A 222,449-nucleotide genomic window follows, 5' to 3' on the forward strand; every position below is an offset into this window, starting at 1 on the left:
TGCACGCCACCCTCACCGATAGGCGCTGGTACCCGGCAGGGACAAAGGGGAGAGATGGCGTCTAGCGCGATCCGGCCTGAGCTACCGGCAGCGCGTTGACGGGCGCCTCGTTCGCCATCGGCTCGCCGTTACGCTCGAGCAGACTCTGGGTGTAACCGGTGGTGACCATTCCAAGTCCGAACAATACGACCAATACCCACAAAAGATCTGGTTTGCGCTTCATCGAGTTGCCTCCCCCTTCAAGGCAATCTGCTGACGTTGGCCGAATGACGGTTTCTTGAAGAACTTCTAGTTATGCGGTCCCCAGACGGGGCCGATGTGAAATCGGCGGCATTTTCCGCCAAGTCTCCGAAACCCGCAATTGGGCAGAATGACCAACCATCGGGCGCCGTAGACCTTTTTTACGGAGCAAAGTTCATGCCCTATTGGCTAATGAAGTCCGAGCCCGACGAATTGTCGATCCAGACGCTGCAGCGCATGGGTCAGGCGCGCTGGGATGGGGTGCGCAATTACCAGGCGCGCAACTACCTTCGCGAAATGGCCGACGGCGATCTCTTCCTGTTCTATCACTCCAGTTGCCCACGCCCTGGCGTAGCTGGCATCGGACGCCTGCAGGGCCCGGCCTATGCGGACCCTACGGCGCTGCAGGCGGACAGCGCCTATTTCGACGCACGCGCCGCCGCCAAGGGAAGCAATCCCTGGCTGGCCCGCGACGTAGCCTGGGTGGAGACCTTCGAACCGCTGCTGGACCTATCCCGCTTGCGCGACGAGGAGGCGCTGGACGGTCTGGAACTCCTGCGCAAGGGCAGCCGGCTCTCGGTCATGCCGGTGAGCGAGGAACACTGGAAACACCTTTGCCAGATGGCCACGAGCCAGCACTGATGCACCAGCGGCGTGCAAGCGCTCGCCGCTGCAACCACTCTAGGGCCTGTTCCCGTTTCATTCGCGAACCGCGGATGGCCGCCCCGCGTTCTCGCCAGAAATCGCCTGCGGTTAGGCGCAGGACGCAGCCAATGGCCACTCCCTTGGCAAGTCCTGCAACGACAGCGCAGGCCATTTCTGGCACAACCCTACGGGCCGGTGCCTGTTTTGCCGCGATACGGCGTTACTCGTCTTGGACTTACCCCGGTAAGCCCTGCGACTCGCGCCTTGTCTCGCGGAAAAACAGGCGCCGGCGCGGCCGTGAATGAAACGGGAACAGGCCCTAGGGCTGGACGATGAGGTTGTTGAACAGCAGGTCATCGACCTGCGGCGCGCCGGTCTCCTGCTCGAGAATGTGACGCGTCTGCTCAAGGGCCTTCTTGCGAACCTCTTCCTTGGCCTCGACCGAGCTCAGCGTCTCGTCGGTCTGCTCGGCAAACAGCATGATCAGTTGATTGCGCAGCAGCGGCTCGTTGGCCTCCACCAACTTCTTGGCGTCCTCGTTGGCCACGCGCAGGGAGATGTCGGCCTTGTAATACTTCAGCTTAGGCCCGCTGCCGTAGTTGCCGACGATCGGCGGGTAGAGGTTGACGTAGACGACCTTGGGCCCGGCCGCCTCGCCTTCGGCGGCCTTTTCCTCGGCGTGCAATGGCATCGCCAGAAAGGCCGAGAGGGCCAGGGACAACAGCATGCTCGTGAGCTTCAAAGGATCTCTCCTGCAGGGACAGCCCCTAGGATAGCCATTCGCCAGGCATCGCCCAAGCCCGCCGATGATGCCTGCCGCTGATGACGCCCCATCAGCGGCGGGGATGCCAGTTGCCCAACCCACGCAACGCACCTAGTGTCACGACACGTATCGGATGTCGAAGCGCGCGCTGCCATCGGCAGGCAGCCCAAGGCGCTTCGCGCCGCCAATACTGGAGCATTGGCAAGCGGAGCAACGCAGTGATGCCTGTCGAGGCCAGTGCGGGCCGGCATTTGATGCGTGTCGTGACACTAAGCACTCACGGGGTTTGCGCGATGAAAGCATTGCTGTGCAAGAGCCACGGCCCAGCCTCGGCGCTGGTCGTGGAAGAGCGACCGACACCGACCTGCAAGCCCGGCGATTTACTGATCGACGTGCATGCCGCCGGCGTGAACTTTCCCGACAGCCTGATCATCCGTGGCCAATACCAGTTTCAGCCGCCCCTGCCCTTTTCGCCCGGCGGCGAAGTCGCCGGCGTCGTCGTCGCCACCGGTGAGCGGGTGCAGGGATTGCGCGCCGGCCAGCGGGTGATGGCGCTCACCGGTTGGGGCGGCTTCGCCGAGCAGGTCGCGGTCAACGCGCAGAACGCCATCCCCTTGCCCGAGAGCCTGAATTTCATCGAGGCCGCCGCCTTCGGCATGGCCTACGGCACGTCGATGCACGCACTTCGCCAGCGCGCGCAGTTGCAGCCCGGGGAAACGCTGCTGGTGCTCGGGGCCGGTGGCGGAGTCGGCCTGGCGGCGGTGGAGATCGGCAAGGCAATGGGCGCGACGGTGATCGCCGCCGCCAGCAGCCGGGAGAAACTGGACGCTGCGGCCGAGGCGGGCGCCGACGAATTGATCGACTACACACAGGGCAGCCTGCGCGAGCGGTTGAAGGCCCTCAGCGGTGGGCGCGGCGTGGACGTGATCTACGACCCGGTGGGCGGAGCCCTGTTCGAAGAAGCCTTCCGCTCGCTGGCCTGGAACGGGCGCATGCTGGTGGTGGGTTTCGCCAGCGGTGCGATTCCCTCGCTCCCGGCCAACCTGCCGCTGCTCAAGGGCGCCGCCCTGCTCGGGGTGTTCTGGGGCAGCTTCACCCAGCGCCAGCCCGAAGACAACGCCGCCAACTTCCGGCAGCTCTTCGCGTGGCACGCCGAGGGACGGCTGAAACCCAAGGTTTCGCGCACCTACCCGTTGGCCCAGGCGGGCGACGCGATCGATGCGCTCGCCAATCGCCAGGCGCTCGGCAAGCTGGTGATCAGAACGCGAGACTAACCGCGCGGCGCATAGGCGAATACGTCGGCACGCATCTGGTGCGCATCCATGCCCGCCTCCACCAGGGCGTCCAGGGTCGCGTAGACCATCGCCGGTGAGCCGCTGGCGTAGACGTGCAGACCGCGCAGATCGGTGAAGTCCTCGCGTACCGCCTCGTGCAGCAGACCACAGCGGCCTTCCCAGCCACACAGGTCGCTGACCACCTGGTGCAGGTGCAGGCCGGGGGTTTCCTGCCAGGCCTTCCAGGCCGGCAGCGCATAGAAGTCCTCCGGCCGCCGCGCGCCCCAGTAGAGATGCACGGGATGGGTGAAGCCACGCGCGCGGCAATGCTCGATCAGGCTATGCATCTGCGCCATGCCGGTACCGGCGGCGAGCAGGACCAGCGGCCCGTCGGGTAATTCTGCGAGGTGCGTATCGCCGAAGGGCAGGCGCACCTTTGCCAGCCTCTCGCGACGCAGTACATCGAGCAGCGCCCGGGTCGAAGCCTCGCGCGCCAACACGTGCAGCTCGAGATCGCGCCCAGCCTCCGGCGGCGAAGCCAGGGAGAACGCCGCCCAGCTACCGTCCTCGCGCTGCAGTTGCAGGTACTGTCCAGCGTGGTAGCGCGGCGGCTTGCCGGCCGGCGCGCGCAGGCGCAGACGCTGCACGTCGCCGCCCGCATCGATGCACTCGAGCACCTGGCAGGTGAGCTCCCGCTCGGGCAATGCGCCCGGCGCCAGGACGCCATCCCAATAGATCACGCAGTCGCCGAGCGGCTCCGCCAGACAAGCGAATATCTCACCCTTGTCGTGCTCGACGTCGCGCTGGCGCACGCGACCTTCCACCAGCAATGCGGCGCAGGCATGGCAGTTGCCGTTGCGACAGGCGTGGGGGCACTCGTAGCCCAGGCGCTGCGCCGCGGCGAGGAGGGTTTCGCCCGGCGCCACCGTGAGCACGGCGCCGGAGGGTTGCAAGGTCACGTTCACGAATCGCATTCCGTACTTCGGGGCTGTTCTAGTCGATCCCCAGGCTGGCCCAGAGTTCGTCGATGCGCTTGACCACCGCCGGATCCTTCTCGATCGCCCGCCCCCATTCGCGCGTGGTTTCGCCCGGCCACTTGTGCGTCGCATCCAGGCCCATCTTCGAGCCCAGACCGGAGACCGGCGAGGCGAAGTCGAGGTAGTCGATCGGCGTGTTGTCGATCATCACCGTATCGCGCTTGGGGTCCATGCGCGTGGTGATCGCCCAGATCACGTCATTCCAGTCGCGGGCATTGATGTCGTCGTCGGTGACGATAACGAACTTGGTGTACATGAACTGTCGCAGGAACGACCAGACACCGAGCATCACGCGCTTGGCATGCCCCGGATACTGCTTCTTCATGGTCACCACCGCCATGCGGTAGGAACAACCTTCGGGCGGCAGGTAGAAGTCGGTGATCTCCGGGAACTGCTTCTGCAGGATCGGCACGAACACTTCGTTGAGCGCCAGGCCGAGCACCGCCGGCTCATCCGGCGGACGTCCGGTGTAGGTGCTGTGGTAGATCGGCTGGCGGCGGCGGGTGATGCGCTCGACGGTGAACACCGGGAAGGTGTCGACCTCGTTGTAGTAGCCGGTGTGGTCGCCGTAAGGACCTTCTGCCGCGGTCTCGCCGGGATGGATCACGCCTTCGAGGACGATCTCCGCGCCAGCCGGCACCTGCAGGTCGCTGCCGATGCACTTCACCAGTTCGCTGCGCGAGCCGCGCAGCAGACCGGCGAAGGCGTATTCGGAGAGGCTGTCCGGCACCGGGGTGACGGCGCCAAGAATGGTCGCCGGATCGGCGCCCAGGGCGACGGCCACGGGATAGGGCGTATCCGGGTGCTTCAGGCACCATTCGCGGTAATCCAGCGCACCGCCACGATGGCTGAGCCAGCGCATGATCAGCTTGTTGCGACCGATCAACTGCTGGCGGTAGATACCCAGGTTCTGCCGCTCCTTGTTCGGCCCCTTGGTGACCGTCAGGCCCCAGGTCACCAGAGGCGCCGCATCGCCCGGCCAGCAGTGCTGGATCGGCAGGCGCGTGAGGTCGACGGCGTCGCCCTCTTCGATCACTTCCTGGCAGGCGGCGTCCTTGACCACCTTGGGCGCCATGCTGATCACCTTCCTGAAGATCGGCAGCTTGGACCAGGCGTCCTTGAGGCCCTTGGGCGGCTCCGGCTCCTTGAGGAAGGCCAGCAGCTTACCGATCTCGCGCAGCTCCGACACATCGTCCGCGCCCATCCCCAGGGCCACCCGCGCGGGCGTGCCGAACAGGTTACCGAGCACCGGGATATCGTGGCCGACGGGGTTTTCGAAGAGCAGCGCCGGGCCACCCTTGCGCAGGGTGCGGTCACAGATTTCGGTCATCTCCAGCTTCGGCGAAACCGGGGTGGTGATGCGCTTGAGCTCGCCGCGCTGTTCCAGCGCCGCAATGAAGTCGCGCAGGTCGCGATACTGCATGCCTGAGTCTCGGAGGGGCGAAAGGGAGGGATTCTAACAGGCTCGTGCGGTGAAGCCAGAAACGCAAAAGCCGGGTTTCCCCGGCTCTTGGCTGTACTCGCAGACTTACTTGCGACGCATCGACAGGAAGAATTCGTCGTTGGTCTTGGTGTCCTTGAGCTTGTCGAGGAGGAACTCGATGGCGGCGATCTCGTCCATCGGGTGCAGCAGCTTGCGCAGAATCCACATGCGCTGCAGTTCGTCCTCGGCGGTCAGCAACTCTTCGCGGCGGGTGCCGGAACGGTTGATGTTGATCGCCGGGAAGACGCGCTTCTCGGCCACGCGGCGGTCGAGCTGCAGCTCGAGGTTACCGGTACCCTTGAATTCCTCGTAGATCACCTCGTCCATCTTCGAGCCGGTTTCCACCAGCGCGGTGGCGAGGATGGTCAGGCTGCCGCCTTCCTCGATGTTGCGCGCGGCGCCGAAAAAGCGCTTGGGCTTCTCCAGGGCGTGGGCGTCGACACCACCGGTGAGGACCTTGCCGGAGCTCGGGATCACGGTGTTGTAGGCACGCGCAAGACGGGTGATGGAGTCGAGCAGAATGACCACGTCCTTCTTGTGCTCGACCAGGCGCTTGGCCTTCTCGATGACCATCTCGGCGACCTGCACGTGGCGGGTCGGCGGCTCGTCGAAGGTCGAGGCGACCACTTCGCCGCGCACGGTGCGCTGCATCTCGGTCACTTCTTCCGGGCGCTCGTCGATCAGCAGAACGATCAGGTGGCACTCGGGGTTGTTGCGGGTGATGTTGGCCGCGATGTTCTGCAGCATGATGGTCTTGCCCGCTTTCGGCGGGGCGACGATCAGGCCGCGCTGGCCCTTGCCGATCGGCGCGCAGAGGTCGATCACGCGGCCCGTCAAATCCTCGGTGGAGCCGTTACCGGCCTCCATGGTGAGGCGCTGGTTGGGGAACAGCGGCGTCAGGTTCTCGAAGAGAATCTTGTTCTTCGCATTCTCCGGTCGGTCGTAGTTGATCGAGTCGACCTTGAGCAGTGCGAAATAGCGCTCACCTTCTTTCGGCGGGCGGATCTTGCCGATGATGGTGTCGCCGGTGCGCAGGTTGAAACGACGGATCTGGCTCGGTGAGACGTAGATGTCGTCAGGACCTGCGAGGTAGGAGGAGTCAGCCGAACGCAGGAAGCCGAAACCATCCTGGAGAATCTCCAGCACGCCGTCGCCCGAAATCTCTTCGCCGCTCTTCGCGTGTTTTTTCAGCAGGGCGAAGATGACGTCCTGCTTGCGCGAACGGGCCATGTTCTCCACGCCCATCTGTTCGGCCATATCCAGCAGTTCGGCGATAGGCTTTTGCTTGAGTTCAGTCAGATTCATAGAGTTGACGTAGGTGTGTAGAGGTAGGGAGCAAGCATGGGGGCTTGGATGGCCGTGCCGAGGGGAGGCAACTGGATCGCGCAGGTTTGGCGAGTAGGAGTGCGTCGGCGACGGCTTGCGAAAGGGCTACAGCGAATGTGCAGCAAGGTCGAATCTAACACCCGTCCCCAGGTACGTCCAGCCCTAGCGGCAAAAAGCCCCGCCAGACGGCCCCAGCAGGCAATTGCCCGCCGCAAGAACGCCGATGCCCGCACAGGGCGGGCATCGGTGAATGATCATGCGATGACGATCAGATGTTGCTGTCGAGGAACGCAGCCAACTGCGACTTGGACAGCGCGCCGACCTTGGTGGCCTCGACGCTGCCGTTCTTGAACAGCATCAGCGTCGGGATACCACGCACGCCGTACTTGGGCGGGGTGTCCTGGTTTTCGTCGATGTTCAGCTTGCAGACCTTCAGCTTGCCCTCGTACTGCTGGGCGATCTCGTCGAGAACCGGCGCGATCATCTTGCACGGGCCGCACCACTCGGCCCAGTAATCCACCAGCACGGGACCTTCGGCCTGGAGCACATCCTGGTCGAAGCTGGCATCGCTGACATGGGTAATGAAATCGCTCATGGATAGCTCCGTGTAAATCACTCAGTCGCGCATCATAGCCCGCAGCGGGGACGAACCGGAAGCGCCGGTACCGAACCCGGAACCGAAACGGCACCATTACTCATCCAGTACCGCGAATGCAATACCGGTGCGCGAAGCCGCGGCACGAATGTGTTCCTGCATCGCCCGACGCGCCCCCGCGGGGGACTGCCGGGCGAGGGCGCGCAGGATGCGCTTGTGTTCGCGCCAGGTTTCCAGCGCGCGCTCGGGGCGGATGAACGGCAGTTTCTGGCTTTCCAGGAAGATCGCCGCGTTACTGGCGATGACCTTGAGCATGGCCGCGTTGCCGCTGGCTTGCAGCAGTTGCCGATGGAACGCGAAGTCGAGTTGCGCGGCACCTTCGAAATCCCCGGCCTGCAGGCAACGATGCATCGCCTGCACGTTGTGCTCCAGCAGGGCGATCTCGGCGTCGGTGACCACCCGCGCCGCCAGGCCGGCAGCGAAGCCTTCCAGGGCATGGCGCAACTGGAAGATGTCCGCGGCGGAAACGGCTTCCGCGAAGGGCCACTCGAAACCCGTGGCCGCCCCCTGGCCCGACGGCTCGCGAACGTAGGCGCCCTTGCCGGGATGCACGCTGACCAAGCCCAGGGCACTGAGCGAGGACAGCGCCTCGCGTAGCGAGGCGCGGCTCACCCCCAGGCGTTCGGCCAACTCGCGCTGCGAAGGCAACAGATCGCCGGCGGCATACCCCTCCTCCTCGATCAGCTTGCGGATCTCTCGCGCGACGAGTTCGGGCACTGCACGAGGTGCGTTTTCACTCATGACTGGTCAGGCCGGTTGGTCCAGAAGAGGGGTGTTTTAGCGCGTCGCTAAAATCGACGCAAGCCAGGCTCCATAAGAGTGCGAGCGAAATGTCGAATGCACCAAAAGGCATCGTAACGACCCCAAAACAAAGCTGACCAAATGCTCAACTGTTCAGACCAGTACGACCAGCAAATCAGCGACTTGAAGGTTCCGAACCCTGGGTTGGCATGCCCGCTGCAATGCGTGGAGCCTGCCCATCGCACTCTGGAGAACCTCGATGCGTCATTCCCGCAAGTTGTTGGCCGGCCTGTTCGCCGGTCTAGTGCTCTGCGCCAGCGGCGCTCAGGCCGACGCCCTGTCCGACATCACTGAGCGCGGCGTACTGCGCGTGGCCGTACCCCAGGACTTCCCGCCGTTCGGCTCGGTCGGCCCGGACCTGCAACCGCGCGGGCTGGACGTGGATACCGCGAAGCTGATCGGCGAGCGCCTGGGCGTGACGGTCGAGCTGACCCCGGTGAACAGCACCAACCGCATCCCCTTCCTCGCCACCGGCAAGGTCGACCTGGTGATTTCCAGCCTCGGCAAGAATCCTGACCGGGAGAAGGTGATCGATTTCTCCGTCCCCTACGCCCCCTTCTTCCTGGGCGTATTCGGCCCCGAGGATGCCAAGGTGGCGAGCCTCGCCGACCTGGACGGCAAGACCCTGAGCATCACCCGCGGCTCGGTGGAAGACATGGAGCTGACCAAGGTTGCCCCGGCCGGCCTTGAGATCAAGCGCTTCGAGGACAACAACTCGACCATTGCCGCCTACCTCTCCGGGCAGACCGAACTGATCGCCAGCGGCAACGTGGTGATGGCGAGCATCGCCGAGCGCAATCCGCAGCGCGTACCGGCGATGAAGATCAACCTGAAGGACTCGCCGTGCTATGTCGGCCTGAACAAGAACGAGCCGGCCCTGCTGGCGAAGGTCAACGGCATCCTCACCGAAGCCAAGGGCGATGGCAGCCTCAATGCGCTGGCGGAGAAATGGCTGAAGCAGCCGCTGCCGGCCGGCTTCTGAGGCATCGCGCATGGCTTACCAGTTCGACTTCGCCGCCGTCATCGAGCAGTACCCACTGCTGCTCGATGGCGCGGCCTTCACCCTCGGCCTGACGGCCATCGGCACGCTCTTCGGCGTCGGCCTCGGCATCGTCGGCGCCCTGGCTCGAGCCTGGAGGATCAGCCCGCTGGACCGGATCTTCGCGGTCTACGTGGAACTGGTCCGCAACACGCCGTTCCTCGTCCAGCTGTTCTTCATCTTCTTCGGCCTGCCGTCGTTGGGGGTGAAACTCAGCGAATGGCAGGCCGCATCGCTGGCGATGATCGTCAACCTCGGGGCTTATTCCACCGAGATCATCCGCGCCGGTATCCAGGCGACGCCCAAGGGGCAACTGGAAGCCGCCGCGGCGCTGGCATTGACGCGCATGGAAAGCTTCCGCCACGTGGTCCTGCGCCCGGCACTGAGCAAGGTCTGGCCGGCGCTCTCCAGCCAGATCGTGATCGTCATGCTCGGCTCTGCCGTGTGCTCGCAAATCGCCGTGGAGGAGCTGACCTTCGCCGCCAACCTGATCCAGTCGCGTAATTTCCGCTCCTTCGAGACCTACCTGCTGACGACGCTGCTCTACCTGGTGATGGCCATTCTCGTGCGCCAACTGCTGAATGCCTTCGGCAAACGCTTCGTGGAGGGCCGGCGATGATCGAGTTCACCCTGTGGGACATCGTCCGCAACCTGCTCACCGGCCTGCAATGGAGCCTGCTGCTGAGCCTGGTCGCGTTCCTCTGCGGCGGCCTGGCCGGGTTGCTGGTGCTGTTGCTGCGCATTGCACCCGCCCGCCTGCCGCGCATGCTGGCTCGCGGCTACATCGAGCTGTTCCAGGGCACGCCGCTGCTGATGCAGCTGTTCATCGTGTTCTTCGGCGTGTCCCTGGCCGGCGGAGACATCTCGCCGTGGGTCGCGGCGGCGATCGGTCTGACGCTGTTCACCAGCGCCTTTCTCGCGGAGATCTGGCGCGGCTGTGTCGAGGCGATTCCCGCCGGCCAGTGGCAGGCCGCCGAGAGCCTGGCGATGACCCGCCTGGAGATCCTCCGTCACGTGGTCCTGCCCCAGGCCCTGCGCATCGCCGTGGCACCCACCGTCGGCTTCTCCGTGCAGGTGGTGAAAGGCACCGCGGTGACCTCGATCATCGGCTTCGCGGAACTGACCAAGACCGGCAGCATGCTGGCCAACGCGACCTACCAGCCGTTCCTCGTGTACGGCCTGGTGGCGCTCGGCTACTTCCTGCTCTGCTATCCCCTGTCGCTGTTCGCCCGTCATCTGGAAAGGAGGCTGCATGCCACTGCTTAAGGTATCCGCCCTGCACAAGCACTACGGCGAAAACCACGTGCTCAAGGGCATCGACCTCGACGTCGAGGAAGGCGAGGTGATCGCCATCATCGGCCGCAGCGGCTCCGGCAAGAGCACCTTCCTGCGCACCCTGAACGGCCTGGAGACCATCGACGACGGCGTCATAGAAGTCGACGGCGAATACCTCGACGCCGCCCGCGCCAACTTGCGCGTGCTGCGCCAGAAGGTCGGCATGATATTCCAGCAGTTCAACCTGTTCCCGCACCTGACGGTCGGCGAGAACGTCATGCTGGCGCCCCAGGTGGTGAAAAAGACGCCGCGTGCCGAGGCCCGCAAGATCGCCCAGGCGATGCTCGAACGGGTCGGCCTGGCGGAGAAGTTCGACGCCTACCCAGAACGCCTCTCCGGCGGCCAGCAGCAGCGCGTGGCGATCGCCCGCGCGCTGGCCATGTCGCCCAAGGTGCTGCTCTGCGACGAGATCACCTCCGCGCTCGATCCCGAGCTGGTCAATGAGGTGCTGATGGTGGTCAAGCAGCTAGCCAGCGAGGGCATGACGCTGGTCATGGTCACCCACGAGATGCGCTTCGCGCGCGAAGTCGGTGACAAGCTGGTGTTCATGCACCAGGGCAAGGTCCATGAGATGGGCGATCCGCAAACGCTGTTCGCTGCGCCGCAGACCCAGGAACTGCGCAACTTCATTGGCTCGGTGAACCTGTGAACCTGCCGGCACAACGGCAGCGGGACGAATCGCCGCTTCGGGCCTTCATCGGCGCGCGCCGCCCCGTCGCAATCGCCCCCAGGCCATGGGGGCCGCGCGGCACAGGCTAGCGCCTGGTCACGCCCCTACCCTGCACATTCGCGAGCACCTGGCCGCGCGGGCGTAATCTTGTGCCTCAAGGTAGAGAGGACCTATGGTGAGCGCCCCTCAGCCGATTTTGCAGGGACGTTTCATGCCGAGCACTGCGCCCGCGCCTTCCTACGATACCGAACGTGCTCAAGCCGGGGTGCGCCTGATCATCGTGCCCATCGCCATCGGCTATACCTTGGCGCTGTCTCTGCACTCGATGCTCAAACCTGAGCTGGCCAACTGGATTCTTCTGCTCGAAGGACTGGCGCTGCTCGCCTCCCTGGCCTTTTGGCTCGACATCCGCAGACGTCCCGGCAATTACCCAGGTCGCCGCTTGCTCACGATGCTCACCGACTACCTGTGCATCGGCCTGGGCATGAGCTTCGGTGGCGCGGCCATGCTGCCGGTGTACGCCCTCCTGATCTGGATAACGGTGGGCTACGGCCTGCGCTACGGTTCCAAGTACCTGCTCTTCGCAACCATCCTGGCCACGCTGTCGTTGCTCGTTACAGCCAGCCTCTCGGCTTACTGGCGGTCGCAGCCCTACCTGATCATCACGCTGCTGATCACGACGCTCATAGTGCCGCCCTACATCCACACGCTGCTGCAACGCTCGCAGCGCGCCAGCGAGGCCGAGCGAGCGGCCAATCACACCAAATCCCAACTCCTTGCCCAAGCCAGCCACGACCTGCGCCAGCCGATCCACTCCATCAGCCTGTTCACGGCCTGCCTGCGTGATAGCAGCCTGGACGGAGAACAGCGACGCCTGGTGGAGAACATCGATAAGTCCCTGCACAGCGTTGCCCAATTGTTCCACTCGATTCTCGACATGTACTCACTGGACAGCGGCAAGGTAGTAGCACGGAGGCAGCTCATTCCCCTGCATGAGCTGCTGCGCCAGCTAATCCAGCAGAATGCCGAGGCAGCGCACTGGGCAGACGTGGAGATCCGCCTGCATTGCCCTCCCCTCTACGTGCATACGGACCAGGCCCTGCTGACCACCATGCTGCAGAATCTGCTCTCCAATGCCCTCAAATACGCCGGGGGGCACCCCATGCTGATCGGTGTGCGCAAGCGCGCTACGGGCATTTCCATCGAGCTCTACGACAAGGGCCGCGGTATTGCCGAAACGCATCTGGAAAACATCTTCGAGGAGTTTTACCGGGTGCGCCAAGTACGCGACAGAGATGTCGAAGGGATGGGCCTGGGGCTGGCCATCGTCAAGAAGTTGAGCCAGTTGATGGGCTTGCAGGTGCGCATTGTCTCCATCGAAGGCCGGGGAACCCTGGCCGCCATCGATGGCCTGCCACTGGCCCCCACACCGACGGCGAAGCCTGCCACACAGGCGATCAAGAAACAGGAGTCGGGGATACTCAATGGGCTGCGGATCTGCCTGATAGAAGACGACCAGAACGTGTTGCTCGCCACGGCCACCCTGCTGCAGAAGTGGGGCTGTGTCGTCGAGACCCATACCTCGCTTCCCGATGTGTCAGCGGACATCGACCTGGTGTTGACCGACTACGACCTCGGCCTGGAAGCCTCCGGCGCCGACTGCATCGCCCATGTACGCGCCATCGCAGCCCGCCAGGTGCCGGCGATCATCATGACGGGGCATGATGTACGCCGCGTGCAGGACGCAGTCGGCGACACGGAAATTCCCGTCCTTTCCAAGCCGGTTCAGCCGGCGGAGCTGCGGTCGCTGTTGGTCTCGCTGAAACTCAAAGCCCGGGCCGCCTAGGGCCCCTGGGTTCAGCCCAAGCCGGCCTTGGCGGCAATGGCAGCCGCCGCGGCACGGCTGTTGACATCCAAGGTGCGCATCAACGCAGAAACATGGATGCGCACGGTAAACGGCGAGATATCCAGTTCGCGGGCTATTTCCTTGTTCGCCAGGCCACGCACCAACAGCCGCAGCACGGCCAATTGACGAGGGGTGAGCCGCTCCAGCACATGCTGCTCGCTGGCGTAGGTCGGCACGCCGGGGGGCCCCAGCGTCATGACGAAATCCCCCTCACGTACAGCCTGCAGCGCAGCGACAATTTCATCCGGCGGTGTCGCCTTACCGATAAAGCCGTCGGCACCTGCCGCCATCACCTCGTCGATCACATCACGGTTGTCGACCATCGACACGATGACGATGGAGCTGCGCGTGAATTTCTGACGCAACGCGCCGATGGCCTCCGGCGATTGCCCAGGAAACAGCAGGTCGAGCATGAACAGGCTGGGCGCCGTACCGGCATCAGCCAAGGCCTGCATCTCGTCCATATCCCCGGCTTCGAGCACGCAGGCTTGGGGGAATACCCGCCGCACGATACGGCTCAGCCCCTCGCGAAAAACAGGGTGATCATCGGCCACGATGATGCGTTCTTGCGTAGCGCGCTCGGGCACTGGGGACGTGTTGTTCATGCTGTTGGGTGCCGTTGGCGCTGCAGCCAGCTTGCAGCTTCCGCTGAGCGAATAGCGACAAGCCGAACTCAAGCGCTCGGTAAAGCGGTAGGGCGAGCTACGTTAGATACCACCTTCGCAGCAAAACACAAATGCCGGCAATCTGCCGCCTACGCGCCAAGCCTTGAGGCTCGAGCGAAGCGATTCGAGGTCTACACGGCCGTGACTAGCACATCCGCACTATATCGGTGCCAAAGGCGGCCACTTAGTCTAGGTCCCTGTCAACGCCTGCCATATAGCCGTTACCACGGCTCTCGCCAGTCGAAGCCTCTGGCTATCGGGTATGCCTCTAGTTCACGGATAGTTCAGCTGCAAAGGAGCATATATGGTTCTCGCTCTCCATACGGCGAAAATAACGATACTGACCGCCGCCCTGACCGCCATGGTTACTCTGACGGGTTGCGCGAATGACAATGGACTCAGCAACCCTCTGGACTCGCTGACCGGTGAATATAAATATGCGCCGGACTACATAAAGACCAATGTCATCGCGAACAAGTCGACGAAGGAAGACATTCGTCAGAAGTTCGGCGCACCGTCTTCGGTGATGGAGTCCTCAGCCAACGGCACCGCCATATGGGTCTATGACCGCAGCAAGTCAGGCCTGACAGCCTGGACGGATATGGCGTCCAAATACGCCGCCAAATATGGCAATAGCGAACTGGCGTCACAGGTCTGGGAGGGCAAGTCGCAGATGAACAACGCCCAGGAAGCCATGACGGACGCCCAAAGTCTGTCGGGAACGAATGTAGATGGCCGGTACGCGAAAATTCGCGAGATAAGTATCAGGTTCAAGGGTGACGTCGTCGACGGCTATACCACGTATTGACCTCTCCCACCCAGGACAGGCCGAACAGGTCTTGTCCTGAGGCAGGCCTTGCCCTTTCCCGTAGCCAGCGAATCACCCTGCGCTTGCCCTGCATCCGCGGTGCTCCTGCGCCGCTGTATGCACGTCCCTTTATCTGATCCAGACCCGTTTCCCGCCACCCCGAATGCGTTGGCTCATGCGCTCAGTCGTGGCACGATGGCAGCCTCAGTAGACGAGACGCCGTAGCATGCCGCATTCCGCTCCCAAGAACTTCCCGCTGATCGCCGCCATCGACCTGGGCTCCAACAGCTTCCACCTGGTCCTGGCCAAGAGTGATCACGGGGAGATCCGCATCCTCGAGCGCCTCGGCGACAAGATCCAGCTGGCCGCCGGTCTGGACGAGCAGCGCCAGCTCAGCGAGGCCGCGATGCAGCGCGGGCTCGACTGCCTGGCGCGCATGGCGCAGATGATCCACGGCCTGCCCCAGGGTGCGGTGCGCATCGTCGGTACCAATGCCCTGCGCGAGGCGCGCAACCGCGACCAGTTCATCCGCCGCGCCGAGGCCCTGCTCGGGCACCCGGTGGAAGTGGTATCCGGCCGCGAGGAAGCGCGCCTGATCTACCTCGGCGTCTCCCACACGTTCCCCAACATGCCGGGCAAGCGTCTGGTGGTGGACATCGGCGGCGGCAGCACCGAATTCATCGTTGGCCAGCGCTTCGAGCCGCTGCTGCGCGAGAGCCTGCAGATGGGTTGCGTGAGCTTCAGCCGACGCTTCTTCAGCGATGGCAAGATCACCGCCACGCGCTACGCCCAGGCCTACACTGCCGCGCGCCTGGAACTGATGAACATCGAGCAGGCCCTGCAACGCCAGGGCTGGCAGGAAGCCATCGGCGCCTCCGGAACCATTCGCGCGGTGGGCCTGGCACTCAAGGGCGCCGGCATGGGCAACGGCGAGGTGAACGCCCAGGGCCTGGCCTGGTTGAAGACCCGCCTGATCAAGCTCGGCGATGTGGAAAAGATCGACTTCGACGGCGTGAAACCCGACCGCCGCTCGATCTTCCCCGCCGGCGTGGCCATCCTCGAGGCGATCTACGACGCCCTGGGTCTGGACGTGATGGTGCACTCCGAAGGCGCGCTGCGCGAAGGCGTGCTCTACGACCTGCTCGGCCGGCACCAGCAGGAGGACGTCCGCGAGCGCACCCTGAGCGCACTGATGGAGCGCTGCCACGTCGACCCGGAGCAGGCGGCACGCGTCGAGCAGCGGGCGCTGCTGGCCCTCGACCAGGTCGCCGAGACCTGGAAGCTCGACCAGGAGTGGCACCGCGAGCTGCTGTCCTGGGCCGCACGCGTCCATGAGGTGGGCCTGGACATCGCCCACTACCACTACCACAAGCACGGCGCCTACCTGATCGAGCACTCCGATCTCGCCGGCTTCTCGCGCCAGGACCAGACGCTGCTCGCGCTGCTGGTCCGCGGCCACCGCCGCAACATTCCCCAGGACAAGTTCGCCGAACAGGCGGTGGACGCCCGCGCGATGGTGCGCCTGTGCGTGCTGCTGCGTTTCGCCATCGTCTTCCATCACATCCGTGGCAACCAGAGCATGCCCGAGGTGCAATTGGCGGCCGGCGAGAACAGCCTGGAGATTCGCTTCCCCGCGGGCTGGCTGGCGAAGAACCCGCTGACCCAGGCCGATTTCGAGGCCGAGGCCGAGTGGCTCAAGCGCGTCGGCATGGAACTGAGCGTGCGCTAACCCCCGTCACCAGCGGTGAGCGAAGCGGCTATCGGGCTTAGGCATTTTCCGCGGGCGGAGACGCAGCCCAGGCGATAACCAGAGCCTCCTTGCGCGCGAAGCGCCCGAGGTGGTCGTCCAGCACCCAGCGTATGCGCCCGGCGGTGGTCTCGTCCGTGGCCTGGCAGAGAAACACCAGTTGCCGCGCATCGGCGTGCATCTCGCAGCGACCGAAGGGGAAATGCACCTGAGCCTGGTGCTCGTCGAACTCGACCTCGACCTTGTGGCGGAAGTGCCGGCACAGCTTGCTCAGGTAGAGCGAAGCCGCGGAGGTCTCCACGGCGCCCTGGAAATGGATCATGGCTATCAGGCTCGCTTGCGCGGGCGGTCCGCCAAGCGCCGCCCTATCGTTGTGTGTCTCGGCGGGACGTAGCGATACGGCTCGCCACGTCCCTTGCCCTTAGAACGAAGTGCTGACGCGGGTGTAGAAGGTGCGCCCCGGCTCGTTATAGGTGTAGGCCCCGGCGGTCACCGCGTTGCCTTCGCGGTAGAGACGCTTGTCGAGCAGATTGTCGATGCCGGCGCCCAGGGTCAGGTGCTCGCTGACCTTGTAGTTCGCCGACAGCCCGACCAGGGCGTAAGGCGATATCTCGCGACGGGCATCGCCGGTGAGCACTTCACCCTGGTAGCCGTACTTGCCCGGTTTCTGCTTGCCATACCAGGTCACGCTGGCGCGCATCGACAGGGGGTCGCTGTATTGCCAGTCGAGGCTGGAGTTGAGGGTGTACTCGGGGATGATCGACAGCGGGTCGCCGGTCTCCTTGTTCTTCGACTGGATCATGTAGGTGATATTGGTATTCCAGCGCAGCGTCTCGGAGAGCGGCAGGTTGAGGTTGCCCTCCAGACCCTCGACCACGGCGCGCGGCACGTTCTCCCACTGGTACACGTCCTGGTCGGCGCCACGGGTGTAGTAGGTGCCCACCGGCGTGCGACCGAATTCGATCTTGTCGTGGTAGTCGTTGCGGAACCAGGTCAGGCTGGCATGCACATCACCCTGCTGGAACTCGATGCCCAACTCCTTGTTGACGCTGGTCTCGGCCGTCAGGTTCTCGTTGCCCATCAGGAAGCAGCCGGTTCCCGAATACGCCCAGCAACCGTTGCCGGCGCTGTACAGGGCATAGCTGGAGTTGAGCTGGTAGAGGTTCGGCGTCTTGTAGGCGCGGGCGATGCCGGCCTTCAGGGTCAGCGTGTCGGTGAGCACCTGCGACAGGTTCAGCGAAGGACTCCAGTTACTACCGGTCCACTCGTTGTGGTCGAAGCGCACACCTGGGGTGAGGATGGTGCCGGGACGCAGCTCGATGTTGTCCTCGACGAAGGCGGAGAGCACGTGCATGGAGATTTCGCCCTGCAGCGCGCCGGAGGGGTTGGCGATGCCCTGTACGGCGGTCAGGTCGGACACGCCGTCTTCGAGCTTCTGATCGCTGAACTCCACCCCCAGGGTGGCGACCTGGTCGAACCCATACTGCAGCGGCAGGCTGACTTCACTGTGGGCGGTCAAGGCGTCGAAGTGGATGGTGCCGAAATTGGTACCGTAGATGTTGCCTTCGGGACCGCCGGCCAGACCTTCCTTGAGTCGCGTGTTACGGGTCGTCTCGTACTGCAGGTAGTTGAGGGTGCTGCCGAAGTCCCAGTCACCGTAATGGGTGATGGCGTACTTCTCGCGGTACATCTTGTTGGTTTCGCGTCCGATCCACGGGTCGCGGTAGCCGGACAGGGCGCCCGAGGCACTGTTGTTCATGCTGTCGCCGGTGTAGATGTTGCCCTGGCGACCATAGCCGGCCTCCAGTTCGAGGCGCTGTTCAGGACTCAGGCGCCAGGATAGTTCGGCGTTGATGTCCTTGTTGCGCACCCCCTCTCGCCCGGAGGTGGAGCGATTGACGGGATCGATGATGTGGCCTTCGTTGATGTCCTGATCATCCGAGCCGGTGCTGGCGATGTTGCCATAGACGCGATAGCTCAGCGTATCGGTCAGCGGGCCGTTGAGACCGAAGGTGGCGCGTCGGGTCCAGCCCTCGTCGTCGTGGGCTGGGAAGTTCTGGTAGAGACTCAGGTTGCCATGCTGCTCGGTGCCCGCCTTCTTGGTGATGATGTTCACCACGCCACCCGCGGCGCCCGAACCGTAGCGCGCGGCTGCCGGGCCACGCAGCACCTCGATGCGCTCGACCTGGTCGGGCGGCACCCAGTTGGTGTCTCCACGGGTATCGCGGTCGCCACGCCAGCCGTAACGCACCGAGTTACGCGAGCTGACCGGCTTGCCGTCGATGAGGATCAGGGTGTTCTCCGGGCCCATGCCGCGGATGTCGATCTGCCGGTTGTTGCCGCGCGCCCCAGAGGCACTGTTGCCGGTCAGATTCACGCCGGGCTGTTTGCGGATGATCTCCGAGAGATCGTTGGCCGGGGGATCGCGGGCGATGTCCTCGGCGCTGATGATGGACACCCCGGGGGCCTGCTTGAGCTCTTCCTGGGCGGTGCCGAGCACATAGCTCTCGCCCAGCTCGAGGGGCTCCCCGCCGCTCGTCTCGCTGGCCTGCCGAGTGTCCTCGGCGTCCTGCGCCCGAGCCAGGCCAGACAGCGTCAGCGCCGCAGCTATCGCCAGTGCCAGGCGACTGAAGCGGGCGACACCCCGCGTGGTATTCACGTCCATCGACTCCTCCCCCGACCGCGCTTCAAGCGAAACGCAGATCTAATGATAATGATTTGCATCAAAATATGGCGGGGCGTAGTCTTGCACAGGGCCTTGGGCAAAAGGTTTGCGGCAAAGAGGTTTTGCTTTGCGCCAGAGGACGTATCGATGTGCAATCCGGCAAACATCATTCACCGCGACCAGCTCGGCGGGCTGGCCGTCAATGAACTGCGCCTGGTCGAGGATCGCAGCAACGACGAACGCCTGTTCCAGGGCAAGCTCGCCTGGTACCGGCTGCGTACCGGATTGACGCTGCACTGCTCGGATTGCGTGGAAATGCATGATTTCACCACCGAGTCGAAGATCGGTCCGCGGTTGAACTTCATGCTCTTCCTCGAAGGCGCCAGCCAAGTGAGCTATGGCGAGCACGCCCTGCGTGTGGGCCGGCCGACGCCGCGGGCACCTTACGAAGGGGTCGCGGTGGCGCTGGCCGAGCCGGAGCGCTTCCGTCGCCATGCGCACAGCGGCGCACACATTCGCAAGCTGGTGATCAGCCTGGACCCCAGCTGGTTCGAGACGGGCGGCTTGAGCGAGCAACAGGACTTCCGCCAGGTCCTCGACTTCCAGCACCAGCACCTGGCGATTCGTCGCTGGGAGCCATCCACCCGCCTGCTGGCGCTGGCCGAGCAGTTGCTGTCACCGCCCGACTACGCCCCCATGCTGCGCAATCTCTATCTGGAGAGCCGTTGTCTGGACATCGCCGGCGAGGCCCTGGCGCGCCTGGTCGACAGCTCGCCGCAGGAGCAGGCGGGGCTGCGCCCCCACGAACATCGGCGCATCGCGCGTCTGCTGGAATTGCTCGACAGCGGCGCGGCGGATGACTGGTCGCTGGAACGTATCGCCCAGGAAATCGGCCTGAACGCCAACAGCCTGCAACGCCAGTTCCGCGAGGCGAAAGGCACCACGGTGTTCGAGTACCAACGGGTGCGGCGTCTGCAGAGGGCGCGCGAGGCGCTCGAACGCGATGGTCTGAGCGTCGCCCAGGCCGCCTGGCTGGCCGGCTACAACAGCCCGCCCAACTTCGCCACCGCCTTCAAGCGGCAATTCGGCATGAGCCCGCGCCAGGCACGGGCGCGCCTCTGAAGTCGCTCAGCGGGCGTCCAGCACCGGACTGCCGAGTTTTTCCAGCAACATCGCCTGGGCATTGCGCGGATTCTGGTTGCCGCTGGGCGTCACCCGCGTGTAGCTGCCGTCGGCCTGCAGCAGCCAGCTCTGGGTGTTGTCGGTGAGGTAGCTTTCCAGCTCCTTCTTCACCCGCGTCACCAGCTTCTTGCCCTCCACCGGGAAGCAGGTCTCCACACGGCGGTCGAGGTTGCGCTCCATCCAGTCGGCGCTGGAGAGGTAGAGCTTCTCGTCGCCGCCGTTGAGGAAGTAGTAGATGCGGCTGTGCTCGAGGAAGCGGCCAATGATCGAGCGCACCTGGATGTTATGCGAGACGCCGGGAATTCCCGGGCGCAGGCAGCACATGCCGCGCACCACCAGGTCGATCCTCACCCCAGCCTGACTGGCCTTGTACAGCGCGCGGATGATCTTCGGATCGGTCAGCGAGTTGACCTTGGCCATGATCTGCGCCGGCTGACCATCCAGCGCGTGCTGGGTCTCGCGGGCGATCATGTCGAGCATGCCCTTCTTGAGGGTGAAGGGTGCATGCAGCAACTTCTTCATGCGCAGCGTCTTGCCCATGCCGATCAACTGGCTGAACAGCTTGGAAACGTCCTCGCAGAGCGCATCGTCGGAGGTCAGCAGGCTGTAGTCGGTGTACAGCCGCGCGTTGCCGGCGTGGTAGTTGCCGGTGCCGAGGTGGGCGTAGCGCACCAGCTCGCCGTTCTCCCGGCGCAGGATCAGCATCATCTTGGCGTGGGTCTTGAAACCGACCACGCCGTAGATCACCACCGCACCGGCCTGCTGCAGGCGGCTCGCCATCTGCAGGTTGGACTCTTCGTCGAAGCGCGCACGCAATTCGATGACCACGGTCACCTCCTTGCCGTTACGCGCCGCCTCGACCAGCGCGTCGACGATTTCCGAGTTGGCGCCGGAACGATACAGGGTCTGCTTCACCGCCAGCACGCTCGGGTCCTTGGCCGCCTGGCGCAGCAGGTCGACCACCGGGGTGAAGGATTCGAAGGGATGCAGCAGCAGCACGTCCTGCTTGCTGACGACGTTGAACAGGTTGTCGCTGTTCTGCAGCATCCGCGGGATCACCGGGGTGAAGGCGCGATGCTGCAGCTCGGGATGGCTGTCCAGGCCGGTGACGCTGAACAGGCGGGTCAGATTGACCGGCCCGTTGACGCGATATAGCTCGTTCTCGGAAAGGCCGAACTGCTTGAGCAGGTACTCCACCAGATGCCGCGGGCAGCTGTCCACGACCTCCAGGCGCACCGCATCGCCGAAGCGCCGCGAGTAGAGTTCGCCGCGCAGCGCGCGCGCCAGGTCCTCCACATCCTCGGCGTCCACCGAAAGGTCGGCGTTGCGGGTCAGACGGAACTGATAGCAGCCCTTGACCTTCATGCCATGGAACAGATCGTCCGCATGCGCGTGGATCATCGAGGAGAGGAACACGAAGTTGTCGCCCGGCCCGGCGATGTCCTCCGGCACGCGGATGACGCGCGGCAGCAGGCGCGGTGCGGGAATGATCGCCAGACCGGAGTCGCGGCCGAAAGCGTCGATGCCTTCCAGCTCGACGATGAAGTTCAGGCTCTTGTTCACCAGCAACGGAAACGGGTGCGTGGGATCGAGGCCGATGGGCGTGATGATCGGTGCAATCTCGTCGCGGAAATAACGCCGCACCCAGGTCTTGAGCTTGGTCGTCCAGAAGCGCCGACGGATGAAGTTGACCTGGTGCTGGGCCAGTTGCGGCAGCAGCACGTCGTTGAGGATCGCGTACTGGCGCGCCACCTGCTCGTGGGCCAGCTCGCTGATGCGCGACAGCGCCTGGTGAGGCTGAAGACCGTCGGGGCCGGCCTGTTCGCGGGCGAAGGTGACCTGCTTCTTCAGCCCCGCGACGCGGATCTCGAAGAATTCGTCGAGGTTGCTGGAGAAAATCAGCAGGAACTTCAAACGTTCGAGCAGCGGGTAGGACTCGTCCAGCGCCTGCTCCAGCACTCGGATGTTGAACTGCAGCTGGGACAGCTCGCGATGGATGTACAGGCTGCTGTCGTCCAGGCTCGGCACCACGATGGCGGGCGCACTGACCGGTTCCACGACCGCGGGCGCTTCCGGCGTCACCGCGGCGTCGATCGGGTCGGTCTGGGTGGTCTGCTCGAGTTCTTGGGTATTCATCCGTCAATCCCGCTGGAGAGGGGCACGCCCCGTTCTACCGTGCAACGCACGGGCCTGCTCATGGGAACGCGCGAACGGCCCGACGCATCACAAATCGGCACCCACGCACCCGGCTCGTTATACGACAATCGCATGACAGTTGCGTGACAGGCATGCCCCATTCTGGCGCGCCAGAGGTGCTGCGTCGACCCTGCCGCTGCCGGACGAACGGCGTTGGTGGTAGTCTGCACGCCTCGTTTCGCGGACCACAGCCCATGCTCGAACAGTTGCTGCAGCACTACGGCTATCCGGCGCTGCTGATCGGCACCTTCTTCGAGGGCGAAGCAGTGCTGGTGCTCGCCGGCTTCCTGGCCTTTCGCGAGTATCTGGACATCCGCCTGGTGATAGCCGTGGCCTTCATCGGCAGCTATGCCGGCGACCAGCTCTGGTATTTCCTCGGGCGCCGCCAGGGCCGTGCGCTGCTGCAGCGGCGGCCGCGCTGGCAGACCAATTGCGAACGTGCCCTCGTCCACCTGCGCCGCCATCCGGACCTCTGGGCCCTGGGCTTTCGCTTCGTCTACGGCCTGCGCACGGTGATGCCGGTGGCGATCGGGCTGTCCGGCTACCCGCCCCGCCGCTTCCTGCTGCTCAATGCCTTGGGCGCGCTGATCTGGGCCAATGCTCTGGGCATCGCCGCCTATCATTTCGGCGCCGCGCTGGAAATCCTGCTCGGCGACCTGCGTCGCTACGAGGGCTATGTACTGCTGGCCCTTCTGGTACTCGCCGGCCTGCTCTGGTGGCGCCGCCGCCGACGTACCCGCCTGGGCTGAACGCCGCGCCACGCTCGTGTTCGAATCAGCAATAGACCCTGGGAGAACTGCGATGAACAAGAAGGTTGCCGTGATCCTGTCCGGCTGCGGCGTCTACGACGGTGCAGAAATCCACGAAAGCGTGCTCACCCTGCTGCGCCTGGACCAGCGCGGCGTCAAGGTCCAGTGCTTCGCCCCGGACATCCCGCAGATGCACGTGCTCGACCACACCAGCGGCGAGGAAATGGCCGAGACGCGCAATGTACTGGTGGAATCCGCACGCATTGCCCGTGGTGCCATCGCGCCGCTGGACCAGGCGAAGGTCGAGGACTTCGACGCGCTGATCGTCCCCGGCGGCTTTGGCGCGGCAAAGAACCTCTGCGACTTCGCCGTGAAGGGCGCACAGATGAGTGTGCAGCCCCAGGTCCTGGCCGTGGCCCAGGCCTTCGCCGCCGCTGGCAAGCCGATCGGGTTGATGTGCATCGCACCGACGATGGCTCCGACGATCTTCGGCAAAGGGGTGCGCTGCACCATCGGGCAGGATGCCGACACCGCTGCGGCGCTCACCACGATGGGCGCCGAGCACGTCGAGTGCGAAGTGCAGGACATCGTCGTCGACGAGGCCCACAAGCTGGTGACGACACCCGCCTACATGCTCGCGCAGTCGATCTCCGAGGCTGCCAGCGGCATCAACAAGCTGGTCGACCAGGTTCTGGACATGGCCTGAGGCTGCCGGTTGGAACGCCCGGCCGGCCGGCGGGGCCTCGCAACGCAGGTCCCCGCCCTACGACCGAAGTTTCCGCCCCGTAGGGTGGGTTGAGCGCAGCGATACCCACCAAGCAGGCCGCGCGATCATCGCGCCAGGACGAACACGCTGGCCTCAGCGCTTGGCAAGCTGGGTCAGCAGCCGATCCAGCGCATTGGCGAAGGCCTGGCGGTCGCGCTCGGAATAGCCGGCCTGGCCGCCACCCACCTGCCCCTGCTCACGCAGGTCGGTGAACAGATTGCGCATGGCCAGGCGCTCGCCCATGTTGCGGGCGTCGAAGGCCTTGCCACGCGGGTCCAACGCATCCACGCCGTTCTTCACCAGGCGATCGGCCAACGGCACGTCGCTGCAGATCACCAGCTCGCCGGGTACGGCGTGCTCCACCAGGTAGTCGTCGGCGGCATCCGGGCCGCTGGGCACCACGATCAGCTTCACGCAGGCGAAGTTCGGCCGCGCCACCGCCTGTCCCGCCACCAGCACCACCTCGAAGCCCCGCTTCAGGGCGAACTTCACCACCTGGTCGCGCGCCAGGCGCGGACAGGCATCGGCATCGATCCATACCCGCATGTCGTTCAGCCCGCCCGGTTCACGGTGGCCAGCAGACTCGCCGCACCAGCGAAGGCGGCAGCGAAGCCACGGTTGAGCAGCCGCTGCTGACGCGGTGTGCGCAGCAGCCGCAACACCCGCGAAGCCAGCCCGGTGTAGCCGGCCATGACGATCAGGTCGACGACGATCATGGTCCCGCCCAGCACCAGATACTGGCTGACCAGTGGACGCGCCGGGTCGATGAACTGTGGCAGCACCGCGAGCATGAAGACGATCGCCTTGGGGTTGCTGGCATTGACCAGGAAACCGCGCAACAGCAGCGACAGGCGCCGCCCGCTGGGCTGCGGCGCATCCTCGGCGGCGATGGCGCCCGGCTGCGCCACCCACTGGCGCCAGGCCAGCCACAGCAGGTAGCCGACACCGAACCACTTGATGAAGGTGAAGGCCATCGCCGAGGCCGCCAGCAGCGCGCCGACGCCCGCGGCAACGATGGCGATCTGCAGCACCAGGCCCAGTTGCAGGCCGAAGGCGACCCAGTAGCCACGGCGGAAACCGTACTGCAGGCCACAGGACATGCTCGCCACCGCACCGGCGCCCGGGGACAGGCTGATCAACCAGCAAGCCACCAGGAACGCGAGCCAGGTATGCAATGCCATGGGAAACTCCTCGTCAGGCCACGCCGCCACGCCAGCGGCGCAACACCTTCTGGAAAAACAGACTGTTGGGGATCTGCACCTGGTGGGTGCTGCCGCCCTCTTCCTGCGCGATCAGCGTGGTGTAGAGCAGGTTGATGGCACTGACCCGACCCCGTGCGACGGGTTGCTCCAGATGATCCAGCAACTCGACCCGGTCGCCCAGGCGAAACGGTCCGACGGTGAAGATCAATACCGCACAAAGCAGGTTGGACAATACGCTCCAGATGGCGAAGAAAGCGATCGCCACCACGGCGACGAAGCCGGACACCGCCGTCCACAGCACCGTGGCCGACACCCCGAGGCGCTCGAGCACCATGATCAGCGCGCTGCCCATGATGAACCAGCGCACCCCACCGCGCAGTGGTAGCAGCAGTTCACCGGGCAGGTCGTAGCGCTCCGCCACGCGGGTCAACGCGCGGGCCAGCAGGCGTTGCAGCACGTAGGCGACCAGCAGGATCAGCAGCACCTGCAGGCCGAGGATCAGCGGCGCGGCCCAGCGCTGCGCCAGGGCAATGTACGCATCCAGATCAGTCATTGCGCCGCCTCCAGTTGCGCCTGCAAGGCTTCGAGGGTCTCCAACGCCTCCAGCCACTGCTCTTCCAGCTCGGCCTCGCGGCCCTTCAGCGAGGCCTGCTCGGCCAGGGCCTGGCGCAATTCGTCCTTGCGCGCCGCCTCGTACATCTGCGGATCACCCAAGCGGGTTTCCAGCACGGCGAGCTTCGCCTGAACCTCGCCCAACTGCTTCTCCAGCTTGTCGGACTCGCGCTTGTGCGGCGCCAGTTGCTGTCGCAGGGCGGCGGCGGCCTGGCGCTGGGCACGCTTGTCGGCGGTCTTCTCGGCCGGTGCTACGGCCTCGCTGCCCGGCACCGGACGGCTGCGGAACTCCAGCAACCAGCGGGCGTAGTCGTCCAGGTCGCCGTCGAAGGTCTGCACGCGACCGTCGGCCACCAGCAGGAACTCATCGGTGGTGCTCTTGAGCAGGTGACGGTCGTGGGACACCACCATCACGGCGCCGGAAAACTCCTGCAGCGCCAGGGTCAGCGCCAGGCGCATCTCCAGGTCCAGATGGTTGGTCGGTTCGTCGAGCAGCAGCAGGTTGGGCTTGCCCCAGGCGATCAGTGCCAGGGCCAGGCGCGCCTTCTCGCCGCCGGAGAAATTCAGCACCGGCTCGTCGCAACGCTCGCCACGGAAGTCGAAGCCGCCGAGGAAGTCGCGCAGGGTCTGCTCGCGCTCACCGGGGGCGATGCGCTGCAGGTGCAGCAGCGGGCTGGCCGCATCGTCGAGGGCGTCCAGCTGGTGCTGGGCGAAGTAGCCGATGACCAGGTTCTCGCCACGCGCCAGGCGCCCGCCGAGTGGCTCGAGCTCCCCGGCGAGGGTCTTGATCAGGGTCGACTTGCCGGCACCGTTGGGGCCCAGCAGGCCAATCCGCGCACCCGGCACCAACTGCAGCTTGACCTTCTCCAGCACCGCACGCTCGCCATAGCCCAGGCGCGCCTCGGAGAGGTCGAGCAGCGGGCTGGAGACCTTGTCCGCTTCGCGGAAGACGAAGTCGAAGGGCGAATCCACGTGGGCCGGTGCCAGGTCTTCCAGGCGCTCCAGCGCCTTGATGCGGCTCTGCGCCTGGCGCGCCTTGGTCGCCTGCGCCTTGAAGCGGCGGATGAAGCTTTCCATGTGCGCGCGCTGCGCCTGTTGCTTCTCGTAGGCCTGCTGCTGCTGCGCCAGGCGCTCGGCGCGGGTGCGCTCGAAGGCCGAGTAGCCGCCGCGGTAGAGGGTCAGCTTCTGCTGCTCCAGGTGCACCACGTGGTCGACCACCGCGTCGAGGAAGTCGCGGTCGTGGGAGATCAGCAGCAGGGTGCCCGGATAGCTCTGCAGGTAGCCTTCCAGCCAGAGGATGGCATCCAGGTCCAGGTGGTTGGTGGGTTCGTCGAGCAGCAGCAGCTCGGCCGGACGCATCAGCGCCTGGGCCAGGTTCAGGCGCATCCGCCAGCCACCGGAGAAGTCACCGACCTGGCGCTCCATCTGCGCCTCGGCGAAGCACAGCCCGGCGAGCAGCTTGCGCGCCCGGGCGTCGGCGGAATAGCCATCCAGCGCGTCCAGCTCGGCGTGCAGGCGTGCCTGGGCGGTGCCGTCATGCTCGGCTTCGGCGTGGGCCAGCTCGCGCTGCACCCGGCGCAACGCCAGGTCGCCATCGAGCACGTAGTCCACCGCGCGGCGGTCGAGGGTATCGACCTCCTGGCGCATGTGCGCGATGCGCCAGTCCGGCGGCATCCGGCAATCGCCGGCGTCCGGGCCCAGTTCGCCGCGCAGCAGCGCGAACAGGCTCGACTTGCCGGCGCCATTGGCACCGATCAGGCCGACCTTCTGGCCGTGGTGGAGGGTCAGTTCGGCGCCATCGAGCAGGCGCTGCGGGCCCCGTTGGAGGGCAAGATTCTGCAGTCGTATCATGGCGGCGGAGTTTATCAGTTCGCCCCGCTCGCCACCTCTGGAAAGACGATGACCACCAGCCTTTGGGATTTCGCCCTGGACTTCTACACCCGCCCCGGCGTGCAGACGGCCTGCCTGCGCCTGCAGGACGCCGGCAGCGACGTGTGCCTGCTGCTCGCTGGTGTCTGGCTGCAGCGCCGCGGCGTGGCCTGCACGCCAGCGCGGCTCGACGCCCTGCAGGCGCTGTCGGCGCCCTGGCAGGCTCAGGTCGTGCAGCCGCTGCGCGAATTGCGCCGCGCCTGGAAAAGCGCAGCCGCCGAGGACGACGCCCTGGGCGAACTACGCCACCAGCTGGCCTCCCTGGAACTGCGCGCCGAACGCGTGCAGCTCGAACGCCTGCAGTCGCTGGCGCAGGATTGGCCGGCGGACGCTACGGACGCCGACGACTGGTTGCGGGCGCTGGATGCACAGGGCGAGGCGGTGCTGATGGGCTGAGCAGATTACGCTGAGGCGTGGCTGCCCCCCTCTCCCCGGCCCGCTCCCGCGAGGGGAGAGGGAGTGTTCGGCGACGGCAGGCACCGCTTTGCTCCCCTCGCCCCTTGCGGGAGAGGGGCCGGGGGAGAGGGGACAACACCGCGCACCAAGCCCGTCGATCAGAGCACCTGCACCGCCCGGCCAATGAACTGGATCGGCCCGGTCGGTCTGCCGACGGTCGAGCCACCACGGGCTTCCAGGGTCAGCTCGAACAACTGGTTGGGCTGCAGTGGCGGCAGCCGTTGCAGGTCCACTTCCAACCGTTCGCCGGGCTCGACCAGCCCCAGTGACACCGGCCCGGACCAGCCGTCGGCCTTGGTCCAGAACTGCAGCGAGCGATCCGCCGGGATGCTCGCCTCGCCCAGCGGGATCAATTGCAGTTGCTGGCGATTACCGGCCTGTACGACCCAGCCGGGCGCGCGGTCGTCCGGTGCCACCAGTACCACCAGGAAGCGCGGCGGCTCCTGTGCCGGGCGCAGCACCAGCATCACGGCGAGCAGCAACGAGGCGGCCAGCCCCAGGCCGGCCATTCCGCGCCAGAGCCCCAGGCGGGCAGGCCTGAGCGCCGGCGTCAGGCTATCCAGGCTGCGCTGGATACGCCACCAGAGCAGTGCCGAAGGTGGCTGTGGTGCGGTGCGCTGCTGCAGTGGCAGCAACTGCTCCTGCCAGTCGCGCACCGCGCGTTGCAACTCCGGGTCCTGCGGCAGGCGCCGTTCGACGTCTTGCCGCTGGGCCTCGTCGAGCGTGCCCAGCACGTACTCACCGGCCAGTTCCTCGAGGTCCCGGTTCATCCCAGACACTCCCGCAGCGCCGTCAGGCTGCGCTTGATCCAAGCCTTCACGGTACCCAGCGGCGTGTCCATGCGGGCGGCTATCTGCGCGTGGCTGTAGCCGTCCAGGTAGGCGTGCAGCAGGCAGGCCCGGCGCTGCGGGTCGAGCCCCTGTAGACAGTGTTCAATACGTTCGCCATCCAGCGGCCGGTCGCTGCTGTCTTCTTCCGCGACTTCTTCCGGCCAGTCCTGCAACTCGCCATGTCGCTCGCGCAGCCCATTGCGCAGGGCGCTCAAGGCCAGGTTGCGAGTCAGCGTGTAGATCCAGCCGCGGGCCGAGCCGCGCGCCGGGTCGAAGCGCGCGGCCTGCTGCCAGAGGCGCATCCAGGCGTCGTGCAGCAGGTCCTCGGCCAGGCCGCGGTCGCGCACCAGGCGCAGCAACATGCCCAGCAGGCGCGGGCTTTCCTGCTCGTAGAGCCGCTGCAGGGCGCTGCGGTCTCCGCTGGCGCAGGCGGATAGCGCCTGCGCGTAATCGAATTCTTCGGGGGGAAGCGGCACGGAGCGGGTTCCTTGTGCGGCGGCTGCGTTCCACAGTCTAGTCGGCCTCAGCCGGGCCGTACCACGCGAAGCGAGGCGAAGCGCGGACGGCCGCACCCCGCTCGCGCTCATCTCAGCTGGCCTTCCAGAACAGGTAGTCGGCCTGATAGTCGACCACCGTCTTCTTGCCGACGCTGGCCGTGTCGCAGCCCATAGCCGGCGCGGCGCCGCCCTTGAGCCCGGTACGCTGGATGTAGGTGATGCCCGTCATCGCGCCCTGCCCCATCGCCGGATTGGCCTTCACCAGTTGGAAGGGGATGTTGCCGGCCCCGGCCGGCGCCGTGGCAACCTGGGTTCCGGTGACCTTGGAGCCGTCGCTGGATTCCCAGGTGGCCGGCGGGCCGTAGTAGCGGCCAAGGGCCTTGCCATCGCGGCTGGAGAGCACCGCATCGGGACCGGCGAAGACCCACTCGACCTGCCCGGGCATGTCTTTCTTCTCACGGCATTCGTAGGTGATCTTGCCCTTGCCGACGGTTTCCAGTGCCAGGGTGTTGCCCTCCGGCACGCGGATCGCTTCAGGTTCTTCGTGGTGGGCGGCCTGGGTCGCCACGGCGGCGGACAGCAGGGACACGGCGAGCAAATAGCGCGATGCGGTCATGATCCATTCTCCTTGGGCCGGTACCCGAGTGGCACCGTCATGACCACTACGCGTGGGCGGAGAAAATGGATGCACCGCGGGGTGCAACAGGATGTTTCAGGGGCCCCGCGGGCAATAAAAAGCCGCTCCGAAGAGCGGCCGGGGGTGGCCCAGGCAGGCCGGTAATCGCATACCGCCTGGAGCCAGCATCGACCCAATACGGCGGCTTGTCCACCGTCGACGGCAGGATCAGTCGATACGCTCGAACTTCAGGTCCCAGACGCCATGGCCCAGGCGCTCGCCGCGCTTCTCGAACTTGGTCACCGGGCGCTCCTCGGGACGCGGCACGTAAGTGCCGTCGGCGGCCTGGTTGCGGTAGCCGGGTGCGACGCTCATCACCTCGAGCATGTGCTCGGCATAAGGCGCCCAGTCGGTGGCCATGTGCAGCACGCCGCCGATCTTCAGCTTGCGCCGCACCAACTCGGCGAAGGCTGGCTGGACGATGCGTCGCTTGTGGTGACGGCTCTTGTGCCAGGGATCGGGGAAGAACAGCAGCACACGATCGAGGCTGGCGTCGGCGACGCAATCGCGCAGCACCTCCAGGGCATCGCAGCTGTACACGCGCAGGTTGGTCAGTTCCTGGGCCAGCGCACCGGAGAGCAAGGCACCGACGCCCGGCTTATGCACCTCGACGCCGATGAAATCCTGCTCGGGCGCCGCAGCGGCCATTTCCAGGGTGGAGTGGCCCATGCCGAAGCCGATCTCGAAGGTGCGCGGCGCGCTGCGCCCGAACACCGCGTCGAAGTCCTGCGGCCCGTCGGCCAGTTCCAGCCCGAAGCGCGGCCAGCCCTGGTCCAGGCCCCGTTGCTGGCCTTCGGTGACGCGTCCGGCACGCATCACGAAGCTCTTGATGGTGCGCATGCGCGGCGCGCCGGTTTCGATGGGGGTTTCGTCGCTCATGGCGATTCCTCTGAGACGCACGAGCCCCGCCGAAGCGGGGCTCGTCGGGGACGCGAAAGGGAGTTAGCGAACCAGGCCTTCCAGGGGCGAAGACGCGCTGGCGTAGAGTTTCTTCGGCATGCGTCCGGCGAGATAGGCCAAACGGCCGGCCTCGATGGCGTGCTTCATCGCCTGGGCCATCAGCACCGGCTGCTGGGCATGGGCGATGGCGCTGTTCATCAGCACCGCCTCGCAGCCCAGTTCCATGGCGATGGTGGCGTCCGAGGCGGTGCCGACACCGGCGTCGACCAGCACCGGCACCTTCGATTCCTCGAGGATGATGCGCAGGTTGTACGGGTTGCAGATGCCCAGCCCGGTGCCGATCAGACCGGCCAGCGGCATCACCGCGATGCAGCCGATTTCGGCGAGCTGACGGGCGATGATCGGATCGTCGCTGGTGTAGACCATCACGTCGAAACCGTCGGCGACCAGCGTCTCGGCGGCCTTGAGGGTCTCGATGACGTTGGGGAAGAGGGTCTTCTGGTCGGCCAGCACTTCCAGCTTCACCAGCTTGTGGCCGTCGAGCAGCTCGCGAGCCAGGCGGCAGGTACGCACGGCCTCGGCGGCGTCGAAGCACCCGGCGGTGTTCGGCAGGATGGTGTAGCGCGACGGCGGAATCACGTCGAGCAGGTTCGGCTCGCCCGGGTTCTGGCCGATGTTGGTGCGGCGCACGGCAACGGTGACGATCTCGGCGCCGGACGCCTCGATGGCCTCGCGGGTCTCGTCCAGGTCCTTGTACTTGCCGGTGCCGATCAGCAGGCGCGAGCTGTAGGTGCGTCCGGCGAGGACGAAGGGTTTGTCTTGCGGAAGGCTACTCATGGCGGAACTCCTGGCGACGACTAGCCGCCACCGATGGCATGGACGACTTCGACCCGGTCGCCCTCGGCAAGGGCGGTGGCCGCGTGCTGGCTGCGCGGGACGATGTCCAGGTTGAGCTCGACGGCCACCCGGCGGCCGCCCAGCTGCAGGCGTTCGAGCAGGTCGGCGACCGACTGGCCGGCGGGCAGCTCGTAGGGTTCGCCGTTCAACTGGATGTGCATGGCAAGAAGGTCGCGTGCGTAAGGGGGACGCATTCTAGCCCGATCCTGGCAGACGACCAAGGTTGCCCGGCGCCGCCCGGGCGAATGGCATCAGCCGCGCGCGCGCCAGCCGGCCAGGCCCAGGCACAGCCAGCCGGCGAGGAAGCAGACACCACCCAGCGGGGTGATCAGCCCCAGCTTGCCCAGGCCCACCAGGGTCAGCGCATAGAGGCTGCCGGAGAACAGCAGGATGCCCGCGATAAAGAAGCGCCCGGCCAGACGCAGCAGGCGCGGCGACAGCTGCTGCGCCAGCAGGGCCACCAGCAGCAGCGCCAGGGCGTGGAGCATCTGGTAATGCACGCCGGTCTGGAACACCGCCAGGTGCTCGGGACTCAGCCGGGCCTTGAGCCCGTGGGCGGCGAAGGCGCCGAGGGCGACACCGGTGAAACCGAAGAAAGCGGCGAGCGAAACGAAGGGGCGCAACATGGTCCAACTCCGGACAGGGACGAGACGGTCGTTATAATGGCCGAGTAGCGGCCAATGCCCAATCCGTGGATCGGCCCTGCAACGCGACACTCCGCCACGCCCGACCAGGACCCCACGCCCGCGATGCTGCGATCCCTCTCCCGCCGCCTGCTGAAAATCCTGCTGATCTGCGCCCTGGCCAGCGCCCTGCCGGTACTCGTCATGCGCTGGGTGCCGCCACCGGGCACGGCGTTGATGGTCGAGCGCAAGATCGAGTCCTGGACCGCCGGCAAGCCGATCGACCTGCAACGCCAATGGCGGCCCTGGGAGCAGTTGCCCGACAGTCTGAAGATCGCGGTGATCGCCGGTGAGGATCAGCATTTCGCCGAGCACTGGGGCTTCGACATCGCGGCGATTCGTGCGGCCCTGGAGCACAACGCCGAGGGCGGCAGCCTGCGCGGCGCCAGCACCTTGTCCCAGCAGGTGGCGAAGAACCTGTTCCTCTGGTCCGGACGCAGTTGGTTGCGCAAGGGCCTGGAGGCATGGTTCACCCTGTTGATCGAGGGGCTGTGGTCGAAGCAGCGGATTCTCGAGGTCTACCTCAACAGTGCCGAGTGGGGCCCCGGCGTGTTCGGCGCGCAGGCCGCGGCGAAACACCATTTCGGCGTCGACGCCGACCAACTCAGCACCCGCGAGGCCTCTCTGCTCGCCGCCGTCCTGCCCAACCCGTTGGGCTGGAGCGCCAGCCGGCCCAGCGCCTACGTCGCCCGTCGCGCCGCCTGGATTCGCCAGCAGAGCCGGCAGTTGGGCGGAGCCGGTTACCTGAAGCAACTGCAGCCGTAATCGAGGGTACAGTCCCAATCCCCCGAGGGCACGCCGCAACCCATGCAGCGCGGCGTCCGGCGCTGCGCTCCCAGGCAGGGGCCTGGAAGCGATCAAGTCACACGCCACCGCGGCGGCCTACACCCCGGTCCTCCTTGCAGATGGTCGAGCCAGCCGGCGGGCTTGCCGTGCGCGGTCGCTTTGACGCCCCGCTGACACGCCGGGGCGGTTTACCTGCCTATATCTACGCAACTACAGGTGCGTTCTTGCAACCTGGTGCAGTCTGTATACCTTCAAGTTTTCCTAAGGAGGTATCTGCTGATGACTGCTACCGACGTGCTATTTCGTCCATTCCAGATAGGCACCCTGACGCTGAAGAACCGCATCGTGATGGCGCCCATGACCCGCAGCTTTGCACCTGCCGGCATTCCGGGGCCTGCGCATGCCGCCTATTATCGGCGGCGTTCCGAGGGCGGCGTCGGTCTCATACTGTCCGAAGGAACGGTGATCGACCGACCGGCGTCGCGGAATGATCCGGATGTGCCTTTCTTTCACGGCGCCCAGGCACTGGAGGGTTGGAAAGGCGTCATTGATTCCGTGCATCAGGGCGGCGCCAGAATGGGCCCCCAGCTCTGGCACACCGGCGCCTTGAAAAGCTTTCTGACGGAATGGGTCCCGGATTCGCCGGTCGAGAGCCCTTCCGGGCTGGAGGCTGCGGACATCGAGCGTGGGGTCGCCATGAGCGATGGCGATATCGCCGACACCATCGCGGCCTTTGCCCGCGCCGCAAGCGACGCGAAGCGCCTTGGCTTCGACACCCTCGAGCTGCACGGAGCGCACGGCTATTTGCTCGACCAGTTCTTCTGGGCTGCCACCAACCGGCGGAGCGACCGCTATGGGGGTGCCACGATTGGCGAGCGCTCGCGCTTCGCCGCCGAGGTCGTCGCGGCCGTTAGGGCGAGCGTCGGCCCCGACTTTCCGATCATCCTGCGCCTCAGCCAGTGGAAGGTGCAGGACTTCACCACGCGGCTCGCGGAAACGCCGGAGCTCATGGCGGACTGGCTGGTTCCGCTCGTCGAGGCGGGCGTCGACGTACTGCACTGTTCGCAGCGGCGATTCTGGGAGGCGGAGTTTCCGGAGATCGACGGCGAGCAGGGCCTGAACTTCGCCGGGTGGGCCAAGAAGCTAACCGGGGCGGCCACCATCAGCGTCGGCTCGGTCGGGCTGACGGGAGACTTTATGGGTGCGTTCGCCGGCGAGGGCTCGTCTACGGCCAAGCTCGACAAACTGGTCGAGCGGATGGAGCGTGACGAGTTCGATCTGATCGCGGTAGGGCGCGCGCTGATTGCTGATCCGACGTGGGCAGAGAAGGTTCGCATCGGTGATGTCAGCGGTCTGAAAGACTTTGACGCATCGGCACTCGCTCACCTGGCGTAGAGCCCCGGATGCATCGCTGAAGGCAGCTCAAGGAACAGCGCACATCACGGGCTTTAACGCTCATCGGCACCGGCGATGAGCGCGTGCTCGCGGGAACGACCCAAGCGCCGGGGCCGATCCGAGGCAGCCTTGCTCCTCGGATCGTGGATCACGATGACACTGCAGCGCCCCCACTCGCGGAAGGCGCATCGATGATGCGGGCCATCAACGACGTCCCTACCGCTCGAATGCTGTATCTGCAGCACAGCTAGGGCCTGTTCCCGTTTCATTCGCGAGCCGCGTTGTCGCCAGAAATGGCCTGCGGTTAGGCGCAGGACGCCGCCAATGGTTATTCCCTTGGCAAGTCCTGCAACGACAGCGCAGGCCATTTCTGGCACAACCCTGCGGGCCGGTGCCTGTTTTGCCGCGATACGGCGTTACTCGTCTTGAACTTACCCCGGTAAGTCCTGCGACTCGCGCCTTGTCTCGCGCCAAAACAGGCGCCGGCGCGGCCGTGAATGAAGCGGGAACAGGCCCTAGGGCAACGAAGTCGATGAGCACCGCCAGGTCTGCCACATCGACCAATGGCTGTGCTTTCCCAGGATAATAGGCTCGTACGTTCTCACGTCCTGGGGACGACGGCCGGGTATAACGCCTATATCCAGCACTGGAAAGTCCCCCTTAGCGAGGCACATACCCTATGTCGAACGATGCACTCGAACTGCCGCTAGACGTCGCGGCGACGCGACCGATCCTCGAACACATCGCCAACAAGTGGACGGTGCTGATCCTCAGCGTGCTTTGCACGAATCCCGCGCGATTCAACGACCTGAAGCGGCGTCTCGACGGCATCACGCACAAGGCCCTGTCCGAAGCCTTGAAGCGTCTGGAGCGCAACGGCCTTGTCAGTCGGAAGGTCCTGCCGACACAGCCGATCGGCGTCGAATACACCATCACCGACCTTGGCTGCTCGCTGCGCGAACCCTTTGCAGCGCTCTACAACTGGTCGCTGGCCAACGGTCCCGCGATGCAGCGCGCACAAACTGCCTATGACGACGCGAAGGCCGAAGCGCTGGACCAGACAGCCGTATCATGATCGATCGTCAAAGGCATCGCGCAGCATCTCGAGCGCGGCGCGCACGGCAGGGTTGTTACGCCGGCTTTCGGGCCAGATCGCGGTGACGCGGCTCCGATTCACCGCGAATTCGCTCAGCACCGGCACGAGTTCGCCGCGCGCGACATAGGGTGCCGTGACGAATGCCGTACCCATGCCAATGCCCGCACCGGCGGCAAGCATGGCAATCAGCGCCTCGCTGGTATCGGTCGTCAGTGTCGAAGGCGGCACGATCTCGGTCGTCTTGCCGCCGATACGGAAGGGCCAGTGCATAGGCTGGCCGGTACTCTGATAGCGCAGGCTCACCGTGTCGTGATCGGCCAGATCGTCGGGGTGCTTCGGCGTACCGCGCTCCGCCAGATAGGAAGGGGCGGCGAAGCAGCAGAAGCGCAGCGGGGCAAGCGTGCGGGAAAGCAGGCGTGAATCGGCAAGGTCGCCAATCCGGACGGCGATATCGATGCCTTCCTCGACGATATTGACGAAGGTGTCGCTCAGCCGCAGGTCGATCGAAAGTCCGGGGTAGCGCCGACGAAAGGCAGGCAGCGCGGGCGCGATCACATGGATCCCGATCGGGAGCGAGGCGGCAATGCGCAAGGACCCGGACGGTTCCGAGCGTACCGATGCCGCAACCTGCGCGATCTCGTCCGCGTCGCGCAACAGCCGAACCGCCCGCTCATGCAGTTCCCGCCCCTCCGGGGTCAGCGTCAGCGACCGCGTGGTGCGCGTGAACAGCGGGACGCCCAACTGCTTTTCAAGCCGCTGGATGCTTTTGCTGATCGCCGACGGCGAAACCGACAGCGACCGCGCCGCGGCGCTGTAGCTACCGAGGGTTCCCGAGCGCGCAAAGGCGATGAGGCCGGTCAGCCGGTCAAGCGATATTTGTTCCGTCATGGAATGATTGAAGCGTCATACGCCCTTATTATCAACCTATGGGCCCGATGATAGCGTGGTGTCGCAAACGATCCCCCAGGAGTTGATGATGAGCGACACGATGATGGCCGTGCGATTGCACGAATTCGGCGGACCCGAGGTGCTGCGATATGAAGCCGCGCCGCGCCCGGTGATCGGACCCGGCGAAGTGCTGGTCCGTGTCCACGCAGCGGGGCTCAATCCGCCCGACCTCTATCTACGAGACGGTTATCGCGCGCTGCCGCCGGAATGGCGGCCCGAAGCGGCGTTTCCGCTCATCATCGGCACCGACATTTCAGGCGTCGTCGCGGCGGTTGCCGACGACGTGACACAGTTCGCGGTCGGCGATGCGGTGTTCGCGATGGTGCGCTTCCCCGCGGATCTGATGACGGGCAGCGGAGCCTATGCCGAGTATGTCACGGTGGCCGCCGACGAACTCGCGCTCAAGCCCGGCGGCGTCGATCATGCCCATGCCAGTGCTGCCCCCATGTCGCTGCTGACGGCTTGGCAATTCCTAATCGAGGTCGGGCACGACGCACCCAATCCTTTCCAGCCCTCGCCCCATGTGCCGGTCCCGCTCAACGGCAAGACGGTGGTAGTGAACGGTGCCGCTGGCGGCGTCGGCCACCTGCTCGTCCAGCTTGCCAAATGGCGAGGTGCGCATGTCGTCGGTGTCGCATCGGGCAAGAACGAGTCGCTGTTGCGCGAACTGGGTGTCGATCGCTTCATCGACTATCGGCGAGAGGCCGCAGAGACGGTGATCCAGGATGCCGATCTGGTGGTGGACGCCGTGGGCGGCGCGGACATGGAACGCTTGCTCGGCATCCTCAAGCCGGGCGGCGCGCTGTTTCTGGTGAATCCACTCGGCTTTGCCGGCCATGAGGAAGCGCGGCGGCGCGGCATCACCGTATCGTCCACACAGGTCCGATCGAACGGCCAGCAACTCGCCGAGGCGGGACGCCTGCTCGACGACGGAACGATCCGGGTTGTTATCGACAGCCGCTTCGCGCTTGCAGACGCGGCGGACGCCCATGCGCTCGCCATGAAGGGCGGCGTGCAGGGCAAGATCATCCTGACGGCCGCCTGACGATGGCTGGCATGCTGATCGTTAGCGGAACGCTGTGGGTGCCGCCGGCCGAGTTGCCGCGCTTCGTCGACGATTTCGCGGACCTTTCCGCGATAACCCGACAGCGCGACGGGTGCCTCTCGTACGACACTGCCGTCCTTGATGCCGCCAGGGGACTGCTGCTGGTCGCGGAGCGGTGGAGCAACGAGAACGCACTTGCCGCGCATCTGGGCGCCGAGACGACAGCGGCGTTCGTATCGCGCTGGTCGGAACATCTTCGCGGTGACGTGCGTGTCTACGATGTAACCCATGAGCGCGGTCTTGAGGACGCCATGAGCAGTCCCCTCGATCGAACTCCGCCCGACTGAGCAGGCAGGCCCAACCGGGAATCGTACGTCCGCGGCTTGCGCCCGGATCAGCGGAGGTTCGCCCACGGCGTTCACGCGAGGCGTGGTGGTCGAGGTAAGCATGGCGATCTCCGCTGAAGCCCTGGCAATCGCTCAGGCCACGCTTGATGGCTGGGCGGCGAGGCGCTCGGCGGTCTCGCGGTAGCTGTACAGCGAACGCCCGAGCATTGCGGTGAGGCGATCGGCATCGCCGGGCTGCGGGATCATGCCGTGGCTGACATAGCGCTCGGCCATCAGGCGCATCTCGTAGGCCATCCAGCGCGGCATAAAGTTGCCCATATTCTGCTCGAACCCGCTGGGATCATCGCCGGCATAGGCAATCGGCCGGCCGAGAATATCGGACCAGATCGCCGCAATCCCGCTGCCGGTCAGTAGATCGGGACCGACGATGTTGATCGTCTGGCTCGGCAGCTTCTCGGCGGAGCGCTCGCGACGAACCAGTTCGATCGCCGCGATCTCGGCAATGTCGCGAGTGTCGACCATGGCCACGCCCTTGTCGCCGATCGGCATCGGATAGACGCCATGGCCGGCGATCACGTCCTTCACCATCGCTTCGTTGTCGATGAAATAGGTCGGGCGCAGGATCGTCGCAGCGAAGCCCATCTTTTCGAGCATCCGCTCGGCGCCGTATTTGACCGCGAAGTGCGGGACGTTGACCGCCTCGTCAGCCTCGAACACCGACAGATAGACGACATTGTCGACCCCGGCTTCGCGAGCGAGATTGAGGGTGATGATCGCCTGGGTGAATTCATCCCCGGCGACGGCATTGAGCAGGAACAAGGTGCTGACGCCGGCAAATGCCGCACGGACGCTGTCAATGTCGAGCAGGTCGCCCTTCACGACGTCGACGCCAGCAGGGAATCTGGTTTTGCCTGGGTCGCGGGTGAGGACGCGGACCTTTGCATCGCGCGCGACGAGTTGGTCGACGAGGTGGCGGCCGATGCGGCCCGTAGCGCCGGTAACGAGGATGGTCATGGTGAGTACTCCTTGGCTTGATGGGGAAGGCCAAGATAAGTGATCCACCGGACGTCGAATAGCTGCTATATATAGACGCATCGTCTCACTGACGAGACGGTTTAAGGAGCCGTTATGGACCTGCTCGCACTCGCCGATTTCACCCTCGTCGCCCGCCATGGCGGGTTCGGCAGAGCGTCGCGCGCGACCGGACGGCCGAAGGCGACGCTATCGCGGCGGGTCGCCGAACTGGAAGCCGCGCTCGATCTGCGGCTGTTCGAACGCGGCGCGCGCGATGTGAAACTGACCGAAGAAGGACGCGCCTTGTACGAGCGCGCCGGCGCGCTGCTTACGGAACTGGAAGAAACCGCCGCTGCGATTGCCTCGGGCGGCACTCAGGTCCGCGGCGGCATGCGGATCAGCGCGCCGCTTCTTTTCTCGCAAACCGCGATGGGTCGGATCGCAGGCGAGTTCTCCCTGCGCTATCCCGAGGTCAGGCTGGAGGTCACGACCGAGGACCGCGCCGTCGACATGATCGAGGAAGGCTTCGATCTGGCCATCCGGGTGAACCCCGATCCGGACGAAACGCTGGTTGGGCGCCCCTTTCTGCGGGATCGACTGGTGGTGGTTGCCCACCCCACCTTGGCACGCCCGAATGACGCCCCCGTCCCTGCGATCGTCCGCAATAGCGAGCGCGGCGATAGCTGGACGATCACCGACGGGCACGGCACGTCGAGAATGCAGATCGCGCCAGTGCTACGTCTTTCGTCGCTGGTGATGATCCGCGATGCCGTGCGTGCGGGCGCCGGGGTGGCCCGGCTGCCCATCTCGTTCGTCGGCCGCGATATCGCGGAGGGACGTCTCGCGCACTGGGCCGACGTGCCGGATACCGACATCGCATTATGGGCGCTCTATCCGACCCGCCGACTTCTCAATGCCCGCGTGTCAGCCTTCCTCGACTTTCTCAGACAGGCCTTTCCCACAGGCGAGCCCGAGGAGCTTGGGAGGTATCTCGATCTGCAGTAGGCCTCGCCAGCGCCGGAGGCTTTTCACGCGCCCGCGCTCACTACCCAGCCTGGGCGTCGTTGGGCAGCCCGGACGGCGACCGATACGGCCTCGAGGGAAACCACCCTCTCCGCACAGCCCTAGGGTGGACGAGCAAACCGTCATCCACCCTCGGGTGCAGCCCGCCAGTGGCGGGACTGCATCGCTTACTCGTTGGGCAGCACGCGGCAGGTCAGGCTCTTGATGTAGCGCGTCTCGGCGATCGCCGGGTGCACCGGGTGGTCCGGGCCCTGGGCGCCACGCTCGAGCAGCTGGATATTGCGGTCCAGGTGCCGCGCGCTCTGCAGCAGGATGTTCTGCAGGTCATCCTCGGGCAGGTGCATCGAGCAGGAAGCGCTGACCAGGATGCCGTCGCGGTTGAGCAGGCGCATGGCCTGTTCGTTGAGGCGGCGGTAGGCGGCCTCGCCGTTCTTCAGATCCTTGCGGCGCTTGATGAACGCCGGCGGGTCGGCGATGACCACGTCGAAGCGCTCCTCGGCGGCCTTGAGTTCCTTCATCGCGGCGAACACGTCGCCCTCGACGCAGGCCATGCGCTCGGCCACGCCGTTGAGCGCGGCGTTGCGCTCGACGCCGTCGAGGGCGAAGCTCGACGCGTCCACGCACATGACTTCGCTGGCGCCGTAGACCGCCGCCTGCACGCCCCAGCCACCGACGTAGCTGAACAGGTCGAGCACGCGCTTGCCCTTCACGTAGGGCGCCAGGCGCGCGCGGTTCATGCGGTGGTCGTAGAACCAGCCGGTCTTCTGTCCTTCGCGCACCGGCGCCTCGAAGGCCACGCCGTTCTCTTCCAGCGCCAGCCAGTCCGGCACCTGACCATAGGCGTCGGCAACGTAGCGCTCGAGGCCCTCGGCGTCGCGCGCGGAGGAGTCGTTCTTCCACAGCACGCCGGCCGGCTTGAGCACCTGCAGCAGTGCGGCGAGCACGTCATCGCGCAGGCGCTCCATGGTCGCCGAGGCCAGTTGCACCACCAGGTAGTCGCCGAAGCGGTCCACCACCAGGCCTGGCAGCAGGTCGGAGTCGCCATACACCAGGCGGTAATGCGGGGTATCGAAGAGCCGCTCGCGCAGGCTCAGGGCGACCTTGATGCGGTGTACCAGCAGCGACTTGTCGAGCACGTGGCGTACATCGCGGGACACCAGGCGCGCGCAGATCAGGTTGTTCGGCGACAGCGCCACCACGCCCAGCGGCTTGCCGGCGGAGGTTTCCAAGAGGGCCTGGTCGCCTGCGGCGAACAGCGTCAGCGGCGTGGCAGCCACGTCCACCTCGTTGCTGTAGACCCACAGGTGACCGCCGCGCAGGCGGCGTTCGGTGTTGGCTTTCAGACGCAAGGAGGGAAGGGACATGGAGCGACTCCGGAAAAAGGGCCGGCGATTATAACGCAAGCCCCGTCGCCCCCGCCCGGGGCAGCGCTCCGTGCGCCGGGGCGCGAACGGGCCGCCCGTCGTTTAGCAGGCGTTGAGGCGGACTTCCTGGCGCTCGCCGGGGAAGAAGAACGGCCGCAGGCGCACGCCGACGCCGTTGCCGACGAAAGCCGCGACCAGCCAAAGCCAGCCGTGCAGACTGCCGGAGGCGATGCCGCTGAAGTACGCGCCGATGTTGCAACCGAAGGCCAGGCGCGAACCGTAGCCCAGCAGCACACCGCCAATCACCGCGGCCACCAGCGAACGTGCCGGGATGTTCAGGTTGGGCGCGAAGCGCCCGGCGAGCCCCGCGGCGAGCAACGCGCCGAGCATGATGCCGATGTCCATCACCGAGGTGATGTCGGCCCAGACCGGCGCGGCGAGCGCCTTGGCGTTACCCGCCTGCTGCCAGAACGGCCAGGCGCTGACGTCCACGCCGAAGCCCTGGAGGGTCTTCGCCCCCCACAGGGCAAAGGCCGAGGTGATGCCCCAGGGACGCCCGGCCAGGGCCAGGGTGGCGAAGTTCAGCACGGCCAGTGCCACGGCGCCCCAGACCAGCGGCCAGGGGCCGCGCAGCAGACGCCCGAGCCCCTCGCAGGAGCTCGCCTCGGGGCGTTCCAACGAACCGTGACGACGGCGTTCCAGTTGGATGCTCAGCCAGGCGATGGCGGCGAACAGGGCTAGGCTGATCGCCAGCCCCGGCAGCAGGCCCAGGCTCACCAGCGAGGTCGGCGGCAGGCTCGGCAGGGCCGCCCACCAGTGCAGGTGATGGGTCGCCAGGGTGCCGCCGACGATGAAGAACAGCAGCGTCACCAGCATCCGCGCGTTGCCGCCGCCGACGGTGAACAGGGTGCCGGAGGCGCAGCCGCCGCCCAGTTGCATGCCCACGCCGAAGAGGAACGCACCGATCACCACCGAGGTGCCGGCCGGCGCCACCAGGCCGCGCACCGGGGTGCCGAACAGACTGCCGGCGGACAATGCCGGGAAGAACAGCAGCACCGCCAGCGCCAGCATCACCATCTGCGCGCGCAGGCCGGCGCCGCGTCGATCGCGGATGAACACGCGCCAGGCGGAGGTGAAGCCGAACGCGGCGTGGTAGAGCACCAGGCCGAGGGCCGCGCCGACCAGGAAGAGCAGGGCCTGGCGCCCCCCTGCCAGCTGTTGCAGCGCCAGCGCCGCGAGCAGTGTCAAGGCAGCGGCGAACCCAGGGGTGGCGCGGCCTGAGCCAAGGGGCGCAGCGCGCAGGGAAAGGGACATGGAGAACTCCGGTCAGTGAAACGCCGCGCAAGCCTATGCGCTCGACGAACTACAGACCAATAATTTCGCGGAATCGCTTATTCCGAAGGTGATGCGCCCATCGGCTATACCCTTACCGACGCATGTCGCTAAACTGCGATGAATCGTCACTACTACCGTCCGTGCCCCATGACCCAGGAACTCTCCGCCGAACAGATTCGCCAGGCCCTGCAGGGCATCAGCGTTCCGCCGCAGCCGCAGATCATGGTCGACCTGCAGCTCGAGCAGTTCCTGCCCAACCCGGACCTGCGCACCATCGCCCGCCTCATCGGTCAGGACCCAGGTCTGTCCGGTTCGCTGCTCAAGCTGGTCAACTCGCCCTATTTTGGCCTGGCCAACAAGGTCACCTCGATTCAGCGCGCGGTGAACCTGCTGGGCGTGAAGAGCGTGGTGAACCTGATCAACGCCCAGTCGATCAAGGGCGAGATGAGCGACGAGACCATCGTCATCCTCAACCGTTTCTGGGACACCGCCCAAGACGTGGCGATGACCTGTCTCAACCTGGCCAAGCGCCTGGGCATCCAGGCAGTGGACGAGGCCTACGCACTGGGGCTGTTCCACGACTGCGGCGTACCGCTGATGCTCAAGCGCTTCCCCAGCTACATGGACGTGCTCGAGCGTGCCTATGCCGAGGTCAGCCAGAACAACCGCGTGGTGGATACCGAGAACCGCGAATTCAGCACTAACCACGCGGTCGTCGGCTACTACACCGCGCGCTCCTGGAACCTGCCGCCACACCTGTGTGACGCCATCGCCAACCACCACAACGCGCTGACGCTCTTCTCCGAGGACATTGGCGGCGATCCGCTGCGCAAGAACCTGGTGGCACTGCTGAAGATGTCCGAGCACATCTGCGGCAGCTACCGGGTGCTCGGTAACCAGGCCGAGGATCGCGAATGGCAGCAGATCGCCCCGCTGGTGCTGGACTACATCGGACTCACCGAGTACGAATTCGAAGGGCTCGAGCAGAGCATCACCGAACTGGGTATCGGCTGAGCCGCCTGTCACGAGTCACCCGATGCCTGAACTCCCCGAAGTCGAAACCACCCGCCGCGGGATCGCCCCGCATATCGAGGGCCAGCGCGTGGCGCGGGTCTGCGTGCGCGAGCGGCGCATGCGTTGGCCGGTGCCCGAAGACCTCGACGTGCGTCTCTCCGGGCAGCGCCTCCTGCGCGTGCAGCGGCGCGCCAAGTACCTGCTGCTCGAAGCGGAAGTGGGTACGCTGATCATCCACCTGGGCATGAGCGGCAGCTTGCGACTGGTGGCCAGCGGCACGCCACCGGGCAAGCACGACCATGTCGACATCGAGTTCGAAGACGGCCAGGCGCTGCGCTACCACGACCCCCGGCGCTTCGGCGCACTGCTCTGGACGGGCGATCCGCACGCCCATGAGCTGCTCCGCCACCTGGGGCCGGAACCGCTGACCGAGGCCTTCGACGGCGACCGTCTGTTCAACCTCTCGCGGGGACGGCAGATGGCGGTCAAGCCCTTCATCATGGACAACGCCGTGGTCGTCGGGGTGGGTAACATCTACGCCAGCGAGGCGCTGTTCGCCGCCGGTATCGACCCCCGCAAGCCCGCAGGCAGCATCTCCCGCGCCCGCTATGCGCGCTTGGCCGACGCCATCAAGCGCATCCTCGCGCATGCCATCGAGCGAGGCGGCACGACCCTGCGCGACTTCGTCGGCGGCGACGGCAAGCCCGGTTACTTCCAGCAGGAACTCTGGGTCTACGGACGTGCCGGCGAGCTGTGCAAGCAGTGTGGCGGCACCTTGCGCGAGATCCGCCTGGGCCAGCGGGCCAGCGTCTACTGCGTGCGCTGCCAGCGCTAATTCCACAAAAGCGCTGCCCGCGCAGCGCCCTGTGACACGACAGAAACTGACAAACGCCCCCGCGCTGTTATATTTAGCAGATCCACTTACCCTCATCGTCCAAGGACCGCCCATGAACCCGTTTCGCTGCCTGGCCGCCGCCCTGGCACTCTCCCTCGGCGTTCTCACCCTGCCCGCCCAGGCCCAGGTGAAGCAGTCTGCGGTGGTGAGCTCGAATCCCAGTGGCGACCCGGTGTACAACGCCGACGCGCCCAAAGGCTACTCGATGATGGGTGACCTGCTGATCGCCCGCCCACTGCTTATCGGCCTGACCGCGCTCGGCACGGCGGCCTTCGTCGTCAGCCTGCCGTTCAGCGCCCTGGGCGGCAACGTGGGTGAGTCGGCACAGGCGCTGGTCCTCGACCCGGGCCGCGAGGCCTTCGTCCGCTGCCTGGGCTGCACCAGCTCGCAATCGAACACCCGTTAACGTCCTGCCCGACCCGATGCCTACCCCTACGCCCGGTCGCCCCGGGCCGCTGCTCGGTGCGCTGCTGATCGCTCTCGGCGCGGCGGGCCTGCTGCTGTCGTTCTGGTACAGCCCCGCCTGGCTGCAACTGTGCGCCGGTCTCGCCCTGTTCCTGTTCGGCATGCAATGCCTGGAGGAAGGCCTGCGCCAGCTCGCCGGCGGCGGCCTGGAGAAACTACTGGCGCGGAGCACGGCAACGCCGCTGAAGAGCCTGGCCGTGGGCATGTTCGGCACCGCCCTGCTGCAATCCAGCACACTGGTGTCGCTGCTGAGCATCGCCTTCATCAGCAGCGGACTGATCCAACTGGCCGGCGGTATCGCCATCATCCTGGGCGCCAACCTCGGCGCCACCACCGGCATCTGGCTGCTGGCGCTGGCAGGACAGAACCTCAGCCTCGCCCCCCTGGCGCTACCGCTGCTGGTGCTCGGCGTGGCGGCCAGCTTCCTCGGCCCCAAGGCCCGCGCGACGGGGCGGGTGGTGCTGGGCATCGCGCTGATCTTCCTCGCCATCGAGCAGATCAAGAACGGCTTCGCGGCCTTCGACAGCCAACTCGACCCCAGCCTGTACAGCCACCCGGGGCTGCTTGGCCACCTGGCGTTCTTCCTGCTCGGCACCCTGGCGACGATGATCCTGCAGTCGAGCCACGCCACCCTGCTACTCACCCTCACCGCCATGGCCAGCGGCCAGTTGCAACTGATGCAGGGCCTGGCGCTGGCGATCGGCGCGAACCTCGGCTCCAGCGCCAGCACCGCGCTGGTCGGCTGGTTCGCCGGCAGCCGCGATGGCCAGCGCCTGGCGGCGGCGCACGTGATCTTCAACCTGCTCACGGCGAGCGTGGCGATGCTCCTGCTGCTGCCCTTGCATTGGCTGGTCGAGCTGCTCAGCCGCGGATTGGGCTTCGGTGACAACCCGCTGTTGCAGTTGGCACTGTTCCACAGTCTGTTCAACGCCCTGGGCGTCGCCCTGTTCTGGCCCTGGCAGGAGCGCCTGGCCAACGCGCTGCAGCGCTGGCTGCCGACTCAGCCGGAACCCCAGGTACTGATCACCGAACTCCCCCATGCGCCCCATCAAGCGCCGGTAACCCACGCCCGCTACCTCAACCCGGCGGCGCTGGGCAGCGCGGAAACCGCCGCCGGTGCGGTGACCTGCGAACTACAGCACCTGGGCCGCCTGAGCCTGGAGGTGATAGCCCACGCGCTCTACCTGCCCATCGCCGAACTCGACAAGAGCACGCTCGACGAAGCGCTGCTGCAGGCACGTCCCAACCCCGGCGCGCTGGACGCCGAAGCGCTTTACCAACGTCATGTGAAAGGCGTTTACGGCGACCTGCTGAGCTTCATGGGCCGCCTGGAGCTGCAACTGGACGAAGACCACCAGCACTTCTGGGTCGACTGCCAGTTGGCCGCGCTGCAATTGGTGGACGCCGTGAAGGATGCCAAGCATCTGCAAAAGAACCTCGGTCGCTTCCTCCGCGAGGCCGAATCACCGGCCCGCGAGGCCTACGTGGACCTGCGCCGGCACCTGCTCGGGCTGCTCCGCGAGATTCGCCAGCTCAGTCGCGCGTCCCTCGCCCCGAACACCTTCGAAGCCCATTTGCAGGCGCTCGACGAACGCGCCGCCGCATTCGATACGAAATTTCGCCTGCGCCTGTTCGCGGCGGTTCGCGACGCTCATCTGGACGGCCAGCAAACCAGTTCGCTGATGAACGACCTGGGCTACACCAGTCGAATTTTCCAGAGCCTGCGGAACGTCCTGCGTCTGGCCGAGCGGCATGCCCGCTTTCGCGAACTCGGGCAACCACTGGGCGACGATCCACCGCTGATCCAGAGCGTCCACGGCGAGCTGCATTGATATTTCCACGACCGTGAAAGCGGGACGATGGTGACGATTGCGGGGCACCCGTGACGGGAAAGGAGCGCGTTCGGAGCACCTCCGATCCTCAGGCCAGCCAGTCGAGCGTCAACAGCAGGCGGCGCTGCCCCACCGGCACTTGCGGCGAACGATGGACGATGCCTCTGCCCTCGTTACCCAGCCACTTCTCGCCCTTGAGCAAGGCGACATCGCCACAGGTCAACTGGCGGACCTCGCTTTGCGCCACCTCGGCGTGCGGCAGGCCTCCCGCCAGCCATTGGCTGCCGGGACCGGCATAGGTGGTGACCAGGCGCAGCGGCACCTGGTCGACGTGAAAGCGCGGACACATGCTGCCGTCGAGCGCTCGCAGGCGCAGACCGACACGCCGCGCATCCACCAGGCACGCGTAGGCACTCGTCAACCAGGCGACGTCTTCCAGGAACTCGGCATGCCCGGGAGACGCTTCATGGCCATGGGCGAGTCCGTGCAGTACAGGTGCAGCCTCGTCACCGGCGAATTCCAGGGAAAGGCTCTCCGCCAGGCGGGCGGAGCCGGCCAGCAGGTCGGCACAGAACGCCGAGACCGGCTCGCTCAAGCGGCGTTGCCATACCGCCAGGTTGACCCCCTCTTCGAGAATGCGCGAGAGCACCTGCGGGCTGTCATCGGACACCTGCAGCGGGCTGTCCGGAATCTTCAGAGCAAACATCGACGACCTCCCTCAACTATCGCGCAGATGGCGCTCTTTCCTTTCCTGGCGCTCCTTGGCCTCGATGCACAGGGTTGCCGTAGGCCGTAGCAACAGGCGGGCGAGCCCGATGGGCTCACCCGTCTCCTCGCACCAGCCGTATTCCCCGCGCGCCAGGCGCTCCAGCGCCTCATCGATCTTGTCCAGCAGCTTCTTCTCGCGTTCGAGCATGCGCAGTTGCCACTGGCGCTGCTCCTCGGCGCTGCCGATGTCCACCGGATCGCTGTTGGGCTCCTGCTCACGCAGCGCCTCGAACTCGGTGGCAATGCGTTCCTGCAACTGCGCTCGCTGTTGCAGTAGCAGCTCTCGGAAGAAGACCTGTTGGCGCTCGTCCATGTAGGCCTCGGCAGGTTGTTCCAGTAACTCTTGCTCGTTCATGGCCTGTTCCGGGTAAAGTTGTTATAACCTAACAATTTAGTATCCCAGGGCTCCCTGGGTGCGGCCGGGGTAGCGCCTCGGCACACAGGGTCGCACCGCGAGCGGAGCCCGATTGAATCTCTGTACGTTACAACATAACATTAAATCACCGAGTGTTAGCTAGCCTGCGACCTGCCCTCCTGCTCCCAACGAAACAACGGGCGACGACTGCCTAAAGCCCGTCCGATAGCGTGGACTGCGTAATGAAAACGACCCCGGCCATCCCCGACAGCTACGCCGCCTGGCGCCATTGCATCACCGTGGAATGCGGCATTCCGCTGAGCGCCGCGTTCATCGAACGGCGCCTCGCGATACTCGCCAACCCCCAGGAATACGAGGCCCAGCGCTTCGCCGAGGTCTGTGGCCCGGCGCACCGGCAGGCCGTACTCGCCTGGTTCGAACAGGCCGCCAAAGACCTGCAAAGGGAACGAGCGTCGCACTAGCGCCCCCCCCCCCCCCGCATCGAGACCCTGCTGCCGCAGGCTCCCCCTGCCGAGGAAACACCGTGTCGATCCTGAATCTCCTGGGAAGACTTTCCCAGCTCCAGCGCGGAGCACTCATCGCCGCGCTTGGAACCGTCGCGCTCGCCGTCATCTGGCCGATCAGCGAACACCGCACTCAACCCTCCGAGATCGTGCCCGCACAGCCGCAGCAAACGCCACAAGCCACGCCCATCGCCGCTTCCACCCCGGCACCGAGCGCCCCTGCGACGCCGCGTATCGTCGACTACCGGATACAGGCGGGCGACACCCTCAGCGGCATCTTCCAGCGCCAGGCACTGGACAACGCCACGCTGCACGGCATCCTCGCCGCCGATGAGGACCTGCTGGAGCTGGAGACGCTGCGCCCCGGTCAGGACCTGCAGTTCGAATGGAGCCAGGACGGGCAGCAGTTGCAGCGCCTGACGCTGATGATCCAGCCCGGTCACCGGGTCGATTACCGGCGGCTGGAGGATGGCTCGGGCTTCGCGTACGAACAGATCGTCAGCCCCAGTCACTGGCAGGAACAGGTACTGGCCGCGAGCATCCAGGGCAGCTTCTACGCCAGCGCGGCGAAGGCCGGACTGAGCGACGCCGACATCGACCAGGCGCAGCGCATCCTCGGCGACCGGGTGAACTTCCGACGGGACGTGCGCGCCGGCGATCCTTTCCAGATCGTCATCGAGAACGAGCGCCTCGAAGACGGCACGCCGACCGGCGAGACGCGCATCGACGCCATTCGCCTGAGCGCGGGCAAGCAGGCCATCACGGCCTTCCTGCACGACGACGGCAGCTATTACGACATCCATGGTCAGAGCCTGCAGCGCGCCTTTCTGCGCTACCCGACGCTCAAGCACTATCGGGTGAGCTCACCCTTCAACCTGCACCGCCTGCACCCGGTCACCGGACGCGTCGCGCCGCACTACGGGGTGGATTTCGCGATGCCGGTGAATACGCCGATTCTCTCCATCGGCGACGGCGTGGTGGTGCGGGTCGGCAACCACCCCTATGCCGGCAAGTACCTGTTGATCAAGCACTCCGGGCGCTACGCCACCCGTTACCTGCACCTGAACAAGATTCTCGTCAAAGCGGGCCAGACGGTCAGCCGGGGGCAGCGCATCGCCCTGTCGGGCAATACCGGACGCACCACCGGCCCACACCTGCACTTCGAACTGCACGTGAACAACCACCCGGTGAACCCGATCGACGCGGACATCCCGCTGCTCAAGCAGATACCCAAGACGCAGATGCTGGCCTTCAGCAGGAAGGCGCAGTCCATGCTCGCAGCCATGCAGAGCGCACAGATGAGCGTTGCCCAGCACATCGCAGCCGCTGGCGACGGGCAAGGTTGAAGACCGAGTCGTTACGAAGGACGCGGCTCGCTCACCGAACGGCGTCGAGGCTCGCGCCCTGCCCCGCGCGGGATGAGGTCCAGACCTCGGCGTCCCCCACCCCCCGCGGATCGCTGGCCGCCTCTACCCTGTCCTCGTCCTTGCGCCAGCGCAGCACCTGCAGGTTGCCGTAGCCGTCGGGGATTTCCTGCAGGCGATAGCCGCGCCGCTGCAGCTCGGCCCGCTCGGCGGCGTCGAAGGCCTGCGGCTCGTGCTGGATGACGTCCGGCAGGTACTGGTGGTGGTAGCGCGGCAGGGCCGGCCAGTGGGCGATGGGCGCGCCGTCCAGGTAGTCGAGGATGCCGAGCAGCACCATCGACGGAATGCGACTGCCGCCCGGCGTGCCGAACGCGGAGAAATCCTCGGCGCTCTCGATGAAGGTCGGGCTCATGCTCGACAGCGGCCGCTTGCCGGACGCGACCAGATTGGCATGCGCCGCGCTCAGCCCATAGGCGTTGCTGCCCTCGGGGTCGGCCGCGAAGTCGTCCATTTCATCGTTGAGCACTACGCCGGTACCGGGCACGCTGAACGCCGCGCCGAACGGCAGGTTGATCGACAGGGTGGCCGCCACCGCGCTGCCCTCGGCATCCATCACCGCGAAGTGGGTGGTGTGGTTGCCCTCGCGCCAGGCCGGCGCCGGCGGCAGCTCGCTGCTCGGGGTGGCACGCTGCGGATCGATGCCCCTGGCCAACGCGGACAGGTAATCACGATCGAGCAGTTGGGCGAGCGGCACCGCCACCTGATCCGGGTCCCCGAGCAGGCCTCGGTCCCGATAGGCCCGGCGCAACGCCTCGACCACCAGATGCACCCTGTCCACGCCCTGGGTCGCTTGCCAGTTGCGCGCCTCGAGCATCGCCAGACTCTGCGCCAGAGCCACGCCGCCGGCCGATGGCGGGGGTGCCGAAATTAGTTCGCGGCCGCCGGCCAGGCTGAAACGCAACGGCGCACGCCAGGCCACTTGGTAGTTTTCCAGGTCGCTGCGGCTCCAGACGCCGCCGCCAGCGCGCACGCCGTCCACCAGCCGCGCCGCGGTCTCGCCGGCATAGAAACCCTCACGTCCCTGCTCGGCAAGCCGCATCAGGGTCTTGGCGAGCTGAGGCTGGCGCAGGTTCAGGCCCTCGGCGGGCACCTCACCGTCACGCAGGAACAAGCGGGCACTCTCGGGATCGCCCCGCAGGGCCTCCAGGCGCCACTGCGCGCGCTGGCGATAGACGCGGTCCACGGCGAAGCCTTGCTGCGCCAGGCGAATCGCCGGCGCCAGGCTGCGCGCCAGCGGCAAGCGCCCCTGCTCCTCGGCGAGGCTGACGAGCGCCGCAGGCAACCCGGGAATCGCCGCGGCCAGCGCACCGTCCAGGGACAGGCGCCGCTGCGCCTTGCCGTCCACCAGGTACATGCGCGCATGGGCCGCCGCCGGCGCCTTCTCGCGGGCGTCGAGGAACAGGTAGCGTGGCTGCTCGCCGGCCTGGCGCAGCAGGAAGAACCCCCCGCCGCCCAATCCCGAGCCATAGGGCTCGACCACCGCCAGCGCGGCGGCGATGGCCACCGCGGCATCGGCGGCGTTACCGCCGGCGTCGAGTATCTCGCGTCCGGCCGCGCTCGCCGCCGGGTGCGCCGTGGCCAGTGCGGCCCGACCCGGCGCCGGAGCGGCCTGCAAGACCCCGGCGAGGAGCAGCAGCAGGCCACCAAGGCAGGTGCGCAGGCCGTGACTGAGCACCCGTCAGGCCTTGCCGGTGATCTTCAGGTATTTGTCCATCAGTTGCTCCTTGCTCTCGACGTTGCTGTCGTCGAGGGGGATGCAATCGACCGGGCAGACCTGCTGGCACTGCGGTTCGTCGTAGTGACCGACACACTCGGTGCACAGGTTGGGATCGATGACGTAGATCTCCTCACCCTGGGAGATCGCGCCGTTCGGGCACTCGGGCTCGCACACGTCGCAGTTGATGCAGTCATCGGTGATTTTCAGGGACATGGCCACTCCAGCCCCGGACGACAGTCGGGGGCACACACAGGGGAAAGAGGCGAATTGTGCCGCATCCCTCGCCCGGCTGCACGCCGGGTGTCAGTGCGCGAAGCGCTCGCGCAGGGCCTTGGCCACGACGGGATGCACGAACTTGGTGATGTCGCCACCGAGGTTGGCGATCTCGCGTACCAGGGTGGAGGACACGTAGGAAAGGTGCTCCGAGGGCGTCAGGAACATGCTCTCGACGTGCGGCGCCAGTTGCCGGTTCATGTTCGCCAACTGGAACTCGTACTCGAAGTCCGAGACCGCGCGCAGGCCGCGCAGCAGGATGTTGGCGTTCTGCTCCTGGACGAAATGCGCGAGCAGGGTGGAGAAACCCACCACCTCGACGTTGGCCAGATGGGCGGTCACTTCGCGTGCCAGCGCCACGCGCTGCTCCAGGGGGAACAGGGGATTCTTCTTGGGACTGGCGGCGACCGCGACGACCACGCTGTCGAACAGTCGGGAAGCCCGCTCGATGAGGTCGCCGTGGCCCTTGGTGATAGGGTCGAAGGTGCCCGGATACAACACTCGGTTCATCGCGACGTCCTGGCAGGCTGGGAAAAGCCCGGATGGTAGCGCAGGGGCGCGCGACGGCCAAGCGAAGGGCAACGGCCGCGATCATCGGCGAACGCTACGCCTGCGCGCCAGCTACCGAGCTAGAGCCTCCGGACTGCAGACGCTCGACCAGCGCACTGCTCAAGCGCGCGGCGAATGCATAGACCGACAATTGCGGGTTGGCGCCGATGCTGGTGGGGAAGATCGAGCCGTCGTGGATCGACAGGTTCTCCAGTTGGTGATGCCGGCCAAGGCTGTCGACCACCGCCCGCCGCGGGTCCTCGCCCATTGCGCAACCACCCATGACGTGGGCGCTGCCCAGCCGCGTGCGGTAGAGCGCCAGGTCCAGCCCATCGATCAGCTCGCGGGCGGCCTGCGGGGTCTTCACGTAGTCGGCGTCGGCGTGGATCGGCAACACGGCCCGCGCACCGGCGGCGAACTGAATCTCCGCCATGCTGTGGTAGGCGCGCCGTACGCCGTCCCAGGTGTAGTCGGTCATGCGGTAGTCGAGCACCGGCGTGCCGTCGTCACGCAACTTCACCGTGCCGGCGGCGCTGTCCGGGTGAAAACCGTCGCGCAACAGCGCCAGCAGCATGTTGGTGTGCGGCAGTTGGGCCATGCGCTGGGCGTTGTCGCTGCCCGCACGGCCGAGCAGGGAGGACGCCAGCGCCGGCTGCAACGGCGGTGCTTCGAGCTTGTAGGACATGCGTCCGCTGACTCCGTCCTGCCACTGGAAGTGGTCCGAATAAATCGACTGCGGCGCGCCGTAGAACGGATTGACCACCTCGTCGAACTGCGCCGCCGAGAAATTCACCAAGTGCAGGAAGGTGCGCTGACCCACCACGCCATGCGGGTCCGGCGCCTGCGAGCGCAGCAGGATCGCCGGGGTGTTGATGCCGCCTCCAGCGAGCACCACGTGGCGCGCATGCACGCGGATGCGCCGTCCACTGGGCGCCACCGCGCGCTCGTCCATGGCCAGGCAGTCGACGCCGACGACCCTGTCGTGTTCCACCAGCAGGCGCTCGGCGCGTGCCAGGTAGAGCAGCTCGCCGCCGGCTTCGAGCATGGCAGGGATGGTCGTCACCAGCATCGACTGCTTGGCATTGACCGGGCAGCCGAGCCCGCAGTAACCCAGGTTCCAGCAGCCGCGCACGTTACGCGGGATGACACTCCAGTGATAACCGAGCGCTTCGCAACCCCGGCGGATCACCTCGTTGTTGCTGTTCGGCGGCAGCGCCCAGGGCGCCACACCCAGGCGCTGTTCCATGCGCGCGAACCAGGGCGCCATCGCCGCCTCGGAGTGGCCGCGCACGTCCCAGGTTTGCGCCCAATGCGCCAAGGTCGCCGGGGGCGTGCGGAAGCTCGAGGTCCAGTTGATCAGCGTGGTACCGCCCACCGCGCGCCCCTGCAGGATAGTGATCGCGCCATCCTCGCTCATGCGTCCGATACCTTCCTGGTAGAGCTCCGCGTAGGCCTGCGGCTCGCGCAGCTTGAAGTCCGAGCTGGTCCGCAGCGGCCCCTCTTCCACCAGCAGCACGGCGAAACCGGCCTGGGCGAGGATCTCCGCAGTGACGCCACCCCCGGCGCCACTGCCGACCACCACCACATCCGTCTCCAGTTGCAGATCCTGCTGCAACCGGGAGGCGTCGTGGGTCTTCCAGCCGCGGGCCATGCCTTCGCGGAACGGATCGGGTTGCGCCATCGAAAGGCTCCTGTTCAGACCTGCGGCGGGCCGGGATAACCGCAATGCGCCCAGGCGGCATCGCTGCCGTACCAGGCCATGATCACCAGTTGCAGCAGCGAGGCGTGGCCCATCTGCAGCAGGTCCAGGCGACTGTTCCGCCAGCGCGCCAGAAACCGCCGGATGTCCTCGGCCGAGGCCTGCTCCCACGCGCCCCAAATGCCGGTCAGCGGGCCGCGGGTGAATGGCAGCGCGAGCACGTCGAAGAGTTGTCGGGTCAGCTTGAGCATCGCTGGCGACAGGTGCTCCAGCGCGTAATCCAGGTTAGCCAGGGTGAGTCGTCGGGCATCGTCCATCCGGGCGGGCAGCGCTGCGCCTTCGAGCAGCACCGGGACCAGCGCAGCGAGCACCGGCAGATCGCCCTCGCGCAGCATTCGGTAGCCCGCCGCGGGACGCTCGCCACTGCAACCGCCCAGGCTGGCGAGCAAACCGCCACCGGCCAGCAACGCCGTACTGCACAGACCGAGGCGCAGCAACTCGCGGCGCCCCGGATCAGCAAGCCTCTGGTTCATGCCTGCGCTCCTGCGTCAGCGAATGAACAGCCGGTAGACCAGGCGCTGCAGCCACCCGCCATAGGGCGGGTAGACCAGGCGAGCGGCATTGAAGTGGCCCTTGACGAACACCGCCTTGGCCTTGCTGAAGGTCAGGAAGCCTTCGTGACCGTGGTAGTGGCCCATGCCGGAAGGTCCGATCCCGCCGAACGGCATGTCGTCCTGGGCCACGTGCAGCAGGGTGTCGTTGAGGCATACTCCGCCGGAGTGGGTGCGCTCCAGCACCTGACGCTGCTGGCGACGATCGTGGCCGAAGAAGTACAGCGCCAGCGGACGCGGCCGCTCGTTGATGTAGTCGATGGCCTCGTCGAGATCGCGGTAAGGCACCACCGGCAGCAGCGGCCCGAAAATCTCCTCGCGCATCACGCGCATGTCGTCGTCCACATCGAGCAACAGGGTATGCGGCACGCGTCGGCCCTGTGCCTCGTCGAACAGCGGCAGCAGCCGCGCGCCCCGGGTCTGGGCGTCCTCCAGGTAGGCATTCAGCCGTGCGAGCTGGCGGTCATTGATGATGGCCGTGTAGTCCGGGTTGTCCGCCAGGCGTGGGTAGAGACGGCGCAGGGCCGCACGGTACTCGCCGACGAAGGCCTCCTGCTGGCTGGCGGGCACCAGCACGTAGTCCGGGGCGATGCAGGTCTGCCCGGCATTCAGCGCCTTGCCCCAGGCGATGCGCTCGGCGGCCTGCGCCAGGTTGGCATTCGGCGCCACCAGTGCCGGGGACTTGCCCCCCAGCTCCAGGGTCAGCGGCGTCAGGTTGTCCGCCGCCGCGTGCATCACCTGGCGGCCGATACCGGTGGCGCCGGTGAACAGCAGGTGGTCGAACGGCAGGCGGGAAAAGGCGATGCCCACCTGCACCTCGCCGGTGACCACGGCGACCTGCTCTTCATCGAAGATACGCGCCAGCAGGCGCTGCAGCAGGCCGGCGAAGACCGGGGTGGACTCGCTCATCTTGATCATCGCGCGATTGCCCGCGGCGAGTGCGCCGATCAACGGCCCGATGGCGAGGAACAAGGGGTAGTTCCACGGCACCATGATGCCGACCACGCCCAGTGGCTGGTAGACCACCCTGGCACTGGCCGGCTGGAAAGCCAGTCCCACCGAGCGCCGCGAGGGTCGCATCCAGCCGCGCAGGTGGCGCCGCGCATGGCGAATGCCCTGGATGCACGGCAGCAGCTCGGCCAGGCGCGTTTCATCGGCGCTACGTTGGCCGAAGTCTGCGTGGATCGCTTCGATGATCGCCTGCTGCTCCTCGACCAGCAGCCGGCGCAGGGCATCGAGCCCGGCGCGCCGCTGACGCGCGCAAGGCATCGGTTCGCGGCGAAAGGCTGCGCGCTGGCGCTCCAGTAGCTGGTGCAGATGTTCATCGATGGCGGAACGGGCCTGCAGGTGGGGCTGCAGCGGAGTGACTTCGGCGACCATGACAGAGGCTCCTCGAACGCGACAGGGTGGCGCTCGTTGTCCTGTTTATTGTTGTCCTGCGCAGTGTAGCCAGCCCCCGCCCGCGGCGAGAGGCTGGCTACCCGGTCGAAAGTAGGGTCTGCGCCCCCTAGAAACTGACCTTGGAGAAGTCCTGCCGACCGAACGGGCTGACCTGGTAGCCCTTGACGTTGCTGCGGGTCAGGGCGCTGGCGGTCGGATGCGCCAGCGGCAGCCACAGCGCCTGGTCGTGGATCAGCTTCTGCGCCTCGCCATATAACGCACTGCGCTGGGGCTGCGAGGACTGCCGACGCGCCTCGCCGATCAGGCTGTCCAGGCGCTCGTCGCAGAAACGTGCGAAGTTCAGCCCCGACTCCAGCGACGCGCAGGAGAATTGCGGGGTGAGGAAGTTGTCCGGGTCGCCGTTGTCACCGGCCCAGCCCATGAACAGCAGATCGTGCTCGCCGGCTTTGGCGCGGCGAATCAGCTCGCCCCACTCGATCACCCGAATCTCGGCGCGGATACCCACCTTGGCGAGGTCGGCCTGCAGCATCTGCGCGCCCAGGCTCGGGTTGGGGTTGAGCACGCTGCCCGAGGGGCGCGTCCAGATCGTCGTGGCGAAGCCATCGGCAAGCCCGGCCTCGGCGAGCAGCGCGCGAGCGCGCTTGGGGTCGTAGGGATAGTCGGCGAGATCCTTCAGGTAGCTCCAGGTATTGGGCGGCAGCGGGCCCTTGGCGGCTATCGCGCTGTCCTCGAACACCGCCTTGAGGTAGCTCTGCTTGTCGAAGGCCAGGTTGATCGCCTGGCGGACCAGCGCGCGATCGAGCGGCGGATGCTCACTGTTGAGGGCGACGAACGCGGTCATGAAGGCCGGCGTGGAGACCACCGCAAGGTTCGCATCGGCCTTCGCTGCCTGGATGTCCTGGGGCTTGGGCGAGAGGGCGATCTGGCACTCGTTGCGCCGCAGCTTCTGCAGGCGCACGTTGGCGTCGGGAGTGATGGCGAAGATCAGCCCGTCGAGCGCCGGCTTGCCGGCGAAGTAGTCGGGATTGGCGACATAGCGGATCACCGCATCCTTCTGGTAGCGCTTGAGGACGAAGGGGCCGGTGCCGACCGGCGCGCTGTTGAGCTTCTGCGGCGTGCCAGCGGCGAGCAGTTGCGCGGCATATTCCTCGGAATAGATCGAGGCGAAGCCCATGCTCAGGGTGGCGAGGAAGGTCGCGTCCGGATGGTTGAGGGTGATCTTCACATGCTGCGGATCCGGCGCCTCCAGCGACTTGATCAAGGCCGGCCACTGCATCGACTGGGCATGCGGATAGCCCCCGGCGGCGCTGGCGTACCAGGGATGCTGCGGATCGAGCATGCGCTCGAAGCTGAACAGCACGTCCTCCGCCTGCAGCGGGCGCGTCGGCTTGAAGTACGGCGTGTGCTGGAAGGCCACGCCATCGCGCAGGGTGAAGGTATAGCTGAGCCCGTCGGCGGAGACGTCCCAGTGCGTGGCCAGGCTCGGCACCAATTCGCCGCGTTCGGCATCGTAGTCCAGCAAGCGATTCATCAGTACGTCGGCCGACGCATTGGTGGTGGTCAACGAGTTGTACTGCACCACGTCGAAGCCATCGGGACTGGCCTCGGTGCAGACCGCCAGCGTGGCCGCCTGGGCCAGCAGCGGAGAAAACAGCAGGGGCAACAACAGCGCACGCATGGGAGACTCCGATGGTCATGACGGAAGGCCCTGCCGTGGGGCCGCGGATGGGTTACCCTAGCCCACCGGCCGCCCGTCGACAACGAGCGCTGCATCAACGGCCCGCCTTGCTACGCCGTGGTCCTTTCTGATATAAAGCTGCGCTCTTTTCTGGGGGCCCGGTCGTCGTCGCCTATTCAATGGCAGACAGCCTGGTCGGTAAGACCTCCGGTCAAACGAGAGTCAACGAGTTCAAGCGGCCAACCCATGCCGGGTTGGGCATGTGGTTACAGAGGGCTGAGTCATGTCGAGAGTCTGTCAAGTTACCGGTAAGGGTCCGGTAACCGGGAACAACGTTTCCCACGCACACAACAAAACCCGCCGCCGTTTCCTGCCGAATCTGCAGCACCATCGTTTCTGGGTCGAATCCGAGAAGCGTTTCGTGCGTCTGCGCGTTTCCGCCAAGGGCATGCGCATCATCGATAAGCGTGGCATCGACGTCGTTCTGGCCGAGCTGCGCGCCCGCGGCGAAAAGTTCTAAGGGAGAACTCTCATGCGTGATTTGATCCGTTTGGTGTCCAGCGCCGGTACCGGCCACTTCTACACCACCGACAAGAACAAGCGCACCACCCCCGACAAGATCGAAATCAAGAAATTCGATCCGGTGGTTCGTAAGCACGTGATCTACAAGGAAGCCAAGATCAAGTAATTGATCGGCCCTTGATCGCTCGCCCCGTTTGCGCGGTGCGAGCCAGAACAGGCTCCCGGGGCGACCCGGGGGCCTGTTTTCGTTCTAGGCGCTTTTCTCGAAGACCACGTAGACCTTGCGACAGGTGCTCAGCACCTCCCACTCGCCGCGAAAGCCGGCGGGAATCACGAAGCGATCACCGGCCCGCAGCAGCCGCTCGCCACCGGCCGCATCGCGCAGCAGCGATTCGCCAGCGAGAATCTCGCAGTACTCGTGCTCGCTGTAGGCCACCGTCCAACGCCCCGGCTCACCTTCCCAGATGCCCGCACCGAATTGCTGGCAGGGGCTCTCGTAGGCACTCCAGACGCGCTGCAGCGGATCGCCGGCGCGCACCTTCTCGGGGGCCGGGCGGTAGCTCAGCGGCTCACCCTGCACGGGGCCGATGTCGATGAGGGAATCCAGGTTCATGGGGCGCGCTCCACGGCTAAAAGCGCAGTCTATGTGCGATAAAACGAACAGCAAAGGCCGCCTTCGCCGGTCACGTAAAATATATTGAAAACCCGCCAGACGCTGGTTTAGGGTGGCCGGATATTTCCCGGCGGCCACGTTGCCGCATGCCCGAAGGAGTTCCGTATGACCACCCTCACCCGCAGCGACTGGGAACAGCGCGCCAAGCAGCTGGCCATCGAATCCCGCGCCTTCATCGACGGCGAATACCGCCCTGCGGCCTCGGGCGCCACCTTCGACTGCATCAGCCCGGTGGATGGCCGCGTGCTGGCGGCGGTCGCCAGTTGCGACGCCGCCGACGCCGACGCGGCGGTGCTGGCCGCGCGCCAGGCCTTCGAAGCCGGCAGTTGGTCGCGCCTGGCGCCGGTCAAGCGCAAGGCGGTGCTGCAGCGCTTCGCCCAGTTGATGCGCGATAACGCCGAGGAGCTGGCCCTGCTGGAAACCCTGGACATGGGCAAGCCGATTTCCGATTCGCTGCACATCGACGTCCCCGGCTCCGCCCGCGCCATCGCCTGGTGCGCGGAAGCCATCGACAAGATCTACGACGAAGTGGCCGCCACCTCCCCTGACGAACTGGGCCTGGTGACTCGCGAACCGGTCGGCGTGGTCGCCGCCATCGTGCCCTGGAACTTCCCGCTGATGATGGCCTGCTGGAAACTCGGCCCGGCACTGGCCACCGGCAACTCGGTGATCCTCAAGCCCTCCGAGAAGTCGCCGCTCACCACCATTCGCATCGCCCAGTTGGCGATCGACGCCGGCATCCCGGCCGGCGTGCTCAACGTGCTGCCGGGCTACGGCCACACCGTCGGCAAGGCGCTGGCCCTGCACATGGACGTCGAGACCCTGGTGTTCACCGGCTCCACCCGCATCGCCAAGCAACTGATGATCTATGCCGGCGAATCCAACATGAAGCGCGTCTGGCTGGAAGCCGGCGGCAAGAGCCCGAACATCGTCTTCGCCGACGCCCCCGACCTGCAGGCCGCCGCCGAGGCCGCGGCCGGCGCCATCGCCTTCAACCAGGGCGAAGTCTGCACCGCCGGCTCGCGCCTGCTGGTGGAGAACTCGATCAAGGCGCGCTTCGTGCCGATGGTGGTCGAGGCGCTCAAGGGCTGGAAGGCCGGCAACCCGCTGGACCCGGAAACCAACGTCGGCGCGCTGGTGGACACCACCCAGATGGACACCGTGCTCGGCTACATCCAGGCGGGCCACGACGACGGCGCCACGCTGCTGGTCGGTGGCAAGCGCGTGCTCGAGGAAACCGGCGGCACCTACGTGGAACCGACGATCTTCGACGGCGTGGACAACGCCATGCGCATCGCCAAGGAAGAAATCTTCGGCCCGGTGCTCTCGGTGATCGGCTTCGATGACGCCGAGGAGGCCATCCGCATCGCCAACGACACCGTCTACGGCCTGGCCGCTGCGGTGTGGACCAGCGACCTGTCCAAGGCCCACCGCAGCGCCCGCGCGCTGCGCGCCGGCAGCGTCTGGGTCAACCAGTACGACGGTGGCGACATGACCGCGCCGTTCGGCGGCTTCAAGCAGTCCGGCAACGGCCGCGACAAGTCGCTGCACGCCTTCGACAAGTACACCGAGATCAAGGCCACCTGGATCAAACTCTGACCTGATCCCCCTCCCGCCTGGAGAGCCGCGCCCTAGGGGCGCGGCGTTCGTTTATGCCCTGGAAAACCTATTTCGCCGTGGTTTCGGCGGTGCTGAGCATCGGCCTGGCGCTCGGCATGACCCTGCCCCTGGTCTCCCTGCGCCTGGAACAATGGGGCTACGGCAACTTCGCGATCGGCGTGATGGCCGCCACTCCGGCGTTGGGGGTGCTGCTCGGCGCCTCGCTGGCCGGACGCCTGGCCGCCCGCCTGGGCACGCGCCGGCTGATGCAGGGCTGCCTGCTGATCGGCGCAGCCTCGGTGGCGTTGCTGGCGCTGCTGCCCAGCTACTCGCTGTGGCTGCTGCTGCGCCTGCTGCTCGGCGTGGGCCTGACGGTGGTCTTCGTGCTCGGCGAAAGCTGGATCAACCAGATCGTCGTGGAGCGCCTGCGCGGGCGCCTGGTCGCGCTCTACGGTACCGGCTATGCGTTGAGCCAGCTCAGCGGCCCGCTGTTGCTGGGCGCTCTGGGCACCGATCACGACGGCGCCTTCTGGGCCGGCACGCTGCTGTTGATGCTCGGTGCGCTAGCACTGGCCAAGCGCACCGGCGCACCGCGCGCCGAGGCGCACGGCAGCCTGGGACGTGGCCTGCTCGATTTCTGCCGGGACCTGCCACCGGTGGCCTGGGCGGTGATGCTGTTCGCCGCCTTCGAGGCCATGGTGCTGACGCTGCTGCCGGTCTACGGCCTGCGCCAGGGCTTCGAGCAGAGCGACGCGCTGCTGATGGCCAGCGTGGTGGTGATCGGCGATGCCCTGCTGCAACTGCCGGTGGGCTGGCTGGCCGACCGCGTGTCCCGCGCCCGGCTGTTCCTCGCTTGCGGGCTGATGCTGCTGCTCACCAGCCTGGGCATGCCGCTGCTGTTGCACACGCCATTGCTCTGGCCGCTGCTGGTGCTGTTCGGCGCCAGCGCCGGCGGTCTCTTCACCCTCTCGCTGATCCTCATTGGCGAGCGCTTTCGCGACGACGCGCTGGTGCGCGCCAACGCCCATGTGGCGCAGCTCTGGGGCCTCGGCTGCCTGGTCGGACCGCTGCTCACCGGCGCCGCCAGCCAATGGGCGACCGGCCACGCACTGCCATTGCTGATGGCGGTCGGCGCCGCCGGCTTCGTCGGCCTGGCGCTACGCTTCGCCGGACGCCTCAGCCTGGCTAGCGACTGAGTGGCGCACTTGCGCAGCGCCGATCTGCAGCTTAACTGTTCATCTGCACCCGAGCGGGCCTGGTGGCCCGCCGCCAACGGATGGAGCGCTGCGCATGACCAGCCTGCTGCTGTACAAGGAGATCAGGGCCCTCAACCGCGACGAGCATCGCGCACTGCGTCTGCGACCGGCGCAAGGCTGCGAATACGCCGCCCATACGCACCTCGTGCCGCTGGCCGGCGCCGAGTTCGCCCAGGCCGCACGCCACTACCCGATCCTGTTCATCGGCGAGGGCGGACAGCCGATGCCAGTCGCCCTGCTCGGACTGGCCAAGGAGCGTAACGACTTCCTCGATGCCCAGGGCCAATGGCGCTCGCACACCTACGTGCCGGCCTTCGTGCGGCGCTATCCCTTCGTGCTGACCCAGCACGAAGGCGACTTCACCGTCTGCTTCGATGCCGCCTACGCCGGCTGGAACGAACGCGAGGGCCGCGAGCTGTTCGACGCCAGCGGCAAGAACAGCGCCTTCCTGGAGGAGATGATCCAGTTCCTGCAGAACTTCACCCTGGAGATGGAGCGCACACGTGCCTTCGTGACGCAGCTCAGCGCCCTGCACCTCCTGCAGTCACGCACGCTGCAACTCAACCATCACAGTGGTGAACACCTGACCCTGCGCGACGTCCTGACGGTGGACGCGCAGCGACTCGGCGAACTCCCGGATACGGAAATCGCCGGCCTGCAACGCAGCGGCCACCTGGCCTGGATCCATGCCCACCTGCTGTCCCTGAGTAATCTCGACGCGCTGTTCGACGACTATCTGGCACGCCGCTAGGGCTGGCTCCCCCTCTCCCCAACCCCTCTCCCTTGATGGGATAGGGCCGGGGAGAGGGTGAGCCCCAAGGAACGCGGCCCAACGATCCCCTAGCCCAGCGCATTCAGAGCATGCGTTCCAGCCCGATCACCCGGGCGAACCAGGCGTTGAAGCGCCGCCACAAGCCGCCCGGCTCCCGGGTCAGCAGGTAGCGCTGGCCACCATCCTCGGCCAGCCAGACCAGGCGCTGGTTACCCGCGGCATCGCGCTGCAGGCGAACCTCGTAGCTCAGCGCCGGGGTCATACCCTCCAGGGTCGCCGCGCGCGTCTGCTGCGCCAGTTCGCGACTGTCCACCAGCACGCCGACCTCGGTGTTCCACAGCACCGAGCGTGGGTCGAAGTTAAGCGAGCCGATGAACACCCGACGCCGATCCATCACCACCGCCTTGCTGTGCAGGCTGGATTCCGACGAGCCGCTCAGGTTGTAGGTCGGCTCCTCATCGGGCTGGCGGCGCAGTTCGTGGAGTTCCACGCCGGACTCCAGCAGCGCGCGCCGGTAGGGCGCGTAGCCGCCATGCACCGCGGGAACGTCGGTAGCCTCCAGGGAGTTGGTCAGCACCCGCACGCGCACGCCACGCTGGGCAAGGCCGGTGAAGTAGTCGACCCCCGTCTGCGCCGGCACGAAGTAGGCCGAGATCAGCAGCAACTCCCGGTGGATGTCGCGCAGCGCCGGAGCCAACTGCGTGGTCATCAGCAGCGACGGATCAGGCGCGCCCTCGCTGAGTACCTTCTGCGGCGGGTCCCAGTAGGCCTGGGCTGGCGCCCAGATCAGCTCGCCGAGCCAGTCGTCCAGGCGCGGCCGGACCTGGTACTCGTGCAGGCGCGCATAGGCATCCGGGCGCTGCTCGCGCTGCTGGGCGAAGTAGCCCGGCAACGCCTGGCGCGCCAGTGCCAGTTGTCCCCGCCGTGGCGGATCGTTGAGAAAGTGCTGGATCGGCTGGCTGAGCGGGTCGTTCCAGTAGGCGTCGAAGCTCTCGCCGAGCTGCTGCGCCACCGGCCCGGCGGCGAGCAGGTCGATATCGGTGAAGTTCAAACCCGGTTCGGCATCGAAGTATTCGTCGCCCAGGTTTCGCCCGCCGACGATGGCCACGCGGTTGTCCGCCAACCACAGTTTGTTGTGCATGCGCCGATGCTGCAGCGAGAGATGGAAGGCCCTTCCCAGCAACCGCGTGACGGTGGTCGCGCGGCCCAGGTGCAACGGGTTGAAGACGCGGATCTGCACGTTCGGATGCGCCGCCAGCAGGCTGATCTCGTAGTCCTGGCCATCGCTGGTGGTGTCATCCAGCAGGATACGCACGCGCACGCCGCGGTCGGCCGCCTGCAGCACCTCGGCGGTCAGGGTGCGGGTACTCAAGCCGTCGTGCACGATGTAGTACTGCAGGTCCAGGCTGACCTGCGCCTCGCGCGCCAGCTCGGCGCGGGCGCTGAAGGCCTCATTGGCCGAGGACAACAGGCGCAGGCCCGAGTCGCCTGGCGAATGCTTTGCGGCCTGCGCCTCGACCCGCTGGGCCAACGCGCTGTCGGCGGCCGGCAGCACCTGGCTCGGCTGTGCCGGCCAAGGGCTTCCGGCACAGCCGGTGAGCAGGAGCAGCAACACGAACGGCAGGCATCGGGGCAAGGGAGCGCTCTCCACGGGGACGATATGCCTTCGACGCTGCCGCTGCGTTTTGATTCGCCCGGCGCGCCAGGCGGCTGCTGTCGCGCCCCTACCCCTCCGCGAGCAATTCGCTGGCCGCCTCGCCCACCGTGCGCACCGCCGCTTCGATCACGTCCGAAGCGGGCGCGGCGTAGCTCATCCGCAGGCAGTGGCGATACTTCCCCGCCGCCGAGAAGATGCTTCCCGGCGCGATCTGTACGCCACGCGTCGGCAGCAGGCGCGCCAGGCGCTGGCTGTCGAAGCCCTGGGGCAACTCCACCCAGAGCATGAAGCTGCCCGCAGGCCGGCTGGCCCGGGTACCGTCGGGGAAGTAACGCGCCACCTGGTCGATCATGCGGTCACGACCGGCCTGGTACTGGGCGCGCATGCGCCGCACGTGGGGCTCGTAGCGACCCTGGTCGATGAAATCGCAGAGCGCCAACTGCGGCAACAGCCCACTCGGCCCGCTGCTCATGTACTTCATGTGCAGCACCCGGTCGTAATAGCGACCCGGAGCGATCCAGCCGACCCGCAGCCCCGGCGCCAGGGTCTTGGAGAAGGAACTGCAAAGCAGCACGCGGCCATCCTCGTCGAAGGACTTGATGGTGCGCGGCCGCGGATAGTGGTAGGCCAGGTCGCCGTAGACATCGTCCTCGATGATCGCCACGTCGTAGCGCTGCGCCAGCGCCAGCAACTCGCGCTTGTTCGCCTCGGGCATGATGTAACCCAGCGGGTTGTTGCAGTTGGGCGTGAGCTGTATGGCCTTGATCGGCCACTGCTCCAGCGCCAACTCCAGGGCCGGCAGGCTGATGCCGGTGAGCGGGTCGGTGGGCAACTCCAGCGCCTTGAGGCCGAAACCCTTGAGCGCCTGCATCACCCCGTGGAAGCTCGGCGAGTCGACCGCAACGATGTCGCCGGGTTGGCACAGGCTGCGGATCGCCACCGACAGCGCCTCGTGGCAACCGGTGGTCATGATCAGTTCGCCAGGCGCCACCTGGCAGCCGGAATCGAGCATCAGGCGGGCGATATGCTCACGCAATGGCGCGTGACCATAGAGACCTCCGTAGCTCAGGCTCTGCAGCTCCTGGCGACGCCCCAGGCGGGCCATCGCCCGTGCCAGGGGGCGCAGCGTCGGCACCTCGATGTCCGGGCGTCCGCGACCGAGCTGGATCAGCCCATTGTCCGGCTCCTGCCCCATCAATTCGAGCACCTGCTCCCACTGGCCGACGTCCACCGGCCGTCGCGGCGCGCGCCCGACCGCCGGCAGCGCCGGCAGCTCACGCCGCGGCGGCACGAAATAGCCGGACTTGGGCCGCGCCTCCGCCAGCCCGCGATCCTCCAGCAGACGATAGGCCTGCTGCACGGTCGACAGGCTGACGCCATGCTCCTGGCTGAGCACCCGCACCGAGGGCAGGCGTTCGCCTGGGCGGAACAGGCCAAGCTCGATGCGCGAGCCGATTTCATCGGCCAGCGAGTCATACAGATTCATAGGACCAATCCACAATCAGTACAGATGAGCGAGAAAACTACCATTCAGATACACCTCCGGCCAATCTGTATGGAAAAAATAGCTTTTCTTTGCATCTGTAACGCAGCGACTGCCAGCGGCACCATGGACTGCCATAGGAGGAACTGCCATGACCGCCCAGCAACGCTTCGAAACCCGCACGCCCCAGCCCGACTCGCTGCCCCAGGAAGTCGCCCGTCCGACCTTCGGCGCCTGCCTGTACGCCGCCTGGGTTCGCGTACGCACCCGCCGCGCACTGGCCCATCTGACGATGGCGGAAATGGCGGATGTCGGCATTACGCGATGCGACGCGCTGCAGGAACTGTCCGTCCCCCTGTGGAAGATCTTCCGCGACGCCCTGCGCCAACGCTGAGCCATCCGGCCTCGCCGCCTGAGCCACAGACGGCGAGCCCGCCACTCGCACCGGAACGCCAGGCGCCCTAGAATGGCCGGATGCGTACCGATCCCGAACTTCTCATCGCCTCCCTCAACGACGCCCAGTGCCAAGCGGTCACCGCCCCGCTGGGTCGTCAACTGGTGCTCGCCGGTGCCGGCTCCGGCAAGACCCGTGTGCTGGTGCACCGCATCGCCTGGCTGATCCAGACCGAAGGCGCCTCCGCGCACTCGATCCTCTCGGTCACCTTCACCAACAAGGCCGCCGCCGAGATGCGCTCGCGCATCGAGCAACTGCTGGGCATCAACCCGGCGGGCATGTGGGTGGGTACCTTCCACGGCCTCGCCCATCGCCTGTTGCGCGCCCACTGGCAGGAGGCCGACCTGCCCCAGGACTTCCAGATCCTCGACTCCGACGACCAGCAACGCCTGGTCAAGCGGGTGATCCGCGAGATGGGCCTGGACGAGCAGCGCTGGCCGGCGCGCCAGGCGCAGTGGTTCATCAACGGGCAGAAGGACGAAGGCCTGCGCCCGCAGCACATCCAGGCCAGCGGCGACCTGTTCCTCGCCACCATGCGCGGCATCTACGAGAACTACGAGATCGCCTGCAAGCGCGCCGGGGTGATCGACTTTTCCGAACTGCTGCTACGCGCCCTGGACCTCTGGCGCGACAACAAGGGCGGCATCCTCGACCACTACCGGCGGCGCTTCCGGCACATCCTGGTGGACGAGTTCCAGGACACCAACGCCGTGCAGTACGCCTGGCTCAAGCTGCTCGCCACCGGCGGCGACAGCCTGATGGTGGTGGGCGACGACGACCAGTCGATCTACGGCTGGCGCGGCGCCAAGATCGAGAACATCCGCCAGTTCTGCGACGACTTCGACGATGCCGTGACCATCCGCCTGGAGCAGAACTACCGCTCCACCGCGAGCATCCTCAAGGCCGCCAACGCGGTGATCGCCAACAACCAGGGGCGCCTGGGCAAGGAGCTCTGGACCAGCGGCGACGACGGCGAGCCGCTGGCGCTGTACGCCGCCTACAACGAGCACGACGAGGCCCGCTACGTGGTCGAGGGCATCGAGCGCGCCGTACGCGACGGCATGGCGCGTAGCGAAGTCGCCATCCTCTATCGCTCCAACGCCCAGTCACGGGTGCTGGAAGAGGCGCTGCTGCGGGAGAAGATTCCCTACCGCATCTACGGCGGCCAACGCTTCTTCGAGCGCGCCGAGATCAAGAACGCCATGGCCTATTTGCGCCTGCTGCAGAGCCGCCACAACGACGCGGCGCTGGAGCGGGTGATCAACCTGCCGCCGCGCGGTATCGGCGAGAAGACCGTGGAGAACCTGCGCGAATTCGCGCGCGTTCACGGGCTGTCGATGTGGGCCGCGCTGCACCAGGCGGTCGGCACCAAGGCCGTCGCCGGGCGCGCCGCCAGCGCCCTCAACGCCTTCGTCGAGCTGATCGACGGCCTCGCCCTGAGCACCGAAGACAAACCGCTGCACGCGATGGCCCAGCAGGTCATCGAGGGCTCCGGCTTGCTCGCCTTTCACCGCGACGAGAAAGGCGACAAGGGCCAGGCACGGGTGGAGAACCTCGAGGAACTGGTTTCCGCCGCGCGCTCTTTCGACAGCTACGAAGGCGACGAGGAAGACGAGGCGCAGACGCCGTTGGCCGCCTTCCTCGACCACGCCTCGCTGGAGGCCGGCGAGCAGCAGGCCGGCGAGCACGAGGACAGCGTGCAACTGATGACCCTGCACAGCGCCAAGGGCCTGGAGTTCCCGCTGGTGTTCCTGGTCGGCATGGAAGAAGGCCTGTTCCCGCACAAGATGAGCCTGGAGGAACCCGGCCGCCTGGAAGAAGAACGGCGCCTGGCCTACGTCGGCATCACCCGCGCCATGCAGCGGCTGGTGGTGACCTACGCCGAGACCCGCCGGCTCTACGGCAGCGAGACCTACAACCGGGTCTCGCGCTTCGTCCGTGAAATCCCGCCGGACCTGGTGCAGGAAGTACGCCTCTCCGGCAGCGTCAGCCGTCCCTTCGGCCAGCAGCCCTACCAGGCCGGCATGCCCTCCTTCGCCGGTGCCGAAGTCCCCGAAACCGGCCTCGCGCTCGGCCAGCGGGTACAGCACCCGCTGTTCGGCGAGGGGGTGATCCTCAACTTCGAGGGTTCCGCCAATCAGGCGCGGGTGCAGGTCAATTTCGACGCCGAAGGCAGCAAATGGCTGATGCTCGCCTACGCCAAGCTGCAACCCCTCTGACACGCGCCCCGGCCCTGCCGGGGCAACAGCCCGAAACATACTGCGACTGGCCGCCACAGGTTCGACTGGGCAACATGGCGCGCGTGTATCCACTTTCCAAAAACGGGACACCCCTAATGCAACGATTCATGAGCCTTGCCCTGGCCTTCTGCCTGGCCCTCACCGTGAGCCTGGATGCCAACGCCAAGCGCTTTGGCGGCGGCAAGTCGTTCGGCTCCGCCCCCATGCACCAGACCCGCCAGGCGCAGTCACCGACCAGCGCCAACACGACCCAGGCCGCGCGTCCGCAAGCCGCCGGCGGCGCCGGTCGCTTCCTCGGCCCGCTGGCCGGCCTCGCCGCCGGCGGCCTGCTCGCCGCGATGTTCATGGGCGGCGCGTTCGAAGGCCTGCAGATGTTCGACATCCTGATCTTCGCGCTCATCGCCTTCCTGCTGTTCCGCTTTCTCGCGGCGCGTCGTCGCCAGCAAGCTCCGCAGCACGCCCCGGCCGGTGCGCCCTTCCAGCGCGAAATGCCGCAGCAGCCGCAGAACGATCGCAACATCTTCGGCGGCCCGCTGGGCGCCAGCGCGGCCAACGCCGCCCCGGTGATCAACGCCCCGGCCTGGTTCAACGAGGAACGCTTCCTGGAAGCCGCGCGCGGTCACTTCATGGCCCTGCAGCAGCACTGGGACGCCAACGAGATGGACAAGATCGCCGAGTTCGTCACCCCGCAGATGCTCGACTTCCTGCGCCGTGAACGCGCCGAGCAGGGCGAGGGTTTCCAGTCGACCTACATCGACGAACTGCAGGTGCAGCTCGACGGCGTGGAAGACCGTGCCGACGTGACCGTCGCGACCCTGACCTTCGCCGGCGTGGCCAAGACCAGTCGTTTCGACCAGGGCGAGGCGTTCAGCGAAAGCTGGCGTATGGAGCGCGCCCAGGGCGAAAACCAGCCATGGCTGGTGGCCGGCATCCGCCAGAACTAAGCGCTTCCCGGTAACGGGCTCCAACGGCCGCCGCCAGCCTCGCTGACGGCGGCCGTTGCGTTTAGCGCAGCGCCGCGGCGATGGCCTGGCCCAGTGCCCGGGTATCGCCCTGGCCGCCCAAGTCGCGGGTCAAGGGTGCCTGCTCGGGCCCCTGCGCCAGCACCTGTTCGATGGCGGCCAGTACCGCCGCGCCAGCCTCCGGATGGCCCAGATGCTCGAGCATCATCGCGCCACACCAGATCTGCCCGATGGGGTTGGCGATACCCTTGCCGGCGATGTCCGGCGCCGAGCCGTGTACCGGTTCGAACAGGCTGGGGAAGGTGCGCTCGGGGTTGATGTTGGCCGACGGCGCGATGCCGATGGTGCCGGTGCAGGCCGGGCCGAGGTCGGAGAGGATGTCGCCGAACAGGTTGCTCGCCACCACCACGTCGAACCAGTCCGGGTGCAGGACGAAGTTGGCGGTGAGGATGTCGATGTGGAACTTGTCCACCTTCACCTCGGGGAAGGCCTTGCCCATCTCGGCGACGCGGCCATCCCAGTAGGGCATGGTGATGGCGATGCCGTTGGACTTGGTGGCCGAGGTCAGGTGCTTCTTCGGCCGGCTCTGCGCCAGTTCGTAGGCGAACTTGAGGATGCGGTCGACGCCCACGCGGGTCATCACGGTTTCCTGGATCACCACTTCGCGCTCGGTGCCGGGAAACATCGTGCCGCCGACGCTGGAGTACTCGCCCTCGGTGTTCTCGCGGACCACGTAGAAGTCGATGTCGCCGGGCTTGCGGTTGGCCAGCGGCGCCTTCACTCCGGGCATCAGCCGGCACGGGCGCAGGTTGACGTACTGGTCGAACTCGCGGCGGAACTGCAGCAGCGAGTCCCACAGGGAGATGTGGTCGGGCACCACGTCCGGCCAGCCGACCGCGCCGAAGTAGAGGGCGTCGTAGGTCTTCAGGGTGGCGAACCAGTCGTCCGGCATCATCTTGCCGTGCTTCACGTAGTAGTCGGCGCTGGCGAAGTCGAACCAGTCCCACTGCAGCTCGATGCCGAACTTCTGCGCCGCCACGTCCATGACCCGAACGCCCTCGGACATCACTTCCTTGCCGATGCCGTCGCCGGGGATCACGGCGATTCTGTAACGCGGTGCACTGCTCATGGGGCAACTCCGTTGGCTTGTGGATAAGGTTGTCTCCAGTGTATTCAGTCATCCCAGGCGAACAATTCGACTCGCGGGAAAAGCATTCTTGAAAACCAGTAAAGAATCCATCACCTCCACCGACGACCTGCAGTTCTTCCAGCGGGTCGCCACCCTCGGCAGCCTGACCGCCGTGGCACGCGAGCTGGGCCTGTCGCTGCCGGCGGTGAGCAAGCGTCTGAGCCAGCTCGAGGCGCGCCTGGGTGTGCAACTGATTCGCCGCACCACCCGGCGCCTGGACCTGACCCCGGAAGGCCAGCTCTACCTGGAGGGCGCGCGGCCGATCCTCAGCCAGCTGGAGGCGCTGGAAAGCGCGGTAAGCAGCCGCCAGCCGGTGCTGCGCGGGCACCTGAGGATCAATGCCTCGCTGGGTTTCGGCCGCAGCCACATCGCCCCGCTGCTATCCGCCTTCGCCCATGAACACCCGCAGTTGGAACTGTCCCTGCAACTGAGCAGCAGCCCGGTGAACCTGCTCGACGATGCACTGGACATCGACATCCGCGTCGGCGAGCCACCGGACTCGCGACTGATCGCCCAGCATCTGCTGGCCAACCCGCGGGTGCTCTGCGCCGCGCCGAGCTACCTGCAGCGTTGCGGCGCGCCGCAGACGGTGGCGGAGCTGGCGCAGCACAACTGCATCGTGCTGCGCCAGTACGAGAGTGACTATGCGCTGTGGCGCTTCACCCGGCAGGGCCGCGAGTACACCCAGAAGGTTTCCGGCAATCTCTCCAGCAATGACGGCGAGGTTGCCATGCGCCTGGCGCTGGACGGCCACGGGCTGCTGCTGCGCTCGCTCTGGGACGTGCGTGAACACCTTGCCAGCGGCGCCATGGTAGCCCTGCTGCCGGACTACCAAGCGCCCTCGGCGGACATCCACGCGGTATACCAGCAGCGCCGTCACGTCCCGCCGCGGATCGGCGCCTTCATCGCCTACCTGAGCCGCGAGCTGCCGCCACGGCTTGCCGCAGCGCCCCGAATTTAGTGCTGGGCGAAGGGCCAAAACGGTAGGTTATGCCCCGCCGCCAGGGCAAAACGGAACATCCGCCGAGAGGACGGCGCGGATACTTCTGCCACGGGCCTTCACGCCTCGAACCCGCCATTGATCCAGGAGTCCTCGCGCCATGCCTCTGCATCCCTTCAAAGCGATGTCGTTCGACGTCGTCGGTACGCTGATCGATTTCGAAGCCGGTATCCTCAACCACGTGCGCGCCGTCAGCGGCGAAGCCGGCAAAGCACACAGCGATGACGACATCCTCAAGGCCTACCGCTACGCCCGTGCACAGAAGGATTCGGGCTGGTTCCCGGATGACCTGGAACGCTGCTACCACCTGATGGCCAAGGAACTCGGCCTGCCAGACTCGGAAGAAAACGCCAAGGGCCTGGCCCTCTCGGTGAAAGACTGGCCGGCCTTCCCGGACTCGGTCGAAGCGCTCAAGCGCCTGCGCCGCCACTACAAGCTGGTGGCCATGACCAACGCCCAGCGCTGGGCCCTGGAACACATGGCCAAGACCCTCGACTGCCCCTTCGACTACGAATTCACCATCGACGATTCGCGCTACGAGAAGCCCGATCCGCAGTACTTCGCCTTCGTCCGCGGCGCCTTGTCCCGTGATGGAATCCTCTTCGAGGACATCATCCATACCGCGCAGAGCCAGTACCACGATATCGGTGTGTCGATGAAGCTGGGCTACACCACCTGCTGGATCGAGCGGCGCTTCGACAAGAAAGGCACCGGCGGCACCCTGGAGTCGGAACGCACCGAGCCGACCTACCACTTCACCTCGCTGGCCCAGTTGGCGGATGCGGCGGACGCCGAACGCGGCTGACCCGACGCCGCGGCGCCCGCGGGCGTCGCGGCCTCCTGCTGTCTGGCTCTGCTTCCCGGATGACTCCGATGACTGCCAATTCCCTGTGGGCCGCCACTGCCGTGGCGGCACCTTCGCTGACTCCGCTGGAGAACGACGTCGAGTGTGACGTTGCGATCATCGGTGGCGGCTTTACCGGCCTCGCCGCGGCCCACAAAATCGTCGCCGCCGGCGAGCGCCCGGTGGTGCTCGAGGCCAACGACCTGGCCTACGGTGCCAGTGGTCGCAACGGCGGGGTGATCTCGCCGAAGTTCCGCGTCAGTTTCAGCGCGATGACCGCCAAGCACGGGCGCGAAAAGGCGCTGCACATGTATCGCCTGGGGCATGCCGCGGTCGACGCGCTGGTGGACAACATCCGTCGGCTCGGTCTGCAGGAAGCCCAGTTGCAGATGGGCGGACACATCGCCGCCGCGCACACCGAAAACGCCCTGCAGGGATTGCGCGACACCGCCGAGTGGGTTCGCCGGGAAACCGGCGGCAATGCCTCACAGATCATTTCGCGGGAGCAGGTCGCCGCGTGCGTCGGTTCCAGCCTCTACCTCGGTGGACTGCTGACGTCCCATGCCGGCGGCCTACACCCGCTGAACTACGCCCGCGGCCTGGCCCGCACGCTGCAGGAGCGCGGCGTGCCGGTACACCCGCACAGCGCCGCGCTGAGCGTGACACCCGAGGCCGGCCGCCTGCGCGTGCGCACGGCCCGCGGCAGCCTGTTGGCGCGCCGGGTGATCTACGCCAGCAACGGCTATTCCGACCAGACGCGCCTGACCGACAGCCTGCACCGCCGGCTGATCCCGTTCCGCAGCGCGATCATCGCCACCGAGCCGCTGCCACCGGAGGTGCTCGCCGGCGTAATGCCCGGCGGCCAGGTCTGCGGCGACACCAAGCGCATGCTGCGCTGGTTCCGCGTGGTCGGCGACCGGCTGATCTTCGGCGGCCGCGGCGCCTTCGGCAAACACGACTCGGAGTCGTCCTTCGCCGATCTGCAACGCAGCATGGGCGTGGTCTTCCCCAGCCTGCGCGAGCAGCCCATCGCTTATCGCTGGTCCGGCCTGGTGGCGATGACCCTGGACTACCTGCCCCACGCCGGCCAGTTGTCCGACGGCCAGTTCTACGCCATCGGCTACAACGGCGGCGGCGTGGCCATGTCCACCTACCTCGGCCAGCAGGTGGCGCGCATGAGCCTGGGGCAGTCGGCGGACGTCGGCCTGATGGTCGCCCAGGGCTTTTCGCCGATTCCGCTGCACCCCTTCCGCGCCCCCGGCGTACGCCTGGCGGCCGGCTGGCAGCAGTTCCTCGATCTGCTCGGCCGCTGAGCGCGGCCGTTATCCCGTTTTCAGCAAGGCCTGCGCATGTCCGATATTCTGCATTTCCGCCATCCCGAAGATAGCCGCCAGTTGCCGGAGGCATTGCCTCTCACCCTGCCCGGCGATCCTTTCGCCGAAAGCCGTCGCTGGCACTTTCACAGTACCGCTCAGGATTGCGCCGCCGGCGCCGCCCAGGCGCCGGCCAGCGACCTGTCGCTGCACGACTATCCCTGGGTCGAGTTGAGCCTGATCGAATCCGGCGAGTTGTTCATCGAAAGTGAGGGCTACCAGTTGCGCCTCGGCCCCGGCGACATCCTCGTGGTCCCCCGTGGGGCGAACCTGCGCTGGCGCCATGCGGCGCCGCTGCAGCGCATCTGCGTGGCCTTTCCCGGCCGTGCCAGCGAAGGTCCCATGCCGGCCCGCGCCGTGAAGATCGACCCCGCCGCCGAACTGGCCCCCAGCGCCGCGCCATCCGCCGAGGTACTGCTCAGCCCGACGCCCAGCGCATGCAACTGTACCCAGTTCGCCAGCGGCGGTTGCCTGCGCATCGGCATCTGGGCCTGCACGCCGTATCGCCGTCGGCAGATCGAGCCGAACTACAGCGAGTTCATGTTCTTCTACGAAGGTGGCGTGGACTTCGACGCCGCCGACGGCCAGCGTTACGCCGTGCGTACCGGCGAGGCGATCTTCATTCCGGCTGGCGCCGACAACGCCTGGGACAACCCGCAGGCGGTGAAGAAGCTGTTCTGCATCCTCTCGGGCTGAGCGCGGCTCAGTAACCGCGGCGCAGATCCACGCGATTGAGCAGTGGCTCGCCGGCGCGCTCGCGGCGGATGTTCTCCGCCACGGCGCGGGCGCCGCCGTCCACCTGCACGGTGCTGGCGATATGCGGGGTGACGAGGATGCGCGGGTGCTGCCAGAAGGCATGCGTCGGCGCTGGCGGCTCCTCGGCGAACACGTCGATCACCGCACTACCGAGCTGGCCGCGCTCCAGGGCGGCCAGCAGGTCCGCCTCGCACAGGTGCGCGCCGCGTCCGGTGTTGACCAGCCCGGCGCCGCGCGGCAGGGCGTCGAACAGCGCCGTATCGAGCAGGCCGCGGGTCTCTTCGGTGAGCGGCAGCAGGTTCACCAGGATGTCGCAACCGGCGAGGAATTCGCCCAATTGCCCGCGCCCGGCGAAGCACTGCACCCCTGGCAGGTCACGCGCCGAACGGTTCCAGCCACGCAGGGCGAAGCCCAGCGGCGCCAGCGCGGCGAGCGCCGCCGTGCCCAGTCGTCCCAGCCCCATCACGCCGACCCGGCGTCGCGCGGCGGCGATGATCGGGCGCGGCGACCAGCGCATCGCCGCCTGGTCCGCGCGGTAGTCGAGCAGGTCGCGGTGCAACGCCAGCACCGCCATCAGCACGTACTCGTTCATGCTCGCGACGATGGAGTCATCGACCATGCGAATCAGCTGGGTCTGTGGCCCCAGGCGCGCCGGGTCGAACTGGTCGACCCCGGCTCCGGCGGAAAACAGCAGGCGCAGGTTGGGGAACTGGGTGTAGTCCTCAGGGGCTTCCCAGGCCAACAGGTAGTGGATCTGCGTCGGATCGCCGACGTCCGGCCAGGCGCGAAACTCCAGGTCCGGCAGCCAGTGGGCGAGCGCCTGACGCCAGGCGTCGGCGCGCTCGGGAGCGGACTTGTAGAGCAAGGCCATGGGATGACTCCGTGGATCGTGAATGATCTTCATGATCGCGGCTGAGCAAAGAATTTTCTGTCGTTAGCCGCGAGAGAAAAGCATGAAGCACTGCGTCGGGGGCCGTAAAAGAGCATCTCCGCCGGGCAGGGCCATGGTCAGATGAGCCCATTGCCGCGTGATGCGTCACGCACCGCAGCGGGCACGCCCCCAGGGCCTGTTTGCGTTTCGTTCGCGAGCCGCGCTGTCGCCAGAAATGGCCCGCGCTCCCCCCAGACTTTTACCGGCGCCGCGCCGCCAGGAGCAATCACATGCAGGGCTTCCAAGAAGGCTTCGAGTCGGTCACGGTGGACCACGTCTGCAAGCAGTATGGCAACCTCAAGGCGTTGGACGACGTGAGCCTGAAGGTCGAGGCCGGCGAGTTCATGTCCCTGCTCGGCCCGTCCGGCTCCGGCAAGACCACCCTGCTGAGCATCCTCGGCGGCTTCAACCGGGTCAGTTCCGGGCGCATCCTGTTCGGCGAGCGCGACGTGACGCTGATGCCACCGCACAAGCGCGACATCGGCGTGGTGTTCCAGAACTACGCGCTGTTCCCGCACATGAGCGTGCTGGAGAACGTCGCCTTCCCGCTCAAGGCACGCGGCGAGAAGGCCGCCAGCGCCCGCGAGCGCTCGCTCAAGGCGCTCGCCACGGTGGAGCTCAAGGGCTACGAAGAGCGCAACATCGCCGCCCTCTCCGGCGGCCAGCGGCAGCGCGTGGCGCTGGCCCGGGCGATCGTCTTCGAGCCCAAGCTGATCCTCATGGACGAACCGCTCTCGGCGCTCGACAAGCAATTGCGCGACATCATGCAGATCGAACTGCGCGCGCTGCACAAGCGCCTCGGCGCGACCATGGTCTACGTCACCCATGACCAGCGCGAGGCGCTGACCATGAGCGACCGCATCGCGGTGATGCGCGGCGGTCGGTTGGTCCAGGTGGACACGCCACGACGCCTGCACGATCACCCGCTGAACGACTTCGTCGCCAGCTTCATCGGCGAAAGTACCCTGGTGCCGCTGCAACGGGGCCACGGCGATGCACTGAGCCTGGCGGACATGCCGCTGCGCACCAGCCGCCCGGTGCCAGCCAGTGGCGACCTGCTGCTGGCGCTGCAGGCGGAGAAGCTGCTGCTCGACGACGCGCAGGCCGGCCCGGAGTGGAACCGCCTGCGCGGCACCGTCGCCGACATCGTCTTCCAGGGCGAGAGTCTCAAGGTCTTCGTCGACCTGGGCAACGGCCAGACCATCAGCTTCCGCCAGCCCAGCCACCACCAGAACAACCTGCAACTGCCGGGCATCGGCGCGCCGCTGGCGATGCGCCTGCACCCCGAGGACACCATCGTGGTGCCCCGCTCGGCCTGATCCCGGCGCCCGGCGGCGGCAGTGAAAAATGCCGCGCGCAGCGGGCAGAACAACCGATCCCGATAGTGCAGCCGGCAACTTCGGCGTTAGCCACCCGGCCCACTGCTTACCCTCTGCGTACCCCTCGCCGTTTTCGGCGACCCTGATGGAGAGCGAAATGAATTCTGCAGGCACCCGCAACGACACCCTTCTGGCGCTGCGCGAACAGCACGTTCCACGCGGCATCCTCACCGCCCACCCGGTGGTCGCGGCACGCGCCGAAGGCACCGAGTTGTGGGACGTGGACGGCAAGCGCTACCTGGACTTCGTCGGCGGCATCGGTGTGCTGAACACCGGACACAACCATCCGAAAGTGGTCGAGGCGGTGCGTCGCCAGGTCGGCGAGATTTCCCACGCCAGCTTCCAGGTGCTCGCCTACGAGAGCTACCTCGACGTCTGCGCGCGCCTCAACCGTCTGATCGGCGGCGACGAGCACTACAAGAGCGTGCTGTTCACCTCCGGGGCCGAAGCGGTGGAGAACGCGATCAAGATCGCCCGGGCCTACACCAACCGTTCCGGGGTGATCTCCTTCCGCGGCGGCTTCCACGGCCGCACCCTGCTGGGCGTGACCCTCACCGGCTTCGCCGCGCCCTACAAGCAGAACTTCGGCCCGTTCCCCGCGGACATCTTCCACACGCCCTACCCCAACGCCTTCCGTGGCATCGACAGCGCCCAGGCGCTGGCAGCGCTGGAGGACGTGCTGGCCACCGATATCGCCCCCGAGCGCGTGGCGGCGATCCTCATCGAACCGGTGCAGGGCGACGGCGGCTTCCTCGCCGCGCCAGTGGAATTCATGCAGGCGCTGCGCACGCTCTGCACCCGCCACGGCATCGTGCTGATCTGCGACGAGATCCAGGCCGGCTTCGGCCGCACCGGCACGCTGTTCGGCTTCCAGCATTCGGGCATCCAGCCGGACCTGGTGACCACCGCCAAGAGCCTGGCCGGCGGCCTGCCGTTGTCCGGCGTGGTCGGTCGCGCCGAAATCATGGACGCGCCGCTGCCCGGCGGCCTGGGCGGCACCTACGGCGGCAACGCGGTGGCCTGCGCCGCGGCGCTGGCGGTGCTCGACCTGTTCGAGCAGGAAGACCTGCTCGGCCGCAGCCGAGCCCTCGGCGAACAACTGCGCAGCGGCCTGCTGGAACTGCAACGCAAGCACCCGCGAATCGGCGAAGTGCGCGGCCTGGGCTTCATGCTGGGGATCGAGATGGTCGCCAGCGATGCCGCGCAGAGCCCCGACGCCACGCTGGCGCAGAAGGTCATCGACGAAGCCCGCGCGGCCGGTCTGCTGGTCATCAAATGCGGCGTGCATCGCAATGTGATCCGCTTCCTGGCACCCCTGACCACCACCGACGCGCAACTGGCCGAAGCCTTGCAAGCACTGGCCACGGCATTGGCCAAGGCTGGCGCCTGATCGCTCGTAACGGCGCCCCGGAGGGGACGCGCACTTTCACGGCGTAGTACGCGTGGCAAGGGAGTCCCATGAAAATCACGCAGTACCGGGCGCTGGGCTTTTCCTGTTACGGCACCCTGATCGACCGCGATGGGGGCGTCCTCGAAGGATTGCGCTCCTTGTTGACGCATATCCCGGCCAACTGGCTGATGGCGCGTTACCAGCACCTCTGCCAGAGCCTGCACGCCGAAGCGCCAGCACTGGATCAGGCGACCCTGCATCAGCAGGTCTACCTGCAATTGGCTCGGGACTTGCAAAAGCCCTCCGAACAAGACGCGGCCCTGGCTTTCGGTAACAGCGCAGGCCACTGGCCGATCTTCGAAGACACACCAGGGGCCTTGCAGTATCTGAGCAAGTTCTACCGGTTGCTACTGATCTCCCCAGCGGACATGGGCGATGCGTCGGCCCTGGCCGCCCGTCTGCCGGTGGCGTTCGACGCCATCGTCGTCAACGACGGTCAGAAAGCACTGCAGGACGCGCTGAACCAAGCACTGGAAGGCCTGGCGCTGGAGCGCGCCGATCTGTTGCCGGTGCGCAGCCCGGCCCAGGACGATCCCTGGCAGGGGGTGGTGGACTTTCCGGTGTGCACGCTGCGTCGACGCCACGGGCAACCCTGGCAGAAGGCGTCGCAGGCCATCGACGTGAAACGTTGCGAATACGCGAGCATGGCCGACCTGGTCCACGCTCACCAGATCGCACTGCGAGCGTAGCGCGATCGACAAGACCCGACACTTTCGTTGAGCGAGGTACCGATTGATGGATGCTGCGATGAAGCTGGACCGGATAGACATCAACATCCTGGTCCAACTGCAAAAGGACGGCAGGATGACCAACGTCAGCCTGGCAGAGGCCGTCGGCCTCTCGCCCAGTCCTTGCCTGCAACGGGTCAAACGCCTGGAAGCGGCCGGCTACATCAGTGGCTATGAGGCGCACGTCGATCTTTCCCGGGTCGCCAACACCGTCACCGTGTTCACCGAGATCACCCTTTCCGACCATAAGCGCGGCGACTTCGTGAAATTCGAATCGTACATCCGCAACGTCGACGAGGTGCTGGAGTGCCACTTGATCAGTGGCGGCTACGACTACCTGGTACGTTTCATCACCAGCAGTATCCAGCACTACCAGGAGCTGATGGAGTCGATCCTCGAAAAGAACATCGGCATCGAGAAGTACTTCAGCTACATCGTCATCAAGTCCCCGGTCATCAAGAACGCCATGCCCCTGCGCAGCCTGATCAAGGCGGGTTGAAGCTTCCGACGTCTGCGATCAGACCGGCAGGAGGGGTCGGGCCGCGTAGCTCGAACGCAGCGCTACCCAGCGAGCCCACCCGCGATGGGTAGCGTCGCTGCGCGCCTCGCCCCCTCCTGCCGCCCTGCTCAGTCGAGCCCGCCGATGTGCCAGGCCTTGACCTCGAGGAACTCCTCCATCCCGTACTTCGAGCCTTCGCGGCCGATGCCGGACTGCTTGATGCCGCCGAACGGCGCGACGTCCATGGAGATGACCCCAGTGTTCAATCCGACCATGCCGAACTCCAGCGCTTCGCCCACACGCCAGGAGCGGCGCATGTCCTGGGTGAAGTAGTAGGCGCCGAGACCGAACGGAGTGGCGTTGGCCAGTTCGATGGCTTCTTCCTCGGTCTTGAAGCGGAACAGCGGCGCCACCGGGCCGAAGGTTTCTTCGCTGGCCAGGCGCATCTCGGCGGTGGCGCCGCCGAGGATGGTCGGCTGCGTGTACAGGCCTTCGCCGTTCGGCGCGCCGCCGAGCAGTACCTGGGCGCCCTTCGCCAACGCGTCGTCGATGTGCGCAGACACCTTGTCCACCGCCGCCTGGTTGATCAGCGGGCCGAGGGTGACGCCCTCTTCAAGGCCGTTGCCGACCTTGAGCGTGGCGACTTCCTCGGCCAGGCGCGCGGCGAAGCGCTCGTAGATGCCGTCCTGCACGAGGATGCGGTTGGCGCAGACGCAGGTCTGCCCGGCATTGCGGAACTTGCTCTGCATGACACCGGGGATCGCCAGATCGAGGTCGGCGTCATCGAACACGATGAACGGCGCGTTGCCGCCCAGCTCCAGGCTCAGACGCTTGATGTTGTCGGCGCACTGGCTCATCAGCAGCTTGCCGACGTTGGTGGAGCCGGTGAAGGTCAGCTTGCGCACCAGCGGGTTGCGGGTGAGCTGGCTGCCGATCCCCGCCGGCAGGCCGGTGACCACCTGAATGGTGCCCTTGGGGAAGCCGGCGCGTTCGGCCAGCGCGGCCAGCGCCAGGGCGGTGAAGGGCGTCAGCTCCGAGGGTTTGACCACCACGGTGCAGCCGGCAGCCAGCGCCGGGGCGCACTTGCGGGTGATCATCGCCGCCGGGAAGTTCCACGGGGTGATGGCGGCGCAGACGCCCACCGGCTGTTTGAGGGTGAGGATGCGGCGGTCCGCGGTCGGCGAGGGAAGGGTGTCGCCGTAGATGCGCCGGGCTTCCTCGGCGAACCACTTGATGAAGGTGTTGGCGTAGGCGATCTCGCCGCGCGCCTCGGCCAGCGGCTTGCCCTGTTCGGCGGTCATGATCTGCGCCAGGTCTTCCTGGTGCTCCACCAGCAGTTGGTGCCAGCGCTCGAGCAGCTTGGCGCGTTCGGCCGGGGTCACCTTGCGCCAGCTTTTCCAGGCGCTGTCGGCGGACTCGATGGCACGCCGGGTTTCCTCGGCCTGCAGTGCCGGGATGCGCCCGACTTCGCTGCCGTCGGCTGGGTTGAGGACGGCCAACGTGGCGCCGTCGTCGGCGGCGATCCATTGGCCGTCGACATAGGCGCGTTCGACCAACAGGGTCGGGTCTTGCAAGCGGGATCTGAGCATGAGGCTGACTTCCTTCGGTAGATGGCAAAAGTCTAGGGAGAGGCCGCGACACGCCGCTGCCGTATCGCAGCCGAGTGGATGGGGGAGATGCCGTATTTGCAGGTGCGGCGGCAGACTCTGCCGATGCCTGCGCCAGACCGGCGCAGGCATCGGCGGGTCAGCCGCGTTCGCGGTTGCCGCGACCGGCGAGGAACACCATCAGCAGGGTGACGGCGACCAGCATGGTGCTGATCGAGGCGATGGTCGGATCGATCTCGTCACGCAGCGCAGTGAACATGCGCTTGGTGATGGTCTCGTTGTCGCCACCGGAGATGAACAGCGCCACCACCGTTTCATCGAGCGAGGTGATGAAGGCGAACAGCGCCGCGGACACCACGCTTGGCTTGATCTGCGGCAGGGTCACCGCCATGAAGGCGCGGAAGCGGTTCAGGCCCAGGCTGCGCGCGACCATCTCCTGGGACATGTCGAAATTGCGGAAGCCGGCGAGCATGGCGATGATCACGTAGGGCAACGCCAGCATCACGTGCGCCAGCACCAGCCCCGGCAGGGTGCTGATCAGACCGATGCGCGCGTAGACGTAGAACACCCCGGCAGCGATCAGGATGATCGGCACCATCATCGGCAACAGCAGCAGCAACTGCAGGCTGCGCATCACGCGCAGGCTCGAGTTGTTGATCGCGTAGGCGGCGGCGATGCCGATCGGCAGGCTGATGGCGGTGGTCGCCGTGGCGGTGATCAGGCTGACGCGGGCCGCCGACATCCACTCCACGCTGTCGAAGAAGGCTTCGTACCAGCGCAGCGAGTAGGCCTTGGGCGGGAATTGCAGGAAGCGCGCCTCGGAAAACGACATCGGCACCACGATCAGCACCGGCAAGACCAGGTAGGCGAGGATCACCAGCACCACGACGATGAACAGCAGCCGCGACAGGCTGAACCTTGCGAGCAGGGCCTTCATCAGCGCACCCCCAGTACACGTTCGACGGGAATCACCTTGTTCACCGCCCAGAAGATCAGGAACACCACCGCCAACAGCACCAGCCCTACCGCGCTGGCCGCGCCCCAGGCGTGGTACAGCTCGACGTTGCGCTGCACCAACATCGACACCAGCACGGTGCGTCCGCCACCGAGCAGTTCCGGGGTGATGTAGAAGCCCAGGCAGATGACGAAGACCAAGATCGAACCGGCCATCACGCCTGGCGCAGCCAGCGGCAGGAACACCCGGCGGAAGCTGTAGAACGGCCGCGCGCCCAGGCTGTCGGACGCCTGCAACAGGTCGTTGGGAATCTTCTTCATCACCGCGTAGAGCGGCAGCACCATGAACGGCAGCATCACGTGCAGGGTGCCGATCACCGTGCCGGTGGCGTTGTGCACCAGCTCCAGCGGACGGCTGATGATGCCCAGATCGATCAGCGTCTGATTGACCACCCCGCGCCGCTGCAGCAGCACCAGCCAGGCGTAGGAACGCACCAGCACGCTGGTCCAGAACGGCAGGATCACGCAGAGCAGGATCAGACTGGAGACCAGCCCGCCGCTACGCGCCGCGGCATAGGCGATGGGAAAGCCCAGCAGCACCGAGAGCACGGTGACGATCAGGCTGATCTGCAGCGTGGTGCCGAAGGTGTCCCAGTAGATGCCTTCGCTGAAGATTCGCGTGTAGTTGGCCAGGGTCCAGCCCTCGTCGCCCTGCAGCGACTGCAGCGCCAGCCAGAGCATCGGCAGGATCAGCAGCACCACCACCATCAGCAGCGCTGGCGCCAACAGCAGGAGCATGCTCAGGTGCTCCTTGCGTTCCTCGCGGCGCACCGCATCACGATTGAGCGACAGCGCCTCGACGGGCGCCACTTGCCCAGGCAATACCTGGGCCGTGGAGGGCATGGACATACGGCGCCTCCCTCAGTTGGCCTGAACGAAGGACAGCCAACGCTTCTCGGCCTTCACACCGTCCTCGGAGGCCCACCACTTGGCCGACAGCAGCGCCTGCTTGGCCATGTTCTCGGGGGACGACGGCAGCGTCGCGGCCACTTCCGGAGTGATGTCGCCGGTATCGAAGGCCTCGGGGTTGAGCGGACCGTAGTCGATGTAGGTGGGCAGCGCGGCCTGCAGCTTGGCGCTGATCGCGGCGTTGACGAACTTCATCGCCGCGTCACGGTGCTTGGTACCCTTGACCACGCACAGCGAGTTGGTTTCCAGGATGCCCTGGTTGTAGTTGTAGGCGATCGGCGCGCCGGCTTTCTGCACGGCGCTGGCGCGGCCGTTCCAGATCTGCACCATGTCCACCTCGCCGTCGCTGATCAATTGCGCCGACTGTCCGCCCGAGGTCCACCAGGTGGTGATTTCCGGCTTGATCTCTTCGAGCTTCTTGAACGCACGGTCCACGTCCAGCGGATAGAGCTTGTCCTTCGGTACGCCATCGGCGATCAAGGCAATCTCCAGGGTCGGTCGCGGCAGGTTGCGCAATGCCCGCGCACCGGGGAAGTCCTTGGTGTTCCAGAAGTCCGCCCAGGTCTTCGGCGCAGTCTCCTCGTCGAACGCATCGGTGCGGTAGGCAAGCACCGTGGAATAGCTGATGTAGCCGGCGCTGTATTCATCCTTGAGTGAGGCGGGGAGCTTGGCCAGGTTGGGGATCAACGCCGGATCGAGCTTTTCGAACAGCCCCTCTTCCTCACCGCGCAGGCAGTCACCGGTGGGCAGGTCGACCACGTCCCAGCTGACCTGGCCGCTCTCGACCTGGGTCTTGATGATCGGGTACGCCTTGGGCGAGCTGTCTTGCTTGAGCGTGAGTCCCAGCAACTTGGCCGCAGGCTCCAGAATCGCCTTGGATTGTGCCTCCTGGTACGCACCGCCCTGGGAAACGAACGTGATCTCCTCGGCAAGGGCCGCACTACTCACCCCCATCAGGGTGACTGCGAGCAACGGGACGAAACCTTGGGTAGCGTGGCTCATACGTATCTCCGGGTTGAAGGCAGCTATTGGAAAAAGAACACGGCTCTTGTTGTCTGGTAGCGACTCGCCATCGACCGAGCGTCCTTCGACCAATGTAAAGAGTCCGGAAAATATGAACGCTGCGAATTGGCCGGTGGCGAAACGCATAATTCCGTTTTGCACGGACTTCACAGCATGAATTGCTCAGGACGTCCTTAGGCATCGACAGCCACCGACTGACGCATGCCGCGCGCGGTATTTGATGGGTGCCGCGGCACTGGCGTATAAAGCGCCCCCTGCCCTCTAGCGGAGAAGTGACGTGGAAGAACTCATCGAACAACTGCGCGAACTCAACGAGCCGGTGCCGGTGCCGCTGGAGCTGCCCGACGAGGATCGCCTGGTGGAGGTCGAGGAAGAAATGCTGATCGGCCTGCCGAAGGAGCTGCGGCAGTTGCTGCTGAGCGTCAGCGACGTGGTCTACGGCAGTATCGAACCGGTGACGGCGGTCGATCCGCAGGCGCACAACTACCTGCCGGACGTCGCCGCGCGCGCCTGGGACGATGGCGTGCCACGGCACATGGTGCCGCTGTGTGAGGCGGGCCGGAATTACTACGTGGTCGACATGGAAGAGCAGGTGCTGCTCTGGCTCGGCGACACCGGCGACTTCGCCGAAGAGACCTGGGAAGGCGTCTGGGCCTGGGTGCAGGACGTCTGGCTGAAGAGCTGAACTCGGTGCCGCCTCTCAAGAGGTAACGGCGAGCGCTCAACCCGCCGGTTGCTGCTGGGTGATGCAGTGGATATTGCCGCCGCCCAGCAAAATCTCCCGTCCCGGCACCATCACCACCTCGTGTTCGGGGAACAGCCGCTTGAGGGTCGCCTCGGCCTCGGCGTCGCGCGGGTCGTCGAAGCGCGGCGCGACGATGCCGCCGTTGACGATGAGGAAGTTGACGTAGGAGCCAGCCAGGCGCACCGACGGGTCGCGCGGCTGGCTGCCGGTCGCCCGGTCCACCCCGGCGCATTCCTCGGCGGTGGCGTAGAGCGGGCCGGGTATGTTGATCTTGTGTATCTGCAGAGCGCGGCCACGGGCGTCACGGCTCTGCTCCAGCACCTGCAACGCGGCCTGGCAGCGCGGGTAGTTGGGATCGGCCGGATCGTCGGTCCAGGCCAGCAGCACTTCGCCGGGGCGCACGAAGCAGCAGAAGTTGTCGACGTGGCCGTCGGTCTCGTCGTTGTACAGCCCTTCCGGCAGCCAGATGATTTTCTCCACCGCCAGGTGCTCGCAGAGCACCGCCTCGATCTGCTCGCGGGTCAGGTGCGGATTGCGGTTGCGATTGAGCAGGCATTCCTCGGTGGTGACCAGGGTGCCTTCGCCGTCGACATGGATGGAGCCGCCCTCGAGCACGAAACCCTCGGTGCGATAGCGCGGGCAGCCTTCGATCTCCAGCACCTTGCGCGCCACCTGGTCGTCACGCAGCCAGGGGAAATACAGGCCACCCTCGAAGCCGCCCCAGGCGTTGAAGGCCCAGTCCACGCCGCGCACGCCGCCCTGGTCGTCGACCACGAAGGTCGGCCCGGTATCCCGCACCCAGGCGTCATCGGTGCTCATCTCGACCACCCGGATCGCATCGCTCAGGCGTGCCCGGGCGTTCTCGTACTGGCCGGCGGAAACGCAGACGGTGACCGGTTCGAAACGCGCGATGGCCTCGGCCACGGCGCTGAAGGCCGCCTGCGCCGGCTTGCCGCCCAGGCGCCAGTTGTCCGGACGTTCGGGCCAGACCATCCAGGTGCGGGTGTGCGGCGCCCATTCGGCGGGCATGCGAAAGCCATCGGCGCGCGGCGTGCGGGTCAGCGTGGTCATCGGGTTCACCTTGTCGGGTGAGCGGCGGCGCGGCTGGCGCCTCCGCCCAGGCACGGAATTACTCGGAAAGGCTCTCGCCATCGAGGCTCGCCACCGGCCAGTAGAGGTTCGGCCGACGATCGCGGAACACGCCCCAGGCGGTGCGCACCTTCTCCAGTTCGTCGAGATCGAAGCTGTGCACCAGGATGCCTTCCTCGGTCTCGTTGAGTTCCTCGACCTTCTCACCGAACTGATTGGCGATGAACGAGCTGCCGTAGAAGGTGATGTCGTAGCCGTCCTGCTCTTCCCTGCCGATGCGGTTGGAGGCGATCAGCGGCATCAGGTTGGCGCCGGCATGGCCCTGCTGAACGCGCTGCCAGTGGTCGCGGGAGCTGATGCTCGGGTCGTGCGGCTCGCTACCGATGGCGGTCGGGTAGAACAGCAGCTCGGCGCCCATCAGCGCCATGCTGCGGGCGCACTCGGGGAACCACTGATCCCAGCAGATGCCCACACCGATGCGCGCGTAGGCGGTATCCCAGACCTTGAAGCCGGAGTCGCCGGGATTGAAATAGTACTTCTCGTGGTAGCCGGGGCCGTCCGGGATGTGGCTCTTGCGGTAGAGGCCGAGGTTGCTACCGTCGGCGTCGATGATCGCGATGCTGTTGAAGCGCGCGCGCCCGGCACGCTCGAAGAAGCTGATCGGCAGCACCACCTTGAGCTCGGCGGCGAGCTGCTGGAAATGCGCGATGGCCGGATTTTCCTCGACCGTGGTGGCCAGCTGGGTGTAGTCCGGGTTCGGCTTCTGGCAGAAGTAGGGTGTCTCGAACAGTTCCTGGATGAGGATGATCTGCGCGCCCTGCGCGGCGGCGGCACGCACCAGCTTCTCGGCATTGGCGATATTCGCCGGGGTATCCCAGGAACAGGCCATCTGGGTGGCGGCGACGGTAACGCGGCGGGACATGGAGACACCTCGCAAAAATGGCGGGCCGGTAGGCCGGTGAGAGGTTGGACAGGTGACAAGGGAGACTGCTCACCCGTTGATCGCTCTATTTATAGACGATAAAAATCGACCTTAAAAGCCAGCAAACGAAAAATAACGCTCCATTTATCGTCATAAAATGAGCGTAATTTCGAGGAAACCGAATCAAGCTCTCTCGACGCCTGCCTGCTTAAAGTCGATAAAAATCGAGAAAATCAGCGCTGCTGCAACCACGCCGGCAAGTACAGACCCAAGTAGGCCTCGAACACCCGCATGCCCTCCTCCGCCATCCGCGGAGTGACCACGCCGTGCAACTGCACGGAGCGCGCGTAAACACGGTCGCCCAGCTCCATCGCCAGAGCGAACACATCCAGTTCCTCGGGCAGGACGGGGAGCACGAAATGGCGATCGAACAATGCGCGCATCAGCCGCCCCAGCTCCAGGTCGTGCTGCCCGTCGGCACGACTCAGCTCGGCCAGCCCATGCTGGGCGAGGATCAGTTGCCGCGCCGCCGGATCGCGCTCGTACACCGCCAGCATGCGCCGCTCTATCAGCCGCGCCAGATCCGGCCAGCGCGTCAGCGTCGAGGCGTCCACAGGCTGCCGCAGACACTCGCGGAACGCACCATGCACCTCGCTGGCGAGCCGCTCCAGCAAGGCCGGAACGCTCGGGAAGAAGTGGTACACCGAAGACGGCGGGATGCCCGCACGCTCAGCCACCGCGTAGATGCTCAGGGACTCCACCCCCGCCTCGGCGAGCAACGCGCGCGCGGCCTCGAGCAGCGCATCGATGCGCGCCTGGCTGCTGGCACGGGGTTTACGGGATCGCGGGGCGGCACTGGACATGCGAAACGAGCATCGGCGGAGTGAAGCACGCAGCTTCGCCGATGCCCGTCAGCGGGGCAAGCCGTGCAACGCAGGCGTTACACGGTATGCAGGTACCAGTTGTACTCGAGGTCGGAGATCGAGTGCTCGAACTCCTCCAGCTCGCTTTCCTTGCAGGCGACGAAGATGTCGATGTAGTCCGGGCTGATGTAGCGCGCCATGACCTCGCTGTCGTCCAGCTCACGCAACGCATCGCGCAGGTTGTTCGGCAGGCTCGGCTCGAACTGCTCGTAGGCGTTGCCCTCCACCGGCGCAGGCGGTTCGATCTGGTTGACCAGGCCGTGGTGGATACCGGCCAGCAGCGAAGCCATCAGCAGGTAGGGGTTGGCGTCGGCGCCGGCCACGCGCTGCTCGATGCGCAGCGCCTCGGGGCTGCCGGTGGGCACGCGCAGCGCCACGGTGCGGTTGTCCAGCCCCCAGCTCGGCGCGTTGGGCACGTAGAACTGCGCACCGAAACGGCGGTAGGAGTTGACGTTGGGGCAGAGGAAGGCCATCGACGCGGACATGGTCTCCAGCACACCGCCGATCGCGTGACGCAAAGCGGCGTTCTGCTGGGGATCATCGGAGGCGAAGATGTTCTTGCCATCCTTGTCGAGTACCGAGACGTGTACATGAAGACCATTGCCAGCCTGACCCGGATAGGGCTTGGCCATGAAGGTCGTGTCCATCTCGTGGTCGTAGGCGATGTTCTTGATCAGGCGCTTGAGCAGCACCGCGTAGTCGCACGCCTTGAGCGGGTCGGCGACGTGGTGCAGGTTCACCTCGAACTGCGCCGGGGCGCTTTCCTTGACGATCGCATCGGCAGGGATGCCCTGCTCCTTGGCTGCATCGAGGATGTCCTGCAGGCAGTCGACGTACTCGTCGAGGTCGTCGATCAGGTAGACCTGGGTGGAATGCGGACGCTTGCCGGAGATCGGCGAGCGCGGCGGTTGCGGCCGGCCGTTCACGTTCTCCTGATCGATCAGGTAGAACTCCAGCTCGAAGGCGGCGCAAAGCGTCAGGCCCAGCTCGTCGAACTTCTCCACCACGCGGCGCAGGACTTCCCGCGGGTCGGCGAAGAACGGTGCGCCATCGAGCTCATGCATGGTCATCAGCAACTGCGCGGTTGGGCGCTTTTGCCAGGGTTCGCGGCTGAGGGTGTTGGGGATGGGTAGGCAGATGCGGTCGGCGTCACCGATATCCAGGCCGAGGCCGGTGCTTTCGACGGTGGAGCCGTTGATGTCGAGGGCGAAGATCGAAGCCGGGAGGTTGATGCCTTTTTCGTAGACCTTGGAGAGACTGGCGCTCTCGATGCGCTTGCCGCGCACGACGCCATTCATGTCCGCGATGAGCAGATCTACGAACTGCACCTCGGGATGTTCCTCGAGGAACCTGTTCGCTTCGCTGAGCTGAACGGCACGCGGGGGTACCGACATGATGAAACACCTTTCACATTGTTAAAAATATCAATCAGAAGATGACTAGGGTTGGAGTCAATCCGAAAGCCGGAGTGAAGTCAATACTGCCCTATTTTGCCCCGTTTAAGTGCGCCGAGCCCATTTCAGGGGCACGCAGGCCTTTGCAGAGCCCTTCACGTTGCCCTCTTTTTACCCGCCCGTTCGGCGCCCAATGGCTGCGTTTCTCCCCAGTTGTGAAAAAAAATGAACAAGTCTAAGCTCGATCGAGATCGCAAAGCCCTTCCTGCGGGTCAATGCGCCCGGTCGCCGCTGTTCGGCAACACGCCTTGCCGTGCAGAAAACTGAGCGCCCAGCCTATCCGGACGGGGGCAAAGGCAGCGCCCTGCCACGTGCAGGGCAACCGTCGGGCCGCGAGGGCGGCGCCGGCAAACACACCGAGGTCTTTATGACGAGCAAGCTCGACCAGCTCACCGGCTGGCTCAAAGAACGGCAGATCACCGAAGTGGAATGCGTGATCAGCGACCTGACCGGCATTGCCCGGGGCAAGATCTCACCCACCAACAAGTTCCTCGGCGAAAAGGGCATGCGCCTGCCGGAAAGCGTGCTGCTGCAGACCGTCACCGGCGACTACGTCGAGGACGACATCTATTACGACCTGCTCGACCCGGCGGACATCGACATGTTCTGCCGCCCGGACGCCGACGCCGCGTTCCTCGTGCCCTGGGCCATCGAGCCCACCGCGATGGTCATCCACGACACCTTCGACAAGCTCGGCAATCCCATCGAGCTGTCGCCGCGCAACGTGCTCAAGAAGGTCCTGAAGCTCTACGCCGACAAGGGCTGGCGGCCGATCGTGGCGCCGGAGATGGAGTTCTACCTGACCAAGCGCTGCGAGGACCCGGACCTGCCGCTGCAGGTACCGCTGGGACGTTCCGGCCTGCCGGAGACCGGCCGCCAGTCGTTCTCCATCGATGCCGCCAACGAATTCGATCCGCTGTTCGAGGACATGTACGACTGGTGCGAGCTGCAGGGCCTGGACCTGGACACGCTGATCCACGAGGAAGGTCCGGCGCAGATGGAGATCAACTTCCGTCACGGCGAAGCGCTGCACCTGGCCGACCAGATCACCGTGTTCAAGCGCACCATGCGCGAGGCGGCGCTCAAGCACAACGTCGCGGCGACCTTCATGGCCAAGCCGATCACCGACGAGCCGGGCAGCGCCATGCACCTGCACCAGAGCATCGTCGACATGCACACCGGCAAGAACATCCTCGCCAACGAAGACGGCTCGATGAGCGAACTGTTCCTCGCGCATATCGGCGGCCTGCAGAAGTACATCCCGGAAGTGCTGCCGCTGTTCGCGCCCAACGTGAACTCGTTCCGCCGCTTCCTGCCCGACACCTCGGCACCGGTGAACGTGGAATGGGGCGAGGAAAACCGCACCGTGGGCCTGCGCGTGCCGGACTCCACGCCGGACAACCGCCGCGTGGAGAACCGCCTGGCCGGTGCCGACGCCAACCCCTACCTGGCCATCGCCGCCAGCCTGCTGTGCGGCTACATCGGCATGGTCGAGGGCCTGCGCCCCAGCGCCCAGGTCAAGGGACGCGGCTATGAGCGCCGCAACCTGCGCCTGCCGCTGACCATCGAGGCCGCACTCGAACGCATGGAAGGCTGCAGCGAACTCAAGCACTACCTGGGCGAGAAATTCGTCACCGGCTACGTCGCCGTCAAGCGCGCCGAGAACGAGAACTACAAGCGGGTAATCAGCTCCTGGGAGCGTGAATTCCTGCTGCTCACCGTCTGATCCGAAAGGCCGCGGGCGCAAGGCTCGCGGCCCGCGAAGCGAGAAGGAGTCCCCATGCGTAACACCGAACAATGGCAGGCCCTCGGCCGTGCCCACCATCTGCCGCCGTTCTCCGACTACAAGCAGCTCAACGCCAAGGGCGCGCGCATCATCACCAAGGCCTCCGGCGTCTACCTGTGGGATAGCGATGGGCAGAAGATCCTCGACGGCATGGCGGGCCTGTGGTGCGTCAACGTCGGTTACGGGCGCAAGGAACTGGCGGATGCCGCCTACCGCCAGATGCAGGAGCTGCCCTACTACAACCTGTTCTTCCAGACCGCCCACCCGCCGGCCATCGAACTGGCCAGCGCGATCGCCGAAATCGCGCCGGAAGGCATGAACCACGTGTTCTTCACCGGCTCGGGCTCGGAGTCCAACGACACCGTGCTGCGCATGGTGCGCCATTACTGGGCAGTGAAAGGCAAGCCGTCGAAGAAGACCATCATCGGTCGCTGGAACGGCTATCACGGCTCCACCGTCGCCGGCACCAGCCTGGGCGGCATGAAGGCGATGCACGGTCAGGGCGACCTGCCGATCCCCGGCGTGGCGCACATCGACCAGCCGTATTGGTACGGTGAGGGCGGCGAGCTGTCGCCCGAAGCCTTCGGCATCAAGGTCGCCGAACAGCTGGAGCAGAAGATCCTGGAGCTGGGCGTGGACAACGTCGCCGCCTTCATCGCCGAGCCGATCCAGGGTGCCGGCGGGGTCATCGTGCCGCCGGAGAGCTACTGGCCGAAGATCCGCGAGATCCTCGCCAAGTACGAGATCCTGTTCATCGCCGACGAGGTGATCTGCGGCTTCGGGCGTACTGGCGAGTGGTTCGGCAGCCAGTACTACGGCAACGCGCCGGACCTGATGCCGATCGCCAAGGGCCTGACCAGCGGCTACATCCCCATGGGCGGGGTGATCGTCCGCGACGAAGTCGCCGAGGTGCTCGGCGAGGGCGGCGAGTTCTACCACGGCTTCACCTATTCCGGACACCCGGTGGCCGCCGCCGTGGCCCTGGAGAACATCCGCATCCTGCGTGAAGAGCGCATCGTCGAGACCGTGAAGGCGGAAACGGCACCGTATTTGCAGCGCCGCTGGAAGGAGCTGGCGGAACACCCGCTGGTGGGCGAGGCACGGGGCGTCGGCATGGTCGGCGCGCTCGAACTGGTGGCCGACAAGCGCACCCGCACCCGCTACACCGGCAAGGAGGTCGGCATGCTCTGCCGCGAGCAGTGCTTCGCCAACGGCCTGGTGATGCGCGCGGTGGGCGACACCATGATCATCTCCCCGCCGCTGGTGATCAGCCATGCGGAGATCGACGAGCTGGTTGACAAGGCGAAGATAGCCCTCGACCGTACAGCAGCCGCCGTGTTGTCTTGAGCTGGCCCGCGGAGATTGCCAGACTGCGCCGGTGCGCCGGCCGGTCTTGCACGGGGTGAGAACCAGGGCCCTGCGGGTTTTCCGCCGCTGACACTAAATAGGACACGAAAACAGGAGCTTCACGCATGAAAATGTTCGGCAAGACCCTTCTGACGATGTCGCTGGCGGCCATCGCCGGGGTCTCCCAGGCGCAGGAAAAGGTGCTGCACGTCTACAACTGGTCCGACTACATCGCCGAGGACACCCTGGATAACTTCCAGAAGGAAACCGGCATCAAGGTGGTCTATGACGTCTACGACAGCAACGAGGTCCTCGAGGCCAAGCTGCTCGCCGGCAAATCGGGCTACGACATCGTGGTGCCGTCCAACTCCTTCCTGGCCAAGCAGATCAAGGCCGGCGTCTACCAGAAGCTGGACAAGTCCAAGCTGCCCAACTGGAAGAACCTCGATCCCGACCTGATGAAGACCCTGGAAATCAGCGACCCGGGTAACGAGTACGCGATTCCCTACCTGTGGGGCACCATCGGCATCGGCTACAACGTCGACAAGGTCAAGGCCGCACTCGGCGACGGCGCTCCGGTGGACTCCTGGGACCTGGTCTTCAAGCCCGAGAACATCGAGAAGCTCAAGGGTTGCGGTGTGTCCTTCCTCGACTCGCCCACCGAGATCATCCCGGCCGCGCTGCACTACCTGGGCTACAAGCCCGACACCACCGACTCCAAGGAACTCAAGGCCGCCGAAGACCTGTTCCTGAAGATTCGTCCCTACATCACCTACTTCCACTCCTCGAAGTACATCGGTGACCTGGCCAACGGCAACATCTGCGTCGCCATCGGCTACTCCGGCGATATCTATCAGGCCAAGGCACGCGCCGAAGAGGCCGCCAACGGTGTGAACGTCGGTTACAAGATCCCGAAAGAGGGCGCGGGCGCCTTCTTCGATACCGTTGCCATTCCGAAGGATGCGGAGAACCCGGAAGCTGCCCTGCAGTTCATCAACTTCCTGCTCAAGCCCGATGTGATCGCGGGCATCTCCAACTACGTCTCCTACCCCAATGGCAACGCCGCTGCGACCCCGCTGGTCGACGAAGCCATCCGCACCGACCCGGGCATCTACCCGACCCCCGAGGTGATGAAGAAGCTGTACGCCTTCCCGGATCTGGATCCGAAGACCCAGCGGACCATGACCCGCAGCTGGACCAAGATCAAGTCCGGCCGTTGATCGCTCGCGGCACCCGTCAGGGTGCCGCTGGCACACCGATCCGGCTGCCTGCCCCGGTAGGCAGCCGCCGCTGAAGAACACGTGATACGCAGCACAACAACGCCCAGGAAGGGAGACAAGCATGCGCTTCGCAACCTGTTCTCAGGCCCATCCGGCAGCGCTTTCGCCAGCACGCCGGGTGACGACCGCACCCTCCGATTCCAACACTTTCGCCAGTTCACGGCGGCGCGATGACGCCTGCCGCGGCCTGACCGTGGGCGAACCTTTCACAGAGCGGTCGGTGATCCGGCCCTGACCCAGACGCCCCGCGCGGGCTAGCAAGTTGAGGAGACACCCAGTGCCCCATCCCTTCCGCCATACGCTCGTCGCCCTAGCCGCCTGTGCCGCCATCGGCCAGGCCCATGCCGAACAGAGCGTGCATATCTACAACTGGTCCGACTACATCGGCGAGAGCACGCTCGAAGACTTCCAGAAAGCCACCGGCATCCATCCGATCTACGACGTCTTCGATTCCAACGAAACCCTCGAGGGCAAGCTGCTCGCCGGCCATACCGGCTACGACATCGTCGTGCCTTCGAACCACTTCCTCGGCAAGCAGATCAAGGCCGGCGCCTTCCAGAAGCTCGACCGCAGCAAGCTGCCGAACTGGAAGAACCTCGATCCCAAGCTGCTCAAGCAGCTGGAGAAGAACGATCCGGGCAACGCCTACGCGGTGCCCTACCTGTGGGGCACCAACGGCATCGGCTACAACGTCGAGAAGGTGAAAACCGCGCTCGGCGTCGACCACATCGACTCCTGGTCGGCGGTGTTCGAGCCGGAGAACATGAAGAAGCTCTCCAAGTGTGGCGTCGCCTTCCTCGACTCCGCCGACGAGATGATTCCCGCGGTCCTCAACTACCTTGGCCTGGACCCCAACAGCCAGAGCGCCGACGACCACAAGAAAGCCGAAGACAAGCTGATGGCGGTGCGCGAGTACGTCACCTACTTCCATTCTTCGAAGTACGTCTCCGACCTCGCCAACGGCAACATCTGCGTGGCGGTGGGCTACTCCGGCGACGTGTTCCAGGCTGCCGCGCGCGCCGAGGAAGCCGGCAAGGGCATCGAGATCGCCTACGCGATTCCCAAGGAAGGCGCCAACCTGTGGTTCGACATGCTCGCCGTACCGGCCGACGCAGAGAACGTCGACGAGGCCCACGCCTTCATCAACTACCTGCTCGATCCCAAGGTGATCGCCCAGGTCAGCGACTACGTCGGCTACGCCAACCCCAACCCGGCCGCTGACGAATACATGGATGAGGAAGTGCGTAACGACCCGTCCATCTATCCGCCCGAGGACGTGCTGGACAAGCTCTACGTGCAGGCCGAACTGCCGCCGAAGGTGCAGCGTCTGATGACGCGCAGCTGGACCCGCATCAAATCCGGCCGCTGAGGTGACATCCGGGGCCTGGCGCGCCATCGACAGATATGAATAATGGCGCGCCGCGCCCCCTGGGCTGAAATCCATTACCTACACCGCACCGGATACCGGTGACGCGAACATTCTGGGAGAGCGTTATGGCCGTTGCCTCCGGCGCGTACAAAAAGGCCCTCACGGGCGATCAGCAGGCCAAGCCCGTGCTGATGAAGATCGACCGGGTGACCAAGAAATTCGACGAGACCGTGGCCGTCGACGATGTCTCCCTGACCATCAACAAGGGCGAGATCTTCGCCCTGCTGGGCGGCTCCGGCAGTGGCAAGTCGACGCTCCTGCGCATGCTCGCCGGCTTCGAGCGTCCCACCGAGGGCCGCATCTATCTCGATGGTGTGGACATCACCGACCTGCCGCCCTACGAGCGGCCGATCAACATGATGTTCCAGTCCTACGCGCTGTTCCCGCACATGAGCGTGGCGCAGAACATCGCCTTCGGCCTCAAGCAGGACGGCATGTCCCGGGCGGAGATCGACGAGCGTGTCAACGAGATGCTCAAGCTGGTGCAGATGAGCCAGTACGCCAAGCGCAAGCCGCACCAGCTCTCCGGCGGCCAGCGCCAGCGCGTGGCCCTGGCCCGCTCGCTGGCCAAGCGACCCAAGCTGCTGTTGCTCGACGAGCCGATGGGCGCCCTGGACAAGAAGCTGCGCTCGCAGATGCAGCTGGAACTGGTGGAGATCATCGAGCGCGTCGGCGTGACCTGCGTGATGGTGACCCACGACCAGGAAGAGGCCATGACCATGGCCCAGCGCATCGCCATCATGCACCTGGGCTGGATCGCCCAGGTCGGCAGTCCGATGGACATCTACGAGACTCCGGCGAGCCGCCTGGTCTGCGAGTTCATCGGCAACGTCAACCTGTTCGATGGCGAGTTGGTCGAAGACGTCGAGAACCACGCGGTAATCGCCAGCCCGCAGCTGGAGCGACCGATCTACATCGGCCACGGCATCAGCACCCGTGCGGAAGAAAAGCGCGTGACCTACGCGCTGCGTCCGGAGAAGGTGCAGGTCAGCCTGCAGAAGCCCGACAACCTCGAACACGCCGATTTCAACTGGCTGGAAGGCACCGTTTATGACATCGCCTACCTCGGCGGTCACTCGGTGTACTACATCAAGCTGCCGTCCGGGCTGGTAGTGCAGGCCTTCATGGCCAACTCCGAGCGCCACGTCGAGCGCCCCACCTGGGAACAGCCGGTGTACCTGAGCTGGTATGACGATTCCGGCGTGGTGCTGCAGTCATGAACATCATCCGCAGCCTGCAGAAACGCCTGCCCACCGGGCGCCATGCCGTCATCGGCGTGCCGTTCATCTGGCTCTTCCTGTTCTTCCTGCTGCCGTTCGTCATCGTCCTGAAGATCAGCCTGTCCATGGCGGCGGTGGCCATCCCGCCCTACACCGACGTGCTGAGCTGGGCCGACGACCAGCTCACCGTGGTGCTGAACATCGGCAACTACATCTTCCTCAGCGAAGACGAGCTGTACCTGGCCGCCTACCTGGGCTCGCTGCGCATCGCCTTCTTCAGCACCCTGCTCTGCCTGCTGATCGGCTACCCGATGGCCTACGCCATCGCCCGCGCCAGCAAGCAGGCACAGACGGTCCTGCTGCTGCTGATCATGATGCCGACCTGGACCGCGATCCTGATCCGTGTCTACGCCTGGATGGGCATCCTCAGCAACAACGGCCTGCTCAATGCCTTCCTGCTCTGGCTGGGGGTGATCGACTCGCCGCTGCAGATCCTCAACACCAACCTGGCGGTGTACATCGGCGTGGTCTATTCGTACCTGCCGTTCATGATCCTGCCGCTCTACGCCAACCTGGTGAAACACGACACCAGCCTGCTGGAAGCCGCCTCCGACCTCGGCGCGAAGGGCTTCACCAGCTTCTGGAAGATCACCGTGCCGCTGTCGAAGAACGGCATCATCGCCGGCTGCATGCTGGTGTTCATCCCGGTGGTCGGCGAGTTCGTCATTCCCGAGCTGCTCGGCGGCCCGGAAACCCTGATGATCGGCCGCGTGCTCTGGCAAGAGTTCTTCAACAACCGCGACTGGCCGGTGGCCTCGGCGCTGGCGGTGATCATGCTGGCAATCCTCATCGTGCCGATCATCCTGTTCAACCGTAACCAAGCGAAGGAACTGGAGGGCAAGGTATGAAGCAGCGCTTCTCGTTCTCCAACCTGATGTTGTGGCTGGGGCTGGTGTTCATCTACCTGCCGATGGTCATCCTGGTCATCTACTCGTTCAATGGCTCGCGCCTGGTGACGGTGTGGGGCGGCTGGTCGGTGAAGTGGTACCTGGGCCTGGGCGAGAACCGCCAGTTGATGAGCGCCGTGGCGCGCTCGCTGGAAATCGCCCTGTACACCGCCGTGGCGGCAGTGGCGTTGGGTACTCTGGCGGCCTTCGTGCTCACGCGCATCCCGCGCTTTCGCGGGCGCACGCTGTTCGGCGGCATGGTCACCGCGCCGCTGGTGATGCCCGAGGTGATCACCGGCCTGTCGCTGCTGCTGCTCTTCGTGGCGATGGCGCAACTGGTCGGCTGGCCGGCCGAGCGCGGCCTGGTCACCATCTGGATCGCCCACACCACCTTCTGTACCGCCTACGTGGCGGTGGTGGTGTCCTCGCGCCTGCGCGAGCTGGACCTGTCGATCGAGGAAGCGGCGATGGACCTGGGTGCGCGCCCGTGGAAGGTGTTCCTGCTGATCACCATCCCGATGATCGCGCCCTCGCTGGCCGCCGGCGCCATGCTCTCCTTCGCCCTGTCGCTGGACGACCTGGTGCTCGCCAGCTTCGTCTCCGGCCCTGGCGCGACCACCCTGCCGATGGAGATCTTCTCCGCCGTGCGCCTGGGGGTTAAGCCGGAGATCAACGCGGTCGCGAGCCTGATCCTGCTGGCGGTATCGCTGTTCACCTTCTGTGCCTGGTACTTCACCCGTCGCGCCGAGGAACGCCGCAAGCGCGCGGTGGCGCAGTCGATGGAAGACCCGGAGCAGCCCCCGAGCTGGAAGCAGGTGATCGACAGCCACAAGGCGACACCCAGCAAGGGTTGAGCCCATTGCAGGCGAGACCGGAATGACCGCTGGGAGGGTGCTCCCCCCAGCGGTTCCCTCGATCATGCACCGCCGCAACGGCGATGCGCCCTTCGGCTAGTTCCGGTCCGCCAGCACACCCACCAGAAAGAACACCAGCAGCATTACCGGTCCGAGGGTGTAGTTGTTGAAGTAGCCGAGCATGTGCGCCACCCAGGGCGTGGCGTACACCAGCAGCAGACCGCAGGCGGTCAGGCACAGCGCGGCGGAAACCAGGCAACGCAGCACGAAGTTGATACCGCCGATGGCGCCCTGCAGGCGGGCGTTCAGCGTCGGCCCATAGAGCGCCAGCAAAACGCCCAGCAGCGCCAGCGAGAAGAGTGACAGGTGCCCGCGGCAGAAGCGCGACAGGGCGAAGATCCAGTCCAGTACGAAATCCATTCAGGCTCCTAGGGCCTCTCTTGCGGAGCACCCTAGCCTAACGGAAATCGCCGCCCGTAGCGCAGGCTCCGGGCGGCGATCGCGTTCACACGTAGCGCGCGTTGAATTCGCCGAGCACTACGTCGAGGATCGCCAGGCCTTCGGCCACTTCTTCGGCCGTGATGATGCACGGCGGCACTACGTGGATGCGGTTCTCCACCGTGAAGGCGAGTAGCCCACGCTCGGCCAACGCGGCCTTGATCTGCAGCACCACCGGCCCCGGCAGCGGGGTCTTGCTCTGCACGTCGCTGACCAGTTCCAGTGCCCAGAACAGGCCCACGCCACGGCACTGGCCGATCAGCGGGTACTTCGCCGCCAGCGCGTGCAGGCCGGGGCCAAGCACCTCGTCACCGATCTGCCGGGCATTGTCGACGATGCCTTCCTCTTCCATCGCGTCCAGCGTGGCGACGATCGCCGCCATCGCCAGCGGGTGGCCGGAATAGGTCAGGCCGCCTGGGAAGAAGTGGTCGTCGAAGTAGCTGGAGATCTTCTCGCTGAGCATCACGCCGCCGGCCGGCACGTAACCGGAGTTGACGCCCTTGGCGAAGCAGATCAGGTCCGGCACCACGTCGAAGTGCTCCAGCGCCAGCCAGCGGCCGGTGCGACCGAAGCCCGCCATCACCTCGTCGAGGATCAGCAGCATGCCGAACTCGTCGCACAGCGCACGCACGCCCTCCATGTAACCCTTGGGCGGAATCAGGATGCCGGCGGTGCCGGGAATGCTTTCCAGCAGCACCGCGGCGCAGGCATTCGGGCCTTCGCACTCGATCACCCGGCGCAGGTGCGCCAGGGCGCGCTGGCATTCTTCTTCCTCGCTGCTGGCGTGGAATTCGGTGCGGTACAGGTAGGGGTTGAAGAAGTGCACGTGGCCACGGGCGAATTCGTTGGGCACGCGACGCGGATCGCCGGTGGCAACGATCGCAGCCCCCGTGCTGCCGTGGTAGGAACGGTAGGCCGAGAGAATCTTGTCGCGCCCGGTGAACAGGCGCGCCATGCGCATGGCGTTCTCGTTGGCATCGGCGCCGGCGTTGGTGAAGAACACCTTGGAAAAGCCCTTCGGCGCGCGGGCGATGATGCGCTTGGCGGCCTCGCCACGCATCAGGTTGGCGGTCGCCGGGGCGATGGTCACCAGGCTCTCGGCCTGCGCCTTGATCGCCGCGATGACCTTCGGATGCTGATGGCCGACGTTGGTATTGACCAGTTGGCTGCTGAAGTCCAGGTAGCGCTTGCCGTCGTAGTCCCACAGCCGGCACCCCTCGCCACCGGCGATCACCAGCGGATTGAGCGCGCCCTGGGTCGACCAGGAGTGGAAGACGTACTGACGATCCAGGTCATGGACGTACTGGTTGCTGATCGGACTGGAGCTCATGGTGAAAACCTCGAAGACGGCGGGAGGCGTGACCGGCACGCGATGCACGCACATTAGAAAGCTTGCGCTTGCCCCCGTAGGGCCAGATACGCTCGCGGTACGGGACAACTGGCCCCAGGCCCATGCACCGGTTCGCGCTAGCCTGCAGATTCACTCACCGATACGGAGTCCCCATGGCACACGCCTTCGAGGTCAACACCAGTCACGCCGAATACGCCGACCTGGACACCCCGGCCATTCGCCGCGCCCGCCTGGAGCTGGCCGCCTGCCTGCGCATGGCCGCGCGCCTGGGCTTGGGCGAAGGCATCTGCAACCACTTCTCTGTGGTGCTGCCCGGACATCCGCAGTTGTTCCTGGTGAATCCCTATGGCCTGGCCTTCGCCGAGGTCACCGCTTCCTCGCTGCTGATCTGCGATTTCGACGGCCACGTGGTACGCGGCGAGGGCCGCCCGGAAGCCACCGCCTTCTTCATCCACGCCCAGTTGCACCGCCTGCATCCGCGCGCGGTGGCCGCCTTCCACACGCACATGCCCAACGCCACCGCGCTGTGCATGCTCGAAGGCGAGCCCTTCGTCTGGGCCGGGCAGACCGCACTGAAGTTCTACGGGCGCATCGCCGTCGACGAGGACTACAACGGCCTGGCGCTGGACAACGCCGAGGGCGAGCGGATCGCCCACGCCGCCGGGGACAAGGACATCGTGCTGCTGAAGAACCACGGCCCGCTGGTGCTCGGCCCGAGCATCGCCGAGGCCTGGGACGACCTCTACTACCTGGAGCGTGCCGCCGAGGTGCAACTACGCGCGCAGTCCAGCGGCCGGCCGCTCAAGGCGGTGAGCCCGGAGATCGCCGCCGCGGCCTGCCAGCAGATGCTCGACGGCGCCGCCGACAGCGCCAACCCGCACCTGCAAAGCGTGATCCGCCAGTTGCAGCGCCTGGAGCCGGACTTCGCCGACTAGCCGCGCAGCACCTCCAGACGCTGCCGCTGACGACCTTGCGCATCGAAGTTGTCCGCCGCCAGCCAACGCTCGAAGGCCTGCTGGCGCGACGGCCACTCGCCGTCGGTGATGGAGAACCAGGCGGTATCGCGATTGCGCCCCTTGACCACCAGATGCTGGCGGAACACGCCCTCGAAGGTGAAGCCGAAACGCTCGGCAGCGCGCCGCGAACGCAGGTTGGCGGCATTGCACTTCCACTCCAGGCGACGATTGCCCAGGGCGAACGCTAGCTGAGCGAGCAGGTACACCGACTCCGTGGCCAGCGGGCTGCGCTGCATGCCGGCGCCGAAGGCGATATGGCCGATCTCGATGCTGCCGTGCGCCGGCACCCGACTCATCAGGCTGAGCAGCCCGAGCACTCGGCCACCGGCGGATTCGCGCACCGCGAAGAACAGCGGATCGACGCTCACCGCCTGGCCGCGCAGCCAGGCATCGAAGGGCTCGCGGGTGGCGAATGGGCCATAGGGCAGGTAGTCCCACAGCGCCGGATCGCTGTCCGGCCCCTGCAGCGCCCGCCAGAGGTCGTCGCCATGAGCCTCCACGTCCAGCGGCTCGAGCCGTACGAAGCGGCCCTCCAAGGGTTCACGGCGGGGTTCGGCGGCGCCCCGCCAGTGGGGTAAGGGATCACTGTTCGACATGACGATGCTCAGAGGATCTTGCGGTATTGGATGAAGCCCGACCGATCGGCGATGCGCTCATAGAGCAGCCGCGCCCGGGCGTTGCCTTCCTGGGTCAGCCAGTGCACGCGGCCGGCGCCATCGGCCTGGGCCCGCGCGTAGACGTACTCGATCAGCGCACGACCGAGGCCGCTGCCGCGCTGGGCATCGACGACGAACAGGTCCTGCAGGTAGCAGTAGTCCTCTACCGTCCAGCAGGAGCGGTGGTAGATGAAATGCACCAGGCCCAGCGCCTTGCCGTCACGCCAGGCAAGCGCCGCATGCATCGGCTCGGTGGGATCGAGCAGACGCTGCCAGGTGGTCTCCCAGACGGCCTCCGGCAGTTGGCTTTCGTAGAATTCGAGGTAGCCCTGCCAGAGCTCGCGCCAGGCGGCGTGGTCTTCGGCCCGCAGGGGGCGGATATCGATCGAGGACATCGTGGTTTCTCCTTGCTAGTGTCGTGACACTAGTCGTCCATTCGCGCCGCCAGGGCGCGGTCGCCGGCATCGTTGCTGCTCGCCAGTGCCTCGCGCACGCCCTGGCGATCGGCGGCGCTGCGGTTCTGGCTGAGTTTCCATTTACCTTCCAGGCGCTCGATCGGCAGGGTCACGCCGACGATGCCGCGCAGCATGCCCTCCAGATAGTCCGCCGGGGCGTCCTCCAGCCGCCAGGGCTGCGCACGCGCGGCCTCGTGCCGCGCGGTCAGCCGCTCCAGCAGCGCGCGCAGGCGTTGCGGATCGTCGAACAGCGCGGCGCGTCCGTGGGCATGCACGGCGACGTAGTTCCAGGTCGGTACCCCCTTGCCGTGCTCGGCCTTGCTGGCGTACCAGGACGGGCTGACATAGGCGTCCGGGCCCTGGAAGACCGCCACGCAGGCGCGCCCGTCGAGTTGCCGAAGCTGCGGATTGGCCCGCGCCAGGTGACCGTAGAGCACACCCCGCTCGCCCTCTTCGGGCACCAGCAACAACGGCAGATGGCTGATCTGCGGCGCCTCCTCGCCCTGGCTGACCAGCAGTGCGAGGCGCGTCTGCTCGATGCAGGCACGCAGTTGTTCGGCGTCGTCCTGTCGGAAGGGACTGGGCAGGTACATGGAGGGCTCCGCTTGTCAGACGCCTACACTAGGCCGAAGATTGGACCTTTGTAAGATCCACTATCTTTCATTTTCATGGAGCCAATCTTGAGCGTTCGTCCCCTGCCGCTGTCCGCCGAACTGGCCGGCATCCACCTCGACGGCGGCAGCGGCCTGGCCCTGCAGCTCTACCGGGCGCTGCGCGAACGCATCCTCGACGGGCGCCTGGCGCAGGGTACGCGGCTGCCGGCCAGCCGCGAGCTGGCCAAGCGCCTGGGCGTCTCGCGCAATACCGTGACCCGCACCCTGGAGCAGTTGCAGGCCGAAGGCTTCGTCGAAACCCGCCTCGGCGCCGGCACCTTCGTCAGCGCCGCGCCACGCAGCGCCGAGCAACGTCCTGCGCCCCCCACCGACGCAGCCCCACCGGCCCCCGGCCTGGCGCTGCCGCCAAGCGGTCCGCCACGGGCGTTTCGCATCGGCGTACCGGCGCTGGACCTGTTTCCCTACCAGACCTGGGCACGTCTGCAGGCGCGCTTCTGGCGCCGGCTGACGCCAGCGCGCCTGGGCTATGGCGACCCGGCCGGCGAGGCCACGCTACGCGGCATGATCGCCGCCTACCTGCGCGGCGCCCGCGGGCTGGCCTGTGCGCCGGAACAGATCGTCGTCACCAGTGGCGCCCAGCAGGGCATCGCCCTCTGCGCACAATTACTCGCCCGTGACGCCGAGGTGGCCGTGGAGAATCCCGGCTATCGCGCCGCGGCCGCCGCCTTCGCCGAGGCCGGCGCGACCCTGCGCGGGGTGGCCGTGGACGCCGAAGGGATGCAGGTGCAACAGCTCTACGCCCTGCCGGATTGCCGGCTGGTGTACCTGACGCCCTCGCACCAGTACCCCACGGGCGTCACCCTCTCGCTGCCCCGGCGCCTGGCCCTGCTCGACTGGGCACAGCGCCAGGGCGGCTGGATCGTCGAGGACGACTACGACGGCGAGTACCGCTACAGCGGCACGCCGCTGGCGCCGCTGGCCGCGCTGGATCGCCAGCAGCGGGTGATCTATGTCGGCACCTTCGGCAAGACGCTGTTCCCGGCGCTGCGCCTGGGCTACCTGGTGCTGCCCGAATCCCTGGTGGCGCACTTCACCCGGCGCCGGGCACTGGACACCCGTCACCAGGAGATTGGCAGCCAGGCGGTGATGGCCGAATTCATCGCCGCTGGGCACTTCCAGCGCCACGTACGGCGCATGCGCAAGGCCGCCCAGGCGCGCCGCGCGGCGTTGCTCGCCGCTTGGCCGCAGGGCATCGAAGGGCTCGGCCAGCCACCGGCGGTGGAGGCCGGGCTGCACCTGTGCGTGCCGGTCAGCGACCTGGCGCGTGAGCGCCATTTGGTCACCCGCGCACGCGGCGCCGGCATCGAGATCAACGGACTGGAAGACTATTGGCTGGCAGGCACCCCGGCCGACGCACGCAGCGCCGGCCTGGTGCTGGGCTTCGCCGCGGTGCCGGAAGCGGCCATCGGCGAAGCCCTGGCGACCCTGGGACGGGTCTGGCGGAGGCGCGGCGTTTAGATCCAGCCCAGCCAGCGCCACCAGGTCACGGCAAACACCATCATCAGGGCGAAGCCGATGATCGTCACGAAAATGCCGACCCTGGCGAACTGCCGGGCATTGAAGGTATCGGTGCCCAGACAGACCATGTTCTGCGGTGCGTTGATCGGCAGGATGAAGCCATAGCTGACGACGAAGCCGAGCAGCATGCTCATGCCCAGCCGGTTGAAGTCGCCGGGCAGCGCCTGCAGCACCGCGATGAGGATCGGCAGCATCGCCGAGGTCAGTGCGGTGGCGCTGGCGAAGCCCAGGTGGATGAGGATCAGGAAGACCCCGAGCACGGCGAAGATGCCCAGCGGGCCGAGGGCGTCGAGACCGGTATGGCCCACTACCTGCGCCGCCAGCCACTGCCCGGCCTGGGTGGTCAGCAGTACGGTGCCGAGGCTGATGCCGACACCGAAGACGATCACCGTGCCCCAGGGAATGCGCGACTGCACGTCCTTCCAGGTCATCACCCCGAAGCGCGGCAGCAGCAACAGCACCAGGCCGCTGTAGGTCGTGGTGGTGGTATCGAAGTGATGCAGCTTGCCCTCGGTGGCCCACAGCGCGAGCAGCGCCAGGGACACCCCGAGCAGGCGCTTCTGCGCGCTGCTCATCGGCCCCAGGGCCGCCAGCTCATTCAGCACCGCTTCCTTGCCACCGCTGACCTGGCGGGTTTCCGGCGGCAGCAGCTTGAGCACCACCACCAGTAGCACGAAGGACATGAGAATCGCCCAGGGCGCGCCGGCCACCAGCCATTCGACCCAGCTCACGCGGGCGCCGAGCAGCTTGTCCATGAAGCCGACCAGCAGCAGGTTCTGCGCCGCGGCGGTCTGGATGCCGATGTTCCAGATGCTGGTGCCCTGGGCCACCACGATCATCATCCCGGCGGCGAAGTTGGAACGCTTGTCGACCCCGAAAGCGGCGATGATGCCCATCATGATCGGCACCACGCAGGCGCTGCGCGCGGTGGCGCTGGGCACCACCAGGCTGAGCAGGACGGTGACCACGATGGTGCCGAAGAGGATCGCCCGAGTGTCGGTGCCGACCTTCGACAGGGTGACCAGGGCGATGCGCCGGTCGAGGCCGGTGTGGGTCATCGCCGCGGCGATGAACAGCGCCCCGGCGACCAGCGCCAGCGCCGGGTTGGCGAACCCGGAAAGGCCCATGGAGATGGCCTTGGAGCTGCCGTAGAGCTGCTCGGGGTTGTCGATCATCGGCGCGGTGCCGACCAGCAGGCCGAGCAGCGCGGTGATGATGATGGCGCTGGCCTCGTAGGACACCGCCTCGCTGATCCACACCACCACGGCGAAGGCGAGGATCGCCAGCACGCGCTGGCCGGCCACCGGCAGATCGGCCGGCAAAGGCAGCAGCAAAACACCGACCAGGGCGGCAATGCCCAACAGCAGTCCGATCGGCAGGTTGAGGGGAAAGGGCAGGTGGACTCGTACTTCGCGCATGCTCGGGCTCCGTGGCTGGCGGGGGCGCATCGGTGCGATCTTTCGACGCACTTCGAGCATGCCTTACCGTCCGCCCCAGAACACTGACATGTGTCTATGTCGCGCCTTTGCGGGCTAGGAATGGTCGCGAAGAGAACCCAGAGCGTCGCCCTCTCGACGCCCTGGGCAATGCCAGCGCGCCCTCACGGGTGCGCTGGCGAGCCCGAAGACTCAGGCCGGTACCGAGACGATCTTCGGCAGGCGCGCCCAGACACGGTGCTCGGCCATCGCGGCGAAGAAGTCCTTCTGCACGGCTTTGGCGTCCGCACCACCGAGCAGCCCGGCATCGGCCTCGAGCTGCAGTTGTTGCATCAGCGCCTGCGCCTCGCCGGCGAGGGCGATGGCCTTGAGGTGCTTGTAGGCCTCGTACAGGTAGTGCTTGGCCGCGCCGTTACCCGCCAGGGCTTTCGCAGCCTCGGCGCCACCCGGGACGAACACCGCGTCCAGCGCCACCGAGGGCATGCCGTCGGCCGAGGCATCCACCGCCAGCTCGCCACCGTCGGCGGTCTTCACCGGGGCGCTGGTCGGGCCGAGCACCTTGGCGTGGGCGCCCTCGCCCTGCAACGCCTGTTTCATCGCCTCGACATCCTTGGCGTCGACGCCATCGGCCACCAGGATCGCCACCTTGAAGCCCTTGATCTTGCCGGACAGCAGGTTCAACTGGCTCAGCGCCGGCGACTTGTCGATGGAGACCTTGCGCGGCGCTAGCGTGCCTTTCGCCGGCTTGGGCAGGCCGAGCTTCTCGGCCACCGCGCCGGCCAGCTCGAGGTCGATGTTGGAAAGGATCTCGTTGACCTGGCGCTCGCGAATCCACGGCCGCTCGACCTTGCCCAGCTCGAAGGCGTAGGCATCGATCACGTGCTGCTGCTCGGCCGCCGACAGCGAGCGGTAGAACAGCGTGGCCTGGCTGAAATGATCGCCGAAGGACTCGCTGCGCTCGCGGATCTTGTGCGCGTCGATGCGCTCGTAATAGCTCTCGAAGCCGCCGTCCACCGGACCGGGCGGGGTTTCCTTGGGCCAGCCGGCGTCGATCGAGTTGGGCTCGTAGGAAGCACGCCCCTTGTCGATGCGCTGGCGGTGCGCGGCGTCGCGCTGGTTGCTGTGGTTAGGCGCCAGCGGGCGGTTGATCGGAATCTCGTGGAAGTTCGGCCCGCCCAGGCGGCTGATCTGGGTGTCGGTGTAGGAGAACAGCCGGCCCTGCAGCAGCGGGTCGTTGGAGAAATCGATGCCGGGCACGATGTGCGCCGGGCAGAAGGCCACCTGCTCGGTCTCGGCGAAGTAGTTGTCCGGGTTGCGGTTGAGCACCATCTTGCCGATGGGGGTAACCGGCACCAGCTCCTCGGGGATGATCTTGGTCGGGTCGAGCAGGTCCCAGTCGAAGGCGTGTTCGTCCTTTTCCTCGATGATCTGCACGCCCAGCTCCCACTCGGGATAGTCGCCGGACTCGATGGCCTCCCAGAGGTCGCGACGGTGGGCGTCGGTGTCCTTGCCGGCGAGCTTCTGCGCCTCGTCCCAGACCAGCGAGCGTACGCCCTGGGCCGGCTTCCAGTGGAATTTCACGAAGCGCGAGGTGCCGGCCTTGTCGATCATGCGGAAGGTGTGGATGCCGAAGCCCTGCATGCTGCGCAGGTTCACCGGAATGGCGCGGTCGGTCATGGTCCAGAGCACCATGTGTGCGGACTCGGGCACCAGCGAGACGAAGTCCCAGAAGGTGTCGTGGGCGCTGCCGCCGGTGGGCATCTCGTTGTGCGGCTCGGGCTTCACCGCGTGGACGAAATCGGGGAACTTGATCGCGTCCTGGATGAAGAACACCGGCATGTTGTTGCCGACCAGGTCGAAGTTGCCCTCGTCGGTGTAGAACTTCACCGCGAAGCCGCGCACGTCGCGCACCGTGTCACCGGAGCCGCGCGGCCCCTGCACGGTGGAGAAGCGCACGAACACCGGGGTCTTCTTCGCCGGGTCCTGGAGGAATCCGGCCTTGCAAAGCGTGTCGCCCAGCGCCTCGTACACCTGGAAGTAGCCGTGGGCACCCGCACCGCGGGCATGCACGATGCGCTCGGGAATGCGTTCATGGTCGAAGTGGGTGATCTTCTCGCGGAAGATGAAGTCTTCCAGCAGCGACGGTCCGCGGGCGCCGGCCTTGAGGGTGTTCTGGTTGTCGGAGATCTTCACGCCCTGGTTGGTGCGCAGGGCCTGGCCGGTGGCGTCGGATCGATCGCGTTCGAGCTGTTCGAGCTTGGCATTGCTGTTCTGGCGATCGAGGGTATCGGTACCGGCGAGTTCGCTCTTGGGCGGCTGGGTGGCCATGCTATCTCCTCATCATTATTGGCTTTTATGGATCTGAATCGTGGGTGGCTCTAGGGCCTGTTCCCGTTTCATTCACGGCCGCGCCGGCACCTGTTTTGGCGCGAGACAAGGCGCGAGTCGCAGGGCTTACCGGGGTAAGTCCAAGACGAGTAACGCCGTATCGCGCCAAAACAGGCGCCGGCCCTCCGGGTTGTGCCAGAAATGGCCTGCGCTGTCGTTGCAGGACTTGCCAAGGGAGTGGCCATTGGCTGCGTCCTGCGCCTAACCGCAGGCCATTTCTGGCGACAACGCGGTTCGCGAATGAAACGGGAACAGTCCCTAGAAGCGACTCGACATCGCCTGCGAGCGTTCCGCGATTCGGATGAGGTGACACCTATGGGCCCGATAGGCATGGGCTATGGTTGCTTATTCCAATCCTTCTCGCCGCTGTGCAGAGAAAGACTAAGCGTCTATAAGCAAAGCGGCTAAAATGGTTCGCTTTGAGTGGCCCTAGGGCCTGTTGCCGTTCCATTCACGGCCGCGCCGAATCAGGCGGCAACAGGCCTAGGCCAGGAAACACAAGGTTTACCACCCCTGTGATCGAATTCCAGCACGTCCACAAGACCTACCGGCTGGCCAACCGTGAAGTGCCCGCCCTGCACCCCTGCGATCTGCAGGTGCGCGCCGGCGAGGTATTCGGCCTGATCGGCCATTCCGGCGCCGGCAAAAGCACCTTGCTGCGGTTGATCAACCGCCTGGAGGAGCCCTCCGGCGGACGCATCCTGATCGACGGCGAGGACGCCACCGCGTTGCCGGCCAACGGCCTGCGCCAATTGCGCCAGCGCATCGGCATGATCTTCCAGCACTTCAACCTGCTGTCATCGAAGACCGTCGCCGACAACATCGCCATGCCGCTGCGCCTGGCCGGTGGCTACGGCCGCGCGCAGATCGAGGCACGGGTCGCCGAACTGCTGAACCGTGTCGGCCTGACCGAGCATGCGCGCAAGTACCCGGCGCAACTTTCCGGCGGGCAGAAGCAGCGCGTCGGCATCGCCCGCGCGCTGGCCACCGGACCGAAGATCCTGCTCTGCGACGAAGCCACCAGCGCCCTCGATCCGCAGACCACCACCCAGGTCCTGCAACTGCTCGCCGAACTGAACCGCGAGCTGGAACTGACCATCGTGCTGATCACCCACGAGATGGACGTGATCCGTCGCGTCTGCGACCGCGTGGCGGTGATGGACGCCGGGCGCATCGTCGAGCAGGGCCCGGTGAGCGAGGTCTTCCTGCACCCGCAACATGCGACCACGCGGCGCTTCGTGCGCGAGGCCGAGCAGGTGGACGAGAGCGACCCGCTCGCCGAATTCGCCCAGGTGCGCGGCCGCATCCTGCGCCTGACCTTCACCGGAGAGGCGACCTACGCACCGCTGCTGGCGCGCGTCGCCCGCGATACCGGCGTCGACTACAGCATCCTCGCCGGCCGCATCGACCGCATTCGCGAAACCCCCTACGGCCAGTTGACCCTGGCCCTGGATGGCGGCGACATCGACGCGGCGCTGCGCGCCTTCGAAGCCGCCGACGTGCATCTGGAGGTACTGCGCTGATGCTCGAATCCCTGCTGCCCAACGTGTTCTGGCCGGAGATCTGGCAGGCTGGCCTGGACACCCTGAACATGCTGCTCGGCGCGATGCTCTTCACCGTGCTGCTCGGCCTGCCGCTGGGGGTGCTGCTGTTTCTCAGTGGCCCGCGCCAGCTGTGCGAGCAGAAAGCGCTGTATGGCGTGCTCTCGCTGCTGGTCAACGTGCTGCGCTCGGTGCCCTTCGTGATTCTGCTGATCCTGATGATCCCGCTCACCGAGTGGCTGGTCGGCACTTCGCTGGGGGTGGCCGGCGCCATTCCGCCGCTGGTGGTCGGTGCCACGCCGTTCTTCGCCCGCCTGGTGGAGACCGCACTGCGCGAGGTGGACCGCGGCATCATCGAGGCGACCCAGGCGATGGGCGCCAGCACCGTACAGATCATCACCCGCGCCCTGCTGCCGGAAGCCCTGCCCGGGCTGCTGGCGGCGGCCACGGTGACCGCCATCACACTGGTCTCCTACACTGCCATGAGCGGTCTGATCGGCGGCGGCGGCCTCGGCGACCTGGCGGTGCGCTACGGTTACCAGCGCTACCAGCCAGACGTGATGGCGGTCACGGTGGTGCTGCTGCTGATCCTGGTGCAGGCGCTGCAGATGGTCGGCGACCGCCTGGTGATCCACTTTTCCCGCAAATGAAGCAAAGCGGCGACCCGGCGCACGCCGGGACCCGCGCGACAACGTCCCGAAAGGAACCCTGAGATGAAAAAACTGCTAACTGCCCTCGCCGCCTTCGCGGCCATCAGCTCCGCCCAGGCGGCGGAAACCCTCAGCGTCGCGGCCACCCCGGTGCCCCACGCGGAAATCCTCGAATTCGTCAAACCGATGCTCGCCAAAGAAGGCGTCGAGCTGAAGGTGCGCGTGTTCACCGACTACGTGCAGCCCAACCTGCAGGTGCAGCAGGGCAACCTGGACGCCAACTTCTTCCAGCACCAGCCGTACCTGGACGAGTTCAACGCCAGCCGCAAGACCGACCTGGTGAGCGTTGCCGGTGTGCACGTCGAGCCTTTCGGCGCCTACTCGAAGAAGATCAAGAGCCTCGATGAGCTGCCCGAAGGCGCCACCGTGGCCATCCCCAACGATGCCACCAACGGCGGCCGCGCCCTGCTACTGCTGCAGAAGGCCGGGGTGATCACCCTGAAACCCGAGGCCGGCATCCTCGCCACCCCGCGCGACATCGTCGACAACCCCAAGTCGATCAAGGTGCGTGAACTGGAAGCGGCGACCCTGCCGCGCGTGCTGAATCAGGTCGAGCTGGCCTTGATCAACACCAACTACGCCCTGGAAGCAGGGCTCAACCCGACCCAGGACGCCCTGGCCATCGAAGGCAGCGACTCGCCGTACGTGAACATCCTGGTCACCCGCAAGGACAACCAGGACAGCGACGCCGTGCAGAAGCTGGTCAAGGCCCTGCACAGCGATGCGCTGAAGCAGTTCATCGTCGACAAGTACAAGGGCGCCGTGGTCCCCGCGTTCTAAGCCCCTGCGCAACGTCAGGGCTCCCGGCCCTGGCAGCCCCGCTTCGCCACGCGAGCGGGGCCCATCGACAACGTCAGTCCCGGTAGCCCGGCGGGCCATGCAAAGTTGTAATGGGAATGATTCGCTATTAATGTGAGCGCCGCTCGCCATGGTTCCGCATGGTGCAATCGACACGGCTCACATCATGTCCTCACCGGAAACCGACTCGACCGTCCCCCTCCAGGTGCTCTACGGCACCCACCAAGGCTGGCTGCATGGCTGGTTGCGGCGCTCGGTCGGCTGCTCCCAGCAAGCAGCGGATCTGGTACAGGACACCTTCGTGCGCCTGCTGGTCCGCGGGCGGCCCATCGACAACCGCGCCCCGCGCGCACTGCTCGCGCGCATCGCCCGTGGCCTGGTGATCGACCACTGGCGCCGCGACGCCCTGGAGCGCGCCTACCTCGAGGCCCTGGCGCAGTTGCCGGAGGCCAATCATCCCTCGCCGGAAGCACGCCACGAGGCGCTGCAGGCCCTGGAGCGTATCGCGCAGTTGCTCGACGGCCTCAAGCCCGCGGTACGCGAAGCCTTCCTGCTGTATCAGCTCGGTGAGCTGAGCCATGCGCAGGTCGCACGGCAACTCGGCGTCTCCAGTCGTACCGTGGAACGCCACGTCGCCAGTGCCCTGCTGCACTGCTATCGGCTGTGCTTCGAGGACCCGCGATGAACGCCGCAGCGTCCCTGCCGGAATCCATTGTCTGTGCCGCCATCGACTGGCAGATGCGCCTGCGCGCGGAAGCCGGCAACCCGGAGCTACAGCGTCAGGTGCAACACTGGCTGGACCAGGACGCCCGGCATCGCCTGGCCTGGCAGCGCCTGCAACGGATGGCCGGGATGTTCCAGGTCGACTCGCTCTGCAGCGGGGCCCAGGCCATCCCGCTGCTGCAACGCGCCGAGGCGGACCTGAGCCGCCGGCGCCTGCTCAAGCTGCTCGGTCTGGTCGCCGGCAGCAGCGCGCTGCTGGCCGCCGGTACGCATCAGGCCTGGCGCGCGGACTTCGCCACGAGCACCGGCGAGCGTCGTCACGTGGTCCTGGCTGACGAGGGCGAACTGCTGCTCAACACCGACAGCGCCGTGGACATCCACGGCCATCAGCTACAGCTGCGCTCCGGCGAAGTGCTGGTGGATGGCGCCCAGTGGCGGCTGCGCTGCGCCTTCGCCGAGTGCCAGGGCCAGGACGCCCGCGCCCTGGTGCGCGATCACGCGGACTACAGCGAGATCCACGTCGAGCACGGCCAGGTCAGGGTGACATCCGCCGCCGGCCAGCGCTGGCTGGCGGCCGGCGAAGGCCTGAGGGTGTCCTCGACACGCCTGAGCGCCCTGGGCAAGGGCCCGCTCGACCCCTTCGCCTGGACACGAGGGCTGCTACGGGTCGAAGACATTCGCCTGGCAGACTTCCTCGCCGAACTGGGACGCTATCGCCACGGCTGGCTCGGCTGTGACCCCGCCGTGGCGGATCTACGACTTTCCGGGGTGTTCCGCCTCGAGCGACCGGAGCTGATCCTGCAGAACATCAGCTACCTGTTGCCGGTCGCCATCATCGAGCGCACCCGCTGGTGGGTACGCATCGTCCCCATCGCGTAAAAAGTTTGTCGGACTTTCAGGACTCGTCCGGTTAGAGCTCATCAGACCCTAACTGGATAACCTCATGCGTCTTACCGGATCACGCTCCCTGCACCTTCAGCCACGCGCCCTGCCCACGGCCATCTGCCTGGGTCTGGCGCTGTCCGCCGCGACGGCCAGCCCCACGCTGCGCGCCGCCGAACCCGCCGCCAGGGTGGCGGCCCCCAGCGTGCCGGGCGGGCCGCTGGACCAGGCGCTGGGGCTCTTCGCCGAACGCGCCGGGATCACCCTGTCGTACTCGCCGGAGCAGGTACGCGGGCTCACCAGCCCCGGCGTGAGCAGTGCGGCATCGCTGGAGGAAGGCTTGGCGAAGCTCCTCGCGGGGACCGGGCTAGTCGCCGAGAAGACCGTCTCCGGCTACGTCATCAAGCCGGTCGAGCAAGACGCCAGCTACGAGCTGCAGCCACTCACCATCGAGGCGGCGCCACTGCAGAGCGCCTTTGCGCCGACGCCCGGCTATTTCGCCGCCAACGCCAGCAGCGCCAGCAAGAGCGATCGGCCGATCCTGGAGACGGCGCAGAGCATCAGCGTGGTCACCGCCCAGCAGATCGCCGATCGCAAGGTGGACCGCGTCGAGGATGCCGTCGCCTACACGGCCGGCGTGCGCGTCGGCGGCTCGGGGCTCGACCCGCGCTTCGACCAGATCAGCCTGCGTGGTTTCGACACCACCATGTCCGCCGACTACCTCGACGGCCTGCGCCAGCCCTACAACGGCTGGCTGTCCATCTACGGCGTGGAAGCCTACGCGCTGGAGCGCATCGAAGTGCTCAAGGGACCGGCCTCGGTGCTCTACGGGCAGATCAGCCCTGGCGGCATGGTCAACCGGGTGAGCAAGCGTCCGAGCCTCGATGCCGAGAACCAGATCGAGATCCAGGCCGGCAACCATGACCATCGTCAGGGCCAGTTCGATATCGGCGGCCAGCTCGATGACGACGGCGATGTGCTGTTCCGCACGGTCGGCGTTTACCGCGATGCCCAGTACGACATTGAGCAGTTGAACAACGATGTGCGCCTGTTTGCCCCGTCGCTGAGCTGGCAGATCGACCCGGACACCCACCTGACGCTGCTCGCGCAATACCAGGAGCGCGAAACGGCCGCCTCGCCGATGCTCTACCAGGATGGCGACCACCTCACCGACTTCTGGCAGGGCGACGAATATTTCGACAAGCTGGACCAGCGCCAGTGGACCTTCGGCTACGAGTTCGAGCACGCCTTCGACGAGACCTTCACCCTTCAGCAGAACCTGCGCTATGGGCAACTGGACACCACCAACCAGTACCTTCAACCGACCGGCGTCATCACCGACGGCATGATGGAGCGTTATGCGGTGGGCGTTTACGAAGACATGGATTCGCTGACCAGCGATACGCGCCTGGTCTCGCGCTTCGCCACCGGCGAGTTGCAGCACACCCTGCTCAGCGGCTGGGACTACACCTGGTTCGACAGCTCGGTGCTGTACGCCACCGGGCCGGCGCCGTCCATCGACATGAATGCGCCGGACTATCACCAACCGGTGAGCCGCCCGGGCACGGTGCTCGCCGACCAGGACAGCCTGACCCAGCGCAGCGGGTTGTACCTGCAGGACCAGATCGAACTCGACCGCTGGCGACTGTCCGTCGGCGTCCGCCGCGACTGGGCGCACGTGCGTAACCGCGGAAGCGGTAAAACCACCGATTCGGCGACGACCTTCCAGCTCGGCGCGCTGTACCTGTTCGACAATGGCCTGGCGCCCTACGCCAGCTATGCCGAGTCCTTCCTGCCGCAGAGCGGCAGCAACGCCTACGGCCCGCTCAAGCCCACCGAGGGCAAGCAGTACGAGATCGGCCTGAAGTACCAGCCGCCGGGCACCCAGGCGATGTTCACCGCTTCGCTCTATCACCTGACCGAGGAGAACGTCTCCACACGTGATCCCCTCGATCCGCTCAACACCGTGCAGACCGGTGAACAGGTATCCCGCGGCCTGGAGCTCGAAGCCGTGGCGGACCTCAGCGAGCGCCTGCACCTGACCGCCAGCTACAGCTATAACGACCCCGAGGTGACCAAGAGCAACGACGGTAACCAGGGCAAGGACCCGAAAGACGTGCCACACCACCTGGCCTCGGTCTGGCTCGACTACCAACTGCCGTTCGGCCTCGGCTTCGGCGCCGGTGCCCGCTACACCGGCAGCGTCTATGGCGATGACATGAATACCGTGAAGAGCGAGGACTACACCCTGTTCGACGCCGCCGTACACTACGACTTCGGAGGGTCCCTGGATGGCGTGCGGCTGTCCCTCAATGCGCGCAACCTGACCGACAAGCAGTACATCAACTGCCAGGACGGCTACTGCTATCGCGGTGAAGCACGCAGCGTGATCACCAGCCTGAGCTACAACTGGTGAGCGCCAAGACCTGGCTATTGGGGCTGACGCTAATGCTGCTGGGCGCCGCCCAGGCCGCGCCGGTCAGCCTCGACGGTAGCGAGGAGTGGTCGATGCGCAGCGCCGAGGGCCGCGACTACCGCATCCTGATCAGCCTGCCGGAGGGCGAGTTGCCCTATACCGGCGGCTATCCGGTGATCTACCTGCTCGACGGCAACGCCTACTTCCCGGCGTTCCACGCCGCCAAGCGCGCACAGGCACGCTGGCGCGCGTCGATCGTGGTCGCCATCGGCTACCCGAGCGACACGCCGCTGGACTTCGAGCGGCGCGCCTTCGACCTCTCGCCACCCCAGCCGCCCGAGCGCAACGACCCGCCCCAGGGCGGCCAGGACCTGTTCCTCGACTTCATCGAAAAGCGCCTGATGCCCAGGGTGAATCAACGCTTCCAAGTCGACCGGGACCAGGTCAGCCTGGTCGGCCATTCGTTCGGCGGCATGTTCGCCGTCTACTCGCTGTTCACCCGCCCGGACCTGTTCCAGCATCGGGTAGCGATCAGCCCGAGCCTCTGGTGGCACGACCGCTACCTGATGCCCCTCGAACGCACCTTCACCCGCCAGGCGCAGGCCGGAGCGCTGAACCTGACCCACAGCAGCCTGACGTTGTGGGTCGGCAGCCGGGAAATGCCCCAGGAAATCCAGGATGCACGGCAGTTGCAGCATCGCCTGGAGGGCCTCTCGCAGTATGGCTTGCGTAGCGACTTCCAGATCGAGACCGGGCAGGACCACATGTCGATGCCGTTCCGGGTCACGACCCAGGTGCTCGAGGAGCTTCTGAGTACGCGGAGGTATTAGGCCGCAGGAGATACGTGCAGAAGGCAAAGGCAGCGCCAGCTATTGGGGACTGGAGGCGTTGATCGTTGCTCGCTCCCACGCTCCTGCGTGGGAACGATCAAAAAAGCCAAGCATCAACCGATGACGCGGCCTGCACCCGGGGCCCCTTCAGGAGGCCGAGTGCAGGCGTTGCGCAGGGGAGCGAGCCGCCAGGACGGCGGCGAGAGGCCTGTGCGGTCCAGGGATGGACCGTACGGGCCGACCTCCGGAGCAGCGCCGGAGCGAGGGAACCCCAGCCGCACAGCGGCTGGGGCCGAATGTTGGGGTGGTCTTCTTCTTGCCTACTTCTTCTTGATCGGGGCGGCCATCCGCACTCAAGAAGAAGTAGGTCGCCGTGCAAGGCGAAACCTGTAGTCCCAACCGAGGAAAGCGCAACGCTCCCACGCCCGAGGTAACGGACGCGGAGCGTCCGGGCTGCATTCCCACGCGGGCGCGTAGGAACGATCAACGCAGGAGCGTGGAACGATCAATCACGCCGCCACGATGGGTATCGTCGCTACGCTCCTCCACCCATCCTACGGGGCCGGGGCCGAGTGGAGGTGTTTGATCATTCCCACACGGAAAAACGGCAAAAAGCAGCAGCCCCGCTACAGCACCACACTGCGATTGGCGTGCAGGAACACCCGCCGTTCGAGGAAGTAGCCCACCGCCCGAGCCAGGGTCAGGCACTCGATGTCGCGGCCCTTGGCGATCAGGTCCTCGGGATAGTGCGCGTGGTCCACCGGCTCGACGCCCTGGGCGATGATCGGCCCCTCGTCGAGGTCGTTGTTGATGAAGTGCGCCGTGGCGCCGACCAGCTTGACGCCCTTCTGGTAGGCCTGGTGATAGGGCTTGGCGCCCTTGAAGCCGGGCAGCAGCGAGTGGTGGATGTTGATCGCGCGGCCGTCCAGGCGCTGGCACAGCTCGGCCGAGAGCACCTGCATGTAGCGCGCCAGCACCACCAGCTCGGCGCCGGTGCTTTCCACCAGTTCCAGCACCTTGCGCTCCTGCGCTGGCTTGTCCAGCGGGTCCAGCGGCAGGTGGTGGTAGGGAATCCCGTGCCAGCGTGCCAACGGCTCAAGGTCGGGATGGTTGGAGGCGACCGCGACGATATCCATCGGCAACTGACCGATGCGCTGGCGGTAGAGCAGGTCGTTGAGGCAGTGGTCCGCCTTGGAGACCATGATCAGCACCTTGGCCCGATAGCCCGGCGGAGTCAGCTCCAACTGCATGGCGAACGGTGCGGCGCGCTCGCCCAGCTCGGCGCGAAAGGCGGCTTCGTCGAAGCCCTCCGGTGCGCGAAACTCGACACGGATGAAGAAGCGGTTGGCCAGGCGATCATCGAAGCTGTGGTGCTCGACCACGTAGCATTCGCGCTCGAAGAGAAAACGCGTGACCACATCCACCGTGCCCAGTCGGCTGGGGCAGTGGGCGGTGAGAATCCAGGTATCGGGGCTGCGGCTCATGGGAGATTCCGGCAAGAGGGGAATTCAGCTCAGGGTGACGCAGCGAAGGACGACGAGCCAGCGCCCGTCGCCCCACCCGCGCCAGGTCAGGCGTCGATGGCCAGGCCGTATTCGGCGCTGGCGTCCTGCAGCCACAGCCAGAAGTAGTCGGAGAAGCTGCGGCGCACCAGCAGTTCCCAGCGGCCCTCGGCGACGTGGCGAATGGTGCAGCCGGCCTTGGCGAACACGGTGCCCACGGCCTTGCCGACCGGTAAGCGATCCGGATGCACGTCGTAGCTGGTGGACTTCATCAGCACCTCGCGAGCCCGGGCGCCGGAGAGCTCCAGCAGGGTCTGGCCGCCGGAGACGTTGACCACCTGGATGTGCTGGCCGGCCAGCGCGTCACGCAGACGCTGCTCGGTGGCCAGTTCCTCGCCTGTCGGGACGACGATCAGCCACTGGTCCGGAGAGACCCATTGCAGGCTGGTCTCACCCTGGACCGCCAATCCCATCGGCTGCGGCAGTTGCAGGCCCAGGGCCTGCTGCACGCCGGCGGCGAAGGCCGCATCGGCGGCGTCGCCGCGCAGGGTCAGGTGGCCCAGGAGTTTCTTCTCGCGCAGGCGTACGCCTGCGTTCGCCGGGCCCTTGCCGGCCAGTTCGGCGAAGCCGGCGTGGTGCAGCGGGGACTCGCCCCGGGCGCCCTCGCTGGGGCGCTGTTGGTAGACGTTGATCGCGCTCATGTCGCACATCCTTCGAAAAAGGGGGAAGCCTGGCGGGCGCTGGCGCCCGCCCCTGCCGTCATACGTTCTGGCGGTCGCCTTTCGGGTCGTAGAACACCGAGCTGACGATCTCCGCCTCGATCACCTTGCCGTCGCGTCCCGGGGCGTAGACCTTCTGCCCCATGCGGCTCAGGCCGCCGCGAACCAGCGCCAGGGCGATACCGTGGCCAAGGGTCGAACTCATGTAGCTGGAGGTCACGTGACCGACCATGGTCATCGGGATCGGCTGCTTGGGATCGAACACCAGCTGGCCGCCTTCGGGCAGCACCACGTTCGGGTCCACCGGCTTGAGGCCGACCAGTTGCTTGCGGTCCGGCTTCACGCAGTCCTCGCGGTTCATCCCGCGCCAGCCGATCCAGGAGAAGGCCTTGGTCTTGCCGACCGCCCAGCCCATGCCCAGGTCGAACGGGGTCACCGTGGAGTCGGTTTCCTGGCCGACGATGATGAAGCCCTTCTCGGCGCGCAGCACGTGCATGGTCTCGGTGCCGTACGGGGTCAGGTCGTATTTCTTGCCGGCCTCGACCAGTTGCTCCCAGACGCCCAGAGCGTAGTCCGCCTGCACGTTGACCTCGTAGGACAGCTCGCCAGTGAAGGAGATGCGGAACACCCGCGCCGGTACGCCGCCGACGGTGCCTTCCTTCCAGGCCATGAAGGGAAAGCCTTCGTTGGCCAGGTCGATGTCGGTGACCTCGGCCAGCAGCTCGCGGCTCTTCGGCCCGGACAGGGTCATGGTCGCCCAGTGGTCGGTGACCGAGGTGAAGTACACCTTCAGCTCCGGCCACTCGGTCTGGTGGTAGATCTCCAGCCACTCCATGACGCGCGCGGCGCCGCCGGTGGTGGTGGTCATCATGAAGTGGTTGTCGCCCAGGCAGGCGGTCACGCCGTCGTCGAAGACCATGCCGTCTTCCTTGCACATCAGGCCGTAACGGGCCTTGCCGACGTCCAGCTTGGTCCAGGCGTTGGTGTACACGCGGTTGAGGAACTCGCGGGCGTCCGGCCCCTGGATGTCGATCTTGCCCAGGGTCGAGGCATCGAGGATGCCCACGCCATTACGCACGGCGCGGCACTCGCGGGCCACGGCGGCGTGCAGGTCTTCGCCGCCCCGCGGGTAGTACCAGGGGCGTTTCCACTGGCCGACGTCTTCGAACTCGGCGCCCTGTGCCAGGTGCCAGGCGTGCATCGCGGTATAGCGCTTGGGCTCGAACAGCTCGCCACAGTGGCGGCCAGTCACCGCGCCGAAACTCACCGGAGTGTAGTTCGGACGGAACATGGTGGTGCCCATCTGCGGAATAGTCACGCCCAACGCCTGGGCGCCGATGGCCAGGCCGTTGATGTTGCCCAGCTTGCCCTGGTCGGTACCGAAGCCCAGCGCGGTGTAGCGCTTGACGTGCTCGACCGACTCGAAGCCTTCGCGCACGGCCAGTTGGATACCCGCGGCGGTGACGTCGTTCTGCGGGTCGACGAACTGCTTGGGCGCACGCGCGCTGCCTTTCTCGTGGGGCACCAGGAACAGCGCCTCGGTGGCACCTTCGCGGCGTTCCGGGGCTTTCGGCAGGCTGCCGCTGACCGGACCGAAGCCGACCTGGCCTGCGGCCTTGGCGCCCGTCTCGAAACCATCGGCGATGACGGCGGTGAGGGTGAACACGCCATTCACCGCGCCGGCGTCCAGGCGATCCTGCACGCCGACGCTCTTGCCGGGAACGAAGCCGAGGATGTCCTCGCGCCATACCGGACGGCCGCCCAGGTGCGAAGCCAGGTGCACCACCGGGCTGTAGCCGCCGGAGCTGGCGAGCAGGTCGCAGTCCAGGGTTTCGCCGGAGCCGAGCACACGGTTGCCCGGCACGTCGATGGCACAGACGCGCACGCTGCTGACACGCTTGCCGCCCTGGGCTTCGACCACCGCGCTGGCGGGCATGATGCGCACGCCGCGCTGGCGCGCCTCGTTGACCCAGTCGCCCTGCGGGTTGCTGCGCGAGTCGGCCACGGCGACCACTTCCAGGCCGGCGTCGAGCCAGTCGAGCACCGCGCGGTAGGCGTAGTCGTTGTTGGTCGAGAGCACCAGCTTCTTGCCCGGTGCCACGCCGTAGCGGCGCACGTAGGTGGAGACCGCGCCGGCCAGCATGTTGCCGGGCAGGTCGTTGTTGCCGAACACCAGCGGACGCTCATGGGCGCCACTGGCGAGCACCACCCGGCCGGCGCGCACGCGATGCAGGCGCTGGCGCACGCTGCCCATCGGCGCACGCTCGCCGAGGTGGTCGGTGAGGCGCTGATGGATGGTGAGGAAGTTGTGGTCGTGGTAGCCGTTGACCGTGGCGCGCGGCAGCAGCAGCACGTTGTCCAGGGTCTCCAGCTCGCGCAGCACGCTGGCGACCCATTCGCTGGCGGGCTTGCCATCGAGGGTCTCGCGGGTATCCAGCAGGCTGCCGCCGAACTCTTCCTGTTCGTCGGCGAGGATCACCCGCGCGCCGCTACGCCCGGCGGCCAGCGCGGCGGCCAGGCCGGCGGCGCCGCCACCGACCACCAGCACGTCGCAGTGGTGGTTCATGTTGTCGTACAGGTCCGGGTCGACCTCGGTCGGCGCGCGGCCGAAGCCGGCGGCCTTGCGGATGTACTTCTCGTAGGTCAGCCACATCGACTTCGGAAACATGAAGGTCTTGTAGTAGAACCCGGGCGGCATCATCGAGCCGCCGACCTTGCCGAGGATGCCCATCACGTCACTGTTGACGCTCGGCCAGCCGTTCGTGGCGCTGGCGGTCAGGCCCGCATAGAGCGCCTGCTGGGTGGCGCGCACGTTGGGCACCTGGGTCGCTTCGCTGGAGCCGATCTGCATGATCGCGTTGGGCTCCTCGGCACCGGCGGCGACGATGCCGCGCGGACGCGAGTACTTGAAGCTGCGGCCGATGATCTCGACGCCATTGGCCAGCAGGGCCGACGCCAGGGTGTCGCCGGCGAAGCCCTGCAGGCGCTGGCCGTTGTAGGTGAAGTCCAGCGGCTGACCGCGATCGATGCGGCCGCCCTTGGACAGACGGTTGACCTGGCTCATGCGCGGACTCCCTGGGCAGCGGCGGCGGGCTGGACGGTTTCGGCGGTAACGCTGGGCTGCTCGCCGATCTTGTAGGTCTCGAGAATTTCGTACGTCAGCGTGTTGCGGGTGGCGTTGAAGAACTTGCCGCAGCCGGCCGAGTGCACCCACAGGTCATGCTGGATGCCGCGCGGGGCATCGCGGAAGAACAGGTACTCGCCCCACTCGGCGTCAGAGCAGGCCTCGGGGTCCAGCGGGCGGGCGATGTGCGCCTGGCCGCGGCAGTGGAATTCCTCTTCGGCACGCAGCTCGCCGCAGTGGGGACAGTAGATGTTGAACATGCTTGCAACCTCCAGGCCCCGCCCTTGGCGGAGCCATTCGAAAATCAGTGGGCGACGGCGGCGGCGCCGTGTTCGTCGATCAGCGCACCGTTGTGGAAGCGCTCGATGGAGAACGGCTTGGCCAACGGGTGCGGCTCGCCCTTGGCGAGGGTAGCGGCGAACACATGGCCCGAACCCGGGGTGGCCTTGAAGCCGCCGGTGCCCCAGCCGCAGTTGATGAAGAGGTTGTCGATGGGCGTCTTGCCGATGATCGGGCAGGCGTCCGGGGTGGTGTCGACGATGCCGCCCCACTGGCGGTTCATGCGCACCCGCGAGAGCACCGGGAACATCTCGACGATGGCCTGCAGGGTGTGCTCGATGATCGGGTAGGAACCGCGCTGGCCGTAGCCGACCCAGCTGTCGATGCCGGCGCCGATGACCAGGTCGCCCTTGTCCGACTGGCTGATGTAGCCATGCACCGCATTGGACATGATCACGCTGTGGATCACCGGCTTGATCGGCTCGGAGACCAGTGCCTGCAGCGGATGGGATTCCAGCGGCAGGCGGAAGCCGGCGATCTGCGCCAGCGGGCTGGTGCTGCCGGCGACGACCATGCCGACGCGCTTGGCGCCGATGAAACCGCCATTCTTGGTTTCCACCCCGATCACCTTGCCGTCCTGCTTGCGGAAGCCGACGACCTCGGTGTTCTGGATCAGGTCCACGCCCAGGGCGTCGGCGGCGCGGGCGTAGCCCCAGGCCACGGCGTCGTGGCGGGCATTGCCAGCGCGGCGCTGCACGGAGGCGCCGAGGATCGGGTAGCGGGTGTTCTTGCTGCAGTCGAGGAAGGGAATCTCTTCGGCGACCTGGCGGGTGTCTAGCAGCTCGTTGTCGATGCCGTTGAGCAGGTTGGCGGTCACCAGGCGCTCGGCGTCACGCAGGTCCTGCAGGTTGTGGCACAGGTGATAGCAGCCACGCTGGGAGAACATGACGTTGTAGTTGATGTCCTGGGACAGGCCTTCCCACAGCTTCATGGCGTGCTCGTAGAGCTGCGCGGACTCGTCCCACAGGTAGTTGGAACGCACGATGGTGGTGTTGCGGCAGGCATTGCCGCCGCCCAGGTGGCCCTTCTCCAGCACCGCGACATTGGTGATGCCATGCACCTTGGCCAGGTAATAGGCCGTTGCCAGGCCATGGCCGCCACCGCCGATGATGATCACGTCGTACATCGGCTTGGGCGTCGGGTTGCGCCACATCCGCTGCCAGTTCTCATGGTGACTCAGGGAGTGCTTGAACAGGCCGAAGCCGGAATAGCGTTGCATGGGTGGCTCCTGGAAACACGGCCCCTGCGCGGCAGGGGTTGTTCGTGGGCCGGGCGCACGGCACCCGGCGTTTTGAAGTTAGGCGCGGTACACCGGGAAGTCGCTGCACAGACCGGCCACCTGGGTGGCGACCTGGGCCTCGACGTCGGCGTCGCCGAGGTGGTCGAGTACGTCGCAGATCCAGCCGGCCAACGCCGAACACTGGGCTTCCTTGAAGCCACGGCTGGTGACCGCCGGGGTGCCGATACGCAGGCCGGAGGTGACGAAGGGCGACTGCGGGTCGTTCGGCACGGCGTTCTTGTTCACCGTGATGTGGGCGCGGCCGAGGGCGGCGTCGGCGTCCTTGCCGGTGATGCCCTGCTTGATCAGGCTGAGCAGGAACAGGTGGTTGTCGGTACCACCGGAGACCACGTCGAAACCGCGCGCGACGAACACCTCGGCCATCGCCTGGGCATTCTTCAGCACCTGCTGCTGGTAGGCCTTGAACTCGGGCTCCAACGCTTCCTTGAAGCACACCGCCTTGGCCGCGATCACGTGCATCAGCGGGCCACCCTGGGCGCCGGGGAACACCGCGGAGTTGAGCTTCTTCTCGATCTCCGGGTTGGCCCTGGCCAGGATCAGGCCGCCGCGCGGACCGCGTAGGGTCTTGTGGGTGGTGGTGGTGACGACGTCGGCGAAGGGCACCGGGTTCGGGTACAGGCCAGCGGCGACCAGGCCGGCGACATGCGCCATGTCGACGAACAGGTAGGCACCGACCTTGTCGGCGATGGCGCGGAAACGCGCGAAGTCGAGAATCCGCGAGTAGGCGGAGAAGCCGGCGACGATCATCTTCGGCTGATGCTCGACGGCCAGGCGCTCGACCTCGTCGTAATCGATCAGGCCATTCTCGTCGATGCCGTACTGCACCGCGTTGTACAGCTTGCCGGAGGACGACACCTTGGCGCCGTGGGTCAGGTGGCCGCCGTGGGCCAGGCTCATGCCGAGGATAGTATCGCCGGCGTTGAGCAGCGCCAGGTAGACCTCGGAGTTGGCCGAGGAACCGGAGTGCGGCTGGACGTTGGCATAGTCGGCGCCGAACAGTTGCTTGGCGCGCTCGATGGCGATGCTCTCGACCACGTCGACGTGCTCGCAGCCACCGTAGTAGCGCTTGCCCGGATAGCCCTCGGCGTACTTGTTGGTCAGCCCGGTACCCTGGGCCTGCATCACTCGCTGGCTGGTGTAGTTCTCCGAGGCGATCAGCTCGATGTGATCTTCCTGGCGACGCTCCTCGGCCGCGATGGCGGCGAACAGTTCGTCGTCATAACCTTCGATACGGTCGTTTTTGCTGAACATCGTCTTCCCCATGCGCTAGGACCTGTTGGCGTTTCGTTCACGGCCGCGCCGGTAGCTGTTTTGGCGCAAGACAAGGCGCGAGTCGCAGGGCTTACCGGGGTAAGTCCAAGACGAGCAACGCCGTATTGCGCCAAAACAGCTACCGGCCCTGCGGGTTGTGCCAGAAATGGCCTGCGCCGTCGTTACAGGCTTTGCCAAGGGAATGACCATTGGCTGCAGCCTGCGCCTAGCCGCAGGCCATTTCTGGCGACAACGCGGCTCGCGAACGAAACGTCAACAGGCCCTAGGCGCCGCTGGCCCCGAAAAAGGGCGGTCTGTTTGCGGCGATGGTAGGGCTGGGAAGGGGCAGCAGGATGCCTGTTTGCGACATGCCTAGGGCATTCCACGACGAAGTCGCGAATCCGTGCAAAGGACTTGGGGCAAACGCAGCGGGGCGCCGAAGCGCCCCGCCGGGGGGATCAGGGATTGAGGTGCGTCAGGCAGGCATTGGACGCCTTGGCCAGGCGATTGCGGACCTCGGGGGAGATGTCCATGCCACGCTTGGCATGCAGCTCCTGGAGTTCGGACTGGCTGAATTCCTTACCGACCTCGTCGGCCGCGCAGGTGCAGTACGCCTTAGCCTTGGCGGCATCGACGTTGCCTTGGGCACCGCTGACGCATTCGGTGAGGAACTGCTCGCGGGCGCCGTCCGGCCAGTTGGCCGCGGCGGCCGGCAGGGCGAAGGCCAGCGGCGCGAAAAGTGCGATCAAGCTCGAATAACGCATTCGATGATGCTCCTTGTGGTGACAGGGGGGCCCAGGCAGGCCGGTAACGCATCCGAACCCGCCGGTGCCGACGAGTTCCCTCAGCGCAACAGGCTGGCGTATGCCAGCAGGTGGCTAGGGTCTGTTGACGTTTCGTTCGCGAGCCGCGTTGTCGCCAGAAATGACCTGCGACTAGGCGCAGGCTGAAGCCAATGGTGATTCCCTTGGCAAAGCCTGCAACGACGGCGCAGGTCATTTCTGGCACAACCCGGAGGGCCGGTGCCTGTTTTGGCGCGACCGTGAACGAAACGTCAACAGACCCTAGGATAGAGCAAGTAGGCCCAGCGGCGCATGGCCGGCACGCCCAGTCCGTGCCCCTTCGCAAGCAGTTGCCGGCCCAGCGGCACGGCAGCACCGGCGACGGCGATGCCCAGCCAGGCCAGTCCATCGCCCTGCAACAGCAGCACGCGCATGGGCGCGCCGAGATTCGCCGCCAGCGCCAGCCCACAGGTCAGCCACAGCCAGCGCGCATCGCGCAGCGCCAGCAGGCAGGCGCCTGGCAGTAGCACGCCGGGCAGGCCGAACATCAGTTGCGAATGCCAGACCGACGCCAACAGCGCCGCCAGCAGGGCCACCGCGCGCACCCGCCCCGCGTGTTCCACGCCCAGGGCCAGCAGCAAACCCAGCGCCAGGGTCGGCAGCACGTTCAGGGTCGTCGCCTGAGGCATGAACAGTCGATAGGCCGGTTCGCTGAGCAGTGAGAACAACAGCAGCCCGCCCAGGTAGCGCGCCAGCCGAGGCGTCTCCAGCGGACGCGCGCCGCTCCGTGACAGGTTGGCCGCCAGCGCCAGGCAGAAGCCGGGAAAGGCCAGGCGCCCGGGAACGAAGGTCCAGGCCAGCGACGGCCAGACCAGGCGCAGGTGATCGAGCAGCATCGCGCCCATCGCCAGCCATTTCAGCAGGTCGAGCGCGGCATCGCGCCCGCTGTCGCCGTGGGCGTCGCCAGGCCGTGTGGTTTCGCTAAAATGTCCCATCGGTCTATTCAGGAATTCCCCATGCAGCGTGAACAGCAATTCGCCAGCGACAACTATTCCGGCGTCTGCCCGGAAGCCTGGGCCGCCATGGCCGCAGCCAACACCGGCCACGCCCGCGCCTACGGCGAGGACGAGTGGACCAGCCGCGCGGCCGATCGTTTCCGCCAACTGTTCGAGACCCGCTGCGAAGTGTTCTTCGCCTTCAACGGCACCGCCGCCAACTCGCTGGCGCTGGCCTCGCTGTGCCAGAGCTACCATAGTGTGATCTGCGCGGACACCGCCCACGTCGAGACCGACGAATGCGGCGCGCCGGAGTTCTTCTCCAACGGCTCCAAGCTGCTGCTCGCCCCCTCGGTGGACGGCAAGCTGACCCCGGAGGCGATCCGCCAGGTCGCCACCCGTCGCCGGGACATCCACTATCCCAAGCCGCGCGTGGTGAGCATCACCCAGCCGACCGAAGTCGGCTGCGTGTACAGCGTCGAGGAAGTCCGTGCGATCTCCGCCACCTGCCGCGAGCTGGGCCTGCGCCTGCACATGGACGGTGCGCGCTTCGCCAATGCCTGCGCGACCCTGGGCTGCTCGCCGGCCGCGCTGACCTGGCAGGCCGGTGTCGACGTGCTCTGCTTCGGCGGCACCAAGAACGGCATGGCGGTGGGCGAGGCGATCCTGTTCTTCAACCAGGCGCAGGCCGAGGACTTCGACTATCGCTGCAAGCAGGCCGGCCAACTGGCCTCGAAGATGCGCTTCCTCTCCGCGCCCTGGGTCGGTCTGCTGGAAGACGGCGCCTGGCTGCGCCATGCCGCCCACGCCAATGCCTGTGCACAACGCCTGGCGCAGGCGGTCCTGGACGTCCCCGGGGTCAGCCTGATGTTCCCGGTGCAGGCCAATGCGGTGTTCCTGCAGCTCTCGGAACCGGCGCTGGAATGGCTGCGTGGGCGCGGCTGGCGCTTCTATACCTTCATCGGCAGCGGCGGCGCGCGCTTCATGTGCGCCTGGGACAGCGACCCGGCGCAGGTCGACGCCCTCGCCGCGGACATCCGCAGCGCCATGCAGGCCGCCCCATGAGCGGCCTGGGCGGAGCGACACCGATCCTGCGCGTTTTCGACGAGGCGAAGACGCGCGAGTTCTACCTGGAGTTCTTGGCTTTTCGAGAAGACTGGCGGCATCGCTTCGCCGACGACCTGCCGCTGTATCAGCAGGTCTCGCGCGACGGCTGCGTGCTGCACCTCTCCGAACATCATGGCGATGCCTGTCCGGGCAGCGCCTTGCGCATCGCCTGCGCGGACCTCGAAGGCCTTGCCGCCGAGCTGCGGGCACGCCGCTATCGCAACGCCCGTCCGGAAATCGTGGAGATGCCCTGGGACGAGCGGCAACTGAGCCTGCACGATCCGTTCGGCAACCGTCTGGTGTTCTTCGCTCAGGGCTGAACGCGGTTGGCCTGGCGCAGTCCCAATGGATACGCGCCAGCCACCCTGTGGAGTTCGAGCATGTCCTCTGATCGCAACGCCTATCTGAGCCTGCTGGCCCAGGCGCAACGCCAGGCCGACGAAGCCGCCGCGCAGAACCGCCCGGAAGGCTACCGGGACGCTTTCCACAGCCTGGTCGACGCCTTGCGCCTGCTCGACCCGGGCGACTGGCGCGAGGCGGTGGCCCGCGCCACCGAGGAATACCAGGGCGACGAGGGCGTCTGAGTCAGTAGTCCATCACCACGTCGCCCTTGGGCACGCTGCAGCAGGTGAGGATGTAGCCTTCGGCGATGTCCTCGTCGGTGATGCCGCCGTTGTGCGCCATTTCCACCTCGCCGGAGACCTTCTGCACCTTGCAGGTGCCGCAGATGCCCATGCCGCAGGCCTTGGGAATGTGCAGGCCGAGCTTGGCGGCGGCGGCGTGGACCGTCTCGCCGGGGCCGATACGCACGCTCTTGCCGGTCGCGGCGAACTCCACCAGGGTCTGTTCGCTGCTCGGCACTTCCGGTGCGTCGGCGGCTTGCTCGGCCTGCTCGATGACTTCTGCCTCGACTTCTGCGGGCGTCGCGCCGAACGACTCCTCGTGATAGCGGCTCATGTCGAAGCCGTTTTCACGAAGCATCCGCTTCACCGCGTTCATGTAGGGCGTCGGGCCGCAGCAGAAGATCTCCCGTTCGAGGAAGTCGGGCGCCATCAGTTGCAGCATGGCGGGCGTCAGGAAGCCCCGGTAGCCGGACCAGCTCTCGCCGAGGTTCTGCCGCTCGCAGATCAGGTGCAGGCTGAAGTTGGAAATGCGCGAGGCCATGAACTCCAGTTCGCGCTGGTAGATGACGTCATGGGGCGAGCGGGCGCTATGCACGAAGACCATGTCGACGTTGGCGTTGGTGTCGAAGAACCAGCGGCTCATGGACATCACCGGGGTGATGCCGACACCGCCGGAGAGCAACAGCACCTTATCCGCCGGGAAATCGATGGCGTTGAACAGCCCCACCGGCCCATGCACGGGGAGCAGGTCGCCTTCCTTGAGGTTGTCGTGCAGCCAGTTGGAAACCTTGCCACCGGGCACGCGCTTGACCGTGATGGAGAAGCTGTAAGGCACCGAGGGCGAACTGGAGATGGTGTAGGAGCGCATCACCGGCTGGCCTTCGATCTCCAGTTCCAGGGTGACGAACTGCCCCGGCTTGAAGAAGAACAGGATCGGCTGATCGGCCATGAAGCAGAAGGTGCGCACATCCCAGGTTTCCTGGATCACCTTGACGCAGCGCACCAGGTGACGGCCGTTGGTCCAGGTCTGGGTGTTCACCGGCTGGGTGCTGCCGGGGGCGAAAAGACTGGTCGACATCGCAAGGGTCCTCGGGCCGCACGCCGGCCTCTCATGGGAGGCGATCTTGCCGAGTGGATTCGCGACCCATTTACCTGTTCGCGACATCGGCATGCTTGCCGCGACCGCACAAGCAGGCGCTATTCCGCCAAGTCGGGAACGATGGGGATCGATGTCGCCCATGGACATGATTCCGCCCATGGCCACGCCCACACTGCCGGCCAGCCGGGATCGCAAAACTATTCGTGTGCAAGGCCGCGTTTTTCCAGCCAACGGCAGGCTGCCAGTGCCTTCTCCCTCTTGCGTAGCAACAACCGTCACAGCCAATTTTTTGCGGCCGCTCGCGCGGCCATGAGGAGTCACCGATGGACCAGACCACCGCCAACCTGGCCGACCCGCTGGAGAGCGCTCGCCAGGCGACCGCCGAGATGCTGCAGACACGCGACCACACCTTTTCCCTGCCGCAGCCGTTCTACAACGACGAGCGCCTGTTCAAGCTCGACATGCAGGAGGTCTTCGGCAAGGAGTGGCTGATCGCGGGCATGACCTGCGAGATCCCCGCCAAGGGCAACTTCATCAGCGTGCAGATCGGCGACAACCCGGTGATCGTGGTGCGCGGCGCAGAAGGCAAGGTGCATGCCTTCCACAACGTCTGCCGTCACCGGGGTTCGCGCATCTGCGTCAGCGACAAGGGCAAGGTGGCCAAGCTGGTCTGCCCCTACCACCAGTGGACCTACGAGCTGGACGGCCGCCTGCTGTTCGCCGGTACCGAGATGGGCGCCGACTTCAACCTGGCCGACTACAGCCTCAAGCCGGTCAACGTGAAGACCGCCGGTGGCTACATCTTCATCTGCCTGTCGGACAACCCGCCGGCGATCGACGAATTCCTGCAGACGCTCGACCATTACCTCGAGCCGTACGACATGGAGAACGCCAAGGTCGCGGTGCAGACCACCCTGCTGGAAAAAGCCAACTGGAAACTGGTGATGGAGAACAACCGCGAGTGCTACCACTGCGCCGGCTCCCACCCCGAACTGCTCAACACCCTGCTGGAATGGGACGACGTCACCGACCCGCGCGCCAGCCAGGCATTCAAGGACCAGGTCGCCGAGTGCACCACGCGCTGGGAAAACGACAACATTCCCTACGCCCACGCCAGCTTCGGCCTGCGTAACCGCATCGTGCGCATGCCGCTGCTCAAGGGCACCGTGTCGATGACCATGGACGGCAGCCAGGGCAGCAAGAAACTGATGGGCCGCATCACCGATCCTGACCTGGGCTCGATGCGCATCCTGCACCTGCCGCACTCCTGGAACCACTGCATGGGCGATCACATGATCGTCTTCACCGTGTGGCCGATCGGCCCGCAGGAAACCCTGGTGACCACCAAGTGGCTGGTTCACAAGGATGCCGTGGAAGGTGTCGACTACGATCCGGAAAACCTGCGCAAGGTGTGGGATGCCACCAACGACCAGGACCGTCGCCTGGCCGAGGAAAACCAGCGCGGGATCAACTCCACCGCCTACCAGCCCGGCCCGTACTCGCAGACCTACGAGTTCGGCGTGATCAACTTCCTCGACTGGTACAGCGAGCGCATGCTCGCCAACCTGGGCGCGGAGCCGGCACCCTACTTGCGTGAAGTGAAGAACTAAGCGAAAAAACGCGACCCCGGACGGGTCGCTTTTTTTCGGCAGACAGGATCAACGGCTGATGCGCGACTTGCGCCAGCCGGCGTGGGAGGTGAACAAACCGGTATCGCCCAGCCATACGTAGCGGCAGGCGCGATAGGCCGCCCGCAGTCGCCCCACCTGCAAGCCACGAATCTTGTGATAGGCCCAGCGCCAGCTGTGGCGAGCAGGACCCGATACCGGGTGATCGACTTCGACTTTCATTGATACGTCCATGCACACTCAATGCGACCGGTTAGTCATTTTTCCGTCACGCAAGTTCTTGAATGACGGAATACCATCATGCCATCAGCGGTCGAATTTTGGTCTATCACTGCGAAAATTTTTTACGCCGTCCGCACACGTCGACGGAATCGCGACGTGAATCGATAGGCATGAGCGGCCATGTGTCTGCTCAGAGGACCGGTGCCACCAGCCGCGCCACGCGCATGCCCAACCGCTGCCAAAAGGCCGGCAACTCCTCGCCGAGCGGCTCGCTGAGGGCGAAATCGGCCAGCAGCATCGCCTCCACCTGTTCGGCGAAGTCCTGGTCGGACACCAGCGCGACCACCTCGAAGTTCAGCCGGAAGGAACGGTTGTCGAGGTTGGCGCTACCCACCGCCGCAAGGTCATCGTCGACCAGCAGCACCTTCTGGTGGAGGAAACCGGGCCGATAGCGCATGACCTGCACGCCGATCTTCGCCGCCTGCCGCGCATAGAGGCTGGAAGCGGCGTAGACCACCCGGTGGTCCGGTCGCGACGGCAGCAGCAGACGGACCTCGACGCCACGCGCTACGGCCAGTTGCAGCGCGGCGAAGACCGCCTCGTCGGGGACGAAGTAGGGGCTGGTGAGCCAGAGCCGGTGACGCGCCGCATGGATCGCCTCGACGAAGAACAGCGAGCCGGTCTCGCGTTCGTCGGCGGGGCCCGGGGCAACGATCTGGCAGGTCGCACCGTCCTCCGGATAGTCGTCCGGCAGCAGCAGCGGCGGCAGCTCGCGGCGCGCCCAGTACCAGTCCTCGGCGAAGGATTCCTGCAGGCAGGCCAGCGCCGGGCCACACAGTTGCAGATGGGTATCGCGCCAGGGGCTCAGTCGGGGGTTGCCACCCAGGTAGTCGTCGCCGACGTTGAGTCCGCCGAGGAAACCACACTCACCGTCCACTACGACGATCTTGCGGTGGTTGCGAAAATTCAGCTGGAAACGGTTGTAGAAACCGCCATGGGTGGAGCTCGCCGCCACCTGCACCCCGCCCTCACGCAGGCGGCGCACGTAGCGACGCGGCAGTGCATGGCTGCCGATGCGGTCATAGAGCAGGTAGACCTTGACGCCGGCGGCGGCGCGTTCGAGCAGCAGCGCCTGCAGACGCCTGCCGAGCGCGTCGTCCCGCACGATGAAGAACTGCACCAGCACCACCTGCCGGGCCTTGGCGATGGCGGCGAAGATCGCCTCGAAGGTCGCCTGGCCGTCGACCAGCAGGCGCAGCCGGTTATTCGCCAGCGCCGGCCAGCCGGCGAGCGTGGCGAAGGCGCGGCGGTTGCCCCAGGGATCCTCGCGCTCGGCAGCCAGCGCTTCGTCGATCCACGGGCGCCAGTTCAACCGCGCCATGGCCCGGCGCATCTGCCGGTCGGCCTCGCGGCGCACCTTGAGGTAACGGTCGAAACGGCGGCTACCGAACACCAGATACGGCAGCAGCGTGAGGTAGGGCATGAACGCCAGTGCCACCGCCCAGGCGATCGCGCCCTGGGCGGTACGCACCGAGGCGATAGCATGCAACGCGGCACCCAGCCCGGCCAGTTGCACGGCCAGCGCGAGGTAGCCCCAGAGATAGAGGGTTTCGGCTTCCATGGGTAACCCTGGGCGACGTTCAGGCGATCATCATACCCATACGTCGTTGCGCTTGCGGCGGCGGGTGAGCATCGGCAGCATCAGCCCGGCAAGCAGGCCGACACCGGCAATGCAGCCGCCGTAGACCATGTAGCGCATCAGTACCCGCTGCTGCTCGTTACCCAGTTGGGCGCGCGCCTCGCGCAGCTCCGCCTGGGCCTGGGCCAGCTCGACGCCCAGACCATCGCTGCGCGCCTGCAACTCGTCGATCAGCGACTTGCGCGCGTCCAACGTCTCGCGCATGCCGGAAACGCGCTGTTCCCAGCCCTGGTCGACGTTCTCCAGGCGCGCACTGAGTTCGCTGACCTGCTTCTCGAGCTGTGGAAGGCGCTCGGCCTGGCCCGGCACCGACTGCAGGTCGCGGGTGGGAATCCACACCGTATCGCCGCCGTCGCTGCGCACCTGGCTGTAGTCGCCGCTCTGTTGCAGCAGGCGTACCGGCTGCCCGGAGGTCAGACTGCCGACGATTCGGTAGCCATCGGTGGGGCCGCTGCGAACATAGGTGCTGAGCTGGTCGCTGACCCAGCGCCGGTCGTCATCGGAGGATTGCGCCTGGGCCAGAAGCGGCAACGAGAACGCGACGCCCAGTAAGGAGGGAAGGATCCGGCGCCAGGAGCGCGCGGTACGGGGACACAGAGAGGAGAGAGAGTCGGGCATGCAAGATCGTAGGCTGGCGGTTGCAGGGTAGCCGGGGTCGAAGCGACGCCGGCACGCGAGACACGCCACCCGATCCAGGCAGCGGCCAGCCGAATGACCCGTTAGGATCGGCAAAGTTCCTCAGCTCCCGCCGCGCCCGCCAAGCGGCTAGGGTCTGTTGACGTTTCGTTCACGGCCGCGCAGGCATCTGTTTTGGCGCAAGACAAGGCACGAGTCGCCACCTTTACCGGGGTAAAGGTAAGACGAGCCACGCCGTATTGCGCCAAAACAGATACCGGCCCTGCGGGTTGTGCCAGAAATGGCCTGCGCTGTCGTTGCAGGACTTGCCAAGGGAGTGACCATTGGCGGCGTTCTGCGCCTAACCGCAGGCCATTTCTGGCGAGAACGCGGGGCGGCCATCCGCGGCTCGCGAACGAAACGCCAACAGACCCTAGCTACGGGCAATTCGCCAGTAGTCGGCCCACAGCCCGGCCAGTGCCTCGGGCTTTTCCGCATAGATTCGGCGACCCAGATGGAAGGCCTGGCGCTGCAGCTCGGCGCGCCGCTCGCGCAGCACGGCCGTCAGTTGCTCGGCCTGCACGGCATCGCCGAACAGCGCCGGCTCCGCGGCGAGCAGGCCCTGCAGCAGCGCCAGGTCATGGTCATCGCCCAGCAGGTCGGAGAGTCGCTCCAGGCTGCGCCGACGCGCCTTGAGCAGGTCGGGCCAGGCATCGCGCAACAGGCGTGTGTGATACCAGTGGTCCTTCACCCGCTTGCGCCACTCGTGGAGTGTCTCGTCGCTGCCTTTCTGCTGCGCCACCTTGAGCGCCCGGCGGCCGTCGCCGAAACTCTGCTGCAGACCGGCCTTGAGCAGGGCGAATGCACTGCCGGAGAGCGGCCAGTCAGCGCTCAGCGCCTGCTGCTCGCGCAGCGCCTCGATCAGCGGCTCGCGTGACGGAGCGGCAGCCGGGGCCAGGCAACGCGCCAGCAGGCGCTCGCGTATCGCCTCCAGCGGCAGCGTCTGCAACGCCGGCGCGGCCACGCTACAGAGGGCGGTCCAGGCCTCCACCAACGCCTGCGCATCGCGCTCCTCGGCGAGGACCCGGGCGAGATCGCGCAAAGCCTGGTTGTGCCGGGCGAAGACTTTCTTGCCCAGCGGTTTGTGCACCAGGCGCAGCAGCGCGCGGACTTCCTTGAGCCGCTTGCGTGCTTCGTGGGCCGCGTCGGCCGAGTCCTCACTGAGCACCTTCACGGCCTTGGATAGACGCTCGCCAGCGACGCGGCGCACCTCGGCATCGCAATCCCGCCGAGCCTGTAGTCGATAAGCCATTGCACACTCCCTACAAGGATTATCGCCAGCCTAGCGAGGGCACCCCGTGGCGCACCAGAGACGCCGCGCAAAGTTCACAAAAGCGTCACATGCCTATCAGGAGATATCGATCTGGTAGCGAAAGCTCGCCGCCGCGCCGCGCGAGAGGCGGTATTCCAGGGGGGTGCGGTCGTAACCGAAGGCCGTGCGCTCGATGACCACCACCGGATCGCCCACAGCGATGCCCAGGGTTTGCGCCAGCTCGCCATCCGCCGCTTCGATGCGCAGCATCTCCCGGGCCGAAGCCACCGCCTGGCCACAACGCGCTTCGTAGAACGGATAGAGCAGGTTGGCGTAGTCCTCGGCGGGGAGCGCCTGCAGCGCCGCGAAGCGGCTGGCGGGCAGCCAGATGGATTCGCAGATCAACGCGCCGCCCGCCAGCTCGCGCAGGCGCTGCAAACGCAACACCTGCTCGCCCTCGGCCAGTTGCAGGGCCTGGCTGACCTGCGCCGAAGGCGCCTCCACCTGAGTGGAAAGCACCCGGCTGTGCGGCACCACCTGACCGCCATCGCTGCCGACCTGGCGGAAGAAGCGGAAGAACGAGGCATCGAAGTTCGGCCGTCGCACGAAGGTGCCACGCCCCTGGCTGCGTTGCAGCAGACCCTCGGCGACCAGCGTCTCCAGCGCCTTGCGCACGGTGCCGATGGCCACACCGTAATGGCGGGTGAGTTCGGCTTCGGTGGGAATGGAACGTCCCGGCAGCCATTCACCGGCGGCGATCCTCGCCAGCATATCGTCACGAAGCTGTTGATAGAGCGGCAAACGCGTGTCCGCACCCATCCTGTTCGATGCCATTTTCCCCTCGAATTCCCACAGATAAGCCTGAGAAGACGCGACTTTAGCACCCGTTGGCAACACGTGGCGTGTTGACAGGGATCGCTGCGCCGATTAATTTCACCATTCATATATATGAATATATGACCACAAGAATCGGCGAATCCACACCACACGCCGCGACAAGAAGCCCATCAGGTGACTGCCATGACCACCTCCTCGTACCCCGTCACCGGGGTCGACACCCATGCCCACATCTTCACGCGCGACCTGCCCATGGCCGCGGGGCGACGTTACGCGCCGGACTACGACGCCAGCGTCGACAGCTACCTCGCCCATCTCGACAGCTGCGGTGTGTCCCACGGCGTGTTGATACAGCCGAGCTTCCTCGGCACCGACAACAGCTACCTGCTCGACGCCCTGCGTCGACACCCGGAGCGCCTGCGTGGGGTGGTGGTGGTGGATCGCTCGATCGACGACGAGCAGTTGCAACGGATGCATGCGGCCGGGGTGCGTGGCATCCGTCTGAACCTGATCGGCAAGACGCTGGAAAACTACGCCAGCCCGGCCTGGCGCAGCTTCTTCGAGCGCCTCGCGGCACGCGACTGGCAGGTGGAGATCCAACGCGGCATGGAAGACCTGGCGATGTTCCTGCCGAGCATCCTCGCCAGCGGCGTCACCGTGGTGATCGATCATTTCGGCCTGCCGCCTTCGGCGATCGACCCGCGCAGTCCGGCGCAGCGTGCCTTCCTCGCCCTGCTGACCCACGAGCCGATCTGGGTGAAACTCTCCGCGCCTTACCGCAGCCAGGCCAACCCGCAACAGGCCCGGGCGATCTTCGAGCACCTGCGCGAAGCCTGTGGCGGTAGCCAGCGTTTCGTCTGGGGCAGCGACTGGCCGCACACCCGTTTCGAGGAGCGCACCGACTACGTCAGCCAGTTCGAAGCCCTGCAGCAATTGCTGCCCGATACCCAGGAGCGCCGCCAGGTGCTGATCGACAACCCCGTACGCCTTTTCGGCCTCGACGCCTGAGCGGAGTCCCCACCATGATGAGTCTTATCGTCGTCGCCGCGATTGCCGTGGCCATTGCCCTGGGCTACGCCACCGGCATCAACATCGGCCTGTTCGCCATCGCCTTCGCCTACCTGATCGGCAGCTTCGCCATGGGCCTGTCGCCCTCCGAAGTGATCGCTCTGTGGCCGCTGAAGATCTTCTTCATCATCTTCTCGGTATGCCTGTTCTACGGCTTCGCCACCGTCAACGGCACCCTGGAGAAGCTCGCCGAGCACCTCATCCACCGTTGCCGCAAGGCGCCCTACCTGCTGCCGTACGCGGTGTTCTTCGCCGCCAGCCTGATCGCTGCGCTGGGCGCGGGCTACTACACGGTGCTGGCGTTCATGGCGCCGATCACCCTGCTGCTGTGCACGCGCACTGGAATGAACCTGATAGTCGGCGCCATGGCGGTCAACTACGGTGCGCTGGGGGGTGCCAACTTCATGTCCAGCCAGAGTGGGATCATCTTCCGCGGGCTGATGACCAACGCCGGCATCAGCGACCAGCAGGCCTTCATCGATAGCGCCGGCATCTTCGCCGCCACCTTCGTGCTGCCGCTGATCGTGATCAGCGCGATGGTGTTCTTCACCGGCCAGCATCGCCACATGAAGGTGGACGCGGACAGCCCGGCACCGGCGCCGTTCGAAGCCAAGCAGAAGACCACCCTGCTGCTGACCCTGCTGATGATGGCCCTGGTGCTCGCTGCGCCGGTCGCCAGCCTGATCCTTCCGGACAACGCCACCGTCGCCTTCTTCAACAAGAAGATGGACATCGGCCTGGTCGCCAGCGTGTTCTCGGTCATCGCCCTGCTGCTCAAGCTGGGTGACGAGCGCAAGGTCATGGCAACCCTGCCGTGGGGCACCATCGTGATGATCTGCGGCATGGGCATGCTGATTTCCGTGGCGATCAAGGCGGGCACCGTCGCCGCACTGGCCTCCTGGATCGGTGGCAACATTCCTTCCGTGCTGATCCCGGTGGCGTTCGGCGTGGTCGCCGCGCTGATGTCGCTGTTCGCCAGCACCCTCGGCGTGGTCACCCCGGCGCTGTTCCCCATCGTGCCGCCGCTGGCGGCGAGCCTGGGCATCGATCCGATGCTGATCTTCATCTGCATCGTGGTCGGCGCCCAGGCCACCTCCATCTCGCCGTTCTCCTCCGGTGGCAGCCTGATCCTCGGCTCCTGCCAGGACGACGAGAGCCGCGCCACGCTGTTCCCGAAACTGCTGCTGCGCGCCGCGCCGCTGGGCTTCATCGCCGCGCTGCTGTGCAACCTGGCGCTGACCTTCGTGATCTGACGCACGCGGCACCTCGCGGCAAACGGACGCCGGAGCCCTCAAAGGACTTCGGCGTTCTGCTTTTCAGTAGCGGATCATCACCGACTTCAACTCCGTGTAGTCGTCGATGAAGGCGCTGCCGAACTCGCGGCCACTGCCGGAGGCCTTGATCCCACCGAACGGCACCGACGGGTCGAGGAAGGTGTGCATGTTGACGTAGACGGTGCCGGCCTCGACCTGCGGGATCAGTCGCAGCGCGGCGGACAGGTCATTGGTCCAGAGACTCGCGGTGAGCCCGAACGGCGAGTCGTTGATCAGCCCCGGCAGCTCCTCGATGTCGTCATAGGGCAGCAGGCAGATGATCGGACCGAAGGTCTCCTCGTGCAGCAGGCTGTCCGCCGCGCTGCCGGCGAGCACCACGGTGGGCTCGACGAAAAAGCCGGGGCGCTGCAACGCCTGGCCTCCGCAGACGATACGCCCCTGCTCGCGCGCCTTGGCGAAGAAGCCCAGCACCTTGTCGAACTGCGGCTTATTGGCCAGCGGACCGAACTGCGCGGACTCGTCCAGCGGCGAACCGATGCTCGCCCCGGCCAGCGCGGCGGCGAACGCCTGCAGCACGTCGTCCAGCCGCGCGCGCGGCACATAGACCCGCTCGGGCGCCGCGCAGACCTGCCCCTGGTGTACGAAGCCGGTCTGGATCAGCCCGGCCACCGCACCCTGCAGGTCGAAGTCCGGCAATAGTGCGGCGGCATTCTTGCCGCCCAGTTCCAAAGTCACCCGGGTCAGGTTGGCGGCCATCGCCGCCTGCCCCACCTTCAACCCGGTGGGCACCGAGCCGGTGAAGGATACCTTCGCCACCTGCGGGTGCTCGATCAACCGCGCACCCACCTCGCCCAGGCCGTTGACAACGTTGAGCACGCCCGCCGGCACCCCGGCCTCGCTGGCCAGCTCGGCCAGGCGCAGCAGCGTCAGCGGGGTGAACTCACTGGGTTTGAGTACCAGGGTGCAGCCGGTGGTGAGTGCTGCGGCGATCTTCCACACACCGATCATCACCGAGAAATTCCACGGCACGATGCCCGCCACCACACCGAGCGGCTCGCGGCGGGTGAAGGCGGTGTACTGCTCGCCGGCCATCGAGGGGAGCGACGGGCTCATGGTCTCGCCGTTGATCTTGGTCGCCCAGCCGGCGTAATAGCGCAGGAACACCGCGCTCTGGCCAACCTCGAACATCCGCGACAGGTGGATCGACTTGCCGGAGCACAGGGTTTCCAGCTGCGCCAGCTCCTCGCCATGTGCCTCGATCAGGTCGGCCAGGCGATTGAGCAGCACGCCACGCTGGTAGGGCGAGGTCTGCGCCCAGCTGCCGCGGAAGGCTTGTCGCGCTGCCGCAACGGCGGCCTCGACCTGCGCCTCGTCGGCGCCCGCCACCTGCGCCAGGGGCTCTCCGCTGGCGGGGTCAATCACCGCCGTGATGGGGCCGGCGCCGGCAACGTAGGCGCCGTCGATGTAGTGACCGTGCTGGCGCGTGAGGAACGCCCGAACCTCGGGCAACAGGGAAATTTCGCTCATGGGGACTCCAATGGGACGGGTGAGGATCAGAGAGGCAGGGCGACGTTGAGCCAGAACTTGTCGCCCTCCGGGCGGTTCTGCACGTCGAATTCGTGCTGGTAGCGGCCCTGGATGTTCAGGCCGCCGGCGCTGGTGTAGCTGAGCTGCGGACCGAGGGCCGTGGCGCGCCCCTTGAAGTCGCCGAGCACGGCGCCCTCTCCGCTGTCGCCGCTGACCTGCTTGTAGGTGTAGCCACCGATGCCCACGCCCCATTTGCCGAAGTGCCGGGCGGCGACGAAGTCGGCGTGCAGTTCGTTGCCGGAGCGGTAGTCGGTGTCGCTGTTCTCGTAGTTGTGGTCGAACATGGTCTTCATCGAGAACTCGTAGCCGGCCGCGTTGCGGTAGGTGAAGGCGAACAGGGGCTCGAGGGTCACGTAGTTGCGCCCCATGTTGGACAGCTCGTTCTTGTCGTAACGGCCGGTGGGCAGGTAGATGTCCATGCCGACGATCCAGTGCCAGTCGCCGGCGTGCCAGCCGATGGCCAGCGGATCGAAGATGAAGTCGCCCAGGCCGGCGCGGTCCTGGCGGCCGCCGGCGCCCATGTCGACGTCCACGTCGGCCGCCACTAGGAAGGCGTGCATCGCCCAGTTGCCGCCGAGGATCTGTTTATCGCTGACGTGGATGGCGCGCAGGATGGTCGCTGCGGTGCTCACCTCGAAGTCGTCGAAGGCCGGGTTCGAGTTGGCGAACTTGTCGGCGTGGTAGTAGGTGTTGTAGCTGATCAGGTAGTTGCCGGGCGGCGGCAGCGCACCGGTCATGAAGCCTTCGCTGCCATTGGCGTAGGCACCGCCACCGCCTTCGGTGGCCAGGGCATGACAGGAGAGCAGCGCGAGCGCGGTGCCGCCGAACAGGGGACGCAAGCGGGAAGGAAGCATGGGAGGACTCCTCGAAACGAGATTTTCCGGGCATGGGGAGGCCTTGGCGCGAAGGGACGCGCCAGGCGGGAAAGGGGGATCAGGAACGTTGGGCTTCGGCGCGCTCGGCGACGCTGGCGCCCACCAGCGAATCCAGGTGCAGGGCCGCTTCAGCTGGCGCCGCGAGCAGCGGCGCTGCCTTGCCGAGGATCAGGTCGGCACCGCGCTCACCGAGCATGATTGCCTGCGCATTGGTGTTGCCGCTGGCGATCTGCGGGCAGACCGAGAGATCGACCACGCGCAGGTTGGCCACGCCATGCACACGCATCTGCAGGTCGACCACCGAGTTCGCCGGGTCCGTACCCAGCCGGCAGGTGCCGCCGGGGTGGTAGACGGTCTTGATCGACTTGCGCACGAAGGCTTCGATGCCGGCGGTGTCGCGCCAGTCGATGTCCTCCGGCGCGGTGACCTTCTTGATCAGCCGCTTGAGCGCCGGCTGCTGCATCAGTTGCAGACCGACCTGCACGGCGCGGATCTGCCCCTGCAGGTCCTCTTCGTCACCGAGGTAGTTGGGGTCGATCAACGGCAGGTCGGCGGGATCGCTGCTGCGCAGGCGCACCTCGCCACGCGCCCGGGGACGCAGGTGGCCGACCTTCACCGTGAGACCGTGCTCGGCGGCCGGCGGCGCTTCGCCGGGGGTATTGTCGAAGTTGTCCATCACCGGCAGGAACATGAACTGGATGTCCGGGCGACCGACGCCGAGGCTGTCGACGAAGCCACCACCCTCGAGGATATTGCTGGTCAGCAGGCCGCTGCGGAAGGCCAGCCACTGGGCCATGTGCTTGATCCCGCGCAGGCCCTTGTCCTCGCCGAGGATGCTGTTCTGCGCATGGGTGGTGGCGTTCAGCGACAGGTGCAGGTGGTCATGGAAGTTCTTGCCCACCGGCAGCTCGACGCGGGTCTCGATGCCTAGGTTCGCGAGGTGCGCCCGCGGACCGATGCCGGAGAGCATCAGCAGCTTGGCGCTGCCGAAGGCGCCCGCACTGAGGATTACCTCCTTGCGCGCCCGGGCGGTCTGCGTGGCGCCGCCCTTGCTGCTGTATTCCACGCCTTCGGCGCGGCCCTCGGCGAGGATCACCCGGTGCGCCAGGGCATCGGTCACCACCTTGAGGCGGGCGTCGTCGCGCACCGACTTCAGGTAGGTGCGCGAGGTGCTGGCACGGGCGCCATTGCGCGTGGTGGTCTGGTAGAAGCCGACGCCCTCCTGGGAGGCGCCGTTGAAGTCGTTGACATAGGGCAGGCCCATCTCCTGACCCGCCTTCACGAAGGCCATGGTCATCGGGTGCCGGTAGCGGTTCTCGCTGACCGGCAGCGGGCCGTCCTGGCCGTGGTATTCGCCACTCAGGCTCTCGTTGGCCTCGGCTTTCCTGAAGTACGGCAGGAGGTCCCGATAGCCCCAGCCGGGGCAGTTCCACTGGCTGACCCAGTCGTCGTAGTCCTGCTGCTGGCCACGGATGTAGATCATGCCGTTGACCGAGCTGCCGCCGCCGAGCACCTTGCCCTGGGCGATGATCATCTCGCGGCCGTTGCAGTGCGGCTGCGGCACCGTCATGTACGGCCAGGACTTCTGCTGGAACACCTGCACCACGGTGGCCGGCATGCTGTGGAAGGGGCTGCTGTCCTTGCCTCCGGCCTCGAGCAGCAGCACGCTGCCGGCGTTCTGCTGGAGCAGCCGGGCAGCGACCACGCAGCCCGCCGAACCGGCGCCGATGACGATGTAGTCGTATTCCTGGTCAGACATGGTGTTGGCCTCAGTGATCCCTGCACGGGAGTTCGATGAAGTGCCATTGCAACCCAAGGCGACGCGGAAAAATTGTTCGAGGCTGACAGGTTGTTGTACTTCCCTGCCAGACTGAAAGCGTCAACCATCGACTATGCTGAAAATACTTCCAGCCTCCCCGGCAGCCAGGCCTTGCGCGTGAAGTATTCGATCCTCGCCCTGGTGCTCTTCGCCCTCCTGCATGACCCGTGGGCCAGCGCCGCTACCTATCGCGTCGTGACGGAAGAGTGGGCACCCTACAACTATCAGGAGGATGGTCGTCTCACTGGCCTGTCCACCGAGATCGTGCGCGCGATCATGGCGCGTACCGGCGATCACTTCCCCATCGAGCTGCTGCCCAGCATGCGCTCCAGCCACATCCTGCAGACCCAGCCCAGGACGATCATGTACTCGCTGTTCCGCACGCCCGAGCGCGAGGCGTTGTACCAGTGGGTCGGGCCCATCGTGGAGGAGTCGATCCATGCCTATCAGCTGACCAACGCACCGCGCTACCTGAACTCACTCGACGCGCTGCGCGCGGCCCCACGAATCACTACGCGGCACGCCGGACTGGTGCCCTCGCTGCTCGCAGCCGCCGGCTTCACCAACCTCGACCCCAGCGCCAGCGAAAGCCTGCAGCTCTATCGCATGCTCCTGGCCGGCCGTACCGGCATCATCGTCGGCGACACCGACGCAGGCGTGGCCTACTACAGCCGCATGCTGCATATCCCGCCCGGCAGCCTGCGCCGGATACCGGTCGAGCTGTATCGCTCCTCGCTGTACATCGCGTTCAGCCTGGACTGCGATGAGCGACTCGTCGCTCGCTGGCAGCGGGCGCTGGATGCGCTGCGCGAGTCCGGCGAGCTGGCGCGCATCCAGCGGCGCTACGAGGAAACCTCGGGCTATGCCGTCCCCAGGCCGGGGCGCGCTGCAACCGCCGTCGCTATCCCTGCAGAAAACGCCGCGCCAAGCCCAACTGCGACTCCGCCAACTGGTGCAACGACTGACTGATCTCGGTGGTGCGCCCGGCCTGCTGCAGGGTGCTCTCGCTGAAACCGGCGATCTGCGTGACCTGACGGGTGACCTGCTCGGCGACCTGCCCCTGCTGCTCGATGGCCGCGGCCATCTGCAGGCTCATGCCACTGATGCGCCCGACATCCTCGCAGATGCCCTGCAGGGCGATGCGCGCCTGCGCCACGTCCTGGGCGGAGCGCTGCGCCGCGGCCTCGCCGCGTTGCGCGGTGGCCAGCGCGGCGAGGCTGCCCTCGCGCAGGCTGGCGATGGAGGCCTGGATCTCGCGGGTGGATTCACCGGTGCGCGAGGCCAACCCGCGTACCTCGTCGGCGACCACGGCGAAGCCGCGCCCCGACTCGCCGGCGCGCGCCGCCTCGATGGCTGCGTTGAGCGCCAACAGGTTGGTCTGCTCGGCGATGCCCTGGATCACCCCGGCGATGTTGCCGATGGCCTCCACCGCCGACGCCAGGCGCGAGACCGCCGCGCCGATGTCCTGCACCGCGCTGCGCATGTCGTCCATCGACGCCTGACTGGCAGCGGACAGCCGCTCGCCCTCGCGGGCCTGCAGGTCCGCACTCTGCGCCGCTTCGGCGGTGTCCTGCAGGCTGCGCGAGAGCTCCTGGATGGTCGCGCTCATCTGCTGGATGGCGGCGGCGGTCTGCTCCGTCTCGCGAGCCTGCCCGTCGAGTTGCGTGGCGGACCTCTCGACCACCTCGGAGGCGGTGTGCGCCTGCTGGCGCAGCAGCTCGCCGTTGATGCAGATACGCGCCATCACCGTGCTCATGCGCGCGCGCTGGCCGTCCAGGGCCATCTCCAGGGGCGCCAGCAGCGGATCGTCGCCGTGCAGCGCGGCGAGCTGCGCATCGCCCCGCGCCTGGGGCTGACGCCGTAGCAGCGCGGTGATCCGCCGACGCAGGGAGACGCCGTCGATGCAACCGCCCAGGGCCTGCGCCGCCAGCAGGGCGATGCCGAGCCAGGCGGGCAGCAGCCCGGCGACCAGCGCCGCGCACAGGGCCACGGCCGCCAGGCCACGCCCGGCATGCAGGGCCAGCGCGCCGCGCAGCCGTTGCGCCAGGCGCCAGCCATTGCGCCCGCCAGCCAGCCGCGCATAGAGCGCCTCGGCGCGTGCGCTCAGCCCGGACTCGATCGGCAGATAGACGGTACCCAGGGCGGTCAGGCGGCCATCGTCGATCAGCGGCATCACGTACAGCCGGTACCAGGCGGACGCGCCATCCGCCCGGCGAATACGCATCGGTCCGCACCAGGGGCGCCCGTCGCGCAAGGTCCGCCACATGCCGGCGAGCACCTGCGGCGGCACCCGCGGGTCGTTGATGCACTCATGGGGCTGACCGAACAGCTCCTCGCGGCGCCGGCCGCACATGGCCAGATAGGCGGGGTTGCAGGTTTCCAGCAGGCCCTGGGGGTCCAGGCGGGAAATCGGCGGTTCGGCAAAGGCGAGATCGGCACGCACGGCGGCATTCATCGGCGGTCTCCGGGAAGGGAGCCCCACAGCGCGGGGCCCGGATCATTAGCATCGCGACGCTAGAAGGGTTGGCCACGCTCGGCGATCAGCTTGCGCACCATGGCGTCGAAGAACTTGGTGGCGAAGCCGCTCTCGCGGATCAGCATGGCGGTGAGGTGGGCGCACTTCTCGGCGATGCCGTCCTGCAGCGGGTTGTCCTCGCCGCCCAGGGCGCCGGCGGCGAGCTGGTTCTCGGCGGCGCGCTGCACCGTCCAGAGCAGGAAGAAGGTCTTCTCGATGCTGCTCTCGCCCACCGCGATACCGTGGTTGCGCAGCACCAGGATGTGCTTGTCGCCCAGGCTCTCGATCATCCGCACCTTTTCCTCGGGGAACAGGGTGATGCCCTCGAAGGTGTGGTAACCGATGCGCCCGTAGAGCTGCGCGCCGTAGAAGTCGTCGTGGGTGAAGGCGCGCTTCTTCTGCACCACGGCGGAGACCGGCGTGGTGTGGGTGTGGATGACGCAGTGGATGTCGTCGCGCGCGCCGTGCACCGCCGAGTGCAGGGCGAAGCCGGCAGGGTTGGCGTCGTAGGGCGAGTCCTCCAGCTTGTGCCCGTCGAGGTCGACCTTGAGCAGGTTGGCCGGGGTGACCTCGGTGTAGTTGAGGCCGAACGGGTTGACCAGGTAATGGTGCGCCGGCCCGGCGACGCGGGCGGAAATGTGGTTGAAGATGGTTTCGGTCCAGCCGAAGAAATCCACCAGGTGGTAGCAGTAGGCGAGCTTGATGCGTAGCGCCCACTCTTCGTCGCTGCAGGTCTCGGGCTTGGGGGTCTGGATCATGGCGTTCATCGGGCGTGCTCTCGGTGTGCGTGTGTCAGTGAAGGGCGACCTGGGCGCCGCGAAAGCGCGCCAGGCCGAGGATGTCCTGGGTGACCGGCATGGTCAGGCCCTGGTAGCCGGCCAGCTCGACTACCGCGTCGCCGATGGCGGCGAGCTCCAGCGGCCGGCCCTGCTGGTAGTCCTGCAGCATGGAGGTGCGTACCGCGCCCATGCCGGCGCCCAGGGCCATGAAGGTCTCCGGGTCGAAGGCGATGCGCGCGCCGTAGGCCGCCGCGGTGAGCAGGGTCTCCTGGAGGATCTTGGCTACCAGGCTCTTCAGCTCGGGCAGGCCGTAGAGCTCCTCCAGGGTCGCGCCGGTAACCACCGACAGCGGGTTGGAGGTGAGGTTGGCGATGATCTTGGTCCACAGCTGGTCGCGGATGCGCTCGGTGGCGCGGGCCTCGATGCCGGCGCGCTCGATCAGCGCGCGGACCCGTTCCAGACGCTCGCTCATCTGCCCGTTCGGCTCGCCGAGGATCATCAGGTGCGGATTGTTCGAGCGCACCACGCCGGGCGCCACGCTTTCCGCGGTGATGAACACCACGCAGCCGATCACGCGCTCCAGGGACAACGCCGCGCTGAGTCGCCCACCCGGATCGACCGCCTCGACGTGACGCTCGGCGAAGCGCCCCTCGACGCCATGGAAGTACCACCAGGGCACACCGTTGACCACTGGCACCACCACCGTCTCCGGGCCCAGCAGCGGGCCGAGGGTCGGCAGCAGGTCGGCCAGCGCCGGCGCCTTGGTGCAGAGGAGGATCAGCTCCTGCTCGCCGAGTTGCGCGCAGTCGTCGCTCGCCGTGACGCTCACCGCGTGTTCGCCGTCCAGGTCGCTGAGGCGAATGCCCTGGCTGCGCAGCGCAGCCAGGGTAGTGCCGCGCGCCAGCAGGCTGACCGGCTGGCCGCTCTCGGCGAGGCGCGCGGCCAGCGTGCAACCGATGGCGCCAGCGCCGACGATGCACACGCGCAGGGGGGAATGCGAAGCCATGTCGTGCTCCTGTCCAATCATCAGAGGACGCGGCGCCAGCGCGCCGCGCGCCGCGGCTCGCTCAGGTGGCGAGCATTTCCTGGTGCTTGCTCGCCAGGCCCAGGTAGGCCTCGATCACCCGCGGGTCGTCGGCCAGCTCGCTGGCCGGGCCCTGCATGGCGATCTGCCCGGTCTCCAGCACGTAGGCGTAGTCCGCCACGCGCAACGCGGCGCGGGCGTTCTGCTCGACCAGCAGGATCGACACCCCCTGCTGACGCAAGGTGGTGATGATGCGGAAGATCTCCCGGGTAATGAGCGGCGCCAGGCCCAGACTGGGTTCGTCGAGCATCAGCAGCTTGGGCTTGGCCATCAGCGCGCGGCCCACCGCGAGCATCTGCCGTTCGCCGCCGGAGAGCGTCGCGGCCTGCTGCTTGCGCCGCTCGAAGAGCCGCGGGAACAGGCTGTAGACCTCCGCCAGGGTGCCGTCCAGGTAGCGCTCGCCGCGCCGGTAGCGCATGAAGCCGCCCAGGCGCAGGTTGTCCTCGACGCTCATGCTGCCGAACAGCTCACGCTTCTCCGGTACCAGTCCCAGGCCACGACCGACCAGCACCTCGACTTCCGGCACGGCTTCGAGGGTGCCGTCGAAGGTGACCCGGCCGCGGGAGCCGAGCACGCCCATGATCGCCGACAGCAGGGTGGTCTTGCCGGCGCCGTTGGGGCCGATGACGGTGACGATCTGCCCTTCGCCGACGCGCAGGCTGGCGTTCGACAGCGCCTCGACCTTGCCGTAGGCGACGCTCAGCTCGTTCACTTCGAGCAGGGCATTGCGGGTCTCGTTGTGCTGGCTCATCAGTCGGCCCCTCCCAGATAGGCTTCGAGTACCGCCGGGTCTTTCTGCACGTCCTCGGGCAGGCCCTCGGCGATCTTGCGGCCGAATTCCATCACCACCACGCGATCCACCAGGCCCATGACGAAGTCCATGTCGTGCTCCACCAGGAGGATCGCCATACCTTCGCCCCGCAGCCGCGCGAGCAGCTCGGCGAGCGCCTGCTTCTCCTTCAGGCGCAGGCCGGCGGCGGGTTCGTCGAGCAGCAGCAGGCAGGGATCGGCGCACAGCGCGCGGGCGATCTCCAGAATGCGCTGCTGGCCCAGCGCCAGGCTGCCGGCTTCCTCGTAGAGGTAGTCGCCCAGGCCGACGCGCTCGAGCTGGGTGCGCGCCTCGCGCAGCAGGCGCAGCTCTTCCTCGCGCTCCAGGTGCAGCGCCGCGGGCAGCACGCCGCGCGCGCCGCGCAGATGCGCACCGATGGCGACGTTTTCCAGCACGCTCATCTGCGGCAGCAGCTTGACGTGCTGGAAGGTGCGACTCATGCCCTGGCGGGCGATCTGCCGGGACGGCACGCCGTTGATCTTCTCGCCACGGAACAGAACCTCGCCCTCGCTGGGCACGTCGACCCCGGAGAGCTGGTTGAACATGGTGCTCTTGCCGGCGCCGTTGGGGCCGATCAGGGCGAGGATCTCACCGGCGCGCACCTGCAGGCTCATGCCGTCGTTGGCCACCAGGCCGCCGAAGCGCTTGGTCACCGCGCGGGCCTCGAGCAGCACGCTACCGGCGGCCGGCGCTTCCCGGCGCGGCAGCCCGGAGGGTTCGGCGTCCACCCGCGGCACGCCCTGCCCCTGGCGCAGGCGCGCCGGCAGCAGGCGTACCAGCAGCGGCCAGAGCCCGCCCGGTGCCTTCTGCATCATCAGTACGATGAGCAGCCCGAAGACGATGGTCTCGTAGTTGCCCTGGCTGCCCAGCAGGCTCGGCAGCCAGTCCTGCAGCCACTGCTTGAGCAGGGTCAGGATGCCGCTGCCGAGCAGCGCGCCCCAGACGCTGGAGACGCCGCCGATCAGCGCCATGAACAGGTAGTCGATGCCCATGTTCAGCCCGAACGGGGTGGGGTTCACGAAGCGCTGGGTGTGCGCGTAGAGCCAGCCGGAGAGCGCCGCGAACAGCGCCGAGACGACGAACGCCACCATCTTCGAGCGGAAGGTGTTCACCCCCATCGATTCGGCCATCACCTGGCCGCCACGCAGCGCGCGGATCGCGCGGCCTTCGCGGGAATCGAGGAGGTTGCGGGTGAGCAGGATGGCGAGCAGCAGGATCGCCCAGATCAGGTAGAAGATCTTCTCGCCACGATCCAGCGAGACCCCGAGTAGCGAGATCGACGGCAGGTCGGCGACGCCGGTCTGCCCGCCCAGGCCCTCGAGCGTGCCGAACAGGTAGTACAGCGAGATGCCCCAGGCGATGGTGCCCAGCGGTAGGTAGTGGCCGGACAGCTTGAGCGTCAGCGCACCCAGCAGCAGCGCGACCAGGGCGGTCAGCAACAGCCCCAGGAGCAACCCCAGCCAGGGCGAGCCACCGGTCCAGGCGAGCCAGCCAGGCAGTTGCTCGGTGGTCGTCAGGTAGGCACTGGCGTAGGCACCGAGGCCGACGAAGGCGGCCTGGCCGAAGCTGGTCATGCCCGCCACCCCGGTGAGCAGCACCAGCCCCAGCACCACCAGGGTGTACAGGCCGATGTAGTTGAGCAGGGTGATCTGGAAGGTCGGCAGCAGCAACGGCGCCAGGCCCAGCAAAAGGATCAGCGGCAGGAGGTAGAGGCGCATCTTCATTCCTCCTCCTCCACGTGACGGCTGGTCAGCGAGCGCCAGAGCAGGAAGGGAATGATCAGGGTGAACACGATGATCTCTTTGTAGTTGCTCGCCCAGAACATCGAGAACGCCTCGACCAGGCCGACCGCCAGGGCGCCGAGGGCGGCCACCGGATAGCTGGCCAGCCCGCCGATGATGGCGCCGACGAAGCCCTTGAGGCTGATGATGAAGCCCGAGTCGAAGTACAGCGTGGTGATCGGCGCGATGAGGATGCCCGACAGCGAACCGATGAAGGCCGCCAGGGCGAAGGTGGTCTTGCCTGCCAGGCTCGGCGAGATGCCCATCAGCCGTGCGCCCATGCGGTTCACCGCGGTGGCGTGCAGGGCCTTGCCCCACAGGCTGCGCTCGAAGAACAGGAACAGCGCGACGATCAGCGCCAGCGACACCAGGATCACCCACAGGGTCTGGCTGTTCAGCGTCACCGGGCCGATTTCCAGGCCGGCCTCGGAGAACGGCCGGGTGCGCGCGCCCTCGGGGCCGAACAGCAGCAGGCCGACACCGACCATCGCCACATGCACGGCGATGGAGACGATCAGCAGCACCAGCGAATGGGCGCCGGCGATCGACTGGAAGAACAGCCGGTACATCAGCGGGCCGAGCGGCACCAGCAGCGCCAGGGTGAGCAGCGCCTGGATGCCCTGGGGCAGTTCGGCCAGCCCCAGGCCGTGCAGCAACGCCAGCAGCACCAGCGCGTAGGCGAGCTTGAGCAGGTGCCACTTGGACAGCCGCCAGCCATGGCCGGCGCGGCGCGCCGCGAACAGGTCGAGCAGGGCTTCGAGCAGCACCAGCGCCAGCAGCAGCCAGGCCAGCGCCGTCGGCTTGCCGGCCTGCAGCGCGGCCATGGTCAGCGCGCCGAAGGTGACGAACTCGCCGAGCGGGATCAGCAGGATCCGCGTGACGCTGAATACCAGCAGGATGGAAAGGGCCAGCAGCGCGTAGATGGCGCCATTGGTCACGCCATCCTGCCCAAGCAGCATGGCTATCTGAAAATTCATCGCGCAACGTCCTCAGGAACAGGCAGGGCGCCGTGAAGGGACACGCCAGCGGCGGAACCGGACAGCTCCGCCGCTGGCGCCGGGTAGGTCAGATCGGGCTCAGCGCAGCAGCTTCCAGTGGCCGTCCTTGACGGTGATCAGCTCGCGGCCGCGCTCGTCGAAGCCGCTGTGGTCCTCGGCGGTCATGCTGTAGACGCCCTGGGTGGCGACCAGCTCGTGGGTCTGCTCCAGCGCATCGCGCAGCGCCGCGCGGAATTCCGCGGTGCCCGGCTGGGCGCTCTTCTCGGCCACCGGAATGGCGCGTTCGAGCAGCAGGCCGGCGTCGTAGACGTTGGCGCCGAAGGTCGCCGGGGTCTCGCCGTACTTCGCCTTGTAGCGACCGATGTAGTCGCTGGCCACCGCCTTGGAGGGGTTGCTGTCGGGTATCTCGTCGATCACCAGCATCAGGCTGGCGGCGAGGATGGTGTTCTCCACCTTCTTGCCACCGAGCTTGAGGAAGGCGTCCAGCGCCGCGCCGTGGGTCTGGTAGACTTGGCCCTTGTAGCCCTGGTCGAACAGCGTGGTCTGCGGCATCACCGCCGAACTGCCGGGGGCGGCGACCAGCACGGCGTCGGGCTTGGCCATGAGGATCTTCAGGCCCTGCCCGGTCATCGAGGTGTCCTGGCGCTGGAAGCGCTCGCTGGCGACCAGCTTGATGCCGTGTTTCTCCGCCAACCCGCCGATCACCTTGGCCCAGTTTTCGCCGTAGGGGTCGGCGGTGCCGACGAAGCCGAGGGTCTTCACCCCGCGCTTGACCATGTCGTCCATCAGCGCGGCGGCGATCAGATCGTCGTTCTGGGTGGTCTTGAACACCCACTTCTTCTGCTCGGTCATCGGCAGCACCACGGCCGCGGTGCCCACCGGCGCCAGCATCGGGGTGCCGGACTCTGCGGCGAACTGGATCACGCCCATGGCATTCGGCGAACCGCTTGGGCCGATGATCGCGTCGACGTGCTCTTCATCGATGAGCTTCTTGAAGGCCTTCACCGAGGCCGTCGGATCGCTGCCGTCGTCGAGGGTGATGTACTGCACCTTCTGCCCACCGATGGTCTCGGGCATCAGCGCGACGCTGTTCTTCTGCGGGATGCCGACCAGCGCGATAGGGCCGGTCGAGGAGGTGATGACGCCGATCTTCACGTCGGCCAGGGCGATCCCGGGAAGGACGACCGCCAGGCCCAGGGCACTCGACAGCAGGAATGGAGCGGCTTTCTTCAGCGACATGGAAATTCTCCAGAGCAAGGCATCTACGGCACGTGGCGGCGCGCTACAGGTAGGCACGCTGCGCAATGTTCGAGTGTGACCGGGGGCGGCTTCGGCGGGAGCGAGCCGCCATCCTCGGTTGCCAGCCCCGGTGCAGGTTGCATGCCAGACAGGCGGTTGCACCAACGCTGTGCCAGGCGTCCCAGAGCTCTCCAGCAGCCTGCGGGGGTTCCTTCCAGTCCCACCGCCGGCGCCCGTGCGAAAAACTCGGGGCAGCGCGCATAGGCCAGGAAAAACAACGGCTTGAAGCGGAAAAATAACTTGAAAATTCCATCTTAAATCGAACGATTTTTTCGCGATTTTCAGGCTATTGAATCTGCGCTTTTCTCCGCCAAAAAAATTTCCAGAGCGTCCTTGAAGCGCGCCCTTGTTTCTTGACCCGAAAGTCATGAAAGAGCCCAGAAGCGCCCCCCCCAACGCCCTATAAATAATTGATTTAGATCAATAAAAAGAGAGATTAAAACGCCTTGATGTCACACTGAGAGCCCCTCGAAAAATGCACAAGTTATGTGCATTAATCATTCGCAATGCACTGATTTTTGGCGAATTTTATTTCAACAATTCAATTGACTTTTCACGTAATCAAGGCGAGCTTTTATTAGCGATTCGCAGCGACCCATCGTCGCAGCAGAACGAAATAGAGGACTCGTAACGTGTCGATCGTCGTCAAGCAACTCAGCCTGGGTGGCAACGGCCTCCGCGTGATGGTGAAGGACACCATCGACGTGGCCGGCTACCCGACCCGCGCCTCCAGCCCGGCCCTGGCGGATGCCCCTGCCGCCGAGCGTCATGCGCGGGTGGTCGAACTGCTGCTCGCAGGCGGCGCACGACTCACCGGCAAGACCGTGCTGCACGAACTGGCATTCGGCACCACCGGCATCAACCACGCCTACGGCACGGCCGACAACGTACGCTTCCCCGGACGCATCCCCGGCGGCTCGTCCAGCGGCTCGGCCGCCGCGGTGGCCGCCGGCCTGTGCGACGTCGCCCTGGGCACCGACACCGGCGGTTCGGTACGCATCCCCGCCTGCTGCTGCGGCGTGTTCGGCCTCAAGCCGACCTTCGCCCGCGTCAGCCGCGCGGGCGTGATGCCGGCGCAGAGCAGCCTGGATTGCGTCGGCCCGTTCGCCGCCAGCCTGCCGCTGCTGGAGCAGGCCATGCGCCTGATCGACCCCGGCTTCGGCGAACTGCCAAAGGTCCGCGAGGCGCGCCTAGGCGTGGTCCCGGTCACCGCCAGCGAGGGCGTGCAGGACACCCTGCGGCAGGTCCTGGATGCCAGCGGCCTGGTCGGCGGCGAAGCCCCATTGCCCGGCCTGCAGGACGCCTACGCCGCCGGCATGGTGGTGATCAACCGGGAAACCTGGAATGCCTGCGAAGCCCTGATAGATAGCGGCAAGATCGGCGCAGATGTCGACGGACGCCTGCGCGCCGCCGCACAGACTACGGACGCCGCGCTGGCCGACGCCGAAGCGGTGCGCCAGTCCTTCAGCGCCGAGGTGGATGCCGCCCTGCAACGCTTCGACGTGCTCGCGCTGCCGACCATGCCCGACTACCCCCTGCGCCTCGAGGACGCCGCCGATACCCGTGCGGTGCTCGGCATGACCGCCTTCGTGCGCCCCTTCAACCTCTCCGGCCACCCGGCGCTGACGATCCCCTTCGTCAGCGCCGAGGGTCTGCCGGTGGGTCTGCAACTGGTCGCCGCGCACGGCGCCGATGAACTGCTCCTGGCAGTCGCCGGTGAGCTGCTGCGCCGCCTGTATTCCAACCCGAGCGATTGTGGAGCCTGACATGACTTCGCTGAACGCGGCCGGCGATCCTGCCGGCCTGACCCAGAGCGCGGATTTCCAGGTCCTGCTCGACGACATCCGCCAGCGTGCGCGTAGCGGCGAGTTCGACCGCCTGCGGCACATCCCGCAGGACCTCATTGAGCGCTTCAAGGCCCTCGGCGTATACCGCGCCCTGGTGCCGAGCCGCTTCGGCGGCGCGCAGCGCGGGCCGCGCGAATTCTGCGAGATGGTCGAAGCCATTTCCCAGGCCGACGGCTCCGCCGGCTGGGTCGCCAGCTTCGGCATGAACCCGGTGTACCTGGCGTCCCTGCCCGCGGACACCATCGCCGAGGTCTACGCCAACGGCCCCGACGTGGTCTTCGCCGGCGGCATCTTCCCGCCGCAGCCGGCCGAGATCGTCGACGGCGGTTTCAAGGTCAACGGCCGCTGGAAGTACTCCAGCGGCTGCATGGGCGCGCAGCTGGTCGGCGTCGGCATCGCCCCGCGCAACGGCGACAAGCTGGACCTGCCGCGCCTGGCGGTGATGCCCCGCGCCCAGGCGCGCATCGAGGAAACCTGGGACACCGTCGGCCTGCTCGGCACCGGCAGTCACGACCTGGTGGTCGAGGATGTGGTGGTGCCCGAGGCGTGGACCTTCGTCCGCGGCGGCCAGCCGAACCTGGACGAGCCGATGTTCCGCTACCCGTCGCTGTCCTTCGCCACCCAAGTGCTCTCGGTGGTCGGCCTGGGCGTTGCCCGTGCCGCGCTCGACGAGCTCTACGCGATGGCCGGCGGGCGTGTCTCGGTCACCGGCGCGCCGGGCCTGGGCGACCGTCCGCTGACGCAGACCGACGTGGCCCGCGCCGAAGCCAGCCTGCGTGCCGCGCGCTGCTTCTTCTACGAGGCCATCGACGCGGCCTGGGCCTACGTACTGGCCGGCGACCCGGTGCCGGCCGAGGCGATCAACCTGCTGCGCCTGTCGTCCACCCACGCCACCCGCGTGGCTGCCGAGGTGGCGCGTAGCGCACAGATGCTCAGCGGCATGACCGGCGTCTACAACGACCATCCGCTGGCGCGCTGCGTCAACGACGCGCACGTGGTCACCCAGCACGCCTTCATGGGCGACATCACTTTCCAGAATGCCGGTGCGGTGTTCTTCGGCAAGAAACCCTTGCCCGGCTACCTCTGACAGGAGACTCGAAATGAGCGAGAAGAAACCCTTGCGTGTGCTGTTCTGCATGGGCATCAACCAGAACTTCTTCGATGCCCCGCGCGAAGAGCAACTGCAGGTCTGGGCCGCGTTCAGCGCCATGTGGAACGGCATCCACGACCTGCCGGGCGTCAGCGTGCTGGGCAACATGGACGACGACCAGAGCATGGTCGGCCCCTCCGACGGCTTCCCCTGGACCACCTACCTGCTCGCCGACGTGCCGGACCTCGAGACCGTGCATGCCGCCTGCAACCTGTTCCGCAGCACCGCGGTGGGCGACGGCCCCTACAAGCTGTGGCGCTACGCCAAGGTCGAGGCCCGCGTCGGCCGCGAACTGATCATCCAGCGCGCCTGACGCCATGAGCCAGCAAGCCACCCTCGCCGACCTGCAGCAACGCCTGGCGCGCTTCGAAGCCGAGCACGCCGTGCGCGCCTGCATGAACCGCTACATGGTGCTGTGCGACGCGCTGGACGCGGACACGCCGCTGGACGAACTGGCCGGCCTGTTCACCCGCGAGGCGCTGTGGGAAGGCAAGGGCGCCAAGTACGCCAAGAGCTTCGGCGGCTACCGCGGCCGCGCGGCGATCCGCGCGATGTTCGAGGGCTACATGAAGCCGCCCGCGCACTTCGCGCTGAACGTGCATTTCCTCACCAGCGAGCTGATCGCGGTGGACGAGGACGGTGCCCGCGGCAGCTGGGTGATGCTGCAGAGCTCGACCTTCGCCAGCGGTGCCTCGCACCTCAACGCCGCGCGCCTGAACGTGCGCTTCGCCTTCGAGGACGGCGCCTGGCGCATGGCGCACTTCCAGACCGAGAACCTCTTCGGCCGCCCGGTGAGCGCGTGGAACAGCGACGCCGAACTGCCGGTGCCCGCGCGCCCGGGCCAATAGACCAACCCCAAATCCAAGAGCCGGCGCGGCGCGCCGACGAGGAGCTACCGTGAACAAGCTGATCGAAACCGTGAACCTGGAGTGTTCGCCCGCCGAGCTGGTGCAGGCCGACCGCGTACACACCTCGCTGTACACCGACGAGCAGATCTTCGATGCCGAGATGCAGAAGATCTTCTACAGCACCTGGGTCTGGGTCGCCCACGAGAGCGAGATTCCCGAGGCCGGCAGCTACAAGAACACCTACATCGGCAAGCAGCCGGTGATCGTGGTGCGTGACCGCAAGAAGAACGTCCACGTGCTGCTCAACCGCTGCCGCCACCGCGGCGCCACCGTCTGCGAAGGCAAGAAGGGCAAGACCGCGAGTTTCGTCTGCCCCTACCACGGCTGGAGCTACGCGCTGGACGGTTCCCTGCGTGGAGTGCCTCACCCGGAAAGCTACGGCGAGTGCCTGGACAAGGGCGAGTTCCCGCTGGTCTCGCTGCGCGTCGAATCCTACGCCGGCATGCTCTTCGCCACCTTCAAGGACGACATCGAGCCGCTGGTGGACTTCCTCGGCCCCGCCAAGAAATGGATGGACCTGTTCATGAAGCAGGGCGCCGGCTACGGCATCAAGGTGCCCGGCGAGCACCGCTTCCGCTTCCCCGGCAACTGGAAGATCCAGCTGGAGAACACCACCGACGCCTACCACTTCCCGCTGGTACACAAGTCGTTCCTCTCCTCGGTCGACCAGCAGACCCTGGACATGCTCGATTTCGTCGACGGTTCCGGCTACGTCGAGGATCTGGGCAACGGCCACAGCGTGATGGTGATGATCCCCGACCTGATCGACCTGGAAGCCAATCTCGATGCGCCGATCCCGACGCGCTTCGAAGCGCTGGCCCAGGAGCTGCGCGACGAAGGTATCGACGAGTCGCAGGTGCGCCGCATCGTCCGCGCCGTCGGCGGCTCGGGCTTCAACCTCAACCTGTTCCCCAACGTCGCCTGCTCGATGGCGTTCTTCCGCGTGCTGCAGCCGATCTCGGTGAACGAAACGGAGATCCACCACGCGGTGATCACCATGGACGGCGGCCCGGCCGTGGCCAACCGCTACCGCCTGCGCCTGCACGAACACTTCCAGGGCCCGATGGGCTTCGGCACCCCGGACGACTCCGAGGCCTGGGAGCGCGTGCAGAAGGGCAGCCATGCCGGCGAGGACCTGTGGATCCTGCTCAACCGCGGCCTGCCCGGTGAGAAGCCCAGCGAGGACGGCCGGGTCAGCGACGTATCCGCCGAGACCGGCATGCGCGCGGCCTACCAGCAATGGAAAAAGATGATGTCGGCCTGACCGACCGGACCGACGGAGAACCCACGATGAATCTGCAATTGCTGCAAGAAGTCACCGCCTTCATCTGGCAGGAAGGCGACATGCTCGACCACGGCGAATACGACGCCTGGCTGTCCCTGTGGAGCGACAAGGGGGTCTACGTGATTCCCATCGACCCCAACGAGCAGGACCTGGAGAACACCCTCAACTACGCCTACGACGACGCCCACATGCGCGAGAAGCGCGTGGTGCGCCTGACCGGCGACGAGTCCATCTCCACCAGCCCGGCGCCGCGCACCGTACGCACCCTGTCGCGCTTTCGCGTGCTGTTCGAGGACGAGCGCCACGTCACCGTGCGCTGCGCGCAGAACCTGCGCGAGTTCCGCAAGGACGCCCTCAAGCACTACAGCGCGGACATCGTCTACGAACTGGAGCGCAGCGCCGACAGCTTCAAGATCCAGCGCAAGCTGATCCGCCTGATCAACTCCGACGATGCCCTGGCCGGCATCGGCTACATCCTCTGAGGCGCCGCCCATGACGCAGATCGCACTGGTCACCGGCGCCGCCCAGGGCCTGGGCTACGCCATCGCCGCGCGGTTGTTCGCCGCCGGCTACGCCGTGGTCCTGAGCGACCTCAGCGGCGAGCGCGCCGAGGCCGCCGCCGCCCGGCTCGACCCCAGCGGCGAGCGGGTCCTGGCGCTGCAGCTCGACGTCGCCAGCAAGGCCGATTTCGAGGCCGCGCTGGCGGCCACCCTGGCGCGCTTCGGCGCGCTGCAGGTGGCGGTCAACAGTGCCGCGATGACCCAGGCCACGCCGGTGATGCAGATCTCCCCGGAGGAGTTCGACCGCGTCATGAGCGTCAACACGCGCAGCATCTTCCTCGGCTGCCAGGTGTTCGGCGCGCACATGGCCGCTGCCGGCTACGGACGCATCGTCAACCTGGCCTCGCTGGCCGGGCAGAACGGCGGCACCGCCACCGGCGCGCATTACGCCGCCTCCAAGGGCGCCATCGTCACCCTGACGAAGATCTTCGCCAAGGAGCTGGCGGCCGGCGGCGTGACCGTCAACGCCATCGCCCCGGGGCCGATCGATTCGCCCATGGTGCGCGAGCTGGTGCCCGCCGAGCGGATGGGCGCGATGCTCGCCAACATCCCGGTGGGGCGCCTGGGCGACGCGGATTTCCTCGGCGACCTGGTCGTGCAACTGGCACGCCCGGAAGCCTACTTCACCACCGGCGCGACCTGGGACGTGAACGGCGGCCTGTTCATGCGCTGAGCGCCAGCGCCTTTACCTTGACGTGCACTACGGGTGATCCCGATGACTGAACAACTCCTGACGGTACAGGTCCACAAGCGCCAGCTGCAGGGCGACGGTGTCGTCGTCCTCGACCTGGTACCGCTCGACGGCGCCACGCTGCCGAGCTTCGAGGCCGGCGCCCACGTGGACCTCCACGTCGCCCCCGGCCTGGTGCGCCAGTATTCGCTGTGCAGCGATCCGGCGGATCGCGCCACCTACCGCCTCGGCGTGCTCAAGGACCCGGCCTCCCGCGGCGGCTCCGTGGGCGTCCACGAGACCCTGCTCGAGGGCGCCGAGGTGCAGATCAGCGCCCCGCGCAACCTGTTCCCGCTGGCTCCCGATGCCCGCCGCTCTCTGCTGCTCGGCGGCGGCATCGGCATCACCCCGATGATCGCCATGGCCTACGCGCTGCACGCCCAGGGCGCGGACTTCGAACTGCACTACTGCGGCCGCTCCCGCGCGCGCAGCGCATTCCTCGCCGAGCTGGCCGAGGCGCCGTTCGCGGCGAAGGTCTTCACCCACTTCGACGACGAACCGCAAACCCGCCTGGAGCTGCCGGCGCTGCTCGGCGAAGGCACCTCCGGCAACCACGTCTACACCTGCGGCCCGAGCGGCTTCATGGACTGGGTGATCGCCGGCGCCACGGCGGCCGGCTATGCCGACGACCACATCCACCGCGAGTACTTCCAGGTCGAGGTGGACGCCTCGGGCGCGAGCTTCGAGGTGGTCGCCGCACGCAGCGGCAAGAGTGTCCAGGTCGCCGAGGGGCAGAGCATCCTCGATGCCCTGGCCGAGGTCGGCATCAAGGTCGAGAAATCCTGCGAACAGGGCGTCTGCGGCACCTGCCTGTGCGACGTACTGGAAGGCGAACCGGACCACCGCGACGTCTACCTGACCGACGACGAGAAGGCCGACGGCGACCAGATCCTGGTCTGCTGCTCGCGCGCCAAGTCCGCGAAGCTGGTCCTGGATATCTAGAGGAGAATCGAAATGGTCGATACAAGCGGATTCCGCAACGCCATGGCGATGCTCGGCGGCGCCGTCACAGTCATCACCACCGACGGCCCGGCCGGACGCTTCGGCTTCACCGCCTCGGCGGTGTGCAGCGTGACCGACAGCCCGCCCACCCTGTTGGTGTGCATGAACCGCTCGTCTTTTGCCAACGAGCAGTTCAAGGCCAACGGCGTGCTTTGCGTGAACGTCCTGGCCGCTGTGCATCAAGACGTCTCCGGCACCTTCGCCAACCGCGACCTGCGCAGCGAGGATCGCTTCGCCACGCAGGCCTGGTCGAGCCTGGAAAGCGGCGCCCCGGCGCTGGACGAAGCGTTGGTCAACTTCGACTGCCGCATCGCCCAGGTCCACGAAGTGGGCACCCACAACATCTTCTACTGCGAGGTCGTGCAGATCCGCCAGGGCGCCTCCCGCGAGGGCCTGGTGTATTTCGACCGCGCCTACCACCGCCTCTGCGAGACCTCGAAAGCCGTTTAGCCCATAGACCCGGCCCGAGCCGGGCAGCGGGCCGCAACGCGGCCCATCTTGCGCCAGCGCACCGCAAAGAGTGCGCGACGCCTTGCCCTGCCTTCTTCGCGACCTGCTCACACAACACGTCAAGCATTACGAAGAAAGGAGCGACACATGTTTCACAAGACCTTGCTTGCACGCACCGTCCAGGGCTCGACCCTGCTCGCTGCGCTGGGCGCGCCCCTGGCCGCGCAGGCGGATTTCGTAGACGACAGCCATCTCAAGCTGGACCTGCGCAACTACTTCCTCGATCGCAATTTCACCGAAAGCGGCGCCGCCCAGTCCAAGGTCGGCAACTGGTCGCAGGGCTTCGACCTGCAGTTCAGCTCCGGCTACACCGACACGCCGATCCAGTTCGGTCTGGACGTAGATGCACAGTGGGCCTACGTGATGGACTCCGAGGGCAACGACGGCTCCCTGCCGCTCGATAGCGATGGCGACGCGGTGGACAACTACGGCCGCGCCGGCGCCACTCTGAAAATGAAGTACTCCAAGACCGAGCTGAAGGTCGGCGACATGCGTCCCGAGCTGCCGGTCGCCTTCCATGATCCGAGCCGTCAGCTCGACACCATCTACCAGGGCGCGGTGCTCGAATCCAAGGAGATCGACGGCCTGACCCTGACCGGCGGGCGCTTCTGGTCCGCGGTGACGCGTGATTCCTCCGACCATGAGAAGTTCTACAAGTACGGCTCCACCAACGAACTCGACAGCGATGGTATGGACTTCGGCGGCCTGACCTACAACCTCACCAAGAGCTTGCAGGCCAGTTACTTCTACGCCGTGGTCCATGACATCTACCAGCAGCACTATGTCGGGCTGATGCACAAGGCCGACCTGGGCAACGGCTTTGGCCTGCGTACCGACGTGCGCTGGTTCGACAACAACGAAGAGGGCGACGCGAAGAACGGTGAGGTCGACAACCGCACATTGTCCGCCGGCTTCACCCTGACCAAGGGCGGCCACAAGGTCAGCCTGGCCTACCAGAAGATGATCGGCGACAGCATCTTCCCCACCCTCAACGGCTACATCCCGCAGTTCTACCTGCTGAACTGGGCCAACCAGCCCTTCATGCGTCCGCAGGAACGCTCCGTGGGCCTGGGCTACGGCTACGACTTCGCCGCCGTCGGCGTGCCCGGCCTGACCTTCGCCTCGCGCTACATCATCGGCGAGGACATCCGCCTCGGCGCCGGCGTGTCCGACGGCTCGGAGAAGGAACGCGACCTGGCCGTGCGCTACGTGCTGCAAAGCGGCCCGCTCAAGGGCCTGGGCTTCGAATGGAAGAACTACCTGGTCAAGCAGCACAACTTCGGTAGCGACTTCACCGAAAACCGCCTGGTCACCACCTACACCTGGAACTTCTGGTAAGCCCGGGCGCCCGCCCCGTCGGGGCGGGCCTACTTGTTCGCCGTCCGGCCGCCGGTGGCGGCCTGGGAGCCCCCATGACCTCCGACTCACCCCGCTCACTCAAGCGCATCGTCGTCGCCTCGGTACTCGGCAACGCGCTGGAGTGGTACGACTTCTTCCTCTACGGCACGGCCGCTGCGCTGATCTTCGGCCCGTTGTTCTTCGCCGCCGGCACCGATCCGGTGCTCGCCACCCTCGGCGCCTTCGCCGGTTTCGCCATCGGCTTCATCGCCCGTCCGCTGGGCGGCATCGTCTTCGGCCACATCGGTGATCGCCAGGGACGCAAGAAAGCACTGGTGATCACCCTGTCGATGATGGGCGCGGCGACCTTTCTCATCGGCCTGCTGCCGACCTATTCCCAGGTCGGCTTCCTCGCTCCGCTGTGCCTGGTGATCCTGCGCGTCGTGCAGGGCATCGCCTCCGGCGGCGAATGGGGCGGCGGCGTGCTGATGCTCAGCGAGAACGCGCCCAAGGGCCGGACCGGCTTCTACGCGGCCTGGAGCCAGCTCGGCGTTTCCGGCGGCTTCGTGCTCTCGGCGGCGGCGTTCTACCTGGTGCAGATGCTGCCGGAGGAGGATTTCATGAGCTGGGGCTGGCGCCTGCCGTTCCTCGCCAGCGTGGCGATCTTCGGGGTGGGCGTGTACATCCGCCGGCGGTTGCCGGACTCCCGTGAATTCGTCGAAGACCGCGAGCACGCCGGCGCCGCCCGCCATCTGCCGGCCCTGCAGGTGCTGCGCGAGCATCCCAAGGCGGTACTGCAGGCCATGGGCCTGCGCCTGGCGGAGAACGGTGGCGCCTACATCTTCCTGGCATTCTCCATGGCCTACGCCAAGTTCACCGGGCTCTCCACCCAGGTGGTGCTCAGCGGCGTGATGCTCGCGATGATCGTCGAAGCCTTCAGCATCCTCTTCTGGGGCTGGCTGAGCGACGTGATCGGCCGCCGCGCGGTCTATGCCATCGGCTCGCTGAGCCTGGTGGCGCTGGCCTTTCCGTTCTTCTGGCTGCTCGACACCCACTCCACCGGACTGGTCTGGCTGGCGCTGATGCTCGGCCTGCCATTCAGCCACGCCGCGATGATCGGCACCCAACCGGCGCTGATGGGCGAGCTGTTCCCCACCCACGTGCGCTACACCGGTTTGGCCATGGGCCACGAAATCGCCTCGATCTTCGCCGGCGGCTTCGCGCCGATGATCGCCACCGCGCTGTTCGCCAGTGCGCAATCCGCCTGGCCGGTCTCGCTGATGCTGGTGTTCTTCGGCCTGGTGACCACGGCCACCCTGCTGAGCATCCGCACACAGCCCGACGAGGACCTGGTGCCGGCACTCGCCTGATCGTTTCACGCGCCCTCCGCCCGGCGCTGCGCCGGGCGTTTTTTCGTTCTCAGCAAGGACCTTCGCGGATGCGTCGCTACTACCGGGGCAATGACCTCGACCGTTACCAGAGCATCGCCGAGCTGGCCGCCGCCGCGCGCCGACGACTGCCCTACTTCGCCTGGGAATACCTGGCCGGCGGCGCCGAGGAGGAATACACCCTGGCGCGCAACCGCCAGGCCTTCGCCGACTACCGGCTGCACTCGCGCACCCTGGTGCCGGCGTACCCGCCGAACACCGCACGCGTGTGGCTGGGTGCCGAACGCCCACTGCCGATGGCCATCGCGCCGACCGGCTACAACGGCATGCTGTTTCCCGACGCCGACCTGCACCTCGCCCGCGCCGCCGCCAGCCGTGGCCTGCCGATGGCGCTGAGTACCGTTTCCAATGCGTCCCTGGAGGAGGTCCGGGCCGCGGCCCCGGGACTGGACCTGTGGTTCCAGCTCTACCCCCTGCGCGATGCGGCGATCCAGGAAGACCTGCTCGCCCGCGCCGAGGCCCAGGGCGTCAGCACCCTGCTGCTGACCAGCGACGCCTCGACCCTCGGCAATCGCGAATGGGATCGCCGCAACTTCGTCCGCCCGCGCCAACTGAGCCTGCGCAACAAGCTCGACACCCTCTGCCACCCAGGCTGGCTGCGCCGCGTGATGTGGCCGCGGGGCCTGCCGATCATGGGCAACCTGGCGCCCTACCTGCCGGCGAAGGAACGCACCGCGCTCGGCTCGATGCAGTTCATCGCCACGCAGATGGACACCCTGCTCGACTGGGACACGCTGGCGCGAGTGCGCGAGCGCTGGTCCGGGCGCCTGCTGCTCAAGGGCGTGCTGCACCCCGCGGACGCCGAGCGCGCCGCCGACCTGGGGCTGGACGGCATCGTCATCAGCAACCACGGCGGTCGCCAGCTCGACGGCGCGCCCTCCAGTCTGGAAGCGCTCGCCGCGATAGCGCCACGCCTGCGCGGACGCCTGGCCCTGCTGCTCGACAGTGGCGTACGCCGTGGCGGCGACCTGGCCAAGGCCGTGGCCCTGGGTGCCGACGCGGTGCTGCTCGGACGCGCCACGCTCTACGGCGTGGCGGTCGCCGGTGAAGCCGGTGCCGCACGCGCCCTCGACCTGCTCGCCCACGAGTTGCGCCTGACCCTCAACCTGATGGGCTGCAGCGGCCTGGACGCACTCGACCGAGGCTGGCTGCTGGGCCCCGGAGAATCCTGGACATGACGCACTACGAACTGCTGCGCCTGGAGCTGCAGCCGGGCAGCCTGAGCGCAGCCCAGGTCAGCCTGCAGCGCGCCCTGCAAGGCAGCCCGCAGGCGAGCCTGGTGGGCGCCTGGTACAGCGAGATCGGCCCGCTCAATCAATTGATCCTGCTGCGCGGCTTCGCCGATCTCGCCGCCCGCGAAGCCGAGCGCGAGCGCTGCCTGATGCAGGTCGACCCGTTCGGCGTCAGCGCCTGGCTGCTGGGCCTGCAGGTCGACGACCTGCAGCTGTTCCCCTTCGCCCGACTGCTCCAGCCCGGTGCACACGGGCCCTGGTACGAACTGCGCGAGTACCGCCTGCTCGACCACGGCCTGCCAGCCACCCTGGCCGGCTGGCAGCGCGCCCTCGGGCCACGGGGCGCGGCGCACTATTCGGCCAACGCCGGGGTGTTCTACGCCACCTCCGGCGCACTGCCGCGCATCCTTCACCTGTGGCCTTACGCCAGCCTGGAGCAACGTTTGGAGGTACGCAGCCGCTCGGTCGCCGATGGCGTCTGGCCGCCGGAGAATTCCACGCCGCAATTGCGGCAGATGCAGTCCACCGTCTGCCTACCCTGCGAATTCTCGCCCCTGCGCTGAATCTGGCCTGGAGAATGCTTGAAGTTTCCAGTGATTAGCCGACCCATGAGCGCCTGACGCCCAGAGACGCACGGAGGTGCCCCGTGACCCCGCAAGCCATCGAGGATTTCGACCGCTGGAACCACCGCGTGCAGGCCGTATGCGGACGCTTCCGCACCCAGCCGCTGGAGCAGCCGGGGTTCGTCGGCGCCATCGCGCACCAGTGCCTCGGCGGACTGGAGCTGGCCGACATCCACGTCAACGCACCGTCCATCGTGCGTGAGCGCGGCAACACCGACCGTGGCGACGAACGTTTCTACTTCCTGGTGATGCAGCGCCAGGGGCACATGGACGTGGCCCACGATGGCGAACAGTTCGTCCTGGCGCCGGGCGAGATCGCCCTGCTGGATGCCGCCCAATCCTTCGAGATGCGCCCCCACGGGCTGATCCGCCAACTCTCCGTGCACCTGCCACGGGAGGCACTGGACCGGGTCCTGCCGAGCCGTGCGCGACGCTTCGGCAAGCTGCGCACCGGGACCCTTAACGAACGCCTGCTGCACGGCATGCTGCAACAGATCGCCGAGGGTGAACTGGATGCCGCCGCCGACCCGATGCAGGGCGGTGCCCTGCAGCAGGCACTGATCAGCCTCCTGCAACCCAGCCTGGACGAGGCCCTGCCGCAGGTCGGCCGCCCCTTGCGGCGCCTGGCCGAGCGCCTGATCGACGAGTCGTTGCAACAGCCGCCGACGCCCGCGCAGCTGGCCGCACGCCTCAACGTATCGCTGCGCCAGCTGTACCGGCAGTTCGAGGAGGACGGCGACAGCATCTGCCGCTACATCCAGCGCCAGCGCCTGGCCCGCGCTGCCGCCATGCTCAGTGGCCCGGCGGAGCGGATGCCATCCATCACCACCCTCGCCTACACCTGGGGCTTCGCCGACGCCGCGCACTTCTCGCGGCTGTTCAAGCGCCAGTACGGGATCAGCCCGCGCGACTATCGCGCACAGCAATCAGGCAGGTAGGGTTAGCACTCCAGCAGCGGCAGGCAGGCTCGCCGGCAATCGGACCGACTGGCTAAATTACGAGAAATATCTATCATTGGCCTCCGCCCCCAGGATCTTCCTCTCAGGCATGAGCACTCAGAACAAGAAGCGTCGTAGCCGTTACAACCCCACCAGCGAGGACTTCCACAAGGAAGACTTTCCGTTCTACTGGCTGGCCCGGGTCCATGGGCGCTATTCGATGGTGATGGAGCGCCTGCTGAAGAAGGTCGACCTGGACATCCCCCGCTGGCGCGTGCTGAACATCCTCTACGAGCAGGGCGAGTCGAGCATTTCCGAGATTTCCGAGCACGCCATCGCCAAGCTCTCGACGATCACCAAGATCGTCTACCGGATGAAAGACGACGGCCTGGTCGAGACGGCTCCCAGCGCAACCGATGGACGGGTCACCCAGGTGACCATCACCGACAAGGGTCGCCAGGCCTTCTTCGACATGCACGAAGTGACCGACGGGCTGTTCCACGACAGTTTCCGCGGCCTTACCGAAGCACAGATCCGCAAGCTCAACCAGACCCTGGCGAAGATCTTCGACAACCTCCCGGAGACGTGAGCGAGCCTTCGCGCCTGGACATGAAAAAGCCGCCCGAAGGCGGCTTTTTCAGCACCGGTAGCGGCTCGGATCAGAGCTGCGGGCCGGCGTTCTTGATGGCGTCGGAGACGTCGAACTTCTTGAAGTTCTCGATGAACTTGGTTGCCAGCTCACGCGCAGCGGCATCGTAGGCGTCCTTGTCCGCCCAGGTGTCGCGCGGGTTGAGCAGGCCGGTCTCGACGCCCGGCACGGCCAGCGGCACGTCCAGGTTGATGATCGGCAGGTGCTGAGTCTGCGCACCGATCAGCGCGCCACTCTGGATGGCGGCGATCACGCCACGGGTAGTGGGGATGCTGAAACGCTTGCCAACACCGTAGCCACCGCCGGTCCAGCCGGTGTTGACCAGGTAGACCTTGGAGTCGAAGCCGTTGATGCGCTTGATCAGCAGCTCGGCGTACTCGCCGGCCGGACGCGGGAAGAACGGCGCGCCGAAGCAGGTGGAGAAGGTCGACTTGATGCCGCCGCCCGAACCCATCTCGGTGGAACCGACCAGAGCGGTGTAACCGGAGAGGAAGTGGTAGGCCGCCTGCTCGTTGTTGAGGATCGACACCGGCGGCAGTACACCGGTCAGGTCGCAGGTGAGGAAGATCACCGCGTTCGGCTCGCCGCCACGGTTGGTCTCGGCACGCTTGGCGATGAAGTCGCGCGGGTAGCAGGCGCGGGTGTTCTGGGTCAGGCTGTCATCGGTGTAGTCCGGGGTGCGCTGCTCGTCGAGCACCACGTTCTCCAGCACCGAACCGAACTGGATGGCTTTCCAGATCACCGGCTCGTTCTTCTCGGTGAGGTCGATGCACTTGGCGTAGCAGCCGCCCTCGATGTTGAACACGGTGCCCACGCCCCAGCCGTGCTCATCGTCACCGATCAGGTAACGGCTTTCGTCGGCGGACAGGGTGGTCTTGCCGGTACCGGACAGGCCGAAGAACAGGGTGACGTCGCCTTCTTCGCCGACGTTGGCGGCGCAGTGCATCGGCAGCACGTCTTTTTCCGGCAGCAGGAAGTTCTGCACGCCGAACATGGCCTTCTTCATTTCGCCGGCGTAGCGCATGCCGGCGATCAGCACCTTCTTGCGGGCGAAGTTGAGGATCACGGTACCGTCGGAGTTGGTGCCGTCACGCTCGGGTTCGCAGACGAAGCCGGGGGCGTTGAGGATTTCCCACTGCTCGCGCGAATCCGGGTTGAAGGTCTCCGGATTGATGAACAGGCAACGCCCGAACAGGTTGTGCCAAGCCGTCTCGGTGGTCATGCTCACCGGGATGTAGTGCGCCGGATCGGAACCGACATGCACGTGGGAAACGAAGCGCTCGCGCTCGCCGACATAGGCCGAGACGCGCTCCCAGAGGGCGTCGAACTTGTCAGCCGGGAACGGACGGTTGATCGCGCCCCAGGCAATCTTGGCACTGGAACCGGGTTCATCGACGATGAAACGGTCGGCCGGGGAGCGGCCGGTGCGATGGCCGGTCTTGACGACCAGCGCGCCATTGGCCGCCAGCTCGCCTTCGCCCCGGCGAATGGCCTCTTCGACCAATTGCGCGGTGCTGATGTCGGTGTACACGGCAGGGTTGGCTTGCGTCATGAGTATCCTCGTCGGCGTGCAGCCGATTTCTCTGAACCTTTGTAGTGCGCGCCTGCGACCACTACAGCGAAAAGGGTACCGCCGATTATGCCAGAAGCGGGCCGGCCTTGTGGAGACTGTCGAGTCAGAGACCCGCTCAGTGACGGGTCGCGGCCGGCCCCTGGCTGCCGCCACCGGCGAACAACTGCGCCACGTCGGCGGCATCGAACAGGTAGCGCTGGTTGCAGAACTGGCAGTCGATTTCCACCGTGCCACCACACTCCTCGACCAGTTGCCGGGCATCGTGCTCGCCCAGGCTGACCAATGCATTGGCCGAACGCTCACGGGTGCAGCTGCAGGAGAAGCACAACGGCAACGGGTCGAACAGGCGTACCGGCTCCTGGTGGTAGAGACGGTGCAGCAGCGTCTCGTTGTCGAGCCCGAGCAGCTCCTCGGCGGACAGCGTGTCGGCGAGGGTCACCAGGTGCTCCCAGGCATTGGCGCGCGCCTCCGGATCGCGCTGGCGATCGGCCGGCAGCGCCTGCAGCAGTAGGCCACGAGCGCGGCGCCCGTCGGCGTGCAGCCAGAAGCGCGTGGGCAACTGCTCGGACTGGGCGAAGTAGCTGCCCAGGCACTCGGCCAGGTCCTGTCCTTCCAGCGGCACCACACCCTGGTAGCGCTGGCCATCGCGGGGATCGACGGTGATCGCCAGCACGCCACTGGGCATCAGCTGCGCCAGGCCGCTGCCGGCCTCGATCTGCTCGGCGTGGTAACGCGCAATGCCGCGCACCTCGCGCTCGCTGGAGCATTCGACCATCAGCAGCGGCACCGCACCCTCGCTGCGCATCTGCAGTACCAGCAGGCCCTCGAACTTGAGGGTACCGGCCAGCAAGGCGGCGGCCGCCAGTAGTTCACCGAGCAACTGCGCTACCGGCTCCGGATAGGGGTGCTTGGCCAGCACGTGGCCGTAGCTCTGCTCGAGCACGGCCAGTTCGCCGCGCACGTCGGTATCGTCGAAGAGGAAACGCTGGGTGAAATCGGACATGGCTCGACGAACTCGCGGGAAAAGAGGCGGATTCTAGGCGATAAGCCGTTGCCGAGCCATGCCGAGACGACCGACGCCGGTAGCTGAACGCACTCTGAACAGCCCCTCAATCCTGCGTTACCCGCAACGAGCGAGCGCTAGCATTTGTCATTTAATCCTGCCTTGGAGCCCTCAATGAACCCCGATCCCGCCCAACCTCGCTGGCGCCCGCAAGCCTTCGTGGCCTGCCTGTTGCTCGCCGCCGCGCTGTTCGGCTCCTGGCTATTGCCTGCCACCCGGGAACTCTGGGATGCGGCGGACCTGCACGCCTACCGCGTACTCAACGGCAGCCTTGGCCATGTCTGGGCCTGGGATGCGCTCTGGGCACTGGCCAGTACGCGCCTGGCCGACATTCTCATCGGCGCGCTGATGCTCACGCTGCTGATCCGCGCCGACTGGGCCTTTCCCAAGGGGCAACTGCGCCACGGCTTCTTCGTCTTCGTCGCCCTGCTGCTGATGCTGCTGGTGCTGCGCGTACTCTTCGACAAGTCGTCCACGCCGATGGGCTGGCAGCACGCCAGCCCTTCCATGCAACTGGGCGGCTATCACCTGAGCGATGCCTTTCCCCTGCTCGAGCGGGTATTCGAACTCAAGGACCGCTCCAGCCGCAGCTTCCCTGGCGACCATGCCTCGGTACTGATGCTCTGGGGGCTGTACATGGCGATCGTCACCGGCGGCCGGCGCCGCGCGCTGGTACTGGCTATCGCGGGCATCTTCATGCTGCCGCGTCTGGTGGCCGGGGCGCACTGGCTGAGCGACGATCTGGTCGCCGGCAGCGTCGTCACCCTGCTGGCGCTGGCGCTGGGCTACTGCACGCCGCTAGGGGCGCAGCTCGCGGCCGGGCTGCAGTGGGCAGCCCGGCCTGGCCTCTGGGTCGCCGAGAAGCTGCCACTGCTCAGCCGCCTCGAACTGGTGCGAGAGGCGCATCGCTAGCTAGTCACGCCAAGCGTGCAGATGATGGATCTGCCGGCGCTGCTTCTTGCTCGGCCGGCCCTCGGTCTGCACGCCCAGGGCGCCGGCCTTGCGCAGTTCGGCCGCCTGCTCGCGACGCTGCAGGCTTTCGGCGGTCTCCTCGTAGAGCAGTTGGGCCTGCGGCGCGCCACGCCGGACCGCCGATAGCGCCTTGATGATCACGGTGCGCTCCTCGAAACCGGTGCGAATCACCAACTCATCACCCACCCGCGGCTCCTTGGCGGGCTTGCAACGCTCACCGCCGCAGTGCACCTTGCCGCCTTCGATGGCCGCCTTGGCCAGGGCGCGGGTCTTGAAGAAGCGCGCCGCCCATAGCCACTTGTCCAGGCGTACCCGGTCGTCGTCGTTCTCGCTCATGTCACCACGCTGTTGTAGGGTTGTGTGCATCGGACCACAGCCCGCCCGTCGCCGGCAATCCGTCCCGACGTCCATACCGCACGGAGGTGCGCCCGCTTGAACTCCAACGACCAGCTCGCGGTGATCGGCCTGAGCGAGTGGATCGCCCTGCCCGACCTGGGGATGGTCGGCGTGCGCGCGAAGATCGACACCGGTGCCAGCACCTCCGCGCTGCACGCCACGGAAATCACCGAGTTCGAGCGCAACGGCGAGCGCTGGGTGCGTTTCACCGCGCACATAGGCACCCTGGTGCAGCGCCGCCATCGCTGCGAGGCGCCGCTGCTGCGCCGCAAGACCATCAAGAGTTCCAACGGCCAGGTGCAAACGCGCTACGCCATCCGTACTCTATTGGCGCTGGGCGATCGCGCCTGGCCCGTGGAATTCACCCTCGCCTGCCGCAAGACCATGCGCTACCGGGTACTGCTCGGTGCCAAGGCACTGGTGGAGGGCGGCCTGCTGGTCAATCCGGCACTGGCCTACGTCCAGGACAAACCCCAGATTCTCATCGGTGCCCCATGAAGATCGCCGTGCTGTCGCGTAATCCCCGCCTGTATTCGACCCGACGTCTGCTGGAGGCCGGCGAACAGCGCGGCTACCAGATGCAAGTCATCGATACCCTGCGGGCGTACATGAACATCGCCAGCCACAAGCCGCAGATCCATTACCGCGGCCAACCCATGGAGGGCTTCGACGCGGTGATCCCGCGGATCGGCGCCTCGGTGACTTTCTACGGCTGCGCGGTGCTCCGCCAGTTCGAGATGATGGGGGTCTATCCGCTCAACGAGTCGGTCGCCATCAGCCGCTCGCGGGACAAGCTGCGAGCCCTGCAACTGCTCTCGCGCAAGGGCATCGGCCTGCCGGTGACCGGCTTCGCGCACTCCCCCGACGACATCCCCGACCTGATCCAGATGGTCGGCGGCGCGCCGCTGGTGATCAAGGTGCTCGAAGGCACCCAAGGCATGGGCGTGGTACTGGCCGAGACCCAGAAGGCCGCCGAATCGGTGATCGAGGCGTTCCTCGGGCTCAAGCAGGACATCATGGTGCAGGAGTACATCCGCGAGGCCGGCGGTGCCGACATCCGCTGCTTCGTCGTCGGCGACCGGGTGATCGCGGCGATGAAGCGCCAGGCCAAGCCGGGCGAGTTTCGCTCCAACCTGCATCGCGGCGGCAGCGCCAGCCTGATCAAGATCACCCCCGAGGAACGCTCCACCGCGATCCGCGCGGCCAAGGTGATGGGCCTGGCGGTGGCCGGTGTCGACATCCTGCGTTCCAACCACGGGCCGCTGGTGATGGAGGTGAACTCCTCGCCGGGCCTGGAAGGCATCGAGCAGACCACGGGCAAGGATGTGGCGGGGATGATCCTCGACCACCTGGCCAAGCATGCCGAGCCCGGGCTGACGCGGACGCGCGGCAAGGGTTGAGTGGTGCGAGGTCACGCGTAGAAGCGGCTCATCTGATCGTTCCCACGCTCCTGCGTGGGCATGCCTCCCGAGACGCTCCGCGTCTCCCGTGCACCGGGCCTTCGGTGCCAAAGGACGAAGGACGGTTGTCGGCGTTCCTCCGGGACTCCCTGTTTCGCCCTCCTGGGCGACCCTCTTTTGTTGCACCTCGCCGGCCGCGGCAAAAGAGGGCAAAACCATTGCCCCGGCGATCCGGCCCCGCCCGCTGGCGCGGCCGGGGCCGGATGGTGGGGTGGTCTTCTTCTTGCCTACTTCTTCTTGATCGGGGCGGCCATCCGCACTCAAGAAGAAGTAGGTCGCCGTGCAGGGCGAAACCTGTCGTCCCATCCGAGGAAAGCGCGACGCTTCTACGCCCAAGCACAAAACCGCAAACACCAGCGGCTCAGATTCAGATTAGAGCAGGTACACCGGGCCTTCGGTGGCAAAGACCTGTTACTCCCTACTTCGCCAAAAACGCGCGGCCATAGGCAGCTATCCGCACGCCTCACAGAGGTCTGCTCCAGAAGCGCTCAGCCAAGATCCGCCAGAGCGCCGACCAGCATGCGCTCCAGCGCATCCAGGTCGGGAATCTTCAGCACCCGCTCACCGAGGCTGGCGGCGTCCAGCTCCAACGCTCCCAGCGGCGCTTCGGCACGCGGCAACCGTGCGTCGACCCTCAGGGAGTGCGGGATGCCACGCAACTGCAGGGCATAGTGGGAAAGCCCGGGATGGCCGCCAATGGCATTGAACACACCGATGCGCAGGCGTCCCTGCCCCTCGGTGTGGCCGCCGGAAGCGCGCTCGAAGGACAGCAAGGGTACCTGCCGCTCGCGCCAGTTCAGGGTTCCCAACAGCCAGTCCGGCGCGCCCGGCACGGGCGTCACGCCCTGCTGGCCGATCAGCTCGGCCAGTGCCACGCTGGGCAGCAGCAACTGCCGATCGGCCAGCGAAAGGATCAGCGCATTGAGGGTGTCGACGGGCGCGGCGTGCTCGCTCATCACGGATCTCCTTAGCCGTTGCCAGCCAGCTCGGCAATGCGCGCCAGCAGCTGGTTTTCCTGGTAGGGCTTGCCGAGGTAGTCGTCCACGCCAATGGCCAGCGCCCGTTCGCGGTGCTTCTCGCCGGTACGCGAGGTGATCATGATGATCGGCAAGTCCTTGAGCTGTTCGTCGTGGCGTATGCGCGTGGCGACTTCGAAGCCGTCCATGCGCGGCATCTCGACGTCCAGCAGGAGCACATCGGGGCGTTGCTCCTGCAGTAGCAGCAGCGCTTCGGCACCGTCCTTGGCGGTACTGACCTGCATGCCATGGCGTTCGAGCAGGCGTCCGGTCACCTTGCGCACCGTCACCGAGTCATCCACCACCATCACCCGCGTCGTCCGCTTCGGGCTCTCGACCAGCGCCTCCTGCGGCTCGCGCGTGCCTCCTTGGCGCTGCTGACGCGCGCGCTGCAGCGCCAGCGGGTCGAGGATCACCACCACCCGGCCATCGCCGAGCAGGGTCGCTCCGGAAATTCCCGGAACCGCGGCGAACTGCGGCCCCAGGCTCTTCACCACGATTTCCCGGGAACCCGCCAGACTATCCACCTGCAACGCCAGGGCAACGTCCGCCGAGTGCAGCAGCAGAACCGGCAGTGGCAGGCTCTGGCCGGTCAACTTGGGTTGACTGCCATTACCCAGAAGTTCGCCGAGGTAGTGCAACGCGTAAGTCTGCCCGGCGTATTCCAGGCGCGGCGCACTGGTCGCGTAGTAGGCTTCCAGCTCTAGGGCGGAGACCCGCACGATGCCCTCTACGGTGTTCAGGCCAACGGCGTAGAGGTCCTCGCCCGAGTACACCATCAGCGCGCGATTGACCGAGACGGTGAACGGCAGGCGGATGACGAAGCGCGTGCCCCGACCGGCCTCGGAAAGGATCTGCATGCTACCGCCGAGCGCACGAATCTCCGCGTTGACCACGTCCATGCCGACGCCACGCCCGGAAATCTGGGTGACCTGGCTGGCGGTGGAGAATCCGGCCTCGAGGATGAACTGCAGCACCTGCTGCTCGTCGAGTTCGTCGTCCGCCTGCATGAGGCCCCGCTCGATCGCCTTGCGGCGAACCGCGGCGAGGTCGATGCCGCGACCGTCGTCGGCCAGGCGGATGACCACGTCGCCAGCCTCCCGGCCGATCTCCAGACTGATCTGGCCCTGTCGCGGCTTGCCGGCCGCCAGACGCTGCTCGGTGTCCTCGAGACCATGATCGACGGCGTTGCGCAGCATGTGCTCCAGCGGCGCGACGATACGCTCCAGGATGCTGCGATCGAGCTCGCCCTCGGCGTTGCCGACCTGGAAATCGACCGCCTTGTCGAGCTCCTCGGCGACCTGCCGGACGATGCGGCGCAGGCGCGGCACCAGGCGCTCGAACGGCACCATGCGGGTCCGCATCAGGCCTTCCTGCAGCTCGGTATTGACCCGTGCCTGCTGGGCCAGCAGCACCTCGGCGTCACGGTTGCGGTTCGCCAGGGTTTCCTTCAGGTCGACCAGGTCCGAGGCGGACTCGAACAGCGACCGGGAGAGCTGCTGCAGTTGCGAGTGACGGTCCATTTCCAGCGGATCGAAGTCCTCGTAGCCGCTGCGCTCGATGTCCTGCTGACGGGAGAGGATCTGCGCCTGGGTCTCGGTATCCAGGCGGCGCAACTGGTCACGCATGCGTTCGATGGTCGCTTCCATCTCGCCCAGGGTGGCCGTGGCGTCGCTCACCTGTTGCTCAACACGGCTACGGAAGATCGAGGTCTCGCCGGCCAGGTTGACCAGCGATTCGAGCAACTCCGCCGCGACCCGCACCTGTTCCTGGGGCGCCCGCCGCGCGTTCACGCTGGGCGCCTGGGGTTGCGCCGAGGGCGGCTCGACAGCGGTCGCGGGCGGCGCCGCAGCCGGCTCGGCATGGCGCTGCTGCTGCAACAACCGCAGCCCCTGACGCAATCCCGCCTGGCCCTGATCGAGGTCGCTGAACAGCACCGCGTCCGGCCGCTCGCCAGTCTCGCCGATGCGCTGCTCCAGGTTGTGCGCCAAGTCGCCGAGCGCACGCTGGCCCGCCAGCCGCGCGCCCCCCTTGAAGGTGTGCAGCAGACGCAACAGTTCTTCGCGATGCTGACGCTCGTCCGGTGCCTGGCGGTAGGCACCGAGGGCGGCGTCGAAGCCTTCGAGCAGCTCTTCGGCTTCCTCGATGAAGATGTCCAGAATCTCGTCGTCGACCGTCGACGACGGTGCCGCCGGCGACAACCGAACCTCGGCCGCTTGAGGCGCGGCGGGTGGCCCCGCCCGCCAAGCGGCAAGCGCCTGCAGCAGGTCTTCGGCGGGCTCCGGCTCGCGGCCTTCGCGCAGCCCCTCGAGCATGTCGGCGAGACGGTCCTGGCATTGCAAGAGCAGGCTTGCCAGGGCTTCGTCATAGTGCAGGCGAGTGCTGCCCAAGCCCTCGTAGATATCCTCGAGGTTGTGGGCGAGATCGCCCAGCGCGGTGACCTCGGCCATCCGCGCCCCCCCCTTGAGCGTGTGCAGATCACGCTGCAGGGTGGCGATCTCGCGCAGGTCCACCGGATCGCTCAACCACCGCTGCAAGGAGGCGCCGGACTGCTCGAGCAGGTCGAACCCTTCCTCCAGGAAGATCTCCAACAGCTCGGCATCACGGGTGGGCTCGGGCGCCCTCGTCAGCGGCTGCAGGTTTTCCTCGCGGACCTGGCGGCGCAAGCCCTGCAAGTCATCGAGCAACCCCTGGGAGCACGCTGGCACATCCCCCAGACGCAACAGCCGCAGTTGTTCAGCGAGCGCGGCGTGAGCCCGTTCGAGCAGCGCCAGGTTGCCGTTGTGAGGTGTCAGATTACGATCCAACAGGGCTTCGTAGACGGCCTGCAAGGCATCGGCAAGCGTGGCGACCGGTTCATGACCGGCGAGCCGCGCGCCGCCCTCGAGGGTCTGCAGGTCACGCTGCAGAGCCGCGAGGCCGAGGCTGTCGGCTACGCCGTCGCGCCAGCGCTGCAGTGAAAGGTCGGCGCTCTGCAGCAGATCGCCGGCTTCGTCCAGGAACAGGTCGAGCAGGTCTTGTTCCGCCGAAGGCGCTGCAAGGCTCGGCTCTGGCTCTGGCTCTGGCTCTGGCTCTGGCTCTGGCTCTGGCTCTGGCTCTGGCTCTGGCTCTGGCTCTGGCTCTGGCTCTGGCTCTGGCTCTGGCTCTGGCTCTGGCTCTGGCTCTACGGCAGCATCGGGCAGGGACGCTCCGGGCGCAACGAGCGGAACGGATTGCAGACGTTCGAGCAGTTGCGGGTGGTCGCTCAGCGGAGAGCCGCCCGCCGCCTGGTCGAGCTGATCGTTGAGCGCCTCGACGCCTTCGTCGAGCAGCGCGAGACTCAAGGCATCGGGCGCACCGGCGTGCTGCAAGCGCTCCAGGCAATCAACCAGGCCTGCGGCCAGGGCTTCCAGCGGCTTCAAACCGATTTGCCCGGCGTCCGCCTGCAGCGTTTGCAGGGCCGTGCGCAGCTCAGCCAGCGGCGCCTCGCTCGGCTGTGCCTGACACAGCGCGAGGAGCCGTTCCGCCTCGCCGAGGACGTCCACCGCGCGATGCAGGAAGTCCCCTACCGGACTGCCGGTCGCCGCCTCAGGCTCATTGGCGGCGCCCAGGCGCTCGGCCAATTGCCGATCCAGCGCCGCGATGCATTCGCCTGCGCCCAGCAGCGGTTCGCGCAGTCGGCTGTCTTCCCGTTGCAAGCCTACTTCGAGCAGATCGTGGCCCCGTCCCAGCAACTGCGCTTCGTCCGATTCGCAGGGCAGCAGTGCCAGGCGATACTCGCGAACCAGTCGCTCCATGGCGCCGGCGAGCTCGGCCATCGGCTGTACGCCGGCCATGTGAGCGCTGCCCTTGAGCGTGTGCAGGGCTCGCTGCAGGGTCTCGTCGATGGGCAACGCGGCAGTCTGGCAACGCTTGCAGAAGTCCGCCAGGGTACGCAAATGCGCCAGAGCCTCACTGCGGAATATCTCCAGCAGCAGAGGATCGCTGTCCTCCGGCGTCTCGTCCGCCACAGGCGCGGCACCAAGCACCGGCATCGGCACCGGACGGCCACGCGCCAGGGCATGGGCCGCGGCGGCGAGCTGATCGACGTCGTCACGCTGGCGCTGGCGGCCGGCCGCGAACTCCTCGACCAACTGCGGCAGCACTTCGAACACCGCGTCCACCACCTCGACCAGCTCGGCGCTGGCGGCGATGCTCTGTTCGAGCAGGCGGTTGAGCAGGTTCTCCACCGCCCAGGCGAGTTCGCCGATGACCAGCGCGCGGACCATGCGCCCGCTGCCCTTGAGGGTGTGGAAGGCTCGCCGCACCTCGCCGATGGCAGGTTGCGCGGCAGGCGCCAGACGCCATTCGGGCAGTTGCTCGGCGAGGCTCTCACGCACCTCGCCAGCTTCCTCGATGAAGACCTCGATGAGCTCTTCGTCCACCGGTTCTTCGCCCGCCGGCGGCGGCAGCAGGCTCGGTGGCGCCTCGCGGGCAGGCGGGTTGATCGCGGCCACCGGCTCCGCTGGCACCTCGATCACCGGGGGTTCGATGACGTCATCGGCAACGGATTCGGGCTCGGGCTCGGGCTCGGGCTCGGGCTCGGGCTCGGGCTCGGGCTCGGGCTCGGAGAGCATCGGCGCTTCGTCGGCGAGCGCCAATGGCAACTCCACGGCGGCCGCTTCGCCGGACGGCGAGATACCCAGGCGTGCCAGGCTCTCGGCGGCGGTATCGAGCATCCGCTCGCCCGGTGCGGCGCGATCTTCCGCACAGCGTTCGAGGTAGTAATCCAGCGCACTGATACCGTCGGCCAGCGCATCGAGCTGTTCCCAGGCGGGAATCGCCTGGCCCTCCAGCCACTTCTCGCGGAGGAAGCGCGCGCAGGCCTCGAGCAAGGCCGCGGCGCGACTCTGCTCGGCCATGCGCAGGGCACCAGCGGTCTGCATGAGCAAACCGGGCGCGGGCTCCAGCACATCGGCGGACCATTGCGCGGCGATGAACTCGACGACCACGTCCTTGACCTGCTCCAGGCTGACCCTCGCCTCACGCACCACGCGGCGCTGGATCTGCGCCATATCGGTGGTCGGTAGGCGACTGTCCTCGCTGTTGCCCTCTTCCTGGCCAAGCAGCGCTGCCAGACCGACCTCGATCTCGAGCAAGGCCGCCGCCATGTCCAGCAGCGCCCCTTCATCGGCAGAACGCTCGCCGTTGACCAGCGCATCGAGCACCTGCAACTGTTCGTTCAGGCGCTGCCGCTCGGCCTGCAGGCCGAGCATCAGCAAGGTATCGGCGATCTGCTTGAGCGGCAGGCGCAGGTTGGCGAGCGTCTCCGGCTGCCGGCGCTCGCCGTGGACGAACAGGTCGAGGCCATCCTTGACCCGCCCCAGTTCTTCGCGCAGCGCGGCCACCACCGACTGCAGTGCGTCCTGGTCGGGGCCCTCAAGTTGCCGCGACTCGTCCTCAGTCGGTGCGCTCAGGTCATAGGCCTGGCGTAAGGCCTCGATCTGCGGGCTGGCCGAGGTGGCGGCCGCGATGTGGTAGAGCAGCCCGCGCAGCAGGTCCGCCGGTGGCGCCTGGTCGAAGCCCTCGGCGCCCTGCTCGAGTAATTGGCGCAGACGCTGGTCGACCTGGCGCAACAGTTCGCTGACGGCGGGCCCCGCGGCGATGCCACCGACGGCGAGGCCTTCGACCAAACCACTCGCTGCCGTCCACAAGGGTGCCAACGGCGCCTGTGGAGCGAGCTTGAAGAGGCGCTGGAAGACCTTGCCCATGTGCTCCAGCAGCGCCGCCGTCTGCTCGCCTCGCAACAGGCCGAGCAGGGCCATCTGCAGGTGTTGGCGCAACTTGCGCAATTGCGCCTGGGTTTCCGCACGCCCCAGGTGTTCCAGTACCTCCGCGTCGAGCGGCGGGGCGCTCGGCGGCAAGGGCACATCGAACAGGCGCGATTCGGGCAGCGCCGGCTCGCCGCGCAATTCGCGCAGCGCATTCAGCCGCGGCAGCAGCGGATGCGCCAGGTCATGTCCGGCCAGTTGCACCCGCTCCAGATAACGCGGCAGTTGCAACATGCCCTGCATCAATTCTTCGATCGCCTGGGTACGGGCCTCCACGCGCCCGTCGAGCAGCGCCTGCAGCAACAGCTGCAATTCCTCGGCGAGCAATGCGCCGCCGGGCAATTCAACCATCCGCAGGCTGCCGCGCACCTGGTGCAGTCGCTCCAGGCAGTCGTACAGCGGCGCCTCCTCGGCGGGCTGTTCGACGTAGTCTTCGAGGCTCTGCCGGGCCTGTGTCAGCGCCTCGGTGATGCCGCTCCTGAGCCAGTCCAGGGCGATCTGGTCGTGGCGTTCGCTCATGCCCACTCCACTGTCGGCCGGGCCGCGAGGCGGCGCCGGAATTCAGGACACTCAGCCACGGGGCTGAGCGTCGGGCAGGGTGAAACCGGACACCGAACGCCGCATCTCGCTGGCCAGTTTGGCCAGTTCACCGATGCTGCGCGCAGTGGCGGTGGTGCCGGCCGAGGTCTGCGAGGTGATTTCCTGGATCACGTTCATGGTGTTGGAAACGTGGCCCGCGGACGACGCCTGCTGGCGCGCTGCATTGGAAATACTCTGGATCAGCGCAGCCAGCGAGCTGGAGACGGTCTCGATCTCGCCCAGAGCGACACCGGCATCCTGCGCCAGGCGCGCACCGCGAACCACCTCGGTGGTGGTCTGCTCCATGGAGATCACCGCCTCGTTGGTATCGGTCTGGATGGTCTTCACCAGCGCCTCGATTTGCTTGGTCGCCGCGGAGGACCGTTCCGCAAGGCGCTGCACCTCGTCCGCGACCACGGCGAAACCACGCCCGGCATCGCCGGCCATGGAGGCCTGGATCGCGGCGTTGAGGGCGAGAATGTTGGTCTGGTCGGCGATGTCGTCGATCAGGCTGACGATATCGCCGATCTCCTGGGAGGATTCGCCCAGGCGCTTGATGCGCTTGGCGGTGTCCTGGATCTGCTCGCGGATGTTGTCCATGCCGATGATGGTGTTATGCACCACCTCGCTGCCGTTGTTGGCGATGGCCACGGAGCGCTCGGCCACCGCCGAGGATTCCGCGGCGTTGGCCGACACCTGATCGATGGACACCGCCATCTCGTTGATCGCCGCCGAGGCGCCAGCGATCTCCTGCGCCTGGTGCTCCGAGGCTTCGGCCAGGTTCATCGCGGTGGTCTGGGTCTGCTCGGCCGCGGAAGCCACCCGCATTGCGGTCTGGTTGATGGTCTCGACCAGTTCGCGCAATTGGTCGATGGAGTAGTTGATGGAGTCGGCGATGGCGCCGGTGAAGTCTTCGGTCACCGTCGCCGTCACCGTCAGGTCCCCGTCCGCGAGGTCGGCGATCTCGTCGAGCAGACGCAGGATCGCGGCCTGGTTGCGGTCGTTCTTTTCCTTGCTCTCGTCGACGGTGCGGCGGGCGTCGCGAACGATCACCACGCCGATCAGCAGCACGCAGGCCAGCGCCAGGGCGCCGAGCAGGTAGCCGGCGACCGTGTGCAGGTTGCGCGTCTCGACCTGCGCCTCGATGGCGACGACCAATTGTGAGGCCTTGTCCAGCAGCACCTGGGAGACGCCGAAGATGGTGTTGGCCGATTCGCGGACCTGGAACAGCTCGGGCGAGGCGGCGAGGATCTGCTCGACCGAGCCGGAGACGAACTCGAACTGCCGCGCCACGTCGTTGAGGCGCTGCGCTACCGGCCCCTGGGCCTGCTCGATGCCCATCTGCGCATCGCCGCCGAGCATCGCCGCGAGAACCCGACCGAACTGGCTGGCATCGCGGCCGAAAGCGTCCGCGGCCTGCACCGAGTCGTCGTCGCCGGCGAGCACTTTGTTCACCGAGCCGAGGATGCGCTCGGCAAGCAGCGCCTGCCGCTGGGCGATGGCCACCTGGGAGGCCGGCGCGCCGCTGGCGATCATGCGTTCGACCACCTGCTGGTAGTCGCTCTGCAACTGCGGGATGGTCTGCGCCAGGGTCTGCGCGACCTGATGCAGGGCCAGCACCGTCTCGCGCCCCTGGAGGATGCGATCGGTGTTTTCGCGCAGGCTGTCCCAGTCGCCCTGCAGCTCGTCCATCTGCGCCTGCACCGGCGCCGGGGCAGGCGGTGTGGAGCTGTCGGCGATGCCCTCGCGCAGGGCCTGCCAGCGCGACTCGAACTCGTCCCGCGCGGCCTTGAGCAGCGGGTAGGCATCGGCGGTGCCCGTCGCCGCTTCGCTGGCGTTCTTGGCGATGCGCTGCGAAAGCACGCGCAGTTCGCCGGCATGCCCGAGGTACTCGGTGTCGAAGCCGGCCTGTCGTTCCAGGTAGGCGAAGTTGGCGAACAGCAGCACGATGGAAACGATCAGCACGACGAACAGGCCGGCAATCAGCGTACTACTGCGCATCCCGCCCAGCAGATGTCCCACGTTCACTCTACTCATATCCGCCCTACCCCCGGGCCTACTGCATCGAATCCGTAAATGATCAAAGGCCGCGCGAACGGCCACCCCTGGGTGCCGGCTCAGGCCGCCACGTCGAGAAACGCCTGGTGCTGCGCGAGGATGTGCGGGCTGAACACCTGCCATGCCTGCGCCTGCTCGAAGGTCCCGCAGAGAAACGGCTGCAACGCGGCGTCCTGGACCTGCGACTGGGCGCGGAAGGCGCTACGCGGAAAATGCTGCATGCCCAGCAGCTCGTCCACCAGCAAGCCACTGAAGATCTCGCCGAACTCCACCACCAGCACCCGCCGCTCCTTGCGCTGCGACGAGGGCTCGCGCCCGATGAAACGGCACAGGTCGATGATCGGCAGCAGCCGGCCACGCACATTGGCTACCCCCAATACCCAGGGCTTCACCCCGGGCAGTTGGGTCTGGCGCGGCTCATGCAACACCTCGGCCACCTCGCCCATGGGCGCGACCAGTTGCAGTCCCGCCAGGCGAAAACCCACGCCGCTCCAGTTCGGCTCGAGCTGGGCGGCTTCGGGCAGGCGCGCCCGGGCGCGACAACGGCGATCGATGTCCTGTAGCAGCTGAAAGGGAGAAATCGACGGCATGGCACCCCCGCTGGAGACTCCGTGGACGCTGTGGTCGGTCAGACCAGCACCGCGTTCAGCGTCTTGACCAGGGTGTCCTCGTCGACCGGCTTGGTGAGGTAGTCACGCGCGCCCTGGCGCTTGCCCCAGACCTTGTCGGTCTCCTGATCCTTGGTGGTGATGATCACCACCGGAATCTGCGAGGTCTCCGCGTCCTTGCTTAGCTGGCGGGTGGCCTGGAAGCCGTTGAGGCCGGGCATGACGATGTCCATGAGTACCGCATCGGGCTTTTCCTGGCGCGCCAGAGCGACGCCGTCGGCACCGTTTTCCGCCTTGAGGACCTGGTGGCCGTGCTTCTCGAGCATGGCGCTGAGCTTGTACATCTCGGTAGGCGAATCATCGACGATCAGAATACGGGCCATGCGGGTTCCCCAGAATCAGAAAAATAACGTCAGGAAGCCTGCTCCACCGGGGTGAAATCCGGTACGTGGGTCTTGATCGCGCCCAGCAGCTCTTCCTTACTGAAAGGTTTGGTCAGGTATTGGTCGGAACCGACGATGCGTCCCTTGGCCTTGTCGAACAGGCCGTCCTTGGAGGACAGCATGATTACCGGCGTGCCACGGAAGGTGCTGTTGTTCTTGATCAGGGCACAGGTCTGATAGCCGTCCAGACGCGGCATCATGATGTCGACGAAAATGATCCGCGGGTGACTGTCGGCGATCTTCGCCAGGGCGTCGAAGCCGTCCACCGCGGTGATAACGTCGCATCCCACTTTCTTGAGCAGGGTCTCGGCCGTACGACGAATCGTTTTGGAGTCGTCGATCACCATCACCCTCAAACCATCGGCATGCTGTTCCATGTCGCTGCACCGCCTTGTCGGTTCCGTCACGCGGCCGGAGACGGCCGGCAAGGACCGCACAACCGCGCCGCAGCTGTTTTAGCACACTCTCCCAGGGCAGACCACAAGCCCCCGCGGGACAAGGTTTTTCCCTTGACCCCAAGGCCCCCGGAAGCGACCCTTCACGCCTTGCCCGGGCCCGTCGGCCCCTCGCCCCATTTTCTGGAGGATCACCCCATGAGCGTTCGCCTCGGGATTGTCATGGACCCCATCGCGAGCATCTCCTACAAGAAGGACAGCTCACTGGCCATGCTGCTCGCCGCCCAAGCGCGCGGCTGGTCGCTGCACTACTTGGAACCCCAGGACCTCTACCAGCTCGGCGACCGGGCCCGCGGACGCGTGCGCGCCCTGCAGGTGTTCGCCGACCCCGCGCGCTGGTTCACCCTGGGCGAGGAAGAAGACATCGCCCTGGACGAACTGGACGTGGTGTTGATGCGCAAGGACCCGCCGTTCAACAGCGAGTATGTCTACGCCACCTACCTGTTGGAACTGGCAGAACGCCGCGGCACGCTGGTGGTGAACCGTCCGCAGAGCCTGCGCGACTGCAACGAGAAGTTCTTCGCCACGCAGTTCCCGCAGTGTACGCCGCCGACCCTGGTGAGCCGACGGGCCGACATCCTGCGCCAGTTCGCCGCCGAACACGGTGACGTCATTCTCAAACCCCTGGACGAGATGGGCGGCGCCTCGATCTTCCGCCATCGCGAGGGCGACCCGAACCTCTCGGTGATCCTCGAGACGCTGACCGACCACGGTCGCCGGCAGATCATGGCGCAGCGCTACCTGCCGGCGATCAAGGACGGTGACAAGCGCATCCTGATGATCGACGGCGAGCCGGTGGACTACTGCCTGGCGCGCATTCCCGCCGCCGGCGAGACCCGCGGCAACCTGGCCGCCGGCGGGCGTGGCGAGGCGCGCCCGCTGAGCGAGCGGGACCGCTGGATCGCCGCCCAGGTCGGCCCGGCACTGCGCGAGCGCGGCCTGCTGTTCGTCGGCCTGGATGTGATCGGCGACTACCTCACGGAGATCAACGTGACCAGTCCGACCTGCATCCGCGAGATCGACGCGGCCTACGACACACGGATCGGCGAGCGCCTGATGGACGCCATCGAAGGCAAGCTGCAGCGCGCCTGAGCGCCGCGAGCCCACCATGCCGGCGGTCCTCTGCCGCCGGCGGACCCTGTGGTAAGTAACGATGAATGCAGCCGTGTCCTCGCCCCGCGTCGCCCCGCCGACGGTCCGCTCCGCGGACCGCCTGGGCTTCACGCTGATGCTGGCGGCGCTGTTGCACGCGGCCCTGCTGCTTGGGGTCGGCTTCGCCTTTCCGGAGGCGGCGCCACCGAGCAAGTCACTGGAGGTCACCCTGTCGACCTTCAGCCAGGAGCAAAAGCCGGACAAGGCCGACTTTCTCGCCGCCGACAACCAGCAGGGCAGCGGCTCGCTGGAACAGGCCGAACGGCCACGCACCACGGAGCTCGCCCCCTTCCAGGACACCCGCATCAACCCCGTCGCGCAGGCCGCGCCGACGCCTCCGCCGAGTCCGCCACAGCCACAGAAGGTGCTCACCACCCGGGCGCCGCAACCACAGCAGGTCGCGGTAGACAAAGCCCAGCAGCCGCCCAGTCCGGAGCAGCCGACGGTCACCCCGGACGCCGAGCGCGCACGCCTCTCGGACGAGATCGCCAGCCTCGAGGCGGAGCTCGCCGAAGAGCGCGAGCTGTACGCCAAGCGGCCGAAGATCCATCGCCTCAACGCCGCCTCGACGATGCGCGACAAGGGCGCCTGGTACAAGGAGGCCTGGCGCAAGAAGGTCGAGCAGGTCGGTAACCTCAACTACCCCGACGAGGCCCGCCGGGCACGTATCTACGGGCAGTTGCGGTTGCTGGTGTCGATCAACCGCGACGGCTCGCTGTACGAGGTCCAGGTGCTGGAATCCTCCGGCCAGCCGGTGCTCGATCGCGCAGCGCAGCGCATCGTGCGCCTGGCCGCGCCCTACGCACCGTTCAGCGGCGACCTGGCCGACATCGACCGCCTGGAGATCATCCGCACCTGGCGCTTCGAGCGCGGCGACCGCCTTTCCAGCCGCTGATGCGCCGGCGGCTTGTGGCTTGCCGCGCAGAGCCCCAAACTAGTGCCCCATGAAAAGCGCCCCCACTTCCCTGAAGAACCACCTGCTGATCGCCATGCCGCAGCTCGAGGACGAGCACTTCGCGCAGACGCTGGTCTACCTGGTCGAGCACGATGACAAAGGCACCATGGGCCTGGTGGTCAACCGTCCCGGCGGACTCGATCTCGCCGATGTCATGGCGCAGCTGCGCCCCGGCGTCGAGCCGGCCGCGCATTGCCGCGGCGTACCGATCTACGAAGGCGGCCCGGTGCAGACCGAGCGCGGCTTCGTGCTGCATCCCGCCGGCCCGCAGTACCAGGCAACCCTGGCGCTCGGCGAGCTGGCGCTGACCACGTCCCAGGACGTGCTCTTCGCGATTGGTGCCAATGAAGGTCCCGAGCGCCACCTCATCGCCCTCGGCTACGCCGGCTGGGCGCCCGGTCAGTTGGAGAGTGAGCTGGCCGAGAACACCTGGCTGAGCTGCCCCTGCGATCCCTCGATCCTGTTCGACGTCGCGCCTGGCCAGCGCCTGGCCGCCGCCGCCGCACAGCTGGGCGTGGACCTCAACCTGCTCGCCCGCCAGGCGGGCCACGCATGAGTGCTCCGCGCCTGCTGCTCGGCTTCGACTACGGCACCCGGCAGATCGGCGTCGCCGTCGGCCAGGTGATCACCGGCCAGGCCCGCGAACTCTCCGTGCTCAAGGCCCGCGACGGCGTGCCGGACTGGACCCGCGTCGAAGCCCTGATGCGCGAATGGCAGCCGGACGCGCTGGTGGTCGGCCTGCCACTGAACATGGACGGCACGCCCAGTGCCATGAGCGAGCGCGCGGAGAAGTTCGCCCGCCGCCTGCACGGCCGCTTCAACCTGCCGGTATTCACCCACGACGAACGCCTGACCACCTACGAGGCCAAGGGCCAACGCCTGGCCCAGGGCCAGCGTGGCGGCTATCGCGAAGACCCGGTGGATGCCCTGGCCGCCGCCCTACTGCTGCAAGGCTGGCTGGAACAAAACGCCCAATGACCCTGGCGGATCGCACCGCCGCGACAAATGCGCACGGAGACGCCCATGAACCTGCCCGATCCCGCCGACCTGCTTCCCGTCATGGCGACGCAATTGAGCGACCACCTGCGGCGCCGCGGCATCGACACCCCGCGTTTCGTCGGCATCCGCACCGGCGGCGTCTGGGTCGCCCAGGCCCTGCTCGAACAGCTGGGCGACGACTCCCCGCTGGGCGTGCTGGATGTCTCCTTCTACCGTGACGACTTCACCCGCAACGGCCTGCACCCGCAGGTACAGCCTTCGGAGCTGCCGTTCGAGGTCGACGACCAGCACCTGGTACTGATCGATGACGTACTGATGAGTGGGCGTACCATCCGCGCCGCGCTGAACGAGCTGTTCGATTACGGCCGTCCGGCCAGTGTGACCCTGGTCTGCCTGCTCGACCTGGATGCCCGCGAGCTGCCCATTCGCCCCGACGTGGTGGGCGCCAGTCTGTCGCTGGCGGCCGACGAGCGGGTAAAATTGACCGCCGCGCCGCTCGCCCTGGAGCTGCAGACCCTCTCCGCCTCCTGATCAAGGCCACCCACCATGCCCATCGCCGCACAGTGCCCCCTGCAACTCAACGACCAGGGTCAGCTGCGTCACTTCCTGTCCCTCGACGGACTGCCGCGAGCGCTGCTCACCGAGATCCTCGATACCGCCGACTCCTTCCTCGAAGTCGGCGCGCGCGCCGTGAAGAAGGTCCCGCTGCTGCGCGGCAAGACGGTGTGCAATGTGTTCTTCGAGAACTCCACGCGTACCCGCACCACCTTCGAGCTGGCCGCCAAGCGTCTCTCGGCTGACGTCATCACCCTCAACGTGTCGACCAGCTCGACCAGCAAGGGCGAGACCCTGACCGACACCTTGCGCAACCTCGAGGCGATGGCCGCCGACATGTTCGTGGTGCGGCATGCCGACTCCGGCGCCGCGCACTTCATCGCCGAGCACGTGTGCCCCGACGTAGCGGTGATCAACGGCGGCGACGGACGCCACGCGCACCCCACCCAGGGCATGCTCGACATGCTCACCATCCGCCGCCACAAAGGCAGCTTCGAGAACCTCAAGGTAGCCATCGTCGGCGACATCCTGCACTCGCGGGTGGCGCGCTCGAACATCACCGCGCTGAAGACCCTGGGCTGCCCGGATATTCGCGTGATCGCCCCGCGCACCCTGCTGCCGGTGGGCATAGAGCAGTTCGGCGTGCGAGTGTTCAACGACATGCACGCCGGGCTCGAGGACGTCGACGTGGTGATCATGCTGCGCCTGCAGCGCGAACGCATGCAGGGCGGCCTGCTACCCAGCGAAGGCGAGTTCTTCCGCCTCTACGGCCTCACCGAGGCTCGCTTGGCGCGCGCCGCGGCGGACGCCATCGTCATGCACCCGGGACCGATCAACCGCGGCGTGGAGATCGATTCGGCGGTGGCCGACGGCCCCCACTCGGTGATCCTCAACCAGGTGACCTATGGCATCGCCGTGCGCATGGCGGTGCTCTCCATGGCCATGAGCGGCCAGACCACGCAACGCCAGATCGACCAGCAGAACGGGGAGCAAGCCTGATGAACATCCACATTCAGGGTGCTCGCGTCATCGATCCGGCCAGCGGCCTGGACGCGGTGACGGACCTCTACCTCACCGGCGGGCGCCTCGTCGGCATCGGCCAGGCACCGGAGGACTTCAGCGCCCAGCGCAGCATCGACGCCCACGGCCTGGTCGCCGCGCCCGGCCTGGTCGACCTCGACGTGGCCCTGCGCGAGCCGGGCTACAGCCGCAAGGGCAGCATCGCCAGCGAGACCCGTGCGGCGGCCGCCGGCGGCGTCACCAGCCTGTGTTGCCCACCGTTGACCCGGCCGATCCTCGACACCCCAGCGGTGGCCGAGCTAATCCTCGACCGCGCCCGTGAAGCCGGCCACACCAAGGTCTTCCCGATCGGCGCGCTGACCCGTGGCCTGGACGGCGAGCGCCTGGCCGAGCTGGTGGCACTGCGCGATGCCGGCTGCGTGGCCTTCGGCGACGGCCTGCGTGAATTCGCCAGCAGCCGCAACCTGCGCCGTGCGCTGGAGTACGCCGCCACCTTCGACCTGACCCTGGTCTTCCACTGCCAGGATACCGCGCTGGCCGAGGGCGGCATGGCCCACGAAGGCCCCACCGCCAGTCTGCTGGGACTCGCCGGCATTCCCGAAACGGCGGAGACCCTGGCCCTGGCGCGCACGCTGCTGCTGGTCGAACAGAGCGGCGTGCGCGCGCACTTCAGCCAGCTGACCAGCGCCCGTGGCGCGCAGATGATCGCCGAGGCACAGGCCCGTGGCCTGCCGGTAAGCGCCGACGTGGCGCTCTACCAGTTGCTGCTCAACGACGAGGTGCTGGAAGGCTTCTCCAGCCTCTATCACGTGCAACCGCCACTGCGCAGCGAGGCGGACCGCCAGGGTCTGCGCGAAGCACTCGCCAGCGGCGTGATCGGCGCCATCTCCAGCCACCACCAGCCCCACGAGGCGGACGCCAAGGCCGCGCCTTTCGCCGCCACCGAGCCGGGCATCGCCAGCGTCGAGCTGTTGCTGCCGCTGGCCCTGCGCCTGGTGGAGGACGGCCTGCTCGACCTGCCGACGCTACTCGCACGCCTTACCCAGGGCCCGGCCGAGGCCCTGCGCCTACCGACAGGGCAACTGCGCGTCGGCGGTGCAGCCGACCTGGTGATCTTCGACCCCAGCGCGCCGAGCACCGCCGGCGAGCACTGGTACTCGCGCGGGCGCAACTGCCCGTTCCTTGGCCAGACGCTGCCGGGCCGAGTGCGCTACACACTGGTCGATGGCCAGGTCTGCCACGGCGACGAGGCCTAGCCTCACGACGCTCCGGCTGGTCGCCGACGCCCTGGGGAGCCGGCAGCCCACGCGCTGGGGCTCTGCCCTTCTGCGCCACGGCGACCCGCGCGTTTGTCGAGGCGCGCGCTTCAGCCGGCCAGCAACGCATCCATCGCCGCAAACACCTGGGCCATTGCCTGCGCCTCGCGCCCAGGGCCACCGGCGCAGTGCCCCCAGTCCGAGTCCAGCACGCGCAGTTGTGCGCCCGGGATCGCACGCACCTCCTCCTCGGCGTCCGCCACGGTGAAGTACAGATCGCTGCGGCAGGGCATCGCCAGGGTCCGTGCGCGAATGCCGGGCAACTCGGCCAGCGCCGGCTGGGCACACTGCCAGGTGTCCAGCACGCAGAGCAGGTCGTTGGCGTCCTGGGCGAGATGGTCTTCCTCCCAGAACGCCAGCAGCGCATCGACGTCGGCGAAGCCCAGCGCCCGGTAAAGCGCCTTTCTATAAAAGGCCTGGGAGTAGGCCCAACCGGCATACACCCGACCGAAGGCCCGCAGGCCGGCATGCGGCGGCGTCGTGTAGCGCCCGCCCTGCCAGGCGCCATCGGCGCACAAGGCGGCGCGCACGCCATCGAGGAACACCCGGTTGTGCGCGGAACAACGCGCGGTGGCGCAGAACGGCAGGATGCTCGCGACCTTGTCAGGATGACGCAGCGCCCAGGCGTAGGCCTGCATGCCGCCCATCGACCAGCCGCAGACCAGCGCCAGATGCCAGTCGCCGAACAGCGCGTCGAGCAGGCGATGCTGCGCCTCGACGTTGTCGCCCAGGGACACCCGCGGAAAATCCGCGCCGCGTTGACCCTCGACGGCGTTGCTCGGTGAACTCGACCAGCCGGCACCGAACAGGTTGGTCAACACCACGCAGTGTTCGCCGCGCGCCAACGGACTACCTGCGCCAAGCAGGGGCAGGCTGCCCCAATGTGAGCCACCGTAGTAGCTGGGAATCAGCACCAGGTTGTCCCGCGCCGCATTCGGCCGCCCGATGACCTGGTAGCAAAGCCGAGCCTGGCGCAGCACCTGGCCGCTCTCCAATTCCAGGTCGCCCACTTCGAAGAAGTTTTTTTCCTTTTCCAATTCAATCATTTGCAAATTCTCCACGATCGTCTCGAGCAGCCCTGCCGGCAGTTCTTCGGGCGCATCGCCAGGGTATTTATATACATGATGGCATGTATGTTGAATGAACGAAGCGTGCCAATCCGGCCTGCCCCAACGCGATCAGAGAGACCCGCACATGAGCCGCCACCCCGAAGTCGAAGCCTTGAAGAACAGCCTGCAAGCCAAGGGCGTGAAATACGCCATGGCCAGCTACGTGGACATCCACGGCGTGATCAAGGGCAAGTTCGTCCCGCTGTCCCACCTCGGCCAGATGCTCGGCGGTTCCGAGCTGTACACCGGTGCGGCGCTGGATGGCGTTCCGCAGGACATCAGCGACAACGAAGTAGCGGCGATGCCAGACCCGGCCAGCGCCGTGCAATGCGCCTGGAACAAGGACCTGGCCTGGTTCGCCAGCGACCTGTACCTGGACGGCAAGCCCTTCGCCGCCTGCTCGCGCGGTGCCCTGAAGCGCCAGACCGAGGCCGCCGCGGCCATGGGCTACACCTTCAACCTGGGCATCGAGACCGAGTTCTTCATCTACAAGGACAGCGCCGACGGCGGCTTCGAGCCGGTCAGCGCCCGCGACGACCTGGCCAAGCCCTGCTACGACCCACGCGGACTGATGGACAACCTGCACATCGTCGGCGAGTTGGTCGAGGCGCTCAACGCGATGGGCATGGACGTCTACTCCTTCGACCACGAAGACGCCGCCGGCCAGTTCGAGACCGACTTCAAGTACGCCGATGCGCTGACCATGGCCGACCGCTTCGTGTTCTTCCGCATGCTCGCCAACGAGATCGCCCGCAAGCACGGCGCCTTCGCCAGCTTCATGCCCAAGCCCTCGGCCAAGCGCACCGGCAGCGGCGCGCACTACAACATGTCGCTGGCCGACCGCGAGAGCGGCCGCAACCTCTTCGAACCCGACGGCGACGACCTGCACGACTGCGGCGTGAGCCAGCTCGGCTATCACTTCATCGCCGGCGTGCTCAAGCATGCCCAGGCCATCTGCGCGGTGATCGCGCCGACGGTGAACAGCTACAAGCGCCTGGTGCGCAAGGGCAGCCTGTCCGGCTCCACCTGGGCGCCGGTGTTCGTCTGCTACGGCAACAACAACCGCACCAACATGCTGCGCATCCCGTCCCAGGGCGGCCGCGTGGAATGCCGCGCGGCGGACATCTCCTGCAACCCCTACCTGGGCGCCGCGATGATCCTCGCCGCCGGCCTGGAAGGCATCCGCGAGCAGCTCGATCCGGGCCTGCCGCACCGCGAGAACATGTACCAGTACAACGAGAAGCAGGTCGCCGAGATGAACATCGAGTGCCTGCCGCGCACCCTGAGCGAGGCCATCGACGCCTTCGAACAGGACCCGCTGAGCCGAGAGGTCTTCGGCGACAGCCTTTTCCAGGCCTTCGTCGACTTCAAGCGCGACGAATGGAATGCCTACCACACCCACGTTTCCGACTGGGAAATCCAGCGCTACCTGAAGTTCTTCTGAGCCGATCCGGGGCGCTCCGCGTTGCCTCCACTGCGGTGGGCGCAACGCTGGGCGAGCCCGGCCAACGAGGAGTTACCGCATGTCGTTGAAGACCTTGAAAGCCCTGCTCTGCGCCACCGGACTTGCCTGCAGCAGCCTGTTGCCGCTGGCCGCGCACGCCGAGCACAAGCAGCAGTTCAACCTGGCCTGGACCATCTACGCCGGCTGGATGCCGTGGAAGTACGCGGACGAGTCCGGAATCATGAAGAAATGGGCCGACAAGTACGGCATCGAGGTGAAGATCACCCAGATCAACGACTACGTCGAATCGATCAACCAGTACACCGCCGGGCAGTTCGACGCCGTGGTGCTGACCAGCATGGACGCGCTGTCGATCCCCGCCGCCGGTGGCGTCGACAGCACCGCGCTGATCGTCGGCGACTACTCCAACGGCAACGACGGCATGGTCATGAAGGACGGCGACCTAGCCAGCATCAAGGGCCAGAAGGTCAACCTGGTGGAGCTCTCCGTCTCCCACTACCTGCTCGCCCACGCGCTGCAGAGCGTTGGTCTGAGCGAGCGCGACGTGCAGGTGGTGAACACCTCCGACGCCGATATCGTCGGCGCCTTCGCCAGCGAGGACGTGCGCAACGTGGTGACCTGGAACCCGCTGCTCGATGAAGTGGAAAAAGCGCCCGGCGCGCATCTGGTGTTCGACTCCAGCCAGATCCCCGGACACATCAAGGACCTGACCTTAGGGTCTGCTGCCGATTCGTTCACGGCCGCGCCAGTGTCTGTTTTTGCGCGAGACAAGGCGTGAGTTGCAGCCCTTACCGGGGTAAGGGCAAGACGAACAACGCCGTATCGCGCAAAAACAGACACTGGCCCTTCGGGTTGTGCCGGAAATGGCCTGCACTGTCGTTGCAGGACTTGGCAAGGGATCGCCCTTACCGGCGTCCTGCGCCTAACCGCAGGCCATTTCTGGCGACAACGCGACTCGCGAACGAATCGGCAGCAGACCCTAACCAACACCCAGACCCTGGCCGACAACCCCGCCTTCGCCAAGGCCGTGGTCGGCGCCTGGTACGAGGTGATGGGCATCCTCGCCAGCGACACCCCGCAAGGCGCCGAAGCCCGCGCCGTGCTCGGCCAGGCCTCGGGCACCGACCAGGCCGGCTACGAATCGCAGCTCAAGGGCATGAAGATGTTCTGGACGCCCCGCGACTCGCTGGCCTTCATCGAGAGCGACGAGGCCTACCAGGCGATGGACAGCGTACGGCACTTCTCCTTCGACCACGGCCTGCTTGGCGAAGGCGCCTCCAGCGTCGACTTCGTCGGCATCAGCATGCCCAACGGCAAGCTGCTCGGCGACAAGGGCAACGTCAAGCTGCGCTTCGACACCACCTACATGCAGATGGCCGCAGATGGCAAACTCTGAGGCCTGAATCGAGGAGGCCCCGCGCCGGGGCCTCCCAGCACCTACGATCGTTCCCATGCGCCGCACCAAAGAAGACGCCGAGAAGACCCGCCTGAAAGTTATCGAGGCGGCCCTCGAGCAATTCAGCAAGACCGGATACTCCCGCACCACCCTGGCGATGATCGCCGAAGCCGCCGGCGTCAGTCGCGGGCCCATCTACTGGCACTTCAAGAACAAGGACGAGCTGTTCGAGGCCGTCCTGCTCTACTCCCAGGAGCCGCTGGAGCAACTGGTGGCGAGCAGCCTGACGCTGGCCGACACGCCGCTGCAGGCGATCCGCTACCTGATCGACCAATGGTTCGCCCTGCTGATCGACAACCGCTGGCACCGCCAGTCCTTCGAGATCCTGCTGAACAAGACCGAAATGACTTCCGAGGTCGCCGGCACCCTGCGCCGCGAGCGCAAGCTCACGCGCAGCATCGTGCAATGCCTGGCGCGGCACATCCAGGCCGCCCGCGAGGCCGGAGAACTGGCCGGCGAGCAGCCCGCTGAAGACAGCGCGGTCCTGCTCTACAGCGCACTGATGGGTGTGACCCAGACCTGGCTGGGCGATCCCAAGCTGTTCAGTCTGCGCAAGCAGGCGGGGTTCTTCAGCGACAGCCTGATGCAACTGCTGCCACGCGCCTGAGCGGCAACGCTCAGCCGAGCAGCATCCACAACCCCATCAGGATCATCATCAGGTTCTCGGTGAGCGAGACGAAGCCCAGCGGCACGTTGCTGTCGCCGCCCATGCAGGCGCACTTGAGTTCACGCTTGTCCAGGTAAACCGCCTTGAACACTGACCAGGCACCCACCGCACCGATGAATACGGCCACCGGTGCCGCGAGCCAGATCAGCGCGCCAGCGAGCATCAGCACCGCCGCACCGGCTTCGGCGAACGGGTAGAAATAGGCGTAAGGCACGTAGCGCTGGGCGAGCAGGTCGTAGCCGAGGAACATGGTCGTGAAGCTCTCCAGGTCACGCAGCTTGAGCAGCGCCAGCACGCCCATCGAAAGGGCGATGAACCATTGCAGCGCGCGCGGCGTGAAGGGCGTGCCGAACACCGCCTGGCTCAGCGCCAGCGCCATCAGCGCGGTCATCGCGAAGGTGGCGATCACCGGCGTATAGCTGGTCTCGCCCGGCTCGGCCACGTGCTGACCGAAATACCGGCGCAACTCGTCGTAACCGCCAATACGCTCGCCGTCGATGAAGGTCTGCGGGGTGGTCTCCACGCCGTGCTCGGCCTTGAAGGCATCGGTCTGCTCGCGAGTGGTCAGCCAATGATCGTCCACCTCGAAGCCCTTGCGCCGCAGCAGGCTGCGTGATTTCAGACCGAACGGGCAGATGTGCTCGGGCATGACCATACGGTAGAGGCGGGCCAGTTTGGTGTCGGGCATGGGGCGTCTCCGAATCGGGGGCTTATAGGGCTGACCCTCCATGTCGCCACGAGATTCCCCGGCTGATGCGTATTGGTGTGATTGCCTCTCCATCGCCGCTCCGCAGGCCCGGCCAGTACGGGCCATCCATGGCCCTACAGGCCTTTCGCCGCCGTCCGGGCGGCTCAACCTGCTACGCGACGATTCCGGTCACCCGGATCAACGGGGCGTTGAGTGTTGTTTGTGAGAACGTGCGGAAGAGCAATCGAGGGCAAGGGCAAGGGAACCCCGTCTGCGCAGCAGGCGGGGCCGGATGTAGGGGTGCCTTCTTTCGGTTACCTTTCTTGGGCAAGCAAGAAAGGTGACTCGCCGTGCAAGGCGAAACCTGTCGCCCCTGGCGAGGAAAGCGCGTCGCCCGTATGTCGAGGCCAAATCCCCGCAAACAATTTGCGCGATCCAAACCTGAGCGCACAAAAAAGCCGCTGGCGAATCACTCCGCCAGCGGCTTTTGCAACGATGCTCAGCGACGTGCGCCGCGGACGCCTTCGGCGAGCTGGGCGCAGAGGCTCAGTACACCGTCGATGGCCCTGGCGCGATCGCTGTTGTTGGCGATCTGGTCGACCAGCGCCGACCCCACCACCACGCCATCGGCAATCCGCGCGATGTCGGCGGCGTGTTCCGGGGTGCGGATGCCGAAGCCGATGCACACCGGCAGTTCGGTGTGCCGACGCAGACGCGCCACGGCTTCTTCGACGTGGTCCAGGGTGGCGCGTCCGGCGCCGGTGACGCCGGCCACGGAGACGTAGTAGACGAAGCCGGAGCTGCCGTTGAGCACGGTCGGCAGGCGCTTGTCGTCGGTGGTCGGGGTGGTCAGGCGGATGAAGTCGATGCCCGCGGCCTGGGCCGGATCGCAGAGGTCCTCGTTATGCTCGGCCGGCAGGTCGACGACGATCAGGCCGTCCACGCCCGCTTGCGCGGCATCGGCGACGAAGCGCTCTACGCCGTACTTGTGGATGGGGTTGAAGTAGCCCATCAGCACCAGCGGCGTCTCGCTGTTCTCGGCGCGGAATTCGCGGACCATGCGCAGCGTCGCGGCGAGGGTCTGCTTGTTCGCCAGGGCGCGGATGTTGGCCAGTTGGATCGACGGGCCGTCGGCCATCGGGTCGGTGAACGGCATGCCCAGCTCGATGACGTCGGCGCCCGCCTTGGGCAGCCCACGGAGGATCGCCAGGGAGGCGTCGTAGTCGGGGTCGCCGGCGGTGACGAAGGTCACCAGGGCGGCGCGGTTTTCCTGCTTCAGTTCGGCGAAGCGGCTCTGCAAGCGGCTCATGCGTTGTTCTCCAGCTTGTCGCCCAGGTGATGCATCACGGTCTGCATGTCCTTGTCGCCACGCCCGGAGAGGTTCACCACCATCAGGTGATCCTTGGGCAGGCTCGGCGCGCGCTTGAATACCTCGGCCAGGGCATGGGAGCTCTCCAGCGCGGGGATGATGCCTTCCAGGCGGCAGCACTGGTGGAAGGCGGCGAGCGCCTCGTCGTCGGTGATCGAGGTGTACTGGACGCGGCCGATGTCATGCAACCAGGCGTGCTCGGGGCCGATACCGGGGTAGTCGAGGCCGGCGGAGATCGAGTGGGCGTCGATGATCTGGCCGTCGTCGTCCTGCAGCAGGAAGGTGCGGTTGCCGTGCAGCACGCCGGGCACGCCGCCGTTCAGGCTGGCGGCGTGCTTGCCGGTCTCGACGCCGTAACCGGCAGCTTCGACGCCGATGATCTCGACGCTCTGGTCATCGAGGAACGGATGGAACAAGCCCATGGCGTTGGAGCCGCCACCGATGCAGGCGACCAGCGAGTCGGGCAGGCGCCCTTCCTGCTCGGCCAGTTGCTCGCGGGTTTCCTTGCCGATCACCGCCTGGAAGTCGCGAACCATCGCCGGGTACGGGTGCGGGCCGGCCACGGTGCCGATGATGTAGAAGGTGCTGTCGACGTTGGTCACCCAGTCGCGCAGGGCTTCGTTCATCGCGTCCTTGAGGGTGCCGGTGCCGGCGGTAACCGGGATCACCTCGGCGCCGAGCAGGCGCATGCGGAAGACGTTGGCCTGCTGGCGGTCGATGTCGGTGGTGCCCATGTAGATCACGCACTGCATGCCGAAGCGCGCGGCCACGGTGGCGGTGGCCACGCCATGCATGCCGGCGCCGGTCTCGGCGATGATGCGCTGCTTGCCCATGCGCTTGGCCAGCAGGATCTGGCCGATGCAGTTGTTGATCTTGTGCGCGCCGGTGTGGTTCAGCTCTTCGCGCTTCAAGTAGATCTTCGCGCCGCCGCAGTGCTCGGTCAGGCGCTCGGCAAAGTACAGCGGGCTGGGACGGCCGACGTAGTCACGCTGGAAGTAGGCCAGTTGCTGCTGGAATTCCGGGTCGGACTTGGCCTTCTCGTATTCGGCGGCCAGGTCGTGGATCAGCGGCATCAGCGTCTCGGCGACGTACTGGCCGCCGAAGCTGCCGAACAGGCCCTTGGCGTCGGGGCCGTTGCGCAGTGAAGTCATCGCAGTCTCCAGGTCAGGGGTCGCCAGGCGACCCACTCGAAAGTCGTAAGGAGGTGACGTCTCCTCGATGGTTGACCATGCTACCGGACACGGCGCCAATGAAAAGCGATAAGATCGCCTCAATACGTCAGGAAAACTCACGAATATGAGGAGTCCCCTTCCCTCGCTCAATGCCTTGCGTGCGTTCGAGGCCAGCGCCCGCCTGGGCAGCCTGGCGGCCGCGGCAGGCGAGCTATCCGTGACCCACGGCGCCATCAGCCGGCAGATCAAGAGCCTCGAGGAAAGCCTCGGCACGCGCCTTTTCGAAAAGGACGGACGCGGCGTCAAGCTCACCGATGACGGTGTGCGTCTGCGTGAGGTCGCCAGCGACGCCTTCGCCCGTCTGCGACTGGCCTGCGACGAACTGCGCAGCCGCCAGCAGGATCGCCCGTTCGTGCTCGGCTGCCCCGGCAGCCTGCTGGCGCGCTGGTTCATCCCGCGCCTGGATCGCCTGCAGCGGGAACTGCCGGCCCTGAACCTACAGCTTTCGGCCAGCGATGGCGAACTCGACCCCCGCCGCCCTGGCGTGGACGCCACCCTGTGGTTCGCCGAGCCGCCCTGGCCCACGGACATGCAAGTGTTCGAGCTGGCCGCCGAGCGCATCGGCCCGGTGCTCAGCCCGACGCATCCGCGCTACCCGGCGCTGGCCGACACGGATCCCGCCCGGGTGCTCGACGAGGCCCTGCTGCACACCGTCTCACGGCCCCAAGCCTGGCCGCAGTGGGCCAGCGCCAGCGGTCTCGCGGGGCGCACGCTACGCCTGGGACAGGGTTTCGAGCACCTGTACTACCTGCTCGAAGCGGCGATAGCCGGGCTCGGCGTGGCCATCGCCCCCGAGCCCCTGGTCGCCGACGAGCTGGCCGCCGGTCGCCTGGTGGCGCCCTGGGGCTTCGTCGAGACGCAGGCGCGCCTGGCGCTGTGGGCGCCGGCACGCGGCGTCGACGCCCGTGTCGAACGCCTGGCCGCGTGGCTGCGCAAGGAGCTGCAGGGCTGAACTACGGCCTCAGAACTTGTAGCGCGCCGTCAGCAGGTAGCTGCGCGGATCGCCGTAGGTATCCACCGAGCCCCAGGTGACGTCGTAGCCGATCGCCGAATAGTAGGTTCGGTCGAAGATGTTGTTGGCATTGAGTTGCAGGTCCAGGTGCTCGCTGGCCTGGTAACCCAACAACAGGTCTGCGATGGCGTAGCTGCCCTGGTCGAGCCGATAGGTACCGCTGTCCACGCTGATGTCGTTGTAGATGCGGCTCTGCCAGTAGACGCTGCCCCCCACCCTCCAGCGGGCGAGCGGTCCTTGCAGATGGTAGACGCTGGACAGCTTGAACAGGTGCTCGGGACTGTCGGTATTGAAGCGTTCACCTTCGTTGGCCTGGGTGGCGTCGTCCACGTAGCGCGCCCGGGTATAGGTGTAACCGGCGCCGACCTGCCAGCCCTCGCTCAACTCGCCCTGTAGTTCCAGGTCGATACCCTGGCTACGCACCAAGCCCGCCGCTTCGTAACAGGAGGTCGCCGGATAGGTGGCGCAACCGCTCTGGTCGCTCAGCAGGCTGGCTCGGTTGGTCTGTTCGATCTGGAAGATCGCCAGACTGGCGTTCAGCGCGCCGCCGAAGTATTCGCCCTTGATGCCCACCTCGTAGTTTTCGCCGGTGATCGGTTCGAGCAGGTTGCCGGCGATGTTCTTCTGCGTCTGTGGCTGGAAGATGTCCGTGTAGCTGGCATACAGCGAGTGATGTTCGTCCAGGTCGTAGACCAGGCCGGCGTAGCGGGTGAGGTTGCGGGTGACCTTGTAGTCGCCGCTACCACTGCGGTTGTCGTACTCGTACCAGTCCAGGCGCCCACCGAGGATCAGCGTGAGCGGGTCGGCCAGGCTCAAGCGGGTCGTCAGGTAGGTGCCGTCCTGGGTGGTGACGTTGCGTGACTTGCCGGAACGAACGAAGTCGGGTTTGGGCGCATCCAGGGCGATCAGTCCGCCACCGCTGTAGTTCCGGGTGGTGAAATCCTTCTCGCGGCGGCTGACGCCGGCGACCACCTCATGGGTGCGTCCCAGCAGTTGTAGCGGGCCACTGGCGAAAACGTCGAAAGCGTCCTGGTCTTCGTAGTAGCGCGCTTGATAGGCGGAGCGCACCAGGCTGTCGTCGGCCTGGCGGTAGATGTAGGAGCCGGAGAACAAGGCATCCTGCGAGGACGACATGGCGGCGACACGCAGCTTCCAGTCGTTGTCGAAGCGATGCTCGATTTCACCGAATACCGTGTCGATCTGCTGGTTCTTGTCCTCCCAATCGGCACCGGGATAACTCGAGCGCGACAGATCCAGGTGGTGGCCACTGGCACTTAGCGGCAGGCCACCCCAGAACAGATTGGTCTGATCTTCCTGGCGAGAGAGCCCCAGGGTCGCGGTGGTTCGCTGGCCAAGATCGGCCTCGCCAATGGCATAGAACAGGCCATGGTCGTGCGCTTCCTCGTCGCGGAAACTGTTGGCATCGCGATAGGCACCCACCACCCGCCCGCGCAGCGTGCCGGACTCGTTGAGTGCGCTGGAGGTGTCCACTTCACCCCGGTAGTCGTCCCAGCGTCCAGCGCCCGCCGTGAGACTTGCCTGGGGCTCGACGGTTGGCCGCTTGCGCACCAGGTTGATCGCCGCGGACGGATTGCCGCTTCCGGCGACCAAGCCGGTGGCTCCGCGAATCACCTCGACCCGGTCGAACATCGCGAGGTTGGGTTGCACCCCGGCGACCCAACCCTCATAGGCGCTGGGCAGGCCGTCGTACATCACGTTGTCGATGTAGAAGCCGCGCGCCATGAAGGACGGCCGACCGGGGCCATCGGACTTGCTGAGGAACAGCCCGGGCGTAGCCCGTACCACATCGTTGATACTGGTCATCGTCTGATCATCCATCCGCTGCCGGGTGATTACCGTGACCGCTTGTGGCGTCTCGCGCATCGACAGCGGCAGCTTGGTCGCGGTGCTCATCCGCCCGGTGGTATAGGACTGCGTGCCCTCGGTAGTGCTGCCCAGCTGTGAGCCGTAGACGCTGGTCGCCTCCAGCTCCACGGCATCCCCGGTTTCGGCCCGTTCGAGCAAATAGCGCCTGTCACCCACTTGGCGCACGCGCAGGCCACTCCCGCGCAGCAAACGGGCGAAGCCCTGCTCCAGTTCGTAGTCCCCCTGCAGGCCTTCGCTGCGCAGCGCCGCCGTCTGCTCGGCACTGAAGCTGATCATCACACCGCTAGCCGCCGCGAAACGACTCAGAGCATCGCCCAGCGGACTCGGAGGAATCTCGTAGTGCCGGGCAGCCCAGGCCGACGCGCTAGCGATCGCCGCGGCGAGCGCCATGGGAAGGAAATGGAGATGACGCGTGCGGCGGGACAGCGGGATCATGAAGGGCTCCTGAGGTATGGGCTGGCGATCGTCTGAGCGACCGTTCAGCGGGGAGCCGAACGACAGATGAGAATCTGTCACCCCTGAGAATTATTTTCTTCCAAAGGCTCGAGCCTGACCCACAGGCGACTCAGCCGCCGTGTGCGTAGCGGTAGCGAAGCCTCGAGCATCTCCAACGCCGCATCGGTGTCATCCAGGCTGTAGGCACCGGATACCCGCAGGCCGGCGATTTGCGCGGCACACCCCAGGTAACCCGGGCGATAGCGCGAGAGCTCCGCAAGCAGCTCCGCCAGCCGCCAGTCCACCGCCACCAGCATCCCGCGGGTCCAGGCATCGGCCTCGGCCGGCGCAGGCTCGACGACACCCACCTGCGCCGCCGTGAAGCGCAAACTCTGCCCGGCTCCGATCCGGGCACGCTGTTCCGGCGCCAGGCAGGGGAGCACCTCGACGGCCTGTCGTTCGACGATCACCCGGGTCGTCCGCTCGTCCTGACGAACGCTGAAGCAGCCATCGAGGGCCTGCACCCGGCCCTGCTCGCTGACGAGGCTGAACGGGCGCGCATCCGCCGCGGCATCCACTCTGACCGCTCCGCGCAGCAGATGTAGCTCACGCCTGGCATCCTCGAAGCGCAGGTCGACGCGGGTGTCGGTATCCAGATCCAGCCGACTGCCGTCAGCCAGTGTCAGCCGGCGGCGCTCGCCCACGCCGGTGGCGAGATCCACGCTGTAGGGCGATGCTCGGTAGCCCTGCCAACCGGCCAGGCCGACGCCCAGCAGCAACAGCAGGGTTTTCAGCGCCGCGCGGCGCCCCTGCCGGGCCCTCTCCAGCGTCGCCGCCGCCAGCTCCGGCGAGGCGAAGTTCATTCGTCGCTGCAACTGCTCCAAGCGCCGCCAGGCCTCGGCATGCTGGCGGTCAGCGGCCAGCCAGCTGCGCCAGTCCGCCCGCGTACGTTCGTCGACGGCGCTGTCGTGCAGACGCACGTACCAGTCCACGGCCTGCGCCAGCGCGGCCTTCAAGCGTCTTCCAGCAATAGACAGTGCATCAGCGCGCGGGCCAGGTGCTTGCGCACCGTGGTGACCGACACGCCAAGCTTCTCGGCGGTCTTCTCGTAGCTCAGCCCGTCCAGTTGCACGGCGAGGAAGATGCCGCGGGTGCGTGTGCCCAGGCCGTCCAGCAGGCGATCGATGGCCAGCAGGCTGTCGAGTATCTCGCTGCGCTCCTCTGCCGAAGGTGCGTACTGCTCCGGTCGCAGCGCCAGGGCCTCCAGATAGGCCTGCTCCAGGGAGCGCCGCCGGTAGAGATCGATCACCAACCCACGGGCGACCGTCGCCAGGTAATGTCGCGGCTCACGCAGCGTGTCGGCGCTGCGCGCCAGCAGCACACGAACAAAGGTGTCCTGGGCCAGATCGGCCGCGTCGGCCGAATTGCTCAGGCGCCGACGCAACCAACCACTCAGCCAGCCGTGGTGGTCGCGGTAGAGGCTATCGATCCCAGCCGGCGGAGTAAGCGGAGCACTGGGCAAGCAAGCTCTCCCACAAGTTGACGAGTATGAGAATTGATCGCAATTGTAGGGAGAAGGGAAACCTTTGCAAAGCCCGCCGGCCAACCCCTGCTGCGCCGCCTGAATGACTGGCTCACTCGAGCGCAGAGAGAGGTGCAGAACGCAGCCAGCGACGCTTGCCGGGGCGGTCGACGAAGGCGCGGCGCAGCGCCTCGACATCCGCCAGGCGCCGCTCGGGCGCCAGCGCCAACGCCTCGCGCAATACCGGCCAGCACGGCGCGGGCAGGCAGGGCGGCGCCTGCAGCGTGCGCTCCAGGTCCATGGCGCGGGCCTGACGGGCACTCAGTCGTCGGTAGGGATGGCGCCCACTGCTCAGTTCATAGAGCACGCAGGCCATGGCATAAAGATCGCTCGAGGGGGTCAACGGACCACCGTCGAGCAGTTCGAGGGCGGCATAGCGCAACGTCCAGGCCTTCACTCGCTGGCGTGAAAGGTGCGGCAGCGAAGCATGGCAGGACTCCCCCAGGCCGAAATCGATGAGCCGCAAGCCATCGCTGGCCAGCACGACGTTGCTCGGCTTGATGTCGCCGTGGAGGACTCCCTGGCGATGAGCCGCCGCCAGCGCCGCCAGTAAGGGCTGGGCGATTTCGCAGATCAGCGACCACGCCGGTCCACCGGGATTGTCGGCGAGGAACTGGTCCAGGGTCGGCCCATCGAGCAGTTCGAGGGTGAGAAACGCCCGCTGGCATTCGAAGTCGACCTCGAATGCGAAGGGCCGCACCACATGGGCGTGATGCACACGACAGGTGAGCGCGTATTCGCCATGCAGCAAGGCATGGGCATCGGGATACTCGGCAAAGTCCTCGTTGAGCGTCTTCAGGGCGACCCAGGGAGCCGGATCGCCGAATTGCTCGCGCAGCAGATCGCGAGCCCGATAGACCGCGCCCATGCCTCCGACGCCAAGCAGTCGCTCGATACGATAGCGCCCGCCCAACACGTCTGGCAGGGGACCGGGGCGGTAGGATTCGAGACGGCTCAAGGGCGCACCACGATCGCCGCCAGGTTGTCGCGCGCGGGCCCCTTGAGCGCGGCCTCGAAGAGCGTGCGCAAGGCCACCGCAGCGCTGCAGCATTGCAGGGCGCTGCCCAGTTGAGCGGCGCTCAGGCTCTGGTAGAGACCGTCGCTGCACAGCAGCAACGCATCGCCGGGATAGAGATCCAGGCGGCGCCGTTCCAGCAACAGCTCCGCATCGATGCCCACCGCGCGCGTCAATGCCTGGCCCTGTGGATGCAGCGCTGCTTGAGCGGGCGGCATGCCGTCCTCGATCAACAGGCGCATGTGATTGTGGTCATGCGTGAGCAGGTGCAGACGCCCTGCGCGAAAGAGATAGCAGCGACTGTCTCCCGCCCACAGGCAGGTGGCGCGTTCACCGTCGCTCAACAGCACCACCACGGTCGAACCGATCAGGGACGCTGGCTGCCCCGCAATCACCGTCGGCGTATCGGCCAGTCTCCGGTTGAGCCGCTGCAGGCAGGTCGCGACCCACCGCTCGCGCTCATCGAGGGAACCGGAGAGGACCAGCGCCGCCAATTCATCGACCACCAGGCGGCTGGCAAGATCGCCACGCGGTTGACCACCGATGCCATCGGCGACGGCCCAAAGCCCCTCCCGCGAGCGTTCGAGGCAGGCGTCCTCGTTACGCCGCCGCAGTTTGCCCGCCTCGCAGCGCGCCGCACTTTGCAGACGCTGCGCCCAGGCCTCGCTCGCCTCGATCATCAGAGCACCGCAGGCAGGCGGAAGCGCCGCAGAGGCTGGGTATCGAACGGATTGGGCGAGCGCTGGCTGTGCAGCAGGTAGTCCGCCTGACGGCCATCGATGTCCGCGCGCAGCATCAATACGTCGCGGCCGCTGTGCTGCTGGGCATGCAACTGGTCGAACAGGCGGAACAGTGACCAGGGACCACCGCTGCGCTCGATGCCCAGGCGCCGACCGCCCAGTTCCTCCACCACCAGCGAGCTACGGCCATCGTCCGAATCTCCCGGCCAGACGAAGGCCGTCTGCACGATGGGGCCGTGGCGATACTCCAGGCGCTGCCCGGCAAAGCGGAAGTCGGCGCGTCCCAGGCTCGAATCCAGCGCGTACGGCTCCAGGCGAAAGCTCACCTGGGGCTCGGACGCATCCTCGGCGAAGAAACTCTCGCGGATGGTACGCAGCCGTTGCAATTGCCCGAGGAACTCCCGCGACAGGCTCAGGCCGTTGCCATCGACCTGGCGCGCCCGATAACCGCCACTGGCCTGACTGACGAAGGGCGCCAGGTAGCGCTCGATGAAATGTGCCGCGACACCATCCGCCTTGAAGAACTCGCGAAAATCGCCCAGCGAGACTTCGCTGTCGCTGTCCGCGTCGAACGGATAACGCTGGCGCAGGGACTTGCGATAGAAACCGTAGAGTTCGCCGCGATAGCGCTCGTTGAGGTAGCGCTGGGCGCCATCCAGCACCACTTGCCAACTGTTCTGCGCCAGGTGCGTGAACCAACCCGCCAAAGGCTGCGGCAGGCGTGCAGTGGCGCTACGTACCTGGCCAAGGGCATCCGTGCCACGTCCCCCCATGCGCTCGCGCGCCATCTCATAGGCCGCCTGGTCCGCGGCCCCGGCGTGCGCCAGGCTGTCCACCCGCAGTTGCCAGGCGTCCAGAGCCTGCAGCAGCGCGAGCAATTCCGCACGTGCGCCGCCCTGCTCGTCGAGCAGATTGCGCAAAGCCTCGAAACGCCGCGCGAGCGATTGACCGGCGCTGCTCAACTCGACGGCCTCGCTATCCGCCGGCGCCTCGCCAGCGGCCTCGAGAGCGCCGCTGGGTGATGGCTCCAGAGGAGAAGACGCCACGACCAAGCGGGTATTCTCCTGCACTTCCGCCAACAGGTGCAGCAACGGCGAATTCGCTGCCGTCAGGCCCGCCAGCGTCTGCGCCAGTTGCTGTAGATCTTCGGCCGGCCGCAATGTCAGGCGACCGATTGCCTGTCCCCAGTGTTCGGCGTAATCACGCAGGTAGAGCTGTTCGATGTCGGCATACAAGCGCTCGAAGTCGGCGCCGCTCAGCCCCTCGCTGGCGCCCAGCACCCAGTCGTCCCGCATGGCATCGCGGACCAGGGCGCGCCCCTGGGCCTGGAAGAAATCTCGGTAGCCGGCCGCGGTATAGAGGCCCGGAATACGACCATCGGCCCCTGCGAAAAGCCCCGCTTGCGCCCCCATACGACTGCCCAGACTGTATTCGGGCAGGCCGCTGGCACGTGCCTGTAGCAGGCGATAGAAGACGCCCGCCAGCGACTCGCCGCGCAAGACTTCACGTGCCTTTGCCAACAGGGACTCGTCCAGTTGCGCCGGCTCGAAACCGGCCGCCAGCAGCCGTGCGAAATGTCCCGCCAAGGAAGCCTGGCTGGAGCCATCCGCGGGATAGCGCCGCGACCAGTCGGCCATCAGCCAACGTTGCAGAAAGTCCACGTCACGTCGCTCGACGTCGCGCAGCATCAAATAGGCGCGCAGGTTGTCCAGCAGGCGGCCACGATCATCGAGGCTGTGCCGAATGTTGTCCTCCAGTTGCCGCAGCACGCGCGGCAGGAGCACCCGCTGCAGTTCCTCGCGATAGGCTGGCTGCACCACGGTCGTAACGGCAGCACCCTGATACAGTCCTGCCCGCTGCCAGTGGGGTACCGCCTCAGCCTCGGGAAACAGCTGCTGCGCGGCGAATGCCGTATCCAGCAGCGCCAGCCCGGAGCGGGCATCACCGCCAGCCGGCAGGGCTTCACGTTGCGAGCCCCACTCGCCGAGCAAGCCACGCAATTGCTCCAGGCGCCCTTGGTTGGCGGAGAACGCATAGGCCCAGGTTCCACCCAGCACCCCAAGGCAGGCGAAGATGCCGAGAACGAGGCTGCGCTGGCGCCAGACGATGCGCCGCCGCTCACTCTGGTTCAGCGCGGCCAGGTCCGACTCGGGAAAGATCACCCGATCCAGCAGTTGGCCGATAAAGCGGGCACGTCCTTGGCGCAGACTGGGCAAGCTGTCGCGGGGCATTCCCAACTGTCGGCCAATGCCACTGGTCAACGGATCGAGCGATTCGCTCAGGTGCGGTGCGCTGGTGAAGTAGAACCCGCGCAAGCTGCTGGCACGCTGATAGCGGTTGCCGGAGAACGCCAGTTCGACGAACAGGCAAAGGCGCTCGCCAAGCTGAGCCAGTTGTCGTGGGAAGTCGAGGACCAGCCCGCGGCGCAGGCAGTCACGCTCCTGATGGATACGTTGCACGACCTGGGCGTTGAGGCGCTGCAACAGCTCGCCCAGGGCGTTGCCGAGCACGCCCTGCGCCGTGCCGTCCTGACCGGGCGTGAAGGTCGCTCCCAGCACCTGCGCGCTTTCCTCGCGAGTCAGCAGATCGAAGAACTCGTCGAAGCCCGCTATCCGGTCGGTCTTGCTCAGTACCAGGTAGACCGGCACCTCGCAGGCCAGCCGCTGGTGCACCTCCAACAGCCGCTGTCGCACCTGTCGCGCCAGGCTCTCCAGCGCCAGCTCGTCACCGTCGAGCAACTGTTCGACCGACAGGGTGACCAGGACGCCGTTCAGCGCCCGCGGCGCACGTTTTCGCAGCAGGCCGAGCAGGGTCTGCCAGGCCCGGCCATGGACCTGGGGCTCGGGCTGGGTCAGGTAGTCGCCGGCGGTGTCGATGAGCACCGCATGCTCGGCGAAGTACCAATGCGCATGACGCGTCCCGCCCATGTCACGGGTCAGGCGCTCGTGCTGCCCCGCTTCCAGGGGAAAGTCCAGGCCGGAGAATTCCAGCAGACTGGTCTTGCCGCTCGCTGGCGGGCCGATCAACAGGTACCAGGGCAACTGCGCCCGCCCGCGCCGCCCCAGTCCCCGGTAGAGCCCGGCGCTGGAAAGCGTGCGCAAGGCATCGCGAAAGCGTTGGCGAAGCACCTGCTGCTCCTCGTCGGACTGCGCTTCCAGCGCCTCGCGCTGTTCGCGCTGCAGCGGCTCCAGCGCATTGCGGCGGCGCCGGGCAGACCAGGCACGCAGACTGAGCATGAGCATCGCCCAGAGCAGCAAGAGCGATCCGATGGCGATACCCCGGGCACCTTTCGAAGGCAGCAATGGCGCGCCATCGAAGGACAGCGAGGGGGCGAGGAACCACAGCGCCGCCGCCAGCGGCAGCAGCAACAGGAAACTCCAAACCGGCGCGAGACGCAGACCTGCCAGGAGACGCCGCAGCCATCCAGACGGATTCATGGGCGCACTCCTCGATCATCCTGCAGAGGGCTGGAAACGACAGAAAGCACCTGCTCCCGCTGTAGCTGCAAGGTCCAGGCGAAGCCTCCATAGAGCGCCACCAGACAACCCAGGGTGAACACGCCGAGCAACCACCAGGGCACTACCCGCACAACGCGCGCGCCACCGCGAGTGGCGCCTTGCCAATGGGGTGAAAGCGCCTGGGGAACATCACCACGCAGATGTCGGATCTGCCGGTAGAGCGCGTCGCGCAGGGCCTCCAGTTCGAGCGTGCCGCGCGGCAATACGCGGTACTTGCCTTCGAAACCCAGCGCCAGGCACAGGTACATCAACTCGAGCAGGAACAGGTGCTTGAGCGGGTTACGCACCAGACGTTCGAGCAGCAGGAAGAACTTCTCACCCCCGAAGGTCTCGCCGTGGAAGGCCGACAGCAGACTGATACTCGACCACTCGCTTTCGTTACCCCAAGGCGTCGTCACCACGGCTTCGTCGAGCACCGTGCACAGTGCGTAACGTGCGGCCATCACCTCGTTGCCGTCACAGCCGGTATGCAGCGCGATCTCTTCGAACTCGCGCATGCGCGCGGCAAGGCGGTCGTTGAGAACCCGTAGATCCTCGCCACTGAAGTCGCGCTTGAGTTGCAGCAATTCGGCGAACAGCTCCCGCGCCGCGGCCACCAGGGGATTCACGCCTTCCTCGAAGCGCCGTGAATTCTGCTGGCGAGCAGCGAAGCGCATGCGCGCCTCCAGGGCCTCGAAAGCCGGTGCGGGACTGTCGGTCAACGGGGCCTGCGCGCCTCGCGCGCCGTCACGCAGCATGACGACGGTGCGCCCGTCGTCGGGGTAGGGTCTTTCCTTGATCATGCGGGTGCGTTCCTTATCGCCCAGAATTGAAGCTCTAGCCCCGGGAAGTCCCCGGAGACGTGGAAGGCGAAGCCGCCCGAGTTTTCCAACTGCTGCATGGCCTCGCCCTGCAACTCGAGCGCGAAGTAGGTCTTGCCGGCATGGAAAGGAATCTGCCTGGGTGCCACCGGCAAGGGACGCAGGGTCAAGCCGGGCAGGTGCAGGTTGACCAACTGGCGGATGTGCTCGACCGGACCGATCTTGAGCTGTGCCGGTAGCCGCGTGCGCAGGCTCTCGGTATCGCAGTCGGCACGCGCGGCCAACACGAAGGTGGCACTGTCCAGCAGCTTGCGGTCGTGTAGCGCGGCGACACGAATACCGTATTGGCGCTGCTGTAGCGGCAGCTCCAGTGCATGCTGTTCGAGCACCATCGACAGCAGCTCGCGTAACGCCACCAGCAGCGGCGTGAAGCAGCCATGCAAGTCGGCATGGCGGTAGCCTGCCTGTACCGCGGGACGCCGCGAACCGGAGAAGCCCGATAGCTCGCCAAGCAGTTGCAGCAACTGCCGGTAGAGGACCTGGGGATGGCCATGCTCATGTTCCAGCAGGTGGCGCAACAAGGGCTCGTAGCGATTGATCAGTTGCAGCAGCAGGAAATCTCCGACCTCCGCGCTACCCAGGCGACCGCTGGCGCGCACACGCTCGGCGAGTACCTCGCCGCGATGGCGCAGCAGGCTGACCACCTCTTTCAGGCAGTCGAACAGGAATGGCGAGGCCTGGATATCCACTACGCTGGGGCAGAACGTATCGTCCAGGGTCAGCGCGCCGTCGGCGCCACTGTCGAGGATCCGGCACAACGCCAGGCGTACGAACCGCTCGGCGCCCTCGGCATCCTCCAGTTGCAGGCGAAACTCGGGGTGGGCGCAACCGACCTGCAAAGGCTCGGCGTCGCCGGCATTGGCATCCACCACCGACTCTTCACCCACTACGTATCGCGCCAGCACGTTGGACTGCTCCGGGCGACGACACTCGGTCCGCCCTGGTGTGACCAGCGGCAGCGCCAGAAATATCTGGGTGGCACGGGTGCCCGGCACGATGTCCAGCGCCAACGGCTGTTGCGCGGCATCCAGCTCGAACAGCGTACCGTCCGGCAGCAGGCCACTGGCGCGGCTGAGCACCAGCTTGCCGAGGGCGAGGAACTGGCGATCCAGGCTCAGCTCGAAGAATCCCCAGGGGTGCTCCAGCAGGTGTTGGCTGCGAGCACGCAACTGATGCTCGTGGTAGCGATCCTGATGCTGCAGGTGTTGCGGCTGCAGCAGCATGCCTTCCTGCCAGGCGACCTTGTGCAGCGTCATGCCTAGTCCTCGCGTCCTTGCGACGGGTCATCTTCCGGCAGCTCGATGCCTCGCTCGCCGAGCAGCACTTTCACCGGATTGTGCGCTTTCGGGCGCAGCGGGATGACCAGGCGCCAGGCGTTTTCAGGCAGGTCACGGTAGGCCGCCACCACGCCCACATAGCCGCTCTCGGGAGCGACGCTCAGGCGCAGCTCACGGGTTTCTCCGGGGCGTAGCTCGAGCTCCTCCTGAGCCGTGAGATCGGGATTGAGCACCTCGCGCGGGCGCTGATAGACCGCGAAGAAGTCACTGTTCTCGAAAGCCACCGGATTACGCAGTTCCAGCAGACGCACCACGATCGGCGAGGGCCTGTCATGCAGGTCCGGATTGAGCCGCTCATCGGCCTGCAACGTCAGCTCGAGCTTGGTCAGCTCGGACGATACGGTGCAGCCCCCGAGCAGCACCCAGAGCCCCAGCGCCAGGCACCTGGACAGACGGCTCATTCGCGCCCCCCATCGAGGCTGGCGATCAGCCGGATCTGTTCCTCGTAGACCTGAGCGAAGTTGCTGCCGAGCAAGCGCTCGCTCCAATCGTCATCCTCGCTCAGGCGCTCATGCAGGCGCTGGTAGGCACGCCAGTGGGCACCGGAAGTTCGTAGCCGGGTCTTGCCCTCACGCTCGAACTGCTGCGCCAGGCGCGACGGTGAGAGCTGCTCCAGCGCGCCGCGCAGCACCGCGCGGCTGGCGGCGAGCAACGCGACCTGCTGCGCCTGCAGGTCGCGAAAGGCGCGTGCCACGTTCTGCTCGGCCAGCGTCCGCGCGCTGGTCGCGGGTCGCAACAGCAGGTGCATGAGCTCGCCTTCCTCGGCGTACTTCAGCGGGTTGCTGCGGCTGCCCTGCAAGGTGGTGTGCGGCAGGCGCAGCTCGGCCTTCACCTCCGCACGGGTACGCAGTGCCTGCTGTAGTCCGCGCAGGGTCTGCCGCAGCAAGGTCGCGGCAAGCAATGCCAGTCGCTGACGCGCCGCCGTATCGAGTCCATCCAGCGGCAGGTCGAGGGCGGCGGCATAATCCTTCCAGAAGTCGCCCTGGGGCGGCTCCACGCAAGGTTCGGCAACCGGCGGATCGATCAACTCCGGCAGCGGCAAGCTCTGCTCGTCGATGGCGGCGGCAAGCTCGGTGGCCACGGCCGGCTCGGCGAAGTCCTGCAGGTCGTGTTCCAGCGGCTCGTCCGCCAATGCCTGCAAAGGATCGCGCTGCAGGAAGGCATCGTCCGGGATGGGGACCCCGCGCGGCGTCTGGGGTGAGCGCCGCGAACGCAGGTTGGCGCGCACGCGCAGGCCCCCCATGCGGTAACGATCGCCCTGGACGATCGCACGGGGCTGGCCTTTGCTCAGCGGCGTGCCGCTGTCCTCATGGAGGATGCCGTTGCTGCTGATATCGGTGAGGAAGAAGGAGCCATCGCTGAAGCTCACCCGGGCATGCTGTGAGGAGAGCAGTCGTCGAGGATCGGCGATGACCCAGTCACAACCCTCGCCACGGCCGATCACTCCGCCCGCAGGGCCGAACAGGCCCCGGGCCGCTTCGTCGCCCGCAGGGGCGTCGAGCAATTCCATGAGCAATTCCATGCTCAGCGCCCCTTGGAGGCGGATGGCGCCCCACGCTGCAGTGCATGGGGATCGCCGAGCGGACGATATTGATCGTCATCGGAGCGCAGATTGCCGCTGCAGGCGGACAGGCCGGCAACGGTACACAGGAGCAGGATGAGAACGCGCGGTATCACGCCGATTCCTCCTTGAATGCGTGGCTGGGCGGACGCGATGCGTCCGAGGCCGTCTATTGAAGGAGGAACTCGACGAGGGGGGCTTGAAGGGGTTCACGAACTCGGGAAGACAACCCGGTAAAACGGAGAAGCAGGTCTCGTTGTCAGCGCCGCTGCGCTCCAACGAGCGCAACGGCGCCTGGTTTCAGTCCACGGCCTTGAGCATTTCCTCGATGGTCTTCTTCGCGTCGCCGAAGACCATCATGGTCTTGTCCAGGTAGAAGAGTTCGTTATCCAGACCGGCATAGCCGCTGGCCATCGAGCGCTTGTTGACGATGATCGTGCTGGCCTTGAACGCCTCAAGGATCGGCATGCCGGCGATCGGCGAGTGCGGATCGTTCTTCGCCGCCGGGTTGACCACGTCGTTGGCGCCGAGCACCAGCACCACGTCGGTCTGACCGAACTCGGCGTTGATCTCTTCCATCTCGAAGACCATGTCGTAGGGCACCTCGGCCTCGGCCAGCAGCACGTTCATGTGACCCGGCATGCGCCCGGCCACCGGGTGGATGGCGAACTTCACCGTCACTCCACGTTCGGTCAGCTTCTCCACCAGCTCCATCAGCGCGTGCTGCGCGCGGGCCACCGCCAGGCCATAGCCGGGGACGATGATCACGCTGTCGGCGTTACCCAGGAGGAACGCGGCATCGTCCGCCGAGCCGGACTTCACCGGGCGCTGCTCGCCGCCGCCAGCCGCCGCCGAGCTCGCGCCGGATTCGGCGCCGAAGCCGCCGAGGATGACGTTGAAGAACGAGCGGTTCATCGCCTTGCACATGATGTAGGAGAGGATCGCGCCGCTGGAGCCGACCAGGCTGCCGGCGACGATCAGCATCGAGTTGTTGAGCGAGAAGCCGATGCCCGCCGCGGCCCAGCCCGAGTAGCTGTTGAGCATCGACACCACCACCGGCATGTCCGCACCGCCGATGGGGATGATGATCAGCACGCCGATGACGAAGGCGAACAGCAGCAGCAGGACGAAGGGCACCAGGTTGCCGGTGAGCATGTAGGTCACGCCAAGCACCAGGATGGCGATGCCCAGCACCAGGTTGACCATGTGCTGCCCGGCGAACTGCACCGGCGCGCCCTGGAACAGGCGGAACTTGTACTTGCCGGAGAGCTTGCCGAACGCGATTACCGAACCGGAGAAGGTGATCGCACCGATCGCCGCGCCGAGGAACAGCTCCAGGCGGTTACCCACCGGGATCGGATCGCTGATCGTCGCGACGATGCCCAACGACTGCGGCTCGAGCACCGCGGCGAAGGCGATGAACACCGCCGCCAGGCCGATCATGCTGTGCATGAAGGCGACCAGCTCGGGCATCTTGGTCATTTCCACGCGCTTGGCCATCAGCGTACCGACGCTGCCGCCAACCAGCAGGCCGACCAGCACGAAGGCGATGCCAGTGGTGGCCAGCTCGCTGCCCAGCTTGAAGATCAGCGCCACGGTGGTGAGTACCGCGAGGGTCATGCCGGCCATGCCGAACAGGTTGCCGCGCCGCGAAGTGGTCGGGTGCGAGAGGCCCTTGAGCGCCTGGATGAAGCACACCGAGGCGATCAGGTAGAGGACAGTGATGAGGTTCATGCTCATGGCTTACGACTTCTCCGCCTTCGGGGCTTTCTTCTTGAACATCTCCAGCATGCGCCGGGTCACCAGGAACCCGCCGAACACGTTGACCGCGGCCAGCGCCACCGCCAGGGTGCCCATGGCCTTGCCCAGCGGGGTGACGGTGAGCGCCGCGGCGAGCATGGCGCCGACGATGACGATCGCCGAGATGGCGTTGGTGACCGCCATCAGCGGCGTGTGCAGCGCCGGGGTGACGTTCCACACCACGTGGTAGCCGACGTAGATCGCCAGCACGAAGATGATCAGGTTGTAGATACCGTCGGAAATCAGGTCCATGGCGGGCTCCTTAGGCGTTCTGTCGCACGACTGCGCCGTCGCGGCACAGCAGGCACGCGGCGACGATGTCGTCTTCGAGGTCGATGTGCAGCTGGCCGTCCTTGTCGAGGACCAGCTTGAGGAAGTCGAGCAGGTTGCGTGCGTACAGCGCCGAGGCATCCGCCGGCACCAGCGCGGGCAGGTTGGTGTGCCCGACCAGCGTCACGCCGTGCTTGACCACCACCTCGCCCGGCTCGGTGAGCGGGCAGTTGCCGCCCTGCGCCGCGGCCAGGTCGATGACCACCGAGCCGGGTTTCATCTCGGCGACGGTGGCCTCCTGCAGCAGGGTCGGCGCCTTGCGCCCGGGGATCAGCGCGGTGGTGATGACGATGTCCGCCTGCTTGGCGCGCTCGTGTACCGCCTTGGCCTGGCGCTCCATCCAGGACGCCGGCATCGGCCGCGCATAGCCGCCAACCCCTTCGGCGCATTCGCGCTCTTCGTCGGTTTCGAAGGGCACGTCGACGAACTTCGCACCCAGCGATTCGATCTGCTCCTTCACCGCCGGACGCACGTCCGAGGCCTCGATCACCGCCCCCAGGCGCTTGGCCGTGGCGATCGCCTGCAGACCGGCGACACCGGCACCGAGGATCAGCACCCGCGCGGCCTTCACGGTACCGGCGGCAGTCATCAGCATCGGCATGAAGCGCGGGTAGTGGTTGGCCGCGAGCATGACCGCCTTGTAGCCGGCGATGTTCGCCTGTGACGAGAGCACGTCCAGGCTCTGCGCCCGCGAGGTACGCGGCGCGGCCTCGAGACCGAAGGCGGTGATGCCGGCGGCCGCCATGCGCGCGATGTTCTCGCCATCGAACGGCCGCAGCATGCCGACCACCACGCTGCCGGCGGGGATCTGCGCCAGTTCGGCGTCATCGGGTGCATGCACCTTGAGCAGCATCTCCGCGGCGAAGACCTCAGCGGCCGACCCCAGTGTCGCACCGACCGCCTCGTAGGCACTGTCCGGTTGGCTCGCGGCCACGCCCGCGCCGCGCTGCACGGTGACCCGATGGCCCTGGTCGATCAGCTTCTTGACGGTCTCCGGTGTCGCGGCGACCCGCGTCTCTCCGGGGTGGGTTTCCGATGGTACGGCGATATGCACGGCAGGTCTCCGCTCGCAGTGGCAGTGAATGAAGAAGGTTTCAATTTGGCGACACTCTGCATTAAAAGTGCGACGCTCACAAGAAACCATTCGAAGAGAAAGCTACATGAAAGGAAAAATCCAGAAATACGCTAATTCGTCCAAATGGCGCGACTTTTCGCCACATGTAACACAGCATTCGAGGAGACACATCGAGGAGAAACCGTGGGACCTTTTCTGACCGGAAGGTCTCGCAGAACCCTTATTTTACTGGGCTTGCGCTAGAGGGGCGGCAATGTAGCACCTATTTAAAAGCGCTACATACCGGAAAGCTGCCAGAAGAACGGTCGGAAGGGACGTTATCGAGGCGCTCTCACGGTCGGCTAGCGGCCGACTGCTCGTCGCGATAACGCGTGGCCTGCTCCAGTAGCCATTCGCGGAAAACGCCCAGCGCACCGCCGGCGGTGCGGCGCTCGGGAATCACCAGTTGGTAGGCCAGGGTGCTGGGCACTGGGTCGGGGTGAGCAATGCACAGGCGTCCTTCGGCGAGCTCACGCTGGATCAGGAAGGGCGGAATCAGCGCCACGCCCATGCCCAGCGTCGCGGCCTGGGCGAGCATGGAAAACAGCTCGTAGCGCGGTCCGGAGAGGTCGCGCGGCGTGCTCACGCCCTGCGCGGCAAACCAGCGTCGCCAGGCATAGGGCCGCGTGGTCTGCTGCAACAGCGGCAGCTCGGTCAGGCGCGCGGGGTCCAGCATCCGCCCGTCCGCGAGCCACTGGGGACTGCACACGGGCAACAGGTTCTCCGCCATCAACGCATCGCTGCGCGCGCCCGGCCAGTCGCCATCGCCGTAATAGATGGCGGCATCGAAAGGCGTGTCGGCGAACAGGAACGGTCGTGTGCGATTGGTCAGATGTACGCTGATCTGCGGCTGCAGTTGCTGGAACTCGCACAACCGCGGCAACAACCACTGGGTGCCGAAGGTCGGCACCACCGCCAGTTCGATGCTCTGACTGCCCTGCCGGCCCATCACCGCGAGCGTGTCACGCTCCACCGCGTCGAGCCCCTCGGCCACCTTGCGCGCGTAGGACTGCCCGGCCTCGCTGAGCACCACGCCACGGCGCACCCGGCGAAACAGCTCGACGCCCAGGAACTCCTCCAATGCGGCGATCTGTCGGCAGATCGCGCCCTGGGTCAGCGCCAGCTCCTCAGCCGCGCGGGTGAAGCTCTGGTGCCGTGCCGCCGCTTCGAAGGCAATCAGTGCAGCCGTGCTGGGAATCTTGCGACGCATCGGAGGCCCCCGCGAAAAAATCGCTCATGAAGTGAGCTTTTCGCACAGTTTGGTGCGAAATCCTCGTTTGCGCAAAGACCGGGGGCCGCCTAGCCTGAATCCTTAATTTACCCAAAGGAGCCCTTCCAATGGCTAACCATGCCGCCTTCAACTGGTCCGACCCATTGCTGATCGACCAACAGCTCAGCGATGAAGAACGCATGGTGCGTGACAGTGCCGCACAGTTTGCCAAGGACAAACTGGCGCCCCGGGTGCTCCAGGCGTTTCGCGAGGAACGCACCGATACGGCGATCTTCCGCGAGATGGGCGAGATGGGCCTGCTCGGCGCGACCATTCCCGTGGAGTACGGCGGCAGCGGCCTGAACTATGTCGCCTACGGTCTGATCGCCCGCGAGATCGAGCGCATCGACTCCGGCTACCGCTCGATGATGAGCGTGCAGTCGTCCCTGGTGATGGTGCCGATCTACGAATTCGGCAACGAGGCGACGCGCCGCAAGTACCTGCCCAAACTGGCCAGCGGCGAATGGATCGGCTGCTTCGGCCTGACCGAGCCCGATCACGGCTCCGATCCCGGCTCGATGGCCAGCCGCGCCAGGAAGGTCGAGGGCGGCTGGCGCCTGAGCGGCAGCAAGCTGTGGATCACCAACTCGCCGATCGCCGACGTTTTCGTGGTCTGGGCCAAGGACGAGGCCGGCGACATCCGTGGTTTCGTGCTGGAGAAAGGCTGGTCCGGCCTCTCCGCCCCGGCGATCCACGGCAAGGTGGGCCTGCGCGCCTCGATCACCGGCGAGATCGTCATGGACGAGGTGTTCTGCCCCGAGGAGAACGCCTTCCCCGACGTGCGCGGGCTGAAGGGGCCGTTCACCTGCCTCAACTCCGCGCGCTACGGCATCAGTTGGGGGGCCTTGGGCGCCGCCGAAGACTGCTGGCACACCGCACGCCAGTACGTGCTCGACCGCCGTCAGTTCGGCCGGCCGCTGGCGGCCAACCAGTTGATCCAGAAGAAGCTCGCGGACATGCAGACGGAAATCACCCTGGCCCTGCAAGGCTGCCTGCGCCTGGGACGGCTGAAGGACGAAGGCACCGCCGCGGTGGAAATCACCTCGTTGATGAAGCGCAACAGCTGCGGCAAGGCGCTGGAGATCGCCCGCCTGGCGCGGGACATGCTCGGCGGCAACGGCATCAGCGACGAGTTCGGCATCGCCCGGCACCTGGTCAACCTGGAAGTGGTGAACACCTACGAGGGCACCCATGACATCCATGCGCTGATCCTCGGTCGTGCGCAGACCGGCATCCAAGCGTTCTTCTGAGGAGCCTCGACATGCCCGGCGCACTCGACGGTATTCGCGTACTCGACCTGTCCCGCGTACTCGCCGGCCCCTGGTGCGGGCAGATCCTCGCCGACCTGGGCGCCGAAGTGGTGAAGATCGAGCGTCCCGGCAGCGGCGACGACACTCGCCAATGGGGGCCACCGTTCCTCGAAGGCAGCGCGGAGTCGGCCTACTACCTCTCGGCCAATCGCAACAAGCGCTCGCTGGCACTGGACCTCGCTCACCCCGAGGGCCAGCGTATCGTCCGCGAGCTGGCCGGCAGCGCCGACGTGCTGCTGGAGAACTTCAAGGTCGGCGGCCTCGCCGCCTATGGCCTCGACTACGCCAGCCTCAGCGCCCTGAATCCGCGTCTGGTGTATTGCTCGATCACCGGCTTCGGCCAGCATGGCCCCTATGCCCAGCGCCCCGGCTACGATTTCATGATCCAGGGCCTAGGCGGCCTGATGAGCCTGACCGGACGGGCTGACGACGAACCCGGCGCCGGCCCGCTGAAGGTCGGCGTGGCGCTCACCGACATTCTGACCGGCCTGTATTCCGCCGTGGCGGTGCTCGCCGCCCTGCAGGCGCGCCAGCACAGCGGCCGCGGACAGCACATCGACATGGCGCTGCTCGACGTGCAGGTCGCCTGCCTGGGCAACCAGGCCCTCAACTACCTCACCAGCGGCCAGTCGCCACGGCGACTGGGCAATGCGCACCCGAACATCGTGCCCTACCAGGACTTCCCCAGCGCCGACGGCGACTTCATCCTCACCGTCGGCAACGATGCCCAGTTCCGACGCTTCTGCGAGGTGGCCGGGCGTCCCGAATGGGCGAGCGATCCGCGCTTCGCCAGCAACCAGGCGCGGGTCGCCCATCGCACCGAGCTGATCCCATTGATCCGCCAGGTCACCGTGTTCCGCAGCAGCGCCGAATGGGTCGCGCAACTGCAGGCCGCTGGCGTGCCCTGCGGGCCGGTCAACGACCTGGCCCAGGTGTTCGCCGACCCGCAGGTGCTCGCCCGCGGCCTGCGCATCGACCTGCCGCACCCCCAGGCCGGCAGCGCCCCCGGGGTCGCCAGTCCGCTGCGCCTGGGCGAAACCCCGGTGCAGTACCGCAGCGCACCGCCCCTGCTGGGCGAGCACAGCGAGGCCGTGCTGCAAGAATGGCTGGGCCTGGACGCCGCGCGCGTGGCGACGCTGCGCGAGCAGGGCGTCGTCGGCTGAGGCCGGCCCGGCACGGTTGCCGCCCGTCGCGCGCGGCGCTTATCCTGCGTTGGATTTTGCAAACGACCTTCCAGGATTTCGCACATGCGCGCCCCCGTCCACCGTGCCGAACACGCTCCCTCCTATTACGCCGCCAGCCGTAACCTCGAACTGGCGTTTCCGCTACTGGAGGAAGAGGTTGAGGCCGACGTTTGCATCATCGGCGGCGGTTTCACTGGCCTCAATACCGCCCTGGAGCTGGCCGAGCGCGGCCGCCAGGTGGTGCTGCTGGAGGCGCGCCAGGTCGGCTGGGGCGCCAGCGGGCGCAACGGCGGCCAACTGATCCGCGGCCTCGGCCACGACCTGGACAAGTTTCTCCCGCAGGTGGGTGAGGCCGGCGTGCTGGCACTCAAGCACATGGGCCTGGAAGCCGTGGAGCTGGTCCGCCAGCGCGTCGAGCGGCATGCCATCGACTGCGACCTGACCTGGGGCTACTGCGACCTGGCCAACAAGCCCGCGCACGTGCAAGGCTTCGCCGAGGAAATGCAGGAACTCCGAAGCCTGGGCTACGGTGCCGAGATGCGCCTGCTCGAGCGTCACGAACTGCCCGAGGTGGTCGCCTCCGAGCGCTATATCGGCGGCATGATCGACATGGGCTCCGGTCACCTGCACCCGCTCAACCTGGCGCTGGGCGAGGCGCGCGCCGCTGCCGCCGCCGGCGTGCGCCTGTTCGAGCACTCGGCGGCTACCCGCATCGAGTACGGTCCCAGGCCGCTGGTGCACACCGCCCGCGGACGGGTACGCGCACAGACCCTGGTGATCGGCTGCAACGCCTACCTGGAGGAACTGCAACCGCAGCTCTCCGGCAAGGTGCTGCCGGCCGGCAGCTACATCATCGCCACGGCGCCCCTCGGCGCACGCGCGCGCCAACTGATTCCACAGAACATGGCGCTGTGCGACCAGCGCGTGGCGCTGGACTACTACCGGCTCTCCGCCGATGGCCGCTTGCTGTTCGGCGGCGCCTGTCACTATTCCGGACGCGACCCGGCGGACATCGCCAGCTACATGCGGCGCAAGATGATCGCGGTCTTCCCGCAGTTGGCGGACGTGGACATCGACTACGCCTGGGGCGGCATGATCGGTATCGGCGCCAACCGCCTGCCGCAGATCGGCCGGCTCGCCGAGCACCCCAACGTGTTCTATGCCCAGGCCTATTCCGGCCACGGCGTGAACACCACGCACCTGGCCGGCAAGCTGCTCGCCGAGGCCATCGGCGGCCAGGAGGAGGGGCGCTTCGAGCTGTTCGCCCGGGTGCCGCATCTGACCTTCCCCGGCGGCCGCCTGCTGCGCTCGCCGCTGCTGGCGCTGGGGATGCTCTGGCACCGCTTGCGCGAGCTGGCCTGAGCGCTTCTGGGTTACCCTGATAGGGAACGCAGCGGCGTGCGTCCCTGTCGCACGCCCTCACGGATACGAGGACCCCGCCGACCATGCTTCCAGGACGCCTTCGCCGATTCGCCACCTGGCTGATCGCCCTGCTCTTCCTCTACAGCCTGTTCGGCTTCCTACTGCTGCCGGCCGTGGTACTGCACCTGGGCAATCGCCTGTTGGCGCAGTACGTCAGCGAGCCGGCCTCGATCCAGCGCGTCCTGTTCAACCCCTTCAGCCTCGAACTGGAAGTCCAGGGCCTGCGTATCGGCAGCGCCGAGCAACCGCGTATCACCCTGCAACGCCTGCGCGCCAACCTGCAGCTGGACAGTCTCTGGCGCGGCGTACACCTGACCGAGGTGCAACTGGAGGCACCCCGTGTCGCCCTGACCCTCGACAAGCAGGGCCAGCCGGATCTCGCCGCGCTGTTCGTCGTCCCCGAGCAGGAAGCACCGGCCGACGACAGCGAAGAGGGCGAGCCCTTCCCGCTGCTGATCGACAATCTGCAGCTGCTGCGTGGCGACCTGGCGTTCCAGGACCTGGGCCCGGCCACGCCGGTGAGCTATCGCCTGAATGGCCTCGACCTGCGCGTCGAACACCTCTCCACCGGCCGCGACGAGCGCGCCCAGGTGGCGCTGCTGGCCCATGGCGAGGATGGCGCGCAGCTGTCCTGGCTCGGCCAACTGGGGCTGTTCCCGCTGCAATCCAGTGGCGAACTGAAACTCGCCGACGGTCGTCTCGCGCCCTTCTGGCCCTATGTCCGTGAGCATTTCGCCGCCCAGTTGCGCGACGGCAACCTGAACCTCGCCACGCACTACGACTTCAGCCTCGACGACCACCTGCAATTACGCCTGGAGCAAGGCCAACTGCAGCTGGCACCGCTGGCCCTGGACGACCTCGACGGCACGCCGCGCCTGCAGCTCACCAGCCTGAGCCTGGACGACCTGGCACTGGACCTCGCCGCACGCCAGCTGCGCATCGGCCGCCTCGACAGCCACGGCCTGGAAACCTGGGCCACCCGCCGCGCCGACGGCAGCCTGGACTGGCAGGCGCTGTTGCCGCCGAGCCAGACGCCGCGCGAAGCGCCCGATACCGAGCAGCAGAGCACCGAGCCCTGGACCCTGGCCCTCGACGAAGCGCGCCTGGACGACTACCGCGTACACCTGCGGGACCTGGCCAACGCGCAGCCGGTGAGCCTGGATATCGGCCCGTTGCAGCTCGCCGTCGAGGACCTGGACACCGGCAGTGGTGCGCCCTTCCGTCTCAACCTGGCGACCGGCGTCGGCAGCGGCGGGCAACTACAGGCAGAAGGCCAGGCGACCCTGTCGCCGCCCAGCGCCGCGCTCAAGGTCAGCCCCCGCGACATCGACCTGCGCACCGCCCAGGCCTACCTCGAACCCTACGTGCGCCTGGAGTTGCGCAGCGGGATGCTCTCTGGCGACCTCGACGTCGACCTGCAATCCGTCGACCCGCTGGGGCTGCACGTCAGCGGCAACGCGCGGGTCAGCCAGTTGCACACCCTCGACACCCTCAAGCAGCGCGACTTCCTGCGTTGGCACGTGCTGGACCTCGAAGGCATCGACTACCGCCACGGCGAGGCCCTGCAGATCGATCACGTCGCGCTGCAGAAGCCCTACGGGCGCCTGATCATCAACGAAGACCTGACCACCAACCTGGACGAACTGCGCGTGCCGCAGTCGCCCTCCAGCGCGCCCGATCCCACGCCGCAGGCCGCGAGCGCGCCCCTGGCGATCCGCATCGGCAGCGTGGACATCGTCGACGGCTCGGCGAACTTCGCCGACTTCAGCCTGCGCCCCAACTTCGCCACCGCGATCCAGCAGATGCAGGGACACATCGGCACCCTGAACAACGCCGCCGGCAGCCCGCCGGCGACGGTGGACGTCACCGGCAAGGTCGACCGCTACGCGCCGGTGACCATCAAGGGCAGCCTCGACCCCTTCGATCCCCTGCGCAGCCTGGACATCAATGCCGGCTTCCATGGCGTCGAGCTGACCACTTTGACGCCTTATTCCGGCAAGTTCGCCGGCTATCGCATCCAGAAGGGCCGCATGGACCTGGACCTGCACTACCAGGTCAACGCCGGCCAGCTGAGCGCCGAGAACCACGTCCTGCTCGACCAGCTACAGCTCGGCGAGCGGGTCGACAGCCCGGACGCATTGGACCTGCCGATCCGCCTGGCGGTGGCCCTGCTCAAGGACACCCAGGGGCGCATCGATATCAGCCTGCCGGTCTCCGGCAACCTGCAGGACCCGCAGTTCAGCGTCATGCCGATCGTCTGGCAGACCCTGCGCAACCTGCTGCTGCGCGCCGTGCAGGCGCCCTTCAAGCTGCTCGCCTCGCTGGTGCCCAGCGGCGCGGACGAGGACCTCGGTCAGGTGCCCTTCACCGCCGGCAGCGACGAACTCACCGCACCGGCCCAGGAAACCCTGCGCACCCTGGCCAAGGCCCTCGGCGAACGCCCGCAGCTGCGTCTGGAAATCCAGGGCACCAGCGCCGTCGCGGATGCCCGGCCGCTCGCCGAGCAGCGCCTGGAACGCGAATACCAGCAGACCTGGTACCGCATCCTGCAGCGCCGCGGCGACAAGGTGCCGGCCAGCGCCGACACGCTGCAGGTACCGGAGGAGGAAAAGGCGGCGATGCTCGAGGGCATCTACCGCGCCCGCCTGCGCCAGCAACCGCCGCCGCAATGGCGCGAGCTGAGTGACGAGGCGCGCGCTACACAGTTGCGCGAGGCGCTGTTGCAGCACTGGGCCGCCAGCGAGGCGCTGCAGCGGCGCCTGGCCCAGGCACGCGCCATGCGCATCCGCGAATACCTCGTCGAGCAAGGCAAGCTCTCCGCCGACCGGCTGTTCCTGATCGACGCCGGAGCCGCCGCCGTGGATGGCGACGGCCAGGTGCCAAGCAAGTTGCAGCTGGAGGGCGGCTAGACGCCGAGAAGCTAGAGCGCCTGCGCGTAGAGCCGCGGCTTGAAGTACAGCGTCGCGCCACGCGCCAGGTCCTGCAGGCTTTCGTCGTCCTTGGCGACCTCGACCTCGATCGGCGTCGCCTGACCCTCGACGCGCAGGGTCACCCGCACGATGGCGCCGAGCAGACGGATGTCGCGCACCTCGCCAGGCAGGAAATCGGTGGCACCGTTGCGCGCCAGCTCGACCTCGTGGGGACGGAACTGGATCTCGCCGGTCGCCGCCTGCAGGCTGTTGGAGTCGCCGAGGAAGTGATAGACGAAGGGGCTCGCCGGCTTCTCGTAGACCTCCGCCGGCGTGCCGATCTGCTCGATCACGCCCTTGTTCATCACCACGATGCGGTCGGCCACTTCCATCGCCTCTTCCTGGTCATGGGTGACGAACACGCTGGTCAGGTGGACGTTCTCGTGCAACTGCGCCAGCCAGCGGCGCAGCTCCTTGCGCACCTTGGCGTCCAGCGCACCGAAGGGCTCGTCGAGCAGCAAGATCTTCGGCTCCACCGCCAGCGCGCGCGCCAGGGCGATGCGCTGGCGCTGGCCGCCAGAGAGTTGCTCGGGATAGCGATCGGCGAGCCAGTCGAGCTGCACCAGGCCGAGCAGTTCGTGGACCTTCTCGCCGATGACCTTCTCGCTCGGCCGCTCACGACGCGGCTTCATGCGCAGGCCGAAGGCGACGTTGTCGAACACCGTCATGTGGCGGAACAGGGCATAGTGCTGGAACACGAAGCCGACGTTGCGCTTGCGCACGTCGTGCCCGGAAACGTCCTCGCCATGGAACACGATGCTGCCGGTATCCGGCGTCTCCAGTCCGGCGATGATGCGCAGCAGCGAGGTCTTGCCGCAGCCGGAGGGACCGAGCAACGCCACCAGCTCACCGCTCTCGATGTGCAGGTCGATGTCCTTGAGCGCCTGGAAACTGCCGAAGCGCTTGTTGATGCCTTGTACTTCGATACTCATGTACTTACCCGTCAGTCGTCGTGCTGCGCGTCGCGTTCGCGCGCCAGGCGCGCCTCGGCCCACTGCCGCAGCAGCAGGATCACCAGGGCCATGG

The 222,449-nt window shown here is 66.6% G+C and carries 207 protein-coding genes and 3 pseudogenes (2 of these 210 running past the window's edge); 101 read left to right on the plus strand and 109 right to left on the minus strand.

The features are described from left to right. Nucleotides 1–65, plus strand: the 3' portion of a protein-coding gene (locus ACYRGX_RS01140; protein ID WP_473054784.1) for a 5-formyltetrahydrofolate cyclo-ligase. Its footprint begins 562 nt before the window's first position; 65 of the gene's 627 nt are visible here — the last part of the coding sequence; the start codon falls outside the window, past its left edge; it ends in the stop codon at nt 63–65. Here ACYRGX_RS01140 and ACYRGX_RS01145 read toward each other — a convergent pair. Beyond that, a complete protein-coding gene (locus ACYRGX_RS01145; RefSeq protein WP_473054785.1) occupies nt 62–223 on the minus strand; it encodes a hypothetical protein in 162 nt (53 codons plus the stop codon). The two genes, ACYRGX_RS01140 and ACYRGX_RS01145, sit on opposite strands and share 4 nt — an antisense overlap. Nucleotides 224–417: 194 nt before the next feature. Between ACYRGX_RS01145 and ACYRGX_RS01150 the strand changes: the two genes are divergently transcribed. Beyond that, a complete protein-coding gene (locus ACYRGX_RS01150) occupies nt 418–882 on the plus strand; it encodes an EVE domain-containing protein (protein ID WP_473054786.1) in 465 nt (154 codons plus the stop codon). Between the two features lie 322 nt (nt 883–1,204). Here ACYRGX_RS01150 and ACYRGX_RS01155 read toward each other — a convergent pair whose 3' ends face one another. After that, nucleotides 1,205–1,612, minus strand: a complete 408-nt coding sequence (locus tag ACYRGX_RS01155) for a flagellar basal body-associated FliL family protein (protein WP_473056608.1) — start codon at nt 1,610–1,612, stop codon at nt 1,205–1,207. Between the two features lie 329 nt (nt 1,613–1,941). Here ACYRGX_RS01155 and ACYRGX_RS01160 point away from each other — a divergent pair, with 329 nt between their 5' ends. Further along, nucleotides 1,942–2,922, plus strand: a complete 981-nt coding sequence (locus tag ACYRGX_RS01160) for an NADPH:quinone oxidoreductase family protein (protein WP_473054787.1) — start codon at nt 1,942–1,944, stop codon at nt 2,920–2,922. Here the strand turns inward: ACYRGX_RS01160 and ACYRGX_RS01165 are convergent. From ACYRGX_RS01165 to ACYRGX_RS01185, 5 genes are all read right to left on the minus strand, one after another. Next, entirely contained in the window at nt 2,919–3,887 is a 969-nt protein-coding gene (locus ACYRGX_RS01165; RefSeq protein WP_473056609.1) for a CDP-6-deoxy-delta-3,4-glucoseen reductase, read from the minus strand. The genes ACYRGX_RS01160 and ACYRGX_RS01165 overlap by 4 nt on opposite strands. Nucleotides 3,888–3,915: 28 nt before the next feature. Further along, on the minus strand, nt 3,916–5,382 hold the full coding sequence (gene ubiD, locus ACYRGX_RS01170; RefSeq protein WP_473054788.1) for a 4-hydroxy-3-polyprenylbenzoate decarboxylase: 1,467 nt from the start codon (nt 5,380–5,382) through the stop codon (nt 3,916–3,918). Between the two features lie 105 nt (nt 5,383–5,487). After that, a complete protein-coding gene (gene rho, locus ACYRGX_RS01175) occupies nt 5,488–6,747 on the minus strand; it encodes a transcription termination factor Rho (protein WP_473054789.1) in 1,260 nt (419 codons plus the stop codon). A gap of 289 nt (nt 6,748–7,036) precedes the next feature. Beyond that, nucleotides 7,037–7,363 (minus strand): thioredoxin TrxA, encoded by a 327-nt coding sequence (trxA, locus tag ACYRGX_RS01180; RefSeq protein ID WP_473054790.1) that lies wholly within the window; start codon nt 7,361–7,363, stop codon nt 7,037–7,039. Between the two features lie 96 nt (nt 7,364–7,459). Continuing rightward, nucleotides 7,460–8,164 carry a FadR/GntR family transcriptional regulator gene (locus ACYRGX_RS01185; RefSeq protein ID WP_473054791.1) on the minus strand — a complete coding sequence of 235 codons (705 nt, stop codon included), beginning with the start codon at nt 8,162–8,164 and terminating at the stop codon, nt 7,460–7,462. A gap of 259 nt (nt 8,165–8,423) precedes the next feature. Here ACYRGX_RS01185 and ACYRGX_RS01190 point away from each other — a divergent pair, with 259 nt between their 5' ends. From ACYRGX_RS01190 to ACYRGX_RS01210, 5 genes are all read left to right on the plus strand, one after another. Beyond that, nucleotides 8,424–9,206, plus strand: coding sequence for a transporter substrate-binding domain-containing protein (locus tag ACYRGX_RS01190; protein ID WP_473054792.1), 783 nt, complete (start codon nt 8,424–8,426; stop codon nt 9,204–9,206). Between the two features lie 10 nt (nt 9,207–9,216). Further along, entirely contained in the window at nt 9,217–9,882 is a 666-nt protein-coding gene (locus ACYRGX_RS01195; protein WP_473054793.1) for an amino acid ABC transporter permease, read from the plus strand. Next, the gene (locus ACYRGX_RS01200) at nt 9,879–10,529 is read left to right on the plus strand and encodes an amino acid ABC transporter permease (RefSeq protein ID WP_473054794.1); all 651 of its coding nucleotides are present in this window, start codon (nt 9,879–9,881) and stop codon (nt 10,527–10,529) included. Before ACYRGX_RS01195 ends, ACYRGX_RS01200 begins: the two co-directional genes overlap by 4 nt. Next, complete coding sequence (locus ACYRGX_RS01205) at nt 10,516–11,247, plus strand: amino acid ABC transporter ATP-binding protein (protein ID WP_473054795.1); 732 nt, start codon at nt 10,516–10,518, stop codon at nt 11,245–11,247. The genes ACYRGX_RS01200 and ACYRGX_RS01205 overlap by 14 nt, the downstream gene beginning before the upstream one ends. Nucleotides 11,248–11,479: 232 nt before the next feature. Then, nucleotides 11,480–13,114 (plus strand): hybrid sensor histidine kinase/response regulator, encoded by a 1,635-nt coding sequence (locus tag ACYRGX_RS01210; protein WP_473054796.1) that lies wholly within the window; start codon nt 11,480–11,482, stop codon nt 13,112–13,114. Between the two features lie 11 nt (nt 13,115–13,125). On the opposite strand, the gene ACYRGX_RS01215 is transcribed toward ACYRGX_RS01210, so the two are convergent. Further along, nucleotides 13,126–13,779: a LuxR C-terminal-related transcriptional regulator gene (locus ACYRGX_RS01215; RefSeq protein WP_473054797.1), complete on the minus strand. Its 654-nt coding sequence runs from the start codon at nt 13,777–13,779 to the stop codon at nt 13,126–13,128. 364 nt (nt 13,780–14,143) lie between these two features. On the opposite strand from ACYRGX_RS01215, the gene ACYRGX_RS01220 reads away from it, so the two are divergent. Further along, complete coding sequence (locus ACYRGX_RS01220; RefSeq protein ID WP_473054798.1) at nt 14,144–14,647, plus strand: hypothetical protein; 504 nt, start codon at nt 14,144–14,146, stop codon at nt 14,645–14,647. Between the two features lie 226 nt (nt 14,648–14,873). Further along, a complete protein-coding gene (gene ppx / locus ACYRGX_RS01225) occupies nt 14,874–16,376 on the plus strand; it encodes an exopolyphosphatase (protein WP_473054799.1) in 1,503 nt (500 codons plus the stop codon). A 37-nt stretch (nt 16,377–16,413) separates the two neighbouring features. Here the strand turns inward: ppx and ACYRGX_RS01230 are convergent, their stop codons facing one another. Both ACYRGX_RS01230 and ACYRGX_RS01235 read right to left on the minus strand, forming a co-directional pair. Then, nucleotides 16,414–16,716: a DUF2218 domain-containing protein gene (locus ACYRGX_RS01230; protein WP_473054800.1), complete on the minus strand. Its 303-nt coding sequence runs from the start codon at nt 16,714–16,716 to the stop codon at nt 16,414–16,416. Nucleotides 16,717–16,815: 99 nt separating this feature from the next. Further along, nucleotides 16,816–19,059 (minus strand): TonB-dependent siderophore receptor, encoded by a 2,244-nt coding sequence (locus tag ACYRGX_RS01235; RefSeq protein WP_473054801.1) that lies wholly within the window; start codon nt 19,057–19,059, stop codon nt 16,816–16,818. Nucleotides 19,060–19,206: 147 nt separating this feature from the next. Between ACYRGX_RS01235 and ACYRGX_RS01240 the strand changes: the two genes are divergently transcribed. Next, nucleotides 19,207–20,181: a helix-turn-helix transcriptional regulator gene (locus ACYRGX_RS01240; protein ID WP_473054802.1), complete on the plus strand. Its 975-nt coding sequence runs from the start codon at nt 19,207–19,209 to the stop codon at nt 20,179–20,181. Between the two features lie 6 nt (nt 20,182–20,187). On the opposite strand, the gene ppk1 is transcribed toward ACYRGX_RS01240, so the two are convergent. Further along, nucleotides 20,188–22,377, minus strand: coding sequence for a polyphosphate kinase 1 (gene ppk1 / locus ACYRGX_RS01245; protein ID WP_473054803.1), 2,190 nt, complete (start codon nt 22,375–22,377; stop codon nt 20,188–20,190). 254 nt (nt 22,378–22,631) lie between these two features. Here ppk1 and ACYRGX_RS01250 point away from each other — a divergent pair, with 254 nt between their 5' ends. Both ACYRGX_RS01250 and elbB read left to right on the plus strand, forming a co-directional pair. After that, nucleotides 22,632–23,186 carry a DedA family protein gene (locus tag ACYRGX_RS01250; protein WP_473054804.1) on the plus strand — a complete coding sequence of 185 codons (555 nt, stop codon included), beginning with the start codon at nt 22,632–22,634 and terminating at the stop codon, nt 23,184–23,186. Between the two features lie 52 nt (nt 23,187–23,238). Beyond that, nucleotides 23,239–23,892 (plus strand): isoprenoid biosynthesis glyoxalase ElbB, encoded by a 654-nt coding sequence (elbB, locus tag ACYRGX_RS01255; RefSeq protein WP_473054805.1) that lies wholly within the window; start codon nt 23,239–23,241, stop codon nt 23,890–23,892. A 153-nt stretch (nt 23,893–24,045) separates the two neighbouring features. Here elbB and ACYRGX_RS01260 read toward each other — a convergent pair whose 3' ends face one another. From ACYRGX_RS01260 to ACYRGX_RS01275, 4 genes are read right to left on the minus strand one after another with little or no spacing between them, the layout of a single operon-like run. Further along, complete coding sequence (locus ACYRGX_RS01260; protein ID WP_473054806.1) at nt 24,046–24,498, minus strand: YaiI/YqxD family protein; 453 nt, start codon at nt 24,496–24,498, stop codon at nt 24,046–24,048. Nucleotides 24,499–24,503: 5 nt separating this feature from the next. After that, nucleotides 24,504–25,133: a LysE family transporter gene (locus tag ACYRGX_RS01265; RefSeq protein WP_473054807.1), complete on the minus strand. Its 630-nt coding sequence runs from the start codon at nt 25,131–25,133 to the stop codon at nt 24,504–24,506. Between the two features lie 13 nt (nt 25,134–25,146). After that, complete coding sequence (locus tag ACYRGX_RS01270; protein WP_473054808.1) at nt 25,147–25,707, minus strand: mechanosensitive ion channel domain-containing protein; 561 nt, start codon at nt 25,705–25,707, stop codon at nt 25,147–25,149. Continuing rightward, nucleotides 25,704–27,617 (minus strand): ATP-binding cassette domain-containing protein, encoded by a 1,914-nt coding sequence (locus ACYRGX_RS01275; protein WP_473054809.1) that lies wholly within the window; start codon nt 27,615–27,617, stop codon nt 25,704–25,706. The genes ACYRGX_RS01270 and ACYRGX_RS01275 overlap by 4 nt, the downstream gene beginning before the upstream one ends. Nucleotides 27,618–27,665: 48 nt before the next feature. Here ACYRGX_RS01275 and ACYRGX_RS01280 point away from each other — a divergent pair, with 48 nt between their 5' ends. Further along, nucleotides 27,666–28,091, plus strand: a complete 426-nt coding sequence (locus ACYRGX_RS01280; RefSeq protein ID WP_473054810.1) for a TIGR02444 family protein — start codon at nt 27,666–27,668, stop codon at nt 28,089–28,091. Nucleotides 28,092–28,249: 158 nt separating this feature from the next. On the opposite strand, the gene ACYRGX_RS01285 is transcribed toward ACYRGX_RS01280, so the two are convergent. From ACYRGX_RS01285 to ACYRGX_RS01315, 7 genes are all read right to left on the minus strand, one after another. Next, nucleotides 28,250–28,921 (minus strand): anti-sigma factor, encoded by a 672-nt coding sequence (locus ACYRGX_RS01285; RefSeq protein WP_473054811.1) that lies wholly within the window; start codon nt 28,919–28,921, stop codon nt 28,250–28,252. Continuing rightward, entirely contained in the window at nt 28,918–29,457 is a 540-nt protein-coding gene (locus tag ACYRGX_RS01290) for a sigma-70 family RNA polymerase sigma factor (protein ID WP_473054812.1), read from the minus strand. The genes ACYRGX_RS01285 and ACYRGX_RS01290 overlap by 4 nt, the downstream gene beginning before the upstream one ends. Nucleotides 29,458–29,569: 112 nt before the next feature. Further along, nucleotides 29,570–30,094, minus strand: a complete 525-nt coding sequence (locus tag ACYRGX_RS01295; protein WP_473054813.1) for a DUF3455 domain-containing protein — start codon at nt 30,092–30,094, stop codon at nt 29,570–29,572. Between the two features lie 228 nt (nt 30,095–30,322). Then, complete coding sequence (trmB, locus tag ACYRGX_RS01300; protein ID WP_473056610.1) at nt 30,323–30,994, minus strand: tRNA (guanosine(46)-N7)-methyltransferase TrmB; 672 nt, start codon at nt 30,992–30,994, stop codon at nt 30,323–30,325. Nucleotides 30,995–31,096: 102 nt separating this feature from the next. After that, nucleotides 31,097–31,891, minus strand: a complete 795-nt coding sequence (locus ACYRGX_RS01305) for a thiazole synthase (RefSeq protein ID WP_473054814.1) — start codon at nt 31,889–31,891, stop codon at nt 31,097–31,099. 20 nt (nt 31,892–31,911) lie between these two features. Then, nucleotides 31,912–32,112: a sulfur carrier protein ThiS gene (thiS, locus tag ACYRGX_RS01310; protein ID WP_473056611.1), complete on the minus strand. Its 201-nt coding sequence runs from the start codon at nt 32,110–32,112 to the stop codon at nt 31,912–31,914. Between the two features lie 90 nt (nt 32,113–32,202). Beyond that, complete coding sequence (locus ACYRGX_RS01315) at nt 32,203–32,577, minus strand: DUF423 domain-containing protein (protein WP_473054815.1); 375 nt, start codon at nt 32,575–32,577, stop codon at nt 32,203–32,205. A 123-nt stretch (nt 32,578–32,700) separates the two neighbouring features. Here ACYRGX_RS01315 and mtgA point away from each other — a divergent pair, with 123 nt between their 5' ends. From mtgA to ACYRGX_RS01330, 3 genes are all read left to right on the plus strand, one after another. After that, nucleotides 32,701–33,399 carry a monofunctional biosynthetic peptidoglycan transglycosylase gene (mtgA, locus tag ACYRGX_RS01320; RefSeq protein ID WP_473054816.1) on the plus strand — a complete coding sequence of 233 codons (699 nt, stop codon included), beginning with the start codon at nt 32,701–32,703 and terminating at the stop codon, nt 33,397–33,399. 300 nt (nt 33,400–33,699) lie between these two features. Beyond that, on the plus strand, nt 33,700–34,815 hold the full coding sequence (locus tag ACYRGX_RS01325; protein WP_473054817.1) for an NADH:flavin oxidoreductase: 1,116 nt from the start codon (nt 33,700–33,702) through the stop codon (nt 34,813–34,815). 679 nt (nt 34,816–35,494) lie between these two features. After that, complete coding sequence (locus ACYRGX_RS01330) at nt 35,495–35,890, plus strand: winged helix-turn-helix transcriptional regulator (protein WP_473054818.1); 396 nt, start codon at nt 35,495–35,497, stop codon at nt 35,888–35,890. On the opposite strand, the gene ACYRGX_RS01335 is transcribed toward ACYRGX_RS01330, so the two are convergent. Next, nucleotides 35,885–36,799: a LysR family transcriptional regulator gene (locus tag ACYRGX_RS01335; protein WP_473054819.1), complete on the minus strand. Its 915-nt coding sequence runs from the start codon at nt 36,797–36,799 to the stop codon at nt 35,885–35,887. The two genes, ACYRGX_RS01330 and ACYRGX_RS01335, sit on opposite strands and share 6 nt — an antisense overlap. Before the next feature lie 88 nt (nt 36,800–36,887). Between ACYRGX_RS01335 and ACYRGX_RS01340 the strand changes: the two genes are divergently transcribed. Both ACYRGX_RS01340 and ACYRGX_RS01345 read left to right on the plus strand, forming a co-directional pair. After that, the gene (locus ACYRGX_RS01340) at nt 36,888–37,904 is read left to right on the plus strand and encodes an NADP-dependent oxidoreductase (protein ID WP_473054820.1); all 1,017 of its coding nucleotides are present in this window, start codon (nt 36,888–36,890) and stop codon (nt 37,902–37,904) included. 11 nt (nt 37,905–37,915) lie between these two features. Further along, nucleotides 37,916–38,251, plus strand: a complete 336-nt coding sequence (locus ACYRGX_RS01345) for a putative quinol monooxygenase (RefSeq protein WP_473054821.1) — start codon at nt 37,916–37,918, stop codon at nt 38,249–38,251. A gap of 132 nt (nt 38,252–38,383) precedes the next feature. Here the strand turns inward: ACYRGX_RS01345 and ACYRGX_RS01350 are convergent, their stop codons facing one another. Beyond that, nucleotides 38,384–39,265, minus strand: a complete 882-nt coding sequence (locus ACYRGX_RS01350) for an SDR family oxidoreductase (protein ID WP_473054822.1) — start codon at nt 39,263–39,265, stop codon at nt 38,384–38,386. Nucleotides 39,266–39,379: 114 nt separating this feature from the next. Here ACYRGX_RS01350 and ACYRGX_RS01355 point away from each other — a divergent pair, with 114 nt between their 5' ends. Beyond that, complete coding sequence (locus tag ACYRGX_RS01355) at nt 39,380–40,270, plus strand: LysR family transcriptional regulator (protein ID WP_473054823.1); 891 nt, start codon at nt 39,380–39,382, stop codon at nt 40,268–40,270. A gap of 185 nt (nt 40,271–40,455) precedes the next feature. Here the strand turns inward: ACYRGX_RS01355 and ACYRGX_RS01360 are convergent, their stop codons facing one another. Both ACYRGX_RS01360 and ACYRGX_RS01365 read right to left on the minus strand, forming a co-directional pair. Beyond that, on the minus strand, nt 40,456–41,652 hold the full coding sequence (locus ACYRGX_RS01360; RefSeq protein ID WP_473054824.1) for a class I SAM-dependent rRNA methyltransferase: 1,197 nt from the start codon (nt 41,650–41,652) through the stop codon (nt 40,456–40,458). 102 nt (nt 41,653–41,754) lie between these two features. Then, entirely contained in the window at nt 41,755–42,966 is a 1,212-nt protein-coding gene (locus tag ACYRGX_RS01365) for a YeeE/YedE family protein (protein WP_473054825.1), read from the minus strand. Between the two features lie 168 nt (nt 42,967–43,134). Here ACYRGX_RS01365 and ACYRGX_RS01370 point away from each other — a divergent pair, with 168 nt between their 5' ends. From ACYRGX_RS01370 to ACYRGX_RS01385, 4 genes are all read left to right on the plus strand, one after another. Further along, complete coding sequence (locus ACYRGX_RS01370; protein ID WP_473054826.1) at nt 43,135–44,001, plus strand: HDOD domain-containing protein; 867 nt, start codon at nt 43,135–43,137, stop codon at nt 43,999–44,001. Between the two features lie 22 nt (nt 44,002–44,023). Beyond that, complete coding sequence (gene mutM, locus ACYRGX_RS01375) at nt 44,024–44,836, plus strand: bifunctional DNA-formamidopyrimidine glycosylase/DNA-(apurinic or apyrimidinic site) lyase (protein WP_473054827.1); 813 nt, start codon at nt 44,024–44,026, stop codon at nt 44,834–44,836. A 112-nt stretch (nt 44,837–44,948) separates the two neighbouring features. After that, nucleotides 44,949–45,302, plus strand: a complete 354-nt coding sequence (locus tag ACYRGX_RS01380; protein ID WP_473054828.1) for a multidrug transporter — start codon at nt 44,949–44,951, stop codon at nt 45,300–45,302. 16 nt (nt 45,303–45,318) lie between these two features. Continuing rightward, nucleotides 45,319–47,193, plus strand: coding sequence for a Na/Pi cotransporter family protein (locus ACYRGX_RS01385; RefSeq protein ID WP_473054829.1), 1,875 nt, complete (start codon nt 45,319–45,321; stop codon nt 47,191–47,193). 88 nt (nt 47,194–47,281) lie between these two features. On the opposite strand, the gene ACYRGX_RS01390 is transcribed toward ACYRGX_RS01385, so the two are convergent. Both ACYRGX_RS01390 and dksA read right to left on the minus strand, forming a co-directional pair. Next, nucleotides 47,282–47,899 carry a DUF1826 domain-containing protein gene (locus tag ACYRGX_RS01390; protein ID WP_473054830.1) on the minus strand — a complete coding sequence of 206 codons (618 nt, stop codon included), beginning with the start codon at nt 47,897–47,899 and terminating at the stop codon, nt 47,282–47,284. A 12-nt stretch (nt 47,900–47,911) separates the two neighbouring features. Further along, nucleotides 47,912–48,316, minus strand: a complete 405-nt coding sequence (dksA, locus tag ACYRGX_RS01395) for an RNA polymerase-binding protein DksA (protein WP_473054831.1) — start codon at nt 48,314–48,316, stop codon at nt 47,912–47,914. A 242-nt stretch (nt 48,317–48,558) separates the two neighbouring features. On the opposite strand from dksA, the gene ACYRGX_RS01400 reads away from it, so the two are divergent. Beyond that, nucleotides 48,559–48,798 (plus strand): hypothetical protein, encoded by a 240-nt coding sequence (locus tag ACYRGX_RS01400; protein WP_473054832.1) that lies wholly within the window; start codon nt 48,559–48,561, stop codon nt 48,796–48,798. Between the two features lie 62 nt (nt 48,799–48,860). Then, nucleotides 48,861–50,186: a peptidoglycan DD-metalloendopeptidase family protein gene (locus ACYRGX_RS01405; protein ID WP_473054833.1), complete on the plus strand. Its 1,326-nt coding sequence runs from the start codon at nt 48,861–48,863 to the stop codon at nt 50,184–50,186. Between the two features lie 31 nt (nt 50,187–50,217). Here the strand turns inward: ACYRGX_RS01405 and ggt are convergent, their stop codons facing one another. The 7 genes from ggt to ACYRGX_RS01440 all read right to left on the minus strand — a co-directional run bounded on the left by ggt (nt 50,218) and on the right by ACYRGX_RS01440 (nt 58,192). Beyond that, complete coding sequence (gene ggt / locus ACYRGX_RS01410; RefSeq protein ID WP_473054834.1) at nt 50,218–51,939, minus strand: gamma-glutamyltransferase; 1,722 nt, start codon at nt 51,937–51,939, stop codon at nt 50,218–50,220. Between the two features lie 3 nt (nt 51,940–51,942). Next, nucleotides 51,943–52,194, minus strand: a complete 252-nt coding sequence (locus ACYRGX_RS01415) for a YfhL family 4Fe-4S dicluster ferredoxin (RefSeq protein ID WP_473054835.1) — start codon at nt 52,192–52,194, stop codon at nt 51,943–51,945. Nucleotides 52,195–52,284: 90 nt separating this feature from the next. Beyond that, the gene (gene coaD / locus ACYRGX_RS01420; protein ID WP_473054836.1) at nt 52,285–52,764 is read right to left on the minus strand and encodes a pantetheine-phosphate adenylyltransferase; all 480 of its coding nucleotides are present in this window, start codon (nt 52,762–52,764) and stop codon (nt 52,285–52,287) included. A gap of 94 nt (nt 52,765–52,858) precedes the next feature. Then, nucleotides 52,859–54,484, minus strand: coding sequence for a GMC family oxidoreductase (locus ACYRGX_RS01425; protein WP_473054837.1), 1,626 nt, complete (start codon nt 54,482–54,484; stop codon nt 52,859–52,861). A 14-nt stretch (nt 54,485–54,498) separates the two neighbouring features. Continuing rightward, nucleotides 54,499–55,035: a twin-arginine translocation pathway signal protein gene (locus tag ACYRGX_RS01430; RefSeq protein ID WP_473054838.1), complete on the minus strand. Its 537-nt coding sequence runs from the start codon at nt 55,033–55,035 to the stop codon at nt 54,499–54,501. Between the two features lie 15 nt (nt 55,036–55,050). Then, nucleotides 55,051–56,493, minus strand: a complete 1,443-nt coding sequence (locus ACYRGX_RS01435; RefSeq protein WP_473054839.1) for a coniferyl aldehyde dehydrogenase — start codon at nt 56,491–56,493, stop codon at nt 55,051–55,053. A 127-nt stretch (nt 56,494–56,620) separates the two neighbouring features. Next, entirely contained in the window at nt 56,621–58,192 is a 1,572-nt protein-coding gene (locus ACYRGX_RS01440; protein WP_473054840.1) for an ABC transporter substrate-binding protein, read from the minus strand. A gap of 283 nt (nt 58,193–58,475) precedes the next feature. Between ACYRGX_RS01440 and rpmB the strand changes: the two genes are divergently transcribed. Continuing rightward, complete coding sequence (gene rpmB, locus ACYRGX_RS01445; RefSeq protein ID WP_473054841.1) at nt 58,476–58,712, plus strand: 50S ribosomal protein L28; 237 nt, start codon at nt 58,476–58,478, stop codon at nt 58,710–58,712. Nucleotides 58,713–58,724: 12 nt separating this feature from the next. Beyond that, entirely contained in the window at nt 58,725–58,880 is a 156-nt protein-coding gene (rpmG, locus tag ACYRGX_RS01450; protein ID WP_003284185.1) for a 50S ribosomal protein L33, read from the plus strand. 84 nt (nt 58,881–58,964) lie between these two features. Here the strand turns inward: rpmG and ACYRGX_RS01455 are convergent, their stop codons facing one another. After that, entirely contained in the window at nt 58,965–59,327 is a 363-nt protein-coding gene (locus ACYRGX_RS01455; RefSeq protein WP_473054842.1) for a cupin domain-containing protein, read from the minus strand. Nucleotides 59,328–59,492: 165 nt separating this feature from the next. Here ACYRGX_RS01455 and ACYRGX_RS01460 point away from each other — a divergent pair, with 165 nt between their 5' ends. The 3 genes from ACYRGX_RS01460 to ACYRGX_RS01470 all read left to right on the plus strand — a co-directional run bounded on the left by ACYRGX_RS01460 (nt 59,493) and on the right by ACYRGX_RS01470 (nt 62,993). After that, nucleotides 59,493–60,986 carry an aldehyde dehydrogenase gene (locus tag ACYRGX_RS01460; protein ID WP_473054843.1) on the plus strand — a complete coding sequence of 498 codons (1,494 nt, stop codon included), beginning with the start codon at nt 59,493–59,495 and terminating at the stop codon, nt 60,984–60,986. A 53-nt stretch (nt 60,987–61,039) separates the two neighbouring features. Next, complete coding sequence (locus ACYRGX_RS01465) at nt 61,040–62,182, plus strand: MFS transporter (RefSeq protein WP_473054844.1); 1,143 nt, start codon at nt 61,040–61,042, stop codon at nt 62,180–62,182. A 94-nt stretch (nt 62,183–62,276) separates the two neighbouring features. Beyond that, nucleotides 62,277–62,993, plus strand: coding sequence for a SapC family protein (locus ACYRGX_RS01470; protein WP_473054845.1), 717 nt, complete (start codon nt 62,277–62,279; stop codon nt 62,991–62,993). A 103-nt stretch (nt 62,994–63,096) separates the two neighbouring features. On the opposite strand, the gene ACYRGX_RS01475 is transcribed toward ACYRGX_RS01470, so the two are convergent. After that, nucleotides 63,097–64,650, minus strand: a complete 1,554-nt coding sequence (locus ACYRGX_RS01475) for a phospholipase D family protein (RefSeq protein ID WP_473054846.1) — start codon at nt 64,648–64,650, stop codon at nt 63,097–63,099. An 88-nt stretch (nt 64,651–64,738) separates the two neighbouring features. Beyond that, nucleotides 64,739–66,157 (minus strand): aminotransferase-like domain-containing protein, encoded by a 1,419-nt coding sequence (locus ACYRGX_RS01480; RefSeq protein WP_473054847.1) that lies wholly within the window; start codon nt 66,155–66,157, stop codon nt 64,739–64,741. A 148-nt stretch (nt 66,158–66,305) separates the two neighbouring features. Between ACYRGX_RS01480 and ACYRGX_RS01485 the strand changes: the two genes are divergently transcribed. The 3 genes from ACYRGX_RS01485 to ACYRGX_RS01495 all read left to right on the plus strand — a co-directional run bounded on the left by ACYRGX_RS01485 (nt 66,306) and on the right by ACYRGX_RS01495 (nt 69,792). Beyond that, on the plus strand, nt 66,306–66,548 hold the full coding sequence (locus ACYRGX_RS01485; RefSeq protein WP_473054848.1) for a DUF1127 domain-containing protein: 243 nt from the start codon (nt 66,306–66,308) through the stop codon (nt 66,546–66,548). Between the two features lie 80 nt (nt 66,549–66,628). Then, nucleotides 66,629–68,827: a DNA helicase II gene (uvrD, locus tag ACYRGX_RS01490; protein WP_473054849.1), complete on the plus strand. Its 2,199-nt coding sequence runs from the start codon at nt 66,629–66,631 to the stop codon at nt 68,825–68,827. A 116-nt stretch (nt 68,828–68,943) separates the two neighbouring features. Next, a complete protein-coding gene (locus ACYRGX_RS01495) occupies nt 68,944–69,792 on the plus strand; it encodes a Tim44 domain-containing protein (RefSeq protein ID WP_473054850.1) in 849 nt (282 codons plus the stop codon). Nucleotides 69,793–69,853: 61 nt separating this feature from the next. Here ACYRGX_RS01495 and ACYRGX_RS01500 read toward each other — a convergent pair whose 3' ends face one another. Next, nucleotides 69,854–70,939 carry a tartrate dehydrogenase gene (locus tag ACYRGX_RS01500; RefSeq protein WP_473054851.1) on the minus strand — a complete coding sequence of 362 codons (1,086 nt, stop codon included), beginning with the start codon at nt 70,937–70,939 and terminating at the stop codon, nt 69,854–69,856. An 88-nt stretch (nt 70,940–71,027) separates the two neighbouring features. On the opposite strand from ACYRGX_RS01500, the gene ACYRGX_RS01505 reads away from it, so the two are divergent. The 4 genes from ACYRGX_RS01505 to ACYRGX_RS01520 all read left to right on the plus strand — a co-directional run bounded on the left by ACYRGX_RS01505 (nt 71,028) and on the right by ACYRGX_RS01520 (nt 74,912). After that, on the plus strand, nt 71,028–71,960 hold the full coding sequence (locus ACYRGX_RS01505) for a LysR family transcriptional regulator (RefSeq protein WP_473054852.1): 933 nt from the start codon (nt 71,028–71,030) through the stop codon (nt 71,958–71,960). A gap of 139 nt (nt 71,961–72,099) precedes the next feature. Then, nucleotides 72,100–72,804, plus strand: a complete 705-nt coding sequence (locus ACYRGX_RS01510; RefSeq protein WP_473054853.1) for an HAD-IA family hydrolase — start codon at nt 72,100–72,102, stop codon at nt 72,802–72,804. A gap of 68 nt (nt 72,805–72,872) precedes the next feature. After that, nucleotides 72,873–74,156: an NAD(P)/FAD-dependent oxidoreductase gene (locus ACYRGX_RS01515; RefSeq protein WP_473054854.1), complete on the plus strand. Its 1,284-nt coding sequence runs from the start codon at nt 72,873–72,875 to the stop codon at nt 74,154–74,156. Nucleotides 74,157–74,192: 36 nt separating this feature from the next. Further along, on the plus strand, nt 74,193–74,912 hold the full coding sequence (locus ACYRGX_RS01520) for a cupin domain-containing protein (protein ID WP_473054855.1): 720 nt from the start codon (nt 74,193–74,195) through the stop codon (nt 74,910–74,912). Between the two features lie 7 nt (nt 74,913–74,919). On the opposite strand, the gene ACYRGX_RS01525 is transcribed toward ACYRGX_RS01520, so the two are convergent. Further along, nucleotides 74,920–75,843: a 2-hydroxyacid dehydrogenase gene (locus ACYRGX_RS01525; RefSeq protein ID WP_473054856.1), complete on the minus strand. Its 924-nt coding sequence runs from the start codon at nt 75,841–75,843 to the stop codon at nt 74,920–74,922. A 290-nt stretch (nt 75,844–76,133) separates the two neighbouring features. Between ACYRGX_RS01525 and ACYRGX_RS01530 the strand changes: the two genes are divergently transcribed. The 4 genes from ACYRGX_RS01530 (at nt 76,134) to ACYRGX_RS01545 (ending at nt 79,959) form a co-directional block, all read left to right on the plus strand. After that, complete coding sequence (locus ACYRGX_RS01530) at nt 76,134–77,222, plus strand: ABC transporter ATP-binding protein (protein WP_473054857.1); 1,089 nt, start codon at nt 76,134–76,136, stop codon at nt 77,220–77,222. Between the two features lie 157 nt (nt 77,223–77,379). Next, nucleotides 77,380–78,672: a 4-aminobutyrate--2-oxoglutarate transaminase gene (gene gabT, locus ACYRGX_RS01535; RefSeq protein ID WP_473054858.1), complete on the plus strand. Its 1,293-nt coding sequence runs from the start codon at nt 77,380–77,382 to the stop codon at nt 78,670–78,672. 68 nt (nt 78,673–78,740) lie between these two features. Next, nucleotides 78,741–79,421, plus strand: a complete 681-nt coding sequence (locus ACYRGX_RS01540) for an HAD family hydrolase (protein ID WP_473054859.1) — start codon at nt 78,741–78,743, stop codon at nt 79,419–79,421. A gap of 46 nt (nt 79,422–79,467) precedes the next feature. Beyond that, nucleotides 79,468–79,959, plus strand: a complete 492-nt coding sequence (locus tag ACYRGX_RS01545) for an Lrp/AsnC family transcriptional regulator (protein ID WP_473054860.1) — start codon at nt 79,468–79,470, stop codon at nt 79,957–79,959. 128 nt (nt 79,960–80,087) lie between these two features. Here the strand turns inward: ACYRGX_RS01545 and ACYRGX_RS01550 are convergent, their stop codons facing one another. From ACYRGX_RS01550 to ACYRGX_RS01565, 4 genes are all read right to left on the minus strand, one after another. Continuing rightward, nucleotides 80,088–81,548: an NAD-dependent succinate-semialdehyde dehydrogenase gene (locus ACYRGX_RS01550; RefSeq protein ID WP_473054861.1), complete on the minus strand. Its 1,461-nt coding sequence runs from the start codon at nt 81,546–81,548 to the stop codon at nt 80,088–80,090. Between the two features lie 157 nt (nt 81,549–81,705). Continuing rightward, a complete protein-coding gene (locus tag ACYRGX_RS01555) occupies nt 81,706–82,503 on the minus strand; it encodes an ABC transporter permease (protein WP_473054862.1) in 798 nt (265 codons plus the stop codon). Next, entirely contained in the window at nt 82,503–83,429 is a 927-nt protein-coding gene (locus ACYRGX_RS01560) for an ABC transporter permease (RefSeq protein WP_473054863.1), read from the minus strand. The genes ACYRGX_RS01555 and ACYRGX_RS01560 overlap by 1 nt, the downstream gene beginning before the upstream one ends. 12 nt (nt 83,430–83,441) lie before the next feature. Further along, nucleotides 83,442–84,491: an ABC transporter substrate-binding protein gene (locus ACYRGX_RS01565; RefSeq protein WP_473054864.1), complete on the minus strand. Its 1,050-nt coding sequence runs from the start codon at nt 84,489–84,491 to the stop codon at nt 83,442–83,444. Nucleotides 84,492–84,789: 298 nt separating this feature from the next. On the opposite strand from ACYRGX_RS01565, the gene ACYRGX_RS01570 reads away from it, so the two are divergent. Beyond that, nucleotides 84,790–85,197 (plus strand): SMI1/KNR4 family protein, encoded by a 408-nt coding sequence (locus ACYRGX_RS01570; protein WP_473054865.1) that lies wholly within the window; start codon nt 84,790–84,792, stop codon nt 85,195–85,197. 36 nt (nt 85,198–85,233) lie between these two features. Here the strand turns inward: ACYRGX_RS01570 and aguA are convergent, their stop codons facing one another. The 4 genes from aguA to ACYRGX_RS01590 all read right to left on the minus strand — a co-directional run bounded on the left by aguA (nt 85,234) and on the right by ACYRGX_RS01590 (nt 89,585). Further along, entirely contained in the window at nt 85,234–86,328 is a 1,095-nt protein-coding gene (gene aguA / locus ACYRGX_RS01575) for an agmatine deiminase (RefSeq protein WP_473054866.1), read from the minus strand. A gap of 58 nt (nt 86,329–86,386) precedes the next feature. Beyond that, a complete protein-coding gene (gene aguB, locus ACYRGX_RS01580; RefSeq protein ID WP_473054867.1) occupies nt 86,387–87,268 on the minus strand; it encodes an N-carbamoylputrescine amidase in 882 nt (293 codons plus the stop codon). A gap of 233 nt (nt 87,269–87,501) precedes the next feature. After that, nucleotides 87,502–88,131, minus strand: coding sequence for a TetR/AcrR family transcriptional regulator (locus tag ACYRGX_RS01585; RefSeq protein ID WP_473054868.1), 630 nt, complete (start codon nt 88,129–88,131; stop codon nt 87,502–87,504). Nucleotides 88,132–88,208: 77 nt separating this feature from the next. Continuing rightward, nucleotides 88,209–89,585 carry a glutamine synthetase family protein gene (locus ACYRGX_RS01590; RefSeq protein WP_473054869.1) on the minus strand — a complete coding sequence of 459 codons (1,377 nt, stop codon included), beginning with the start codon at nt 89,583–89,585 and terminating at the stop codon, nt 88,209–88,211. Between the two features lie 427 nt (nt 89,586–90,012). On the opposite strand from ACYRGX_RS01590, the gene ACYRGX_RS01595 reads away from it, so the two are divergent. The 7 genes from ACYRGX_RS01595 (at nt 90,013) to ACYRGX_RS01625 (ending at nt 98,508) form a co-directional block, all read left to right on the plus strand. Beyond that, nucleotides 90,013–91,371 carry a glutamine synthetase family protein gene (locus ACYRGX_RS01595; RefSeq protein WP_473054870.1) on the plus strand — a complete coding sequence of 453 codons (1,359 nt, stop codon included), beginning with the start codon at nt 90,013–90,015 and terminating at the stop codon, nt 91,369–91,371. Nucleotides 91,372–91,425: 54 nt separating this feature from the next. Continuing rightward, entirely contained in the window at nt 91,426–92,778 is a 1,353-nt protein-coding gene (locus tag ACYRGX_RS01600) for an aspartate aminotransferase family protein (RefSeq protein ID WP_473054871.1), read from the plus strand. Nucleotides 92,779–92,903: 125 nt separating this feature from the next. Beyond that, nucleotides 92,904–93,998, plus strand: a complete 1,095-nt coding sequence (locus ACYRGX_RS01605; protein WP_473054872.1) for an extracellular solute-binding protein — start codon at nt 92,904–92,906, stop codon at nt 93,996–93,998. Nucleotides 93,999–94,386: 388 nt separating this feature from the next. After that, on the plus strand, nt 94,387–95,427 hold the full coding sequence (locus ACYRGX_RS01610; RefSeq protein WP_473056612.1) for a polyamine ABC transporter substrate-binding protein: 1,041 nt from the start codon (nt 94,387–94,389) through the stop codon (nt 95,425–95,427). 125 nt (nt 95,428–95,552) lie between these two features. Beyond that, on the plus strand, nt 95,553–96,707 hold the full coding sequence (locus ACYRGX_RS01615) for an ABC transporter ATP-binding protein (RefSeq protein WP_473054873.1): 1,155 nt from the start codon (nt 95,553–95,555) through the stop codon (nt 96,705–96,707). A gap of 26 nt (nt 96,708–96,733) precedes the next feature. Next, a complete protein-coding gene (locus ACYRGX_RS01620; RefSeq protein ID WP_473056613.1) occupies nt 96,734–97,615 on the plus strand; it encodes an ABC transporter permease subunit in 882 nt (293 codons plus the stop codon). After that, nucleotides 97,612–98,508 carry an ABC transporter permease subunit gene (locus ACYRGX_RS01625; RefSeq protein WP_473054874.1) on the plus strand — a complete coding sequence of 299 codons (897 nt, stop codon included), beginning with the start codon at nt 97,612–97,614 and terminating at the stop codon, nt 98,506–98,508. The genes ACYRGX_RS01620 and ACYRGX_RS01625 overlap by 4 nt, the downstream gene beginning before the upstream one ends. Nucleotides 98,509–98,604: 96 nt before the next feature. On the opposite strand, the gene ACYRGX_RS01630 is transcribed toward ACYRGX_RS01625, so the two are convergent. Together ACYRGX_RS01630 and ACYRGX_RS01635 are read right to left on the minus strand one after the other, a co-directional pair. Beyond that, complete coding sequence (locus ACYRGX_RS01630; protein WP_473054875.1) at nt 98,605–98,928, minus strand: DUF3392 family protein; 324 nt, start codon at nt 98,926–98,928, stop codon at nt 98,605–98,607. 85 nt (nt 98,929–99,013) lie between these two features. After that, nucleotides 99,014–100,336, minus strand: coding sequence for an aminotransferase class III-fold pyridoxal phosphate-dependent enzyme (locus ACYRGX_RS01635; protein WP_473054876.1), 1,323 nt, complete (start codon nt 100,334–100,336; stop codon nt 99,014–99,016). 173 nt (nt 100,337–100,509) lie between these two features. Between ACYRGX_RS01635 and ACYRGX_RS01640 the strand changes: the two genes are divergently transcribed. Next, complete coding sequence (locus ACYRGX_RS01640) at nt 100,510–101,292, plus strand: aldolase (protein WP_473054877.1); 783 nt, start codon at nt 100,510–100,512, stop codon at nt 101,290–101,292. Here ACYRGX_RS01640 and ACYRGX_RS01645 read toward each other — a convergent pair. From ACYRGX_RS01645 to ACYRGX_RS01655, 3 genes are read right to left on the minus strand one after another with little or no spacing between them, the layout of a single operon-like run. Then, complete coding sequence (locus ACYRGX_RS01645) at nt 101,289–101,969, minus strand: GNAT family N-acetyltransferase (RefSeq protein ID WP_473054878.1); 681 nt, start codon at nt 101,967–101,969, stop codon at nt 101,289–101,291. The two genes, ACYRGX_RS01640 and ACYRGX_RS01645, sit on opposite strands and share 4 nt — an antisense overlap. A gap of 8 nt (nt 101,970–101,977) precedes the next feature. Next, the gene (locus ACYRGX_RS01650) at nt 101,978–102,424 is read right to left on the minus strand and encodes a GNAT family N-acetyltransferase (RefSeq protein ID WP_473054879.1); all 447 of its coding nucleotides are present in this window, start codon (nt 102,422–102,424) and stop codon (nt 101,978–101,980) included. 29 nt (nt 102,425–102,453) lie between these two features. Further along, on the minus strand, nt 102,454–103,077 hold the full coding sequence (locus ACYRGX_RS01655; protein ID WP_473054880.1) for an FMN-binding negative transcriptional regulator: 624 nt from the start codon (nt 103,075–103,077) through the stop codon (nt 102,454–102,456). A gap of 75 nt (nt 103,078–103,152) precedes the next feature. Here ACYRGX_RS01655 and pdxR point away from each other — a divergent pair, with 75 nt between their 5' ends. After that, nucleotides 103,153–104,616 carry a MocR-like pyridoxine biosynthesis transcription factor PdxR gene (gene pdxR, locus ACYRGX_RS01660; protein ID WP_473054881.1) on the plus strand — a complete coding sequence of 488 codons (1,464 nt, stop codon included), beginning with the start codon at nt 103,153–103,155 and terminating at the stop codon, nt 104,614–104,616. On the opposite strand, the gene ACYRGX_RS01665 is transcribed toward pdxR, so the two are convergent. Beyond that, entirely contained in the window at nt 104,613–106,094 is a 1,482-nt protein-coding gene (locus ACYRGX_RS01665; protein ID WP_473054882.1) for a DASS family sodium-coupled anion symporter, read from the minus strand. The two genes, pdxR and ACYRGX_RS01665, sit on opposite strands and share 4 nt — an antisense overlap. Before the next feature lie 210 nt (nt 106,095–106,304). Beyond that, nucleotides 106,305–108,440: a catalase HPII gene (katE, locus tag ACYRGX_RS01670; RefSeq protein WP_473054883.1), complete on the minus strand. Its 2,136-nt coding sequence runs from the start codon at nt 108,438–108,440 to the stop codon at nt 106,305–106,307. A gap of 575 nt (nt 108,441–109,015) precedes the next feature. Between katE and ACYRGX_RS01675 the strand changes: the two genes are divergently transcribed. The 7 genes from ACYRGX_RS01675 to ACYRGX_RS01705 all read left to right on the plus strand — a co-directional run bounded on the left by ACYRGX_RS01675 (nt 109,016) and on the right by ACYRGX_RS01705 (nt 116,400). Next, nucleotides 109,016–110,023: a methionine ABC transporter ATP-binding protein gene (locus ACYRGX_RS01675; protein WP_473054884.1), complete on the plus strand. Its 1,008-nt coding sequence runs from the start codon at nt 109,016–109,018 to the stop codon at nt 110,021–110,023. After that, entirely contained in the window at nt 110,023–110,691 is a 669-nt protein-coding gene (locus ACYRGX_RS01680) for a methionine ABC transporter permease (protein ID WP_473054885.1), read from the plus strand. Before ACYRGX_RS01675 ends, ACYRGX_RS01680 begins: the two co-directional genes overlap by 1 nt. 63 nt (nt 110,692–110,754) lie before the next feature. Continuing rightward, nucleotides 110,755–111,531: a MetQ/NlpA family ABC transporter substrate-binding protein gene (locus tag ACYRGX_RS01685; RefSeq protein ID WP_473054886.1), complete on the plus strand. Its 777-nt coding sequence runs from the start codon at nt 110,755–110,757 to the stop codon at nt 111,529–111,531. A 184-nt stretch (nt 111,532–111,715) separates the two neighbouring features. Continuing rightward, nucleotides 111,716–112,234, plus strand: coding sequence for a sigma-70 family RNA polymerase sigma factor (locus tag ACYRGX_RS01690; protein WP_473054887.1), 519 nt, complete (start codon nt 111,716–111,718; stop codon nt 112,232–112,234). Next, nucleotides 112,231–113,151 (plus strand): DUF4880 domain-containing protein, encoded by a 921-nt coding sequence (locus ACYRGX_RS01695; protein WP_473054888.1) that lies wholly within the window; start codon nt 112,231–112,233, stop codon nt 113,149–113,151. The genes ACYRGX_RS01690 and ACYRGX_RS01695 overlap by 4 nt, the downstream gene beginning before the upstream one ends. A 64-nt stretch (nt 113,152–113,215) precedes the next feature. Next, on the plus strand, nt 113,216–115,570 hold the full coding sequence (locus ACYRGX_RS01700; RefSeq protein WP_473054889.1) for a TonB-dependent siderophore receptor: 2,355 nt from the start codon (nt 113,216–113,218) through the stop codon (nt 115,568–115,570). Beyond that, the gene (locus tag ACYRGX_RS01705; protein ID WP_473054890.1) at nt 115,567–116,400 is read left to right on the plus strand and encodes an alpha/beta hydrolase; all 834 of its coding nucleotides are present in this window, start codon (nt 115,567–115,569) and stop codon (nt 116,398–116,400) included. Before ACYRGX_RS01700 ends, ACYRGX_RS01705 begins: the two co-directional genes overlap by 4 nt. A gap of 626 nt (nt 116,401–117,026) precedes the next feature. Here the strand turns inward: ACYRGX_RS01705 and purU are convergent. The 8 genes from purU to ACYRGX_RS01745 form a co-directional block, all read right to left on the minus strand. Then, nucleotides 117,027–117,884: a formyltetrahydrofolate deformylase gene (gene purU / locus ACYRGX_RS01710; RefSeq protein WP_473054891.1), complete on the minus strand. Its 858-nt coding sequence runs from the start codon at nt 117,882–117,884 to the stop codon at nt 117,027–117,029. An 86-nt stretch (nt 117,885–117,970) separates the two neighbouring features. Beyond that, nucleotides 117,971–118,603, minus strand: a complete 633-nt coding sequence (locus tag ACYRGX_RS01715) for a sarcosine oxidase subunit gamma (RefSeq protein ID WP_473054892.1) — start codon at nt 118,601–118,603, stop codon at nt 117,971–117,973. A gap of 58 nt (nt 118,604–118,661) precedes the next feature. Next, on the minus strand, nt 118,662–121,685 hold the full coding sequence (locus ACYRGX_RS01720) for a sarcosine oxidase subunit alpha (RefSeq protein WP_473054893.1): 3,024 nt from the start codon (nt 121,683–121,685) through the stop codon (nt 118,662–118,664). Beyond that, nucleotides 121,682–122,005 carry a sarcosine oxidase subunit delta gene (locus ACYRGX_RS01725; protein ID WP_473054894.1) on the minus strand — a complete coding sequence of 108 codons (324 nt, stop codon included), beginning with the start codon at nt 122,003–122,005 and terminating at the stop codon, nt 121,682–121,684. The genes ACYRGX_RS01720 and ACYRGX_RS01725 overlap by 4 nt, the downstream gene beginning before the upstream one ends. 44 nt (nt 122,006–122,049) lie before the next feature. Further along, the gene (locus ACYRGX_RS01730; protein ID WP_473054895.1) at nt 122,050–123,303 is read right to left on the minus strand and encodes a sarcosine oxidase subunit beta family protein; all 1,254 of its coding nucleotides are present in this window, start codon (nt 123,301–123,303) and stop codon (nt 122,050–122,052) included. A 78-nt stretch (nt 123,304–123,381) separates the two neighbouring features. Beyond that, nucleotides 123,382–124,635, minus strand: coding sequence for a serine hydroxymethyltransferase (glyA, locus tag ACYRGX_RS01735; RefSeq protein WP_473054896.1), 1,254 nt, complete (start codon nt 124,633–124,635; stop codon nt 123,382–123,384). A gap of 458 nt (nt 124,636–125,093) precedes the next feature. After that, entirely contained in the window at nt 125,094–125,399 is a 306-nt protein-coding gene (locus ACYRGX_RS01740; protein ID WP_473054897.1) for a hypothetical protein, read from the minus strand. Between the two features lie 290 nt (nt 125,400–125,689). After that, a complete protein-coding gene (locus ACYRGX_RS01745) occupies nt 125,690–126,412 on the minus strand; it encodes a TraX family protein (RefSeq protein WP_473054898.1) in 723 nt (240 codons plus the stop codon). A gap of 21 nt (nt 126,413–126,433) precedes the next feature. Here ACYRGX_RS01745 and ACYRGX_RS01750 point away from each other — a divergent pair, with 21 nt between their 5' ends. The 3 genes from ACYRGX_RS01750 to ACYRGX_RS01760 are packed head-to-tail and all read left to right on the plus strand — an operon-like array spanning nt 126,434 to nt 128,103. Next, entirely contained in the window at nt 126,434–127,477 is a 1,044-nt protein-coding gene (locus ACYRGX_RS01750; RefSeq protein ID WP_473054899.1) for a threonine aldolase family protein, read from the plus strand. After that, complete coding sequence (locus ACYRGX_RS01755) at nt 127,474–127,839, plus strand: glyoxalase superfamily protein (protein ID WP_473054900.1); 366 nt, start codon at nt 127,474–127,476, stop codon at nt 127,837–127,839. The genes ACYRGX_RS01750 and ACYRGX_RS01755 overlap by 4 nt, the downstream gene beginning before the upstream one ends. A gap of 60 nt (nt 127,840–127,899) precedes the next feature. Continuing rightward, nucleotides 127,900–128,103: a hypothetical protein gene (locus ACYRGX_RS01760; protein ID WP_473054901.1), complete on the plus strand. Its 204-nt coding sequence runs from the start codon at nt 127,900–127,902 to the stop codon at nt 128,101–128,103. 1 nt (nt 128,104) lies between these two features. On the opposite strand, the gene gbcB is transcribed toward ACYRGX_RS01760, so the two are convergent. Beyond that, a complete protein-coding gene (gene gbcB / locus ACYRGX_RS01765) occupies nt 128,105–129,220 on the minus strand; it encodes a glycine-betaine demethylase subunit GbcB (RefSeq protein WP_473054902.1) in 1,116 nt (371 codons plus the stop codon). Between the two features lie 344 nt (nt 129,221–129,564). Here gbcB and gbcA point away from each other — a divergent pair, with 344 nt between their 5' ends. Beyond that, a complete protein-coding gene (gene gbcA, locus ACYRGX_RS01770; RefSeq protein ID WP_473054903.1) occupies nt 129,565–130,851 on the plus strand; it encodes a glycine-betaine demethylase subunit GbcA in 1,287 nt (428 codons plus the stop codon). 48 nt (nt 130,852–130,899) lie between these two features. On the opposite strand, the gene ACYRGX_RS01775 is transcribed toward gbcA, so the two are convergent. From ACYRGX_RS01775 to ACYRGX_RS01795, 5 genes are all read right to left on the minus strand, one after another. Beyond that, nucleotides 130,900–131,091: a hypothetical protein gene (locus tag ACYRGX_RS01775; RefSeq protein WP_473054904.1), complete on the minus strand. Its 192-nt coding sequence runs from the start codon at nt 131,089–131,091 to the stop codon at nt 130,900–130,902. A gap of 190 nt (nt 131,092–131,281) precedes the next feature. After that, on the minus strand, nt 131,282–132,712 hold the full coding sequence (gene cls, locus ACYRGX_RS01780) for a cardiolipin synthase (protein WP_473054905.1): 1,431 nt from the start codon (nt 132,710–132,712) through the stop codon (nt 131,282–131,284). 30 nt (nt 132,713–132,742) lie between these two features. Next, nucleotides 132,743–133,408, minus strand: coding sequence for a TIGR04211 family SH3 domain-containing protein (locus tag ACYRGX_RS01785; protein WP_473054906.1), 666 nt, complete (start codon nt 133,406–133,408; stop codon nt 132,743–132,745). 430 nt (nt 133,409–133,838) lie between these two features. Further along, the gene (locus ACYRGX_RS01790) at nt 133,839–134,717 is read right to left on the minus strand and encodes a CHAD domain-containing protein (protein WP_473054907.1); all 879 of its coding nucleotides are present in this window, start codon (nt 134,715–134,717) and stop codon (nt 133,839–133,841) included. Between the two features lie 96 nt (nt 134,718–134,813). Next, entirely contained in the window at nt 134,814–135,551 is a 738-nt protein-coding gene (locus ACYRGX_RS01795) for a GntR family transcriptional regulator (protein WP_473054908.1), read from the minus strand. A 186-nt stretch (nt 135,552–135,737) separates the two neighbouring features. On the opposite strand from ACYRGX_RS01795, the gene ACYRGX_RS01800 reads away from it, so the two are divergent. Beyond that, nucleotides 135,738–136,562, plus strand: coding sequence for an amidohydrolase family protein (locus tag ACYRGX_RS01800; protein ID WP_473054909.1), 825 nt, complete (start codon nt 135,738–135,740; stop codon nt 136,560–136,562). A 14-nt stretch (nt 136,563–136,576) separates the two neighbouring features. Next, entirely contained in the window at nt 136,577–137,875 is a 1,299-nt protein-coding gene (locus tag ACYRGX_RS01805) for an SLC13 family permease (protein WP_473054910.1), read from the plus strand. Nucleotides 137,876–137,938: 63 nt separating this feature from the next. Here the strand turns inward: ACYRGX_RS01805 and ACYRGX_RS01810 are convergent, their stop codons facing one another. The 3 genes from ACYRGX_RS01810 to ACYRGX_RS01820 all read right to left on the minus strand — a co-directional run bounded on the left by ACYRGX_RS01810 (nt 137,939) and on the right by ACYRGX_RS01820 (nt 142,117). Next, complete coding sequence (locus ACYRGX_RS01810) at nt 137,939–139,423, minus strand: aldehyde dehydrogenase family protein (RefSeq protein ID WP_473054911.1); 1,485 nt, start codon at nt 139,421–139,423, stop codon at nt 137,939–137,941. Between the two features lie 26 nt (nt 139,424–139,449). After that, nucleotides 139,450–140,337, minus strand: coding sequence for a SphA family protein (locus ACYRGX_RS01815; RefSeq protein ID WP_473054912.1), 888 nt, complete (start codon nt 140,335–140,337; stop codon nt 139,450–139,452). Between the two features lie 79 nt (nt 140,338–140,416). Further along, nucleotides 140,417–142,117 (minus strand): GMC family oxidoreductase, encoded by a 1,701-nt coding sequence (locus ACYRGX_RS01820; protein ID WP_473054913.1) that lies wholly within the window; start codon nt 142,115–142,117, stop codon nt 140,417–140,419. Nucleotides 142,118–142,294: 177 nt separating this feature from the next. On the opposite strand from ACYRGX_RS01820, the gene ACYRGX_RS01825 reads away from it, so the two are divergent. Further along, entirely contained in the window at nt 142,295–143,146 is an 852-nt protein-coding gene (locus ACYRGX_RS01825; RefSeq protein WP_473054914.1) for a substrate-binding periplasmic protein, read from the plus strand. On the opposite strand, the gene ACYRGX_RS01830 is transcribed toward ACYRGX_RS01825, so the two are convergent. The 8 genes and pseudogenes from ACYRGX_RS01830 to ACYRGX_RS01865 all read right to left on the minus strand — a co-directional run bounded on the left by ACYRGX_RS01830 (nt 143,079) and on the right by ACYRGX_RS01865 (nt 151,402). Continuing rightward, a complete protein-coding gene (locus ACYRGX_RS01830) occupies nt 143,079–144,350 on the minus strand; it encodes a methyl-accepting chemotaxis protein (RefSeq protein ID WP_473056614.1) in 1,272 nt (423 codons plus the stop codon). The two genes, ACYRGX_RS01825 and ACYRGX_RS01830, sit on opposite strands and share 68 nt — an antisense overlap. Then, nucleotides 144,342–144,632, minus strand: a pseudogene (locus tag ACYRGX_RS01835) (PAS domain-containing protein); the annotation flags it as partial. The gene ACYRGX_RS01830 and the pseudogene ACYRGX_RS01835, both read right to left, overlap by 9 nt. Nucleotides 144,633–144,691: 59 nt before the next feature. Further along, entirely contained in the window at nt 144,692–145,459 is a 768-nt protein-coding gene (locus ACYRGX_RS01840; protein WP_473054915.1) for a class II aldolase/adducin family protein, read from the minus strand. Nucleotides 145,460–145,484: 25 nt separating this feature from the next. After that, a complete protein-coding gene (locus tag ACYRGX_RS01845) occupies nt 145,485–146,477 on the minus strand; it encodes a ketopantoate reductase family protein (protein ID WP_473054916.1) in 993 nt (330 codons plus the stop codon). 61 nt (nt 146,478–146,538) lie between these two features. Next, nucleotides 146,539–147,306 (minus strand): ABC transporter ATP-binding protein, encoded by a 768-nt coding sequence (locus tag ACYRGX_RS01850; RefSeq protein ID WP_473054917.1) that lies wholly within the window; start codon nt 147,304–147,306, stop codon nt 146,539–146,541. Next, nucleotides 147,306–149,108 (minus strand): branched-chain amino acid ABC transporter ATP-binding protein/permease, encoded by a 1,803-nt coding sequence (locus ACYRGX_RS01855; RefSeq protein WP_473054918.1) that lies wholly within the window; start codon nt 149,106–149,108, stop codon nt 147,306–147,308. Before ACYRGX_RS01855 ends, ACYRGX_RS01850 begins: the two co-directional genes overlap by 1 nt. Then, nucleotides 149,105–150,142 (minus strand): branched-chain amino acid ABC transporter permease, encoded by a 1,038-nt coding sequence (locus ACYRGX_RS01860; RefSeq protein WP_473054919.1) that lies wholly within the window; start codon nt 150,140–150,142, stop codon nt 149,105–149,107. Before ACYRGX_RS01860 ends, ACYRGX_RS01855 begins: the two co-directional genes overlap by 4 nt. Nucleotides 150,143–150,241: 99 nt before the next feature. After that, on the minus strand, nt 150,242–151,402 hold the full coding sequence (locus tag ACYRGX_RS01865) for an ABC transporter substrate-binding protein (protein ID WP_473054920.1): 1,161 nt from the start codon (nt 151,400–151,402) through the stop codon (nt 150,242–150,244). A 692-nt stretch (nt 151,403–152,094) separates the two neighbouring features. On the opposite strand from ACYRGX_RS01865, the gene ACYRGX_RS01870 reads away from it, so the two are divergent. From ACYRGX_RS01870 to ACYRGX_RS01940, 15 genes are all read left to right on the plus strand, one after another. Continuing rightward, the gene (locus tag ACYRGX_RS01870) at nt 152,095–153,228 is read left to right on the plus strand and encodes an amidase (protein ID WP_473054921.1); all 1,134 of its coding nucleotides are present in this window, start codon (nt 152,095–152,097) and stop codon (nt 153,226–153,228) included. A gap of 1 nt (nt 153,229) precedes the next feature. Then, complete coding sequence (gene iacA, locus ACYRGX_RS01875) at nt 153,230–154,396, plus strand: indole-3-acetate monooxygenase (protein WP_473054922.1); 1,167 nt, start codon at nt 153,230–153,232, stop codon at nt 154,394–154,396. Between the two features lie 13 nt (nt 154,397–154,409). Further along, nucleotides 154,410–154,772: an IacB protein gene (locus ACYRGX_RS01880; RefSeq protein WP_473054923.1), complete on the plus strand. Its 363-nt coding sequence runs from the start codon at nt 154,410–154,412 to the stop codon at nt 154,770–154,772. Nucleotides 154,773–154,776: 4 nt separating this feature from the next. Then, nucleotides 154,777–155,307: a nuclear transport factor 2 family protein gene (locus ACYRGX_RS01885; RefSeq protein ID WP_473054924.1), complete on the plus strand. Its 531-nt coding sequence runs from the start codon at nt 154,777–154,779 to the stop codon at nt 155,305–155,307. A 49-nt stretch (nt 155,308–155,356) separates the two neighbouring features. Then, complete coding sequence (locus ACYRGX_RS01890; RefSeq protein ID WP_473054925.1) at nt 155,357–156,631, plus strand: aromatic ring-hydroxylating oxygenase subunit alpha; 1,275 nt, start codon at nt 155,357–155,359, stop codon at nt 156,629–156,631. Nucleotides 156,632–156,657: 26 nt separating this feature from the next. After that, entirely contained in the window at nt 156,658–157,134 is a 477-nt protein-coding gene (locus ACYRGX_RS01895) for an aromatic-ring-hydroxylating dioxygenase subunit beta (RefSeq protein ID WP_473054926.1), read from the plus strand. 10 nt (nt 157,135–157,144) lie between these two features. Further along, entirely contained in the window at nt 157,145–157,885 is a 741-nt protein-coding gene (locus ACYRGX_RS01900; RefSeq protein ID WP_473054927.1) for an SDR family NAD(P)-dependent oxidoreductase, read from the plus strand. 42 nt (nt 157,886–157,927) lie between these two features. Further along, nucleotides 157,928–158,884 (plus strand): PDR/VanB family oxidoreductase, encoded by a 957-nt coding sequence (locus ACYRGX_RS01905; protein WP_473054928.1) that lies wholly within the window; start codon nt 157,928–157,930, stop codon nt 158,882–158,884. 12 nt (nt 158,885–158,896) lie between these two features. Next, entirely contained in the window at nt 158,897–159,394 is a 498-nt protein-coding gene (locus ACYRGX_RS01910) for a flavin reductase (protein ID WP_473054929.1), read from the plus strand. A 147-nt stretch (nt 159,395–159,541) separates the two neighbouring features. Beyond that, nucleotides 159,542–160,792 (plus strand): OprD family porin, encoded by a 1,251-nt coding sequence (locus ACYRGX_RS01915; protein ID WP_473054930.1) that lies wholly within the window; start codon nt 159,542–159,544, stop codon nt 160,790–160,792. Nucleotides 160,793–160,866: 74 nt separating this feature from the next. Then, nucleotides 160,867–162,162: an MFS transporter gene (locus ACYRGX_RS01920; protein ID WP_473054931.1), complete on the plus strand. Its 1,296-nt coding sequence runs from the start codon at nt 160,867–160,869 to the stop codon at nt 162,160–162,162. Nucleotides 162,163–162,230: 68 nt separating this feature from the next. Further along, complete coding sequence (locus ACYRGX_RS01925) at nt 162,231–163,418, plus strand: alpha-hydroxy acid oxidase (protein WP_473054932.1); 1,188 nt, start codon at nt 162,231–162,233, stop codon at nt 163,416–163,418. Then, a complete protein-coding gene (locus ACYRGX_RS01930; RefSeq protein ID WP_473054933.1) occupies nt 163,415–164,035 on the plus strand; it encodes an NIPSNAP family protein in 621 nt (206 codons plus the stop codon). The genes ACYRGX_RS01925 and ACYRGX_RS01930 overlap by 4 nt, the downstream gene beginning before the upstream one ends. 83 nt (nt 164,036–164,118) lie before the next feature. Then, nucleotides 164,119–165,033 carry a transcriptional regulator FeaR gene (gene feaR / locus ACYRGX_RS01935; protein WP_473054934.1) on the plus strand — a complete coding sequence of 305 codons (915 nt, stop codon included), beginning with the start codon at nt 164,119–164,121 and terminating at the stop codon, nt 165,031–165,033. A gap of 109 nt (nt 165,034–165,142) precedes the next feature. Further along, a complete protein-coding gene (locus tag ACYRGX_RS01940) occupies nt 165,143–165,622 on the plus strand; it encodes a MarR family winged helix-turn-helix transcriptional regulator (RefSeq protein WP_473054935.1) in 480 nt (159 codons plus the stop codon). A gap of 70 nt (nt 165,623–165,692) precedes the next feature. Here the strand turns inward: ACYRGX_RS01940 and ACYRGX_RS01945 are convergent, their stop codons facing one another. Together ACYRGX_RS01945 and hslO are read right to left on the minus strand one after the other, a co-directional pair. After that, nucleotides 165,693–167,234 carry a phosphoenolpyruvate carboxykinase gene (locus tag ACYRGX_RS01945; RefSeq protein WP_473054936.1) on the minus strand — a complete coding sequence of 514 codons (1,542 nt, stop codon included), beginning with the start codon at nt 167,232–167,234 and terminating at the stop codon, nt 165,693–165,695. Nucleotides 167,235–167,370: 136 nt separating this feature from the next. Beyond that, complete coding sequence (gene hslO, locus ACYRGX_RS01950; protein ID WP_473054937.1) at nt 167,371–168,258, minus strand: Hsp33 family molecular chaperone HslO; 888 nt, start codon at nt 168,256–168,258, stop codon at nt 167,371–167,373. Nucleotides 168,259–168,432: 174 nt separating this feature from the next. On the opposite strand from hslO, the gene ACYRGX_RS01955 reads away from it, so the two are divergent. Next, the gene (locus tag ACYRGX_RS01955) at nt 168,433–169,230 is read left to right on the plus strand and encodes a phosphatase PAP2 family protein (RefSeq protein WP_473054938.1); all 798 of its coding nucleotides are present in this window, start codon (nt 168,433–168,435) and stop codon (nt 169,228–169,230) included. Here the strand turns inward: ACYRGX_RS01955 and ACYRGX_RS01960 are convergent, their stop codons facing one another. Beyond that, nucleotides 169,231–169,626 (minus strand): RNA-binding S4 domain-containing protein, encoded by a 396-nt coding sequence (locus ACYRGX_RS01960; protein WP_473054939.1) that lies wholly within the window; start codon nt 169,624–169,626, stop codon nt 169,231–169,233. Between the two features lie 96 nt (nt 169,627–169,722). On the opposite strand from ACYRGX_RS01960, the gene rimB reads away from it, so the two are divergent. After that, a complete protein-coding gene (rimB, locus tag ACYRGX_RS01965) occupies nt 169,723–170,184 on the plus strand; it encodes a retropepsin-like aspartic endopeptidase RimB (RefSeq protein WP_473054940.1) in 462 nt (153 codons plus the stop codon). Beyond that, nucleotides 170,181–171,086, plus strand: a complete 906-nt coding sequence (rimK, locus tag ACYRGX_RS01970; protein ID WP_473054941.1) for a 30S ribosomal protein S6--L-glutamate ligase — start codon at nt 170,181–170,183, stop codon at nt 171,084–171,086. Before rimB ends, rimK begins: the two co-directional genes overlap by 4 nt. A gap of 548 nt (nt 171,087–171,634) precedes the next feature. On the opposite strand, the gene ACYRGX_RS01975 is transcribed toward rimK, so the two are convergent. The 6 genes from ACYRGX_RS01975 to pilG form a co-directional block, all read right to left on the minus strand. After that, on the minus strand, nt 171,635–172,102 hold the full coding sequence (locus tag ACYRGX_RS01975) for a chemotaxis protein CheW (RefSeq protein WP_473054942.1): 468 nt from the start codon (nt 172,100–172,102) through the stop codon (nt 171,635–171,637). An 11-nt stretch (nt 172,103–172,113) separates the two neighbouring features. Beyond that, nucleotides 172,114–178,470 carry an Hpt domain-containing protein gene (locus ACYRGX_RS01980; protein WP_473054943.1) on the minus strand — a complete coding sequence of 2,119 codons (6,357 nt, stop codon included), beginning with the start codon at nt 178,468–178,470 and terminating at the stop codon, nt 172,114–172,116. 51 nt (nt 178,471–178,521) lie between these two features. Next, entirely contained in the window at nt 178,522–180,567 is a 2,046-nt protein-coding gene (locus ACYRGX_RS01985; RefSeq protein WP_473054944.1) for a methyl-accepting chemotaxis protein, read from the minus strand. Nucleotides 180,568–180,647: 80 nt separating this feature from the next. Beyond that, a complete protein-coding gene (locus tag ACYRGX_RS01990) occupies nt 180,648–181,178 on the minus strand; it encodes a chemotaxis protein CheW (RefSeq protein ID WP_473054945.1) in 531 nt (176 codons plus the stop codon). A gap of 38 nt (nt 181,179–181,216) precedes the next feature. Further along, nucleotides 181,217–181,579, minus strand: a complete 363-nt coding sequence (gene pilH / locus ACYRGX_RS01995; RefSeq protein ID WP_473054946.1) for a twitching motility response regulator PilH — start codon at nt 181,577–181,579, stop codon at nt 181,217–181,219. Between the two features lie 29 nt (nt 181,580–181,608). Beyond that, nucleotides 181,609–182,016, minus strand: a complete 408-nt coding sequence (gene pilG / locus ACYRGX_RS02000) for a twitching motility response regulator PilG (RefSeq protein ID WP_473054947.1) — start codon at nt 182,014–182,016, stop codon at nt 181,609–181,611. 216 nt (nt 182,017–182,232) lie between these two features. Here pilG and gshB point away from each other — a divergent pair, with 216 nt between their 5' ends. The 7 genes from gshB (at nt 182,233) to ACYRGX_RS02035 (ending at nt 188,031) form a co-directional block, all read left to right on the plus strand. Continuing rightward, nucleotides 182,233–183,186 carry a glutathione synthase gene (gshB, locus tag ACYRGX_RS02005; protein ID WP_473054948.1) on the plus strand — a complete coding sequence of 318 codons (954 nt, stop codon included), beginning with the start codon at nt 182,233–182,235 and terminating at the stop codon, nt 183,184–183,186. A 61-nt stretch (nt 183,187–183,247) separates the two neighbouring features. Continuing rightward, the gene (locus tag ACYRGX_RS02010) at nt 183,248–184,141 is read left to right on the plus strand and encodes an energy transducer TonB (RefSeq protein ID WP_473054949.1); all 894 of its coding nucleotides are present in this window, start codon (nt 183,248–183,250) and stop codon (nt 184,139–184,141) included. Nucleotides 184,142–184,190: 49 nt separating this feature from the next. Beyond that, complete coding sequence (locus tag ACYRGX_RS02015; protein ID WP_473054950.1) at nt 184,191–184,757, plus strand: YqgE/AlgH family protein; 567 nt, start codon at nt 184,191–184,193, stop codon at nt 184,755–184,757. Further along, on the plus strand, nt 184,754–185,179 hold the full coding sequence (ruvX, locus tag ACYRGX_RS02020; RefSeq protein ID WP_473054951.1) for a Holliday junction resolvase RuvX: 426 nt from the start codon (nt 184,754–184,756) through the stop codon (nt 185,177–185,179). The genes ACYRGX_RS02015 and ruvX overlap by 4 nt, the downstream gene beginning before the upstream one ends. 45 nt (nt 185,180–185,224) lie before the next feature. After that, nucleotides 185,225–185,731, plus strand: coding sequence for a bifunctional pyr operon transcriptional regulator/uracil phosphoribosyltransferase PyrR (gene pyrR / locus ACYRGX_RS02025; protein WP_473054952.1), 507 nt, complete (start codon nt 185,225–185,227; stop codon nt 185,729–185,731). A 15-nt stretch (nt 185,732–185,746) separates the two neighbouring features. Further along, complete coding sequence (locus ACYRGX_RS02030; protein WP_473054953.1) at nt 185,747–186,754, plus strand: aspartate carbamoyltransferase catalytic subunit; 1,008 nt, start codon at nt 185,747–185,749, stop codon at nt 186,752–186,754. Then, nucleotides 186,754–188,031, plus strand: a complete 1,278-nt coding sequence (locus ACYRGX_RS02035) for a dihydroorotase (protein WP_473054954.1) — start codon at nt 186,754–186,756, stop codon at nt 188,029–188,031. Before ACYRGX_RS02030 ends, ACYRGX_RS02035 begins: the two co-directional genes overlap by 1 nt. A gap of 110 nt (nt 188,032–188,141) precedes the next feature. Here the strand turns inward: ACYRGX_RS02035 and ACYRGX_RS02040 are convergent, their stop codons facing one another. After that, nucleotides 188,142–189,137, minus strand: a complete 996-nt coding sequence (locus ACYRGX_RS02040) for an alpha/beta fold hydrolase (protein ID WP_473054955.1) — start codon at nt 189,135–189,137, stop codon at nt 188,142–188,144. 148 nt (nt 189,138–189,285) lie between these two features. Between ACYRGX_RS02040 and glnT the strand changes: the two genes are divergently transcribed. From glnT to ACYRGX_RS02060, 4 genes and pseudogenes are all read left to right on the plus strand, one after another. Further along, the gene (gene glnT / locus ACYRGX_RS02045) at nt 189,286–190,644 is read left to right on the plus strand and encodes a type III glutamate--ammonia ligase (RefSeq protein WP_473054956.1); all 1,359 of its coding nucleotides are present in this window, start codon (nt 189,286–189,288) and stop codon (nt 190,642–190,644) included. A 79-nt stretch (nt 190,645–190,723) separates the two neighbouring features. Next, nucleotides 190,724–191,380, plus strand: a pseudogene (locus ACYRGX_RS02050) (ABC transporter substrate-binding protein); the annotation flags it as partial. Between the two features lie 270 nt (nt 191,381–191,650). Then, nucleotides 191,651–192,061: pseudogene (locus tag ACYRGX_RS02055) on the plus strand (type 2 periplasmic-binding domain-containing protein); the annotation flags it as partial. A gap of 55 nt (nt 192,062–192,116) precedes the next feature. Next, complete coding sequence (locus ACYRGX_RS02060; RefSeq protein ID WP_473054957.1) at nt 192,117–192,728, plus strand: TetR family transcriptional regulator; 612 nt, start codon at nt 192,117–192,119, stop codon at nt 192,726–192,728. Between the two features lie 10 nt (nt 192,729–192,738). Here ACYRGX_RS02060 and ACYRGX_RS02065 read toward each other — a convergent pair whose 3' ends face one another. From ACYRGX_RS02065 to trpB, 3 genes are all read right to left on the minus strand, one after another. After that, complete coding sequence (locus tag ACYRGX_RS02065) at nt 192,739–193,476, minus strand: MauE/DoxX family redox-associated membrane protein (protein WP_473054958.1); 738 nt, start codon at nt 193,474–193,476, stop codon at nt 192,739–192,741. A gap of 499 nt (nt 193,477–193,975) precedes the next feature. Further along, entirely contained in the window at nt 193,976–194,785 is an 810-nt protein-coding gene (trpA, locus tag ACYRGX_RS02070) for a tryptophan synthase subunit alpha (RefSeq protein ID WP_473054959.1), read from the minus strand. Further along, nucleotides 194,782–195,996 carry a tryptophan synthase subunit beta gene (trpB, locus tag ACYRGX_RS02075; protein ID WP_473054960.1) on the minus strand — a complete coding sequence of 405 codons (1,215 nt, stop codon included), beginning with the start codon at nt 195,994–195,996 and terminating at the stop codon, nt 194,782–194,784. Before trpB ends, trpA begins: the two co-directional genes overlap by 4 nt. A 145-nt stretch (nt 195,997–196,141) precedes the next feature. Here trpB and ACYRGX_RS02080 point away from each other — a divergent pair, with 145 nt between their 5' ends. Further along, nucleotides 196,142–197,029 (plus strand): LysR family transcriptional regulator, encoded by an 888-nt coding sequence (locus ACYRGX_RS02080; RefSeq protein WP_473054961.1) that lies wholly within the window; start codon nt 196,142–196,144, stop codon nt 197,027–197,029. Nucleotides 197,030–197,038: 9 nt separating this feature from the next. Here ACYRGX_RS02080 and ACYRGX_RS02085 read toward each other — a convergent pair whose 3' ends face one another. From ACYRGX_RS02085 to tagH, 10 genes are all read right to left on the minus strand, one after another. After that, nucleotides 197,039–199,411: a TonB-dependent siderophore receptor gene (locus ACYRGX_RS02085; protein ID WP_473054962.1), complete on the minus strand. Its 2,373-nt coding sequence runs from the start codon at nt 199,409–199,411 to the stop codon at nt 197,039–197,041. A 77-nt stretch (nt 199,412–199,488) separates the two neighbouring features. Next, on the minus strand, nt 199,489–200,427 hold the full coding sequence (locus ACYRGX_RS02090) for a FecR domain-containing protein (RefSeq protein ID WP_473054963.1): 939 nt from the start codon (nt 200,425–200,427) through the stop codon (nt 199,489–199,491). Beyond that, nucleotides 200,424–200,933: a sigma-70 family RNA polymerase sigma factor gene (locus tag ACYRGX_RS02095; protein ID WP_473054964.1), complete on the minus strand. Its 510-nt coding sequence runs from the start codon at nt 200,931–200,933 to the stop codon at nt 200,424–200,426. The genes ACYRGX_RS02090 and ACYRGX_RS02095 overlap by 4 nt, the downstream gene beginning before the upstream one ends. A 112-nt stretch (nt 200,934–201,045) precedes the next feature. Next, on the minus strand, nt 201,046–202,044 hold the full coding sequence (locus ACYRGX_RS02100; RefSeq protein ID WP_473054965.1) for a serine/threonine-protein kinase: 999 nt from the start codon (nt 202,042–202,044) through the stop codon (nt 201,046–201,048). Then, nucleotides 201,948–202,688, minus strand: coding sequence for a PP2C family protein-serine/threonine phosphatase (locus ACYRGX_RS02105; protein WP_473054966.1), 741 nt, complete (start codon nt 202,686–202,688; stop codon nt 201,948–201,950). Before ACYRGX_RS02105 ends, ACYRGX_RS02100 begins: the two co-directional genes overlap by 97 nt. Then, nucleotides 202,688–206,185 carry a type VI secretion system membrane subunit TssM gene (gene tssM / locus ACYRGX_RS02110; RefSeq protein ID WP_473054967.1) on the minus strand — a complete coding sequence of 1,166 codons (3,498 nt, stop codon included), beginning with the start codon at nt 206,183–206,185 and terminating at the stop codon, nt 202,688–202,690. The genes ACYRGX_RS02105 and tssM overlap by 1 nt, the downstream gene beginning before the upstream one ends. Then, a complete protein-coding gene (gene icmH, locus ACYRGX_RS02115) occupies nt 206,182–207,048 on the minus strand; it encodes a type IVB secretion system protein IcmH/DotU (RefSeq protein WP_473054968.1) in 867 nt (288 codons plus the stop codon). The genes tssM and icmH overlap by 4 nt, the downstream gene beginning before the upstream one ends. After that, nucleotides 207,045–208,382, minus strand: coding sequence for a type VI secretion system baseplate subunit TssK (tssK, locus tag ACYRGX_RS02120; protein WP_473054969.1), 1,338 nt, complete (start codon nt 208,380–208,382; stop codon nt 207,045–207,047). The genes icmH and tssK overlap by 4 nt, the downstream gene beginning before the upstream one ends. Nucleotides 208,383–208,384: 2 nt before the next feature. Continuing rightward, on the minus strand, nt 208,385–208,864 hold the full coding sequence (gene tssJ, locus ACYRGX_RS02125) for a type VI secretion system lipoprotein TssJ (RefSeq protein WP_473054970.1): 480 nt from the start codon (nt 208,862–208,864) through the stop codon (nt 208,385–208,387). Continuing rightward, nucleotides 208,861–209,985 carry a type VI secretion system-associated FHA domain protein TagH gene (gene tagH / locus ACYRGX_RS02130; protein ID WP_473054971.1) on the minus strand — a complete coding sequence of 375 codons (1,125 nt, stop codon included), beginning with the start codon at nt 209,983–209,985 and terminating at the stop codon, nt 208,861–208,863. The genes tssJ and tagH overlap by 4 nt, the downstream gene beginning before the upstream one ends. 44 nt (nt 209,986–210,029) lie before the next feature. Between tagH and ACYRGX_RS02135 the strand changes: the two genes are divergently transcribed. Further along, entirely contained in the window at nt 210,030–210,200 is a 171-nt protein-coding gene (locus tag ACYRGX_RS02135; protein WP_473054972.1) for a hypothetical protein, read from the plus strand. A 124-nt stretch (nt 210,201–210,324) separates the two neighbouring features. Here ACYRGX_RS02135 and ACYRGX_RS02140 read toward each other — a convergent pair whose 3' ends face one another. From ACYRGX_RS02140 to ACYRGX_RS02155, 4 genes are all read right to left on the minus strand, one after another. Then, nucleotides 210,325–211,764: an NAD(P)(+) transhydrogenase (Re/Si-specific) subunit beta gene (locus ACYRGX_RS02140; protein ID WP_473054973.1), complete on the minus strand. Its 1,440-nt coding sequence runs from the start codon at nt 211,762–211,764 to the stop codon at nt 210,325–210,327. A 3-nt stretch (nt 211,765–211,767) separates the two neighbouring features. Then, nucleotides 211,768–212,076, minus strand: coding sequence for an NAD(P) transhydrogenase subunit alpha part 2 (locus ACYRGX_RS02145; RefSeq protein WP_473054974.1), 309 nt, complete (start codon nt 212,074–212,076; stop codon nt 211,768–211,770). A 10-nt stretch (nt 212,077–212,086) separates the two neighbouring features. Continuing rightward, nucleotides 212,087–213,208 (minus strand): Re/Si-specific NAD(P)(+) transhydrogenase subunit alpha, encoded by a 1,122-nt coding sequence (locus ACYRGX_RS02150; protein ID WP_473054975.1) that lies wholly within the window; start codon nt 213,206–213,208, stop codon nt 212,087–212,089. Between the two features lie 352 nt (nt 213,209–213,560). Further along, entirely contained in the window at nt 213,561–214,478 is a 918-nt protein-coding gene (locus ACYRGX_RS02155) for a LysR family transcriptional regulator (protein WP_473054976.1), read from the minus strand. A 128-nt stretch (nt 214,479–214,606) separates the two neighbouring features. On the opposite strand from ACYRGX_RS02155, the gene ACYRGX_RS02160 reads away from it, so the two are divergent. From ACYRGX_RS02160 to ACYRGX_RS02175, 4 genes are all read left to right on the plus strand, one after another. Beyond that, on the plus strand, nt 214,607–215,788 hold the full coding sequence (locus tag ACYRGX_RS02160; RefSeq protein ID WP_473054977.1) for an acyl-CoA dehydrogenase: 1,182 nt from the start codon (nt 214,607–214,609) through the stop codon (nt 215,786–215,788). 11 nt (nt 215,789–215,799) lie between these two features. Further along, the gene (locus ACYRGX_RS02165) at nt 215,800–217,011 is read left to right on the plus strand and encodes a CaiB/BaiF CoA transferase family protein (RefSeq protein ID WP_473054978.1); all 1,212 of its coding nucleotides are present in this window, start codon (nt 215,800–215,802) and stop codon (nt 217,009–217,011) included. 84 nt (nt 217,012–217,095) lie between these two features. Then, nucleotides 217,096–218,394, plus strand: a complete 1,299-nt coding sequence (locus ACYRGX_RS02170; protein ID WP_473054979.1) for an NAD(P)/FAD-dependent oxidoreductase — start codon at nt 217,096–217,098, stop codon at nt 218,392–218,394. Between the two features lie 83 nt (nt 218,395–218,477). Beyond that, nucleotides 218,478–221,363, plus strand: coding sequence for a DUF748 domain-containing protein (locus tag ACYRGX_RS02175; protein WP_473054980.1), 2,886 nt, complete (start codon nt 218,478–218,480; stop codon nt 221,361–221,363). 11 nt (nt 221,364–221,374) lie between these two features. On the opposite strand, the gene ACYRGX_RS02180 is transcribed toward ACYRGX_RS02175, so the two are convergent. Together ACYRGX_RS02180 and cysW are read right to left on the minus strand one after the other, a co-directional pair. Then, the gene (locus ACYRGX_RS02180) at nt 221,375–222,355 is read right to left on the minus strand and encodes a sulfate/molybdate ABC transporter ATP-binding protein (RefSeq protein ID WP_473054981.1); all 981 of its coding nucleotides are present in this window, start codon (nt 222,353–222,355) and stop codon (nt 221,375–221,377) included. Between the two features lie 11 nt (nt 222,356–222,366). Beyond that, nucleotides 222,367–222,449, minus strand: the 3' portion of a protein-coding gene (cysW, locus tag ACYRGX_RS02185; protein WP_473054982.1) for a sulfate ABC transporter permease subunit CysW. 790 nt of this gene lie beyond the right edge of the window; the window shows 83 of its 873 coding nt (coding positions 791–873); its start codon lies off the right edge, out of view; its stop codon occupies nt 222,367–222,369.

The organism is Pseudomonas sp. R4-15 (assembly GCF_055768815.1).

What these genes read in the sequence shown, in the direction of transcription:
- ACYRGX_RS01885 (WP_473054924.1), top strand. Translation starts at nt 154,777, where the DNA reads ATGAGCCAGCAAGCCACCCTCGCCGACCTGCAGCAACGCCTGGCGCGC.
- ACYRGX_RS01435 (WP_473054839.1), bottom strand. Translation starts at nt 56,493, where the DNA reads ATGGTCGCCGAAGTCACTCCGCTGCAGCCCCACCTGCAGGCCCGTTCC.
- glnT (WP_473054956.1), top strand. Translation starts at nt 189,286, where the DNA reads ATGAGCCGCCACCCCGAAGTCGAAGCCTTGAAGAACAGCCTGCAAGCC.
- ppx (WP_473054799.1), top strand. Translation starts at nt 14,874, where the DNA reads ATGCCGCATTCCGCTCCCAAGAACTTCCCGCTGATCGCCGCCATCGAC.
- trxA (WP_473054790.1), bottom strand. Translation starts at nt 7,363, where the DNA reads ATGAGCGATTTCATTACCCATGTCAGCGATGCCAGCTTCGACCAGGAT.
- rpmG (WP_003284185.1), top strand. Translation starts at nt 58,725, where the DNA reads ATGCGTGATTTGATCCGTTTGGTGTCCAGCGCCGGTACCGGCCACTTC.
- ACYRGX_RS01915 (WP_473054930.1), top strand. Translation starts at nt 159,542, where the DNA reads ATGTTTCACAAGACCTTGCTTGCACGCACCGTCCAGGGCTCGACCCTG.
- ACYRGX_RS01725 (WP_473054894.1), bottom strand. Translation starts at nt 122,005, where the DNA reads ATGTTCAACATCTACTGTCCCCACTGCGGCGAGCTGCGTGCCGAAGAG.
- rimK (WP_473054941.1), top strand. Translation starts at nt 170,181, where the DNA reads ATGAAGATCGCCGTGCTGTCGCGTAATCCCCGCCTGTATTCGACCCGA.
- tagH (WP_473054971.1), bottom strand. Translation starts at nt 209,985, where the DNA reads ATGGAATTGCTCATGGAATTGCTCGACGCCCCTGCGGGCGACGAAGCG.
- ACYRGX_RS01720 (WP_473054893.1), bottom strand. Translation starts at nt 121,685, where the DNA reads ATGAGCCAGGTCAACCGTCTGTCCAAGGGCGGCCGCATCGATCGCGGT.
- ACYRGX_RS02030 (WP_473054953.1), top strand. Translation starts at nt 185,747, where the DNA reads ATGCCCATCGCCGCACAGTGCCCCCTGCAACTCAACGACCAGGGTCAG.
- ACYRGX_RS01485 (WP_473054848.1), top strand. Translation starts at nt 66,306, where the DNA reads ATGACCGCCCAGCAACGCTTCGAAACCCGCACGCCCCAGCCCGACTCG.
- ACYRGX_RS01740 (WP_473054897.1), bottom strand. Translation starts at nt 125,399, where the DNA reads ATGCGTTATTCGAGCTTGATCGCACTTTTCGCGCCGCTGGCCTTCGCC.
- icmH (WP_473054968.1), bottom strand. Translation starts at nt 207,048, where the DNA reads ATGATCAAGGAAAGACCCTACCCCGACGACGGGCGCACCGTCGTCATG.
- ACYRGX_RS01215 (WP_473054797.1), bottom strand. Translation starts at nt 13,779, where the DNA reads ATGAACAACACGTCCCCAGTGCCCGAGCGCGCTACGCAAGAACGCATC.
- ACYRGX_RS02180 (WP_473054981.1), bottom strand. Translation starts at nt 222,355, where the DNA reads ATGAGTATCGAAGTACAAGGCATCAACAAGCGCTTCGGCAGTTTCCAG.
- ACYRGX_RS01190 (WP_473054792.1), top strand. Translation starts at nt 8,424, where the DNA reads ATGCGTCATTCCCGCAAGTTGTTGGCCGGCCTGTTCGCCGGTCTAGTG.
- ACYRGX_RS02080 (WP_473054961.1), top strand. Translation starts at nt 196,142, where the DNA reads ATGAGGAGTCCCCTTCCCTCGCTCAATGCCTTGCGTGCGTTCGAGGCC.
- iacA (WP_473054922.1), top strand. Translation starts at nt 153,230, where the DNA reads ATGACTTCGCTGAACGCGGCCGGCGATCCTGCCGGCCTGACCCAGAGC.
- ACYRGX_RS01640 (WP_473054877.1), top strand. Translation starts at nt 100,510, where the DNA reads ATGGCACACGCCTTCGAGGTCAACACCAGTCACGCCGAATACGCCGAC.
- trpB (WP_473054960.1), bottom strand. Translation starts at nt 195,996, where the DNA reads ATGACTTCACTGCGCAACGGCCCCGACGCCAAGGGCCTGTTCGGCAGC.
- ACYRGX_RS01240 (WP_473054802.1), top strand. Translation starts at nt 19,207, where the DNA reads ATGTGCAATCCGGCAAACATCATTCACCGCGACCAGCTCGGCGGGCTG.
- hslO (WP_473054937.1), bottom strand. Translation starts at nt 168,258, where the DNA reads ATGTCCGATTTCACCCAGCGTTTCCTCTTCGACGATACCGACGTGCGC.
- elbB (WP_473054805.1), top strand. Translation starts at nt 23,239, where the DNA reads ATGAACAAGAAGGTTGCCGTGATCCTGTCCGGCTGCGGCGTCTACGAC.
- pilG (WP_473054947.1), bottom strand. Translation starts at nt 182,016, where the DNA reads ATGGAACAGCATGCCGATGGTTTGAGGGTGATGGTGATCGACGACTCC.
- ACYRGX_RS01345 (WP_473054821.1), top strand. Translation starts at nt 37,916, where the DNA reads ATGCTGATCGTTAGCGGAACGCTGTGGGTGCCGCCGGCCGAGTTGCCG.
- ACYRGX_RS02105 (WP_473054966.1), bottom strand. Translation starts at nt 202,688, where the DNA reads ATGATCGAGGCGAGCGAGGCCTGGGCGCAGCGTCTGCAAAGTGCGGCG.
- ACYRGX_RS01820 (WP_473054913.1), bottom strand. Translation starts at nt 142,117, where the DNA reads ATGTCTGACCAGGAATACGACTACATCGTCATCGGCGCCGGTTCGGCG.
- ACYRGX_RS01315 (WP_473054815.1), bottom strand. Translation starts at nt 32,577, where the DNA reads ATGTTGCGCCCCTTCGTTTCGCTCGCCGCTTTCTTCGGTTTCACCGGT.
- purU (WP_473054891.1), bottom strand. Translation starts at nt 117,884, where the DNA reads ATGAGCCGCAGCCCCGATACCTGGATTCTCACCGCCCACTGCCCCAGC.
- ACYRGX_RS01200 (WP_473054794.1), top strand. Translation starts at nt 9,879, where the DNA reads ATGATCGAGTTCACCCTGTGGGACATCGTCCGCAACCTGCTCACCGGC.
- ACYRGX_RS02010 (WP_473054949.1), top strand. Translation starts at nt 183,248, where the DNA reads ATGAATGCAGCCGTGTCCTCGCCCCGCGTCGCCCCGCCGACGGTCCGC.
- ACYRGX_RS02015 (WP_473054950.1), top strand. Translation starts at nt 184,191, where the DNA reads ATGAAAAGCGCCCCCACTTCCCTGAAGAACCACCTGCTGATCGCCATG.
- ACYRGX_RS01590 (WP_473054869.1), bottom strand. Translation starts at nt 89,585, where the DNA reads ATGTCGGTACCCCCGCGTGCCGTTCAGCTCAGCGAAGCGAACAGGTTC.
- ACYRGX_RS01745 (WP_473054898.1), bottom strand. Translation starts at nt 126,412, where the DNA reads ATGGGACATTTTAGCGAAACCACACGGCCTGGCGACGCCCACGGCGAC.
- ACYRGX_RS01150 (WP_473054786.1), top strand. Translation starts at nt 418, where the DNA reads ATGCCCTATTGGCTAATGAAGTCCGAGCCCGACGAATTGTCGATCCAG.
- ACYRGX_RS01370 (WP_473054826.1), top strand. Translation starts at nt 43,135, where the DNA reads ATGACCCAGGAACTCTCCGCCGAACAGATTCGCCAGGCCCTGCAGGGC.
- ACYRGX_RS01260 (WP_473054806.1), bottom strand. Translation starts at nt 24,498, where the DNA reads ATGCGGGTATGGATCGATGCCGATGCCTGTCCGCGCCTGGCGCGCGAC.
- ACYRGX_RS02060 (WP_473054957.1), top strand. Translation starts at nt 192,117, where the DNA reads ATGCGCCGCACCAAAGAAGACGCCGAGAAGACCCGCCTGAAAGTTATC.
- ACYRGX_RS01750 (WP_473054899.1), top strand. Translation starts at nt 126,434, where the DNA reads ATGCAGCGTGAACAGCAATTCGCCAGCGACAACTATTCCGGCGTCTGC.
- ACYRGX_RS01880 (WP_473054923.1), top strand. Translation starts at nt 154,410, where the DNA reads ATGAGCGAGAAGAAACCCTTGCGTGTGCTGTTCTGCATGGGCATCAAC.
- ACYRGX_RS01465 (WP_473054844.1), top strand. Translation starts at nt 61,040, where the DNA reads ATGCCCTGGAAAACCTATTTCGCCGTGGTTTCGGCGGTGCTGAGCATC.
- ACYRGX_RS01645 (WP_473054878.1), bottom strand. Translation starts at nt 101,969, where the DNA reads ATGTCGAACAGTGATCCCTTACCCCACTGGCGGGGCGCCGCCGAACCC.
- ACYRGX_RS01940 (WP_473054935.1), top strand. Translation starts at nt 165,143, where the DNA reads ATGAGCACTCAGAACAAGAAGCGTCGTAGCCGTTACAACCCCACCAGC.
- gbcB (WP_473054902.1), bottom strand. Translation starts at nt 129,220, where the DNA reads ATGTCGACCAGTCTTTTCGCCCCCGGCAGCACCCAGCCGGTGAACACC.
- ACYRGX_RS02160 (WP_473054977.1), top strand. Translation starts at nt 214,607, where the DNA reads ATGGCTAACCATGCCGCCTTCAACTGGTCCGACCCATTGCTGATCGAC.
- ACYRGX_RS01565 (WP_473054864.1), bottom strand. Translation starts at nt 84,491, where the DNA reads ATGAGCCACGCTACCCAAGGTTTCGTCCCGTTGCTCGCAGTCACCCTG.
- ACYRGX_RS01460 (WP_473054843.1), top strand. Translation starts at nt 59,493, where the DNA reads ATGACCACCCTCACCCGCAGCGACTGGGAACAGCGCGCCAAGCAGCTG.
- uvrD (WP_473054849.1), top strand. Translation starts at nt 66,629, where the DNA reads ATGCGTACCGATCCCGAACTTCTCATCGCCTCCCTCAACGACGCCCAG.
- ACYRGX_RS01715 (WP_473054892.1), bottom strand. Translation starts at nt 118,603, where the DNA reads ATGAGCGCGATCAACGTCTACCAACAGCGCCCCAGCGAGGGCGCCCGG.
- rpmB (WP_473054841.1), top strand. Translation starts at nt 58,476, where the DNA reads ATGTCGAGAGTCTGTCAAGTTACCGGTAAGGGTCCGGTAACCGGGAAC.
- ACYRGX_RS01785 (WP_473054906.1), bottom strand. Translation starts at nt 133,408, where the DNA reads ATGCCCGACTCTCTCTCCTCTCTGTGTCCCCGTACCGCGCGCTCCTGG.
- ACYRGX_RS01595 (WP_473054870.1), top strand. Translation starts at nt 90,013, where the DNA reads ATGACGAGCAAGCTCGACCAGCTCACCGGCTGGCTCAAAGAACGGCAG.
- ACYRGX_RS01630 (WP_473054875.1), bottom strand. Translation starts at nt 98,928, where the DNA reads ATGGATTTCGTACTGGACTGGATCTTCGCCCTGTCGCGCTTCTGCCGC.
- ACYRGX_RS01690 (WP_473054887.1), top strand. Translation starts at nt 111,716, where the DNA reads ATGTCCTCACCGGAAACCGACTCGACCGTCCCCCTCCAGGTGCTCTAC.
- ACYRGX_RS01755 (WP_473054900.1), top strand. Translation starts at nt 127,474, where the DNA reads ATGAGCGGCCTGGGCGGAGCGACACCGATCCTGCGCGTTTTCGACGAG.
- ACYRGX_RS01930 (WP_473054933.1), top strand. Translation starts at nt 163,415, where the DNA reads ATGACGCACTACGAACTGCTGCGCCTGGAGCTGCAGCCGGGCAGCCTG.
- ACYRGX_RS01600 (WP_473054871.1), top strand. Translation starts at nt 91,426, where the DNA reads ATGCGTAACACCGAACAATGGCAGGCCCTCGGCCGTGCCCACCATCTG.
- ACYRGX_RS01700 (WP_473054889.1), top strand. Translation starts at nt 113,216, where the DNA reads ATGCGTCTTACCGGATCACGCTCCCTGCACCTTCAGCCACGCGCCCTG.
- ACYRGX_RS01900 (WP_473054927.1), top strand. Translation starts at nt 157,145, where the DNA reads ATGACGCAGATCGCACTGGTCACCGGCGCCGCCCAGGGCCTGGGCTAC.
- ACYRGX_RS01920 (WP_473054931.1), top strand. Translation starts at nt 160,867, where the DNA reads ATGACCTCCGACTCACCCCGCTCACTCAAGCGCATCGTCGTCGCCTCG.
- mtgA (WP_473054816.1), top strand. Translation starts at nt 32,701, where the DNA reads ATGCTGCGATCCCTCTCCCGCCGCCTGCTGAAAATCCTGCTGATCTGC.
- dksA (WP_473054831.1), bottom strand. Translation starts at nt 48,316, where the DNA reads ATGAACGAGCAAGAGTTACTGGAACAACCTGCCGAGGCCTACATGGAC.
- ACYRGX_RS01795 (WP_473054908.1), bottom strand. Translation starts at nt 135,551, where the DNA reads ATGGCATCGAACAGGATGGGTGCGGACACGCGTTTGCCGCTCTATCAA.
- ACYRGX_RS01295 (WP_473054813.1), bottom strand. Translation starts at nt 30,094, where the DNA reads ATGACCGCATCGCGCTATTTGCTCGCCGTGTCCCTGCTGTCCGCCGCC.
- ACYRGX_RS01695 (WP_473054888.1), top strand. Translation starts at nt 112,231, where the DNA reads ATGAACGCCGCAGCGTCCCTGCCGGAATCCATTGTCTGTGCCGCCATC.
- katE (WP_473054883.1), bottom strand. Translation starts at nt 108,440, where the DNA reads ATGGCCACCCAGCCGCCCAAGAGCGAACTCGCCGGTACCGATACCCTC.
- ACYRGX_RS02135 (WP_473054972.1), top strand. Translation starts at nt 210,030, where the DNA reads ATGGGGATCGCCGAGCGGACGATATTGATCGTCATCGGAGCGCAGATT.
- ACYRGX_RS02140 (WP_473054973.1), bottom strand. Translation starts at nt 211,764, where the DNA reads ATGAGCATGAACCTCATCACTGTCCTCTACCTGATCGCCTCGGTGTGC.
- ACYRGX_RS02145 (WP_473054974.1), bottom strand. Translation starts at nt 212,076, where the DNA reads ATGGACCTGATTTCCGACGGTATCTACAACCTGATCATCTTCGTGCTG.
- cls (WP_473054905.1), bottom strand. Translation starts at nt 132,712, where the DNA reads ATGGAAGCCGAAACCCTCTATCTCTGGGGCTACCTCGCGCTGGCCGTG.
- aguA (WP_473054866.1), bottom strand. Translation starts at nt 86,328, where the DNA reads ATGACCACGCTGACCCGCACGCCGCGCGCCGATGGCTTTCGCATGCCC.
- ACYRGX_RS01910 (WP_473054929.1), top strand. Translation starts at nt 158,897, where the DNA reads ATGGTCGATACAAGCGGATTCCGCAACGCCATGGCGATGCTCGGCGGC.
- ACYRGX_RS01540 (WP_473054859.1), top strand. Translation starts at nt 78,741, where the DNA reads ATGAAAATCACGCAGTACCGGGCGCTGGGCTTTTCCTGTTACGGCACC.
- ACYRGX_RS02155 (WP_473054976.1), bottom strand. Translation starts at nt 214,478, where the DNA reads ATGCGTCGCAAGATTCCCAGCACGGCTGCACTGATTGCCTTCGAAGCG.
- ACYRGX_RS01560 (WP_473054863.1), bottom strand. Translation starts at nt 83,429, where the DNA reads ATGTCCATGCCCTCCACGGCCCAGGTATTGCCTGGGCAAGTGGCGCCC.
- trpA (WP_473054959.1), bottom strand. Translation starts at nt 194,785, where the DNA reads ATGAGCCGCTTGCAGAGCCGCTTCGCCGAACTGAAGCAGGAAAACCGC.
- ACYRGX_RS01275 (WP_473054809.1), bottom strand. Translation starts at nt 27,617, where the DNA reads ATGATACGACTGCAGAATCTTGCCCTCCAACGGGGCCCGCAGCGCCTG.
- ACYRGX_RS01525 (WP_473054856.1), bottom strand. Translation starts at nt 75,843, where the DNA reads ATGGCCTTGCTCTACAAGTCCGCTCCCGAGCGCGCCGACGCCTGGCGT.
- ACYRGX_RS01655 (WP_473054880.1), bottom strand. Translation starts at nt 103,077, where the DNA reads ATGTACCTGCCCAGTCCCTTCCGACAGGACGACGCCGAACAACTGCGT.
- ACYRGX_RS01155 (WP_473056608.1), bottom strand. Translation starts at nt 1,612, where the DNA reads ATGCTGTTGTCCCTGGCCCTCTCGGCCTTTCTGGCGATGCCATTGCAC.
- ACYRGX_RS01855 (WP_473054918.1), bottom strand. Translation starts at nt 149,108, where the DNA reads ATGAAGATGCGCCTCTACCTCCTGCCGCTGATCCTTTTGCTGGGCCTG.
- ACYRGX_RS01280 (WP_473054810.1), top strand. Translation starts at nt 27,666, where the DNA reads ATGACCACCAGCCTTTGGGATTTCGCCCTGGACTTCTACACCCGCCCC.
- ACYRGX_RS01185 (WP_473054791.1), bottom strand. Translation starts at nt 8,164, where the DNA reads ATGAGTGAAAACGCACCTCGTGCAGTGCCCGAACTCGTCGCGCGAGAG.
- ACYRGX_RS01805 (WP_473054910.1), top strand. Translation starts at nt 136,577, where the DNA reads ATGATGAGTCTTATCGTCGTCGCCGCGATTGCCGTGGCCATTGCCCTG.
- ACYRGX_RS01330 (WP_473054818.1), top strand. Translation starts at nt 35,495, where the DNA reads ATGTCGAACGATGCACTCGAACTGCCGCTAGACGTCGCGGCGACGCGA.
- tssJ (WP_473054970.1), bottom strand. Translation starts at nt 208,864, where the DNA reads ATGAGCCGTCTGTCCAGGTGCCTGGCGCTGGGGCTCTGGGTGCTGCTC.
- ACYRGX_RS01760 (WP_473054901.1), top strand. Translation starts at nt 127,900, where the DNA reads ATGTCCTCTGATCGCAACGCCTATCTGAGCCTGCTGGCCCAGGCGCAA.
- coaD (WP_473054836.1), bottom strand. Translation starts at nt 52,764, where the DNA reads ATGAACCGAGTGTTGTATCCGGGCACCTTCGACCCTATCACCAAGGGC.
- rho (WP_473054789.1), bottom strand. Translation starts at nt 6,747, where the DNA reads ATGAATCTGACTGAACTCAAGCAAAAGCCTATCGCCGAACTGCTGGAT.
- ACYRGX_RS01515 (WP_473054854.1), top strand. Translation starts at nt 72,873, where the DNA reads ATGACTGCCAATTCCCTGTGGGCCGCCACTGCCGTGGCGGCACCTTCG.
- ACYRGX_RS01365 (WP_473054825.1), bottom strand. Translation starts at nt 42,966, where the DNA reads ATGTCCCTTTCCCTGCGCGCTGCGCCCCTTGGCTCAGGCCGCGCCACC.
- ACYRGX_RS01425 (WP_473054837.1), bottom strand. Translation starts at nt 54,484, where the DNA reads ATGGCGCAACCCGATCCGTTCCGCGAAGGCATGGCCCGCGGCTGGAAG.
- ACYRGX_RS01990 (WP_473054945.1), bottom strand. Translation starts at nt 181,178, where the DNA reads ATGCCGTCGATTTCTCCCTTTCAGCTGCTACAGGACATCGATCGCCGT.
- ACYRGX_RS01265 (WP_473054807.1), bottom strand. Translation starts at nt 25,133, where the DNA reads ATGGCATTGCATACCTGGCTCGCGTTCCTGGTGGCTTGCTGGTTGATC.
- trmB (WP_473056610.1), bottom strand. Translation starts at nt 30,994, where the DNA reads ATGCGCACCATCAAGAGCTTCGTGATGCGTGCCGGACGCGTCACCGAA.
- ACYRGX_RS01605 (WP_473054872.1), top strand. Translation starts at nt 92,904, where the DNA reads ATGAAAATGTTCGGCAAGACCCTTCTGACGATGTCGCTGGCGGCCATC.
- ACYRGX_RS02165 (WP_473054978.1), top strand. Translation starts at nt 215,800, where the DNA reads ATGCCCGGCGCACTCGACGGTATTCGCGTACTCGACCTGTCCCGCGTA.
- pdxR (WP_473054881.1), top strand. Translation starts at nt 103,153, where the DNA reads ATGGAGCCAATCTTGAGCGTTCGTCCCCTGCCGCTGTCCGCCGAACTG.
- ACYRGX_RS01305 (WP_473054814.1), bottom strand. Translation starts at nt 31,891, where the DNA reads ATGAGTAGCCTTCCGCAAGACAAACCCTTCGTCCTCGCCGGACGCACC.
- ACYRGX_RS01160 (WP_473054787.1), top strand. Translation starts at nt 1,942, where the DNA reads ATGAAAGCATTGCTGTGCAAGAGCCACGGCCCAGCCTCGGCGCTGGTC.
- gbcA (WP_473054903.1), top strand. Translation starts at nt 129,565, where the DNA reads ATGGACCAGACCACCGCCAACCTGGCCGACCCGCTGGAGAGCGCTCGC.
- ACYRGX_RS01415 (WP_473054835.1), bottom strand. Translation starts at nt 52,194, where the DNA reads ATGTCCCTGAAAATCACCGATGACTGCATCAACTGCGACGTGTGCGAG.
- ACYRGX_RS01790 (WP_473054907.1), bottom strand. Translation starts at nt 134,717, where the DNA reads ATGGCTTATCGACTACAGGCTCGGCGGGATTGCGATGCCGAGGTGCGC.
- ACYRGX_RS01385 (WP_473054829.1), top strand. Translation starts at nt 45,319, where the DNA reads ATGCCTACCCCTACGCCCGGTCGCCCCGGGCCGCTGCTCGGTGCGCTG.
- gabT (WP_473054858.1), top strand. Translation starts at nt 77,380, where the DNA reads ATGAATTCTGCAGGCACCCGCAACGACACCCTTCTGGCGCTGCGCGAA.
- ACYRGX_RS01680 (WP_473054885.1), top strand. Translation starts at nt 110,023, where the DNA reads ATGCTCGAATCCCTGCTGCCCAACGTGTTCTGGCCGGAGATCTGGCAG.
- ACYRGX_RS02035 (WP_473054954.1), top strand. Translation starts at nt 186,754, where the DNA reads ATGAACATCCACATTCAGGGTGCTCGCGTCATCGATCCGGCCAGCGGC.
- ACYRGX_RS01470 (WP_473054845.1), top strand. Translation starts at nt 62,277, where the DNA reads ATGACCAGCCTGCTGCTGTACAAGGAGATCAGGGCCCTCAACCGCGAC.
- ACYRGX_RS01205 (WP_473054795.1), top strand. Translation starts at nt 10,516, where the DNA reads ATGCCACTGCTTAAGGTATCCGCCCTGCACAAGCACTACGGCGAAAAC.
- ACYRGX_RS01250 (WP_473054804.1), top strand. Translation starts at nt 22,632, where the DNA reads ATGCTCGAACAGTTGCTGCAGCACTACGGCTATCCGGCGCTGCTGATC.
- ACYRGX_RS01730 (WP_473054895.1), bottom strand. Translation starts at nt 123,303, where the DNA reads ATGCAACGCTATTCCGGCTTCGGCCTGTTCAAGCACTCCCTGAGTCAC.
- tssM (WP_473054967.1), bottom strand. Translation starts at nt 206,185, where the DNA reads ATGAATCCGTCTGGATGGCTGCGGCGTCTCCTGGCAGGTCTGCGTCTC.
- ACYRGX_RS01615 (WP_473054873.1), top strand. Translation starts at nt 95,553, where the DNA reads ATGGCCGTTGCCTCCGGCGCGTACAAAAAGGCCCTCACGGGCGATCAG.
- ACYRGX_RS01520 (WP_473054855.1), top strand. Translation starts at nt 74,193, where the DNA reads ATGTCCGATATTCTGCATTTCCGCCATCCCGAAGATAGCCGCCAGTTG.
- ACYRGX_RS01555 (WP_473054862.1), bottom strand. Translation starts at nt 82,503, where the DNA reads ATGAAGGCCCTGCTCGCAAGGTTCAGCCTGTCGCGGCTGCTGTTCATC.
- ACYRGX_RS01800 (WP_473054909.1), top strand. Translation starts at nt 135,738, where the DNA reads ATGACCACCTCCTCGTACCCCGTCACCGGGGTCGACACCCATGCCCAC.
- pilH (WP_473054946.1), bottom strand. Translation starts at nt 181,579, where the DNA reads ATGGCCCGTATTCTGATCGTCGATGATTCGCCTACCGAGATGTACAAG.
- ACYRGX_RS01500 (WP_473054851.1), bottom strand. Translation starts at nt 70,939, where the DNA reads ATGAGCAGTGCACCGCGTTACAGAATCGCCGTGATCCCCGGCGACGGC.
- ACYRGX_RS02040 (WP_473054955.1), bottom strand. Translation starts at nt 189,137, where the DNA reads ATGATTGAATTGGAAAAGGAAAAAAACTTCTTCGAAGTGGGCGACCTG.
- mutM (WP_473054827.1), top strand. Translation starts at nt 44,024, where the DNA reads ATGCCTGAACTCCCCGAAGTCGAAACCACCCGCCGCGGGATCGCCCCG.
- ACYRGX_RS01840 (WP_473054915.1), bottom strand. Translation starts at nt 145,459, where the DNA reads ATGAACGCCATGATCCAGACCCCCAAGCCCGAGACCTGCAGCGACGAA.
- ACYRGX_RS01530 (WP_473054857.1), top strand. Translation starts at nt 76,134, where the DNA reads ATGCAGGGCTTCCAAGAAGGCTTCGAGTCGGTCACGGTGGACCACGTC.
- ACYRGX_RS01270 (WP_473054808.1), bottom strand. Translation starts at nt 25,707, where the DNA reads ATGACTGATCTGGATGCGTACATTGCCCTGGCGCAGCGCTGGGCCGCG.
- ACYRGX_RS01285 (WP_473054811.1), bottom strand. Translation starts at nt 28,921, where the DNA reads ATGAACCGGGACCTCGAGGAACTGGCCGGTGAGTACGTGCTGGGCACG.
- ACYRGX_RS01430 (WP_473054838.1), bottom strand. Translation starts at nt 55,035, where the DNA reads ATGAACCAGAGGCTTGCTGATCCGGGGCGCCGCGAGTTGCTGCGCCTC.
- ACYRGX_RS01685 (WP_473054886.1), top strand. Translation starts at nt 110,755, where the DNA reads ATGAAAAAACTGCTAACTGCCCTCGCCGCCTTCGCGGCCATCAGCTCC.
- ACYRGX_RS01925 (WP_473054932.1), top strand. Translation starts at nt 162,231, where the DNA reads ATGCGTCGCTACTACCGGGGCAATGACCTCGACCGTTACCAGAGCATC.
- ACYRGX_RS01210 (WP_473054796.1), top strand. Translation starts at nt 11,480, where the DNA reads ATGCCGAGCACTGCGCCCGCGCCTTCCTACGATACCGAACGTGCTCAA.
- ACYRGX_RS01985 (WP_473054944.1), bottom strand. Translation starts at nt 180,567, where the DNA reads ATGAGTAGAGTGAACGTGGGACATCTGCTGGGCGGGATGCGCAGTAGT.
- ACYRGX_RS01775 (WP_473054904.1), bottom strand. Translation starts at nt 131,091, where the DNA reads ATGAAAGTCGAAGTCGATCACCCGGTATCGGGTCCTGCTCGCCACAGC.
- ACYRGX_RS01895 (WP_473054926.1), top strand. Translation starts at nt 156,658, where the DNA reads ATGAATCTGCAATTGCTGCAAGAAGTCACCGCCTTCATCTGGCAGGAA.
- ACYRGX_RS01335 (WP_473054819.1), bottom strand. Translation starts at nt 36,799, where the DNA reads ATGACGGAACAAATATCGCTTGACCGGCTGACCGGCCTCATCGCCTTT.
- ppk1 (WP_473054803.1), bottom strand. Translation starts at nt 22,377, where the DNA reads ATGAATACCCAAGAACTCGAGCAGACCACCCAGACCGACCCGATCGAC.
- ACYRGX_RS01860 (WP_473054919.1), bottom strand. Translation starts at nt 150,142, where the DNA reads ATGAATTTTCAGATAGCCATGCTGCTTGGGCAGGATGGCGTGACCAAT.
- pyrR (WP_473054952.1), top strand. Translation starts at nt 185,225, where the DNA reads ATGAACCTGCCCGATCCCGCCGACCTGCTTCCCGTCATGGCGACGCAA.
- ACYRGX_RS01145 (WP_473054785.1), bottom strand. Translation starts at nt 223, where the DNA reads ATGAAGCGCAAACCAGATCTTTTGTGGGTATTGGTCGTATTGTTCGGA.
- ACYRGX_RS02100 (WP_473054965.1), bottom strand. Translation starts at nt 202,044, where the DNA reads ATGCTGCAGCGCTGCGGTGGCCTTGCGCACGCTCTTCGAGGCCGCGCT.
- thiS (WP_473056611.1), bottom strand. Translation starts at nt 32,112, where the DNA reads ATGCACATCCAGTTGAACGGCGAACCCTACGAGCTGCCCGCCGGCCAG.
- ACYRGX_RS01235 (WP_473054801.1), bottom strand. Translation starts at nt 19,059, where the DNA reads ATGGACGTGAATACCACGCGGGGTGTCGCCCGCTTCAGTCGCCTGGCA.
- ACYRGX_RS01455 (WP_473054842.1), bottom strand. Translation starts at nt 59,327, where the DNA reads ATGAACCTGGATTCCCTCATCGACATCGGCCCCGTGCAGGGTGAGCCG.
- gshB (WP_473054948.1), top strand. Translation starts at nt 182,233, where the DNA reads ATGAGCGTTCGCCTCGGGATTGTCATGGACCCCATCGCGAGCATCTCC.
- ACYRGX_RS01865 (WP_473054920.1), bottom strand. Translation starts at nt 151,402, where the DNA reads ATGTCGCTGAAGAAAGCCGCTCCATTCCTGCTGTCGAGTGCCCTGGGC.
- ACYRGX_RS01325 (WP_473054817.1), top strand. Translation starts at nt 33,700, where the DNA reads ATGACTGCTACCGACGTGCTATTTCGTCCATTCCAGATAGGCACCCTG.
- ACYRGX_RS01230 (WP_473054800.1), bottom strand. Translation starts at nt 16,716, where the DNA reads ATGATCCATTTCCAGGGCGCCGTGGAGACCTCCGCGGCTTCGCTCTAC.
- ACYRGX_RS01340 (WP_473054820.1), top strand. Translation starts at nt 36,888, where the DNA reads ATGAGCGACACGATGATGGCCGTGCGATTGCACGAATTCGGCGGACCC.
- ACYRGX_RS01625 (WP_473054874.1), top strand. Translation starts at nt 97,612, where the DNA reads ATGAAGCAGCGCTTCTCGTTCTCCAACCTGATGTTGTGGCTGGGGCTG.
- ACYRGX_RS01810 (WP_473054911.1), bottom strand. Translation starts at nt 139,423, where the DNA reads ATGAGCGAAATTTCCCTGTTGCCCGAGGTTCGGGCGTTCCTCACGCGC.
- ACYRGX_RS01545 (WP_473054860.1), top strand. Translation starts at nt 79,468, where the DNA reads ATGGATGCTGCGATGAAGCTGGACCGGATAGACATCAACATCCTGGTC.
- ACYRGX_RS01220 (WP_473054798.1), top strand. Translation starts at nt 14,144, where the DNA reads ATGGTTCTCGCTCTCCATACGGCGAAAATAACGATACTGACCGCCGCC.
- ACYRGX_RS01830 (WP_473056614.1), bottom strand. Translation starts at nt 144,350, where the DNA reads ATGCCGCTGATCGACGATGGCCGCCTGACCGCCCTGGGTACCGTCTAT.
- ACYRGX_RS01905 (WP_473054928.1), top strand. Translation starts at nt 157,928, where the DNA reads ATGACTGAACAACTCCTGACGGTACAGGTCCACAAGCGCCAGCTGCAG.
- ACYRGX_RS02170 (WP_473054979.1), top strand. Translation starts at nt 217,096, where the DNA reads ATGCGCGCCCCCGTCCACCGTGCCGAACACGCTCCCTCCTATTACGCC.
- ACYRGX_RS01440 (WP_473054840.1), bottom strand. Translation starts at nt 58,192, where the DNA reads ATGCGTGCGCTGTTGTTGCCCCTGCTGTTTTCTCCGCTGCTGGCCCAG.
- ACYRGX_RS01510 (WP_473054853.1), top strand. Translation starts at nt 72,100, where the DNA reads ATGCCTCTGCATCCCTTCAAAGCGATGTCGTTCGACGTCGTCGGTACG.
- ACYRGX_RS01955 (WP_473054938.1), top strand. Translation starts at nt 168,433, where the DNA reads ATGAACCCCGATCCCGCCCAACCTCGCTGGCGCCCGCAAGCCTTCGTG.
- ACYRGX_RS01355 (WP_473054823.1), top strand. Translation starts at nt 39,380, where the DNA reads ATGGACCTGCTCGCACTCGCCGATTTCACCCTCGTCGCCCGCCATGGC.
- ACYRGX_RS01635 (WP_473054876.1), bottom strand. Translation starts at nt 100,336, where the DNA reads ATGAGCTCCAGTCCGATCAGCAACCAGTACGTCCATGACCTGGATCGT.
- ACYRGX_RS01350 (WP_473054822.1), bottom strand. Translation starts at nt 39,265, where the DNA reads ATGACCATCCTCGTTACCGGCGCTACGGGCCGCATCGGCCGCCACCTC.
- ACYRGX_RS01360 (WP_473054824.1), bottom strand. Translation starts at nt 41,652, where the DNA reads ATGTCCCTTCCCTCCTTGCGTCTGAAAGCCAACACCGAACGCCGCCTG.
- ACYRGX_RS01980 (WP_473054943.1), bottom strand. Translation starts at nt 178,470, where the DNA reads ATGAGCGAACGCCACGACCAGATCGCCCTGGACTGGCTCAGGAGCGGC.
- ACYRGX_RS01380 (WP_473054828.1), top strand. Translation starts at nt 44,949, where the DNA reads ATGAACCCGTTTCGCTGCCTGGCCGCCGCCCTGGCACTCTCCCTCGGC.
- ACYRGX_RS01845 (WP_473054916.1), bottom strand. Translation starts at nt 146,477, where the DNA reads ATGGCTTCGCATTCCCCCCTGCGCGTGTGCATCGTCGGCGCTGGCGCC.
- ACYRGX_RS01480 (WP_473054847.1), bottom strand. Translation starts at nt 66,157, where the DNA reads ATGAATCTGTATGACTCGCTGGCCGATGAAATCGGCTCGCGCATCGAG.
- aguB (WP_473054867.1), bottom strand. Translation starts at nt 87,268, where the DNA reads ATGTCCCGCCGCGTTACCGTCGCCGCCACCCAGATGGCCTGTTCCTGG.
- ACYRGX_RS02085 (WP_473054962.1), bottom strand. Translation starts at nt 199,411, where the DNA reads ATGATCCCGCTGTCCCGCCGCACGCGTCATCTCCATTTCCTTCCCATG.
- ACYRGX_RS01945 (WP_473054936.1), bottom strand. Translation starts at nt 167,234, where the DNA reads ATGACGCAAGCCAACCCTGCCGTGTACACCGACATCAGCACCGCGCAA.
- ACYRGX_RS01400 (WP_473054832.1), top strand. Translation starts at nt 48,559, where the DNA reads ATGAAAACGACCCCGGCCATCCCCGACAGCTACGCCGCCTGGCGCCAT.
- ubiD (WP_473054788.1), bottom strand. Translation starts at nt 5,382, where the DNA reads ATGCAGTATCGCGACCTGCGCGACTTCATTGCGGCGCTGGAACAGCGC.
- ACYRGX_RS01815 (WP_473054912.1), bottom strand. Translation starts at nt 140,337, where the DNA reads ATGCTTCCTTCCCGCTTGCGTCCCCTGTTCGGCGGCACCGCGCTCGCG.
- ACYRGX_RS01495 (WP_473054850.1), top strand. Translation starts at nt 68,944, where the DNA reads ATGCAACGATTCATGAGCCTTGCCCTGGCCTTCTGCCTGGCCCTCACC.
- ACYRGX_RS01960 (WP_473054939.1), bottom strand. Translation starts at nt 169,626, where the DNA reads ATGAGCGAGAACGACGACGACCGGGTACGCCTGGACAAGTGGCTATGG.
- ruvX (WP_473054951.1), top strand. Translation starts at nt 184,754, where the DNA reads ATGAGTGCTCCGCGCCTGCTGCTCGGCTTCGACTACGGCACCCGGCAG.
- ACYRGX_RS01665 (WP_473054882.1), bottom strand. Translation starts at nt 106,094, where the DNA reads ATGCGCGAAGTACGAGTCCACCTGCCCTTTCCCCTCAACCTGCCGATC.
- ACYRGX_RS02065 (WP_473054958.1), bottom strand. Translation starts at nt 193,476, where the DNA reads ATGCCCGACACCAAACTGGCCCGCCTCTACCGTATGGTCATGCCCGAG.
- glyA (WP_473054896.1), bottom strand. Translation starts at nt 124,635, where the DNA reads ATGTTCAGCAAAAACGACCGTATCGAAGGTTATGACGACGAACTGTTC.
- ACYRGX_RS01975 (WP_473054942.1), bottom strand. Translation starts at nt 172,102, where the DNA reads ATGAGCGAGCACGCCGCGCCCGTCGACACCCTCAATGCGCTGATCCTT.
- ACYRGX_RS01650 (WP_473054879.1), bottom strand. Translation starts at nt 102,424, where the DNA reads ATGTCCTCGATCGATATCCGCCCCCTGCGGGCCGAAGACCACGCCGCC.
- ACYRGX_RS01195 (WP_473054793.1), top strand. Translation starts at nt 9,217, where the DNA reads ATGGCTTACCAGTTCGACTTCGCCGCCGTCATCGAGCAGTACCCACTG.
- ACYRGX_RS01550 (WP_473054861.1), bottom strand. Translation starts at nt 81,548, where the DNA reads ATGCTCAGATCCCGCTTGCAAGACCCGACCCTGTTGGTCGAACGCGCC.
- ACYRGX_RS02175 (WP_473054980.1), top strand. Translation starts at nt 218,478, where the DNA reads ATGCTTCCAGGACGCCTTCGCCGATTCGCCACCTGGCTGATCGCCCTG.
- ACYRGX_RS01850 (WP_473054917.1), bottom strand. Translation starts at nt 147,306, where the DNA reads ATGAGCCAGCACAACGAGACCCGCAATGCCCTGCTCGAAGTGAACGAG.
- ACYRGX_RS01585 (WP_473054868.1), bottom strand. Translation starts at nt 88,131, where the DNA reads ATGTCCAGTGCCGCCCCGCGATCCCGTAAACCCCGTGCCAGCAGCCAG.
- tssK (WP_473054969.1), bottom strand. Translation starts at nt 208,382, where the DNA reads ATGACGCTGCACAAGGTCGCCTGGCAGGAAGGCATGCTGCTGCAGCCG.
- ACYRGX_RS01390 (WP_473054830.1), bottom strand. Translation starts at nt 47,899, where the DNA reads ATGTTTGCTCTGAAGATTCCGGACAGCCCGCTGCAGGTGTCCGATGAC.